A 226,687-nucleotide genomic window follows, 5' to 3' on the forward strand; every position below is an offset into this window, starting at 1 on the left:
TGCCGCGCGGCAGCCGGGCCGTCCTCGAACGCGACGGCGGCGTGCTGCTCGCCGACCGGATCCTGGCCGGCACCGCCGAGGTGCTGGCCGCCCGGCCGGGGGTGAAGCTGCTGCCGCGGCACCGGGTGACCGGTGTCGAGGCTCCGTTCGGCCTGGTGCGGCTCGCGGACGGCACGGTGCTGCGCGGCGACGCCGTGGTGGTCGCCGCCGGCCTGTGGTCGCGCGAGCTGCTCGGCCCGGAGTTCTCCGGCGGACTGACGCTGTACCGGCAGACCCAGCTCATGTGCGCGGTGCCGGCGTCCATGCGCGAGGTGTGGGAACGGACTCCGGCCATCCCCTCACTCGGCACCGCCGAGGGCGCCTGGCTGGTGCCGCCGGTGGGCGGCGCCCCGCTGAAGCTGAGCGCGGCCGTCGCCTGCCGCCCGGTCGAGCGGACCGGCGACCGCGTCGCACCCCGCGATGTGCAGACCCGCCTGGTGCTGCACTTCACCTCCCTGCTGGCCGGCTTCCGGGCCGAGTGGATCGAACAGGCCGAGGACAGCTACTACCTCGCCGACCGGGAGACCCATGGCCCGGTCCTCGGGCAGCTCGGCGACGACAACGCGTGGATCTACGCCGCCTGCGGCGGGTCCTCGTTCAAGTTCGCACCGCTGATCGCCCGTTCGCTCGCCCGCCGGGCCCTGGGCACCGGACCGCGGGTGCCCACCGGCCTGACCGCGGTCGACCACCCCGTCCGGATGCCCGGCCAACTGGCCCTCCCCGAGCCCCTCGAGGCCGCGCCGGCCGACGAGGATCCGCAGGCCCCGCACGCCGCGGCCACTTCCCCCCACCAGTCGACAACAGGAGTCGCACCATGACCACGGCACCGTCCGCCAAGGCCGACCGGGCCGGAGGGCCGCCCAAGGCCGACCGCGCCGAGTGGCTGATTCTCCCGGCGAACTTCGTCACCTACCTCGGCAACGGCATCCAGCTCCTCGGCGCCTCCCTGCTGGTGCTGGAGGAGCAGCAGACCGCGCTGTCGGTGGGCTGGCTGTTCATCGTGATGGCCATTCCGCAGGTGCTGCTCTCGGTGCCCTTCGGGCGGCTCGTCGACCGGTTCGACCGGCGGGTGATGTGCCTGGTGTGCGACGTGGCGAGCGCGGTGGTCGCGCTGGCGCTGCCCGTCGCCATCGCGCTGGGGGCGTCGACGCAGTACACGGCCTACGCGGTCACCTTCGGCCTGTCGATGATCGCGGCGCTGTTCAACCCCGCGAGCAACGCGCTGGTGCGCGAACGCGTCCGCTACGAGCGGCTCGGGCCGTTCAACGCCAACTTCTCGATGTCCACGCAGGCCGGCTCGCTGCTGTCGGCGGCCGTCGGCGGCTTCCTGATCCAGATCTTCGGCCTGATGCCGATGTTCTACTTCAACGCCGTCACGTTCGCCTTCTCCGCGGTCTGCTGGATCCTGCTCGGCAACAAGCCCGCCGTGAGCACGGCCGACGCCGCCGAGGACGCGGCCGAGGCGCCGGTGACCGGCGGACCGGTCAAGCGCCTGGGGCTGCTCCTGGCGGTCGGCAGCGTCAACATCACCGTCAGCAACGTGCTGCTCGTCGTCCTCGTCATCCAGGTGTTCAAGCAGAAGGAAGGCATCTTCGGACTGGTCGACGCGCTGGCCGGAGTGGGCATGCTGATCGGTGCGGCCGTCTACAAGCGGGTCTCGCACCGGTTCTCCAACCTGACGCTGGCCGCCTTCGGCTTCTTCGGCAACGCGGCGCTGATCGCCGTGGAGCCGTTCCACATCGCCGGGCTGATGGCGGCGATCCCGTTCGCCGCGTTCTCCTTCGGCTTCGCGGCGATCTCCTCGCGAACCCTGCTGATGCGCGCCATCGAGGACAGCCGCTCGGGCCAGGTGTTCGGCACCGTCAACGCGGTGAGCCTCTTCGCCGGCCTCGTCGTCACGATCTCGCTCTCCTACCTCGCCGACCACCACTCGGTGGCCTCCGCCTTCTGGGCGCTGTCCTTGCTGATCGGCGTGGTCCCGCTGGTCGCGATCGCCACCATGCGGGGCTTCTACGCACAGCACGAGGGAGTGGCCGAGGCGAAGGCCGCCACCACCGCCCCCGACCTGCCCGGCGCGACGGACGCGGCCGACGCGGCCGTGGCCCCGCAGCCCACCAACTGACCCAAGGAAGGAGCACGAGCCATGAAGCTGCTCGCCGTCGAGGCCCTGCAGAACGCGCACTACTACCTGTCGCGCTACGGGCAACTGGAGGAGTTCGGGGCCGACCTGTACGTACTCAACGGCCTGGGCGAGGAGGACTACTGGCCCGCCGAGCGCTATCGCGTCGCCGGTTCCCAGCAGATCGACGACATCGTCGCCGCCGCCCGCGCCTGGCACGAGGAGGAGCGCTTCGAGGGCGTGCTGACCTTCTCCGAGGCCGGCGTGGTGACCGTGGCCGCGGTCGCCGAGGCGCTGGGGCTGCCCGGCGTCGGCGTGGAGGCCGCGCGCACCAGCCGCAACAAGTACCTGATGCGCCAGGCCCACGAGAAGGGCGGGGCACCCATCCCGCGCTTCCGCTTCGTGCCCGAGCTCACCGACGCGCTCGCCGCGGCCGAGGAGTTCGGCTACCCGGTGATCCTCAAGCCGACGCTGGGCGCGGCCAGCAACTTCGTCTTCCGGATCGAGAACGCGGACGACATGGCCGAGCGCTTCCCGCAGGCGCTGGCGGGCATCGACGACATGTCCTGGTACCGGATGGAGGCCCACGGCATCGACCTCGGGCCGCAGGGCCTGCTGGTGGAGTCCTTCCTGGACGGCCGGGAGTTCCTGTGCGAGGCGGTCGCCTGGGACGGCGAGGTGTACCTCGGCTCGATCGTGGACCGGGTCACCGTCGAGGGCGACACCTTCGACGACGACGTGCACGCCGCGCCGACCTCGCTCGCCCCCGACCAGGTCGAGGCCCTGCACCAGGCGGTCCGGGCCGGTGTCCGCGCCCAGGGCGTCACCCACGGCACGCTGCACGCCGAGGTGCGCTACCACCGGGGAGCGCCGCACATCCTGGAGATCGCGATCCGGCCCGGCGGCGGCGGCCTCGACCACATCGCCCGGCTGACCGCCGACCACTGCCCGATCCGGACCCTCATGGACACCGCCCGCGGCGTCCCCCCGAAGACCGGTCCGTACACCCCGACCGGCGTGCACATCGCCGGCATGGCGCTGCTGTGCGACTCCGGGCAGATCGAGGAGGTCGTCGTCCCGGACGAGCTCACCGACTCCGACAAGGTGTTCTTCTTCAAGATCACGGCCCGTCCCGGGGACATCATCCGCCGTCCCCCGGAGGGCAACTCCATCCTCGGCTTCCTCGGTGTCACCGGCACCTCGTTCGAGGACGCGATGAGCACGGCGACGGACCTCGCCCGCTCCATCGACGTACGGCTCACGCACTGACCACCGTCACCCGCCCCACCCGAGTCCCACACCCCAGGGAGAGAACTCCGATGCCGTACACCGAACCGATCCTGCCGCGCCAGACCGTCCACGAGACCGTCGCCGGCGCCCGCACCGTGACCCGGCGCAGGCTGCTGATGTGCCGCCCCAGCCACTTCGACGTGCACTACTCGATCAACCCGTGGATGCACCCGGAGAAGCCCGTCGACACCGAGCTCGCGCTCGCCCAGTGGGAGACCCTGCGCGCGCTGTACGAGGAGCTGGGGCACACCGTCGAGGTGATCGAGCCGCTGACCGGACTGCCCGACATGGTGTTCGCCGCCAACGGCGCCACCGTCGTCGACGGCAAGGTGCTCGGCGCGCGCTTCCGGCACGCCGAGCGCACCGCCGAGGGGCCCGCCTACCTCGACTGGTTCCGCGCTCAGGGCTTCACGGAGCTGCTGTGGCCGGAATACATCAACGAGGGGGAGGGCGACTACCTGCTGGCCGGGCGCAGGCTGCTGGCCGGCACGGGCTTTCGCACCGACCCCCGCTCGCACGCCGAGGCACAGGAGTTCTTCGGGGTCCCGGTCACCGGACTGACCCTGGTCAACCCGGAGTTCTACCACCTGGACACCGCGCTCGCGGTGCTGTCCGACACCGAAGTCATGTACTACCCCGCCGCGTTCACGCCGGGCAGCCGGGCCGTGCTGCGCGAGCTGTACCCGGACGCGATCCTCGCGACCGACGCGGACGCCGCGGTCTTCGGTCTCAACGCCTTCAGCGACGGCCGCAACGTGCTGCTGCCGCAGGCGGCGACCCACCTCATCGACGAACTGCGGGCGCGGGGCTTCGAGCCGCGAGGCGTGGACCTGTCCGAGCTGCTCAAGGCGGGCGGCAGCGTCAAGTGCTGCACGTTGGAGCTGCGCGACGCCGCCTGAGCGACCCCACCAGCCACGGAGCGCAAAAGTGATCAACTACGACGGCAAACGGTTCAGGAAGGTGACGGCCGGCCCCGAGGCCCCCGTCGCCCACTACCGCCAGGACGGCGACCTGGTCTGGGGCTCCTCCGCGGGCGCGGACGTCCGCCGCGGGTCCCTGACCGGCCTCGCCGCCCCCGACGGCAGGCTCACCTTCGCCTACACGATGGTGCTGTCCGACGGCAGGACCGTATCCGGACACTGCGAGAGCGTCCCGGAGATCCTGCCCGACGGCCGGATCCGGCTGCACGAGACCTGGGAGCGGTACGGCCCCGACGCCGACAGCGGCACCTCCTGCATCGAAGAGCTCCCCCGCGACGCCACTTCCACCGACCGAGGACAGTCATGACCCGGACTCCCCGCAAGGGCGGCACGATTAGCTGGGCCTGCACGCCCGGCTTCCCGCCCGCCTGCATCTTCCCGCTGCTGCCCCCGGGCCGTTTCGGCGCCCGCAGCCTCTACGAGTTCCAGATGCTCATGTACCGGCCGCTGTACTGGTACGGCACCAAGGGCGACGCGAGCGTCGACTACGAGCTGAGCATGGCCGAGCCGCCCGAGTGGAGCGAGGACGGCCGCACCGCCACCCTCACCGTCAAGCCGTACAAGTGGTCCAACGGCGAGACGGTGAACGCGGACGGCGTGATGCTCTGGATGCATCTGCTGGAGGCGAAGAAGGAGGAGTACGGCGGCTATGTGCCGGGCTTCTTCCCGGACAACCTGACGTCCTACGAGAAGGTCGCCGAGGACAAGGTCCGCTTCACCTTCGACAAGGCCTACGCGCGCAACTGGGTCCTGATGAACCAGTTCAGCCTGATCACGCCGCTGCCGAAGGCCTGGGACCGCACCGCCGAGGGGCCGGCCGACGCCACCCGCAACAAGGACGAGGCGTACGCCGTCTACGACTACCTGATGGCGCAGAACGGCGACGTGTACGCGGAGGACAACAGCGCGCGCACCCGCTGGGCCGACAGCCCGATCTGGTCGGTCGTCAACGGCCCATGGAAACTGGCCGAGTACGCGATGGACGGCCTGGTCCGGATGGTGCCCAACCCGTCCTACTCCGGCCCCAACAAGCCGTACGCCGACGAGTTCCGCCTGGTGCCCACCGACACCGACGAGCAGCAGTACCAGTGGCTGGAGCAGGGACCGCACGGCCCGGACGCCATCCACATGGGCTTCCTGCCCTTCGACCGGATCACCGAGCCGGCCGCCGACCCGACGACGGGCGGCCCCAACCCGCTCGCCGAGCACTACCGGATCGTCCCGCAGATCCTGTACTCCATCCACTACTTCCCGTTCAACTTCTCCAACCCCACGATCGCCGGGAAGATCTTCCGCCAGTTGTACTTCCGGCAGGCCCTTCAGACCTGCCTCGACCAGGACGGCTCCTTCCAGGAGATCTACAAGGGCTACGGCTATCCGACCTACGGCCCGGTCCCGGCCCTGCCGGCCACCGAACTGCTGTCGCCGGCCCAGAAGTCCAACCCGTTCCCCTTCGACGTCGACAAGGCCCGCCGCCTGCTCACCGAGAACGGCTGGGACACCTCGGTCACCCCAGCCGTCTGCGTCAACCCGGGCACCGGCGCCGGCCAGGCCGGCGAGGACATCCCCGAGGGCACCCGGCTGACGGTCACGCTGCGGTACGCCTCCGGGCACGAGAAGACCCTCGCCAGGCTGCTGCGCAAGTTCCGCGACGACGCCGCCCGGGCCGGCATCGAGCTGGTCCTCGAAGAGGTGCACCCCTCCGTCCTGGTCGGCCAGGACACCACCGGCACCACCACCTGGGAGCTGTCCTGCTGGAACGGCGGCTGGGTGTACGGGCCGAACTTCCACCCCACCGGCGAACTGCTCTACCGCACCGGCGCCGGCTGCAACTTCGGCAGCTACTCGGACCCGGTCGCCGACGAGCTGATCGAGAAGACGGTCACCAGCGACGACCTCGCCGACATGTACGCCTACCAGGACTACCTGGCCGAGCAGGTCCCGGTGATCTGGATGCCCAACTTCCCGCTGCGCGTCTTCGAGGTCGCGAACGACCTGCAGGGCGTCGAGCCGGTCAACCCGCTCGGCTTCATCAACCCCGAGAACTGGTACTTCACGGATGAACAGGACGCCTCCGATGGCCACTGACCTGGCCGTCGGGCTCCCGAAGCTGGAGCTGACGGGCCATCTGCTGCTCGCCCTGCCGATCATGATGATCTGCTGCCTGCTGGCCGGCCGGGTGGCCCGCCGGCTCGGCCAGCCCCCGGTCATCGGCGAGATCCTCACCGGCATCGCACTGGGCCCGTCGCTGTTGGGCGCGGTCTGGCCCGAGGGGCAGCACTGGCTGTTTCCCGAGGAAATGCTGCCGGTGGTCAACGCGCTCGCCCAGCTCGGCCTGGTCCTGTTCATGTTCCTGGTCGGCTACGAGCTCAACCTCGGCCATGTCCGAGACCGTGGCCGCTCCGCCATCCTCGTGAGCAACGTCAGCATCGCGATACCGCTGCTCGGCGGGGTGCTGCTGGCCTTCGCCATGTACGACCGGTTCGCCGAGAAGCACGTCAGCTTCCTGACGTTCGCCCTGTTCATCGCGGTGTCCATGAGCATCACCGCCTTCCCGGTGCTGGCCCGCATCCTCACCGACCGCAAGATCGACCGCACCCCGGTCGGGGCACTCGCGCTGACCTGTGCGGCCGTCGACGACATCACGGCCTGGTGCCTGCTGGCCCTGGTGACCGCGCTGGCCAAGGGCGGCTCGCCGCTCTCGGTCCTGCTGACCGCGGCGCTGAGCGTGGCGTTCATCTGCGCCGTGTGGTTCGTCCTGCGGCCGATGCTGGCCCGCGGCGTCGAACGGTGGCCGGCCGGTCGCAGCGCCCTGCCGCTGGTCCTGTCCGGGATCCTGCTGGCCGCGTTCACCACCGAGTGGATCGGCATCCACGCGATCTTCGGCGCGTTCCTGTTCGGCGCGGTCGTGCCGCGGGACAACGCCGTGGTGGCGAGCGCGGTGGACAAGATGCGCTCGCTGACCCTGGTCATGCTGCTCCCGCTGTTCTTCGTCCAGTCCGGCCTGCGCACCGAGTTCCGGCTGATCGGCGACGACCCCACGCTGTGGGCCTGGTGCGCGCTGATCACGGCCGTCGCCATCCTCGCCAAGTGGGTCGGCAGCACGGGCGCCGCCCGGCTGACCGGGTTCGGCTGGCAGGACTCGTTCTCCCTCGGCGCCCTCATGAACTGCCGTGGCCTCACCGAGCTGGTGGTGCTCGGTGTCGGTCTCCAGCTAGGGGTCATCACCCCCACCGTCTTCACCATGCTCGTGGTGATGACGCTCGTCACCACCATGCTCACGGCTCCCGCTCTGACCCTGATCGACCGTGTGTCCGCACGCCGTACGCACGCCGCTCCACGTACAGAAATGGTGATGAAGTGACAGCAACAGCAGGCATACCCACCGGAGCCGATCCGGCGGTGTTCGCCCTGACCCCCGACGATACGGCCCGCATCGAGGCGGCGGCCCGTGACCTGTGCGGCACGCTGCCGGACGTGGACGACCCGCGCTGGGTGGCCGCCGCCCGGTCCGCGTGGGAGGAACTGCCGGCCTCGCTGCGCCGCGCGGCCCGCGAGTACCGCCGCGACTCCGGCCCCACCGGCGCGCTCCTGGTCCGCGGCCTGCCGGTGGACGCCACCGCCCTGCCGCCCACGCCGATCGTGAAGGGGTCCGTCCAGCGCGAGGTCAGCGTGCCCGCCGCGGTGCTGATGATGATGGCCTGCGGCCTGGGCGACCCGGCCGCGTTCCGCGCCGAGAAGGCCGGTGCCCTCGTCCAGGACGTGGTGCCGGTGCCGGGCCAGGAGACCTTCCAGGGCAACGCCGGCTCGGTGGCGCTGATGATGCACAACGAGAACGCCTTCCACGAGCACCGCCCCGACCATGTGATGCTGCTGTGCCTGCGCGCCGACCACGAGAGCGAGGCCGGGCTGCGCACCGCGGGCATCCGCGAGGCGCTGCCGCTGCTGCCCCCGGCCGTCGTCGAGGCGCTGTCCGCCCCGGAGTTCTCCACGCAGCCGCCGCCCTCCTTCGGCGCGCAGGACGAGGCGACCCCGGCCCACCCGGTCCTGTTCGGCGACCCCAACGACCCCGATATCCGGGTCGACTTCGCCGCGACCACCGGCGTGACCCCGCGCGCCGAGGAGGCGCTGCGCACCCTGGAGAAGGCGCTCGACGACGTGTCGTACACGATCCGGCTGGCCGCCGGCGATCTGGCGATCGTCGACAACCGGGTGACGCTGCACGGCCGTACCGCGTTCTCCCCCCGCTACGACGGCAACGACCGCTGGTTGCAGCGCACCTTCGTGCTCACCGACCTGCGCCGCTCGCGCGGCCACCGACCGCAGGACGGTTACATACTGTCCCGGTGATCACCGCCCCACCCCCCTCCGAGGAGTAGTCGTGCCCGAACTGCAGATGAACCAGGCCTCGTTGACCTCCGCAGTGCAGCGGTTCGCGCAGTACACGCGGGTCGACGAGATCTGGCACGACTACGTGACCGCCACCGGAGACCGGCCCGACCTCGCCGAGCTCGCGCACCGCAAGGCGTTGCTGCGCTGGCTCAACGCGGCGGGGTGCCGGATCCGGTATCCCAAGCCGGGCGAGCCGGACCCCTTCGACGAGGGCCTGGCCGCCTGGTGGCGGAGCCGGGGCGCGGACCTCCCCCGCCGCGCCCTGGCCGAGCTCACCGACGACGACGTCGACGCGCTCGGCGACTGCTTCACCGAACTGGCCGCTGCGCCCGCGGCCCTGTCTCCCGCCACCGGGCGCGTGCGCGCCCTCGGCCCGACGGCCGCGGCGAAGGCGCTGCACGCCCTGCGCCCGCACACGCTGATGCCGTGGGACGAGGCGATCGCCGCAAGGCTGCACGGCGCCCGCGACGGAGCCGCGTACGCGGCGCACCAGCGGCTCGGCCGTGACTGGGCGGCCCGCCTCCTGTCCGAGGCGGGGCTGGGCATGGGTCTCAAGGACGCGCTCGCCTTCGCCGAGACGCTCGGCCGCCCGTCCCGCCCGCTGCCCAAGATGCTCGACGACTACTGCTACCTGGTCATCACCGTCGGCGCCAACTCGACGTCGCCGTAGGCCCGTTGGCCGACTCTCATTCCTCGAAGGGTTTTCACGTGGCTCGCAACGCGCTCACCGCGCAGTTCCTCAAGGCCGTGCCCACGCCGGTCCCGGTGGATCCGCAGTCGGAGCTGGTGCGCATCTTCTACCGGGGTTGCCTGCTGACCCGCCCGCTGTTCATCGAGGCGGACGAACGCCGGCGGCTGCTCGCCGACCTGGACGTGCTGCGCAGCGCCCTGATCAGCCTGCCCGACCGGCTGTTCGACGGCGATCTCGCGGCGTTCGCCCGCGCGCTCGGTATGAACGACGACCAGATCCGCTGTGTGCTGCGCGGACGGGGCACCAGTGTGACCCGGTTCAGCCGGTCCGACCTGTACGCGGACGCGGGCGGCTTCCGGCTGCTCGAGTACAACATGGGCAGCGCCATCGGCGGATCGGACATGGTCCACATCAACCGCGCCCTCCTCAACGACGCGCGGATGAAGGAGTTCGTCGAGGAGCACGACCTGGACCACGTCGACACGATGCGGGCCCACCTCGACACGATCCGCCTGGAGTGCGGGATCGAGCCCGGCACCCGTCCGGTGGTCGCGATCACCGACTGGCCCGAGAGCTACGAGTCGCTCGCGCCGTACATGCGGGCGGTCGCCGAGCACTGGAGCACGCTCGGCATCGACGCGCACGCCTGCCACATCGGCGAGCTGGAGGCCCGCGACGGCGGCCTCTGGCTCGGCGAGCACCGAGTGGATATCGTCAACCGGCTGTTCATGCTGGAGGACGTCGCGTCGGCACCCGAAGCGGTGGCGCTGATGGATCCGGTCCTGGACGCCGCCGAGCGCGGTGAGGTGAAGATCTTCACGCCGATGGATGCCGAACTGTTCGGCTGCAAGGCCGCCTTGGCGATGCTCTCCGACGAGGCCAACCGCCATCTGTTCGACCCGCAGGAGCTGGCCGCCCTGGACCGGATCCTGCCCTGGACCAGGACCGTGCGCGAGGGCGAGGTCACCCTGGAGGACGGCAGCCGCGTCGACCTCCTCGCCCATGCCGTCGAGCACCAGGAGGAACTGGTGCTGAAGGCGACTTTGGCACACGGTGGCAAGGCGGTGCTGCTCGGCTGGCAGGAGGGCCTCACCTCCGAGGAGTGGGCCGCGCGGGTGCGGGACGCCGTCGACGGCCCGTTCGTCCTGCAGCGGCGCATCCACCCCGTCCCGGAGTACTGCGCCGACGAGGACGGCACCCTTGTGCCGTGGACACCGGTGTGGGGCGTGTTCAGCACCGCCACCGTCAGCGGCGGCGTCTTCGTCCGGGCGACCCGCACGGACTCCCGCGTGGACGTCATCAACCTCGGTACCGGGGCGTCGACCGGCACCGTCTTTTACGCGCGTACCCCGGGCGCCTGATGAGCCGGCCGACGGTGACCGAGGACGCGTACACCCGGCTGATCACCCTCCTGGACGGCGCCGGCGCGCGCTACCGCCTCATCCACCACGCCCCCGAGGGACGCACCGACCTCGCGTCCCGGCTGCGCGGCCACACGCTGGAGCAGGCCGCCAAGTGCCTGGTCATCCGGGTCGGGCTCGGCAAGAAGCACCGCCGCTACGTGTTGACCGTGGTGCCGGGCGACCGCCGGGCCGACCTCGACCGGGTGCGCGGTCTCTACGACGGCACGGACGCGGCCTTCGCGGCACGGGACGTCGCCGAGCGGCTCGCGGGCAGCGTCAGCGGCTCGATCATGCCGTTCAGCTTCGACCCCGGTCTCGACCTCCTCGTCGACCCGGACCTGCTGGGCCACGAGGAGATCTTCTTCAACGCGGCCCGGCTGGACCGGTCGGTGGCCCTGCGGACGGGGGACTACGTGAAACTCGCCGACCCCCGGATCGAACCGGTGGCCGACATGCCTGTGCCCACGGTCGCCTAGCGCCACCGTGCTGCGAGCGCCCCGCCCGTCACCTCTTGGTGAGCCCCTCGGTGTCGAACACCGCGGGCGGGGTGCCCGCGACCGTCGGCTCGTTCTCCGCGGGGTCCGTGTCGTCGAGCAGCCCGGCCCGGCCGATCAGATAACCGGCGTGCAAGCGGCTGCGCGCGCCCAACTGCTCCATTATCTCCGCTATGTGGCGCTGGCAGCTCCGCAGGCCCATGCCAAGCCGGCGGGCGATGGCCCGGTCGTCGAGGCCGGACACCAGCAGCCGGGTGATGTCCTGCTTCACCTCCGTCGACAGGGCGTGCACCTGCTCCTTCTGGTACTCGGCGGTGAAGGGCGTGGCGCTCGGCCAGGCCCGCTCGAAGGAGGCGACCGCGAAGTCCACGATGCTCTGGTCGTGCACCAGGACCCCGCCCAGGGGACGGCCGTGCAGCGTGATCACGGCGGCCTGCCGGTCGAAGACGATCAGGCGCGGGAACCCGTCGCTGAGCGTGCGCACCTCGGCGCCGAGCCGGGCGACCCGCTCGACGTAGGCGACGGTCGGCTGGTTGTAGCGCGCCGTGTGCTGGTAGAGCGTACGGACCTTGACCCCGCGGCGCAGCATGTCCTCGTCCCGGGCGATCGCTTCCTCGAGGACCGGGGTGGGGCGGCCGCCGCCGGGCTGCGAGGTGAGCATCTCGCTGGTGCAGGCCGCGCCGAGTTCGCTGAGCACGCTCCGCACGGCGCGCAGGCTCGGCAGTATCTCGATCGCGCTGTTCTGCAGCCACTTGGCACGCGCGGCTGCATACAACGGACGCAGCCGCTCCATCTCCGCACGGGCCTCGGCGATCTCACCGAGCTGCTCGCTCACCGCCTGCTCCCTCGGGAACAGTGTCTGCGCGGCGGCACTGTCGGGGCTGACGGCCGTGAGCATCCCGCTCTCGTCGTCGGACGGGCACAACAGGCCCAGTGCCTGGAGGTCGGCGAGCGCACGCTCGATCACGGCGGGTTCGCGGGCGAGTTGCCCGGGCAGCGCGGAGGGCAGCACTCCGGGACCCGTCAGGGCCAGCTCGTAGATCGCCCTGCCATCGGGGCCGAGCCTCGGCAGGCCTGACGCTCGCAATCTGATCGACATCCTTCCGATGACGGGGCGTTACAGTTCAGCGTCCCTTTTTCTACGTGGCTCGCGGGCCGTACACAAGGCATTTTGATCGTTGGCCATGCGGCGTGTCAGATGCCGTCATCTGCCGTAACCAGCATGAGGCCATCGGGTCACCGGACGCTCACCGCAACTGCGGAGCCTCGCAGACGATCTCGTCGCGGGGCTTGTAGTGGGTGCGGAACGGCTCCCGTCGTACCACCTCGCCGTCCTGGACGAACACCCGCTGCACGGTGACGTCGAAGCCCTCCAACGGGGTCTGCGGGACGCACCGTTCGTCGGCGTTCACCTTTCGCTCCGGCTGCTTCACGTTCGTACGCGGCCCCGTGATCGAGCCGATGTCGTCGTACTTGCGGGTGCCGAGGAACGAGATGGTCACCGAGGAGTCGGTGGAACGGGCCTGGATGTAGATGGCGTTGCCCGAGTCGTTGTCGAACTTCAGGTCCAGGCTGCCCCAGGCGACCGTCGCCTCCCGGCCCTCCGGGTAGCGCTCGATGTAGAACGAGTGGGCGCCGTGCTCCACGGGCTTGACGCCGGCGAAGAACATCGCGTTGTAGAGGGTCGTCGCCACGGCCGACACCCCGCCGCCCGGCGCCTTGGTGAACTCGTTGTTGAGGATCATCACGCCCTCGACGAAGCCGTTGGCCTCGGTGCGCTGGCCGACGGTCCGGTTGAAGCTCCAGGTCTTGCCCGGCATGACGACGGAGCCGTTGATCAGTTCCACCGCACGGCCGATGTTGCGCGAGCGGTAGGGCGCCGGTTCGAAGTTGACGGTGAAGGAGGACATCTCCTCCCGCAGCCCCAGTCGTTCGACGTTCGCACGGGTCACCTGCGGCTCGGCCACGAGCGTGGCGATCTCGCCGCTGCGGGCGGCCCCTCGCCGGGTGAGCAGCGGCAGCACGGCCTTGCCCAGCGCCTTGTCGGTGACGACATGGCCGGCCCGGCCGTCCTCGGCCACCCCGACCCGGTTGCCGACGAGACGCAGCTCGGCGTTGTGCGCCCGCGCGGGCAGGACGGACAGGGCGCGGGCCACCGCGGGGTCGGTGCGCAGGCCCTCGGCGTCCAGTCGCGGTGTGAGGTGCCCGGCGTCGTCCGCGCGCATCGTCAGGTGATCGCCCAGGACGGGCTGGTCGATGGTGAAGCGCCGGTCGGCCGCGGTGAGGGTGACCGGCGCCGACATGGCCGGTTCCGCGAACTCGCGCACCGCCCGCCGCAGCTCCCGCTCGGTGACCTCGGGCTTCGTCTCCCGGGTGGGCAGGGCCGTGACGGCCTCGGGCTCGCCTTGGAGGAAGGCGGTGCGCAGGGCGCCGACGGCGGCGTCCGTGTCGAGCGCGTAGCCGCTGCGCGGGGTGACCGGCCGCACCTGGCCGTCCTCGAAGGTGACGGCGCCCTCGCGGACCTTCTGGTCGAGCGCCTTCGCCATCTTCCCAAGGGTCCCGCGGGCCCTGTCCTCGTCGACCCGTACGGCCGGCTCGACCGGGCCGCCCGAGCTGAACAGGCCGCCGATCACGCTGAACGGATCGGCGCTCTCGGTGCGGCCGGCGCGGTCCACGGTCCTGTCGTAGTCGAAGGTGATGCCCACCTTCCGCGGATCGACTGTGGTGGTGCGGTCACCGATCGTCACGGCCAGGTCGCGGGTGCCGGCCGGTCCCAGTCGGTCCTCCAGCTTCCTGACCGCTTCCGCGCGGCTCAGGCCGCCGATGTCCACGCCGCGCACCGTCGTGCCGCCCTCTATGTCGCCGCCCGCGAGCAGCAGCCCGGCGAGATAGAGGCCGCCGATGCCGACGGTGAGGGCACCGCCGGCCAGGGCCAGGGGCGGAAGCGAGGTGATACGGCGAGCCGGGGTGGTTCGCGGGACGGAGGGGGCGCGGAGGCGCATGAGTCTCCAGGGCGGGCGATCGACGAGGACGGCGCGTGGACGACGCGACGCTGTGCGCGAGGCAAACACATCCAGCTAGCCATAATCGGGCGAAAACGCCTATGTCGTGGACCACGTTTGTCGCAGATCATCCCTTGTGTCCCGCTCGGGAGCCCCTCGTCGGTGTCTCACGCCCCTGACGGCGCCTCCAGTTCCTTGTTGCGGCGCACGGAGGCGAGGAAGGACGCGGCGATCAGGACGACGCCGATCAGGCCGGTGATGATCTCGCTGATCTGGTGCTGGATGGTTATCAGCAGGATCGCCGCGAGGGCGCCGATCGCGTAGTGGGCGCCGTGTTCCAGGTAGACGTAGTCGTCGAGGGTGCCCTGGCGGACCAGGTAGACCGTGAGGGAGCGGACGTACATCGCGCCGATGCCCAGGCCGAGCGCCATCCAGAAGATGTGGTTGGTGATGGCGAAGGCGCCGATGACGCCGTCGAAGGAGAAGGACGCGTCCAGCACCTCCAGGTAGAGGAAGAGGAAGAACGCGGCCCTGCCGGCGAGGGCGACCGCCGAGACCTGCTTCCCCTCGGCCCTGGCCTTCTCCTCCTCCTCGTGCTCGTGTTCCTCCTCCTGTTCGAGACGGTCCTCGAAGTAGCCGGAGAGGCCGCCGACCACGAGGTAGGTGATCAGGCCGGCGACGCCGGACAGCAGGACGGTGGCGGTCTTGTCCGCGTGGCCCGTGCTGACGTGCGCCTGCGTGGCGAAGGTCATCGCGGTCGCCAGGAGGGCGATCAGAGCCAGGCAGACCGCCAGCATGTCGATCTTGCCGAGCTTCGCCAGCGGGCGCTCCAGCCAGGCCAGCCACTTGATCTCGCGGTCCTCCAGGACGAAGTCCAGGAAGATCATCAGCAGGAACATGCCGCCGAAGGCCGCGATCGCCGGGTGGGCGTCGGTGACCAGGTCCTGGTAGCGGTCGGGGTCGTCGAGGGCGAGCCGGACCGCCTCCACCGGGCCGACCTCGGCGCTGATGGCGACGATCACGACCGGGAACACCAGCCGCATGCCGAACACCGCGATCAGGATGCCCAGGGTGAGGAAGATGCGCTGCCAGAAGGCGTTCATCTTCTTCAGGATCCCGGCGTTGACGACCGCGTTGTCGAAGGACAGCGAGATCTCCAGGACGGAGAGGATCAGGACGATCCCGAAGGCCTCCCAGCCCCACTGCCACCAGGCGAAGGCGAGGCCCACCGCCGTGACGGCGAACGACCAGCCGAAGGTCCGCAGCACCATGGTCAGCCCTCCGCCTTCACGGCGAGGACCGGGCAGCCCACACCCAGCAGGATCTGCTGGGCGGCCGAGCCCATGATCAGCTTGCCGACCGCACTGCGCCGCCGCAGGCCGATCACCACCAGGGAGACGCCCTTGGTCTCGGCGAGGTCGATGATCTCCTCGGCGGCGTCCCGGGCGCCGAGGACCTGGCGGACGTCGAAGTCGATGCCCAGCGCCGTGAGGTCCTCGCGGACGTGGGTCAGGTCCGGTTCCTGGGCGAAGCGGGGGTCCACCAGAGAGTCGCCCCGGGTGGTGTTCACGACCAGGAGTCTTTCTTTGCGGCGGCGGGCCTCGTCGATCGCGGCGCGCAGGGCCGCCTCCCCCTCGGGCGAGGGGACGTAGCCGACCAGGATGGTCATCTCTGTTTCTCCAGAAGTCTCAGGCGGCGCTTCGCGCGCGAAGGGGACGTACGGCGAACCTGCGGATCAGCGGCCACACCAGGACCAGGACGATCACCGAGTAGACCGTGTACGACACCGGCCCGCCCAGCAGCCCCGACAGCTCGCCGCCGGACAACTGAAGGGAGCGGCGGCCCTGGAGCTCCGCGCGCGGGCCCAGGATCACGCCGACGATCAGCGGCAGGACCGGCAGCCCGAAGCGTCGCATGGCGAAGCCGAGGAGGCCCAGGGTGAGGAGGATGAACAGATCGAGCGGCTGGGCGTTGACGGCGTAGGCGCCCATCGTGGCGAAGAAGAGGATGCCCGCGTACAGGTAGGGGCGCGGGATCTGGAGCAGCTTCGCCCACACCGGGGCCAGCGGCAGGTTCAGCAGCAACAGCAGCAGGTTGCCGATGAAGAGACTGGCGATCAGGACCCAGACCAGGCTCGCCTCGCGCTCGAAGAGCAGGGGTCCTGGCTGGATGCCGTACGACTGGAAGGCGGCCAGCATCACCGCCGCGGTGGCGTTGGTCGGCAGGCCGATCGCCAGCATCGGGACCAGGGTGCCCGCGGCGGAGGCGTTGTTGGCGGCCTCCGGGCCGGCCACGCCCTCGATGGCGCCCTTGCCGAAGTCCTCGGGGTGCTTGGTCAGCCGCTTCTCGGTGGCGTACGACAGGAAGGTCGGGATCTCCGCGCCGCCGGCGGGCAGCGCGCCGAACGGGAAGCCGTACGCCGTCCCGCGCAGCCAGGGCTTCCAGGACCGTTTCCAGTCCTGCCGGCCCATCCACGGGCGGCCGACGGGTATCACCTCGGCCGGCCGGCGGCGCAGATGCGCGGCCACCCACAGGGCCTCGCCGACCGCGAAGATGCCGACGGCGACCACGACGACGTCGATGCCGTCGGCCAACTGCGGTATGCCGAGGGTCAGGCGCTGCTGGCCCGAGACCGTGTCGATACCGACCAGGCCGATGGTCAGGCCGAGGAGCAGGGATATGAAGCCGCGGATGCGAGACGAGCCGAGGATCGACGTCACGGCGACGAACGACAGCAGCATCAGCGCGAAGTAGTCCGGCGCGCCCAGGCTGACCGCGAAGTCCACGACGAACGGGGTGATCAGGACCAGCAGCAGGGTGCCGATGGTGCCCGCCACGAAGGAGCCGATCGCCGCCGTCGCCAGCGCCTGGGCCGCGCGGCCCGCCTTCGCCATCTTGTTGCCCTCGATGGCGGTGACCACGGACGAGGACTCGCCGGGGGTGTTCAGCAGGATCGACGTCGTCGAGCCGCCGTACATGCCGCCGTAGAAGATGCCGGCGAACATGATGAACGCCTGCACCGGCTCCATGCCGTAGGTGACCGGCAGCAGCAGGGCCACCGTCATCGCCGGGCCGATGCCCGGCAGGACGCCCACCGCGGTACCGATGACCACGCCGACCAGGGCGAGCAGCAGGTTCAGCGGGTCCATGACGTCCGCGAAGCCCTGCATGAGGTTGTTCAGGTTGTCCATCGCGGCCTCACAGGATTCCTTGCAGCACGCCGGCGGGGAGGTTCACGCCGAGGCCGATCGCGAAGGCGTAGAAGGTCGTCAGGGAGAGCGTCGCGGCGATCAGCAGATTGCGGACGTAGTGCCGGTTGCCGAGCGCGAACGCCGTGCCCCAGAACAGCAGGCCGCCGCTGATCACCCAGCCGAGCCGCTCGATGAGCAGCGCGTTCGCCACGAACACCGCGACCAGCAGCGCCACCGTGCGCCAGTCGGCGCCGCCCGACAGGTCGACGTCCTCGCCGGCCTCCGGCTCACCGTGGCCGCCCCGGGCCACGTCGACGGCGTACAGCACCGCGAGCACCACCAGCAGCGTGCCCAGGATCAGCGGGACCGCGCGCGGGCCGACCGGGTCGGTGCCGCTGGTGATGTGCGCGATGCCGAGGGCGTCCACGATCACGGCGGTGCCCAGCAGGGCGAGGAACGCGCACATGCCGTACTGCGCGCGGTCCCCGCCCTCCCGGGGCGGAGGGGAGTCCTCCACGGTCCGTTCGTCCTTCACCTGGGAGCTCATGCCAGCCCGAGCTCGGCCAGCAGGTCGGCGACCGCCTTGTCCTGCTCGGTCAGGAAGGTGCCGAACTCGTCGCCGGTGGCGAAGGCGTCGACCCAGCCGTTCTTCTCGAGCTGCGCCTGCCACTCCTTCGAGTCGTGCATCGTCGTCATCGAGTCGACCCAGCTCTTCTTCTGCTCCTCGCTGATGCCCGGAGGGGCCACGATGCCGCGCCAGTTGGTGAAGACCAGGTCGATGCCGGAGTCCTTCAGCGTGGGGGCGTCCTTCAGCGCGTCGATCGGCTTCTCGCTGGTGACCGCGAGGACGCGGACCTGGCCGGCCTCGATCTGGTCGAGGAACTCGCTGTAACCGCTGGCGCCGAAGGCGAGTTTGTTGCCGAGGATGGCCGGCAGCAGCTCGCCGCCGCCGTCGTAGGAGACGTAGTTGACGTCCTTCGGCTTGATGCCGACGGCCTTCGCGAGCTGCATCGGCAGCAGGTGGTCGGGGCCGCCCGGCGACGAACCGCCGCCCACCGCGAGCTTCTTGGGGTTCTTCTTCCAGGCGGTGACGAGGTCGTCCATCGTCTTGTACGGGGAGTCCTTCGGCACGACGATCGCGCCGGCCTCCTCGATCAGCTTGGCGATCGGCGTGGTGTCGGTCAGCGTCGCCTCCGACTTGGAGGTGTACGAGGCTCCGACGACACCGAGGCCCATCTGCATGGCCATCTTGCCGTTGCCCTTCTCGTTCACCAGGCGCTGCAGGCCCACGGTGCCGCTGGCGCCGGGCAGGTTGAAGACCTGCACGCCGGAGGCGACCTCGGTGTCCTGCATGACCTGGGAGACGGTGCGCGCGGTGAGGTCGTAACCGCTGCCCGGGGTGTTGGGCACCATGAGGCGCAGGCCCGTCAGGGGCTTGCCGGAGCCGCTTCCGCTTCCGGCCTCCTCCTTGTCGGCGGTGGCGCCACAGGCGCTGACCGCGATCATCGAAACGGTGGCAAGAGCTCCGACAAGTGCGGCTCGTCGACTTCTCATGGCTCATCTCTTTCGCTCGGCTCGATCCGGCGCCATGATTGTGCGGTTCCTGAGACACCCCGTCTCGGTTGTGTGACCATTGAAGGTTGAGTTCATAGTGGTCATAACGTCACGGTCACCGTCGCGGAAGCAGCGCCGTCAGACGCTCGCAGGCGAGCTGCTGGTGTGGCAGCTCGCCATTGTCGTGATCGTGCTGGCGGCCGTCGCGGCGGTGTCGCTGGCGCAGTCGAAGGCCACGTTCGACCGGGTCGAGGGGCGCCGGGTGACCGCGCTCGCCGAGGAGATGGCCGGCAACCCCCTGGTGCGTACGCAGCTCGTGCGGCCCGCCCCCGCGGAGATGCTCGCCCCGCTCCTGCAGTCCACGCTGACCAGGTCCGGCGTCACCTCCGCCATGGTCGCCGACACCGACGGCGAGATCGTCGCCGCCACCGACCCGACCCTGGTCGGGACGCGGATGCCGGTCGAGGGACCGCAGGTCGCCGAGGCCGTCGGCTGGTCCGGGGAGCTGCCGGTGGACGGCGTCACCCAGCTCGTGGCGCAGGCACCGGTGCTCGGGGCGGAGGAGGAGAACGCCGGGGACCACCTCGGCACGGTCATGATCGGGCGGACCTCCCCGTCCGTGTGGCAGCGGCTGGTGGGCGCCTCGTCCTACCTGCTGGTCTACCTCGGCGTCGCCAGCGTCCTCGGGGTGGCCGGCTCCTGGCTGCTGGCCCGGCGGATCAAACGGCAGACCTTCGGCATGGAGCCGCGCGAGATCGCCGGGCTCGCCGAGCACCGGGAGGCGATGCTGTTCGGGATCGCCGAGGGCGTGGTGGCCCTCGACCCGCATCAGCGCCTCACGCTCGTCAACGCCGTCGGCCGCGGGCTGCTGGACCTGCCGGAGAACTGCGTCGGGATGAGCCTGTCGGACCTGGGAATCGAGGGGCGGCTGTACGACGTCCTGGCCGGGACCGCGCGCGAGGGCGAGCCCGGCGATCTCGCGCGGCGGGACGAGGTCGTCATACGCCGGGGCCGCGTCCTGGTGATGAACCGGATGGACGTCACCAAGGACGGCCGCCGCCTCGGCTCGGTGACGACCCTGCGCGACCGCACCGAACTCGCTCAACTGGAGCGGGAGTTGGGCTCCTTCCGCAGCACCGCCGAGCTGCTGCGCGCCCAGGCCCACGAGTTCTCCAACCAACTGCACACCATCTCCGGGCTCATCCAGATCGGCGAGCACGACGAGGTCGTCCGCTACGTCCGCGCCCTGCGCAAGCACCGCGAGTCGCTCGACGTCAGCATCGGCAGCCGGGTCGGCGACCGGGCCGTCGCCGCGCTGCTCATGGCCAAGTCGGCGCTGGCCGCGGAACGCAAGGTGCGGCTGAAGGTCTCCGAGCGCACCTCCCTGGACAGGCTGGAGCCGACCGACTCCGCGGACGTGGCGACCGTGCTCGGCAACCTCGTGGACAACGCGGTCGACGCGGCCGCGAGCGGCTCCCGGCCCAGGGACGGCGACCCCGGCGCGTGGGTGGAGGTGGAACTGCGCCAGGACGCCTCCAGCGTGGAGATCGTCGTACGGGACTCGGGGCCGGGGGTGGCGCCCGAGCTCGCACAGGAGGTGTTCCTGCACGGGTTCACCACCAAGGCCGCGCAGGGCGGCGACCGCGGCATCGGCCTGGCGCTGACCCGGCTGGTGTGCAAACGCCGGGGCGGTGAGGTGTCGGTGGCCAACACGCAGGCGGGCGCCATGTTCACCGCCCGGATGTCCGTCGGCCGACCGGCCGACCGAGCGACGGAGGCAGTCCGATGATCGACGTCCTGATCGTGGAGGACGACTTCATGGTGGCGCGCATCCACCGCGGATTCGTCAACGACGTCGACGGGTTCCGGGTGATCGGCACCGCGAACTGCGGCGAGCAGGCGCTCACCGCGGTCGGCGAGCTGCAACCGGACCTGGTGCTGCTCGACCTCTACCTGCCCGACATGTTCGGCCTGGAGATCATTCCCCGGCTGCGCACCGCCGGGCACGACTGCGACGTCATGGTGATCAGCGCGGCGCGCGAGTCCGAGGCGGTCCGCGGCGCCGTACGCCAGGGCGTCGTCGACTATCTGCTGAAGCCCTTCGACGCGGAGGATCTGCGCACGCGCCTGGAGCAGTACGCGGCCCGGCGCAGCAACCTCTACGCGGCGGTGGTCAGCGGCCAGTCCGACGTGGACCGGGCGCTGGCCCGCGGCGCTGCGCCCGCCACCACGCCGGCCGCCCTGCCCAAGGGCATGAGCGTGGAGACCGCCGAACTGATCGAACGCGAGCTGCGGGCGGCCGTCGGCAGCCTCTCCGCCGCCGAGTGCGCGGCCCGGTCGGGGGTGTCCCGGGTCAGCGCCCGGCGGTACCTGGAGCACTTCAGCGTCACCGGGCGGGCCGAGGTGTCCCTGAGATACGGGCAGGCGGGGCGGCCGGAGCGGCGCTATAGCTGGGCGGCGGACTAGCGGGCCGGCGTTCGCGCCCGGTCACCCGCGCCGCTCACCGGTCGACGGGTCCGGTGAGCTGGACGATGTCGTCGGACGCGACGTCGTGCAGCCTGATCGCCAGGTCCTCCAGGGCACGGCAGGCGGCGAGTTCGTCGCCGATCTCGGGGACGGGCCGGTCGATCGGGTTGCGGCGGGCCACACCCCGGCCGGTGACGGCGAGCATGTCGTCGGGCGTGTCGTCAGTGGTCAGCACGGCTTCGGCACGGGTGTCGTCGCCGTCCTCGGTGATGTGGATCCGGACGGTCCACTCCTTGTCCTCCATCGAGATCACTTCCTCACGGGGGTGGGAGAGCGGCCCCACTGACGAGCGTGCGCCTGTTCGCGGGCCGGGTCCAGCGCCGCGAGTCGACGCCGCCGGATCCCCGCCGGACGATGGAAGGAGAGCCGGAAGGAGGCCGGATATGACGGACGTCCTGACACGGCCGGCAGGCCGTAAGCAGTTCGAACTCGGCAAGAACCGCAAGGAGAGCCATCCCTGGGAGATACGCGTCGTCAAGCACCCGGAGCGCACCCAGTCCTCGCAGTTCCGCGCGGCGAAGACGACCGCGAAGATGATCCTCGCCGAGCTGGAGGCGGAGGACGCGGCCCTGCCGTACGGGCCGGGTCCCTGGGAGATGCACCACGGCGGCAGCCTCTGGGTGAAGGCCGAGGAGGGCAAAGGCGGCTGGCGGATGTACCGGGCCCGGGTCGGCATCGAGTGGAGCGCGCAGTTCTGCGCCGACCCCGCGAAGGTCGACCGGCTCCGGCGGGAGGCCGCCGAGCTGATCGCGGCCTTCCCGCTGACGGTGCCCGCCCTGGAAGAGCTGGGCTACAAGCGGGCCCGCGGCCTCCTGGAGACGCCGATCACGGATGCCGACGGCGTCGAGGCCTGGACCGACTCCCTCTTCAACTCGTGCGTGCCCGTCAGCACCCCCGACCACACGGGCGTCCTGCCCAAAGCGGCCGGCGAACACCACTACCCCTGGCCGATCAAGTCCGCGGACTACTTCCGGTACGACGACTTCCAACTGTGGGTGACCCTCCCCGACGGCACCAACGCCGGCGTCACCCCGGTCGGCCGGCGCGGCTCCGGCGACGGACACCTGCGCATCGTGCACGCCCGGCACGGCACCGCGGCCGGGGAAGCCGTCGCGGAGGCGCAGCGGCGCCACATGATGGCCGTCGTACCGCCGGACAGCCCGATCGCGCTCGCCGCGTTCGAGCAGCAGATCCCGCGCGGCGCCGGCACCGCGTCGGGGCCGCTGCACACCCGGCGGCGCGGTTCGGACGGCGGCGCAAAGGGTGGTACCCGGAGGTGAGCCAGGGGCGCCCTCCTCCCCCGGAAGTAGCCCGGCCCCCATCCGCTTATGCCACGGAGGCATGACAAGTGCCTCCGTGGGCACGATGTGCCGAAAGGTTGCGGAGAGAAGGCTGGTCGCAACGGACCCGAGATACGAGGAGGGCGCCATGAACCGCCAGACCCACGTTCGCGTTCGTGTCACCCGCCGGCCCGCCGCTCCCCGCGACACCAGGGGCGAGATCGACCGGCGCACGCCTTCGGGCCGGATCCTGCCGTACTGACACCGGGCCCAGGTGCCCTCGCGGACGTAGCGTGAGGGCATGCGGGTGCTGGTCATCGAGGACGAGGAGCGGTTCGCGGCGGGGCTCAGGGACGGCCTGGAGGCCGAGGGCTTCGCCGTCGACGTCGCACTCGACGGGGTGGACGGGCTGTGGCTGGCCCGGGAGCGCGGCTACGACGCGATCGTCCTCGACGTGATGCTGCCGAAGCTCAACGGCTACCGCGTCTGCCGGGCCCTGCGCGCCGAGCGCGACTGGACGCCGATCCTGATGCTCACCGCCAAGGAAGGCGAGTGGGACGAGATCGAGGGCCTCGACACCGGCGCCGACGACTATCTGACCAAACCGGTCTCCTACGCCGTACTCCTGGCCCGGCTGCGCGCGCTGCTGCGGCGCGACGCACGCCAGCGGCCCGCGGTGCTCGCCGCCGGTGATCTGCGGCTCGACCCGGCGTCCCGGACCGTCAGCCGGGGCGGCCGCGACATCGACGTCACCGCCCGGGAGTTCGCGGTGCTGGAGTTTTTGCTGCGGCGGGCCGGGGAGGCGGTGTCCAAGCGGACCATCCTCGACCATGTGTGGGGCGACGACTTCGAGGGCGACCCGAACATCGTCGAGGTGTACGTACGGCGGCTGCGCAACAAGGTCGACCGGCCCTTCGGGCGGCAGTCGCTGCTGACGTCGCGGGGGCACGGGTACCGGCTCGTGCCCGACGACGGGTGACGGGAGCTCTGACGCCCGATGACGAGCGAGCGGTACGAGCGCAAGCTGCGGGCGGTACGGGTCCGGGCCACGGCCGTCGCCGTGCTCGCCGTCGCTCTCGCCCTGATCGCGGCCGGTGTCGGGCTCGTCTTCGGACTGCGCACCGAGCTCAGCGACGACGTACGGGACGCGGCCCGGGCGCGCGCCTCGGAGGTGGCCCAGGTCATCGAGGCGGGACGCGGGGTGCCCGCACCGACCGTGTCCGCGCCCGACGAGGAGTTCCTCCAGGTCGTCGCGGCGGACGGCACCGTCGTCGCGGCGAGCGAGAACGTGGCGGGACGGCCCGCGCTGGCCCGACTGGACCCCGGCGGCAGCGCCACGGTCGACACCCCGCTCGACGACGACCCCTTCCTGGTCGTCGCGGTCGGTGCCCGGGAAGGGGACCGGGAGCTCGTCGTCCTCGACGGGCGGGACTCCTCCGGCGTCACCGACGCCACGGACACCGTCACCTGGCTGCTGCTCATCGGCCTGCCCGTCCTGCTGGTCCTCGCCGCCGCCGCCACCTGGGCCGGCGTCGGCCGCGCCCTGGGCCGCGTCGCCCGCGCCGAGGCCGCGCAGCGCCGCTTCGTCTCCGACGCCTCCCACGAACTGCGCTCACCCGTGGCCACCGTCCGCCAGCACGCCGAGGTCGCCCTCGCCCACCCCGAGCGTGCCGACACCGGGGCCCTGGCCGGAACGGTGCTCGAGGAGGCCGTCCGCATGCAGCGCCTCGTCGACGACCTGCTGCTGCTCGCCCGTGCCGACGAGAGCGCCCTGCTGCGAGGCGGACTGCGGCCGGTCGACCTCGACGACCTGGTCCTGGCGGAGGCGGCGCGGCTGCGCTCGGCGTCGCCCGGCATGCGGGTCGACGGCACGGCCGTGAGTGCGGGGCGGGTGAGCGGGGACGAGGAGGCGCTACGGCGGCTGGTGCGCAACCTCGGCGAGAACGCGGCGCGGCATGCCCGTGCGCGGGTGGCGTTCGGGCTTTCGGACGCGGGGGACGGGTGGGTGCGGCTGGTGGTCGAGGACGACGGGCCCGGTGTTCCGGCCGCCGAACGGGGGCGTGTCTTCGAGCGGTTCGTACGGCTGGACGAGTCGCGGGCGCGGGGGGCGGGCGGTGCGGGGTTGGGGCTGTCGATCGTCGCGGAGGTGGCGGTGGCGCACGGGGGGCGGGTCGAGGTGGGGGTGAGTGAGGGGTTGGGCGGGGCGCGGTTCGTGGTGACGATGCCGGCGGAGTGAGCGCGGTTCGCCCAGTGGCTCGGGTTCGGCGGTTGTGGGGCGGGTGCGGGTGGTTCGTGGTCGCTCGCGCAGTTCCCCGCGCCCCTGAGGGGCGTGCAGCGGGGGCACCTTCAGGGGCGCGGGGAACTGCGCGGCCGGCCCTCACACACCCGCAGCCGACCGGCTCAAGCCCTTTCTGACACGGCGTTCAGGGACGTTCAGGGTCTGTTCAGCGCCCCCGAGGCACTCTCGGACCGTCGGAGCGTCGGACCGGCACCGAGGAGGCCGTCATGAACAGCCACCGCAAGCTCCTGTGGCCGGAGGCCGTCGTGGGGGCCGTCGTGCTGATGGCCGGCGCCTGCGCAGGCGGATCGGGGAACGCGAGCGCCGGCGACTGCGTGCATGTCGTCGACGAGCAGACCGGCGAGACGGGCAAGGACTGCCTCCCGCTCGCCCCCGGGAGCGACCGCGTGGACCTCACCGACCCGACGTTCTCCCACCCGACCCGGATCACCAACCCCCTGCACCCGACCGCCGGGACCGACCAGGTCATCATGGGCGGCCAGGTCGACGGCCAGCCCTTCCGCACCGAGGTCAGCACGCTGCCCGGCACCAAGACCATCAACCTGGACGGCGACCAGGTCCAGGCCCTGACCTCGCAGTACGTGGCCTTCGAGGGCGGCCGGGTGCACGAAGTCGCCCTCGACTGGTACGCCCAGGCCGACGACGGTTCGGTCTGGTACCTCGGCGAGGACGTCTTCAACTACGAGGACGGCGTCGTCGCGGACACCGAGGGCACCTGGCAGGCGGGCCGCGACGGCGCGCCCGCGGCGATGATCATGCCGGCGCATCCGGAGCGGGGCGACGTCTACCGGCCGGAGAACCTGCCGGGCGTCGTCTTCGAGGAGGTCACGGTGAAGCAGACCGACCGGACCGTCGAGGGGCCCTACGGGGCGGTCGAGGGCGCGATCACCGTGCACGAACTGCACATGGACGGCTCGACCGAGGACAAGACCTTCGCCCCCGGCTACGGCGAGTTCTCCACCGGCAACGACGGCGGCGACCTCGAGGCGGTGTCGCTGGCCGCCCCGACGGACACTCAACAGGGCTCACTGCCAATGGAGTTGAGGACACTCGACCGTGCCGCACGGGCCGTGCAGGACGGCGAGGCGACCACCGCCGACGTGCGCGCGGCGCGCGACGCGTGGACGGCCTACCGCGACTTCGACGCCGTACCGAAGCTCCTGCAGACGCAGATGACACGCGACCTCGACTCGCTCGACAGGGCCGTGGCCGCGGGGGACGAGGAGGGGGCGCTCGCCGCGGCGCTGCGGGTGGCCCAGAACACGTCGGATCTGCGGCTGAGGTACGAGCCGGTGCGGACGGTGGACCTGGACCGGTTCGCCCTGTGGGCACGGCAGTTGGGGATCGACGCGAAAGCCGGGGACGAGGGCGCCGTCGCCGGCGACGTCACCGGTCTCGAACTCGTCTGGGAGCGGCTGAAGGACCAGACGCCCGAGGCCGGGGCGGCCGCGGTCACGGCCGACCTGAACGAAGCCCGCGCGGCGGCCGACCGCCAGGATCTGCAGCGGGCGGGCGAGCTGGCACCCGGTCTGGCGCAGCACTTGGCGCAGGCGACGCGCTGAGACCGGCCGTGTGACCGGGTGCGCCCGGGCTTCAGGAGGCCGGGTTCAGTTCCATCGGCTCGACCTTGCCCTCCAGCATGGTGCCCAGGCCCTGGACGGCGCAGATGTCGGGTCGCTCGGCGATGTGCACCGGCATGCGGGTGGCCTGACGGAGCATCTGGTCGAAGCCGGGCAGCAGGGCGCTGCCGCCGACCATCATGATGCCGCGGTCGGCGAGGTCGGCGACCAGGTCGGGCGGGCAGTCCCGCAGCACCTTGCCGATGCTGTCGAGGACGGCGGTGAGCGGCGTCTGGATGGCGTCCCGTACGGCGGCGGTGTCGACCTGGACGGACCGGGCGAGGCCGGTGCAGACGTCGCGGCCGTGGATCTCGGTGGAGGCGGGGCCGTGCGGGGTGAGACCGTTGCCGGACAGGGCGAGCTGCAGCGGCCGTACGTTCTGGCTGGGCAGCATCAGCTCGTGCTCGTGCCGCAGGTGCTGCACGATCGCGTGGTCCACGGCCTCGCCGCCGACCCGGACCCGCTCGGCGGTGACGATGTTGCCGAGGGAGAGCACGGCGACCTCGGTCGCGGCGGCTCCGCACACCATGATCATGCTGGCCTCGGGCTGCTCCACGGGCAGTCCGCAGCCCACGGCGGCGGCGATGAGGGTGTCGACGAGCTCCACGCGCCGCGCGCCGAGACCGACCAGGGTCTCGATCGCCGCCCGCTGGGCGAGCGGGTCGGCGTCGTGCGGTGTGCAGGCCGCCGCGCGCAGGAACGGCTTGCGGCGCAGGGCGCGGCGCATCTTGTCGCCGAGCAGGTGCCGCAGCATGCGCTGCGCCATCTCGATGTCGACGACGGTGCCGCCGGAGACGGGCCGTACGACGCGGATGTAGTCCGGGGTGCGGCCGGTCATCCGCTCCGCGAACTCGCCGACCGCGATCAGGGCGCCGGTCCGGGTGTTGACGGCGGCGGCCGAGGGCTGGTCGACGACGAGTCCGGAGCCCTTCACGAAGACGCGGGTCCTGGCCGCCCCCAGGTCGACGGCGAAGTGGCAGCGGCGTAGCTGCTCCAGAGTGGCGGTCATGGGGGGGTCCTCCCGGAAAACGCAGACCATGGGTCCGCCGGGTGGGTGGCGGGCCTCGCTCGGTGTGTGGGGATCGTGTTGTCCGGGCCCGCCGCGCGGCGGGCCTCCTTGACATCGATCGTGCGGCCGTCCTGCCGGGGGGCGCCTTTTGAAGGGGGCCGGGTGGGGTGCCGCTGAATGGGGGTTATCCGCCCCGCCCGCCGCGAGTCTCCTTGCCCGGGTGCCCTCGCCGCGGCTCAGCAGGAGTGATCGGCTTCGCCCGGGAGCATCCCGTCGCCGGCCCGGATCACGCCGAGCTCCGCCAGGTCCTGGGGACGGATGCGCAACTGGTCGGCGGTCGCCTCCACCTCCTGCGGCGCCCGCTTCAGGATCGCCGCCGCGAGCTCCGGCGCGATCACCGAGAAGTAGCTGTCCGGCGTGGCGAAGGTGTTGCCCGGTGCCGCGAGTGCCAGTGCGCCGCCCGAGCCGCCCTCGCCGATCAGCAGCGTCGTGATCGGTGTCCGCGCGGTCGCCACCGCCTCGAACAGGTCCGCGATGGCAGCGCCCACCCCCTGTCGCTCCGCCTCCGCGTCATTGGCGGCGCCCGGCGTGTCCACCAGGGTCAGCACGGGGATGCCGAGCCGGTCCGCGAGACGGATCAGGCGGGTGGCGGTGCGGTAGCCGGCGGGGCGGGTGGCCGTGCCGGTCTGCGCGGCGTAGGCGACCGTACGGCCGTCGTGCTCGCCGAAGCCGCACAGCATGCCGTCGGGGTCGGTGCCGCCGCAGCGGTCGCCGCTGATCGCGACGCGGTGGGTGAAGTAGGAGTCCAGGTAGGCGCCGGCACGGGGGCGCCCGGATGACCGGGCGCGCTGGACGGCGGCCCAGCCGGTGGCCGGCAGGGCCGTGGCGCCGAGGGGCACCGGTGGCGGGGCCGGGGCGGTGGAGGGCGCCGTCAGCAGCCGTAGCCACCGGCCCAACTCCCCGCGCAGCGCCGCGGGCCGCACCACCGCGTCCACCGCTCCCGCCGCCACCTGCGCCTGAGCCGTGTACGCCGCCGGGTCCGCGTCCGGCGGGCGGACCCGGGAGCCGGCGAAGCCGACCTGGGCACCGGGCAGGGCCAGGGTCACGTCGGCGCCGGCGCCGAGGGTGGCCCAGCCGCCGCCCGTCGTCGGGTCCCGGAGCACCGCGATCTGCGGCAGCCCGGCCTCCCGGGTGAGCGCCGACTGGCGGGCCACGCGCTGGAGTTGGGTGAGGGCGAGCATGCCCTCCTGCATCCGGCTGCCGCCCGTCGCCACGAGCGGCACGACGGGCAGGCGGCGGGCGCGGGCGTAGGTGTACGCCGCCTCCAGTCGGTCGCCGGTGCGTTCGCCCAGCGAGCCGCCCAGGAAGCCGAATTCGAAGACGATCAGGACCGCTCGCGTCCCCTCGATCGTGCCGGTGCCGCAGACCACCGACTCCTGCTCCCCGGTGCGTTCGACGGCACGGGCGCGTGAGGCGTCGTAGCCGTGCCAGGCGAGGGGGCCGTCCGGCGCCGACCGGCGTTCCGGGTGGGGGAGTTCGGCGAAGGAGGAGGCGTCGGTCATCAGGGCGACGACCTGCCGTGCCGCGAGCCGTTCCGTCATGAGGTCAGCGCCCGCTTCATGATCTTCCCCATGTCGTTGCGCGGGAGCGCGTCCAGGTGGTGGACCTTGCGGGGCCGTTTGTGCGGGGCCAGCCGGGCGGCGACGTGGTCCGCCAACTCGGCGAGCGTGGGCGGCGACTGGGGGTCGGCCGGGACGACCCACGCCACGATCCGCTCGCCCAGGTCCGGGTCCGGCTCCCCGGTCACCGCCGCCTCCCGCACCCCCGGGTGCTCCAGGAGCGCGTTCTCGATCTCGCCCGCCCCGATCTTGTAGCCCCCGCTCTTGATCAGGTCGGTGGCCTTGCGGCCGACGATCCGGACGTACCCGTCGGCCTCCCGCACCGCCATGTCGCCGGTGCGGAACCAGCCGTCGGCGGTGAACGCCTCCGCCGTCGCGTCGGGGCGGTTGAGGTATTCGGTGAACAGGTTCGGGCCGCGCACCTGGATCTCGCCCACCGTCTCGCCGTCGTACGACGTGATCGGCGCCCCGTCCTCCTCCACCAGTCGCAGCTCCACGCCCGGCAGCGGCACGCCGACGGTGCCCGCCCTGGCCTCGCCGTCCGCGCGGACGCTGGTGTTCATCAGCGTCTCGGTCATGCCGTACCGCTCGACGACCCGCTGCCCGGTCGCGGCCGTGATCCGCTCGTGGTCGTGGACGGGGAGCGCCGCCGAACCCGAGACGAGCAGCCGGGCCTTGCCCAGTGCCTGCGCCAGGCCCGGGTCCTCGGGGAGGGCCTGGGCGACGCGGTGGTACATCGTCGGCACGCCGAACATCATGGTCGCGCCCTCGTGCAGCTCACGGGCCACGCCCTCCGTGCTGAACCGGCCCAGATGGCGTACCGATCCGCCGCGGCGGAGCGGGCCGAGGATGCCGAGGACGAGGCCGTGCACATGGAACAGGGGCAGGCCGTGGACCAGTACGTCCTCGCCGGTCCACTGCCAGGCGTCGGCGAGCGCGTCCAGGGTGTGGGTGACGGCCCGGCGGGGGATGACGGCGCCCTTCGGCGGGCCGGTGGTGCCGGAGGTGTAGACGACCAGGGCGGGGTCCTCGCCGGACGCGTGCGGGTCCGGGAGCGGGGCGGCGCCGCGCACATCCACGTCGATGCACGCCAAGTCGCCCAGAGAGGCGGGGAGTTCGTCCCCGGCCGCGGCCAGCACCACCGTCGGCGCGCAGTCGGACAGGATGTGCCCGAGCTCCTTCTCCCCGGACTTCGGGTTGAGTGGCACCGCGGCGACACCGGCCTCCAGCGCCGCCACCACCGCCACGGCGGTCTCCAGCGCCGGGGTCGCCCAGACGGCCACTCTGCCCGCCCCGCCGATCCGCGCCGCGAGGGCACCGGCGGCGGCGCCGAGTTCGCCGTACGTCAGGGTCCGGTCGCCGAAGCTCAGGGCGACCCGCCCTGCCGGACCGGCCGTCAGGGCCGGGAAGAGAGAGGACACGCGTCTTACTCCTTAGCTGTTCAACGGACACCGAGTGCTGTCGTCCACCGGCCTACCCCCAGCCCGGCACGACCATCACCAGCCACACCACCGCGGGCACCACGGCCACCACGATCCCTCCGTACACCATCAACTGCCGGAAGAAACGCTCACGGTCGACATCGGGTGCCGCGGCCAGCACCAGCGCGCCGTTCGTCGAGAAGGGGCTCACGTCCACGACCGTCGCCGACACCGCGAGCGCCGCCACCATGCCGACGGCCCCGATCTCGCCCTGCGCCAGGAACGGCACGGCGAGCGGGATGAGCGCGCCCATGATGCCGACGGACGAGGCAACGCGGAGACGATCGCGCCGATGTAACAGAGCAGTACGGCGGCCAGCAGCGGTACGCCGATGCCGCCGACGCCCTCGCCGGCCCAGGTGATGGTGCCCATCTCGTCCAGTACGCCGACGTACGTCAGCACACCGCAGATCAGCAGCACCGTCGGCCAGGCGATCTCGCCGACGGCCTTGCGGCTGTCCTCCGGCCAGACGGCGCTCAGGACGACGGCGAGGGTGATCGCGCTCAGGCCCGCGTCCAGGTCGAACACGAGGACGGCGATGACGAGGGCGACCAGGGAGAGGAGGGTCGCGATTCGGGGTGGGGTGAGGGGGAGAGGAGAGGTGGGGGCGGGGGCCGTTTCGCGGGTGGCGGTCGCGGTGGTGGTGGGGGAGGAGTGAGTGCCGGGATCTGTCGTGGTCCCTGTGCCGGTCGGTTGTGGCTGGTCGCGCCCGCGCGGCGGTAGCCGCAAATCGATGGCAGCCCCGCGCCCCTCAGCGGCGTTTCCCGCGCCCTTGGTGAGTGACTCCTGGCCCTCAGGGGCCTCTCCCGCGCCCTTGGAGAGTGAGTCCTGTCGCCACAGCCGCAGACCCCCGCATACGACGAACACCACACCTGCGATGACGACGTTGACGATCAGGGACGCCAGGAACAGCGTGACCTCGTTGCCCGGCAGCTTCTCGCGCTCGACGATGCCATTGACGATCGAGCCGTAGATGCTGATCGGCGAGAAGCCGCCGCCCTGCGCGCCGTGCACGACCATCGCGCCCATCAGCAGCGGGCTGATCCCGTAACGCGCGGCGAAGCTCAGCGCGATCGGCGCGACGATCGCCACAGCGGCGGGGCTCACGGCTCCGATCGCGGTGAGCGCGCCGGTCAGGGCGAACATCACCCAGGGGATGAGCGCCACCCGGCCGCGCACGAGCCGGACGGAGGCGTGCACCAGCCAGTCGGTGGTGCCGTTGGAGCGGGCGATGGCGAAGAGGTACGTGACGCCGACGAGGACGACGAACAGGTCGCCGGGGAAGCCGGCGAAGATGCCGTCCGCGTCGAGGTCGGCGACCAGCGTGCCGACCGCGAAGGCGGCGGCGAAGGCCAGCGCGCCCATGTTGATCGAGCGGGTCGTCGCGATGACGAACACCACGGCGAGGACGAGGATCGAGATGAGTTCGGGGGACATACGGGCTCCCGTCTTTGGGTCCCGGAACGGTTGCGGGCTGCACACCCGGCGGATTGGCAAAGTGGCTGAGCCAATTTGGGTGATGGCTGGACAGCGTGGGCGGGCGCGCCCCGAACGTCAAGGGACCGCGCAAGAATTGGCTCAGCCACTTGCCCACTTGATCCGCCCGGGGGCCCGCCAACCCGGTGTTACGCTCCGGACGAGAAGGGGGAAACCGTGACCGACGCCCTGCGCCCCATGACCAGACAGCGCCTCTACGAGCAGGTGCTCGACCGGCTGCGCGCCTACGTCGCTGAGGGCGGTCTCGGCGCCGGTGACCGCCTGCCGACCGAACGCGATCTGGCCCAGCGGCTGGGCGTCAGCCGGGCCTCCGTGAAGCAGGCGATCGTCGTCCTGGAGGTGCAGGGCCTGGTCGAGGTGCGGCACGGGGGCGGCATGTACCTCGTCCGGGACAGCCTCGACGTGGAGCCCGTGGAGCGGATGGTCGAGCGCCGCCGGCGCCTTCCGGACGTCCTGGAGGCCCGCGAGGCGCTGGAGACGAAACTCGCCGAACTGGCCGCCGAGCGCCGCACGGAGGAGGACCTCGCGGCGATGCGGTCGGCGCTCGCGCACATGGCGAAGGAGATCGAGGACGACGGCCACGGCGTGGAGGGCGACCGCCTCTTCCACGCCGCCGTCACCGCCGCAGCGCACAGCAGCATCCTCGCGGAGTTCATGCGCTCCATCGCCGGCCAGATCGCCGAGAGCCGCACCGAGTCCCTGCGCCAGCCGCACCGGCCCGCCCGCTCCCTCGCCCAGCACCAGGCCATCCTCGACGCCGTCGCCGCCGGCCTGCCGACCCGCGCGGCCGCCGCCATGCGCCGTCACGTCCGTACGGTGGCGAAGGTGCGGCTGCTGGACTGGGAGCCGGACGGAGAAAGCTGACCGCGGGTTCCATCCTGCGCCGACCTCTCACAGCCGGGTCCGTGAACCCACCCATCTCCTTGGCGTGGGCACGTAAAGGCAATGAAGGCTTTACACCGGCGCAGGTGTGGTGTCACAGCGCTCGGTGAGGCTACTTGCACGTACCGACAAAAGGTCCTCCCCCCACATCCGAACAGGATCGGACCCATACATGCATACCGAACTGAGGCGCACACCAGCGCCCCGGAACGCTCCGGCCTGCCCGCCGGCCGACGGGCCGGCACAAGGCCATGTCCTCGCGGTCGGCACCCCCGGCCCCCGGCGCGAAAAGCTCACCCGCACCCTCGAATCCACCGGCTATGCCGTCACCCACGCCGTCCCCGGCGACGTGGACCGCAGCGTCCGGCAGGCCCCGCCCGACGCGATCGTCGCCCTCGACGACCCGGGCGGCGTCGACCAGGCCGTGGCGGTCGTACGGGAGATACGCACCGCACCCCGGGGCCAGGTCCTGCCACTCGTCATGGTCACCGCCGGCCGTGAACCCGCCGGTGTCGCCCGCCTGTTGCGCAGCGGCGCCGACGACTGCCTGCCGGAGGCCGCCGACCCGGTCGAACTGTCGGCCCGGATCGCCGCCAAGCTCCACCGCGTCCCGGTCCCCGTCGAACGGCTGGCCCTCGACCCCCGCACGGGCCTGTACTCCGCACCCCACTTCCGCGCCGAACTCGACCGCGAACTGCGCCGCCCCGGAAGCCGCGCGGGCCACCGCGAGGGGGTCCTCGCGGTGGTCGCCGTGGCCGAGGCGGACGCGCTGGAGGAACGCTTCGGGGCGCGGGTGCGCCGCGAGGTCGCCGAACGCCTCGCCGCCGTCGCCGAACGGCTCGGCAACGGCAGCTCCCGGCTCGGCCGGGACGAGGAGGGGCGGCTGCTCGTCCTCATGCCAGGCGTGGACGAGGAGACGGCCCGGCGCGCGCTGACGGAGTTCGCGACGACCGTGGCCGGTACCCGGTTCGTCGTCGCCGACGAGAACGTACGGCTGACCCCGGCCGTCGGCTGGCTCCCGCTCGCCGATGCCGACGGCCGCGCGGTCGAGCGGGCCGGTGACGCCGTCGCCGAGGCACTGCGCCACCGCGACCTGCGTCCCGTCCGCTACGAGCCGTGGATGCGGACCACCGCCCCGCGCCGCGGCACCCGGAAGTTCGTACGCCCCCTCCTGCTGGCCCTCTCGCCGCTGCTCACGCTGCTGATCGGCGTCGGCGTGCCGTTCGCGCTGTACGAGCAGACGTACGCGGCGCTCGGCTGGGACATCGCCTCGCCGGTGTACTGGGTCGTGGTGACCGGGCTCGTCCTGTCCGCCGGGCTGATCCTCCTCGAATGCCTCTTCTCGCTCGACGCGCCGGCCCGGCCCGCCGCGCCCGCCCAGCCGTACCCGCCGGCGAGCGCGGTGATCGCCGCGTATCTGCCGAACGAGGCGGCGACGATCGTCGACACGGTGGAGTCCTTCCTGCGCCTCGACTACCCCGGCGACCTGGAGATCGTCCTCGCCTACAACACGCCCCACGCGCTGCCGGTCGAGGAGACCCTGCGCGACATCGCCCGCCGCGACCGGCGGTTGGTGCTTCTCCCGGTGCCCGGCAGCACCTCCAAGGCGCAGAACGTCAACGCCGCCGTCTCGCGGGTGCGCGGCGAGTTCGTCGGCATCTTCGACGCCGACCACCACCCGGCGCCGGACGCCTTCCGGCACGCCTGGGACTGGCTGTCGAACGGGTACGACGTCGTCCAGGGCCACTGTGTGATCCGCAACGGCGACAGCTCCTGGGTGGCCCGGCAGGTGGCCGCCGAGTTCGAGGCGATCTACGCCGTCAGCCACCCCGGCCGCACCCGCCTGTACGGCTTCGGCATCTTCGGCGGCTCCAACGGCTTCTGGCGCACCGATCTGCTGGCCCGCACCCGGATGCACGGCTCGATGCTGACCGAGGACATCGACTCGACGCTACGCGCGTTGACGGAGGGCGCGCGCATCGCCACCGACCGGACGCTGATCTCCCGCGAGTTGGCGCCGACCCGCCTCAAGCCCCTGTGGAACCAGCGCTCGCGGTGGGCCCAGGGCTGGCTTCAGGTGTCACTGCGGCACCTGGGCCGGGCACTGCGATCGCCGTCCTTCACCCGTCGCCAGAAGGCGGGACTCGTCGTCCTGCTGGGCTGGCGCGAGGTGCAGCCGTGGCTGTCCCTCCAGATCCTGCCGATCCTGCTGCACTCCGCGATCCGCGCGGGCGGAGCGGACCGGATCGACTGGGCCACCCCGGCCTGCCTGCTCGCCTTCGCCTTCACGCTCTCGGCCGGACTGGTGCAGACGGCGTTCGCGGGCCGGCTCGCCCTGCCCGAACTGCGGGACAGACGCGGCTGGTTCTGGCGCCACGCACTGGTCTCGACGGTCTTCTACACCCACTTCAAGAACGTCGTCGCCCGCCAGTCGCACCTCAAGGAACTGCTGGGAGACCGACGTTGGCGGGTCACCCCCCGCACGGCGGCGGCCAAGGCGGTGGGGCAGGAATGAGCAGCAGCACCCGCCGCCTCGAACTCCAGGGCTTCCGGGGCGTGGCCGCCCTCAGCACGGTCGTCTTCCACGTCTGGCAGCAGTACTACGTGTACGACGCGCAGGGCGCCCACCCGCCGGTCGACAACCCCTACCTCGGGGCGCTGATCTCCCTGGAGGTCATCGACCTGTTCTTCGTCATGTCGGCGTACCTGCTGACGCTCTCCTACGCCCGCGCCGCGATCGACGGCGTCGACCGGACCCGCCCGGCGGCGGACTTCCTCTTCCGCCGCGCGACACGCATCCTCCCGCTCTACTTCCTCGCGGTGCTCCTGGTCTGGTCCCTGCGCAACCCGTCCCTCCCCGGCGACTGGCGCGACCTGCTGGAACACCTCACGTTCACGCATGTCTTCGACCAGCAGCGCATCTTCTACACCCTGGGCCCGACCTGGTCGCTCTCCCTGGAGATCGCGTTCTACCTCACCCTGGTAGCCGTCGGCCCGCCGGCGATCCGCGCCTGCCGCCGCCTGCGCACGCGGCGAGCCCGGGTGGCCCTGTGCGCGGCGGGCTGCGCGGCGCTCTACCTGGCCCCGCTCGCCTGGATCGCCGTCGCCCACCACGCCCTGGACATCCCGCACACCAACTGGCCCGTGTACTTCGGCCCCCAGGCCCGCCTCGGCGGCTTCGCGGCCGGGATGTTCCTGGCGGTGCTGCTGGTGGCGCTGGGCGAACGGGGCCGGATCAGTGCCCGCGCGGCGACGGCGACGGCGGTGACGGCGGCGGCCGGCCTGTACGCCCTGTCGTACTACTCCACCCCCGAGAACACCTGGCACACCTACTACCACCCCCTCGCCGCACTCCTCTGGTTCGCCCTGCTCTACGCCACCCTCCACATCCGCACGACGGCCCACCCCCGCTGGCACGGCGTGCTGCGCGCCCGATGGCTGACGGGCGTCGGCCTGGTCAGCTACAGCCTCTACATCTGGCACGAACCCCTGATGCTGGCCCTGTACGACACCGGCGCCCTGCCCCGCTCCCAGGCGGCGTTCCCGCTGGCGGCGGCACTCGTGGTCGCAGCCGGGGTACTCCTGGCGACCGTCAGCTACTGGGCGGTCGAATACCCGGGAAGCCTCCTCGCCGCCCTACGGGACAAGAAGGGCCGCCCCCGGGATTTCTATCCGGAGCCGACCCCACAGCCACAGCCGGAGCCCGCGCTGCGGTGACCCGTCCGCATCTCGATACGCCGCTGCCCGCCCGTCTCCGGGCCAGGGCAGCGGCGTGCGGGCGACCCGTGCGGGGGTCATTGAGACTGCCCCGCCCGCGCGGGAACGCTCCCCGTGTCCTGGACCCGCAGGGCTATGATCACCAGAGTGGATGACACTCCGATACCCCGAGCTCTGACCAGTGAGGCGCAACTCCGGGAGTTGTACGCGGATCCGGGCGAGCGGGCGGTACGCAAAGAACTCGACCACATCGACGAGATGTCGCGCCGCCTCATCGCGGTCTCGCCCGTGGTGTTCGTCGCCACCAGTGATGCCGATGGCCGCTGTGACGTGGCCCCGCGTGGCGGCACCCCCGGTTTTGTCACGGTCCTCGACGAGCGTCATGTGGTGATTCCGGACGCGACCGGGAACAACCGGCTGGACGGCTATCGCAACATCCTGGCCAACGGGCACGCCGGGCTCAACTTCGTCATCCCCGGCCGGGACACGACGCTCCGTGTCAACGGCGCAGCCTGGATCACGGCCGACGAAGATCTGCTGGCGCGGCTGACCCCGGTCGGCAAGCCGCCGAAGACCGCGCTGGTCGTGCGGGCCGACGAGGTGTACGTGCACTGTGCCAAGGCGTTCGTGCGGTCGAAGATCTGGCGCCCCGAGGCCTGGCCGCGCAAGGAGGAGCAGCCGACGCCGGCCGAGGTCGCCCTGGCTCATCAGCGCGACCCCGACCTGACGCTCGCCGAGGTCGAGCAGGATCAGCGTGACTCCCTCCTGCACCGACTGGCCTGAATCCGTCCGCCGCGGCGAGCGCGTGGCACGCGGCTCAGGGGGCGTTTCTCAGGCCGCCGGCTCCACCACGTCCGCCACCACACAACTGACGTTGTCCGGGCCGCCGGCCTCGTTCGCCGCTGCGATGAGGGTGTGTACGGCGGTGTCCGGGGACGGGGCGGCGGCGAGGAGGCGGCGGATGCGGGTGTCGGGGACGACGCGGGAGAGGCCGTCGGAGCACAGGAGGTAGCGGTCGCCGGGTTCGGTGTCTTGAAGGCGCATGTCCGGGGTGGCGGTCGGGGTCAGGGCCTTGAGCAGCAGCATCCGCTGAGGGTGGGTCGTGGCCTCCTCCGGTGTCAGCCGGCCCTCGTCGACCAACGACTGGACCACCGTGTGGTCGTCGGTGATACGGAACAGGGCGCCGTCGCGCAGCAGATAGGCGCGGGAGTCGCCGATGTGGACCAGGGCCAGCCGGGAGCCCGTCCACAGCAGTGCGGTCAGGGTCGTACCGGCGTCCTCCCCGGCGCCGTCCACCGCGTCGCGTACGGCCTCCGTCGCGCCCCGCACCGCGTCGTCCAGCAGGTTCAGGACGTTGCCCGCGGGAGCCTCGGCCGTGTCCAGGACGCGCAGCGCGTCCACGGCCGCGCTGCTCGCGGGCAGGCCCGTCGGCCCGAAGCCGTCGGCGACCGCGAGCAGCCGTGAGCCCGCGTAGGCGGTGTCCTGGTTGGCGGGGCGGACCAGGCCCCGGTCCGAGTGGGCGCAGTAGCGCAGTTCCAGCATGGTGGTGTCCTTCCTCGGTGCAGCGGACAGTTCCCTGACGAGGAACCCGGCGAGATCCCGCCGCGCGGCCGTCTCCGCCTCCACCTGCGCCCAGTAGGCGCGGATCTCACGGGCGGCGTCGGCCGGTGGCAGCGCGCACACCTGACGGATCCGGGCCAGCGGCATCCCCAGCCGCCGCAGCCACGCCACCAGCCTGGCCCGCTCGAGCTGTGCGACGGCGTAGTACCGGTACCCGGTGTCCGGGTCGACCCGGCCGGGCTTCAGCAGAGCCAGCTCGTCGTACAGCCGCAGCGCCTTCGGTGACAGCCGGCAGGCCTTGGCGAACGCCCCGATCGTCAGCATGTCCTCGCGCATCGCATCCCCTCCGGTTCCTCGCACCGATGCTGTGGCTTCACCGAAGGTGAAGGTCAAGCGGCCTGTCCCGGTTCCGGAGGCGCTTGTTAATCTGCGCATCGCACAACCGTCCGACGTGGAGGAGCCCGGCGTGCCCCGCACAGCCCTCGTCACCTGCCGCCCCGGCCCCCGGATCAGCGTCGATCGCGACCTCCCCGTGCTGGCTCGGGCCCTGACGGAGGCCGGGGCCGAGGCCGACATCGTGCACTGGGACGACGACACGGTCGACTGGAGCGGCTACGACCTCGCCGTCATCCGCTCCACCTGGGACTACTCCTGGCGCGCGGCCGAGTTCCTGGCGTGGGCGGAGCGCTGCGGCAAGGCCACCCGGCTCGCGAACCCGGCCGGCGTGGTGCGCTGGAATGCCGACAAGCGCTACCTCGGCGACCTCGCCGCGGCCGGGGTGCCCGTCGTGCCCACCCGCTACCTCGCCCCAGGCGACCCCGCCGAGCTCCCGGCCGACCACGAGTACGTCGTCAAGCCCACCTCCGGCGCGGGCGCCCGGTTCGCCGCCCGCTACACGCCCGACGAACACGAGACGGCCGTACGGCAGGTCACGCGCATGCACGCGGAGGGGTTCACGGCGATGGTGCAGCCCTACGTCGAGAGCATCGACGTCAGCGGTGAACGGGCGATCCAGTTCTTCGGCGGCCGCCTCCTGCACGCCGGCCGCAAGGGCGCCGTCCTCACCCCGGGCACGCCCTACGACGAGCGCAAGGTCGCCCACCCCGGCCTGGAACCCTGGACCGCGACCCCGGCGGAACTCGCCGTCGCCGAGCGCGCCCTGGCCGCCGTACCCGAGGCCGCCGAGCTGCTGTACGCGCGCGTGGACCTCGTCGACGGCGAGGACGGGCAGCCCCGGGTCATGGAACTGGAGCTGGTCGAGCCGAACCTCTTCCTGTGGCTGCACCCCGGGTCCCTGCCGCGCGTGGTGGAGGCGATCCTGGCGGCGGCCGCGCGGTAACCGCTCGGCCCGTCAAGACCGGCCCGTCAAGACCGTTCGGTCGTCGGGCCGGACCCGGGGGGCTGCGCGGGCGGGTCAGGCGCCGCTCCCGAGCGCAGGCGCTCGAAGACGAGGTCAAAGGTGAAACCTGCGCTGAACCCCAGCGGCAGGGTGAAGAACAGGAGCCTGCGCACGTCGAGTTCGTCGAGCAGCGAGGGCACCGTGAGCAGTTGGGACGCCACGTACAGCAGAACGGAGACGACCCCGGCCCCCAGTCCCCGTACCGCGGACCTGGGCCACTGATCGGCCGTCTCGAAGGAACTGCGGATCACGGCACCGGCCATGGCCGCCAGCAACGGCGTCACCACCAGCACCCCGAGCCGGCGGCCGGTCGCCGGGCCGGGCTCCCCGGCGAGCGCGAACCCCAGCAGCGAGCACACCAGTAGCAGCAGGGCCACCGTCAGGCCCAGACCGGTGGACAGTGCGGCCCGGCGCGCGGTGCGGTCGCGTTCCCGCAGCCACCGCGCGCGGCGCTGCCGCTGGAGGTTCAGGCACTCGACGAGCCGCCGGGCGGAGTCGGGCCGCCAATCCTGCCCGAGGAGGGTGATGTCGTCGTCGGTCGTGTCGTTGCGGACCTTGTCGAGGTTGACCCACACCTGGCCCGCCCCGCCGCCGAACGCGGCGACCGGGAGCACCGGGATGCGCTGCGACAAGGCGATGACCCCGGCCACCCGGGTCGACTGGCCGCCGCCGACGAGCAGCACCGCGTCGCAGGTCATCAGCGTCCGGTAGAAGGAGACCTCCCACTCCGGGCCGGTGTCCCGCACCGTGTGCACCGCCACCGCACTGCCCTGCGGCAGGCCGAAGTCGGCCTCGCGGTGCCGCGGAACGTGCGCGAAGACCGTGCCGTCCTCCTGGGCGTACCCGTGGACGACGTCGTACTCGACGTACTTCGGCTTCGCGGAGAACACGGCGAGGTCGTAACCGGCCAGGGAGAGTTGACGGCCCAGCTCGCGGCAGGCGGCGGGGGCGGTCCCGGGGTGCTTCAGTTCGGGTGAGAACGCGCGCTCGGCGTCGACGCTGCCGACGATCGCGACGACCGGGCGTGCTCTGTCGGGCGACACCATTGCCCCGCTTCCCCGCCTTCCCCTCGACGGTGATCCGCTGCCTTCGGGAGGCTTTCCGGCCGCTGAGCCGGTCACACGTGAATGCCGTATTTACGGACCGTCAATTCGTCGACATAGAGCCGAGTTGACCTATGTCCCTATCACCTGTCAACCTCTCCGTCCTACAGGGACGGCTTGAGTCCCTATTGGGCACGTGCGGCAGGACGGTCAGTGGTCGATGGCGATCACCTTCATCAGTCACAGCTCGGCGAAGACCGAAGAGGACCAGGCGAACGCCGATTCGGTGCGGGCGGAACTCAGAAAAAGGCTGCCGGACTTCGGCTGGGAGGTCCGCGTGGACGACGACCTGCCGGCCGGCACGGAATGGCGGTCCGACCTCTACGAATGGCTCTCGGACTGTGACGCGGCCGTCGTCCTGGTGAACCGGGACGGGCTGGCGTCGACCTGGCTCAGGCGCGAGGTCGAGGTCCTCTGGTTCCGGCGGTCGGTGGGGTCGCCCCTGACCATAGTTCCCGTGCTGCTGAAGGGGCTCACCGCGCGGGAGCTGCGGCACTCGGAGATGTCCCGGCTCGCCGATCTGCAGTGCATCCTCCAGGAGGACACGGAGGGGGCGGGTCTGGTCTCACGGATCGTCGAACGCCTGGGTGACCTGGGCGGGCGCGCGGACACCCCGGCGAAGCGCTCCATGACCACCAAGATCGAGCACTGTCTGCACGAGGTGACCGACCGGTTCAGGCTGCGGGCCATGGCCCACGCACTCGGCTCCGAGGGGGACTGGCGGTTTCCCACCGCGGCGGAGGAACGCCGCCACATCGCACACCACTGCCTGGAACCGGTGCCCACCACCAAGCTGCCGTCGGCGGTGAGCGAGGTCGAGTTCCTCCTCGCGCTGGACCGGCTCGACGGGCTCATCAGCCTGCTGCTGCCCACCTGGATCGACCCGGTCGCCGTACAGCTCCTGCTTCCCGGGGACGGCCAGGTGGTCGCCACCCTGGCCGGGCGCCGGGCCGACACGGCCAGGCAGCACATCGCCCGCGCCTCGTACTCCTGCGGCCGCTACCGGGCCGAGGCCGTCTCCCTCGTGGCGGGCGAGGCACAGGACGCGGAGCACATGGAGGCCTGTCTGGCGGCGGTGCGGGCCCTCCTGTGGTCGGACGACGAGAACGACCCGCCCTTGGAGGGCCATGTGCTCTTCCTCGTCATCGACCCCGCCGGCTGCGAACTCGGCGCCGTCGGCCAACTGGTGCACCGCCTGACCGGGCGATTCGACTGGCTCAACATCGTCGTCCTCACCGACGAGTCCGACCCCGTGGACCTGGGCCCGCAGCCCGCCCGCACCCTGCACATCCCGCTGCAACCCCGTGCCGAGCGGCAGGCGGAGCGCACCGACCGGGCGCTGGCCGGCATCCGCGCCTCGCACTCAGGCCGCGGAAAGGGGCAGGCGTCGTGATCAGTGAGCCGATCCCGCCGCAACCGACCGCGCGCAACGCCCCTGACCGCCCCGACGGGCGGGCATACGTCGTACGCGGCGACCTCGACCTGGCCGTCGACATCGCCCGGGCCACCGGACGGCCGCTGCTGCTGCGCGGCGACCCGGGCTCGGGCAAGTCGTCGTTCGCCGCGCACGTGGCGTGGCTGAACGGCTGGGCCTACCACGAGCACGTGGTGACCTCCCGCACCCAGGCACCGGACCTGCTGTGGTCCTTCGACCATGTGCTGCGGCTGGCCGACGCCCAGGCCCAGCGGCTCAAGCCCATCGACGCGTACGTGGAACCCGGTGTGCTGTGGAAGGCGTTCGCGCCGCGCTCCGCCCGCGACCACGCGTTGCGCGCCCGCGCCCACCGCCTGCCCCGGCCCCGCGGCCGGCGTCCGGTCCGCAAGGACACCGCCGACCTGTGCGCGCAGTCCGTCGTACTGATCGACGAGATCGACAAGGCGGACCCCGAACTGCCCAACGGGCTGCTCGTCCCGCTCGGTTCACGCCGCTTCACCCTCTCCCAGACCAGCCGGGACATCGAGCCCGAGGACGACGCCAAGGCGCTCGTGGTGATCACCACCAACGAGCAGCGCGAGCTGCCCGAGGCGTTCCTGCGCCGCTGTCTGGTCGTCAAGCTCGAACACCCCGAACCCGAGGAGCTGGTCGAGGTCGCCCGCACCCATGTGGACGCCTACGACGGCCCCTTCACGGATGCCGACCGGCTGCTCGCGCAGGAACTGGCGGAGGTGGTGCGGCAACTGCGCGAGGACGCCGAGCGCAGGGCGCACCGCAAGCCCAGCACCGCCGAGTTCCTGGACGCCTTCCATGCCTGCCGGCAACTGGGCATCCGGGTCGAGGACAGCGACGAACGCTGGCGGACACTGCGCCGGATGGCCCTGCTGAAGCAGGACAACGTGGCGTGAGCGCACACGTCCCCCAGATCTGGCTGGCCGACCTGGCCAGGGCCCTGCACGCCGCGGGCGACGATCCCGCCCGGCAGGACCGGGCCGCCCGGATGCTCGGCTTCCGACCGCAGGCACCGTCGCCCGCACTCCGGCCGGTCCCGGCGGGCGGCGCGCCCGCGCACCCTCCGCCGGCCGCGGACCCGCCGCCCTCCCCGCCCCCGCGCTTCCCCGGTGACACCACCGTCCCGCCCGGCCCACCGCCATCGGACATCGAGCCCAGGCGGTACGAGGGACGGACCCGCACAGGCGGTCCGCCCGTACTGGAGCCCGTCGCGCACGAGGCCCCCGACCTCACCGACTGGGCCGCCGTCTCCTCCCTCGACCAGGTGACCGACCGTCACCTCACCGCCCGGCCGCCGCTGGAGCCGCTGCTCACCGAGCGCTCCTCCACCGCGATCCTCAACGCCGCCCTGACCACCCTGGTCCGCGACGACGGCGAACCGGACATCGACGCCCTCGTCGAGGCCTTCGCCCGGGGCATCCCCCTCACCCGGCTGCCCCGGGCGCCCCGCCCCACTCTCCGCTTCGGCGTGCAGGTCCTGGTCGACCAGGGCGACGGCATGCAGCCGTACCGGCGTGACCAGCATGAACTCGCCCGCCGGATCACCGGTCTGGTCGGCGCCGAACTCACCCAGATCCGCTACTTCGCCGACGCGCCGAACCGGGGCACGGGCCCGGCCTCCCCGCGCACCTGGCAGCCCTACCGGCCACCCAGTCCCGGAACCCGCGTGCTGCTCGTCTCCGACCTCGGCGTCGGCGGGCCCATGCTGCATCCGCGGCGCGCCTCGGTCGCCGAGTGGTACCAGGTGTGCCACGAGATCGTCCGGGCCGGCTGCACGGCCCTGGCGCTGGTGCCCTACCCGGTCACCCGGGTGCCCGCGGAACTGACCCCGCTGCTGTCCGCCCTCACCTGGGACCGGACCACGACGGTGAGCACGGTGGCCGCGCTGGTGGGACGCCGGCGGTGACCGTGACACGCGACCGGCAGGCCCTCGACGCGGTCGAGAAGCTGGCGACCGCGCTCAGCGTGGCGGTGCGTGTGGAGCCCGAACTGATCCGGGCGGTGCGGTTGGAACTGTTCCCGCGGTTCGGCGTGGAGACCGAGTCCGAGCTGTGGTTCAGCGGACTCGTCCGCGCCCAGGGGCCCACGGGTCTCGTCTTCGACACCGGCGAGCGCCGCCGGCTCCAGGTGCGTCTGGAGCGATGGCTGCGGCAGCAACGGCAGCACCCGGACGCCCCGGTCCACTCCCTGTGGCGCATCGTCCAGCGCGTACACGCCGACCTGTCCCCGGCCCTCCTGCTGGAGGAACAGGTCACCTGGCTCGCCGTGTCCGGACGGCACCGTGAGATCGACGATGCCCTGGCCCCGGCGTTCAAGGCGATCACCCAGCAGAACCGCGACGGCGTCGGACAGTGGCTTGCCTCGGCCTGGGACCGGCTGCCGCCGGCGGTCCAGGACTCGCCCATGGGCTGGCAGCTCGCCCAGGCCGCCCGCCCCCGGTTCCGCGCCCGGCGCTTCCCGTTCGGCGTCGAACGGGCCCCGCTGCCCGCCCGGCAGCTCGGCGACCTCGCCCGCGTCCTCGACGACATCCTGATCACCGTACGCAGGGACGGCGACGAGCTGGAGATCGACGGGCGGACGGTCGACCCCGAGGCCGCCGCAGGCGTGCCACCGGGTACCTACGCCCTCCCGGTGCCCGACACGGCTCCGCGCGTGCTGACCCTGCTGGCCGGCGGCTCGCGCACACGGGACGAGGACCTGTCCGTGCCGGGGGCCTGGCAGATCCGCGTCCACGTCGGTCCCGGACCGGTCCTGCTGCGCTGCGCCCGCGGCCATGTGTACGAGCTGCCGGAGCGGACCGTACCGGTGCGCGAGGTGAGACCGGCCGGGAGATTCCTCGGGATCTCGGTGGCCCGGTACGACGACGAACGGCTGCCGCCGCTGAACCAGTCGCCCGACCTGTGCCGCGAGGTGGGTGCCGCGTTCGGCGACACCTACGCCAAGGAGTTCCTCGCCGACCCGTCCCTCGCGGCCGTCACCGAGCGGCTGACACGGCTGTCGGCGCAGCGGCACGACGGGCCGCTGGTGGTGTACGTCCGCGGGTACGCGGTACAGGGCAGGGGCGGCCCGCAGATCGCCTTGCGCGACAGCGATCCCCAGCGACCGGACACCTTCCTGACCGGCGAGGACCTCTGCCTCCTCGCGAACGAGTCGGGCGCCGACCAGGTACTCGTACTGCTCGACAGCGTTCGGCCGCCGGGCAGCGGCCAGAACTGGGGCTACGGGCCGCTGGCCAGGACGCTGAGAACGGCGAGCTGGACGGGCCAGATCTCCGTCCTCGTGCCCCACGGCACCGGATGGGACAGGCTCTTCGGCTCCTGGCTGGTACGGCTGCTGCGGCACGGTCCGGACGCCGGACCCCAGGGCTGGGGCTGGTCGCCCCGGGACCGGTTCATCACCGGCGGTGAACTCATGCGGGCCGTCGCCGTGGACTGGCCGGGTGACTATCCGTCGACACCGCGGAACTTCGCCACGGGCGTGCCGCGCGAGCTGCTGCCCAACCCCCGTTACGCCCTGCGGGACTTCCCGGACGACCTGAACCCCGCCGACTTCGGGGAGGCCTACGCACAGGAGGCCGCCGCGTTTCTCGGCGAGGTGATCAGGGACAGCGCCACCTCGCCGCAGATCCGGGACCGCGCCGTGTCCAACATGCTGCTGCTCGGCCCGGACCGGGGCGTCGAGGCCGCCGTCGCCCTGGACGACCTGGCGGAACGATTCTCGGCGGCGGGGCGCAGGTCCGACGCGGTCGCCGCGCACCAGCAGGCGATCGACCTGCTCCGGCCGCTCGCCGGGCAGTGGCCCGACAGCGCGCTGCCGGCGCTGGGTTCCGCGCTGTACGGCCTCGCCGGCCGGCTCGCCGACGCCTACCGCTGGGCGGAGGCGCGGCCGTTCGCCGAGGAGGCGGTCGCCCTGCGCCGCCGGCTGGCCGAAACCCGGCCGGACCAGCGACCCCGGTTGGCCGAGAGCCTGCACCTGTGGTCCCTCGTCCTGCGGGGTGCCGGTCTGCACGACGCCGCCCTGGACGCGGGCGTCGAGGCCGCCGACCTGTTCGGCCGGCTCACCGCCGACGATCCGGACACGCACCGCTCGGCGCTGGCCGTCTGCCTCAGCAGCCTCGCCAACCGCTACGGCGAGGTCGGCCGGCCGCAGCACGCCCTGACGGCCGCGGTCCGGGCGGAGGCCATCCGGCGGGCCCAGGCCGAGGCCGACCCGCGGGCCCGCGCCGACCTGGCCCGGAGCCTGCACGTGCGCTGGTACTGGGAGCGTCTGCTCGGGCACGTGGACACGGCGCACGCCACGATGACCGAGTGCGTGAGCATGCGCCGGGAACTGGCCGCGCGGCGACCCGAGGCCCACCGCTCCAAGTACGCGGAGAGCCTCAACTGCCTCGCCGTCAGCCTCGCGGACCTGGGGCACGTCAACCGCGCGATGGCCCCTGCCCGCGAAGCCGTCTCGATCTACCGGGAACTCGTCGCCGGGGGCGCCGTCGACCTGCGTCAACCCCTCGCCCGTACCCAGCGCAACCTCTCCCTCTGGCTCTGCGCCCTCGGCCGGTCCGCCGAGGCCGTGTCGGCGGCGTCCGACGCGGTGAGCCATTACCGCGAGCTGGAGGCCGAGCAGAGGGGCCTGCACCGCGCCGACCTGGCGGACGCCCTGGAGATGTGGTCCGGGGCCCTGGACCAGCTCGGCGAGGGCAGACCGAGAGCGCTCGACTCGGCCCGCCAGGCGGTCGCGCTCTACCGCGAGCTGTTCGCCGCCGAACCGGACAAGTACCGGCGGGCCCTGGCTCGCAGCGTCAACACCCTGTCGATCCGTCTCGACGCGCTCGGCCGGTCGCAGGAGGCGGCACGTCTGCGCGCTGAGGTGCGCGACATCGTCTCCGGCGCGGCGCCCGGGTTCTGACCGCCCTGACTAGCGGACCGCGACCCGCTGCAACAACCCCCAGGTGAACTCGGCCACCACTTCGTGCCGCACACCCCCCTCGTCCGGCGCCGTGAACGCCAGGCCCCATCGCGTGGGGGCCGTGCCCTCCAGCGGACGGGCGGGGGCGAAGGCGCGGGACGCCTCGTCGACCGTGCAGGACCAGGGAGCGAGATCGGCGAGGGTGTGCAGGGGCGGGGGCTGGGCGCCGGGGGCGCGGACCAGCCACTCGTTCCACACCGCGCCGTTCGGGGCGAGCAGCACCTCGAAGCGCAGCCCGGGCCAGAGCGGCAGCGGCCACAGCCATGCCTCGCACTCCAGGTCGCCCACCTTGCGGGTGACGACCGACTCGGGCGCGCCCAGCACCGACCGGTACCGGGAGGCGGCGGCGCGCGCCCGGGGGGACCGGACCATCGCCTGCCACCGCTTGTTCGCCTCGCGCATCTCGGCGAGGGAGACGCCCAGTTCACGGCGGGCGTCCTCCACCAGGTCCGGATTGTGGTCGGCCATGCGGCGCAGCAGCACCAACTGGAAGTCGAGCGGGGTGAAGGGGCTAGCGGGCGGCTTTGCGGAGGGCATGCGATCCATGGTCGCGCACCGGCCGGGCGGGCCGGCGGCCGTCCGGGAGGAAGAGGACGGAGTTGACGTAGCGCGGGCCCCGGAACGGCAGGACCCGGCGGAGCAGTCCCTGGGAGGCGACGTACGACGCCTGCGCCTGGTGTGCCTCCAGCGGGAAGGACGCCAGCGGCACCCAGGAGCTGCCGGGCAGTACCCAGCCGTCGTAGCGCAGCAGGGACAGGTATGTCACCACCGGGGCGATCGGCTGGATGCGGGACTCCAGCTCCACGAAGAGCGCAGGGCGGTCGCGGGCCAGGATGCCCGTCGCGCCGCGCAGCACCTTCAGCTCGTTGCCGTCCACGTCGACCTTGATGAAGCCGACGTCCTTGAGGCCGAGGTCGTCGAGGGCGACGCACGGGACGTGCAGGGCGCGGGCGTGGATGTCCCGGCGGACCAGCGACGACACACCCCGGTCGCCGGAGTCGCCCGGCGGCAGCCACAGGCGGGCCGTGCCGGGGCGGTCGGAGGCGGCGGCCTGGATCACGCGCACGTTCGGCGGGGTCCCCGCAGCGAGGAGCCGCGCCAGATGGGGGACCGGTTCCACGGTCACCACCTGCCGTGCGCGTCTGCGCAGCCGGTGCGTCCAGGGGCCGTACCAGCCGCCGACGTCGACCGCCGTGCCGCAGTCGGGCGGGCACAGGTCGGCGAGCCGGGCCAGCTCCGGTTCGAAGCGCGGATAGACGGCCCGGGCGGTCGCCGCGACCAGCCTCACCGGCAGGAACGGGGCCAGGCGCGCCGCCATCGTCCTGGTCATGGGGCCATCCGTTTGAGGAGTTCCTCGTGTTCGTCGTCGGAGACCTGCTGTCCGGAGGCCGGCAGCAACTGCGGAATGCCGTCGATGATCGGGTAACGGCGGTGCAGGCGCGGGTTGTACAGCGCCTCGGCCGCGTCCTCGGCGCCCTCGTCGGCCGGGGCGTCCGGCACGACGAGGTGCAGCGGCCCCTTGTCGAGCGGGCAGGCCAGGATCCGCAGGAGCGGGTCGTCGGGTTTCATGGTGGTGTCAACTCCTTGGCACCGATGGAGGGTTGCGAGGATGGTGCGGGCTGCGGGTCGTGCCGGGGCATCGACATCAGCACGGTCAGGGCGAGCGCCGTACCCGCCACCCGCAGCGCCAGCCGCAGCGGGTCCTCGGGCAGTGCCTCGCCGAACGACAGCGTGCCGAGCACGGCCGTGTACACGCACGTCACCGTCGTGCACACCGGCACGATCAGCGAGGCCCGGCAGCGTTGCAGCGCCGCCTGCGACATCACCAGCCCGAACGCGCCGGTGAAGAGCAGGAGATACGGGTACGGCGAACGCAGCAGCCCGAGCACCGCGCCGCCCACCCCGCTGGTCGTCAGATGGCTCGACACCCCCTTGATCGCGAGGGAGCTGACCCCGTACAGCAGCCCTACGGCCACGCCGTACTCGACGCCGGTCGTCGGCAGCCGGTGCCGGTGCCGGGCCCTGCGCTCGGCGGAGCCGTACAGCCACACGCCCGCCGCCAGCGACGGCACGCACACCAGCAGGATCAGCGGGTACGGGGCGGCCTGCCCGACCGTCTCCCCGCCGTCGGGCCCTTCCCGCAGCGACAGCACGACCATCAGCAGCGCGGCGAGGATCGCGCCGAGCGCGTACCGCTCCCGTCCGCTGGTCTGCTCGCCCAGCAGCCGCGCGGACAGCAGCACGAGCAGCACGAGGCCGGAGACGAAGATGCCCTGCGCGGCGGCGATCGGCAGGGTGCGGTAGACCACGAGCTGGGCGGCGAACCCGGCGGCGAGGGCCACGGAACCCCCGATCCACAGCGGGCTGCCGAGCACCAGTCGCAGCAGCCGCGCGGGTTGCCGGATCGTCACCTCCGGCAGGGCGGTGAGCGCCCGTTTCTCCAGGACGAAACCGAGGCTGTACAGGGTGTTCGCCATCAGCGCCGCGGCCACTCCCCACCACATGGTCCCCGCCCCCTAGGTCCGCCGCGCGTGCAGGAGCAGGATCGACGCGAGCGACGGCCTGGCACAGGCCAGCCGGTCCAGCGGGCGCAGCGCACGCGGTACGCCGTGGAAGGGCGCCCCGGCCAGCCGTACGACCTCGAAGCCGGACGCGGCCACGAACTCCCGCAGCGCACGGGCGGTGTAGAGCCGCAGATGCCCCACGACCTCCCGCCCCGGCCGGCCGTGGATCCCCCGCAGGCTGACCTCCGAGAACACCGGCTGCACCCCGGCCAGCAGCAGGGCCCGGTTGTACCAGGCGGCCAGGTTCGGGGTGGACAGCATCAGATGGCCGCCGGGGCGCAGCACCCGGCGGATCTCGTCCAGGGCTGCGTCCGGGTCGACGAGGTGCTCGATCACCTCGCTGAACAGCACGGCGTCGGCGGAGCCGGTGCGCAACGGCAGCCCGCCGTCGGTGAGTTCACCGCGAACGGCGTACGGGATCCGGGTGCGGGCCCGGCGCAGGGCGTCCTGGGACCAGTCGAGGCCGACGATGCGGTGGCCGGTGAGGAAGGGCGCGGCGGTGGCCGCGGCGGTGCCGTCGCCGCAGCCGATGTCGAGGATCGTGCGGGTCCGTTCCGCGGTCGCCGGGCCCAGCGCCTCGGCGAGCATGCGGGCCTGGCGGCGACTGCGGGGGTTGCCGGAGGCGACGGGGACGGCGGGGTTCTCGTAGAAGTCGCGCAGGTCCTTGGGGGCGGGCGCGGTGGTCGTCGCCGGCCTCGTGGATGCCGGGGGTGTCATGGGCTCACCTCCGTGGTGTGCAGGTAGTGCTCGAACAGGTCCCGCAGATGGGCGCCGTCGCCGTGGCTGAGCAGGGCCCGCGACCAGCGCAGCGCGAGGTGGAGACGGCCGGCCGTGGAGGCGGTGGTGACGGTCAGGCCGCGCGGCATCCGGGCGGGCGCCGAGAACCACACGGCGTGCGCCCGGCCCGCCTCCTCGCCGAAGTCCAGGGCGTAGGGGATACGGCCGATGTTGCTGAGCAGGGTCGTCGAGGTCCAGGGCGCTGCCGCTCTGCGCAGGCCCCGGGTGAGCGCGGCGCGCCAGGAGACCGGGGTGACGGGGGCGGTGAGCAGGGCTGCTCCGTGGCCGAGCTGCGGGCGTGGAAGTGACTTCAGGGCACGGGTCCGGGTGGCCGTGCGGTGCAGCAGGGCCGGCATGTCGGCCGGGGCGTGGGCGGCCAACTCCTCAGGGGCGAAAGGGACTTCGACGAGTCGGGTGCCGTTTCCGATGGGCATGGTGGCGTCCCGGGGACGGTCGTCGACGGGCATGGTGATGCGCAGCGGGCGGGGCCGGTCGCCGTGTTCCCTGTTCCAGTGGGCGATCGTCAGGGCCGTGGTGACCATGAGCTGGTCGTTGACCGTGTACGGGGAGCCCTTGGGGCGGTGCGGGAGGGGGAGCTCGGTGACGAGAAGGCCGTTGCCGGGGGAGGGCTCGGGGGTGCCGGGCGCCACCCGGGCGGGGGGTGACCAGTTGGAGGGGGTCTCCTGAGGCGGCGGTGGGGTCTCGGCCGCACGGACCGGTGCGCCGGCGGGGGAGTTGTCCCGGCCGCCGTAGAGCTCGGCGGCGGTGGCGAGCACGCGCAGGCAGGCGGGGCCGTCGAGGGCGGTGTGGTTGATGGTCAGGAAGAGGACGGTGCCGAGCGCTTCGCCCGGCCTCGGCATCTCCGTCCGCTCCCCGCCCCGCGCCGCACCGCTCTCACCGACGGCGTCCATCGCCTCGCTGCCCTCGACCGGCCCGCCCCGCTGTACGACCTCCAGCCTGATCGGCGGCGACAGGGACAACGGCGGCGCCTGCGTGAGCGCCCGGGTCCGCGCGTCCCTCAACGCGTCCCGCCCCGGCGCCGGAAAGCTGACCACCTCCACGTCCGGCTCCGTCGTCAGCTCCCACTCGTACCGGCGCCGGTACCACCGCCCCGGCGCCTCCCGCATCAGAATCCGGGGATGCCGGCCCAGCGCCTGAGCGAAGGCCGTACGCAACCGTCCCTCGTCCAGCCGCCCCGGCAGATGGACCTCGATATGCACCGTCTCCGGCTCCTCCTCCTGGAGACAGTGCCGGGCGACTTCGTCGACGACGGGGAACGGGATGCGTATCGGCGGCTGCGGCGGGCCTTCGGCGCGTGTGGGCTGGTGGAGTGCGGTCATGAGGCTCGGCCCTTCCCGGAGTCGTCCCTTCCCTCGCCGGCGGTCTCGGTGGGGGGCGCCGCGTCCTTCTTCTGGGGGTGGTGCGGGGCGACTTCGTCCACGACGGGGAACGGGATGCGTATCGGCGGCTGCGGCGGGCCTTCGGCGCGTGCGGGTTGGTGGAGTGCGGTCATGGGGCCTGGCCCTTCCCGGTGTCGTCCCTTCCCTCGCCGGCGGTCTCGGTGGGGGGCGCCGCGTCCTTCTTCTGGGGGTGGTGCGGGGCGACTTCGTCGACGACGGGGAACGGGATGCGTATCGGCGGCCGTAGGGGGCCTTCGGCGCGTGCGGGTTGGTGGAGTGCGGTCATGGGGCCTGGCCCTTCCCGGTGTCGTCCCTTCCCTCGCCGGCGGTCTCGGTGGGGGTCGCCTTGTCCTCGGGACCGGTCGCCCGCAGGCGCGGTTTGCGTGGTGCGATGCGCGCGGTCGGCGGGTCGGGGTCCGGTCCGCCGGGGCCGCGGGCGGAGACGGTCGGCCCGGACTCGGAGACGGGCGGACCGGACTGGGAGGTGGTCGGTCCGGACGCGGGGCGTCGACCGCTCGTACCCGGCTCCCGCTCACCCTCGGGGTCGGTCCCGAGCGGGCTGCGCCCCCGCACCCGATGCGGCAACCGCTGTGCCGGCGCCTCCGGAGCACCGCCCGGAACACCGCCACCGGTACCGGGGCCCGTTGGCGCGCCGGCATAACCGCCGGTGGCCGCAGGCACCCCCGCCGTCCTCTCCCGCACGCCCACGACGCCCGCGAACAGCCCGATCAGTGCCAGTACTTGGGCCGTGTGCCCGAATGCCCCGTCCCCGGTCCCCACCGGCTCCCCGGCCCCGATCGCGGCGGCGACCCCCGCCCCGGCGAGGGCGACGAACGCGAGCGGCACCAGCAGGGCGTGCCTGCGCCATGCCAGCAGCGCCAGTGCCGGCACCAGCAGCGCGAACCAGCCGGCGACGAACACGCCCACCACCGTCACGGCGACCGTGCCGAGCCACAGCCCCGGCAACGGCGGCGCGGCCTGCGGCTCGTCGGTGTTCGGCGCCCGCCGGCGCCACAGCACCAGCCCGGCCAGCAGCGCGACGGCGACCGCGCCGCCGATCAGCCCGGCCTCGTAGGTCACCGCCGGCTCGTACGACAGCTCGACCGTGCCGCCGGCGCCCGCCGGGATGCGCCAGCCCTGCTGCCAGCCGTCCAGCCGGACCGGCGTGAGTTCCTTGCCGTTCAGACTGGCGTGCCAGCCGTCGTTGAAGTTCTCGTACATCGTCAGATAGCTCGCCGCGCCCGTGCCCACGGTCACCGCGCGCCGGTCGCCGAGCCAGTCCCGTATCCCGAGGTCGCGTGCCGCGGTCGTGGCCTCGGCGACCGTGCCGCGGGTCAGCGTCACCTCGGACAGCGCGAGCGGCCCGCCGTCCCCGGCCTCCACCCGGTGCTCCCCGGACGTCAGCCGCAACTCGGCGTCCTCGCGGCCCTGTTGGCAGAGCGTCACCTCCACCTGGCGCCGTTCGACCAGATCCCCCACGGTCCCGCGCACGCTCGTCCGGTACAGCTCCCCGTCCACCGAGACGACCGGCCCCTTGCCGCACGGCAGCGAGAACGGCCGGGAGTCCTTCGGCTGCGGGGTCCGGTACTGGTCGAGGGCCGGGACGTAGGCCTCCGTGAGGCCGACGGGCAGTTGCAGGTCCTCGTCCACGACCGGGTTGTAGAGGGTGAGCGGGGCGGTCTTCGTGATGGTGATGTCCAGGCGGTCGGTGGTGATCGGCGGGAAGCGGACGTTGCCGTTCTCGTCGACGCCCGCGATCGCCGCGCCGTCCGGGGAGCTGATGTGGACCTCGGTGGGCCGGGTGGAGAGCCCGCCGGCCGGCGCCAGCACGATCTCCCCGACCGCCTGCTTACCGGGCCAGCGCAGATGGATCGTCGGCCGGTCGCCGGCGATCCACGCCGTGGTCAGGTCGCCGTCGGTCAGGTTGCGCGGCGACAGCCCCGCCCCCAGCCCGGCCGTGGAGTCGGCGGTCGCGACGATCCGGTTGCGCTGGTCCGGCGCCACCTCGTACAGCAGCTCGTCCAGCTCCTCGCCGGCGACCGGCAGCGCGCTCGCCCGCACCTCGTACGTCCCCGCGCCGGCGGTGCTGAAGCGCCGGTGCAGGCCCGCCTCCGTGCCGGTCGCCGACAGGCCGGTCGGGTCGGCCGCACGGGACAGCGAGACGATCTCGGCGGCGGCCGCGGATTCCTCGGCGTCCGTCGGCAGCCGCAGCAGCCGGGTCACAGTCACGTCCGGCAGGGCGATCTCGGAGAAGCCCGCGCCGGTCAGCCCCGCATGCCGGGCCACCGAGTCCGTGATCGTCAGCTTCATCCAACGCGTCGCGCCCGCAGGTGCCTTGACGCTCTGGGCCGTACCGTCCGGCCGCAGGAAACTGCTCACCGCCCCCTTCTCCGTCTCCACCCGCACCCGCGTCGCCGCCGCCCGCACCGCCTCCTGCGGCAGCGGCGTCACCTTGAACGACGACGGCATGTCGTACGACCCGCCCGCGAAGGCGATCCGCAGCCACTCACCGTCCGGCGAGCCCTCCGAACCCTCGGCCCACGCCGTGTCCGGGTTCCCGTCGAAGGCGTTCACCGGGTCGAACTGCGGCAGATGGAAGAGCCAACTGCCGTACGAGGACGCCGTCACCGACTGTGCCCCGCGCAGCTCGGCCACGGTCTGGTGGCCGGCGCCGGTGGTGGGCAGGATCTGGTGCGGCTTCTCGCCCGCGTCCTGCGCGGCGTCCGGCGCGTTGCGCTCGTCGCGGGTGTACGTGTACGAGGTGTTGGCGTTGACCAGCCCGAACCGGGTGTCCGCGCGCCGCAGCCCGTCGCCCGTCACCTGCACCTGCGGTGAGCCGAGCCCCGGGTGGTTGTCACCGGTCAGCACGCTCGCCCGGCCCCGCAGTCGGGACGCCAGCGGCAGCAGCGCCTCAGGGCCGCCGGAGACGACGGCGGTGTCGGCGACCGGCTGCAGCCCGGCCTGGTGCGGACGCGGCACGTCCTCACCGGCCGGCCGGTAGATCTCCACCGCGCGCCGCTGCGGATACAGCCCCTCCACCTGGAGCGGGGTGTCCTCGGCGATCCGCCCGCCGGTCATCACCGGCCCGATGCCGGTCACCCGCTGGTACCCGGACTGCTCCAGGGCCCGCTTCACCGTCGTGGTCGGGACCGAGCCGATCTGATCGGGGTCGAGGTCGTTGCGGACGACGACGTAGTACACGCCCGCCCGGCTCAGGAAGTCGGCGAGCCCCGGCACCTCGCCCCCGCTCATCAGCGCCTGCTCGACGGCGTCCATCGCACGCCGGTTGCCGGGGGTGCCGAAGGGGACGTAGTCCCGCTGCGCCCAGCGCGAGTCGGCGAGGACGTCGAGGGGCTGGTCGATGGTCGAGCCCCAGGTGTAGATGCCGTGCGCGGTCGCCGGGACGACGAGGGCACGGGCGTCGGGGGAGTACTTCTCCATCCAGTCGGCCGTGCTCTGCCAGTACTTGGGGATCTCCTTGAAGGAGCCCGGGCTGAGGAGAGAGCCGTTGAGATACGGCCACAGCAGACCCGGCAGCACCAGCACGGCCGCGATCAGCGGGGCGAACCGCCGCCCCGGCACCGGACGTGCCCCGCGCGCCTGGGCCGCCACGCCCACCAGATGGGCGAGGCCCAGCACCAGCGCCAGGGCCAGCCCCGTCTGGAACTTGTAGATGTTGCGGAAGGGGACCAGCCAGCCGTTCAGCCAGTCCTGCACCACCCCGTGGAAGGGCGCGCCGAACGCGCCGCCGTACCCGGCGAGCAGGACCAGCGCCACGCTCACCACGGTCAGCACCAGCCAGCGCCGCTCCGGCATGTCCCGCCGGGCCAGGCCCGCGAGCCCCAGCCCGGCGGCGAGCGCCGAGCAGACGATCACGACGACGGACGCGGCGACGGTCCAGCCGGCCGGCAGCCAGGCCTCACCGAAGTGCAGATAGGCGACCCAGTTGCCGCCGCCGCGCAGCGCCTCCGTCGCCGACATGGTCTCGGTCGTGGTCTGCGAACTCTCCACGTAGGGAAGGAAGTTCTCCCCGTACGTGCCGAGCAGCAGCAGCGGGACCACCCACCAGGCGGTCGCCAGGATCACCCCCGGCACCCACCAGCCGATCAGCTTGCGCTGCCGTGGCCCCGGCGGACGGGACAGCAGATACAGGCCGACGGGCAGCAGCGAGGCCAGCGTCGAGGCCGCGTTGACGCCGCCCATGAACGGGATGACCAGCGCCGACCGCAGCGCGGCGACCCGCGCCGTGTACCGCTCGTTCGTCAGCGGCAGCAGCACCCACGGCAGGAACGCACCCGGCAGCGCGGCGGCGGACGTCGACCCGATGACGATGGTGAAGACCGGCCACAGCGCATACGCGAAGGCCGCCACCAGACGCGAGCCGCCACTGCCCACCCGCAGCCGCTCCGCCAGCCGCAGCGCGCCCCAGAAGGCGACCGACACGATCAGCGACATCCACAGCCGCTCCGCCATCCACACCGGCAGCCGTACGAGATCGGTCAGCCAGTAGAACGGCAGCATCGGCCACAGATAGCCCGCGTACTGGTCCTGGATCCCGCCGAAACCGCCCTCGTCGTGCCACAACTGCCCGAGGTCGGCGAGGAACTGCCCCGGGTCGACGGTCACACCCAGCTTGGTGTCGAAGGTCTGCCGCCCCGGCTGCACCGCGAGGAACAGCACGAACACCACGGCCCAGAACCCCAGCAGCCAGCGCCGCGACCGCGGACCCTCGGGCGGGCCCGAGGCGGGCGCGGAGGCGGGTACGGCCGCCGGGGGAGGAGCCTGGACCGTGGTCGTCGTCATGGTGGACACCGCCTGAGGATGAGGAGGAGGTTCCAGGTGGCGAACTCGCGGATGCCGGGCACCTTCACCACGGTCTCCGCGAGGAACGGCCAGTAGCGGGAGCGCGCCGCGACGACCGCCACGTCGTCGCGGGCGCGGACCTGCCGCAGGGTGGCGCCGATGTGCACGGCGAAGAGGTTCTCGCCGAGGGTGTGCTTGGCGGCCCGCCCGGTACGCCGGCGATAGCGGGCTCGGGCCCGCTCGGCGCCGAAGTAGTGCCAGGGGGCCCACTCATGGCCGCCCCAGGGGGACAGCCAGTTGGTGAACGACACGTAGATCAGCCCGCCGGGCCGGGTCACCCGGGCCAGCTCACTGAGGAAGGTCTGCGGATCGGCCACATGCTCCAGCACATTGGAGGAGAAGGTGACATCGGCGACGCCGTCCTGGAGGGGCAGCAGATACCCGTCGGCGACGACGGCCCCCTCGGGCGGCTTCTCGCCGAGTTCGCGCAGGTCGGGCTCGAAGAGGTAGGCGTAGGCGCCCCGCTGTCGGAACTCCTCGGTGAAGTACCCACCGCCGCCGCCGACATCGACGACGACTCGCCCGGCGACGGACCCGTCGTAGGCCTCGACCTGATCGACGGCGTCGCGGGCGAGCAGCGAATAGCAGGCTTCGGGATCGTCCTGCTCATGCAGGAAGGCCCGGAAAAGAGCGAGGGAGCGCCCAAGAGACGGATCCTTCATACGCCGGTCCGGTGGTGTGCCCTTAAAGGGGCGCGGGGCTGTTGTCGATTTGCGGCTACCGCCGCGTGGGCGCGCCAAGCCCCCACGAACCGGCACCCGCGACACGGCCCAACCCCTACGGCGCATAGGCGTCATGTCCCCTCACCGCCTCCCCGGCGACCGCCAGGAACTGCCTCACCGTCCGATCCCACCGATACCGCGCCGCCCGGTCCCGCGCCGCCTTGCCCATCAGCTCCCGGCGATGGCCCGACAGGGCGAGCGTGCACCAGGCAGCCGCGAACGACGACTCGCCCTGCGCCAGCACCCCGGTCTCCCCGTCCACGACGGAATCCCGCAGCCCCGGCACATCGAAGGCGACGGTCGGCGTCTTCCGGGTCGCGGCCTCGGTGACGACGAGCCCCCACCCCTCGATCGCGGACGGATGCAGCAACAGCCACGCCGCACACAGCAGCCGGTGCTTCTCCGCCTCGGAGACGTGCCCCGTGAACTCGACGCCCGGACCCGCGAGCGCCTGCAACCTGCCGCGCTCGGGCCCGTCCCCGACGATGAGGAGCCGGCCGCCGGTGACCGGCCGCACCCGCTCCCACAACCGCAGCAGCAGATCGATCCGCTTGTACTCCACCAGCCGCCCGACGGCCACGAACAGCGGCTCCGGCGAGCGGTCGTCCAGGGGGCCCGGTTCCTCGACCCCGTTGTGCACGACACGAATACGGTCCCGTTCGACCCCGATCGCCCGCAGCGCGTGCGCGGTCGACGGCGACACGGCGACCAGCAGACCCTGCTGCTGCGCACCGGTCAGCGCCCAGTGCTCCAGTCTTCGCCCGAGCCGTGCGGCAGGCGCCAGCGGCCCGCCGAACCGCATCTGCCACAGATCGGTGTGCACATGGTTGACCAGGCACAGTGTGGGTCCGCGATGCCACAGGGGGGCGAAGTACGGCATTCCGTTGCAGACCTCGACCAGCAGATCGCAGTCCCCGACCTGACGGGTGAACGCGGATCTGGCGCGCAGGTAGTGACCGTACGAGCCGCCCGCGGAGACGACCCGGTAGTCGCGGTAGGCGGCAGGGCCTCCGCACAGCAGGGTGACCTGGTGGCCGAGCCGGGTGAGGCCGTCGGCGAGGCGGTCGACCAGCAGCTCGGAGCCGCCGGCGGATCGGTTGCCCAGGTCACGGTGGGCGAGAAAAACGATTCGGCGCGGTTGTGGGGGGTGCGCCGGAGAGTGTTGCGATGCCCAGGGGAGAGTGGCATGCAACGGGGAGGGCACGTGCTGGGGCATGGGTGCTCCAACTCGTCTCAGGGTGCGGAACTCAGCGTGGGGGAGGGAGGGTTTGGGTTCCTGTGGGGGGAATCGAAGGTTTTCAGGCGTCTTACGGTCGTTGTACGTGGGGTGTGGACAGGCTGTGTCCGGGTGGGGTTGGACAGTTTTCGCCCAGCGGATCCCCACGGCTACTCACCGACGTGACAATTTCCGGCTTTATTAGAGCTGACGTCACGTCACATTGTGAGTGATGGCTGGGGCATCTCGACCGTGCCCGGCGCTTCCGGGCGCTTTCGCCCGCGTGCCACCAAAACCCCGCCCACCACCGCAAGCGCGAATCCCGCCACAGCGGCCCCGATCGGCAACGTCGTTCCCACGAGCCGCAGTTGATCGGTGTCCTGCCGCGCCTGCCGTACGGCCTCCTTCTGCGTGGCCGTCGTGAACGCGATCTTCTCGCTGTCCAGCAGCACCGCCGCGTCCTTGTCGCCGCCGGGCGCCCGCAGCGTGCGGCGCGGGCCGGTCTGCGCGTAGATCACCCGGCCGGTGCGCTGGTCCACCACCAGCACGAACCCGTGGTTGGAGTACCACTCCTCCGCCAGCACCTGCGGCCGGTTCGGCTGGTCGACGATGCTTCCGGGGACGAGCCGGGTGCCGACCTTGCGGGGCGCGACCGTGGCGGTGAACCGGTAGCCCGTGTACCCCTGGATCTTCTCGGTGCCGTCGTAGCGCATGGTCACCGTCGTGCCGCCGGTGTTGTCCCACCACTGGTAGGAGCGTTTCTGCACGTCGAAGGGGAACTTCAGATAGGCCTCGCCCTCGATGTACGGCTTCTCGCCGCAGCAGTGCACCGGCCTGGTGGTCGTGCGGTCCATCACCCAGCGGTGCGGGGTGTAGTCCAGCGCGTCGTGCGGGTCCGCGGCCGGCAGCGACTTGTCGGTGTCGACGGTGGTGATCACGTCCCAGACGGCGTTGCCGCTGCGCTCGCTCGCCGCCACGTCGCCCCGCACCCGCTGGGTGACGGTGATCCGCTGGTCGGGCACGGTCTCGATCTTGTCGGTGTCGAAGACACTCCCGGTGCCCTTGTAAACGGCGGTGGTGTCGATGTCGATGGGGTTCACGGCGGCGCGCGGGGTGACGTACCAGGCCAGCATCGGCGCCAGTACCAGCAAAAACGTGCCGAGGCCCAGCAGGATCAACGAGAGAGGTGAGGCTGTACGGCGCATCCGGCACTCCTGGGGGTTGACGCACGGTCGATGCTCGGTCGATGCCTGGCCGTTCTTGGGCCGGGAACCGTAGGCGTCCATTGACGGAGTGTCAATGTCTTGACGCGCTGTCACGGCTTGTCGAGACTGGGCCGACAGGCAGGGGTCTGGATCGGGCAAGTGACACCGGGTTGGGGAAAACCACCGGGACCACCGGGACCACCGGGACCGCCGGGACCGCCGGGACCTTCGGGTTCTCCGGAACCGTCGGGACTTTCGGGACCTTCGGACAGGAAGGCTGACCCTGCGATGTCCAGACTGCTCGCCGCCGGGCTGACCGTCGCGCTCGCCGCCGTCCTCGCGGTGGGAGCCGCGCTCGGCGTCGTCGCGCTGCTCGAAGCGACGCCCGACCAGCCGAACACTCCCCTGATCACCTACGAGCAAGCGGGCCAGGGGAGTTGACCGTGGCCGCCACCCGCTCCACCGCCTCGTCCGCAGCCGTCACCCGCTCGGCCTGGCATGACGTACCCCGCTTCCAGGTCCGTCGTTTCGCGGAGCTGGCCATGGCGGACGCCCCCGCCCTCGCCGAGGAGATCCTGCGCGAGATCAGGCGCGAGTACCCGCATCTGCCGGTCGTCCTCAACGAGTCGGGCGAGCCGATGGCCCTGGTCGGCATACGGCGCGCGATCGAGGTCTTCGTCCAGCACCTGGAGACGTCGGAGGGCCGCCCGAGCGTTCCCCCGGGCGTCTTCCAGGAGTTCGGCCGAGGCGAGGGCCTGAACGGCAGGTCCCTCGACTCCCTGCAGGCGATCTACCGGATGGGCGTACGGCTGGCCTGGCGCCGTTTCGCCGAGATCGGCCAGCGCGTCGAGATCCCGCCGCCCGCGATGTACGAGCTGGTGGACGCCGGTTACGAGTATCTCGACGGCCTCGTCGACCAGTCGGTGCGCGGCTACGCCGAGGCGGCGGCGCGCCAGGCGGGGGAGCGGCTGCGTCTGCAGCGCCGGCTGATGGAACTGCTGCTGGCCGAACACCACCGGGGCGATCCCGCGGACGCCCTCTCCGAGCGGGCGGCCCGGATCGGCTGGCCGCTGCCCGAGAAGGTCGCGGTGGGCGTGCTGCTGCGGCCGGCGCGCGAGGCGGTGGCTCCCGCCGTGGGGCAGGGGGTGCTGCTGGACCTGGAGTACGAGCAGCCGCGCATGGTCGTCCCCGAACCGGACGCCGCCGGCCGCCCCGAACTCCTGCACCGGGCCCTGTGCGGCTGGTCCGGGGCGATCGGCCCCCCGGTCCCCCTCTCCGACGCGGCGAAGTCGCTGCGCTGGGCCGAGGCAGCGGTCCATCTGATGGAACGGCGGCTGCTGCCGGCCGGGGAGGTCCTGTACTGCACCGAGCACACGGAGGCGCTGGTGCTCCTGCAGCCCGAGGAGCTCATCGACGACCTGGCGGTCAGGTGTCTCGCGCCGCTGGAGCAGTGCGGGCCCACGCACGGGCGGCGGCTGGCGGAGACGTTGCTGGCATGGCTGGAGACCAGGGGCGGGGCGCCGGAGGTGGCGGCCCGCCTGGGGGTGCATCCCCAGACGGTCCGCTATCGGCTGCGGCAGATCCGGGAGCTGTGGGGCGAGGAGATGGACGACCCGGACCGGCGGTTCGAGCTGGAACTGGTGCTGCGGGCACAGCGGTTGAAGGGGGCGCTGGGCGAGACGCGCCGGCCGTGAACGCGGGCGTGGCCTCTCCCCGGGGCGACCTCTTGCACCGACTTCGGACTACCTCTCGCTCGCCGCCGGCAACGCCCCGCAGCGCGGCGCGGTCCGCGCACGGCACTCGCGCGGTCAGCGCGCCGTCGCCGTGGAAGGAGCCGGCCGCCGAACCGGCGCCGCACGGCGTCGTCGTCGCCCAGGGCCGGTCAGGCCGCCTGACGGGCGGGCCCGGTGTTGTCGACCCGTCGGCGGGTGGACGCGGCGCGCAGCCTGCGCCCCCGCTTCGTCAGCCCCCAGGGCTTGAGGATCGAGATCACCGTCATGAAGACGTACGCGGACAGCGACACGATCGGTCCGAACAGGACGTCACCGGCGTCGGGCAGCGGCCCGCCCGCGGCTACGGCGGCGACCGCGGAGTTCACGCCGGGGCGCAGGGCGAAGACGGTGGCGGTGGTCGTGGCGAGGGTCATCCAGAACTTGACGTAGACCCAGCGGTGCCGCGCCAGACCCCACTGAGTGCCCAGCGACAGCACGACCCCGCTGACCAGCGTGAGGAAGGCGACCGGCAGCAGCAGCCAGTCGGCGAACAGCTTCATCGCCCGCACCGACGCCTCCACGGTCACCGCGGACCCGGTGCCGGCCGCGGTGATCCCGAGCGCGAGCAGCCCGAGCGAGAGCCCGACCCAGCTCGCGGAGGCGACGACATGGACGACGAGGGCAGCCCGGCGCGCGGGCCGGCTCAGCCTCCTGGCCGAGGCGGACGACTGGTTCTTCGAGGACGTGGAAGGCATGGACATCACGGTGCCGGGCACGGGCGGCGAGCACGTCTGACAGCGGGAGTAACCCCGCGTACTGAGGTCGGCGTACCCGCCACGCCTGCGCCTGCTCCGCGAGCCGGTCGGAGGCCCCCGCCTGCCTTCTCCGCGAGCCGGTCGGAGGCCCCCGCCTGCCTTCTCCGCGAGCCGGTCGGAGGCCCCCGCCTGCCTTCTCCGCGAGCCGGTCGGAGGCCCCCCGCCCGCCCTCTCCGCGAGCCGGTCGGAGGCCAGCCCCCCGGCCTGCTCCGCGAGCCGGTCGGCACCGATGATTTCCGGCCGCGCCCGCGGTCATCACCACTGACCCCGATCCCCCGTTGCGCCACAAGGCAGGAGGCCCCCGATGCGCCAACCGACACCCCACCCCGCCCTGCGCCGACTGGACGCCATGGTCGGCGTGTGGGACCTGTGGGCCGCCGGCCGTACCGTCGGCCCGATCCGCACGGAGTTCGCCTGGACGGAGGGCGGCGCCTTCCTGGCCCAGCGCGCGGACATCGGCCCCGACGCGTCCCTCCCCGGAGCCTGGGCCCAGAACGCCCCCTTCCCCACCCTCGCCCTGATCGGCTACGACGACACGTCCGACGAATTCACCGTCCTGTACGCCGACGGCCGTGCCGTAGCCCGCGTCTACCAGGGCACCATGACCGACCGAACCTGGCTCCAATGGCGCACGGCCCCCGGCTTCCACCAACGCCTCACCGCCACCGTCAGCCCCGACGGCAACACGATCGAGGGCACCTGGGAACAGTCCCCCGACGGGGAGCGCTGGACGACGGACTTCGACGTGAGGTACGTCCGGGCCGGGGGGGGCGGGCGACTGAAGGGCCACCGACCACCCCACGGCGTCACCCCGCGTCGGCGGTCTCCTTCGCCGCCGTTCGTCGCGGTGCGGGTCGGTCCAGGTGCACCACCACCGTCGTGTAGAAGCGCTGCACCGCTTCATCCACGCTGCGGATGAACCCGGACTCGGCATTGCCGCGGGTGCTGCCCATGCCCTTGAAGAGGGAGAGGCGGAAGCCGGTGATCCGGGTCGCTGTGTTCTTGGGGAGCAGGTCCGCCGGTTCGGGGCGCAGGCGTTCCAGGGTGCCGCGAGGGCCCCCGGTCTCAGCCTCGACCAGGGTCTCGACGTGAAGATCGGCGGGGGCTTCGGCAAGGCGGCGGACGAGGCGCTTGACCCAGGTGAGCGGATAGCCCTGGTCCGGAGCCGGGATCCCCACGGACGTGCGGAGCTTTCCGGTGCGCAGGTCGGCACTGACGGCCAGGACACCGGTGGTGCCCTCGATGCGCAGCTCCGCCTCAAGCCTGCCGTCCAGACACAACTGATCGGCCAGTAGAGCTCTACGGGCTCCGGGATCGGTGCCGCGCTTGGCGCGTTGGACGGGGAGAACCTTCTGGCCCAGCTCGCCGCCCATCCGGAGGCACACCTGACGGATCAGGCGCTCCCAGCTCTCGACGACTTCCAGAGCGCGCGGGTCGCCCTGGCACAGGGTCTCGTCGTCGATGCCGTTGCGCACGGGGACCCATGCCGCGCCCATGTTCTGGAAGCCGTGGCAGCCGGAGTTCTCGTGCTGGAGGTAGTGCAGCAGCTCGTGGAGCAGCCAGGCGTGCGCCGCGTTGCCGACCCCCTCGTGGCGGATCAGCATCTGTGCCTGGTGGGCGACTTCGGCCCAGGACAGATGCCAGAGAGCCACCTTGTGCTTCCGTCGCCCGTCGATCTTGACGTCGACGAGCGGGCGGCCCTCCAGCGCGACGTCGTTCGACAGCGTGATCACTGCCTCGTAGCCGCGCCGTGCGGCGATGTCCATGTACGCCTGGACCTGATCGGCCTTGAGGGAGTTGCCGTTGGTCTTGGTCTCCACCAGTGCCGTCCACAACTTGCCGGCCCGTTCCACGCGGATCACTCCGTCGGGGCGGCGTGGTGTGTCGCCGTGCGGCAGCGAGACCTCGGTGAACGTCTCCGTACGGCCCGACGGGGCGCCGAATGCGGCCGTGAGCCGCCTGCCGAACTCCGGCACCTGCGCCATCACCGACAGCAGCACAGAGGTGGCGCGCATCTCCCGGTCACGGTCGCTCTTGAGGACGGAGACCGGGAAGAGCCTGGCCTCCTTCCACGACTCGTTCTCCGCCAGCGACTTCCTGGTGACCTTGGGCAGCGTGACCTTCTTCTTCGCCGTACGCGGCCGCCCTGCCGCAGTCGCCGTCCGCTTCGCCGGCTCGGTCTCGGCGGTGTCCGGCCGGCGTGGGGCCGGGACCGCCTCCAGCGTCGCGGCCCCGGCGGCCGGGGTCATGGGATCCGGCTGCCCGCTGCCGTTCGCCGAGCCCGGCACCTCCATCACTTCCACCGCAGACGCTGCCTCCGCCTCGGCCTGCGCCTCCACCTCCGCGGCGTCGTCCTCGATGTCGACGCCGAAGTCCGTGGCCAGACCGGCCAGGCCGCTGTCGTAGCCCTGGCCCACAGCACGGAACTTCCACTCCTCCCCGCGCCGGTACAGCTCCCCGAAGATGATCGCGCTCACCGTGTCGACGTCGGCGATGACGAACCTGAGGAGGCTCTCGCCGGCCGCGTCGGCCAGCTTCACCTGCACGTTCTCAAGCTCGCCGAAGCGGGCTTCGCCGTATCGGCTGGCGGCCACGACGATCCGCTCGACCTCGGGCGGGACCGCCGTGAGATCGAAGCAGATGCGGTCCTCGTTGCCGTCCTCCGTCGGAGTCTTGCCCAGCAGTTGCACACTGCCGTCGGCGGCCACGGCGTTGTTGTAGAAGTAGAAGTCCCCGTCGCTGCGGACCTTGCCTTTGTCGTCCAGCAGCAGGACGGACACGTCGGCGTCGCCCTCACCGGTCGGGCTGACCCAGCCCAGGCTGACGATCACCGTGCCGACGTCTTCGCTCAGGGCCGTCAGTGCCACATTCGAGCCCTTGATCATTTCCCGCACAAAATCCCCCCAGATCGCTCACCCGGGGGCATGCGTCAGCGATTCCCCCCAGGTGCCTCCCCGTGCGGCAGATGTGACGTGCCGCACATGGGCAACGGTACTGGCCATCTATCGCGTCCGAGGAGCTTTCGGGCCGGTCCGCGCAGGGCCATTGCCGGGGTAAACGGACTTTGAGTAGCCTGTGTTCGTTATCCCGATCGGCTGTTGAAATATCGAACGCAGCCACACTGACCACCCAAGGGAGGGGGCCGGACGTGGGACGCCTCGTACCAGCCGTGACGCGGGCTCTGGACATTCTCGAGCTCTTCCTCGACGGGGACGGCACGCTCTCCGCCCCCGACATCGTGCGCAAGCTCCAGCTTCCGCGCACCACCGTGCACGAGCTCGTCACCACGCTCGCAGCTCGGTCGTACATCGTCCAGGTTCCGGGTCAGCCGGGACGGTACCGGCTGGGCGTACGGCCGTACCAGCTCGGGAGCCGATATGCCGAGCAGCTCGACCTCGCGGCCGAGGGGCAGCAGGTCGCGCGGTCCGTCGCCGAGACCTGCGACGAGACCGTGCACGTGGCCATCCTCGAGGGCACCGACGTCATCTACATCGCCAAGGTCGACTCCACGCACGCGGTGCGCATGGTGTCCGCCGCCGGACGCCGGCTGCCCGCGCACTGCACGTCCGTCGGCAAGATGCTGCTGGCCTCGCTTCCCGAGCCGGAGCTCAGCTCCCGTATCCCCGACGGGGCCGAGCTCGTCGCCATGACACCCAACAGCATCACCGAACCCGGCGCCCTGCGCGAGGCCCTCGCCTCGATCCGGCAGCGCGGCATCGCCGTGGAGAGCCGGGAGTCCAACCCGGACGTCTCGTGCGTGGCCGCGCCCGTGCGGGACCGCACCGGGCAGGTCGTCGCCGCCCTCTCCATCTCCGTCCCCATGATCCGCTGGAGCGACGAGCGCCGCGCCGAGCTGGAGCAGCTCGCCGCCAAGGGCGCCGCCGAGCTGTCGGAGCGCCTCGGCCACCGGAGCGTGGCGTGAGCGCGCGCTACGAGGTCGCGGTCCGGGCGGAGGCGGAGCTCGGTGAGGGCCCGACCTGGGACGCGAGCAGCGGGCGGCTGCTGTGGATCGACATCCTGGGGGCGCGGATCCACACCTACGATCCCGCCTCCGGGCGGCGGACCGTCCGCACGACCCCGCAGCACGTCGGCGCCGTCAAACCCCGTGTCGGCGGCGGGCTCGTCCTCAACCTCCGTGACGGCGTCGGACTGCTCGACCCGGACGACAGCTTCCGCTGGCTGCACCACGAGCCCGTCCCCGACCGCCGCGCCAACGACGCCGCCGTCGCCCCCGACGGCTCCCTGTGGGCGGGCACCATGCGCTACGACGAGGCCCCCGGCGGCGGCAGCCTGTCCCGCTTCACCGGTGACGGTTCGGTCGACCTCGTCCTCGACGACGTGGCGGTCAGCAACGGCACGGGCTGGAGCCCCGACGGCAGCCTCATGTACTACGTCGACTCGCCCACCCGGCGCATCGACGTCTTCGACCACGCGGACGGCGGTGTCGGAGGCCGCCGGCCGTTCGTCGAGATCGAGGACGGCGCCGGGTTCCCCGACGGACTGACGGTGGACGCCGACGGGTGCGTGTGGGTGGCCCTGTGGGACGGCTCCGCGGTACGCCGTTACACGCCGGCCGGTGACCTGGACCGGGTCATCGAGCTTCCGGTGCCCCGGGTGACCGCGTGCGCGTTCGCCGGGCCCGACCTGAGCGACCTGTACATCACCACGGCCCGCGTCGGACTCTCCTCCCCGCTCCCGCTGTCGGGCTCGCTGCTCGTGGTCCCGGGTGCGGGGAAGGGGCTGGCGCAGCCCGCCTTCGCCGGCTGACGAACGAGGCGCGGACGGGTGCCGGTGGCGGTGCCCGTCAGCTTCCCGTCCGGTCCAGCTCCCGCAGGATCTCCCGCTCCTCCTTCGTCAGCGGCGCACCCACCGCCGGCGGCAGCGGCGGCCCGCTCAGCGTCGCCAGCACCGTCGACGGACGCAGCAGCCGCGTCGGCCCCGTCGTCATGCTCGTCACGTCCCACACGGCCGACGCCGCCGTGTAGGAGGCGGTCGCCGTGCGGATCATGCGGCGGGTGTACGCGGTGACCAGGCGGTCCGCGAACCCGGGCGAGCCGCCCCGGGTGCCGGGGAACCAGACGTCCTGGCTCACCGCCATCGTCCACGCCCCCTCCACCGACCGCGCCGCCGCCTTCTGCACCCGCCGGGCGAGGCCTTCCCCGGCCAGGCCCGTGCGTCTCAGCTCCCGGCTCAGCACCTGCGCGCCCATCGCCGCCACCGACATGCCTTGCCCGTACGCCGGGTTGAAGGTGGCGAGCGCGTCGCCGAGGACGACGAAGCGCTCGGGCCAGTGCCGGGTCTTCTCCAGGTACCGCCGGTGGTTGCTGGTGCTGCGGCTGACATGCACGCCGGTGAGCGGTTCGGCGCCGGAGATCAGCCGGCCCACGATGGGGTCCGGCAGGCCGAGGGCGTAACGCAGGAACTCGTCCGGGTCCGACGGCGGTTCACCGCCGCCCCGGGTGCCGGCGAGGCTCACCATCCACCGGTCGCCCTCGATCGGCAGCATCATCCCGCTGCGGCCGGGCCGGCCCAGGTAGGGGTTGGCCTGCACGATGGTCAGGGGGAAGCGGTCGGCGCCCGCGGGAGTGCGGTAGAGGCGGGTGGCGTTCACCAGGCCGGCGTCCACCGTCTTCTCGCGGACGTCCGCAATGCCCAGTCCCGCCAGCCATTTGACGGCCCGTGAGCCGCGTCCGCTCGCGTCCACGACGAAGTCGGCCGGGAGTTCCTCCGTCCCGGCGGCGGTCGCGAGGCGCACCCCGGTGACCCGCTGCCGCGTCCCCGTCAGCTCCAGCGCCTGCGCCCTGCGGATCTCCACCCCGGTGTTGGCCAGCACCGCGGCCCGTATCGCCCAGTCCAGCAGCGCCCGCGTGCTCGTCAGCATCTGCGGCCCGGGATGCCGCCAACGCCGGAACCAGCCCTCGGGGGTGAGGGCGACCATGCCCGTGGCGACCGGGATCTCGTGCGCCCCGGCGGCGAGCAGATGCTTGCGCATGCTCACGCCCGGGACCAGGTCCTCCATCGCGGCCAGGCCGCCGGCCATCAGCAGATGCGCGTGCCGTCCCTGCGGCAGGCCCTTGCGGTGCTCCGGCCCGTCGGGCAGCTCGTCCCGGTCGAGTACGACCACCTCGTCCGCGACGGTGGACAGGGCCGCCGCGGCCAACATGCCGGCCAGTCCCGCACCGATGACGACAGCTCTACGCGACATGCGACCCCTCGCACTCAGTGGCCGTGAAGGCCGGCCGACGGGCGCCCCGGCGCCCCGAAAGGGGCGCGGGGAACTGCGCGACCAGCCACGACGGTGCCGCAGACGAACGACGACACATCGCGGCACTCCCCATCGCGGCGCTTCCCGCGGAGCGCTTAGGCTCTCACCGTACCTTCACGCACCGTGTCCGCGGCGGCCGTTCCCCCCAGAGCCTGCGCCAACTCCACCAAACCGCCCGCACCGGACACCTCCGTGGCGTGCAGCCGGCAGGTGCTGGGCGTGCGCAGCGGCTCCTCGCGGGCCGCCGCCCGACGGGCCGCGGCGGCGAGCATGGCGGCCTCGGCGGCCACCCGCGCCGTGTGCACGGAGCTGCCCTCGGCCAGGGCGGCCGACCGGGCCCGCTCACGCACCCGGTCGTCGAAGTACGGCGCCAGCGCCAACAGGGCGTCGTGGATGGCCACTTCACGCCAATGCAGCCGCTCCGCCGGCGACTGCCACCAGGAGGACGCCGGTTTCGGGGCCGTCGACACGAACCCCACCCGCAGCCACAGCGGGTCCAGCCGCCGGTAGTCGCGCAGCCCGCGCCAGTGCCCCACGGCGGCCGGCAGCAGCCTCGGCAGCACGAACCCGGCGGAACAGATCAGCGCGGCCAGCGAGGCCATCGGCGGGGCGACCTGGGTGGACAGGAAGTCCAGGTCGTGTCCCGTCCAACGGGCCACCACCGCGGTGTACTTGGTGAGCTGGAACCCCACCAGGTCCAGCAGCGCGCCCACGCAGATCAGCCACAGCCCGGCCCGCAGCAGCCCGGTGACCTCCCGGCCCCACCGCACGCACACCACCGACATCGCCACGATGGCCGCGCTGTGCCCGAGCAGATAGAGCACGATCATCTCGCGCATACCGGGGGTGTTGGCGTAGTACGTGTCGAGGTCGGTCAGCCGCTCCACATGCGCGTCCGCCAGCGTGAACAGCGCGACGACGGCCACGATCAGCGGGGCGTACACGGCGATGCAGCGCAGCACCAGCCGCCGTACCCGCTCCCGGGGCCCGCCGCGCCAGTTGATCAGCAGGATCAGCAGCGAGCAGCTATACGCCGTCAGCAGCCCGTAGGTCAGCGGGGCGCCGAAGTTGGGGATTCCGGTGAGGTCGTTGACGGTGGCCAGCGTCATCGGGGCCGAGCAGAGGAACACCACGGCGCCGAGCGCGATGGCCACGCACGTGGACACGGTCAGCGGGTCGCGCAGGGTCGACGGCTTGCCGGGTGTCGTGCGCGGGCGCCGGAACAGCACGGCGGCGGACAGCGCGAGGACGGCGGCCGCCAGATAGACGACGAGACTCATACGGCGGTGCTCCGTTCGGCCGTGATCGCCCGCGCCCCGGCCGTGGCCGCGCGCACGAGCGGCGAGCCGGCCAGCGCGTCCGCGATCCGCACGAGCGCGTCCGTCCCGGGCGCCCGCTCCTGGAACCACTCCGACTCACCGGCGTACCCCGGCTGCCGAACCGCCCGCCCGGGCGCCGGTTCCGCGGCCAGATCCCCGCGCCCGACCCCGCGATCGTGGTCCGTGAGGCAGCGCCTGGCGGCCGCCGCGATCACCGCCGCCCACGCCGTCGCGGTAGCCCGCTCGGGGTCGTCCGTCGTACGCAGGGCGGCCTCACGCGTCTCGTCGTACAGCTCCCGGTCGACGTGGGCGTCCAGGTGGCTGAGCCCGTTGTGGATGCTGGTCTGGCGCCAGACCAGCCGGGTGACGGGGGAGGACCAGCGCGGGCGCGGCAGGCGCAGCCGGCGGCGGTCGAGGATGTCGTCCAGTTCGCGCTCCAGGGGTGCGAGACGTACGTACGTCCGCCAGGCCCGCCGCCACTCGGCCAACCGGGGCCCGGCCACCGGTATCAGCACGCCGGCGGCCGTCAGCAGGGCGCCGAGACCGGCGGCGGCCTGTGCGACGTCCGTGCCGAGGGCCGGCCAGTCCTGCCCGGACCAGCGGGCGGCCACGGCGACGAGTTTGGACATGCTGTACCCGGCGCCGCACACCGCACCGGCGCCCAGCGTGATCAGCCCCGCGCGCAGCGGGCCGCGCACCTCGCGGGCCCAGCGCAGCGCCGAGACGGCGGTGAAGGTGACGGCTGTGAGATGCCCGGCGAGATAGAGCAGGATCATCTCGCGCAGGTACGGCGTCGTCGCGTAGTAGGTGTCCAGGTCCTCCCGGCGCTCCACCGAGGCGTCGCCCAGGATGAACATCACCGCGATGCACAGCACCACACCGGCGTAGGCGAGCACCCAGCGGCGGGCGGTGCGGTGCACGCCCGGCCCGCCCCGCCACAGGACGACCAGGATCTGGGAGGCGGCGCTGTAGGCGGTGATCGCCGCGTACGTCAGCGGTGCCGCGAGGTTGGGGATCTCGCTGAGGCGGTTCACGGCGCCGACCGTGGGCGTCGAGCCGAGGAGAAAGCACAGCCCGCCCAGGCCCAGCACCGCGCAGATGGTGCGAAGGTACGGGTCGTCCCGGTGCCGGATCAGATCCGGGGCCTTCACCACCAGGCCGAGCCACAGCACCGCGCAACTGACGTAGCCGAGAGGGCCGTTCATCTCCTGGTCCCGCGGTGGTTGAGCGCGGCCCCGATACGTCCGGCGAGGTCCTGGGCGTCGGCGCCGGCCGCGAACACGGAGTCCGCGGAGGCCTCCAGCCAGACACGCAGCCGACGGCCCATCAGCATGCCGAACCGGTCCGCCTCCTGCTCGTCGGCGAGCGTGAAGTCGGTGCGGGCGGCGGCGGGTTGCGGGCCGGAGGCGGGGCCGCGCCGCTGGTGCATGTGCCACACCTCATGGCAGAAGATCACGATCTGGTGCCATACGGCGGCCCGCTTGTCGACGATGACGTCGTCGTGCGTCTCACGCTCCAGCCACAGCCCGCTGGCGGTGTGCGGGGGAAACACCTCGCGGTGCACGACGATGGGACGTCCGCGCCACTGGACGGCCGAGTCGACCACCGCCTGGAACAGGGTCTCCGCGTCCGCGGGGACGGGTACGCGGATGGGACCGATGAGGGCGTCGGCGAGGCGACGCATCTCCCTGTTCGTACGCACGGTTCTCCCCGTGGCCGCTGGACGTTCGACCCTGTGCAATATGCCAAGTCCCGTGTGGCCTCAGCCACCTGGAGCGCCGGTGCTCGGCCAGGGATGGCCGAAACCGAGCATGCGCACGGCCGGCGGGGCGTGCTCAGAGGTCGTCGTCCTCCGCCGGGTTCCGCTCCGTGATCATCTCGGCCCATTCCGCCAGCGCCTGGAGCTTGCGCGGCGACATGTGCGGCGCACGCCTGGCCAGCCGGTAGAACCCGGGAGTGCGCAGCGGGGCCAGCGGATCGGCCTTCGCCTCCAGCTCGGCCAGCACCGGCTGGAGCGCGGCGTGCAGTGCCTCCGCCTCGTCGGCGGTGAAGAATCCCGCGGGCAGGTCGAAGTGGCGGCGCATCCGGTCGGCGTGTTCCAGGCTGGGCAGTCCGCTGCGGCGCCACTCGCTCAGCCACTGTCTGCTCGTGCCGGCGATTTTGGCCAGTTCGTCGAGCGAGTACCGCTTGCCGTCCGGGCGGCGCCGGGTCTCGCGCAGGAAGTCCAGCCGCTGCCGGACACGGTCGCCCAGGCTCGTCTCCGGCACACTCCGGCCCGCCAGCAGGTCGGCGACCGTATCCACGGGGATGCCGGTCGCGTACGACAGCTCCGCCACGTCCAGCACCTCGGCCAGCCGGCCCGGCCGGCCCGTCAGCTCCTCTAGGCGCTCGCGCCGTTCGGCGAGGGAAGCGCGGGGGTCTGTCACCGAGGTCTCCCTGTTCTCCCTGGGCGTGGGCCGGATCCATGGCCGGGGCTCACGGGAGCGTATCGGGTCCCCCGGGCCGCGGCCAGCGCGTCATGGCAGCAATAGCTGCACTGTTTCGCAGCAATGGTTGACAGTAAAGGTCACGGCGAGCAATGATCGTGTCACTGAAAAGACGCATTCCGCTTTTGCGGCTCACGACTTCCGGCTGCGCACCCGCCTCTTGACGCGGCCGGATGCGGCCGGGGCACGCCTCGACGGGGGACGCGAGCACTCGGCTCGTCGTCTGCGAGGCCGCCCCGGCCTGTCACGGGGGTCCGGGCGCTGCCTTGGGGGAGCAGCGCCCGGGGCGCCCGCCTCGTGCACAACCCCCGCTCCGCACGGCTCAGTTGGTGACGCCGACGCCGTCCGGCCGGACCCGCGCCGCAGCCCGCTCCCGCGCCGCCCGGATGTCCTCCGCGTCGCGCAGTGCCCGGGACATGGCGCCGATGTCCCCCAGCAGTTCCGTGGTGTCGGTCTCGCCCGCGCCGTCGCCCTCGCGGGCCGCGCCCTTGGCGTCGACGGCGTCCAGGATCGCCACCGCGGCGGCCACTGCCTTCGCCCGCTGTGGCGGCAGGCCGGCGGCGACGGCGGCGTCGTAGGACCGCCCGCGCTGCTCCTCGTCGACGAACCTGGCCAGTGGCAGCAGTACATCGCGGATGAACGTCTCGCGGCGGATCAGCCGCAGCTCCGGGGTGGCGCGCAGGACGAAGGGGATGCCGCCGCCGTTGACGGTCCTCATCAGCAGGTACAGCGGCCGCAGTTCACGGTGCGCGAGCCTGAGGCGCCAGCGGTCGTGCAGATACTGGCCGGCGTGCGGAAGGATGAAGCCCACGGCGACCAGGATGGCGGACAGGCAGGCGATGGGCGGCGCCACCGCCGTGCTCAGCCAGTCCAGGTTCCGCCCGGCCCAACGGGCCGCCACGGCGGTCACCTTGGCGGCGTCGAAGACGAGCTGCAGGGTGTAGCCGACGCCGAGGCACTTCAGGCCCCAGCGCAGCCAGGCGTCCAGACCGTCGGTGCGGATCCAGTTCCAGATCAGCCAGTTGGTGACCAGTGCCGCCGTGGTGTGCGCGAGCAGGTAGAGCACGATCAGCTCGCGCATGTACGGCGTGGTCGCGTAGTACGTGTCCAGGTCCCGCAGCCGCTCCACGGGCACCTCCGCCAGCGCGAACAGCACCCACATCGCGACGATCACGCCGGAGTAGACGGCGACGACCCCGCGCATGGCCCGGCGGGTGCGCGGGGAGCGGTCGGACAGGCCGCTTCGCCAGGTGATGATCAGCAGCAGACAGCAGGCACAGAACGCGGTGAGCAGGGAGTACACCCAGGGTCCGGAGAAGTTCGTGATCCCCGTGAGCCGGTTGACGCGGGCGATCGTCGACGGCGCGACGAACACGAACACCGAGCAGGCGAGCAGCAGCAGCCCGCCGACCGCGCGCAGCAGCGGGTCGTTCCACAGCCGGATGATGCTGGGCAGCTTGATGGCGAGGGCGGCGGCGAGGATCCCGGCGGGGATCCACCAGAAGGTCGGATAGAACTCGTTGACGAACTCCACGGGCGTCAGCGCGAGCGCCGTCATGGTGCCGTACCCCGCTTCGGTCCTCGGTAGCCCAGGGACCGCTGGACCGGTTCGAGGGGCGCGTCCGCGCCGCCGCCGGTCAGCAGCGGCCGGAACGCGGCCGCCAGCCGGTGCCCGAAGTCGTCGGCCTCGGCCTCGTCCCGTTGCCGCGAGCCGGTGCGCGCGGCCACCGCGAGGGCCGTGTCCTGCCAACCGGGCGTGCCCGCGAACGCGTGCGCGGCAGCCGAGCCGTCCGTGTGGTGATGGCCGTGCCCGGCGTGCAGGTGCCACAACTCGTGGCCGAGGACGACCAGTTGCTGCACCGCCTCGGCCCGCTCCTCGACGATGACCAGGTCGAAGTCCTGGAACTCCACCCACAGCCCGGTCACTTCGATCTCGTCCGGGAACCGCTCGAACCGCAGCTCCAGGGGGCGCCCGCCGCGCCGTGCGCTCATCTCCGCGCACAGCGCGTGGCACAACTCGCCGACGTCCGCCGGGGGGTGGGGTCTGGCACGCACGGCCGCGCTGAGATCGGAAGCCAGCTCCCGCATCCCGGCGGCGACGGGAGAACGCCGCAGCCGTAACGCCGTGGCGACCCGGGCCGCCTTCCGGCGCGCGCCCGCGATGTCCATCGCACCCCCTGTTCCCCCGCCGTTCGGCGGGCCGTTCGAGCCTACGCGGCCCGAAGTGTTCGCGTCATGTGATCCGGCGACCGTTGTTCAACCGGGAACGAAGCGGTTCGCGGGCAGGGCGGGGCCGGGGCGGGCGGGGCCGGGTCGGGTCGGGTCGGAGCGTCGGTCGTCCGCGGGTCCGTGGGAGCCGGTCGGGCAGTTCCCCCACGCCCCTGGGGTGCCGCAGCGCCCGGCGCCGACTTCGCGGCGTCGCTGAGACTTCGGCGCCGTCCCGGAATTCGCGCACCGGGCATTGACTGGAAAACGCTTCCACCCTACGGTCCCGTTCGAAGCTACGTTCAGAAGTCGATATCTCGAACCGTACGCCCCTCAGGGGCGCGGGGAACTGCGCGACCGAAAGGCGAGCATGCACACCGCCCGTTTCACCCTCGACCCCGCCTTCACCGTCGGCCAGGTCAACCCCCGCCTCTTCGGCAGCTTCGTCGAACACCTCGGCCGCTGCGTGTACACCGGCATCTTCGAACCCGACCACCCCACGGCCGACGACAAGGGCCTGCGCCAGGACGTCCTCGACCTCGTCCGCGAACTCGGTGTCACAGCAGTCCGCTACCCCGGCGGCAACTTCGTCTCGGGCTACAAGTGGGAGGACTCGGTCGGCCCCGCGGAAGACCGCCCCCGCCGCCTCGACCTCGCCTGGCACTCGACGGAGTCCAACCGCTTCGGCCTCTCGGAGTACATCGACTTCCTCCGCAAGATCGGCCCGCAGGCCGAGCCCATGATGGCCGTCAACCTCGGCACCCGCGGCGTCGCCGAAGCCCTCGAACTCCAGGAGTACGCCAACCACCCCGAGGGCACCGCCCTGTCCGACCTGCGTGTCTCCCACGGCGACAAGGACCCCTTCGGCATCAGGATGTGGTGCCTGGGCAACGAGATGGACGGCCCCTGGCAGACCGGCCACAAGACGGCCGAGGAGTACGGCCGCGTCGCCGCCGAGACCGCACGCGCCATGCGCCAGATCGACCCGCGCGTCGAACTCGTCGCCTGCGGCTCCTCAAGCCAGTCCATGCCGACCTTCGCCGAGTGGGAGGCGACGGTCCTGAAGGAGACGTACGACCTCGTCGACCACATCTCCCTGCACGCCTACTACTGGCCCGAGAACGGCGACATCGACTCCTTCCTCGCCTCCGCCGTCGACATGGAGTCCTTCATCGAGAACGTCGTCGCGACCGCCGACCACGTGGGCGCACGGCTCAAGTCCAAGAAGAAGATCAACCTCTCCTTCGACGAGTGGAACGTCTGGTACCTGCCCGAGTGGGAGGCGCACGCCAAGACCTTCGAGCAGCATGACTGGCCGGAGGCCCCGCGCCTGCTGGAGGACAGCTACAGCGTCACCGACGCCGTCGTCTTCGGCTCGCTCCTCATCGCCCTGCTGCGCCACGCCGACCGCGTCACCGTCGCCTGCCTCGCGCAGCTCGTGAACGTCATCGCCCCGATCATGACCGAGCCGGGCGGCCCGGCCTGGCGGCAGACGACGTTCTTCCCCTTCGCGCAGGCCGCAGAGCACGGCCGCGGCCAGGTCCTCGACGTCCGGGTCGACTCCCCGACGTACGAGACGAGGAAGTACGGCGAGACCGACCTCCTGCACGCCACCGCCGTACGCGCCGACGACGGCACGGTCACCGTCTTCGCGGTCAACCGCAGTCGCACCGAGGCGCTGCCGCTCGACGTCGCCCTGAACGGCCTCGACCTGACGCGGGTCATCGAGCACAGCGCCCTCGCGGACGCCGACCCGGACGCCCGTAACACCCTGGAGGACCCCGAGCGGGTCGCGCCGCACCAGGCCGAGGGGACCGCGCTGAAGGACGGACACCTCACCGCCGTACTGGAGCCGCTGTCCTGGAATGTGATCCGGCTGGGCTGACCGACGGCCGGCCGAGCCGGGTGAGAACCCGCTGTCAAGGTCGCCTTGCAGCCGTCCGCCAGGCTGTCACCGAGTGCCGTGCGGGGCGGCGGACCGGCAGGGTCTCCTTCGTGCGTTCTCCGAGTACGGCGAGGTCGCCTGGCCCCCGGCGTCGATGTCCGGGCCGAGGAAGAGCCGCCGGTGTGAATGACCTCGCCTCCTGTGGACGAGCCGTCGGAAAGCGTCACGTCCGTGTGCACTCGCATATGGACGTGCGTAGCGCGTGCGCACTGGCCGTCCTCGCCGGCCATCCGGGCCATGTGCGGCTGTGAACGAGCTGAGGATCCTCCGCCCAACTGCACTGTAAATGGCCGGAGTTGGACCCTGTCGGCCGTACCTGTGGCTCCTACGATGCGTACGCCTTCGGCCTTCACAGAAACCTCACTGTTTCTTCAAAGGTTCAACTTCAACGGTTCAGCGGTTCAGCGGTTCAGCGAGGACTCGGCGAGGCCGGAACGAACGGCCGGAGGCGCAGCCACCCCCCATCCCCAAGGAGAGCTCCATGGCACGTGGACTCCTGCGGTTCCTGCTGAGCGGCGGCGCGTTGGCCGCTCTGCTCACCGCGACCCTGCCCGCGCAGGCGGCCCCCGCGTTCGAAGACCCGCCGCCGGACAAGATCGTCATCAAGGTCGCCACGGTGAACGGCTCCGGCTGTCCCCAGGGCACGACGGCCGTCGCCGTCTCCGAGGACAACACCGCCTTCACCGTGACCTACAGCGAGTACCTCGCCCAGGTCGGCGGCAACTCCGACCCCACGGCGTTCCGTAAGAACTGCCAGCTCAGCCTGGTCGTGCACGTCCCCGGTGGCTTCACCTACGCCATCGCCAGCGCCGACTACCGCGGCTTCGCCGCGCTCCAGTCCGGCGCGAACGCCACGCAGCGGGCCTCGTACTACTTCCAGGGCTCACCGAACACGCAGTTCCGCAACCACCCGTTCAGCGGGCCCCTCAACGACAACTGGCAGGCCACCGACGAGACCGACTGGGCCCAACTGGTCTGGGCGCCCTGCGGGAAGCAGCGCAACTTCAACATCAACACCGAGCTGAGGGTGAACCTCGGCTCGTCCCCGGCGAGCAAGGTCAGCTTCATGACCATGGACTCGACCGACGGTGACATCAGCACGGTGTACCACCTGGCGTGGAAGCAGTGCCCGCGCGAGTAGCGCACACGCCGGGCCGCGCCCGCTGAAGGAAGCGGGCGCGGCCCGGCGGCCGTGGCCGTCTCAGGTCGGCTCTCCACCCCCAGGGCGAGCGCCCCGGCGTAGCCCGCCGAGGGTGAACTGCCCGGTGCGCTCAGGGTCAGCAGCCCGGACGCGGCGCCCGCGTCGTCATCCTTGCCGGTCAGCTCTTTGTGCCCCCTCCTCGGCCCCGGCCGGCTACTTGGACTCCACCCGCCCGACGGCGTGGGGGCCCGTCGTCAGGGTGTCGCCCGTCGTTCGCCAGGTGTCGTCGGTGGGGTCGAACCGACTGCGGAGGTAGGCCGCGGTGAGGCGGCCGAGGGCGGCGACGAGTGCGGGGTTCTCGTCGGTGGTCTCGGCGGCGTCGTATCCGGCGATCCCGCCGAGTCCGTGCTCCGCGCCGAACAGGGTCAGCAGCGTCTTGGGCGCGGGGGCGAGGGCGTAGGGGTCGGCGTGCCACTGCGGTCCGGCGTCCGTGAAGTGCCGGGACTCGTCCTTGTCGCCGACGACGACCAGGGCGGGGGTGGTCATGGTGGAGAAGTCGGACGAGTGGACGAACGAGATGGCCTCGGCCATGGGGCCGTTCAGGACGTCGCCGCCCCTGCCGGGTGCCGCGAGCAGCACACCCGCGGTGATCCGGGGTTCGAGCAGGTCCACCGCTTCACCCGTGTCGGGGTCGGCGTTGCGGGCGCCCAGCAGGAGCCCGGCGGTGTGGCCGCCGAGCGAGTGCCCGGCGACGGCGACCCGGCTGCGGTCCACGCGCCCGGCCAGCTCCGGCACGGCGGCCTCGATCGCGTCGAACCGGTCGAGGATGTGCGTCATGTCCTCGGCGCGCTCACGCCAGAAGAAGGGCGCCCCCGGGGCGTCGGCGACCAGTTGGCTCAGGGTCCTGGAGCTGAGGTGGGTGGGCTGGACGACGACGAACCCGTGCGCCGCCCAGAGGCCGGCGAGCGGGGCGTAGCCGTGCAGGGAGGACAGATGGTGCGAGGGGCCGTGGCCGTGGGAGAGCAGGATGACGGGCAGGCCGGTCCCGGTCGCCGGGGCGGTGACGCGCAGGTGCAGGTCCACGGGGCGTCCGGGGACGGGCAGCACCACCGGGCCGTACGACAGCACCGGCACCGGTGGGTCGATGGCGGTGGTCTGAGTGGATGCGGGCATGATGCGCTTCCCTTCTGGTGGCCCGTGCCGCACGTCGAGCCGTTTCAGGGCAGGGGTGGGCAGGGTGGTCGGAAGTGCCCGGTTCGACTAACCTGAACCGGAACGCTGCTCCATTTAGTATCCGGAGCGCTGTTCCGTTTTGTCAACGGCGCTAGAGGAATGCCTGATGTCCAGCGAGAACCCGGCCGGGAAGACGTCGGCCCGAACCAAGCGGGCCGACGCGCAGCGCAACCAGCAGGCGCTGCTCGCCGCGGCAGCCGAGGTCTTCGTGACCTCGGGCGTCGACGCGCCGATCCGCCAGATCGCGGCCAAGGCGGGGGTCGGGATGGGGACGATCTACCGGCACTTCCCGACCCGGGCGGATCTCGTCACCGCGGTGTACCGGCACCAGATCGAGGCGTGCGCCGAGGCGGGCCCGAGGCTGCTGACCGAGGCCGACTCCCCGTTCGCCGCGCTGAGCCGGTGGATCGACCTCTTCGTCGACTTCCTGGTCACCAAGCACGGACTGGCCGACGCCCTGCAGTCGGACAGCAGCCGCTTCGCCGCGCTCCACACGTACTTCCTGGACCGCCTGGAGCCGGTGTGCGCGCAGTTGCTGGACGCGGCGGTGCTCGCCGGCGACATCAGGCCCGGGACGCGGCCCTACGAGCTGATGCGCGGCATCGGCAACCTGTGCATCGGGCGCGACAGCGACCCGCGCTACGAGCCCCGGCGACTGATCGAACTGCTCCTGGAGGGACTGCGGCGGGACTGACCCATGACCGCGTGCCGGGGCGGGACTCCACCCCGGCGCCCCGGCAGGACCCACCGGGCACAGGCCGACGCACCGCACCGGCCGGACCGCCTCCCGGGCCCGGCCGTGCGGTGAGGCGTCAGTCCGTCCTGTTGCGGTCGAGCAGGTCCTGGATGTCGGCGGCGATGGCGCGGCCCCGTTCCTCGACCGGCGTCAGGCGCCCGACGATCTCGCGGCTGCCGGCGGTGTTCTCGGCGCGCATGCGTTGCACTATCTCGTCCAGCGTCGCGCGCAGCCGGGCCCGGTGCCGGTGGTGGTACTCCGCGGCCGCGTCGATCACGCGCCGGCCGTCCCCGCGCACCATCTCCTCGAAGCCGATGCGGGCCTCCTTGGCCTGCTCGTCGATCATGTCCTTACGTTCCTGACGGGCCTGCTGGATCTTGGACTCCCGTTCCCGGAGGAAGTCCGTGATCCTGGCGATACCGATGGCGGCGAGGACGGCCGCTCCCACCGGCACCGCGATCGTGGCGAGACTGAGGCTCGTCGTCAGCCAGACCGCGCCGCCGGCCAGCGGGCTGGCGACACCGAGTACGTTCGCCGCGTCCTGGACCACGCCGTACGCCCGCCAGGGGTTGTCCCCGTCGTTCGCCACCGGGATGGAGTCGAGGTCGAGCGGCTCGGGCCCGACCAGCCGGGACCCGGTGTCCTCGCCGAACTGCGACCGCAGGAACAGCCGGGCACTGTCGTCGAGTGCCGCGCGTTCGCGCTCCCAGAGCGTGCCCGGTCCCTCGGGGCCCGTCATCCACTCGTTGAAGAGCTGGACGTGCCGGACACCGATCTCGTTGACGTGCTCGGCACTCAGGTTGCCGGCGTCGATCAAGCCGTCCAGCCCCCGGTGCAGTTCGTTCGCCAGGCCGCCGAACGCCCGCTGGGTCTTGCGGATCCTGCGGTCGAGTTCGTCGTTCAGCTCCGTCAGCATCCGCTGCAGGGACTCGTCCATGCCCTCCAGCTCTGCACGGAGGCTGTCCCGCTGGACTTCGAGCTGGTCCACGGCCACCCGGTGGGCGTCCAGCACATCGGCGATGGTCCGCCGTCTGCGCCGTACGACCCAGCCCGCCTCGTCCCCGATCAGCTTCAGATGCTTGTGCCCGGCGCCGGACTCCAACAGCCCCTGGAGGCGGTCGCGCAGTTCCCCCATCCGGCCACGTCGTCGAAGCGCGCTGCCGTCCCGGCCCTTGCCCTCCTCGAACTCGGCCTGGGCCTCCAGAGCCGCCGACACGGGAAGGAAGCCCTCCCCGATGAATCGCTCGGAGCTGGGGTAACGGTCGCGCAGATACTGGTTGTTGGTCGCCAGCACGTTCTTCCAGGCCGCCTGGTTGTGCTCGCGCTGCGCCGCCCGGTCGATCCCGGAGAGCACCCACAGCACCCGCTTCCTGGCCGGTACGGCATGTGAGTACAGGTCCCGGATCAGGCGCAGCTCGTTCGAGGTGAGGGCCTCGGTGGCCTGGCTGACGTAGATGAAGCAGTCGGCCTCCTTCCAGGCCTCGTACATGATCTCGTCGCGCTCCTCGTCCTCGGACTCCGAGCCCGGCAGGTCGAAGAGCTTGATCGGCAGTCGCGCCTTGGAGATGAGCAGCTCGATCCGCTCGACGTGATCGTTGACGTGCTCCGAGCGGCGATCGGTCTTGTTGCCGTCCGCCGCCGCGTAGGCGGCCACTTCGGCGCGATGCAGATCCGTGCCGACCTCCACCCAGTCGGCTCTCCCTTTGAACTTGACCCGCAGCAGCCCCCGCCCGTAGGCGTCGACCGTGGGGTCGTCCCCGACCGGGATGACCGTCGAGGGACAGGCGGTGGTCGGGCTCGCCGACGACGGCAGGATGCCGACGTACTCGTCCGACTGCTCGCCGTCCTCGTCGATGAACGGGAGGTATTCCAGGCCGCCTTGGAGGCCGCTGATCAGGAAGCTCTTGCCCGAGGACTGGCGTCCCAGCAGCGCCACCTTGAGCATGGTCGACAGGGCGCGGGTGCGCAGGGCCTCCATTCGTTCGACGTCCGACTCCAGGTCACGGGCGTCGGGGAGAAGGTCCGACACCTCGTCGACCGTCCGTAACCACTGTTCGCAACGGACCAGCAGATGCTTCAGCTCGTCCCGTGCTTCCTCCAAGGGCATCATGCGTCCACACCTACCCCAGCGGCTCGACGCCGGAGCGGGAAACGGCTGAGGCTGCTCGGAATCCACACTCGCGTGCAACCTCGTCGCCGCGGCGGGCAGTCGATCACGAACGACGCCGACCTGATCGTCCTACGGGGAGAGGGCGTTACCCGACCTGACCCATCCCCGCCGCGTTCGGCCAGCTCTGACTGTTCGGCCACCCGGTCGCCGGCGCCGGGGTCAACCCCGGCCCGGTGGTACCCCGTACCTGCGCCGCCGTGAGCCCGCCACGCGCCGGTACCCCCGGCGGCGTGGGCCCGGGCGGCACCACGGCCGCAGCCGGCGCCACAGGCGACGGGAACGGCATCGGCGCGGGGGCGGCAGGAGCGGGGGCGGGGGGAGCGGGGGTGGGAGCGGTGACGGGGACGGGGGCGGGCATGGGTGCGGGAGCCGGTGCCGCGGCCGGGGCCACCGGAACCGGTGCCGGCATCGGCATGCCGCCTGCCGGCGGCACCGCCTGGGGCATCGCCTGCGGCTGAGGCGCAGCCATGGCCTGTGCGGCAAGGCCCTGCATACCGGCGCCGTTGGTGGAGCTGACCAACCGGTCCACGGCCGCCGTACCCGAGCTGTAGTTGGTCCCTGTACCCAGCTCGGGTACGGCGGCTCCCCTCCTGGACCCGTAGAGCACCTGCTCCAGGCCGGACACCAGGCGACGCACGTCCACCTGGGGGCGCACCACGAGTCGCAGGAAGCGGCTGGACGAACCGATCTTGTTGCCGCACTCGCGGACCAGGATCCGGTGCTCGGTGAGCAGCCGGTCGCGGACCACGGTGCCCTCGGCGCCCACGGGGAGGCGCACGAAGAGGAAGTTGCCCTGCGACGGATAGACCGTCAGGCCCGGCAGTTGAGCCAGGTGGCTGGCCATGTCGAGGCGGTCCCGGCGCACCTGATGCAGGCTCTGCGCGTACTCGGCGCCGTGGTTCTTGAGCATGAACACCACGTGCTCGGCGAAGGCGTTGAGGTTCCACTTCGGCAGCATCGAGCGGACCCTGCCGGCCAGGGCCGGGTTGGCGACGAGGTAGCCGAAGCGGATGCCGTGCAGGCCGAAGTTCTTGCCGAGGCTGCGCAGGACGATGACGTTCGGCCGCAGCATGGCCTCCTGGACCACCGACGGCTCCTGCTCGGCGTCGGCGAACTCCAGGAAGGACTCGTCGATGATGACCAGGTCCAGGTCGGCCATGGCGTCCATGAACTGCACGAGCGCGTGCTTGTGGAGGTAGCCGCCGTCGGGGTTGTTCGGGTTGCAGATCACCGCCACCCGGGTCCCCCTGGCCCGGATGAACTCGGCGTACTGCGCGAGGTCCAGGGCGAAGCCGCTGGACTCCTGGAGCGGGAACATGTCTACGCGCTTGCCGGTCTCCATGGGCTGGTCGGTCCAGCGGCCGAACGTGGGGACGGGGATGGCGAGGGACTCCCGGACCATCAGGTGGTCGATCCAGGTGATCAGCTCGGTAGAGCCGTTGCCCATCGCCACGCACTGCGGCGGAAGCTGGAGCAGGCTGCACAGTTCGGCCGTGATCGTGTCGGCGCTGCTCGGGTAGTACGTGATGATGTCCCGCAGCCGGGCCCCCATGTCCTGGAACATCTCCGGCGTCGGGAAGTACGGGTTGCACGGAATGCAGAAGTCCACCGGACCGGCCCCGTCGCCGCCCTCACGCGTCAGCGCCGCCATCGACGGGCTGTGTGCCGCGGTGCTGCGGAACAGCGAGGTGACGTTGTCGGCCATGGAACCTCCGTAGGGGGCGGGCCCGGTGGGGACGACCGGGCCCGTCGTCTTAGGTGGCCCGCGCGGGGGAGCACGGGCCGCCCTTACATACGGAGGCTGGGGTGGCGCTGTTCAACCACTGAGAAATCGGTGAGAACTTGTGTGCCACCTGTGAAGAACCGTCAGAAGGGACGGTTCGACGGGCTCAGCGGCTGAAGGAGTGGACCGTCGTGGAGCGGTACGTCTGCCCGGGCCGCAGCACCGTCGAGGGGAACGACGGCTTGTTCGGCGAGTCCGGGAAGTGCTGCGTCTCCAGGCATAGCGCGTCCCCCTGCCGGTAGGTACGGCCGCTCGTGCCGACCAGTGTGCCGTCGAGGAAGTTGCCGGAGTAGAACTGCAGGCCCGGCTCCGTGGTCGCCATCCGCATGGTGCGGCCCGACGACGGGTCCTTCAGGGTCGCGATCCACTCGGGGCGCGGCGAGATGCCCTTGTCGAGCGCCCAGTTGTGGTCGATGCCCTGGCCGTACAGCAGTTGCTGGTGCGCCTCGCGAAGGTCCTCGCCGATTCGCTTGGTGCGGCGGAAGTCGAAGGGGGTGCCCGCGACGGAGGCCAGCTCACCGGTGGGGATGAGGCCCGAGTCGACGGGGGTGTAGCGGCAGGCGTCGATCTTCAGCTCGTGGTTCTCGATCGTGCCGCTGCCCTCGCCGGCGAGGTTCCAGTAGACGTGGCTGGTGAGGTTGACGACGGTGGTCTTGTCGGTGGTGGCCTCGTAGTCGATGCGCCAGTCGCCGTACTTGGTGAGGGTGTACGTCACCTTCACCTTGAGCGTGCCCGGGTAGCCCATCTCGCCGTCGACGGACGTGTAGTACAGGTGCAGGCCGACGTCGGAGCCCTTGGTGAACGGCTCGACGTCCCACACGTGCTTGTCGAAGCCCTTGGCGCCGCCGTGCAGGCTGTTGACGCCGTCGTTGACGTTGACCTGGTAGGCCTTGCCGTCGAGCGTGAACTGGCCCTTGCCGATGCGGTTGCCGTACCGGCCGATCAGGGCGCCGAAGTACGGGCTCTTGGCGACGTAGTCCTCGATGTTGTCGAAGCCGAGGGAGACGTTGGTGTAGTGGCCGCGGCGGTCCGGGATCTCCAGGGACTGCACGATGCCGCCGTAGGAGAGGACCTTCATCCGCGTGCCGCCGTTGGCCAGCGACCAGCGGTGGACCTTGGTGCCGTCGGCGAGTTTGCCGAAGAGCGATTTCACGGGCAGCCTGCCCCCCGTTGCGTGCGCGCTGCCGATGGTCGCGGCGGAGATCCCCACCGCCGCGGCGCCGGCTATGACCGTACGTCTGCTCATGTCCATGTGCGGCTCCTTGCTCAGGAAGTTGAAGGGCCCCGCCTTCCGGCAGGGCCCTACTTGGACTTACGAACCGACCTTGCGCTTGTTCCACACGTCGAACCCGACCGCCGCCAGCAGGACCAGGCCCTTGATGACCTGCTGCCAGTCGGTGCCGATGCCGACGAGGTTCATACCGTTGTTCAGCACGCCCAGGACCAGGCCACCGATGATCGCGCCGAGGACCGTGCCGACGCCGCCGCTCATCGACGCGCCGCCGATGAACGAGGCGGCGATGGCCTCCAGCTCGAAGTTGAGGCCGGCCTTGGGAGAGGCCGCGTTGAAGCGGGCGGCGAAGACCAGACCCGCCAGGGCCGCGAGCATGCCCATGTTCAGGAAGACCAGGAAGGTGACCTTCTTGTCCTTCACACCCGACAGCTTGGCCGCGGGCAGGTTGCCGCCGATCGCGTAGATGTGGCGGCCGATGATCGCGTTGCGCATCACATAGCCGAAGCCGACGAGCAGCACGCCCAGGATGAGCAGCACGATCGGGGCGCCCTTGTAGCTGGCCAGCAGCATCGTCAGCGTCAGGATGGCGGCGCCGAGCGCGACCAGCTTCAGCAGGAAGAGGTTGAAGGGCGGGACTTCCAGCGAGAACTCCTGCTGGCGGCGGCGGTCGCGGAACTCCTGGAAGACCACGAACGCGATCATCGCGAAGCCGAGCAGAAGTGTGAGGTTGTGGTAGTTGGTGTTCGGGCCGACCTCGGGCAGGAAGCCGTTGGCGACCTTCTGCAGGCCCTCCGGGAACGGGCCGAGTGTCTGGCCCTCGAGGAAGATCTCGGTGAGACCGCGGAAGATCAGCATGCCCGCGAGGGTCACGATGAAGGATGGTATGCCGCCGTAGGCGATGAAGAACCCTTGTGCCGCACCGGCCAGGGCGCCCATGGCGAGGCAGAGGATGACGGCGACGGGCCATGGCAGATCGTTCTTGACCATGAACACGGCGGCCATCGAGCCGATGAACGCCGTCAGTGATCCCACCGACAGGTCGATGTGGCCCGCGATGATCACCAGCATCATGCCGATCGCGAGGATCAGGATGTAGCTGTTCTGGAGCACCAGGTTGGAGACGTTGCGCGGCAGCAGCAGGTCGCCTTCGGTCCACACCGCGAACAGCACCACGATCAGGCCGAGCGCGATCAGCATGCCGTACTGCCGCATGTTGCGGCGCAGGCCGTCCAGCACGAGCTGGAGCAGACCGTCGCCCGCGGCCCCTGAGCTCTTGCCCGGCGGCGCGGGGGCCGGGGTCTTGGCGGTCACATCCGTGCTCATCGGGATACCTCTTTGTCCTTTGTCATCTGACGCATCAGCGATTCCTGCGAGGCCTCGGCCCGCGAGAACTCACCGGTCAGCCGCCCCGCGGCCATCGTGTAGATGCGGTCACACATGCCGAGCAGCTCCGGCAGCTCGGAGGAGATGAAGACGACCGCCTTGCCCTGGGCGGCCAACTGGTCGATGACCGTGTAGATCTCGTACTTGGCACCGACGTCGATGCCGCGCGTCGGCTCGTCCAGGATCAGCACATCGGGACCGGCGAAGATCCACTTGCTGAGGACGACCTTCTGCTGGTTGCCGCCGGACAGCTTGCCCACCGGCTCGAAGACGGTCGGCGCCTTGATGTTCATGGACTTGCGGAAGCTCTCGGCGACCTGCCGCTCCCCGTGCTCGTCGACCACGCCCCGCTTGGCGACCTTGCCCAGCGCGCTGAGCGAGATGTTGCGGTTGATGGTGTCGATGAGGTTCAGGCCGTAGTGCTTGCGGTCCTCGGTGACGTACGCGATGCCGTGCTTCACCGCCTCGGAGACGGACTTCGTACGGATCTCCTTGCCGTCCTTGAGGACCGTGCCGGCGTGGTAGCGGCCGTAGGTCCGTCCGAAGACGCTCATCGCGAGCTCGGTGCGGCCGGCGCCCATCAGGCCCGCGATGCCGACGATCTCGCCGCGCCGCACCTGGATCGACACGTCGTCGACGACCTTGCGCTGCTGGTCGATCGGGTGGTGCACGGTCCAGTTGCGGATCTCCAGCGCCGGGGCGGCGCCCTCCTCCGGCTCGTGCGGGGTGCGGTCGGGGAAGCGGTGCTCCAGGTCCCGGCCGACCATGCCGCTGATGATCCGGTCCTCGGTGGTCTCCGGGGCCTTCACGTCGAGCGTCTCGATGGTCTGCCCGTCGCGCAGGATCGTCACCGAGTCGGCGACCTTGCGGATCTCGTTGAGCTTGTGGGAGATGATGATCGAGGTGATGCCCTGCTTCTTCAACTCCAGGATCAGATCCAGGAGTTTGCCGCTGTCCTCGTCGTTCAGGGCCGCGGTCGGCTCATCCAGGATGAGCAGCTTCACCTTCTTCGACAGCGCCTTCGCGATCTCCACGAGCTGCTGCTTGCCCACGCCGATGTCGGCGACGCGGGTGTCCGGGTGGTCGGAGAGACCGACCCGGCGCAGCAGTTCGGTGGCGTGCCGCAGGGTCTCCCGCCAGTCGATGAACCCGCCCTTGGCGTGCTCGTTGCCGAGGAAGATGTTCTCCGCGAGGGAGAGGAACGGCGACAGCGCCAGCTCCTGGTGGATGATGACGATGCCGTGGTGCTCGCTCGCCCGGATGTCCTTGAACTCGCAGACCTCCCCCTCGAAGAGGATGTCCCCCTCGTAGGTGCCGTGCGGGTGGACGCCGGAGAGGACCTTCATGAGGGTCGACTTGCCGGCGCCGTTCTCCCCGCAGATGGCGTGGACCTCGCCCTGACGGACGGTCAGCGTGACGTCCGACAGCGCCTTGACGCCGGGAAAGGTCTTGACGATCGAGCGCATTTCCAGGACGGGTCCCGCCATGGTCGTGCCTTCCAATCAGAGTGGGCCGGCGGTTACTTGAGGTCGCTCTCCTTGATGTAGCCGGAGTCGACGACCTCCTTCTGGTAGTTGGTCTTGTCGACCGCGACCGGCTCCAGCAGGTACGCCGGGACGACCTTCGATCCGTTGTCGTAGGTCTTGGTGTCGTTGACCTCGGGCTTCTTGTCGTTGAGCAGGGCGTCGACCATGCCCGAGGCGACCTTGGCGAGCTCGCGGGTGTCCTTGTAGACGGTCATCGACTGCTCGTCGGCGATGATCGACTTCACCGAGGCGACCTCGGCGTCCTGACCGGTGACGACCGGCAGCGGCTTGCTCTTGGAGCCGTAGTCGTCCGACTTCAGCGCCGACAGGATGCCGATGGAGATGCCGTCGTAGGGCGAGAGGACCGCGTCGACGCGCTCGCTCTTGTACGCCGAGGTCAGGATGTCGTCCATGCGCTTCTGGGCGGTGCCGCCGTCCCAGCGCAGGGTGGTGACCTGGGTCAGCTTGGTCTGGCCGGAGCGGACGACGAGCTGCTTCTTGTCGATGTAGGGCTGCAGGACCTTCATCGCCCCGCCGAAGAAGTAGCGGGTGTTGTTGTCGTCGTTGGAGCCCGCGAACAGCTCGATGTTGAACGGGCCCTTCTTGGAGCCGTCCTTCAGGCCGAGCTTCTCGACGATGTAGCCGGCCTGGAGCTCTCCGACCTTCTCGTTGTCGAACGAGGCGTAGTAGTCGACGTTCGGGGTGCCGAGGATCAGGCGGTCGTAGGAGATGACCGGGATGTTCGCGTCCTTGGCCTGCTGGAGCACGTTGTTCATCGACTTGTTGTCGATGGCCGCGACGATCAGCGCCTTGACGCCCTGCGTGATCAGGTTCTCGATCTGCGAGACCTGCTGGTCCGGGTCGTCCTCGCCGTAGACCAGCTTGGTCTTGTAGCCCTTGGACTCCAGGTCCGCGACGACGTTCTTGCCGTCGGCGATCCAGCGCTCGGAGGACTTGGTCGGCATCGCGATGCCGATGGTCCCGCCCTTGCTGTCGCCACCCTCATCCTTGCTGCCGCCCTCGCCGCTCTGGCCACAGGCGGACAGGGTGAGGGCGAGGGAGGCGGCGGAGGCTATGGCGGCGAGTGCGGCTCTGCGAGTACGCATGGTCATCATCCTTGATGTGTGTGTGGCAGGGCTCGGTCTGGCGATGCGAAGACGCTGCCGCGAGGGCTGTTTGGTTCGACCGAGGGTGTGTGGGATTGTGTTCGACTGCGTCGTCTTCTGTGAAGGGGGTTTGTCCGGAACGTTATGCGGGAGTTTCAAATCGCCGCAGATTTCCGGGCAGCCGTGAACCGAGGGGCGCCATGTCGCCGTCGGCTCCGTGCCGTGCGAGCAGGTCCAGCGCCAGCCGGCCGCGCCGTACGCGTTCCCGGGCGGTGGCCAGCGTCAGGTCCCGCATGTGGTGTCCGTAGGGATAGATGCCGGGGGCCTTGGAGAGCCCGAACTTCAGGTAGAGCGGTGCGCCGCGCCGGATCAGCTCGGTGACCTCGTACATCCGCACATAGCCGCCGAGGTCGTCGGGGGCCTCGATGTACATGTCCATGGGGGCGGCGGAGACCCGCCGTATCTCGGTGAGGTGGTCGAGCGTCAGGTCGCTGGGCACGTTGACCGAGTCGGCGCCCAACTGCTCGTACACCGCGTACGCGGCCGGATTGACGGGCCCGATCAGCGCGCTCACCTTGAGGGTGGTGTCGGCCGGGATGATCCCGGCGGCTCTCGCCCGGTGCAGCGTCCACAGCACGCCCTCGTCGGCGACGAGCAGGCACTTGACGCCCAGCTCCGTCGCCCGCACGGCGTCCTCGATGCAGCCGGCGACGGCGTCGTGGCCCCGGGCGCGCAGTCCGGCGCCCCGTGAGTCGGTGCGCGTGGACCCGCCGATGTCCCAGGTGCCGCGCGGGCCGGTGAACAGGCAGAGCTCGATGTCGCGTTCGTTCGTCGCGTCGACCATTTCGGTGATCTCGGCGTCGGTCAGCATCCACACACCGCTGCCCTGGCTGATCCGGTGGACCGGCACGTCCAGCAGCGAGGCTTCCTTCAGGACGACGGCCAGCGCTTCGGGACCCTCGCACGAGGGGATCTCGGTGCGCCAGCGGCCGCCGCCCGGGAAGGTATGGGGCGAGGCGTCGGCGGGGGAGAGGTCGGGCGCACCCAGGCCGAGGGCGGCGAGCACCTGCTCACCGGGTCGGCGGGCTGCGGAAGCGTCGGTCACAAGCTGTCCTTCTTGTTCGATATGTCGGACGAGGTTCGCGGCTCAGGGTGTGCGGGGCTTGGGTGTACGCCGGTACGGGGACCGTCAGGTTGCCCCCGTACCGGCGTACGGCTAGGGGCGAAGGAGGACCTTGCCGACCTTCGGATCACCGGACCCGACGAGCTCGATCGCCTGCGGGAACTCCTGAAGCGGCAGCTCGTGCGTGACCAGCGGCAGCGGATCGAGCAGCCCGGCCGCGAACACGCGCACGGTGTGCGCCCAGGCGTCCGGCGGCGCCCCGAACACGGTGTGCACCTCTAGCTGCTGCACGACGAGATCGGTCGGGTCCAGGCCCTGCGCACCCGGCGCCGGGATCCCGGTGAGGACCAGACGTCCGCCGCGCCGGAGCAGGGCGGCGGAGACGCGTGCGGCGTCCGCGGACCCGGCGGTCTCGATGACGACGTCGAAGTCGTCCGGGAGTTCCTGGTCCTTCGTGCGGAAGTCCGTGGCGCCGTACTGCCGCGACAGCGCCTCTCGATCGCGCCGCGTGCCCACCACGAGCAACTCGCCCGGCGAGCCCGCCTTCAGGAACTGAACGGCGAACATCCCGAGTGTCCCGGTGCCGACCACGGCCACGCGCTCACCCGGCAGCGCGTTCGCCTTGATCGCCGCGGCGGCGATACAGGCGGCCGGCTCCAGCAGGGCGGCGGCGGTCAGGTCGCAGTCGTCCGGCAGGACGTGCAGCAGCCGGGCCGGGAGGGTCAGCGTGGCCGCCATGGCGCCCGGCTGGGTGAACCCGGTCTCCTCGTAGCCCGCACCGCACAGCGTCGTCTCACCGGCGTGGCAGCGGTCGCAGACCTGGCAGTTACGGAAGCCCTCACCGACGACCTTGCGGCCGACGAGCGAGTCCGGCACCCCGGCGCCGACGGCGGCGACGGTCCCGGACCACTCGTGACCCGGCGTGAGCGGGTAACGGACGTATCCCTCGGGCCGGTTGCCCTGGTACACCTCGCGGTCGCTGCCGCAGATGCCGACCGCGTGGACGCGGACCAGGGCCTCGCCGGGACCCGGCTCACGGGGCGTGTGCTCGATGAGCCGGTGCTCGCCGGGCGCCTCGATGACGACCGCGGTGCTCACTGCGCGCCCTTGGGCTTGCGCTGCTCCCAGCCCTCGGCCCACAGGTCGAAGCGGGCCTGCTGCTGCGGGAACTCGGCGGCGGCGTCGGCGTCGAACTCGACCCCGAGGCCGGGGGCGTCGGAGAGGTGGAAGCAGCCGTCCTCCGGGTTCACCTGGGGCGCGCCCTTGACGACCTTCTTGATCTCCGCGTCGGCGAAGTCGTTGAAGTGCTCCAGGATCTTGAAGTTCGGGGAGGTGAAACCGACCTGGAGGGAGGCGGCGGTCAGGACCGAGCCGCCCACGTTGTGCGGGGCGACGAGCACGTAGTGGGCCTCGGCGGTGGCGGCCAGCTTGCGCGTCTCCCAGATGCCGCCGATGTGGCCGACGTCGGGCTGGATGATGTCGACGGCCTGGCTCTCGAACAGCTCGCGGAACTCGATGCGATCGTGAATCCGCTCGCCGGTCGCGACCGGCATGTCGACCTTGGCGGCGACCTTCTCCAGCGCCTTCAGGTTCTCCGGCGGGCAGGGCTCCTCCAGCCAGGCCGGCTTGAAGGGGGCGAGCTCGCGCGCGAGCCGGACGGCGGTGGCGGGGGAGAAGCGGCCGTGCATCTCCAGCATCAGCTCGGCCTCGGGGCCGATGGCGTCCCGCACGGCCTCGATGAGCGAGACGGCGTACAGGGTCTGCTCGTGGTCGAGCTCGAAGTGCCCGGTGCCGAAGGGGTCGATCTTGAGCGCCCGGTACCCGCGCTCCATCACGCCCTGGGCCGCCTTGTGGTACGCCTCAGGGGTCCGCTCCGTCGTGTACCAGCCGTTGGCGTACGCCTTGACCTTGTCGGTGACCTTGCCGCCCAGGAGCTGCCAGACCGGCACCCCGAGGGCCTTGCCCTTGATGTCCCAGCACGCCATCTCGATCACGGCGATACCGGACATCACGATCTCGCCCGCCCGGCCGTAGTCGCCGTACTTCATGCGGCGTACGAGGTCCTCGACAGCGAACGGGTCCGAACCGAGAATGTGGTTGGCCTCGGCCTCCCGCAGATAGCCGATCAGCGCGTCGGTGTGGCCCAGCATCCGGGTCTCGCCGACTCCGGTGACTCCTTCGTCGGTGTGCACCTGGACGTATGTCAGGTTGCGCCACGGCGTCCCGACCACGTGTGTGCTGATTCCGGTGATGCGCACGGCAGTTGCCCCTTGCTGCGTCGTCGGCTCGTTGGTGTCACACCCGAGCGTGTTCGAAATTTCGTCACACGTTCGAAATGCTGACGTGACAGTAGGGAGACGGCGGTGGGAGTGTCAATGGGTCGAACGCATAACGGTTTCGACACTGCTTTCGATACGGATTTCGGGCAGCCGGTCGCGGAGTGTGGGGGGCGTCTGTGGCGTGTCGTGGCATATCCGTCAACTCGCCATGCGGGAACGGTTTGTTTCCTACAGAACTTTCACAGTCGTGACTAGGAACTGTGCGTCTGTGGAACCTAGTCTTCCCGCGTCATGGACTACTGCCACCCGTGCCGACGGCACCTGAATGGCGCCCTCGCCTGCCCGGGGTGCGGCGCCACGGTCGAACATGTCCGGGTGTACGCGGGCGCCCCCGACCAGGCGTACCCGCAGTTGGCCGACCGGCCCGCGGGAGCCGCGGGCCAGGGCGCGTACGAGGGGTACGCGGGCGCGGGGCAGTACGGCGGCGGGTACGGCACGGGTGCGTACGGCGACGAGCAGTACGGCGCCGGACAGTACGGCGAGCGCCACGACGAACCGGGCGCCCAGCAGGCCGAGTCGGCCGCAGACGCCCCGGACGCCGAGCCGGTCGCCGTGGGCGCACCGGTCGGCGGGCGGGCCGCACGGCGGGCTGCACAGCGGCGCGGCCGGGGCCGCAGACGCGGCGGCCACGACGAGCCTGACGAGTACGCCGAGAACGACGACGAGTACGCCGAGAACGACGACGAGTACGCCGAGGGCGACGAGTACGACGAGGACGACCCGGACGAGGAGTCCGGGGCGGGTGGCGCGAGCCGTCGCGATCGCAAGGCCGCCGCGCACCGGCGCCGCCGCCGTCGGGCCCTGCTGATCACCGCCGGGTTCGTCCTGGCCGCCGGCGGCCTGAGCCTCGCGGAACTCGGCATGGACGCCCCCGGCAAGAGCGCCAGGCCGGCCGCCGCCGGGGACGAGTCGGCGGAGGGTGCCGCGGAGTCGGAGGTGTCGCCCTCGGCCGACGCGACGGACGGGACCGCTGGAGCGGGCCCGGCCCAGTCGTCGAAGGACCCCTCGGCCTCCCCTTCGGTCTCCAAGTCCCCCAAGGACAAGAAGGACGAGGACGACAAGACCCCGACGAAGGACCCCCAGGCGTCGACGACGGGCGGCGCCTCCGGCCCGTCCGCCCCGGCCCCGGCGCCCACCCCCACGTCCGGCGGGAACCCGACCCCGACGACCGAACCGACCACGTCGGACCCGACCCCGGACCCGTCGCCGTCGGAGACGTGCAACCGGTTCCTGTGGTGGTGCACCTGATCGGCCGGGGTTCGCCTCGGTGAACGTCACCCGGCGCGGCGAGCGAACGCCAGCCGGCCCAGGGCCCGCCAGTCGACCGGCGGCCTCGCCTCGGGCACACCCGGCCGCTCTCTCGGTACGCGCACGCGCAGCGCACCCGGCATGACGCGGCACACGACGGGGGCGGGCAACTCAAGGGCTTCGCCGTCGACGCCGACCGGGATTTCGGGCCCGTCGGCGTGCACCACCACCTCGTCCGCGGCCAGTGAGATCAGGCCGCCTGCCTGCTGGCCGCGCAGCAGACCGGCCGCCTGGGGGGCGCTGTCGACGCTGACCCCGAGGACGCCGAGGGTGCCGGAGTCCAGCCGTGGCCGCCGGCCCAGACCGGCCGCGTCGCCGAGCCCGTACGGGTTGTTGCTGATCAGCACCGCTTGGGGAGCCTCGATGGCCACCTGCCCCGCCCGCACGGTCAACCGCGGGCCCATGTGATGGGTCAGCAGGTCCGGGAGCTCCCGCAGGACGGTGCCCACCTTGTCGTCGCGGTAAGCCGGGCTCTGCACGACCGTCGCGTACGCCCCGAAGGACGCGGTGTTCACGAACACGCGCTCACCGATCAGGCCGAGGTCGACGCGGAGTTCGACCCCGTCGGTCAGCGCGTCGAGGCAGGTCGAGGGGTCGTCCCGGTCGAGGCCGAGGTCCATGGCGAAGTGGTTGCGGGTGCCGGCGGAGATCACCATGAACGGCAGGCCGTGCCCGGCGGCCACCCCCGCCACCAGCGCCTGGGTGCCGTCGCCGCCGGCGACCCCCAGCAGGTCGGCCCCCCGGGTCACGGCCCGGCGGGCGAGCTCCTCGACGTCCTGGGGATGCGCCGGGTCCAGCACGACGACCTCGGCGCCCCGCGCCCGCGCCTTGGCCACCAGGTCGAACCTGCCGACCTTTCCGCCTCCCGAGCGGGGGTTCATGATCAGGAACGGTGCCTTGGGCGGGGGCGTCGAACGGTGCCGTTGCACCGGATGTTCGGCGTCCGCCGCGAGGGCGGCCCGCCCGATCAGCGCCGCGACGGTCCACAGGGCGAGGGCCGACAGTACGGCCCACAGCAGGCCGACCGACACGTAGGCCACCAGTACCGCGCCCGGCGTCAACAGGGCGAGGGCGGCGGCCAGCGCCCGGACCAGGCCGCGCCGGGAGAGGGCCCACCACAGGGCGGCGGCGGTGACGGCGAGCCCCGCAAGGCCGACGACCAGCAGTCCGAGGCTGCTGACCCCGGCCGCCGTCAGCACCAGCGCGAGCGCCCCGCCCGCGACGAGCAGCGCCAGCCGCGCCGCCCACCGCCGCCCCACCGGGACCCGACCGGCCGCACCGGACACTCCAACGCTGCGCTCACTGCCCACAGGGGCATCCCACCGCCCGCACCCCGACCCCGCATCACCTGTGCGGGGTGATCCCGCAGTGACGAAGCGGCGGTTTCGTCCTCGGTCCGGCAGCGCCGGTACGAGGCGCGGGGCTGTGCCGGTGCGCGGCTCCGCCGCGCGGGCGCGACCGGCCAGGACGGGCAGGCGGACGACCGACGGCCTACCGCGGCACATCCCCTCGCGGCACTGCCACCGGAGCGTCCAGCATCCGCCGCAGCAGATCCCGCAACGACAACCGCTCCTCGTCGGAGAGCCCCGCGAGCGGCTCCCGGGCGAACCGCAGGGACTCGCGCAGGCCGCGTGCCACCTGCCGCCCCTCCTCGGTGACCGCGGCAAGCTTCACCCGGCGGTCCGCCGGATCCGGCCGGCGCTCCACCAGGCTCCGCGCCTCCAGACGATCCACGATCCCGGTCACGTTCGACGGCTCGCACCGCAACTGCTGCGCCAGCTTGCGCATCGGCAGCGGCTCCAGCGACAGCAGGCTCAGCAGCCGTGCCTGCGCCCCGGTCAGGGCGTGCTCGGCGGCGGCCTCCTCGTACTCCTCGTGGTAGCGGGCCACGACCGCGCCGATGAGGTCGACGACTTCGAGGGTCAGTTCATCCGGACGGCGGGTCTTGTGTGGAGTGGCCATGCTCTCATGGTACCCCTGTTACTTGACATCCTGAAATATTCAGGAGCATGGTTGTTTCAGTTACTGAAGTAATTGCCGCAGAGATCGGAAAGGCACACCCGCATGAGCAACCGCGAATGGCACCTCCTCTCCCGCCCCGTCGGCTGGCCCAAGGCCGAGGACTTCGCCCTGGTCGAGGCCGAGATGCCGACGCCCGGTGAGGGTCAGGTGCTCGTACGGAACAAGTACCTCTCCGTCGACCCGTACATGCGCGGCCGTATGTCCGCGGCCAAGTCGTACGCCGCGCCGTACGAGCTCGGCAAGGTCATGCAGGGCGGCGCCGTCGGCGAGGTCGTGGCCTCCAATGCCGAGGGCCTCGCGGTGGGCGACCACGTCCTGCACTTCTTCGGCTGGCGCGAGCACGCGGTCATGGACGCGAAGGCCGCCGTCAAGGTCGACCCCGACGCCGCGCCCCTGTCCTCGTACCTCGGTGTCCTCGGCATGACGGGCCTGACCGCGTACGCGGGTCTGCTGCGGGTCGGTGGCTTCAAGGAGGGTGACGCGGTCTTCGTGTCGGGCGCCGCGGGTGCCGTCGGCAGCCAGGTCGGCCAGATCGCCAAGCTCAAGGGCGCCTCGCGGGTCATCGGCTCGGCCGGCTCGGACGAGAAGGTCAAGCTCCTCGTCGAGGAGTACGGCTTCGACGCCGCGTTCAACTACAAGAACGGCCCGGTCTGGGAGCAGCTCCAGGAGGCCGCCCCGGACGGCATCGACGTCTACTTCGACAACGTCGGCGGTGAGCACCTGGAGGCCGCGATCGGCGCGCTCAACCTCGGCGGCCGGGCCGTGATCTGCGGGATGATCTCCCAGTACAACTCGACCGAGCCGACCCCCGGGCCGCGCAACATGGTCAAGATCCTCCAGAACCGGCTGCGCGTCGAGGGCGTTCTGGTCGGCGACCACTACGACCTCCAGCCGGAGTTCGTCCAGGAGGTCGGCCCCTGGGTCGCCTCGGGGCAGCTCAAGTACCGCGAGACGGTCGTCGAGGGCATCGAGAACAACCTGGAGGCGTTCCTCGGGGTTCTGCGCGGCGACAACATCGGAAAGATGATCGTCAAGCTCTGACTGTCTCGGTCGTCTTCTGAGGCTTTCCGGTATGCGATAACTTCTTTCCGAAACCGTCGTCGATCGTGGGCGCGAGTCGCGGCGGACCGAGGAGGAGAAGACACCGCATGTCCAGCACCCCCATAGGTCGAGCTGACGTCCTGTACACCGCCGTCGCCACCGCCGAGAACGGTCGCGACGGCCGGGTCGCCACCGACGACGGCAAGCTCGACGTCGTCGTGAACCCGCCCAAGGAGATGGGCGGCAGCGGCGCCGGCACCAACCCGGAGCAGCTCTTCGCGGCCGGCTACAGCGCCTGCTTCCAGGGCGCCCTCGGCGTCGTCGCCCGCCAGGAGAAGGCCGACATCTCCGGCTCGACCGTCACCGCGAAGGTCGGCATCGGCAAGAACGACGACGGCTTCGGGATCATCGTCGAGATATCGGCGGCCATCCCGAACGTCGACGCGGCCACGGCCTGGGACCTGCTCGAGAAGGCCCACCAGGTCTGCCCGTACTCGAAGGCGACGCGCGGCAACATCAGCGTGACGCTGGCCTGACGTCGTTCGTTGCGCAGGCGGAGGCCGCACCCCTGGACGTGGGGTGCGGCCTCTGTGCTCATGCTCGGTCGCCTGCGGGGCGCCTTGTGCCGGTGTCGAGACGGCGATCGTGCTCGACCCTTCGGGCCTCCGCGCGTTCGCCGTCTCGACACCGGCGCGCCCCTCCGGCTCCCTCGCGGCCGGTGTCGTCGGCCCGATGGACGTCGGTGGGCCGTTGCCGTGGGCCGTGTGGGCCTTCAGCTCGCCAGCGCTGCCCTGTGCACCGTCCTGACGAACTGCTCGTTCTCCGGCGCCGCCCCGCCCGGATAGGCGAACCGGCGCCGGGTGTAGCCGTAGGCGAGCCCGCAGCGCGGGTCCGCGAAGGACTGGGAGCCGCCCGCGCCGCTGTGGCCGAAGGAGCCCGCGCCCAGGAACGGGTACACGTAGTCGGCGACCGCCTGGAAGCCCAGGCCGAAGGACTTGTGGAACCGGGCCACCAGGTCGTACCCGGTGGATTGGATCTGGCCGACTTCGGCGATCGTGTCCGGCTTCAGCAGCGGCGGGCGTTCGTCCACCTCGCTGATCGCCGCCGCGTACATCCCGGCGAGCCCGCGCGCGGACGCCACACCGCCCGCCGAGGCGGGCCCGCTCGCGCGCACGGCACGGGAGTTGGGGTAGTCCGTGAGCTCGCCCGCCCCCGGCACATGCGTGTTGAAGGCGATCGCGGCCAGGGTGTGCGGCCCCGTCGGCGTCGCGTCCAGCACCGCCTGCTGCTCCGGCGTCGGCGCCATCGGCTGCACGGAGCGGTAGCGCGGCTCCAGCTCCTCGGGGAGTCCGAGGTGGAAGTCCAGGCCGTACGGCGCCCGGATCCGCTCCTCGTACACCTCCTGGAGGGTGCGGCCGGTGGCCCGGCGTACGACCTCGCCCACGAGCGCGCCGATGACGAACGCGTGGTAGCCGAAGGCCGTGCCGGGCCGCCAGAACGGCCGCTGGTCGGCCAGCCGCTCGGCGATCGCGCGGTCGTCGGCCAGCTCGGCCCCGGTGAACCCGGCGTCCAGCCCGACCACCCCGGCCCGGTGCGAGAGCAGATCGCGCAGGGTCAGCCCGCCCTTGCCCTCGGCCGCGAACTCCGGCCAGTAGTACGTGACCTTCCGGTCCGGCTCCAGCGTGCCCTCCTGCATGAGCAGCGCGACCACGAGGTACGCGGCGCCCTTGGTGGAGGAGAACACGCCGTGCAGGGAGTCCGCCTCGCAGCCGGCCCACAGGTCGACGACCTTGCGGCCGTGCACGTAGGCACACAACTGTCCTTCGTAGTCGGGGAGTTCACCTTTCACGAACGCGGCGAACTCCTCGCGTACCGGCTCGAAGCCGACCGCGACCGTGCCGTGGATACCTTGCGTCATCCGCTCTCCTCATCTGCTGCCGCCGGCCTGGGCGATGCCGAACAACGCCCGTCCCACCTGGGCAAATTCCCCCTTGGGATGATCCCTGAACAGCGGCTCGGTGCCGAACAGGACCGCTCGCGGGCCGCTGACCACCGCGGCCCGCCCCGCCGCGTCCGCGGGTCCGCCGGTGCCGTCCTGCGCCGGCCGCCAGTGCCCGGCGACGAGCGGATTCCCGGTCGCGTACGACTGTTCCACCCGGACCTGCGGCCCGAGGTCGGTGAACCACACGGGCGCGTAGACGAAGCCGTGCGAGGGGGCGCCGTTCATCAGGGCGCTGCCCGAGTTCGCCACGCGCACCACCCCGTTGGCGTCCCCGTTGCCCTCGACCGGCTTCACGGCCAGCAGCCCGGCCGCCGCGTTGAGCTCGGCACCCGTGGCGCCCCGCCCGACCAGACCGTGCCCGTCCAGGAAGGCGTCGAGGGCGGCAGCGGCGCCGGCGTTCAGATCGCCGTGGTCCAGCCCCGCGGACACGAACAGGACGTCCACCGAGGACCAGTCGAACCCGGCGTTCAGTACGGCCGTCGAGACCGGCGTGACCTCGAAGTTCATCTCCCGCAGCGCCAGGAGCTCGCCCGGCGTGACGGCGGCCGCGACACGCGTACGGGGCAGCGGGGCCGTGCCCCTGGCCGTCGTGGCGTCGAAGGCGACGTCGTACGTCCGCGCCGCCGCCTCGGCCTTGGGGCGGGCGGACGCCGGGACGATCGCGCTGCCGTCGGCCGCCCGCCGTACCGCAACGCCCCGCTGGAGCAGCGAGTTGAGCGCCGCGACCTCGCGCGGGTCGTCCAGCCGCAGCCGCAGAGCGCCGCGCGGGGCGACGTACCCGACCCGGGCGGCGGCCGACACCGGCCGCAGCGGGGCTCCGGCGAGGCTCCCGCGCGTCACGGGCTCCACCGTCGCACCCCACAGCCTGCCCAGACTCCAGCCCGAGATGTCGTACATCACCGACACCTTGTCGCTGATGTCCCGCCCGTCCGCGAGCAGCGCGTTCGCCAGGCCGCGCTTGGCCTGGCGCAGGTCGACGACGTACGAGCCCTTCGCGTACGTCCGTGCGCCCAGCCGGAAGCCGTGCAGCGCGCGGGTGACGCGGACGTCGTTGGCGAGGAGATGGTCCACGAGGCGGGCGGCCGCGGTCGCCGAGCGCTGCGCGCCGCGGCCGGCCGGGATGACATAGGCGCGCGGGAACGTCGTCGTGTAGACGTCCTCCGGGCCGATGCCGGGGACGCCCGGGACGGTCTCCTCGGACACCGGGACCTGGGCGGCGCCCGTGGCCCCGCGCCGGAAGACCTCGATCTGGTCGGCGACGAGCGAGGCGCGCCGCGTCCGCACGAAGTCGAGGGTGGCGCGCAGGGCGGCCCCGGCGACGTCGACGTTGATGGCGGAGCGGCGGCGCAGTTCGGTGACGGGCAGATTGGCGTAGTCGGCGTTGTTCACCCGCATCGGGATCTCCACCGTGTGCGCGGCGACCGTGCCGTGGTAGGCCGCGTACTGCGGGGTGAAGATCGGCGGCCAGTCGTCCCAGCCCTCCTCCTGGTCCCGGAACGGGATCTGCGCGGGCTGCACGCCGTCCTTCTCGGCCGTGTAGCCGAGGCCGTTGACGGCGGCCTCCATGCCGAGCGCGTTGGCGTAGGTGTTCTTCAGGAACAGGTCGTACTCGTAGTTCTCGCCGTGCGGGGGAGTGGTCGGCTCGATGAGGGTGCCGTTGACGTAGCCGTGCAGGTCGAGCATCACGGCCGGCTGCTTGTCGATCATGATCCGCCGCATCGCCCGCACCTCGGGTTGCGAGGCGGTGACGAAGTCCCGGTTCAGGTCGAAGCCGCCCGCGTTCGCGCGGGTCCCGGCGATCCGGCCGTCGGGGTTGGCGGTGATGTTGAAGTAGAGCCGGCTGCGAGCGAGAAGGTCGCGCGTCGCGCTGTCGTCGGCGGTGGCGAGCCGCTCGATGAGCTTCAGGGAGGCGTCGGTGCCCTCCCACTCGTTGCCGTGGATGTTGTTGTTGAGGAAGACCGGCGCCTTGTAGGCCCGCTTGATCTCGGGGGACCTGGCGGCGGCCGAGGGCGCGTTCTCGATGAGTTCGCGCATGCGCGCCTGGGCGCGGGTCTGGCGGGCGCTCTCCGGGGCGGTGACGGTGACGAGGTACAGCCGGTGCCCGCCGGCCGACCGCCCCGCGACCTCCACGCTCACCCGGTCGCCCAGGGCCTGGAGGGCGTTCAGCTTCGGCGCGATGGAGTGGTACGGGGTGAGGCCCAGCTTGATGGACTTGTCGGCCGGGTTCTCGGGGTCGGGGGTGAGCACCTGCCGGCGGGGGTAGCCGCGGTGGTCGTCGCCGAGTACCGCCGCGGAGGCGGCCTCGGAGGACGCCCCGGCGGCGGAGAGGGCCCGTCGGGCCGCGCTCAGGGGCGCCTGCGCGGCGTTCTCGTCGGGCGCGGTCTCTCGGTGGACCGGGGGTCCGGGCTTCGCGTCGGCGGTGTGCGGGGTGCTGAGGAGCAGGGAGCCGGCCGTGGCGAGGGCCAGGGCGGTGATCGGAACGGGTCTCGCAGGAACGGTTCTCGTGATGCGCACGCGTACCTCCTCCGGGAACTTCCTGTGATCGGTACGGCGAGGTGTACCTGTTCGACTCAACCGCAACAAGAGGGAGTTGGTGTCACGGATGCCCCGGACGGCCCTTGCGGGGCCTCCGGACCGGGCATGCTGAGGGCACCGGGTGTGTGAGGCGAGGAGGGCTCATGGCAACGATCCCTACGCTCCCCAGCAGGGACGACGTACTCCGCATGGCACGCAGCACGACCGACATCACCGGCCAGCTCCTGGACACGGCCGGGAACATCACCCGCATCGCGCTCAACACCTTCGACCCCAGGGACGGATCGGGCGCCGAGGTCCTGCGCGTCCTGCGGCAGACCACCGCGGAACTGGCCGAGGCGAGCGCCTCCCCGCAGGCCCAGGAGGCCTTCTACCGCGTCGTCGAGACCCTCACCCGCCTCGGCACCAGCGGGGCGCCCCTCGCCGTCCACCCGGTGAGCGAACCGGCGCAGGCCCTGCTCGCGGCCCTGGGCGACAGCCTGCTGCCGGTGCTGGATGCGGTGGAGCCGGCGGTCGAGGAGTTCGCGGCGGCCCTCGGCGAACTGGTCGAGGCGACCTCGCCCTTGCTGCCGGCGACGGCCGGGGTGGCCGCGGGCGCACTGCTGGCGCTGGCTCCGCTGCTCCGCTCGGCGGCGGAGGTCCTGCGCGAGTCCTCCCCCGAACTGCGTCGCATCGCCGACGCGTTGACGGCCGCGCTGGCTCCGCTGATGCCCCTCCAGGTGGCGTTGGCCGAGCGTGCGGCCGCCGCCGGGGCCAACGTGGTCCGCACCACCCTGCCGCCCCTGGCCGACCTCACGGAGGCAGCGGCGGCGGCGACCAAGGCGGCCCGCCCGGTCCTGATCGCCGGCGAGGAGTTCCTGGTGGCCTCGGTGGAGCGGCTGCAGCCCATGCTGCTCGCCGGGGCGATGCGCGCGGGGCGCGTGGCACGGGGCGTGGCGGTCCGGGTGTCGGCGGCGGTGAGCCCGGCGGCGGAGCAGGGGGTGGTGGTGACCGTCACCCCCGCCTGAGGCGTCGGCGGTGACCCCGCCCCCGATGCGGCCGTGACGGTGACCCCGCCCCGAAGCGGCCGTGACGTCGGTGTGACAAGCCCCGGCTACAGTTCGTTGCATGCGCGATCTTGGTGCCGGTTTCAGGTATCTCCTCAAGGGCCAGCGATGGGTGGCCCGGCACGGCAAGCAGTACGGCTTCGGGCTGATCCCGGGCCTGATCACCCTGGTGCTCTACGCGGGCGCGCTCGTCGCCCTCGCGCTGTGGGGCGAGGACTTCGTGTCCTGGTCGACGCCGTTCGCCGACGACTGGTCGAGCCCCTGGCAGGGCCTGTTCCGCGGCTTCCTCACCGCCGTGCTGTTCACCCTCGGCCTGCTCCTGTCGGTCGTCACCTTCACCGCCGTGACACTCCTGATCGGCCAGCCCTTCTACGAGAACCTCTCGGAGAAGGTCGACCGCGACGTCTCCCCGGACGGCACGGCACCCGAATCCGGCCTGCCGCTCTGGCGCGAGCTGTGGATCTCGGGCCGCGACAGCCTGCGGATCGTGCTGCGCGCCGCCCTGTGGGGCGTGCTGCTCTTCGCCCTCGGCTTCATCCCGGTCGTCGGTCAGACGGTCGTACCCGTGCTCGGCGTCGTCGTCACGGGCTTCTTCCTCACCGAGGAACTCACCGCCGTCGCCCTCCAGCGCCGCCGCGTCGAACTCCGCGACCGCCTCGCCCTCCTGCGCTCCCGCAAGACCCTGATCTGGGGCTTCGGCACGCCCCTCGCCGCGGCCTTCCTGATCCCGTTCGTCGCGGTGTTCCTGATGCCGGGCGCGGTCGCGGGGGCGACGCTGATGGCGCGGGAGCTGATGGGGGAGGAGACCGAGGAGGCCGGGGAAGGGGAGCGCCGGCCGGTTTCGTCCAGCCCGTCCGGCGTGTGAGGACGAGGTCCGTTCAGGGCCGAAGCGGGGGTCCGGGGGCGGCAGCCCCCGGACGACGGCAACGACGATGCCGGGCGGCTACGACGCCGGCGTCGCCTCCACCGCCACGCTCACGATCGCCCGCACCTGCCCGATGATGTCCAGCCGATTGCGCACGAACTCCGGGTCCGTCACGGCCCCCGTCGCCGGATCCGTGTTCCCCGCCCCGAACTGGAGCACCGGCGTGTGCACATGCCCGCCCGGCAGCACGTCGTGCAGCCCCAGTCGGTCCCGCAGCAGGGTCGCCCGGTAGGCGATCTCGTTGGAGAGGTAGTCCCCGCCGCCCCCGGCGCGCGCGGTCGAGCCGGGCGTCGGCCCGTCCGGCCGTACGACGGCCTGCGTCCCGCCCGCCGGGATCTCGGTCACGCTGGTGTTGTCGTACACCGGGAACCGGCCCGTGTCCGCGGCGACGATCTGCGCGTACGGCAGGGTCGTCGTCGTCCACTGCGGCTGCGAGGCCGGATCGGCGACCGGCACGGTCTCGGTGCGGGAGACGTTCTGGTTGTCCGGGAAGCCGCCCCGCCAGGCCCCGTTGGTCCGCTCGACGTCGAACCGCCCGACCCGCCCCTGGCTCACCGTCGTGAACAGGTCGACCTGCTTCAGATACGGCCGCAGCGTCCGCTCCACCGTGCCTTCGGCGAAGTCCTGCCAGCGCACCGGGAACACGGCGGTCTCCACCCGCGCCGGCCCGTCCGCCGTCTCGATCACCGTGCCGTCGAGGGCGAGCGCGGTCGCCCCGGACGGGTTGGAGATACGGATGTCACGGTCGAGGGTGAACGGGTCGAAGCCGGTGACCAGCACCCGCTTCAGATCACCGTGCGGATACCGGATGTCCCTCTGGCCACGCGACGTCCGCTCCAACGCGTCCAGCAGCGAACCCCGCTGCCCGTCGCTCAGCCCGAACCCAGGCGCCCACGTCCGCACCTCGCGCGTCATCGCCAACCGCGCCCAGTACAAGGGCCGATCGTCGTCCCGGCTCAGATCGCCGCCCGCCGGCCCCCGCCCCTGCGCCCGGTCGACGGCCCTGCGCCACAGCGCCGACCCCTCGCGCTCGACGACATGACGGGCCTGCGCGTAGGAGCGCGCCGCGGTGAGATCGCGGGCGAAGCGCGCCGCGGCGGCGTCGAACCCGGAGCGGCGCAGTATCTCCTGGGGCACCGCCCTGTCGAGCCGCTGCTCCTCGACGGTCGGTGTCGCGGCGGCCGCCCCGGCGGCGGCAGCGGTCCCCGACGTCGGGGCCGAGAGGCCGGCCAGCAGGGCCAGTCCGAGGACGCCGATCCGAACACGTATGGAATTCAAGGGAGTTATGGTCCTTCCGTCACGGTGGGGGCGCAGTGCGTGCGTCGTGCGGGACGCCGGAAGTATCGCGTGACGGGAGTGGTCCACGCCATGGTGCACACTCACCCCGCCACGGCCGCCGCCTCCCGCAACGCCCCCAGGAACTGCGCCCCGGCCGCCGACAACGACCGCCCCCGCACCGTCGCCGCGTACACGGCCCGCGCCGGGCCGCCTTCGTCCAGCACCGGCACCAGGCGCACGTCGGGGCGCACGGACGCGGCTGCCAACGCCGGCACGAGGGCGACCCCCAGGCCGGCCGCGACGTACCCCTGCTTGGCGGTCCACTCGCCGACGACATGCGCGACCCGCGGCCGGAAGCCCTGCCGCAACGCCGCGTCGAGGAGGGTGCCCTCGGGGCGCGAGCTGCCGGAGATCCAGTCGGCCTCGCAGAGTTGTCCGAGCCGGACAGGGCCTTCATGACGGGCGAGGGGGTGCGCGGCGGGCACGGCGACGTACAGGGACTCGTCGAGGAGGTGCTGGAGTTCGTACGTCTCCAGCGGCGCGCGGCCCGTGGTGGAGACGACGGCGAGGTCGAGATGGCCCGCGCTCAAACGGTCCAGGAGCGCTGGGGTGAAGCCCTCCTCGCGGGTCACGTGAACCTGCGGATGCCTCGCGCGGAATGCGGCCAGCGCCTGCGGCACCAGCCCCGCGTCGGCCGAGGCGAACGCACCGAACCGCAGTCGCCCGCCGGCCGCTTCACGCAGCGCCGCCAGCTCCCGAACGGCCCCGTGCAGCGCTTCCCCGACGGCCTCGGCGTAGGGCACGAGAGCCCGCCCGGCCTCGGTGAGCCGTACGCCCCGCGGCAGCCGGTCGAAGAGCGGACCGCCGCCCAACACCCCCTCCAGCGAGGAGATCTGACGGGACACCGCCGACTGTGTCCACCCGAGGGTCCGCGCGGCGCCGGTGAACGAGCCGTGCCGGGCGACTTCCAGGAACGCCCTGAGCCACACGGAGGAGACCTCGGGAAAGCCATGCTGATCCGTCATGGCGTCCATGCTGGACATTCGCTTGTCGCATCACAAGGGCGGACCTAGCGTCGAAGGCATGCAGATCACCATCGGCAACCCGGCCTCCGCGCCACAGCCGCTCAGCCCGTACTACTCGCAGGTCGCCCGAGTCGAACACGCCGACGGCAGCGCCCTGTTGTTCCTCTCCGGACAGATCGCCGAGGGCGACACGGTCGCCGAACAGACCCGGGGCATCTTCGAGACGATCGCCGCGCTGCTCGCGGCGCACGGGGCGACCCTCGCGGACGTCGTCAACATCCGCACCTGCCTGACCGACATCGGCACCCTGGAGGAATACGGCACCGTACGGCGGCAGTTCCTCACCGGCACCCCGCCCACCAGCATGACATTCGAGGTGCCGAGGCTGTTCCGGCCGCAGGCCCGCGTGGAGGTGGAGGTCGTCGCCGCGGTCAGTCCGTGATCTCGGGAGCCTCGCGGTCCTCGCCCAGCAGTCTGAGGAAGTCCCGGAACGCGCCCGGCATGTCCACCGACTCGGGGTCCAGGAGCCATTGGTACTGGAGGCCGTCCATCACGGCGACCAGCAGCGGAGCCGTACGCTCCGGGGTCAGTCCGTTCGGCAGCCGGTCGCCGTACTCGGCGCGCAGCATCTCCGCCATGTTCGCGCGGACCTGGACGTAGCGCTCCGTGAAGTACTCGCGTGCAGGATGCCCCTCCGTCACGCTCTCGCCGAGCAGCGCCGAGAAGGTCTGGATGATGCCGGGCCGCATCGCGTTGTACTCGACCAGCGAGGTCAGCAGGTCCATCCGCCACCGGGTGTTGGGCACCGCGTCCCACTGGTCCCGCTCCTGGAGCACGGCGACGAGCAGCGCGTCCTTGGTCGGGAAGTAGTGCAGCAGCCCCTGCTGGGTGAGCCCGACCCGCTCCGCGACCGCGCCCAGGCTCGCGCCCCGGTAACCGCGCTCGGCGATCACCTCCAGGGCCGCCCGCACGATCTCGGCGCGGCGCTCCTCGCTCCTGACCCTCGCGTTCATGGCGTCACCGTACGACATCGACGTACCCCTAATGTAACAGCAATATAACGAAACCTACCGGCCTACAGGTAGTCGATGCAGGATGGGGGCACACCGGCACTCAACGAGGAGGCACCGCGATGGCGGGAAGGCGCACCCAGGCCGATGAAGCACGCGAGGCGGTCGTCGAGGCGGCCCTCGCCCGGCTCGACCTCGACGCGAAGGCGCGGCTGCTCTCCGGCCAGGACATGTGGACCCTGCCCGCGCTCCCCGGGATCGGCCTGAAGTCCCTCGTCATGTCCGACGGCCCGATCGGCGTCCGGGGCGTGCGCTGGACCGCCGACGACCCCTCCGTCGCGCTGCCCTCGCCCACCGCCCTCGCCGCAACCTGGGACCCGGCCCTCGCCCGCCGCGCCGGCACCCTCCTCGCCCAGGAGGCCCGCCGCAAGGGCGTCCATGTGCTCCTCGCCCCCACCGTCAACCTCCACCGGTCCCCGCTCGGCGGGCGCCACTTCGAGGCGTACAGCGAGGACCCGTATCTGACGGGGACGATCGGCGCGGCCTATGTGAGCGGCGTCCAGGCCGGCGGCGTCGGCACCACCATGAAGCACTTCGTCGCCAACGACGCCGAGACCGACCGCTTCACCGTCGACAACACCGTGAGCGAACGCGCCCTGCGCGAGCTGTACCTGGCGCCCTTCGAGATCATCGTCGAGAACGCCCACCCCTGGGGCATCATGACCGCCTACAACACGGTCAACGGCACGACGATGACCGAGCACCACTACCTCGTGAACGAGGTCCTGCGCGGCGAATGGGGCTTCGACGGCTTCAACGTCTCCGACTGGATGGCCGCCCGCTCCACCGCCGGCGCGATCGAGGGTGGCCTCGACGTCGCCATGCCGGGACCGCAGACCGTGTACGGCGAGCCCCTCGCCCAGGCCGTACGCGACGGCGAGGTCGCCGAGGCCAAGGTCGACGACGCCGTGCGCAACGTCCTGCGGCTCGCCGCCCGCGTCGGCATCCTCGACGGCGCCGAGCCCGTGGTCACCGACCTCCCCGAGACCGTCGACGGCCGTGCCCTGGCCCGCGAGATCGCCCGCCGCTCCTTCGTCCTGGTCCGCAACGACGGCGCCCTCCCGCTGCGGCCGAACGGCACGGTCGCCCTCATCGGCGCCGCCGCCCGCGACGCCCGCGTCCTCGGCGGCGGCTCCGCCACCGTCTTCCCCGCCGGCGTCGTCTCCCCGCTCGACGGCCTCACCGCCGCGCTCCCCGAGGGCACCCTCACCTATGCCGTCGGCGCCGACCCGAACACCGAACTCGCCGTCGCCGACAAGGGCTTCGAGCTGAGGGCCGTGTGCCGGGACGCGGACGGCAGCGTCATCGGAACGGGATCCGCGCCCAACGGCCAGATCCAGTGGATGGGTTCCGACCTCCCCGAAGGCGTCACCCACGAGACCCTGCACTCCGTGGAGCTGACCGGCACCTTCACCCCGCGCGACACCGGCGCGCACACCTTCGGCATCAAGGGCATCGGCGCCTTCACACTCGTCATCGACGGCACCACCTACTACGACGACGTCCAGCGCCCCGCCAAGGACGACCCCTTCATCACCTTCTTCGGCGCACCCGTCCCGCGCGCCCAGCCCGAACTCACCGCCGGCGCACCGGTCGAGGTCTCCCTCACCCACGTCGTCGAGTTCCCCGAGGACATCCCGATGAAGGTCGTCGGCTTCACGCTCGCCCACCAGGAGCCGCAGCGCGAAGGCGACGAACTGATCGCCGAGGCCGTCGAGGCCGCCCGGGGCGCCGACACGGCCGTCGTCGTGGTCGCCACCACCGACCGCGTCGAGTCCGAGGGCTTCGACCGCACGCACCTGAGGCTGTCCGGCCGCCAGGACGAACTGGTGCGCGCCGTCTCCGCCGCCAACCCGAACACCGTCGTGGTCGTCAACTCCGGCTCCCCGGTGGAGCTGCCGTGGCGCGCGGACGTCGCCGCCGTGCTGCTGAGCTGGTTCCCCGGCCAGGAGGGCGGCGCCGCCCTGGCGGACGTCCTCACCGGCGCGCACGAGCCGGGCGGGCGGCTGCCCACCACATGGGGCTCGCTGGCCGACGCCCCGGTCACCGAAGTCGTCCCCACGGCCGGCGAGCTGTCGTACACCGAGGGCGTCTTCATCGGCTACCGCGCCTGGGAGAAGCACGGCAGGGTCCCGTCGTACCCCTTCGGGCACGGCCTGGGCTACACCGACTGGACGTACGAGTCCGCCGAGGTCAAGGGCAGCACGGTCACGGTCCGCGTCCGCAACTCCGGCGAGCGCGCCGGGCGCGAGGTCGTGCAGATCTATCTGGCGCCGAGCGAACCGGACGCCGACCGGCCGGTGCGCTGGCTCGCCGGGTTCGCCGGGGTGGAGGCGGGGCCGGGGGAGCGGGGCGAGGCCGTCGTCGAACTGCCGCGCCGGGCGTTCGAGGTGTGGGACGAGAAGACCAATACGTGGACCCTTGTGAAGGGTTCGTACGAGATCCAGGTGGGGTGCTCCATCGCGGACCGTCGGGTGACCGCGACGATTAACGTCTGATCCGGGAGAAGTACCCAGGAACAGCCCCGGTCCAGGCCCTGACACCTGGACCGGGGCTCGTGCGTTCGCCGGCGGTCAGCGCGCCGAGAAGCCGTACACCGTCTCCGACCGGAACACCTCGCCCGGCCGCAGCACCGTGCCCGGGAACTCCGGCCGGTTCGGGGAGTCGGGGAAGTGCTGCGTCTCCAGCGCGATGCCGTCGCCCGGGGTGAACGGCTCGGGCAGGTGGTCGGCGGTGTAGAGCTGGAGGCCGGGCTCGGTCGTCGCCACCGTCAGCGCCCGCCCGCTCGACGGGTCGTACAGCTCGGCGACCTCCTGCGCGGTCGCCGTCACACCCTTGTCGAGCACGAAGTTGTGGTCGTAGCCGGAGCCGACCTTGCGCGCCTGGCGGAAGTCGAAGCGGGTGCCCGCCACCTCGTCCAGGGCACCGGTCGGAATGAGGTCCGCGTCGACCGGGGTGAACCGGGAGGCGGCCAGTCGCAGTTCATGCCCGCCCGCGCTGCCCGACCCGGCCCCGGCGAGATTGAAGTAGCTGTGGTTGGTCAGGTTCACCACGGTCGGCGCGTCCGTCACGGCCTCGTACGCGATCCGCAGCGCCCCGTCGGCGTCCAGCGTGTAGGTCACCGAGACCTCCAGGCTCCCGGGGAAGCCCTCCTCGCCGTGCGGGCTGACCCGTTCGAGCCGCAGCCCGTGCTCGACCGGCGTCACCTCCCACACCCGCTTGTCGAAGCCGCGCGCACCGCCGTGCAGGGAGTTGGGCGGGGTGTTGGGCTCCAGCGCGTACGTCAGGCCGTCCAGCGGGAAACGGCCGCCCGCGATCCGGTTGGCGTACCGCCCGATGAGGGCGCCGAGATAGGGCCCCGGGTGGGACAGATAGTCCTCGAGGCCGGCGAACCCCAGCACCACGTCCGCCGGATGCCCGTCCCGGTCCGGCACCTCGAGCGACTGCACGATCCCGCCGTACGACAGCACCCGTACCCGCACGCCCGCGCGCTCCAGGGTCCACCGGTGGACCTCGGTGCCGTCGGAAAGTGTGCCGAAGTGTTCGCTCATGAGCGGAACACTAGTTCGTGACCGTCCGGTAGGCGATCTCGGCCAGCCGTGCCTGACCGTTGACACTCGGATGGAACCAGTCCCACTGACTGAGCTGCTCGGTGCCGAAACGGAAGTCGTACACCGCGCCGTCATCGAAACGACACCGGCGGTCCTTCTCGCAGACCTCTTCCAGCACCTTGTTGTACGCCTCGACCCGCCCCTGCACCGTCTCGCGCCGCTGGTTGGACTGCGCGGTGAGGGAGTCGGGATCGCTCAGCATCGACGGGCAGATACCGAGCTTCCACACCTGCTTGCCCAGCGGGTCGGTACGGCCCTGCTCCCACAGCCGCTTCAGGTTCGGCACGCTCGCCACGAACACCTGCGTCTTCGGCAGGGACTCCCGCAGCGTGCTCATCGCGTCCTCGAACTGCCTCCGGAAGTCGGCCACCGGGGTCATCTCCTCGGCCGACGCACGGCAGGCGTCGTTCGCCCCCGCCATCACCGCCACCAACTCCGGCCTGCGCGTCGCGGCCTGGGCCATCTGCCCCGGCACGTCCGCCATCCGGGCCCCGGTCACCGCGTAGTTCCAGCTCTGCCGGGCCGCCTTCGTCCGCCCCAGCAGCCGTACGGCCAGGCTGTCGACCTGGGGGCTGCTGCCGGTCGCCCAGGAGACCTCGGGGCAGTCCGACAGAACCGAGCAGGCGTCGAAACCGCGGGTGATGGAGTCGCCCACGGCCGCGACGGAGGCCGGACTGCGGTCCCAACTGGGCGTCGGCTTCGGCGACGGCCGGCCGCCGCGCGCCTCAGTACCGGACGGAGCCGGGGAGTCGCCGCCGACGGCGTCACAGCCGGCCGCACCCACAACTGCCGCGGTCACGGCGGCGAGGACAGCGCGCGAAAGGTGCCGTCGCTTCGGCATGCCCTGGTCCATCCCCTCGCTCGCCCGGTCGGTCCACCCACTGATGTGTCCAACCCATAACAGCGCACGAGGGTTCCCACCCGGCCGATGCAACGGCTCACACCCGTACAAGCGTCCTGCCGGGTGAATGGTGGGCGTTTGGCGGCACCGGGACGGACGGTACGTCACACTCCTTGCGCCGCCGCACGGTAGCCTCGCCATCAACGTGGCCGCCCGGCCACTATCGTCCGCCAGTTCGTAAGATGTCCGCTCTGCCCGGAGGTCCCGGTGACGACACGTGGAGTTCTGTACGTGCACTCCGCGCCGCGCGCGCTGTGCCCGCACGTCGAGTGGGCCGTCGCCGGGGTGCTCGGCACGCGCGTCAACCTCGACTGGATCCGGCAGCCCGCCGCGCCCGGCACCTGGCGCTCGGAGTTCTCCTGGCAGGCCGAGGCGGGCACGGCCTCCAAGCTGGCCTCCGCCCTGCGCGGCTGGCACCTGCTGCGCTTCGAGGTCACGGCCGAGCCCTGCCCCACCGCCGAGGGCGAGCGCTATAGCTGCACGCCCGAACTCGGCATCTTCCACGCGGTGACCGGCATCCACGGCGACATCCTCATCCCGGAGGACCGCCTGCGCGCCGCCCTGGCCCGCTCACAGCGCGAGGAGACGGACCTGGAGGCCGAGATCGCCAAACTCCTCGGCAAGCCGTGGGACGACGAACTGGAGCCCTTCAGATACGCGGGCGAGGGCGCCCCGGTGCGCTGGCTCCACCAGGTCGTCTAGAGAGACCCGGCCGCCAACGCCGACTTGTCGGGGGCGCGGGGAACTGCGCGACAAGCCCCCACCGGCTCGCGCCCGGCCGACAACAGTTCAACCAACGGCGATGGCCCGAACTCTTCCCAGAGTCCGGGCCATTCTCAGCTAACGCCGTTCTCAGATCGTCCGGAACGCCAGCACCACGTTGTGCCCACCGAACCCGAACGAGTCGTTCAGCGCGGCGATACGGCCCTCGACGGGCAGCTTGCGCGCCTCACCGCGGACGACGTCGGCGTTCGCCTCGGCCTCCGGGTCCAGGTTCTCGACGTTGATGGTCGGCGGAGCCAGCCGGTGGTACAGCGCGAGCACCGTCGCCACGGTCTCCACACCACCGGCGCCACCCAGCAGATGACCCGTCATCGACTTGGTGGCCGACACGGCCATGTGGTCGGCGTCGTCACCGAACACCTTCCGCAGCGCCTTCAGTTCGGCGATGTCACCGGCCGGCGTCGACGTCGCGTGCGCGTTGACGTGCACGATCTCCGCCGGGTCCAGGTCGTTGCGATCCAGCAGGTTCTGCAGGGCGTGCGAGATGCCCCGCCCCTCCGGCTCCGGCTGCACGATGTCGTGCGCGTCGGCGGAGATGCCCTGCCCGACCGCCTCGGCGTACACCCGGGCCCCGCGCTTCGCGGCGTGCTCGGCGGACTCCAGGACGACCACGCCGGCGCCCTCACCGAGGACGAAGCCGTCGCGGGCGACGTCGTAGGGACGCGACGCGCCCTGCGGGTCGTCGTTGTTCTTGGACATCGCCATCATGTTGCCGAACGCGGCGATCGGCAGCGGGTGGATCGCCGCCTCCGTGCCACCCGCGACGACGACGTCGGCGCGGCCGGTGCGGATCATCTCGATGGCGTAGCCGATGGCCTCGGCGCCCGAGGCGCACGCGGAGACCGGCGTGTGCACGCCCGCACGGGCGCCCACGGCCAGACCCACGTTCGCGGAGGGGCTGTTCGGCATCAGCATGGGAACGGTGTGCGGGGACACGCGGCGAACGCCCTTGTCCTTCAGCACGTCGTACTGGTCGAGCAGGGTCGTCACACCACCGATGCCGGAGGCGATGACGGCACCGAGACGGTCGGGGTCGACGTTCGGGTCCTCACCGGCCTTGGCCTCGAAACCGGCGTCGGCCCAGGCCTCCTTGGCCGCGATCAGCGCGAACTGCGCCGAGCGGTCCAGTCGGCGGGCCTGCGGCCGCGGGATGACCTCGGTCGGTTCCACGGCGACCGGCGCGGCGATACGGACCGCCTGCTCGGCGGCCCAGTCCTGCTCCAGGGGCTTGACGCCGGAACGTCCGGCGACCAGGCCCTCCCAGGTAGAGGCTGCGTCGCCACCCAGCGGTGTGGTTGCGCCGATACCGGTGACGACCACGGTGCGATTGGTCGAGCTCACGGGAATTCTTTCTCCAACGGATACGAGGATTCAGCGGCGCCACCGCCGGGTGGCGGGGCAGTCAGCCCCAGGGCCGGATTGATCAGCCCTGGTTCTTGAGGATGTAGTCGGTCGCGTCACCCACGGTCTTGAGGTTCTTGACGTCCTCGTCCGGGATCTTGACGTCGAAGCGCTCTTCGGCGGCGACGACGACCTCGACCATGGACAGCGAGTCGACGTCCAGGTCGTCGGTGAAGGACTTGTCCAGCTGGACGTCCTCAACCGGGATGCCGGCGATCTCGTTCACGATGTCGGCGAGACCGGCGACGATCTCTTCCTGAGTGGCGGCCATGTCGGCGCTCCTTCGTAGATATCTCAGAGGGTTTGGCGCCCGCCGCGGCAGCGGCAGGTGGTGCGTTTCCCGTGCCGGCTCACATGATCCGGCACGGAGTGCCTAGGGGAGAGTAACGACCGTCGCGGCGTATACGAGACCCGCCCCGAATCCGATGACGAGCGCGGTGTCGCCGCTCTTCGCCTCGCCGGTCGCCAGGAGCCGCTCCATCGCGAGCGGGATCGAGGCGGCCGAGGTGTTGCCGGTGGTGCGCACGTCACGGGCGACCGTGACGTGTTCCGGCAGCTTGAGTGTCTTCACCATCGAGTCGATGATCCGCTCGTTGGCCTGGTGCGGGATGAAGACGTCCAGTTCGTCCGAGGTGATCCCGGCCGCGTCCAGCGCCTGCTGGGCGACCTTCGCCATCTCGAACACGGCCCAGCGGAAGACCGCCTGGCCCTCCTGGGTGATCGCGGGAAACTTCTCGACCTCGCCGGCGCGGTAGTCCGTCCACGGCACGGTCTGCTTGATCGTCTCGGACTTGTCGCCCTCGGAACCCCAGACGGTCGGGCCGATGGCGGGCTCCTTGGCGGGGCCCACGACGACCGCCCCGGCGCCGTCACCGAACAGGAAGGCCGTCGCCCGGTCCTCCAGGTCGGTGAGGTCGGACAGCCGCTCGACGCCGATGACGAGGACGTACTCCGCGGAACCCTCGACGATCATGCCCTTGGCGAGGGTGAGACCGTAGCCGAAGCCCGCGCAGCCGGCCGAGATGTCGAAGGCGGCGGCCTTGTTCGTGCCGAGCTTGTCGGCGATCTCGGTGGCGACGGCCGGGGTCTGCTTGAAGTGCGAGACGGTCGAGACGATCACGCCGCCGATCTGCTCGGCGGAGATCCCGGCGTCGGCGATGGCCTTGCCGGACGCCTCGATCGACATCGCGGCGACGGTCTCCTCGTCGTTCGCCCAGTGCCGCGTCTCGATGCCGGAGCGCGAACGGATCCACTCGTCGGACGAGTCGATCTTCTCCAGGATCACCTCGTTGGGCACCACCCGGGTCGGCCGGTAACCGCCGACACCGAGGATGCGCGCGTACGGGGCGCCCTTGCTGGGCTTCAGCTTCGCCATGCTCGGGGCTCCTTGTCAGGCGTGCTCTGCGATGAGCTCGCGAGCAGCGTCCAGGTCGTCGGGGGTCTTGAGCGCCAGGGTCTTCACACCCGGCAGCGCGCGCTTGGCCAGACCGGTCAGCGTGCCGCCCGGGCACGCCTCGATCAGGGCCGTGACGCCGAGCTCCTTGAAGGTCTCCATGCACAGGTCCCAGCGGACCGGGTTGGCGACCTGCCCGACGAGCCGCTCCAGCACCTCGGCGCCGGTGGCGACCGCGCGGCCGTCCTTGTTGGAGACGTAGGTGACGCCCGGGTCCGCGGGAACGATCTCCTTGGCGGCCTCGGCCAGCTTGTCGACGGCCGGGCCCATGTGGTGCGTGTGGAACGCGCCGGCGACCTTCAGCGCGACGACCTTGCGTACGCCCTCGGGCTTGTCCTCGTTGAGCGCGGCGAGCTGCTCCATGGTGCCCGCGGCCACGATCTGGCCTGCGCCGTTCATGTTCGCCGGGGTCAGGCCCAGCTTCTCCAGATGCGCGACGCTGACCTCGGGGTCGCCGCCGAGCAGCGCCGACATGCCGGTCTCGGTGATCGCTGCGGCCTCGGCCATGGCCAGGCCCCGCTTGCGCACGAGGGTCAGCGCGGCGGTGTCGTCGAGGACGCCCGCGTAGGCGGCGGCGGTGATCTCACCGACGCTGTGGCCGGCGACCGCACCCGGGTTGATGTCACCGAGTGCCGCGGCGGACAGTATGCCGGCCGCGACGAGCAGCGGCTGTGCCACGGCGGTGTCCCGGATGGCGTCGGCGTCGGCCTGCGTCCCGTAGTGGGCGAGGTCCAGTCCGATGGCGTCCGACCAGGCGCCGAGGCGGTCGGCGGCACCGGGCAGTTCGAGCCAGGGGGTCAGGAAGCCGGGCGTCTGGGCGCCCTGGCCGGGAGCGACGAGTACGAGCACTCTCACACTCTCTCTTGGGGACGGGCAGCGCCGCCCGTGGGGACAAGGACGAAGAACACGAAGGGGTTTTGTGGGGCCCCGACAAAAGCCTAGAGCTGGAGATCGCCGTCGGCCAGACGCCCCAGGATCAGCGCGATCCGCAGAGTGAACGCGGAGCGTACATCGGACGGCGACCAGCCGGTGACGTCAGTCACACGTCGAAGCCGGTAGCGCACGGTGTTGGGATGCACGAACAGCATCCGCGCCGCGCCCTCCAGACTGCTCGCCTGTTCGAGATAGACGGAGAGCGTCTCCAAAAGCGCGGAGCCGGCTTCCTCCAGCGGTCTGTAGATCTCCTCCACCAACTGCTCGCGCGCACTCGGATCGCCCGCGATGGCACGTTCCGGAAGCAGGTCGTCCGCCAGCACCGGGCGCGGGGCGTCCTGCCAGGCGGAGCACGCCTTCAGCCCGGCGGCCGCGGCCTGCGCGGATCGCGTGGCGGCCTGCAGATCCGGCACGATGGGCCCCGCGACGACGGGACCTGCGGCAAAGGGCCCGATCAGGGACTTGGCGACGGCGAGCGGGCTGTCGCTGCCGCCCGCGATCACGACGAGCCGGTCCCCGAGCACCCCGGTCAGCACCTGGAGCTTGGCGTGCCGGGAAGCCCGCCGGATCGCCTCGACGGTCAGCTCGCTGTCCCCGTCCGGCGCGGTCCCGAGCACCACGCACACATGCTCCGGCGAGTTCCAGCCGAGCGCCGCGGCCCGTGACACGGCCCCCTCGTCGGCCTCGCCGCTGAGCACGGCGTTGACCACGAGCGACTCAAGGCGCGCGTCCCAGGCACCGCGTGCCTCCGCGGCCTGGGCGTAGACCTGGGCGGTGGCGAAGGCGATCTCCCGGGCGTAGACGAGCAGCGCCTCGCGCAGCACGCTCTCGTCGCCGGGCGCGGCGACCTCGTCGATCGCCGACTCCATGACCTCGATGGTCGTGCGCACCATCTCCACGGTCTGGCGCAGCGTGATGGCGCGGGTCAGTTCGCGCGGGGCCGTCCCGAAGACGTCGGTGGAGATGGCCTGCGGCGCGTCCGGGTGCCGGAACCACTCGGTGAAGGCGGCGATACCGGCCTGGGCGACGAGACCGATCCAGGAACGGTTCTCCGGGGGCATCGCCCGGTACCACGGCAGCGTCTCGTCCATCCTCGCGATGGCCTGCGCGGCGAGGGAACCGGAGGATTTCTCCAGCCGCTTCAGGGTCGCGGTGTGGGAATGGACGTCGTGCGCGGAGGCTGGGGACTTACGGGCTTCGGGTTCGGGCACGGGGACAAGACTGCCTTATCCGGACGCGAGTGCGTGCCGGAGGGTCGCGGGTGAGCCCTGCGCGGTGCGGCTACGGTGGTGCCGTGATGGATGTACGGCGCGCCGCGGAGCGCTATCCGGGAGGGGATCCGGCCTCGGGCATCGAGTCACGCCACGCCTTCTCCTTCGGCCCGCACTACGACCCCGACAACCTCCGTTTCGGCGTGATGATCGCCTGCAACGAGGAGCGGCTCGCGCCCGGCGCCGGCTTCGACGAGCACCCGCACAGCCACACCGAGATCGTGACCTGGGTCGTCGAGGGCGAGCTCACCCACCGCGACTCCGCAGGCCACGAGACCCGGGTCGGCCCCGGGGACGTCCAGCGGCTGAGCTCGGCGGGCGGCGTGCGGCACGTGGAGCGCAACGACGCCGGCACGCCCCTGACCTTTCTGCAGACCTGGCTGGCCCCGCTCACGCCGGGCGGCGACCCGGCGTACGAGATCGTCCACGGCATCGCCGACTCCACGCCGTACGCCGTCCCGGAGGCGGGTGCCATGCTCCATGTGCGCCGACTGGGCGCGGGCGAGCGGACGGCCGTACCCGACGGGGCGTATCTGTACGTGCATGTCGTGCGGGGCGCGGTGCGCCTGGACGGCGAGGAGCTGGGCGCGGGGGACGCGGCGCGCATCACGGATGCCAAGGACGTGGAGGCCGTCGGGCTGAGCTCGGCGGAGCTGCTGATGTGGGAGATGGCCGGGTAGCCGGTGGGGCTCGAGATGCCTAAGTGGTCGGGGCAGCGTCAAATGGAGGTCTGAATCCCGCCCGGCAGAGAAGAGCCGAGCCCATGGCAAGACGCACGCCCGAAGGGGGACGGGGCGACGCCCCGAAGAAAGGGGGACTGCGACGGCTCGGTGAGTGGTGTGCCCGCCACTTCGTGATCGTGATCGTCGCCTGGGTCGTCGCGCTCGGCGTGCTCCAGGCCCTCAACCACATCCACGGCGGGGAGTACTCGGACAACTTCGCCCTGTCCGACGTGCAGTCCGAGAAGGGCCTGGACGTCCTCAAGGCACACGATCCGCAGGCCGGCGGCTACAGCAGCCAGATCGTCATGCACGACGCGGACAAGCCCCTGACCTCGTTCGGCTCGCAGATGTCGACCACCGTCGCCGACCTCCAGAAGCTGCCGCACGTCCTGAGTGTGCAGAACCCGCTGGACGCCACCTCCTCCAAGGTCGGGCCGCTGTCCTCGGACGGGAAGACCGGCTACATCACCATCCGCTTCGACGAGCAGCCTTCCCTCCTCGGCGACAGCTATCTGAACGGCGTCGACAAGGCCGTGGAGCCGCTCAGACAGGCCGGCGTCGACGTCGAGTACGGCGGATCGCTCGGCGAGCTGGAGCGGCCCGCCGGCAACGACCGGATCAGCGAGGCGATCGGCTTCGGCGTCGCCATCGTCGTACTGCTGATCGGCTTCGGCAGTGTGATCGCCGCCTTCCTGCCGCTGATCTCCGCCCTGATCGCGGTGGTGGGCGGGCTGGCCTGCCTCGGGCTGCTCGCCATCGCGTTCACCTTCGCCACGGTCTCGCCCACCCTGGCCACGATGATCGGCCTCGGCGTCGGCATCGACTACGCCCTCTTCCTGCTCACCCGGCACCGGCAGAACCTCATGGACGGCGCCGATCCGGTGCGCGCCGCCGGTCACGCCGCCGCCACCTCCGGACGCGCGGTTCTGGTCTCCGGAACCACGGTGATCGTCGCCCTGATGGGCCTGTGGGTGTCCGGTGTGAGCTTCATCGGCCTGCTCGGCGTCGCCGCGGCCGTCACGGTCGTCTCCGCCGTCCTGGGCGCGCTGACCCTGGTCCCCGCCCTGCTGGGGCTGGCCGGCCGCAACGTCGACCGCTGGCACGTGCGCAGGCCCATCGCCGAGACCGAGGCCGGAGGCGACACGTCGCAGGGCACCTGGCACCGCTATGCCAAGCGCGTGGAGCACCATCCGTGGCGGTACCTGTCCGCCGGCGTGGTCACCGTCGCGGTGCTGGCCATCCCCGTCTTCTCGATCCAGCTCGGTCACATCGGCGACGGCGCCGACCCCACGTCCTTCACCGACCGGCGGGCCTTCGACCTGATGACGGACGCGTTCGGCGCGGGCTCCAACGGGCCGCTCACCATCGTCGTCGATCAGACGGACGTACCGGACTCACAGCGCTCCGACCTGGCCTCGAAGACCCAGCAGGCCCTGAACGACGAGTCCGGGACCTCCTTCGTCAGCCCGCTGCAGCCGACCCAGGACGGCGACGTCCTGGTCGGCACCGTCTACTCGTCGGTGTCCCCGCAGAACAAGGACACCACCAACCTCACCAACCGGCTCTACGACCACACGCTCCCCGACGCGGCGTCCGGCACCGACGCCAAGGGCTACGTCACCGGGACCACGGCCGCCCAGGTCGACTTCCGCGACATCGTCGCGCAGCGGCTGCCGCTGATCATCGCGGTCGTGGTGGGCCTCGCCTTCCTGATCGTCCTGACGGTCTTCCGCGGCCTGCTGGTCGCCGTGAAGGCGGCCGTCCTCAACGTCCTGTCGATCGCGGCCTCGTACGGCGTCGTGGTCGCGGTCTTCCAGTGGGGCTGGGGCGGGCCCGCGCTGGGGGTGCACGGCAAAGTGCCCATCGAGAGCTATGTGCCGATGATGATGTTCGCCATCATCTTCGGCCTGAGCATGGACTACGAGATCTTCCTGCTCTCCCGGGTGCACGAGGCGTGGCTGCGCACCGGGGACGCCAAGGACTCGGTCGCCCACGCGCTGGAGATCACCGCGCGTGTGATCACCTGCGCGGCACTGATCATGGTGAGCGTGTTCGCGGCCTTCATCATCAGCGACAACATCGTCGTCAAGATGCTGGGCCTGGGGCTCGCGGTCAGTGTGCTCATCGACGCCACGGTGGTCCGTCTGCTCATGGTGCCCGCCGTGATGACGCTGCTGGGCGAACACGCATGGTGGACGCCCCGCTGGCTGGACAGGGTCCTGCCGCACATCGACACCGAGGGCTCCGGCGAGAGGCTCGGCGCCCTGCCGGAGCCCGGGTCGCCCAAGGACAGGTGACCGCGTGACCGCGCCTACAGCCCGGCCAGCACCGCGTCCGTGAACGGCGGCCACGCCTCGACCGCCCACGGTCCGAACGCCCGGTCGGTCAGCGCGACGCAGGCCGCGCCCGCGCCCGGGTCGATCCACAGGAACGTGCCCGACTGCCCGAAGTGCCCGAAGGTGCGCGGCGAGGACGAGGCGCCCGTCCAGTGCGGGGACTTGCCGTCGCGGATCTCGAAGCCGAGGCCCCAGTCGTTGGGGTTCTGGTGCCCGTACCCCGGCAGGACGCCCTTCGTCCCGGGGTACTGCACGGTCATCGCCTCGGCGACCGTGCGCGGGTCCAGCAGCCGGGGCGCCTGCACCTCCGCCGCGAACCGCAGCAGGTCCTCGACGCTCGACACGCCGTCCTTGGCCGGGGAGCCCTCCAGGGAGGTGGCCGTCATGCCCAGCGGCTCAAGGACCGCCTGCCGCAGATACTCCGCGAACGGGATGTCCGTCGCCTTGGCGACATGGTCCCCGAGCTGCTCGAACCCGGCGTTGGAGTACAGCCGGCGCTCTCCGGGCGGGGCCGTCACCCGGTGTTCGTCGAAGGCCAGTCCCGAGGTGTGCGCGAGCAGATGCCGCACCGTCGCCCCCTCGGGCCCGGCCGGCTCGTCGAGCTCGACGGCCCCTTCCTCGTAGGCGACGAGCACCGCGTACGCGGCCAGCGGCTTGGTGACCGAGGCCAGCGCGAAGCGGTGCCCGACGGGGCCGTGCGTACCCACGACCGTGCCGTCCGCGCGTACGACACCCGCTGCCGCGGTGGGCACCGGCCAGTTCTCGATCAGTGCGAGGCTCTGCAAGGACATGCCTGTGAGCCTAAGCCGCTCAGAGCTTCAGAATCATCGTGGGGTCCGGCTTGTGGACGAAGCCGAGGGCGGCGTAGAGCGGCTGGGCCTGCGCGGACGCGGTCAGCATGACCTGCCCGGCGCCCCGTTCGCGGAACCACGCCAGCAGCTCGTCCATGCACGCGCGCGCGTACCCGCGGCGGCGGGCGTGCGGATCGGTGGCGACGCTGAAGACGTAACCCGTCAGTCCGCGCGGATTGCCCGCCTTCCCGATCCGGTAGTCGATCGTCCCGACCACCAGAGCCGCCAGCGCCCCCGGCCGGTCCGGATGGTCGACCACGAAGGCGGCGAACTCCCCGTCCGCCTCGCCCAGCTTCGCCGTCAGTCCCGGCAGGGACTCGGTGTGCCAGTCGGTGGAGCCGTCCCCGCCGGGCAGCGCGTCGATCATCACCTGACGCAGGCGCAGCACTTCGGCGGCGTCCTCGGGCAAGGCACGGCGTACGAGACTCATGCCCCGCACGCTAGTCACGGTGATCGCGCGACGTCCCGCGCTTTTCTTACCGTTTCCGCTTGCTTGGAGCGCACTCCAAGGCCATAGCGTTGAGGTCATGACGGTGATGGAGACCACGAGCACCAGGACCGACACCTGCGCCGCCCCGCCGCATCCCCACCGGCGGCCGGAAGGCCAGGACAGCTACACGATCAGCGAGGTCGTCGCCTTCACCGGCCTGACGGCCCACACCCTGCGCTGGTACGAGCGGATCGGGCTCATGCCGCACGTCGACCGCTCGCACACCGGCCAGCGCCGCTACAGCAACCGGGACCTGGACTGGCTCGACCTCGTCGGCAAGCTGCGGCTGACCGGCATGCCCGTCGCCGACATGGTCCGGTACGCCGAACTGGTGCGCGAGGGCGACCACACCTTCGGCGAGCGTTTCGAGCTGCTGGAGACGACCCGGCGCGACGTCCTCGCCCGGATCGCCGAGCTCCAGGACACGCTCGCCGTGCTCGACCGGAAGATCAGTTTCTACGCGGACGCCGGGCGTCTGTACGAGCAGGAGAAGACGGAGAAGGCGGTATGACCGACAGCAGGATCGCAACAGCACGACTCGGCGCGAGCGGACCCGAGGTCGGTGTCCAGGGCCTGGGCTGCATGGGCATGAGCTTCGCGTACGGCCCGTCGGACGCGGACGAGTCCAGGGCGACCCTGGAGCGGGCCCTGGAGCTGGGCGTCACGCTGTACGACACGGCGGACGCGTACGGCGCGGGCGAGAACGAGAAGTTCCTCTCCCCGTTCTTCCGGGCCCACCGCGACGAGGTGGTGATCGCCACCAAGTTCGGTCTGGCGATCCACCCGGACGACCCGACCAAGCGGATCATCCGCAACGACGCGGCCTACATACGCCAGTGCGTAGAGGCGAGCCTGAAGCGCCTGGACGTCGACGTGATCGACCTCTACTACATGCACCGCCGCGACGTGGCCGTCCCTCTGGAGGAGACCGTCGCCGTCATGGCGGACCTGGTCCGCGAGGGCAAGATCAAGCACCTGGGCCTCAGCGAGGTGACGGCGGCCGAGCTGCGCGCCGCGCACGCCGTGCACCCGATCGCGGCCGTGCAGTCCGAGTGGTCCCTGTTCAGCCGTGACATCGAGGCGAAGGTGGTGCCGGCCGCCCGGGAACTGGGCGTGACCCTGGTGCCGTACTCCCCGCTCGGCCGCGGCTTCCTCACCGGCTCCTTCGCCAAGGCCGAGGACCTGACGGCCGGCGACTTCCGCCGCCAGCAGCCCCGCTACACGGGCGAGAACGCCGCGGCGAACGCCGCCCTCCTGGACCCGATCCGCACGGTCGCCGAGGCCCACGGGGCCACGCTCGGACAGATCGCCCTGGCCTGGGTACAGCAGCGCGCATCGGTGCACGGCCTCTCGATCGTCCCGATCCCCGGCACCCGCAGGCCGGCACGCGTCGAGGAGAACACGGCGGCGACACGGATCGTCCTGACCGAGGAGGAGCTGTCCACCCTGGAGCCGATCGCCGACAAGGTGGCGGGCGACAGGTACGCGGACATGTCCTTTGCGTCGGGAGGCAGGGAGTAACGCGGCCCTGCGCGTCGGCGGACGGGAGTAGCCGCGGGTGGGGCGGCGAGTTGCGGCCCTTTGAGGCGCCGGGATCTGCAACGCCCTCAGGGGCGCGGGGAACTGCGCGACCAGCCCCCACGACCCGCACCCGCCGACGAACAGATCCGGCAGACGCGGAGCCCTAAAGCTCCGCCAGCAACTCTGCCTTCTTGGAGGAGAACTCCTCGTCGGTCACGAGCCCGGCCTCATGCAGCTCCCCCAGATGCCGGATCCTCTCCGCGATGTCGGCCGGATCGCGCCTCGGCGCACTGGCCGGCACCGCGGCGGCCGGCCCACTCCTGCGGACCGCCGAGAGAACCGCCGCCGCGAACGGCAACGACTCGTGCACCGGCCCGTACCCGAGTCCGAACACGACGGCCGCCGGATCCTGATCGGCCTGCGCCGGCTGCGCATCCGCCGAGTCCCGCCGCAGCAGCCGCAGATGCCCCTCGAACACCTCCGGCGACCGCCACTCGACCCCGCTCAGCTCGCCCACCGGGAAGCTCTGATCGCCGGCCTTCCACTTCGCCGAGGACGCACCAGTCCAAAACCACCTGAACCGGACCATGTTGCCGTCGAAGGACGCCTTCGCGTCATACGCCTTGAAGTGCATCGGCACCTCGGGCGCCCCCACGAGGAACTCCTCGGCCGGCCCCGACTCCGTGAGCTGCGCCCGCAGTTCGTCGCCGTAGTACTCGGCCAGCGTCTCGCGCTCCGCCGGCAACACCAGCCGGTACGGATCGCCGCCCTCCTTCAACTGCCCGGACGCCGCCTCCAGCAGTGGATCGGCGCCCGGTCTGGGCTCGATGCGCAGCGCGACGGTCCCGCGTTTGCCCGGCGTCAGCGTCACGGCGCCGATCGCCGCATAGGGAACACGACGCTCACCGAGTGCCTGAAAGAGCTTAGGTGTTCGAATCCCCCGTTCGTAGCGGATGAGCACGGAGTCGGACTCGAACTCCCAGGCGGCATGAAATCCGGCCAGTACGTCACCCATGCGGCTCATCGTATGCGGCACGTGCTCCTCCGTCGCCACCCCGCGTACACCGCAATTCCTGCGCGTCTACGCGCGTCCGGCCGACGCCGTGTCGGACAAACCCGCCCGGCAGGCATCGGCATCGTCGGCACAGCGCACCGCGTCGTATGCGCCGACCCCGATCTCGGCGAAGTTCGCCACACTGTCCGTGCCCGGCTCGAAATAGCCGCCGTGCCCCTTCGCCTCCCGCGCGGACAGCACCCGCGCCCCGAACGCCGAGGACACCGGGTCCTCCCCGTGTCCCAGCCCGCCGACCTCCAGATACGGCACGTCCTGCACCCAGTCGTCCGCGTCCCGCATCGCCCACACATGCGCGGACGTGCCGAGCTGGGAGGCCTTCGTGACCCGCATTCCGGGGCTGCCGGCCACCGCTATGTCGGCCACCCGCTCCGGCAGCGCGGGCGCGGCGAGGCCGCACAGCACCGAGCCGTAGCTGTGGCAGAACAGCGAGACGGGCGAGCTGCCGGGCAGTCCGCGCACCAGCGCGTTCAGCCGTACGGCCCCCGACTGCGCCCGCATCGCCGTCGCCGAGTCGATGCCGAGCCCGTTCGGGGTGGTGTAGTCGGCCCAGGCGATCACGGCCGTGCGCGTCGTGGGGCCGGCCTCACGCTCGGCCGCGTACAGCGACTCGGCCATGCCGACCGGCGCCGAGTACTTGCGGTTGGTGCGCTGGAAGGTGAGCAGGTCGGTGTCGACGCCGGGGACGACGACCGAGATCCGCTCGGCCCTGGTCAGATCTCCGAACACCTCCGCGGCCCGCCCCGCGCCCTCCGGGTCGAAGGCGAGGATGCGGCGGTCGGCCTGCATCATCGCTTCGAAGCGGTGCATACGGCGGCCCGCCTCACGCTGCCCGTCGGGCGTGAGTCTGGCGTCGTGCATGCGTTTGCGCTCGACCTCGCGCGCCTCGTCGAGCGCGACGTGGTTGGCGCGGTAGCGCAGCTCGACGGGGGCGCCGTTCATGTTGCCCAGGGCGAGCGGATAGCGGTGCACGAGGGCACTGCGCTGGTGGTCGCTGAGCGAGGCGAAGAACCGGGCGAGCCGCGTGGGGGACGAGTCCGCGTCCGGCAGTCGGCGGCCGGCGATGCTGCCGTGCTCCCAGGCACTGATCGAGGCCTGGAGCGGTGCTGCGCTGCGATGGTGACGCAGGGCGGTCCAACCGGTGGTCGCCAGCATCACGAACACCACGGCCAGCGCGAGAAGAGCGCGCCAGACGTTCAGTTGCGGGGAGGTGTCGAAGGAAGTCACTGGGAGGACACACTAGGAGAACGGGAGGGTCTCGCGTTAACCAAGTGACAGGTATCACGTTTCGATCACAGCGCTGCGAACAGGCCCATGACCTCAGCGTGTTCGCCAGCTCTCGCTGAGTGCGGGGCCCACCTGTTCGAGATGCGAGACGGTCAGTGCCCGCATCGCGTCGAGGCTGAAGTCCTCGCCCGTGCTCCACTGACGCTCCGTCAGTCGCATCACCCCTCCGAACACGGCCACCGCCAGGCGCGGTCGTGGATCGGTCTCGAGGTCGACGCCCTCGCGCTCGGCGAGGATGAGGGCGATGGCCTCCTCGATCTCCACGGACTTGCGCAGATGGGCGGCGAGCAGCACAGGCGTCGACTCGACCACCTGGTACATGCGCAGGTACAGCTCGACCGGTGCGACGGCCTCGACCACGTCGTGCAGCGTGTCCCAGCCCTCCAGGACCGCCTGCCGCAGCGCCTCCATGGGCGGCTCGTGCAGCGGGCGGGCGCGCACCGCGTCCAGGAAGTGCGCCACCGTCATGTCCTGGAGCGCGAGGGCGGCCTCCTCCTTGCCGGCGAAGTAGCGGAAGAAGGTGCGCTGTGAGACGTCGACGGCCGCGGCGATGTCGTCGACGGTCGTGTGCTCGTATCCCTGGCTGGTGAAGAGCTCCAGTGCGGTCCGCAGCAGCGCGTCCCGGGTGCGCTGTTTCTTGCGTTCGCGCAGTGTTTCCATGGGTGTCAGTTACCGACTTGTGAATTGGTTTGTCAATTGTCAGCGGCTGTCATTAGCCTCGAACACATGACTAGTCAGACCACCATCGACAAGACGGGGTCGGGGGGCGACGCGCCGGCGGTCCCGTCGGACGTGACTCCGGCCAAGGGGCTGCGCGGGCACCCTTGGTTCACCCTCATCACCGTCGCGGTCGGGGTCATGATGGTGGCCCTCGACGGCACCATCGTGGCCATCGCCAACCCGGCCATCCAGAAGGACCTCGGCGCCACCTTCGCCGAGGTGCAGTGGATCACCAACGGCTACTTCCTCGCCCTCGCGGTCTCCCTGATCACCGCCGGCAAGCTCGGTGACCGCTTCGGGCACCGCCAGACCTTCCTGATCGGCGTGATCGGCTTCGCCGCCGCCTCCGGTGCGATCGGGCTCTCCAGCAGCATCGGGGCGGTCGTCACGTTCCGTGTCTTCCAGGGCCTGTTCGGCGCGCTGCTGATGCCGGCCGCGCTCGGCCTGCTGCGGGCGACCTTCCCGGCCGAGAAGCTCAACATGGCCATCGGCATCTGGGGCATGGTCATCGGCGCCTCGACCGCCGGCGGCCCCATCCTCGGCGGCGTCCTCGTCGAGCACGTCAACTGGCAGTCGGTGTTCTTCATCAACGTGCCGGTCGGCATCGTCGCCGTCGTACTCGGCGTGCTGATCCTGCTCGACCACCGTGCCGAGAACGCCCCGCGCTCCTTCGACATCCTGGGCATCGCCCTGCTGTCCGCCGCGATGTTCTGCCTGGTCTGGGCGCTCATCAAGGCTCCCGAGTGGGGCTGGGGCGACGGCAAGACGTGGGCCTTCATAGCCGCCTCGGTGATCGGCTTCGCGCTCTTCGCCTTCTGGGAGACGAAGGTCAAGGAGCCGCTGATCCCGCTCGCGCTGTTCCGCTCGGTCCCGCTGTCCGCGGGTGTCGTCCTGATGGTCCTGATGGCCATCGCGTTCATGGGCGGCCTGTTCTTCGTGACGTTCTACCTCCAGAACGTCCACGGCATGAGCCCGATCGACGCCGGCCTGCACCTGTTGCCGCTCACCGGCATGATGATCGTCGGCTCCCCGCTCGCGGGCGCGATGATCACCAAGTTCGGCCCGCGGGTCCCCCTGGCCGGCGGCATGGCGCTCACCGCGATCGCCATGTACGGCATGTCCACGCTCGCGACGGACACCGGCAGCGCCATCATGTCGGTCTGGTTCGCCCTGCTCGGCCTCGGCCTCGCGCCGGTCATGGTCGGCGCCACCGAGGTCATCGTCGGCAACGCGCCCATGGAGCTGTCCGGTGTGGCAGGCGGTCTCCAGCAGGCCGCCATGCAGATCGGCGGCAGCCTCGGTACGGCCGTCCTGGGCGCCGTCATGGCCTCCAAGGTCGACAGCGACCTCGCCGGCAACTGGACCTCCGCGGGCCTGCCGCCGCTCACCGCGGCCCAGGAGGCCCAGGCCTCCGAGGCGGTCCAGGTCGGCGTGCCACCGGTGGCCCCGGGCACGCCGGAGGCCATCGCCGCGAAGATCACGGACGTGGCGCACGACACGTTCATCTCCGGCATGAGCCTCGCCTCCCTCGTCGCCGCGGGTGTGGCGCTCGTGGCCGTCGCGGTCGCGTTCCTCACCAAGCGCGGCGAGAACGCCGAAGCGGGAGCGGGCGCGGCGCACATCTGACGCGCCCGAGGCGCCGGTTCGTTTCGTCGGGAGGGATCCGGGCGGTGTTCCCCTATCAGGGTGACAACGCCGAAGATCCCTCCCGATCGGCATTCGCCGCAGGTCACAGTGGGTCAAGCCAGGGCCTGTGGCGCGCTGCCGGAGGGGGGCAGCGCGCCTCAGGCCCGGACACGCAGGCATGAAGCGCGTGCCGTGGGTACCCGCCAAGTCGAACGCCGACTCAGGGAGTTGACGATGGCAGGCTTCGGACACAGCACGCGCAGGCACCCCCGCTCACGTGGCCGGATGAGGTCACGGACCGGGCCGGACCGCGCGACACTGGGGATCATCGGAGCCGTCTGCGCGGTCGCCGGATTCTTCGTGCTGGGCATCATCCTCGGCCCGGTGGCCATCGCCTGTGGCTGGCTGTCCATGGGCCGCACCTGGTCCGGATCGCGCCATGTCCCGGCGTTGGTCGCGATCGTGCTGGGCGCGATCGACACACTGCTGGCGATCATCTGGCTGGCGGGGGCGGCGTCGCCGGGCAACGGGATGTTCTGAGCGGTCCCGGTGAAGTCCGGTGCGGCAGCGCGCCCATAAGGGGCGCGGGGAAATGCGCGACCAGCCCCCACCGGCCCGCGGGTTCATCACCGTCGTTCCAGCGGAGCGCTCAGCCCCTGGGAACGCGGGCCTTCGGGTCCGAAGGCGGTAGCGGGTCGTCGGTGGCCGGTCGCGCAGTTCCCCGCGCCCCGGGGGCCGGCACGTTCACGTCGGCCCCCGACAGCGCGGCGACCTCCGCCCGGAGCGCCCGGACCTCATCCGTGAGCACCCGTATCGCCTCGGTCTGGCGTCGCTCCTCCACGTCGTCCATCTCGAAGCGAGATATGAACCACGCGGCGATGTTCGCGGTGACCACACCCAGCAGGGCGATGCCCGACAGCATCAGACCGACCGCGAGCATCCGCCCCACCCCCGTGGTCGGCGCGTGATCCCCGTACCCCACGGTCGTCATCGTCGTGAACGACCACCACACCGCGTCACCCAGCGTCTTGATGTTCCCGTCCGGCGAGTCCCGCTCGACCGACAGCACGGCCAGCGAGCCGAACATCATCAGCCCGACCACGGCCCCGGCGACATACGTGGTGAGCCGTATCTGGGACGCCATCCGCGCCCGCTGCCCCACCAGCAGCAGCGTCGACACCAGCCGCAGCAGCCGCAACGGCTGTATCAGCGGCAGCACGACCGCGCCCAGGTCCAGCCAGTGCGACCGCACGAAGTCCCGCCGCCGCTCGGTGAGCGCCAGCCGGACGATGTAGTCCAGCGCGAAGGCGCCCCACACCACCCACTCCACCGCGAGGCACACGTCCACCACCGCGCGGCTCGCGTCGGGCCGGACGATCGGCACCGCATAGGCCACGGCGAACGCCAGGGCCAGACCGAACAGGGGCCGCTGGGTATGCCGCTCCCAGCGCACTTGCGCCACCGCTTGCTTCATGGCCGCATCGTAGGAAATGTGAAGGGGTGGTGTAGCCCGCAGGTCACCCACAGGCACACCACCCCATCGGCGGTTGACGGACGGACGCTACGCGTCGCCGCCCGCGGCTCCCGGATCCGCCGCCGACACATCGAGCAACTGGTAGCGGTCGATCGCCTGCTTGAGCGCCGACCGGTCCACCTTCCCCTCCTTGGCCAGCTCGGTCAGCACCGCCACCACGATCGACTGCGCGTCGATGTGGAAGAACCGGCGGGCCGCGCCACGGGTGTCCGCGAAGCCGAAGCCGTCGGCGCCCAGCGACTGGTACGTGCCCGGCACCCAGCGCGCGATCTGGTCCGGCACCGACCGCATCCAGTCGGAGACGGCCACGAACGGCCCCTCGGCGCCGCTCAGCTTCCGCGTCACCCACGGCACCCGCTGCTCCTCCTCCGGGTGCAGCAGGTTGTGCTCCTCGCACGCCACGGCCTCGCGCCGCAGCTCGTTCCAGGAGGTCGCCGACCAGACGTCCGCCTTGACGTTCCACTCCTCGGCGAGGATCTTCTGCGCCTCGACGGCCCACGGCACGGCCACACCGGACGCCATGATCTGCGCCGGGATCGACCCCGAGGGACCCTCTCCGAGCCGGTAGACGCCCTTGAGGATGCCCTCGACGTCGACGTCGGCCGGCTCGGCCGGGTGCTGGATCGGCTCGTTGTAGACGGTGAGGTAGTAGAAGACGTCCTCGCCGTGCGGGTGCTCGGCGTCGCCGCCGTACATCCGGCGCAGACCGTCCTGCACGATGTGCGCGATCTCGTACGAGTAGGCCGGGTCGTAGGCGACACAGCCCGGGTTCGTCGAGGCGAGCAACTGCGAGTGGCCGTCCGCGTGCTGGAGGCCCTCACCGGTCAGCGTCGTACGGCCGGCGGTCGCACCCAGCACGAAACCGCGCGCGAGCTGGTCCGACATCTGCCAGAACTGGTCACCGGTGCGCTGGAAACCGAACATCGAGTAGAAGACGTACACCGGGATGAGCGGCTCGCCGTGCGTGGCGTATGCCGAGCCCGCCGCGATCAGCGAGGCGGTGCAGCCCGCCTCCGAGATGCCGTCGTGCAGCATCTGGCCCTGCGGCGACTCCTTGTAGGCGAGCAGCAGGTCACGGTCGACGGCCTCGTACTGCTGGCCGAGCGGGTTGTAGATCTTCGCGCTCGGGAAGAAGGAGTCCATGCCGAACGTGCGGTACTCGTCCGGTGCGATCAGCACGAACCGCCGGCCGATCTCCTTGTCCCGCATGAGGTCCTTGAGGAGCCGGACGAAGGCCATGGTCGTCGCGATGGACTGGTGGCCCGAGCCCTTCTTCACGGTCGCGTACGTCTTGTCGTCCGGCAGCGCCAGCGGCTTGGAGCGCACCACACGCGTCGGGACGTAACCGCCGAGCCCCTGGCGGCGGTCGTGCATGTACTGGATCTCCTCGGAGTCGCGCCCCGGGTGGTAGTACGGCGGGAGCCCGCCCTCCAGGTCCTTGTCGGCGATCGGCAGGTGCAGCCGGTCGCGGAAGCGCTTGAGGTCGTCGACCGTCAGCTTCTTCATCTGGTGCGTGGCGTTGCGGCCCTCGAAGTTGGGACCGAGCGTCCAGCCCTTGATCGTCTTGGCGAGGATCACCGTCGGCTGGCCCTTGTGCGCCTTGGCCGCCGAGAACGCCGCGAAGATCTTCTTGTGGTCGTGACCGCCGCGGCCCAGGTGCAGGACCTGGTCGTCGGTCATGCCCTCGACCATCGCGCGCAGTCGCTGGTCGTCACCGAAGAAGTGGTCGCGGATGTAGGCGCCGGTCTCGGTGGCGTACGTCTGGAACTGCCCGTCCGGCGTGGTGTTCATCCGGTTGACCAGCAGGCCGTCGCGGTCCTGCGCGAGCAGCGGGTCCCAGGTGCGGTCCCAGATGAGCTTGACCACGTTCCAGCCGGCGCCCCGGAAGATCGACTCCAGCTCCTGGATGACCTTGCCGTTGCCCCGTACCGGGCCGTCCAGGCGCTGGAGGTTGCAGTTCACCACGAAGGTCAGGTTGTCCAGGCCCTCACGGGCGGCGATGGACAACTGGCCGAGCGACTCCGGCTCGTCCATCTCGCCGTCGCCGAGGAACGCCCACACGTGCGACTTGGAGGTGTCCGCGATGCCGCGCGCCTCCATGTAGCGGTTCATCCGCGCCTGGTAGATCGCGCCGATCGGGCCGAGACCCATCGACACGGTCGGGAACTCCCAGAAGTCCGGCATCAGCCGCGGGTGCGGGTAGCTCGACAGGCCGTACGGCGCCTTGGACTTCTCCTGGCGGAAGGCGTCCAGGTTCTGCTCGCTGAGGCGGTCGAGCAGGAACGCGCGCGCGTAGATGCCAGGGGAGGCGTGGCCCTGGAAGAAGACCTGGTCACCGCCGTCGCCCTCGTCCTTGCCCCGGAAGAAGTGGTTGAAGCCCACGTCATAGAGCGAGGCGGAGGATGCGAAGGTGGCGATGTGACCGCCGACGCCGATGCCGGGCCGCTGGGCCCTCGACACCATGACCGCGGCGTTCCACCGGGTGGCGTTGAGGATCTTGCGCTCGATCTCCTCGTTGCCCGGGAAGAACGGCTCGTCCTTGGTGGCGATCGTGTTGACGTAGTCCGTGCTGCGCATCTCGGGCACGGCCACACGCTTCTCGCGCGCCCGCTCGATCAGTCGCAGCATCAGATAGCGGGCCCGCTCCCGGCCGCGCTCGTCCACGGCGGCGTCGAGGGAGTCGAGCCACTCCTGGGTTTCCTCGGGATCGAAGTCAGGAACCTGACTCGGAAGGCCGCCAATGATGATCGGGTTGCGATCTGATCCGGAAGCCACGCTGTTCCTTACCTGTCAGAGGGCCGTGTTTCTAAGGGTCTGCACCGCTCCCCATCGTGTACCTCGGGGCGCAAAACGTCATCTCTACTCTTAGGTAACCGGGCACTGGGCGAACGGCGGAGTACCCATACATGGTTCCCAAACGCACAAAGGGGGCAGATTGGTGTGGTGCGCGTCACCCTGAGACGATGAGGGCGTGCCTGGAGTTGCGGTGACACGTTCAGGATCGTCACCGTTTCGGCGGTCCGAACGGCCGGGTACTTGCGCGATCCGTCCCGCCCGTGTGGACTACGGCCAATGCTTCGCGCACGCGCGTGGCTGAGTTATTCCCAAAACATGATCAGGAGGCAACCCGTGAGCGCGACCGCGGACCACGCGGAGGAACGGACCCTTGCCGAGAGGCTGGGGTTCCAGCCCGAGCAGGTGGTCCAGGAGATCGGCTACGACGACGACGTAGACCTGGAACTCCGCGAGGCCATTGAGTCAGTCACCGGCACCGAGCTCGTGGACGAGGACTACGACGACGTTGCCGATGCCGCGGTGCTGTGGTTCCGCGACGAGGACGGCGACCTGACGGATGCGCTGGTGGATGCCACCACGTACATCGAAGAGGGCGGCGCGATCCTGTTGCTGACGCCGAAGACCGGCCGTGACGGCTATGTGGAGCCCAGCGACATCTCTGAAGCCGCGACCACGGCGGGTCTGTCGGCATCCAAGAGCGTCAGTGTCGGCAAGGACTGGAGCGGCAGTCGGCTGGTGACGCCCAAGGCCGCCAAGACCAAGAAGTAGAACCGGTGGCGATGCCGGGTCGGGCCGACAAGCCCGGCCCGGCCTCCTGCACGGGCCCGGGTGGTCGCTGCATAGGGTGGGTTCCACCCGAACAGCCCCACCGAAGGGACATCCACGACGATGGCGATCCAGGTCGGCGACAAGGCCCCCGACTTCGAGCTCAAGGACAACCACGGCGCCACCGTGAAGCTCTCCGACTTCCGCGGCTCCCAGAACGTCGTCCTGCTCTTCTACCCCTTCGCCTTCACCGGCGTCTGCACCGGCGAACTGTGCGAGGTGCGCGACAACCTCCCGAAGTTCTCCGACCGCGACACCCAGGTGCTCGCCGTCTCCAACGACTCCATCCACACCCTGCGCGTCTTCGGCGAGCAGGAGGGTCTGGAGTACCCGCTGCTCAGCGACTTCTGGCCGCACGGCGAGGTCAGCCGCGCCTACGGTGTCTTCGCGGAGGACAAGGGCTGCGCGGTGCGCGGCACCTTCGTCATCGACAAGGAGGGCGTCGTCCGCTGGACCGTCGTCAACGCCCTGCCGGACGCGCGCGATCTGAACGAGTACGTCGAGGCGCTCGACACCCTCTGATCCCGTCCGATCCCTCTGGTGACCGACACCCGTGATTCTTCGCCACCAAGGCATGCAAGCCACGGGAACCCGTTACTAGGATCGACTCGTTGATCCGATATCAAACGCACGGCGGGGCTCCCCGCCCCTGGACACCAATGGAGGACTCGTGGGAGTCAGCCTCAGCAAGGGCGGCAACGTATCACTGAGCAAGGAGGCGCCCGGCCTCACCGCAGTCATCGTCGGTCTGGGGTGGGACGTCCGCACCACGACGGGCACGGACTTCGACCTCGACGCCAGCGCGCTGCTGCTGAACAACACGGGCAAGGTCGGCAGCGATGCCAACTTCGTGTTCTTCAACAACCTCAAGAGCTCCGACGGTTCCGTGGAGCACACCGGCGACAACCTCACCGGTGAGGGCGAGGGCGACGACGAGCAGATCAAGGTCAACCTCGCGGGCGTCCCGGCCGACATCGAGAAGATCGTCTTCCCGGTCTCGATCTACGACGCCGAGAACCGTCAGCAGTCCTTCGGCCAGGTGCGCAACGCGTTCATCCGCGTCGTGAACCAGGCCGGCGGCGCCGAGATCGCGCGCTACGACCTCAGCGAGGACGCGTCCACCGAGACCGCGATGGTCTTCGGCGAGCTGTACCGGCACGGTGCGGAGTGGAAGTTCCGCGCCATCGGTCAGGGTTACGCGTCGGGCCTGCGCGGCATCGCGCAGGACTTCGGTGTGAACGTCTGAGTTCAGCATCCGAGATGTGATCGTCCAGGACATCACTGGCCGAGTCCGGCGCCGTACCGTTTCGGTGCGGCGCCCGGGGGCGCCCCCTTCGGGGGAGTGCAGGACAACCAAAGAAGCATCACGCGGGGAGGACCAGCATCATGGGCGTCACGCTCGCCAAGGGAGGAAATGTCTCCCTGTCCAAGGCCGCACCCAACCTCACTCAGGTGATGGTCGGGCTCGGCTGGGACGCGCGCTCCACCACCGGAGCCCCCTTCGACCTCGACGCCAGCGCGCTGGTGTGCAGCAGCGGTCGGGTACTGGGCGATGAGTGGTTCGTCTTCTACAACCAGCTCAAGAGCCCGGACGGCTCGGTGGAGCACACCGGCGACAACCTCACCGGCGAGGGCGACGGCGACGACGAGTCGATCCTGATCGACCTGTCCAAGGTGCCGGCCCAGTGCGACAAGATCGTCTTCCCGGTCTCCATCCACATGGCCGACGAGCGCGGCCAGACCTTCGGCCAGGTCAGCAACGCCTTCATCCGCGTCGTGAACCAGGCCGACGGCCAGGAGCTCGCCCGCTACGACCTCAGCGAGGACGCGTCCACCGAGACCGCCATGATCTTCGGCGAGGTCTACCGCTACCAGGGGGAGTGGAAGTTCCGAGCGGTGGGACAGGGGTACGCGTCCGGACTCCGGGGCATCGCACTCGACTTCGGGGTCAACGTCTCATAACGCGATATGAGCAAAAGCCGGGCCCCGGTGGGGTGGCGAGGGCGGCCGACTAGACTTCGGGTTCAAAGTCTTCGTAAAGCCGAGTGCGGCGCGCGGGAGCCCCGTACACACAGGATTGGGTAGCCAGTGGTTCTGAAAACCTTCGGCTGGTCGTTCGCGGTCACCGCGCTCGGCCTGGTTGCAGCGGTCCTCTTCGGGGGGTGGACCGCCCTCGGTATCGTGGCGATCCTCTCCGTCCTCGAGATCTCGCTGTCGTTCGACAACGCGGTGGTCAACGCCGGGATCCTGAAGAAGATGAATGCCTTCTGGCAGAAGATCTTCCTCACCGTCGGCATCCTGATCGCCGTGTTCGGCATGCGACTGGTCTTCCCCGTCGTCATCGTCGCGATCAGCGCGTCGCTGGGCCCGATCGAGGCGGTCGACCTCGCCCTCAACGACAAGGACATGTACCAGCAGCTCGTCACCGACGCCCACCCGGCGATCGCCGCGTTCGGTGGCATGTTCCTGCTGATGATCTTCCTCGACTTCATCTTCGAGGACCGGGACATCAAGTGGCTCGGCTGGCTGGAGCGCCCGCTGGCCAAGCTCGGCAAGGTCGACATGCTGTCGGTCTGCATCGCGCTGATCGTCCTGCTGATCTCCGCCCTGACCTTCGCCGCCAACGCCCACCAGCACGGCGGTGCGCACGTCGACAAGGCGGAGACGGTCCTGCTCTCCGGTATCGCGGGTCTGATCACCTACATGATCGTGGGCGGTCTCTCCGGCTTCTTCGAGGACCGGCTCGAAGAGGAGGAGGAACGCGAGCACGAGGCGGAGGAAGAGGCCGAGCGCGCCGGCAAGCCACGCTCCGCGGTCGCCCTGGCCGGCAAGGCCGCGTTCTTCATGTTCCTCTACCTCGAGGTCCTGGACGCGTCCTTCTCCTTCGACGGCGTGATCGGCGCCTTCGCCATCACCAACGACATCGTCCTGATGGCGCTGGGTCTCGGTATCGGCGCGATGTACGTCCGGTCGCTGACCGTGTACCTGGTCCGCCAGGGCACCCTCGACGACTACGTCTACCTGGAGCACGGCGCGCACTACGCGATCGGCGCCCTCGCGGTGATCCTGATGGTCACCATCCAGTACCAGATCCCCGAGCTCGTCACCGGCTCCATCGGCGTGATCCTGATCGGCTGGTCCTTCTGGTCCTCGGTGCGCCGCAACCGCGCACTGGCGGCCGCGGAGGGAAAAGCGGAGGCCTCGGACGAGAAGACTGAGGTCTCGTCCGGGGTGTGACACCCCCACGGTTGAGGAACGCTCTCGACGGGGCGGCCGGACGTCCGGCCGCCCCGTCGGTTTTTCCAAGTGAACGCGGGTCTTAGTGGGACGTGGGGGCGGAATGGGCTTCTTGGACGGACTCTGGCGTGGCCGGGCGGCCGAGTTCGACTCGGGCAGCGCCTCGTCGAACTCGATCGAGCTGACGAAACGGCACGACCGGGTCTCGCTCACCAAGCAGGGCGCGGCGACCGGGCACCTGCGCATCAACCTGACCTGGCGGATGCGCACGTCCGACATCGGGGGCTCGCAGCGGGAGAGTCTGCTGCGGCACCCCTTCAAGGCGCTCAGGCCCCCAGAGGTGCTCGGGCACAGCCAGAGCATGGTCAACGTCGACCTGGACCTCGGGTGCCTGTACGAGCTGGCCGACGGGACGAAGGGCGTCGTCCAGCCGCTGGGCGGGTTCCTCGGGGACGTCAACTCGCCGCCGTACGTCAAACTCAGCGGGGACGACCGGTTCGGGTCGGCGTCCGGGGAGACGATCTACGTCAACCTCGATCACCGGGAGAACATCAAGCGGCTGCTGGTCTTCGTGTACATCTACGACCAGACGCCGGCCTTCGACCGCACGCACGCGATCGTCACGCTGTACCCGAGCAACGGGCCCCGGATCGAGATAGGCCTGGACGAGCGGCACCCGCAGGCCCGGTCCTGTGCGGTGGTGATGATCGAGAACGTGAAGGACGAGATCTGGGTCCGGCGCGAGGTGAAGTTCGTGTACGGGTTCCAGGCGGAGCTGGACCGGTTGTTCGGGTGGGGACTGCAATGGGGACGTGGCTACAAGACCAAGGCGGAGAAGTAGTCGCCCGATAGCCCAGGGTCCGCTGTCGTGCGGCGGCTGCGGGTCCGTAGTGGCTTGTCGCGCAGTTCCCCGCGCCCCTCACGGGGCGCTCTCGTCACCGGCCGATGAACTGTGGGCCCTGGGGCGGCAGGCGGAAGTCCGGGGCTGCCACGGTCGTCACCGGGGGCGGGTAGCCGTAGCCCGACTGGGCCATGGCCGGCTGGCTGGTCGACTGAGGGTAGCCGTACGCCGGCTGGGTCGGCGGGGGCTGCTGGGGGTAGCCGTAGGCCGGCTGGGACGGGACGGCGGTCGTCGGCTGCTCCGGGGGCAGCGGCTGGGAGACCTCGGGTGTCTGCGCGTGGTCGTCCAGGGTCTCCGACTCGTCCACCGAGATGCCGAAGTCCGTGGCCAGGCCCTTGAGGCCGTCCGAGTAGCCCTCGCCGAGGGCGCGGAACTTCCAGCCGTCACCGCGGCGGTACAGCTCACCGCAGATCAGGGCCGTCTCCTGGCCCGTCTCCGGCTTGATGTCGAAGTACGCCAGCGGATCACCCTCGGCGGCCGCCGCGTCGTACAGCAGGATGCGCAGATCCCGTACGCGGTCGAAGGCGACCCCGTCCGCCGATGCGACCACCAGAATCTGACCGACGCCGGACTCGACACCGGCCAGATCTGTCTGGATCGTGTCGGTGAGGCCCTCGGCGAGCCGCTTCTTGCCGAGCCGCCAGACCTTCCCGGAGGGGTGCCGGGGCTGGTTGTAGAAGACGAAGTCCTCGTCGGAGCGCACGCGACCGTCGGGGCCGAGGAGCAGAGCCGAGGCGTCGACATCCGGGACCCCCTGCCCGGGCGTCCAGCGCAGCACGGCGCGTACCGTCGTGGCTTCGAGCGGGACGTTCGACCCCTTCAACATCGCGTGCGTCATGCCGTCATCCTGCCCTCTCCGTCCTGGTCACGACAACGCGGGGGTACACAGACCGTGCGTGGTCGTGTTTGTCCGCGTTACCAGAAATTCATGCCCGTCGGGAACCCCTGACATGGGTATCTACGTACTATTACCGGCCACCTGTGAACCGGTCACAGGGCCACTCGGTCTCCACGGGGGAGTTCTATGCGTCATTTCGGGCACATCGCCCCGGAGGTGCGGCAGCGCCTGTTCCATCAGGAACCGTGCGAGTTCACTGCCGACTCTCCGGCCCGGCTGCTCTCCGCGGCCCTGGGCGCCACGCTCTACAGTCCGGCCACCCGGCCGCGGCTCGCCGACGACATCGTCAAGCAGACCGGACGCGGCGTGGTCTCGATGGTGCTGTGCCTGGAGGACTCGATCGGTGACGCGGACGTCGCGGAGGGCGAGGAGAACCTGGTCCGCCAGTTCGCCGACCTCGCGGGACGCGAGGGCGCGGACGATCTGCCGCTGCTCTTCATCCGGGTCCGCACCCCCGAGCAGATCCCCGATCTGGTGCGCAGAATCGGTCCTGCCGTCCGGCTGCTGTCCGGATTCGTGCTGCCGAAGTTCACCGAGGAACGGGGCATGCCCTTCCTGGAGGCCCTCGCGACCGCCGAGACGGCGAGCGGCCGCCGGCTGTTCGCCATGCCGGTGCTGGAATCGCCCGAGCTGATGTACCGCGAGTCACGCGTGGAGACCCTGGAGGGCGTCTCCCGCGCCGTCGACAAGTACCGGGACCGGGTGCTCGCGCTGCGCCTCGGCGTCACCGACTTCTGCTCGTCGTACGGGCTGCGCCGGGCCCCGGACATGACCGCGTACGACGTCCAGATCGTCGCCTCCGTGATCGCCGACGTGGTGAACATGCTGGGCCGGGCCGACGGCACCGGATTCACCGTGACCGGGCCGGTGTGGGAGTACTTCCGGGTGCAGGAACGCATGTTCAAGCCCCAGTTGCGCCGCAGCCCCTTCCTCGAGGGCCAGGCCGAGGAACTGCGCGAGGCCCTGATCGAGCACTCCATGGACGGCCTGCTGCGCGAGATCACCATGGACCACGCCAACGGCCTGCTCGGCAAGACGTGCATCCACCCCTCCCATGTGCTGCCCGTGCACGCGCTGTCCGTGGTCAGTCACGAGGAGTTCAGTGACGCCGAGGACATCCTGCGGCCCGAGCGCTGCGGCGGGGGTGTACTCAGGTCGCAGTACACGAACAAGATGAATGAGGTGAAGCCGCATCGTGCCTGGGCCGAGCGCACCATGCTGCGGGCCGAGGCGTTCGGTGTGGCCAATGAGGACATCGGCTTCGTGGAGCTGCTCGCCGCCGGAATCCCGGCCTGAACCGGCCGACCGGCCTCTAATTCCAAGGGACGCATGAACAAGGCAGTGAACAACGGGGTCTGGTCCGGGAGCTGGGTCGCCGAGCGGCTCGGGGTCGAGCTCGTGGGCGACGACGAGCTCACCGAGATGCTGGGGCTCGCCCTGCGGCGCAACCCCAAGCGGGCCCATCTGCTGGTCTCCAACGTGCTCGGCAAGCACGTACCGCAGTCACCCACCGTGGTGTACGGCGCCGGCTTCGCCCTGGGCCGTCGGGTGCGGGAGCTGCTGGGCGACGGCGAGGCCGCCAGGGCGGTCGTCCTCGGTTACGCGGAGACGGCGACCGGGCTCGGGCACGCCGTCGCCGACGGTGTCGGCCTCGCCCCGTATCTGCACTCCACGCGCCGGCCGGTCGCCGGCGTCGCCCGTGCGGGCGGCTTCGAGGAGTCCCACTCGCACGCCACGTCCCATCTGCTGCTGCCGGAGGATCCGGCGCTGCTGGTCGGTGACGGGCCGCTGGTCCTGGTCGACGACGAGTTCTCGACCGGGAACACGGTGCTGAACACCGTCCGGGATCTCCACGAGCGGTATCCGCGGCGGCGGTACGTCGTGGTCGCGCTCGTGGACATGCGGTCGGCGGCCGACGCCGGGCGGCTGGAGAAGTTCGCGCGGGAGATCGGCGCGCGGGTGGACCTGGTGGCGGCGGCCTCGGGGACGGTACGGCTGCCCGAGGGGGTGCTGGAGAAGGGGCAGGAGCTGGTGGCGCGGTACGAGGCGGAGAGTGCGGCGGAGGGTTCTTCGTCGTCCGCGGCGCCGTCTGGGCCGGGCGCGCAGTTCCCCGCGCCCCCAAGCAGCGGCGTTGCCGCTGAAGCCGGCCTGGAGGGCAACCTCCCAAGCAGCGGCGTTGCCCTTGAAGCCGCCCAGGACGCCAACCCCCCAGGGGCGCGGGGAACTGCGCGACCGGCCCCTACCGGCCCGCACCCGGACGACGACCCCACCGGCCCCCACGCGACCCGCGTGGACCTGCACTGGCCCCCCGGCCTCCCCGACGGCGGTCGGCACGGCTTCAGCCCCGCACACCGCTCCCGCCTCGACAGCGCCCTCCCCGCCATGACGGCCCGCCTCGCGGAGGCACTCCCCGCCGACGCGCGCAGCGTCCTCGTCCTCGGCTTCGAGGAGCTGATGTACGCGCCGCTCAGGCTCGCCCGTGAGCTGGAGCAGGTCGCCGAGGGCGTCGAGGTCCGCTACTCGACCACCACCCGCTCGCCCGTCCTCGCGGTCGACGACCCGGGCTACGCGATACGCACCCGCCTGGTCTTCCCGGCCCACGACACCCCGGCCGACGGCCCCGGCGAGCGCTACGCCTACAACGTCGCGGGCGCCGGCTTCGACGCCGTCATAGCCGTCGTCGACTCGGTCGCCGACACCCCCGAACTGCACGCCCCCGAGGGCCTGCTGGCCCGGCTCGCCGACCACACCCCCCACGTTCTGCTGGCGGTCGTGCCGTCGTACGTCCCCGGGCCCCTGGCCCTTCCCGAAAGGCACCCGATGCTGCCCGAGCCCCTCCGCGGCCCCGCCTTCTCCTCGTACGCCCCCGAGGAGGTCGGCTGGCTGCTCCAGGACCTCTCGGACGTGACGCTGGAGGCGCCGACCGAGGAGCGCGAGGAGGCCATCCAGAGCGGCGGCGCGCACTACGCGGAGTCGCTGCCGGTGGAGTACCAGCCGAGTGAGCAGTACCAGGAGCTGTTCCACGCGGCACTGGCGGAGTCGGCGACGCGGCTGGCACAGGCGGCCGGCGCGGTCACCGAGCTCGTGCTGGCCGAGAGGTCACCGAGGCCCGTGCTCGTCTCGCTCGCCCGCGCCGGCACCCCCGTCGGCGTCCTGATGCGCCGCTGGGCCCAGTTCCGGCACGGCCTCGACCTGCCCCACTACGCCGTCTCGATCGTGCGCGGACGCGGCATCGACGCCAACGCCCTGCGCTGGCTGGCCGCGCACCACGACCCGCGGGACGTCGTCTTCGTCGACGGCTGGACCGGCAAGGGCGCGATCACCCGTGAACTGTCCGCGGCGATACGCGAGTTCGAGGCGTCCGACGGCATCACCGGCTTCGACCCGGAGATCGCGGTCCTGGCCGACCCGGGCTCGTGCGTGCGGACGTACGGCACCCGCGAGGACTACCTGATCCCCTCCGCGTGCCTCAACTCCACGGTCTCCGGCCTGATCTCCCGTACGGTCCTGCGCGCCGACCTGGTCGGCCCGCACGACTACCACGGCGCGAAGTTCTACCGCGAACTCGCCGGCGCCGACGTCTCCGTGGCCTTCCTGGACGCCGTCTCCGCCCGCTTCCCGGAGGTCGTGGACGCCGTCGACGCGACCGCCAAGGAACTGCTGTCCGGCGACCGCGAGCCGACCTGGGAGGGCTGGGCGGCCGTCGAGCGCATCAGCGAGGAGTACGGCATCCACGACGTGAACCTCGTCAAGCCGGGCGTCGGCGAGACCACGCGGGTGCTGCTGCGCCGGGTGCCCTGGAAGATCCTGGCGCGGGCCGGAGCCGGCGCCGACCTGGACCACGTACGCCTGCTGGCCGAACAAAGAGGAGTACCGGTGGAGGAAGTGGCCGAACTGCCGTACACCTGCGTGGGGTTGATCCACCCCAAGTACACGCGGGGCGCGACGGGCGCCGACGGCCGGGCGGTGAACCTCTGATGCCGGTGCTGGTGGCGAGCGACCTCGACCGTACGCTGATCTACTCCGCCGCGGCCCTCGCGCTGACCATGCCGGACGCGCGGGCACCGAGGCTGCTGTGCGTGGAGGTGCACGAGAGCAGGCCGCTGTCGTACATGACCGAGACGGCGGCCGGGCTGCTGACCGACCTCGGTGACGCGGCGGTCTTCGTGCCGACGACGACCCGGACCCGCAAGCAGTACCAGCGCATCAACCTGCCGGGCCCCGAGCCGAAGTACGCGATCTGCGCCAACGGCGGCCACATCCTCGTCGACGGCGTCGCCGACCCCGACTGGAGCGCGCGGGTCGCCGCCCGGCTGGCCGAGCAGTGCGCGCCGCTCGCGGAGGTGCAGGACCATCTGATGGCGTCGGCGTCCCCGGCGTGGGTGCGCAAGCACCGGATCGCCGAGGACCTCTTCGCCTACCTGGTCGTCGAGCGCGAGCTGCTGCCCGAGGAATGGGTGAAGGAGCTCGCGGTGTGGGCGGAGAACCGGGGCTGGACGGTGTCGCTGCAGGGCCGCAAGATCTACGCCGTCCCGAAGCCGCTGACCAAGAGCGCCGCCATGCACGAGGTCGCCCGCCGCACGGGCGCGGCCCTGACGCTGGCCGCCGGTGACTCCCTCCTGGACGCCGACCTGCTCCTGGCCGCCGACCGGGGCTGGCGCCCGGGCCACGGAGAGCTCGCGGACGCCGACTGGACGGCCCCGGCGATCAGCGCGCTGCCGGAGCGGGGCGTCCTGGCGGGGGAGCGCATCCTGAGGGAGTTCCTGAAGGCAACCCGCACGGAAGCGCCCTAAAGGGCGCGGAGCGCCCTGCGGGGCGCGGGGAACTGCGCGACCAGCCCCCACGCACCCGCAGTCGGAGGTGTACCGGTCTGCCTAGCCGCAGCAGCCCCCACCACAACAGCCGCCCCCGCCGCCGCTCGCCCTCGGAGCCGCGGCCGGGGCGGACGCCGTCCCGCCGACGGCGACCGTCGACAGAAGCTTCACGGTGTCCGCGTGGCCGGCCGGGCAGCTCGCCGGGGCGGAGGACTCCGCCATCGGACGGTTCAGTTCGAAGGTGTCGCCGCAGCTTCGGCAGCGGTATTCGTAGCGAGGCATGGTCACAGGTTAATCGGCATGACCGGTTACACACCCCTCTGCGGTCGTTTGCGATCGGAGCTGTCCGATACCGGTGTGGAGAAATTGAAAAGAGCACTGATATTTTTCGATCGACGCGAGGGAGCCGTAAGGCCGGGGGAACAGGGGGCGCGCTGCCGTTGACCGCGGCGGCCATGCCCTTCCTCGCGGGCACGACCGAATGCGGGGAGGGGCGCAGCCGTGACCAGGGCTGGGCAGGAGCCGGACGAGACCATGCAGTTAAAGGTCCCCGCGCTCCCGCCGGACGAGACCGTGCAATTGCGGACGGTCGAGGCGGGTTTATCCCGCAATTCAGACGTCTCTTCAGACAAGAGCCGATTCCGCCCACCAGGGCGCCGCCGCAAGGCCGCGCGCCCTGCCGCCCTGTCCCGGCTCAAAGCGCTCGCGGGGCCCTGGGCGACCCGCGCCGCGCCCTACGCACGTCGGCTGCGCCCGCAGTACCCGCGCCCCGGCCGCACCGGCTGGCGCCGCTGGATGCCCTCGTGGCGGCAGTGGCTCGGCGGCGCGCTGACGTTCCTCGGCCTGACCACCGTCGCCCTGGGTGTGGCCTACGCCACCACCGACATCCCCAAGAACCTCAACTCGTACGCGACCCAGCAGGACAACGTCTACTTCTGGTCCGACGGGACGCCCATGGCCCGCACCGGCTGGGTGCGGCGGCAGGACATGCCGCTGAAGGACATACCCGAGGACGTCCGCTGGGCCGTGCTCGCCGCCGAGAACGCCAGCTTCTACAACGACCCCGGCATCTCCCTCAGCGGCCTCACCCGGGCCGTGTGGCGCACCTTTGGCGAGGGCGACACCCAGGGCGGCTCCACCATCACCCAGCAGTACGTCAAGAACGTCTACCTCAACCAGGACCGCTCGGTCGGCCGCAAGTTCACCGAGGCCATGCTCGCCCTCAAGCTCGACAACCGGATGAGCAAGGACGACATCCTGGAGGGCTACCTCAACACCAGTTGGTTCGGCCGCGGGACCTACGGCATGCAGCGCGCCGCCCAGGCCTACTACGGCAAGGACGTCTCCGAACTCGACGTCAGCGAGGCCGCCGTCCTCGCCTCCCTCCTCAAGGGCGCCGCTCTCTACGACCCCGCACTGAGCAAGGCCAACCACGCGCGGGCCGTGGAGCGCTGGTCGTGGATCCTCGACCGCATGGTCGACATAGGCCGGCTGTCGCCGTCCGAGCGGGCCAAGTACCGTGCGTTCCCCGAGCCGTTGAAGCAGGGCCGGGGCTACGACACCGGCAAGCAGAGCGACTACCTGGTGGAACTGGCCGCGCAGTACGCGAAAAAGGCCGCGCACCTGACGGACCAGCAGTTCGACCTCGGCGGCTACCAGATCTACACGACCTTCGACCGCAAGCGGGAGACCGCGCTCACCGACGCCGTGACCAAGGCTCGCGGCAAGGCGAGGAAGGCGGACGCGGACACGGCGAGGGCCGCGCACTACGGAGCCGCGTCGGTGGCCACCGACGGACGCATCCTCGCCGTCTACGGTGGCCCCGACCACCGTACGCAGGGCTACAACGAGTCCAACGCGACCACCGTGCCCGCCGGTTCGGCCTTCCTGCCCTTCGTCTACGCCTCCGCGCTCCACAACGGCGTCCAGCGCACCCGCGACGGCGGCCCGACCGAGGTCACCCCGGACACGCTGTACGACGGTGACGACGGCGTGCCGGTCATGACGCCCGAGGGGCCGTACTGGGACCGCAGCGGCAAGCAGGTCGCCGCCCGCAACGACGGCCGCAAGGACTACGGGCGGATCAGCCTGCACCAGGCGCTCGCGCGGTCGGTGAACACGCCGTTCATGCAGCTCGGCATGGACACCGGCCTGGACAAGGTGCGCCGGACCGCGCAGGCGGCCGGGCTGCTCTCCTCCAGCTTCGGCCCGCAGGTGCCGGCGCTGTCCCTGGGCAGCGCCACGCCCAGCGCGATCCGGATGGCGAGCGGGTACGCCACGTTCGCCGCCGCGGGCACGCATGTCGAGCCGTACTCGGTGGCCCGGATCACCCGTAACGGCTCCACGGTGAAGCTGGCGAAGCCCGCCTCCCGCCGGGCGGTGACGGCGAAGGTGGCCGAGCAGGTCCAGTCCGCGCTCGGGTCCGCCTTCAGCCTCGCCCACCCGGCCGCCGCGGCCCCCACCGCGCGGGTGACCGGAAAGCCCGGCACCACCCAGGACGACACCGCGGCCTGGTACGTCGGCACGGCGGCGTCCGTGTCGACGGCCGTGGTGGCCTACCGCATCGATCTCACCAAGAGCCTCGAACCACTGCCGTTGAAGGGCGTCGCCGGCACTCCCGCCGGCAGCGTCCCGTACGACATCTGGTCCGGCGCCCTGGGCCTCGGCTGACCCGCCGCCCCCCTCCCTCAGCCCCTCACTCCCTCACCCCCCTCAACCCCCCACCCCCCTCGCAGATTGAGCCGCCCATGATGTCTCCGTCAGGCCGCCGTCGCCGCCCCCGCGCACCCCGCCGCAACCCTCCCCCGGGGATGCTGACCCTGGCCGCGCTGCTCGTCGTCGCGTCCCTCGGCGGCGGCTATCTGGTCCTGAACCGCACGACCGGCACCGCCCCGACCGCGTCCTCCGGCACCTCCCCGGCCGCCGGCGGCCGCGCCTCCGCCCAGCCGAGCGGCGAACCCGGGTGGGACGGCAGGACGAAGGTCCTCGGCGACGGCTCGACCTCGTACACCGGCCCGCAGAAGGGCCAGTTGAAACCGGAACCCCTCAAGCCCGGTGAGAAGCCTCCCCAGTTCGTCGTCTTCTCCTGGGACGGCGCGCTCCAGGGCGACGACGAACTCTTCTCCCACTACCGGGAGATGGCGAAGAAGTACGACGCCCACATGACCTTCTTCCTCACCGGTATCTATCTCCTGCCCAAGGACAAGAAGGACCTCTACGCCCCGCCCCAGCACCCCAAGGGCTCGGCGGCGATCAGCTTCCCCACCGACGAGCACATCCGCACCACGCTGGAGCAGCTCGGCAAGGCGTGGCAGGACGGGAACGAGATCGGTACCCACTTCAACGGCCACTTCTGCGGCACCAAGGGCGGCGACGACTGGAGCGTGGCGGAGTGGAAGAGCGAGATCGACCAGTTCTACGACTTCGTGGAGCGCTGGAAGACCAACACCGGCTACACCGACCTCGACCCGCTGCCGTTCGACTTCCGCAAGGAGGTAGCCGGCGGCCGCGCGCCCTGTCTGGAGGGCCAGTCGAACCTGCTGAAGGCCGTCAAGAGCTACAAGTGGCGCTACGACGCCAGCTCCACGGGCGACTTCCAGATATGGCCGACGAAGAAGAACGGCATCTGGGACTTCCCGCTCCAGATGCTCCCGTACGAGGACGGTGACTTCCAGGGCCTGTCGATGGACTTCAACTTCCTCTACAACCAGTCCAAGGGTGAGACCGACGGCGACCCGGCCAGGCACGCCGAGTGGCAGCAGGAGACCCTCGACACCTACATGGCCGGCTTCAACCGGGTCTACTACGGCAGCCGGGCCCCGCTGTTCGTCGGCAACCACTTCGAGGAGTGGAACGGCGGCATCTACATGAAGGCCGTCGACCGGGTCATCGAGAACGTGTGTACGAAGAAGGGCGTCAAGTGTGTGTCCTTCAAGGAGCTCGCCGACTGGATGGATGTTCAGAAGCCCGAGACGCTCCAGCGGCTGCGCAGCCTGGACCCGGCGCAGTCGCCGGACTGGTCGACGGTGGTGAAGTAGTCGGCTGAATGCTCAACTACCCCCGGGTTCTCCACAGTTGAGGAGAAGGTGTAAACATTCCTTGCCCGGGTTCGACCACCCCGGGCAAGGAGAATCCCCGTGAGACCAAGAACCCCGATCCGTACGCGCCGCCGCGCCACCATAGTCGCGGCGGCCGTCGCCTCGATCGCCGCCTCGGCGGCACTGCTGCCCACCTGGAGCGCCGGCGCCGCGGTCGCCGACGACCCGACGCTGGACGCCGGGACCCGGGCCACCTTCCGGCAACTGGCGGACGCGGTCTTCACCGACCGCACCCAGGCCCTGGTCGACGGCGAGCAGAGCCGGAAGCCGCTGACCGACGGCTTCTCGGGCGACGTCCGCCTGTCCTCCCGGGTGGCCCGCGGCGAGGACGCCGCCCTGTCCACGCTCAAGGGGCGCAAGGACCTCCTCGCGCAGCTCGGCGAGAAGTACCGCAAGGCCGACACCGCCGTCACCCTGGACGCCGCCCGCGTCACCGGCCGCACGGCCAAGGCCGCCGTCACCGAGACCACGACCCTGACCTACGCCGAGGTCCGCGGCGGCGAACCGAGGACCACCGGCTTCCAGGCCCACCACGAACTCACCTTCACCGCCGACCGGCGCGGCGACTGGCAGCTCACCGGCATCCGCGACACCGACGAGGGCATCGCGGTGAACACGCTCGCCAAGCCGTCCGTCAAGGCGCCCACGGTCGACGACACCATGCCGTCGGCGCCGCGCGCCGCCACCACCTACCCCGCCCCGGCCAAGCCCAAGACGCTCACGGGCACCGCCCTGGACTACAAGGCCATGGCCGCCTACGCGGAGAAGTACTGGAGCAACTACAACAAGGACTACCCGGACCTGGGCGGCCGGGGCGCCGGCGGCGACTGCACCAACTTCGTCAGCCAGTCCCTGAAGGCGGGCGGCTGGAAGCACGTCCCGGGCTATGTGTACGACTACACCAGGTGGTTCGGCAACGCCGACATCCAGTCGCACTCGTTCGTCGGCGTCAACGAGTGGTCCTGGTTCGCCCAGAACTCCAAGCGGACCACCCCCCTCGCCAACGTCTACCAGCTCGACGTCGGCGACGTGCTCCAGATGGACTTCGACAAGGACGGGTCCAAGGACCACACCATGATCGTCACCTACCGCAGCCCGCAGGGCGTGCCGTATCTGACGTACCACTCCACCAACACCTACCGGCGTTCGGCGGCGAGCATCATCGCGTCGTTCTCGAACGCGGCGTTCTACGCCTACCGCACCTGACCGGTACGGGCCCGCCCCGTCGCCGGTGCCGGCCGGGGCGGGCTCAGTGTCCGGCGCCGCGCTCGTCGCGGATCTGCGTGACGACGTCGGCGACGGTCTGCCGTACGGCCTCCGTCTCGGTCAGGAAGTGCCAGTAGTCCGGGTGGCGGCCCTCCAGGGTGCCGATCGCCCGCTCCAGTTGGGCGACCGAGTCGTCCAGCGGGCGCGCGTGCCGCGGGTCGGGCGTGTTCCGTCCCGCCATCGCCAGCCGCTGGGCGTCCCGGATCGCGAAGCGGGTCCGGTCGATCTCCTGCTGCGGGTCCTTCTGCACGGCGTTCAGCCGGCGCAGCCGGTCGCCGGCCGCCGAAACCGACTCGTCCGTGGTGTTCAGCAGGGCCCGGACCGTGGACAGCAGCGCGGTGGCGTCCGGCCACCGCTGCTCGTCACGCGCGGCCTGCGCCTCGGTGAGCTTGCGCTCCGCCTGCCGTACGTTCTCCCCGGCCAGGTCCGGGACGCCCTGGAGGTCCTGCCAGCAGGCCGCTGTGAACCGCCGTCGCAGCTCGCTCAGCACCGGCTCGACCTGCCCGGCACGGGTGGTGAGCGCCTGTGCACGGGTCCGCAGCGACACGAGCCGGTGGTCGATCTCGGCCGCCTTCTCCGGCAGCCGCTCCGCCTCCACCCGGACCGCTTCCGCCTCCCGCGCGACCCGCTCGGCGCGCTCCAGGGTCAGCGGGACGCCGTGCTGCCCGGCGCCCTGGTTCAGCTTCGTCAGCTCCGGGGCGAGGGCCGCGAGCCGCGCCGCGAGGTCGTCCGCCCGCAGCCCCGATGTGCGCACGGCGTCCAGCGCGTTCGACGCGGCGAGCAGGCCCTGCCGGGCGCGCTCGACGGCCGGGGCGAGCCGGGCGAGCTGGGTCTCGGCCTTGCCGAGCAGCGGGCCGAGACCGTCCGCGAACCGGTCCAGCTCGCGCTTGACGTTGTCGAGGTCGTCCTTGGCCTTCGCCAGGTCCGTACGGGCGCGGGTCGCGGCCGAGGCCTCCAGGTCGTCGCGGTCGAGGTCGTGGGCGTCGACGGCGTTGATGTACTGGTGGCTGACCTCGTCGATCCGCCGCCCGAGCGCGTCGAAGTCGGTGATCGCCCGCCGGGCGGCCGGGGAGTCGTCGACGGCCGCGATCGTCTCGATCGAGATCCGCAGGTCCCGCTGGGCCGTGTCCAGCTCGTAGAACGCTGCCGCCGCGGCGTCCTTCGCGGCCTGCGCCTCGGCCCGCTGGCTCTCGGCCCGCCCGCCGAACCAGCGCCGGGTGCCGCCGCCGGCGAAGGCGGCGGGCAGCGCGAGGGCGACGACCAGGGGGAGGGCGACGAGCGTGAGGGAGTCGGCGAGGGAGCCACGCAGGGCCCGGCGCGGGGGCCGTACGACCCTGGAGGCGGGTTGTGGGACGACCGGGGAGGCGGGTTGTGGGACGACCGGGGAGGCGGGCTGTGGGGCGACCCGGGAGGTGGGCGGTGGGGCGACCCGGTAGAAGGACAGCGGAACGACCCGGGAGACGGCCTGCGGGAGGCCCCGCGCGAAGCGGCTGCGCCCACGCGGCACTGACGGCGATTTCGGCTGTCGAGGTGTCGCCGTCACATCCCTCTCCCGTGTTGTCATTCACCCTGCCCGGTTGTCATTCTCCCACCGGTTTAGGACGAACACACGGGCCGGTTAGTTCGCGGTTCGGACCGTGACTTTTCCGTCGCCGGTGCTGGCGGAGACCACATGCGCGCTGGTGTCGCTGCGCGGCACGGACACATCCACCCCACCGTCACCGGTCCGGGTCGTCACGCGGTACGTCGCCCGCGGCAGCTCGATGGTCACCGATCCGTCGCCGGTGCGGGTCTCCACCCTGTCCGGCACGGTGCCCAGTTCGAGCTTCACCGACCCGTCCCCGGTCTGCGCCTTCACCTGACGCGAGGAGACGTCGGAGACCCGCACGGACCCGTCGCCCGTCTTGAGGTCCAGCGGCCCGCTGGAGTCGGTGACGTGCACGGAGCCGTCCCCCGTGTGCACGCTCAGTGCGTCCTGGAACCCGCGCGCCCGCACGCTGCCGTCCCCGTCCTCGACCTTCACGGTGACTCCGCGCGGCACCTCGATGCGGTGCTTGGCCGAGCAGTCGGCGATCATGCCGCTGCACTTCTCCCGCAGCACCAGCCGGTCGTCCTTCATCGACCAGGTCACCTTCGGATCCGACCCGATCGCGACGGACCCCTGGAACCAACGGGTGACCTCCACCGTGCCGGCCTTGTTCGAGTCCGCGGCGACGATCTCCAGCGCCGAGTCGTCCGAGTCGACGGTGAGCGTCCGCCCCTGGAGGGCGAACGACTTGTGCTCAGGGTCCTTGTCGTCCCCGGCGGAGGCTCCACAGGCGGCGAGACCCGCGACGAGCGCCACGACCACCCCGGAAACGGCTACGGCGCGGGCTGGAACGGAACGGGCCATGACGATCTCCCCCTGAGAGTTCCCCGAGCCGACCTCTTCGGCCCCGGGCTGCGACGGTGCTTCGACCGTACGGATCCCGGGCCCGGCGCGGGATCCGGGCCGCTCCCGGATCCATGGTGGGGATAACCCCAGGACTTCCCTGACCTCCGGCGAAACGGGTTTGCGGGACATGGCCTCCGGCAAGGTAGGCTGTCGACTCGTTCTCGGGTGCGTAGCTCAGGGGTAGAGCGCCTGCCTTACAAGCAGGATGTCGGCGGTTCGAAACCGTCCGCGCCCACCGGCAGATAACCCCCAGCTCAGCTAGGGTTTCGCAGCCCCTCGGAGTGATCTTCGGGGGGCTGTTTTCGTGCCCGGAGTCCCCATGGGGCTGACGGGGCCACCGCCCGTACGTCCCGCTGCCGGAGTGGTCGGCGGCGCCGCCGCGGGCGGGCCTTCAGTCGAGCCGGCCGCGTGCCGCTCCCAGGCCACCGCCTGGTCAGTCACGGCCCGCCATGTCGACCGTGTCGGCGTGCAGATTCTCGTAGTGGTCGCACAGGGCCATGACGGACCGTGCCAGCCGTCTTACGCGCTCGGTCTCGCCGTGCAGGCCCGCGGCCTCCGGCTCGTACAGTCGCCGCTTCGCTTCATCGACTCCGGCCATCGCCACCTGTGCGGGCACGTCGTCAGTCGGCAGGCTCGATGCGGCCTGTTCGACCTTGGGGATCAGTAGCTGCACATAGCCGCTGAGGTCCCGGTGCCAGAGCTTCGCGCTCTCGTGCCGGGGGAGCGTCGGCTGATCTAGGAACCAGGACGCGGCGACACGCATCGAGGTGATACGCGGCGCGGTGTCCGTCGACTGCTGCGTGCTCTTTTCGCTGGCCGACTCCGGAGCTGTGAGGGGATCGATCTCTTGCATCCCGCGTGCTTTGACCATGAACAGGACGCTACGGACGCGCAGTTGGCAGTCACCATGCGCTGTTCTCGAATGCTCTCGCCGAATCTCGGAATGTTCCCGTTTGGTCTCGCGGCGCCGCGTTTTCCGCGTAGTACGAGGCCTTGAGTCCGGCCATGCTGAAGGCGGCCGACCCGGCACCGATGGGAGACCGACGATGGCGCGACGGATTCGCTTCAACGGCACCGACAGCAAGAACGGGGGCTGCCCAGCAGTCCACGAGGACCTCGACAGCGGTGAGATCCTCGTGCAAGGGCGGCCGGTCACGGACCCTCAGGACATTGCCCAGCTCCGGCACTTGGGCCCCCACGACGCGGTGGTGGCCGTCCCTCGCGAGCTGCTCGTCAACCACGGCCCGAAGGAGATGCACCGCGTGCCGAAGATCATCGACCTGGAGGAGTTCGGTCGGCTCTTCGAGACGTTCGACCACTCGGCATGGCACCTGGAGACCCGCCGCGGCTACGCCTCCGACCGTGAAGACCTCGGCTTCGACGAGTTCGTCGCCACCGGCGATGCCCCGTGTGACCTCGACAGCGACTGGTGCCAGAACATCCGTCGGCAGACGGCGGCCGGGAAGTACGTCGGCCGGGTGCGCGTCGTCGACAACCCGCCGACCGACGGGCAGCGGTTCCTCCTCAGCTACGCCCGCTGCAACGCGGCCACCGGCGAGGACGCCCGCAACCTGTGGCGCGAGGACGCCGACCGGGCACACCTGCCCACCGAGGACTTCTGGCTCTTCGACTCGCGACTGGTCGCCGTCCTCCGCTTCGACGACCAGGACGTCTTCCACGACGTGGAGATCATCACCGAGCCTGCCGAGGTGCTGCGCTACTGCCAGGTCCGCGACGCGGCCGTGCACGCCTCGATCCCGTACGACGCCTTCGCGGCAGAGCTGAAGGGCTGACCCGGCACCGGTGAGCACGGACTACCAGCAGGCACGCGAGGCCCTCGGTCGACGCCTGAGGGAGCTACGCCTGTCAGCCCCGGGAGGCCGCCTCACCGGCACGCAGCTTGCGCAACGGCTCGGCTGGCCGCACTCCAAGGTGTACAAGCTGGAGGGCGGCCGGCAGACCGCGGTTCCGGAGGACCTCCAGGCCTGGGCGCACGCCGTAGGCCACCCGGACACTGCCGAGGAACTGGTAGCCCGGCTCAAGGGGTTCGAGTCCCACATCCGCTCCTGGCGCCGCCAGCTCGGTGCCGGCCACCGGCCGGTCCAGGACACCTGGAACGTCGCCGTCGACCGGTCCCGCGTCATCCACGCCTGGGAAGAGGCGGTCATCCCGGGCATGCTCCAGACTGCTGACTACGCGCGGCACATCTTCCTGCGGTACGCCGACCTTCAGGGAACGAAACGTGACACGGAGGAAGCTGTCCGCTCCCGGATGGAACGGCAAACCTGGCTGTACCAGGGCGGCAGACGCCTTCACGCGCTGGTGTGGGAGCCCGCGCTGCACGCCCTCGTGTGCCCACCCTCCGTGCTCGCCGCTCAACTGGACCGTCTGGCGGGCCACGTCGGGATGGACACGATCGAGCTCGGAATCATCCCCCTCAGCGCGCCTCTGAAGGTCCCAGCCGCGAACGGCTTTTGGATCCTCGACAACAGCCTCGTCATCGCCGAGGACTGGCACGCCGAGCTATGGCTGGACGACGACGAGACGGTGGCTTCCTACCGGCGTGTGTGGGAGACACTCGCCGAGTCGGCGCTGTACGGCGTAGACGCGCAGAACGTCATCAGCCGCGCCCGGCACGGGTTCCACACCCGCTGACCCGGGCATATCGAAAGCTCATCTCACGTTCACGGCCGCAGCCGGAGAGCGCCGGACTCGTCGACGGGTCGCTTGTCCCGGTTGACGGCCACGAGGTCACCTCCGGGCTTGCGAAGGCCCGGCCGCGCACGGGCGCGAGCCGGGCCGGACTGTGGTGACGGGTCAGTAGTTCCCGTTGGCGATCATGTCGCCGTCACTGCCGTACACGGTCACCAGACCGTTCTTCGACTCGTAGCAGGACGCGAAGGCCGACGCGATCAGCTTGGCGTCGCCGGCGTTCTCGCTCAGGAACCCGCCCTTGTAGTCGGTGAAGACCTCGGCGGCGTCGAGAATGTCGTTGCTCTTGTCGGTGCCGGTCACCTTGGTGACGTGGCCGGCGGCAGCCTTCTCGCTGTCCGTACCGGACTTGGCGACGCAGTCCTTGAACTGCTCGGCCTGGCTCTTGTCCTCGGCCGGCGCTTCCTCCGCAGGCTTGTCGGCGGCCTGCTCCTCGGCGACCTTGGGCTTGTTCGAAGTGGCGGCGACAGCCTTGTCCTTGTTGCTCTTGTCGGTGGAGTCGTCACCACCACCAGCGACGGCGCCGATCACGATGAGGCCGACGAACACGGCACCGATGATGCCGAGGATCTTGCCCGTCTTCCGCTTGGGCGGCTGGGGCGGGGGAGCGCCCCAACCCTGCTGCTGCGGATAGCCGTAGCCGGGCTGCGTCGGCTGCTGCGGTGCCCCGTATCCGGGCTCCTGCGGGTACTGCTGGCTCATGTGCCCCCCTTGGCGCAATTTGCGTGGAGGGTGAATCTAACTGATGTGTGGAGTGTGTGAAGGCGCTGCAATGATTCTGTGATCTATGTGAATCGGGATCCGTAAACGACGAAGGCCCGCACCGTGGCGGCCCTTGGGGTCTGAGTCCGGGCAGGCCTGGCATGAGGACGCGAAGCGGCATGGTCGCGCTGAACGCAACTACGGGCGCAGTCAGCAGAGTTGGCCCGTTTCCGCTGCCGCTCTCGGCGACGGTGGTTCCAGAGAATGAGTCGACCCCGCCGCGAAGGGGGTGCGGCGGGGCCGCGTCTGTGCCTGGGCTACGGCGTGTCGTTGGGGGTGTCCTTGATCATCTTTGCCTTCGGCGTTTCAGGTCCCCTTGGGTGCCCCGTGGGCGTGCTTCAGCTTCGTGCGGGCGTCGACCCGGTCCGGGCCGGCCATCTCCGACCAGAACCGGTGGCCGCTGACGAACACCGCGAGTTCGTGCTCGCGCTGCCGGAGCTTCTCCACCTCGGCCTGCTCGTCCTCCGTCCAGCCGGGGGAGGCGGGGCGCTCGACCTTGCGCCAGCCGTTGTCGTCGCTGAACCCGTCCAGGGGTACGACCGACCAGGGCAGCCGCTTCAGCAGGGCCGACAGCTCGGCCCGGACCTGATGCAGCTCCTCCTGACCGGCGAGCAGGTCACTCGGAAAGTCATAGGGCGTAGCCACGCGGCAATGCTACGCCTGTTCGATTTTGGGTTGCGAGTGCCTTTGGGTGGTTCATGCGAACGAGTGTGTGGGGGCATGATCGGCATGGGCGTAGGCGGGCAGGGGAGGGGTGGATGGGCGGTCCGGGCGGCGGGTTCCGGTTGGAGCGTGGGTCGACGGGGTTCTTCACCGGCAGCGGCCCGGGCGTGCGCGGCACCGACCCCAGGGTGTGCCGTACGGCCTGTTACGCGGTGGCCCGAGCCGCTGGTGGGCGGGTCGGGGCGTTCGAGACGCGGCAGCTCACGCAGACCTTCCACACCGCCACCATCGACGGCCCGGACGGCCGCCACTGCGCCCTGTTCCAGACCTGCTTCCCGCTCGTCGCGTTCGTGGACGAGCCGCGCGACTGGTACACGGACCAATTCCTGGAACCGCCCGCCTGGGCCGCCGGCCTCGGTGACTTCGGGTTCACCGTGCTGGGTGCGGCGGTGCTGCTGTCGCCGCTCTCCTCGGCGGACACCTCCGCCCTGTCCGCCGTGGAGCAGCAGCAGATCGACTACTGGCGGCCGCAGACCGTCGGCGCGGTGCTCTTCAACTCCTGGGACTGAGCGATCGGCTAGTAGCCCGCGGCCCGCAACTCGCCCACCAGGCGGGTCGCCACGGGCACCGGAACTCCGTGTCGCTCCGCCGCGCGCAGCAACGCGCCGCCGATGGCGTCCAGTTCGAGGGCGCGGCCTGCCTCCGCGTCGCGTTGCATCGAGGACTTCGTGGTGGGCGGGAAGGCGTCGTAGCGGGCGACGGCCAGGGCCGGGTCGGAGGGGCCGCCGCAGGCGGCGCTGACGGCTGTCGCCTCGTCGACGAGGGACAGCAACTCCTCGCGGTGCCGGGTGCGTACGTCGCCGATGGGCAGGGCGTAGTGGGTGGTGAGGAGGGCGAAAGGCGCCAGCAGGGACATCTTCGCCCAGAGTGTCGCCGCCTCGTCGGCGTGGACCCGGGTCGTGGGGCCGGCCGTCTCGAGGACCTGCGCCAGGGCGGCCAGGCGGTCGTCGGGGACCGGGTCACCGGTGAGGTCGATCTCGGCGAAGGGGGTGCCGTGCTCGATCTCCCCCGGGGCGACGCGGGTCGACTCGGCGCGGATGGCGGCGGGGGCCACCCGGTCCGGGCGGTACCGGGCGCGCAGCAGCGCGGGGTGTTCCACACCGTTCAGGAACGGTACGACCAAGCCGTCGCCCAGTGCGGCGGGCGGGACACGCGTCAGGGCCGCGTCGAGCGAGGTGGCCTTGACCGCGATCAGACAGGCGTCGACCGGTTCGCGGAGCTCGGTGTCGGCCTCGACCGGGGCCGTGAAGTCCCCGAACAGGCCGCTGCGGACGTGGATTCCGCTCGTGCCCAGTGTCTTCGCCGTCTCGTCGCCGGCCAGGCAGATGACACGGTGGCCGGAGCGGGACAGCAGCGCGGCGAGCAGTCCGCCGATGCCGCCCGGGCCCAGGATCGCCACGGTGAGTCCGTCGTTCGCGGTCATGTGCATCCTCTCGTCGGTCGGCCCCGCCCCCTCAGCGGTGGCCGCCCCGGACGTGATCATGGCAGACGGGCACGGTCCCGAGGGAGACTGTTCGACATGTGCCGCAGTATCAAGACACTCCGTCCGCCCGTGTTGCCCGAGGAGGCGACGGAGGAAGACATCCGGGCCGCCGCCCTCCAGTACGTGCGCAAGGTCTCCGGCTTCCGTGCCCCGGCCGCGCACAACAGGGAGGTCTTCGACCGAGCCGTGGACGCCATCGCCGAGGCCACGGCCGAACTGCTCGACGGACTGGAGGTGCGAGGGGCGCCCGCGACGGCGCGCAGGGCGGCCGGATAACGCCGCCGGGCGAGGCCGAGGGCAGCGGGGGTGCACCCAGGCGAATGCCGGGTGTGCCCACGCCGATGCCTGCGTGCCTTCGCGCCTGCGTCCGGCTCCGCCTTCCTACGCCTGCGCAGGCTTCCGCCGCACCAGATACGTCGCGCCCGCCCCCGCCGCGAACAGCGCCGCCACCGACACCCCCGTCGCCAGCCAGGTCGCGCCCAGCCACTGGGCCCCGAAATAGCCGAGGGCCACGCTGTAGACGGCCCAGGCGAGGCCCGCCAGGGCTGACCAGGGGAGGAAGTCGCGGACGCGGCGGTGGGTGGCGCCGGCGCCGAGGGAGACCACCGAGCGGCCGGCCGGAGCGAAGCGGGCCAGCACCACCAGGGCGCCGCCGCCCCGGGCCAGGGCCGCGCCGAGACGTTCCTGCGCTGCGGTCAGGCGGCGGGAGCGGGCGATCGCGCGGTCGAGGCGGGCGCCGCCGCGCCAGGCGAGGCGGTAGGCGACCAGGTCGCCGAGGACGGAGGCCGTCGCGGCGCAGAGCGTCAGCGCCAGGATGTCCGGAACCTCGCCGGGCACCTCCCCGGTGGCGGCACCCGAACCCGCGGCCGCGGCCGTGGCCGCCGTGATCACCAGAACGCCGCTGGGCAGGACCGGTACGAACACGTCCAGCAGTACCGACACCGCGACCACGACATAGATCCATGGGCCCGCGGTCAACGCGCCCACGTCCTCGATCCCCTCGAGCACTGCAACTCCCCGTTTAACCCCCGTGGCCAGACCTTTGCCGCGACGTCCTGGGGGAGCGGCAGGGGCGGCCTATGACAGCCATACAGCGTACGCCGGTGGTGTGACGGGAGATCCATCGGGTGCTCGTGTGTTCGGCACAGCATGTTCACCCGGCCGAGGGCGCCCGATCACGCAGGGCACGCGCAACGGCGCCCGTACCCGCGAGGTGCACGGGGTACGGACGCCGTCGGGTGGGACCGGGGCCGGGCGGTCAGGCGGCGACCGGTGTCTGGTCGGCCGCCGTGCTGCTCGTCGCGCCGGAGCGCTTGGTGAACAGCCGGTCCAGGCCGAAGGCGCCGGAGCCGGTGAAGATCAGCAGGAACATCGCCCAGCAGTACATGGCGGCGCCTTCGCCGCTGTTCTCGATGGGCCACAGCGCCTGCGGCTGGTGGACCTTGAAGTACGCGTACGCCATGGCGCCGGAGGATATGAACGCCGCGGCACGGGTACCGAGGCCGAGCAGGACCAGGCTGCCGCCGACGAGTTCGATCACCGCGGCGTACCAGCTCGGCCAGGCGCCGGCGTCGGGGGTCTCGCCGCCGAAGGTGCCGAAGAGCGAGTTGGCGCCGTGGCAGGCGAAGAGCAGGCCGACGACGATGCGGAACAGGCCGATGGCATACGGCTGGGCGCTGTTGAGGCGTCCGGTCATGTGGGGGGCTCCCTCGGTCTGGGTGCGGCCGGTGCCGGTGAGCACCGGCCTGGGGACGGAAAGTGAACGGTGGCCCCACGTTAGGCTGGCCTAATCGATGCTTGCAAGTTCAACATTTGGCCACGCTTGCGCCCCGCCATCCCCTTCCGTCCCGGGAATCACGGCACGTAGTGCCGCTCTGGCCACCGCGTCCGCATCCGAAAGAGTGACCGAATCCACACCTGGCCGCGCCCCCGCGGCCGTCACCCAGTGCACCCCCTCCGTGGGCACGCCGAACGCGAACCGCCGTGCGTGCGCCTGCCCCTGGCGGTCGATCAGCCGGTACGGCCGCTGAGTCACGTCCAGCCCGCCGGTCTCGTACCCGTCGACCGCGTGCGGCCGGCACTGCCCCGTCTTCAGGAGTCTGGCGAGCAGTTCGTCCGCCGTGCGGCGCAAGTCCGGTTCGGGCAGCCGGGCTTCGACGAGCGTGGTCGCGCGCACCGCGGAGCCCGGCACCTCGGGGGAGTGCGCCACCCACGCGTCCGCCTCCTCCCGCACCTCGACCCGTGGCCCGAGCACCTCCACCACACCCGCCTCCATCAGGGCCGTCAGCTCCTCGACGCGTCGCCGGGGAGGGCCGATGGACAGGAAGGCGTTGAGCGGGGTGTACCAGCGGTCCAGGTGGTCCCGGCGCGAGGTGCCGGTGAGGCCGGCGTGGTCGACGATCAGGCGCAGTTCGTTGCGCAGGTCCCGCAGCACGTCGAGGGCCGACTTCAGCGGGCCGTGCACATTGCCCCGGGCGGCCTGGGCGGCGTCCTCGCGCAGATACGCCAGCAGCCAGTCGCGCCACCGCCCGGGATCCGGGAAGTCGCAGTCCGCATACGGCCGGGAGACCCGGTCCCAGCTCCAGCGCTCACCCTGCGGTATCCCGAACTCGTCGAGCAGACGCGCCTCCTGGGGGTCGCGGTGGGGGACGGCCAGGAAGCGCTCGGTGAACTCCGGGCGCCCGGCCGCCGGTATCAGCGCCGCGTAGTACACCGTCTCCACCTCCTTCGCCACCAGCGGCCATATCTCCGCGAGGAAGTCCGGAGCCTCGCCCGAGTCGGCGCGCTTGCGGAAGCCGGCGATCACCTCCGGCGTCAGCACGAGCGGGAGATGGCGGCCGTACGGCCCCTTCGCGTTGTCGCCGCGGGCCTGGTACGGGATGCCGCGCCGCGAACCGGCGTACAGGCGCGGCTCGTCGCCGGAGGGGAGGTAACGCAGGCCGCCGGCGTCCCGGACGAAACGGCCGCCGCGGCCCGTCGTCAACAGGGCCATGTGGTCGAAGAAGTTGAGGCCCAGACCGCGCAACAGCACCGGTTCGCCCGGGGATACGGCAGACAGGTCCACGTCGGCGGGGTTGGCGGGTGCGACGTACCGCAGGCCGTGCCGCTCGGCGTGGGCGGCAAGGTGGCGCTGGGCGGTGTCGGCGGCCGTCGGGAGGTGGCCCTGCGCCAGCACCACGGCGGACAGGCCGGGCAGGACGCGGCCGTCGTCGAGGGTGAGCACCTGGCGGCCGTCGGGCGCGTCGTCGAGCCGTACCGCACGGGCGGCGTACGTCTCGACGCGCACGGTCGGCGGTGCCTCGCGCACGACCTTCGCGAACACCCACTCCAGGTACCGGCCGTACTGTGCGCGGGTCGGGTACTCGTCCGGGCCCAGCTCGCCCGCCGCCCAGTCGTAGAGGCTCGGGCCGGGCCGGATCGGGCCCGAGCAGTCGACGCTCTCGTCGGTGAACAGGGTGACCTGCGAGGACACCGTGTTCATCAACAGCTCGGGCGACTGCGCGGTGCGCCACACGCGTCCCGGGCCGGGCGGCGCCGGGTCGATGACATGGACCGTGAGGCGCGTCCCGGGCGGCAGGAGTTCGGGAGCGCAGGCGCACAGGCGTTCCAGGACGCTGGTGCCGCGGGGGCCGGCGCCGACCAGGGCGACGGAGGCCGGGGTCGGTGCGGGGGGCGGTGCGGTCAAAAGGGTGACTCCCGGGCGTGTGGGGCGCATTGGAGCGGGCGAGCCGTCGGGCGGAAGCGGACGGTCCGGCTCATCATGCCGTCGCCGGCGGGGCGAACCAGGCCCGGGGGTCGGCGAGTGTGGGATGCATCACGAGCATCACGGGCCACGCCGGTCACTAGCGGTCGGAACGGTTTGAATATGGGGCGAGTTCGGACTCAGCGGTGGGTTTTCCGGCGGGGGCTTCGGGTTTCGTTGCCGGCTGCGGGCCGGTGGGGGCCGCTCGCGCAGTTCCCCGCGCCCCTGGGTAGGCGGCCGCGAGGCCGACCTTCAGGGGCGCGGGGAACTGCGCGACCAGCCACACGCGACCCGCAGGCGCCGACCGACCCGAGCGCCCGAGCGCCCGAGCTCTCAGGCTCAGCGGCACACCGTCACGCCGTCCGCAGCCCCGCCGACCGACGAGCGCCCGAGTTCTCATGCGCAACGGCTCACCCTCACCGGGCGAGTTCCGACTCCGCCACCGTCCGCAGTCGTGCCGTGCCTTCGCGCCCCTCGCGCGCCTGCTCCAGCCGCAGTCGTGCCGAGCGGCGCGTGAGGGTCAGGGTCATGAGCTGGTTGCCGAACCACGGTCCGCCGGTCCGGCGCCAGTCGATCGGCGGCCGGGGGCAGCCCCCGTGCCCCGCGAACCGCCGCCCGAGCACTCGGGCGAGCCCGCTCCAGCCGAAGCGGAAGCCGAGCCGGATCGCGAGCGGGACGGCGTTGTGGACGGGCGAACAGGTCAGTTGGAGGACCCGGGCGTCGGGCCCGGTGCCGTCCGGCCAGGCCGGCTCGGCGATGTACGCGTGATGCACGTCCCCCGACAGGACGCACACCGTCGCCGGCGCCCCGGGCCCCGAACCGGCCTCGGCGATCAGTTCCGTCAACGCGTCGAAGGACGACGGGAACGCCGCCCAGTGCTCCAGGTCGGCCCGCCGCCGCAGATCCTCGCCGAACCGCGCCCAGCGCTCCCCGCGCTCGCCCCGGCACAGGGCCGCGTTCCAGGCCTCGGCGTCGTGCACCAGATGCGGCAGCAGCCACGGCAGGGACGTACCGATCAGGAGGTGGTCGTAGGAGCCGGGGGCGTCGAGCACCTGCTCCCGCAGCCATCGCGCCGCGCCGGGGTCGAGCATGGACCGCGCCTCCTCGTCGAGGACGCGGGCCGCCCGGGTGTCCACCATCAGCAGCCGCACGCGGCCGAAGTCGCGCCGGTAGCTCCAGCGGACCGAGGCCGGGTCGGCGTCCGCCTTGCACGCGAAGGAGCGCAGCTCGTCGGTGCCGTCGGGGGCTTCGCGCACGGCGGCGAAGAGCGGGTCGGCGGCCAGCTCGGCCGGGGAGAGGTTCCCCAGGTGCTGGTGGACCCAGTACGACATCAGCCCGCTCAGCAGGCGCTCGCGCCACCAAGGGGTGGCCCGCATGTCGGCGAGCCAGGCGGCGGAGGTGTTCCAGTCGTCGATGACGTCGTGGTCGTCGAAGATCATGCAGCTCGGCACGGTGGACAGCAGCCAGCGCACCTCCGGGTCGAGCCAGGACTCGTAGTAGAGGCGGGTGTACTCCTCGTAGTCCGCGACCTCGCTGCCCGGCGGGTCGCTCAGATCGCGCCGGGCGGCCAGCCAGCGCCTGGTCGCCTTGGAGGTCTCGTCGGCGTACACCTGGTCGCCCAGCAGCACCAGCACGTCGGGTCGCTCGCCGTCCGGGTCGGCCGCCATCCGGGCGGCCAGCGTGTCCAGGGCGTCCGGCCCGACCGGGTCCTTCTCGTCGGCGGGAGGCGCCGCCCAGCGGCAGGAGCCGAAGGCGAGCCGGACGGGGTCGCTCTCGGCCGGGGTGCGGATGACGGAGGGCGGGAAGGGGGAGCCGGGAAGCGGCCACACGCCCATGTCGTCGAGGAGGACCTCGTACGGCGTCGTCGTCCCCGGAGTGAGGCCGGTCACCGGCACGAGGGCGTAGTGATGGCCGGCGACCTGGAAGGTACGGGTCTCGCCGCCGGCCCCGTCCGCCGCGCGCACCCGGACGGCGCACGGACGGCTCGCCTCGACCCACACGGTCGCGGACGAGCCGTCGACGTACCTCAGCAGTGGACCCAGGCGCAGTTCGGCCACGTCGATGCCCTCCTCCGTCGCCCCGTACGGTACGGAACGACGGAGGGGAACGGGGAGGTTCCGCAGATCACGGTTTGCCGAACTCCGTCAGCTCACGGCCGGCTCGCCGGAGCCGCGCCTGGGCGCTCTGTTCAGCAGCTCGCGAGGTAGTTCGTGAGGGCGGTCTTCTCCGCCGAGTCGACCGAGAGGTCGTAGTAGTACTTCACCTGCACCCAGGCGCGGACGTACGTGCAGCGGTAGGCCGTGCGCGAGGGCATCCACTGGGCCGGGTCCTGGTCGCCCTTGGCCTGGTTCACGTTGTCCGTGACGGCGATGAGCTGCGGGCGGGTCAGGTCGTTGGCGAAGGACTGGCGCCGGGAGGTGGTCCAACTGTCGGCGCCGGAGTCCCAGGCCTCGGCCAGCGGGACGAGGTGGTCGATGTCGAGGTCGGAGGCGGCGGTCCAGGTGGCGCCGTCGTAGACGGAGTACCAGCTACCGCTGACCGCGGCGCAGGAGGAGTCCTGGACGACGTTGGAGCCGTCGCGCTTGAGGACGACCTCGCGGGTGTTGCAGGCGCCGGACTGGGTGATCCAGTGCGGGAACAGGTCGCGGTCGTAGCCCGTGCGGTCCTCGGTGGCCACGGTGAGCTGGGCGAGGTAGCTGCGGGCGGTGGCGGCGCTGACGGGGGTGGGGAGCGCGGCGGAGGCGGTCGGAGCGTTGAAGAGTGCGACGGAGGCTATGAGGCCGCTGAGGGCCGCGAGTATGCTGACCCGTCGACGCGCGTAGAACTTCGACATGCGAACTCCCTTGAGGGGTGGGGGTGTTGGCGAGCGAGCGAAGGAATGCTCGCGGCGCCGCATTGCCGGGAGGTGTGCGTGCGGTAAGAAACTAGTGACGTGTGCATGACACGACAAGGTTGAGGGCGTGACTTTCTTCCTGTGAATCGGTCGATGGCTCGTTCGACTCCGTCCCGTACGATGGACGGCGCAGAAGGGGAGTAGCTCTTCGCCGGACCGTCGACATACTGCTCAGCTCGTCTGAGCCGGCGCCCGGAGGCGGGCCTCGTTCGCGAGGTCGGCCAGCGAGACCTTCGGCAAGCAGTGCACGCCTGTGTCGTACGGCACGGGTGCTCAGTGTGCTGCCGTGCCGAGGTGTCGTAGCGCAGTGACATTGCTCTCGGTGGGGCAGCCCGACCGATTGAGGAACCTTGATCAGCTTCACCGTGACGGTGGTCGTCTTCGGCGTCGTCTTCCTCGCCGAACTGCCCGACAAGACCGCGCTCGCCGGGCTCGTCCTCGGTACGCGCTATCGCGCCTCGTACGTCTTCGCCGGTGTCGCCGCCGCGTTCGCGGTGCACGTGGCGCTCGCCGTGGCGGCCGGCAGCGTGCTGACGCTGCTGCCGCAGCAGCTCGTGTCCGCGCTCACCGGTGTGCTCTTCCTGGGCGGCGCGGCCGTGCTGCTCATGACGAAGGGCGGGGCCGACGATGGCGACGAGGTCCGCAAGCCGGAGAACCAGTCCTTCTGGAAGGTGTCCGGGGCCGGGTTCATGCTCATTCTGGTCGCCGAGTTCGGTGATCTGACGCAGATCATGACGGCGAACCTCGCGGCGCGCTACGACGATCCGCTGTCCGTCGGCATCGGTGCGGTGCTGGCGCTGTGGGCCGTGGCCGGTATCGGCATCGTCGGCGGCAACGCCCTGATGAAGCGGGTGCCGCTGAAGCTGATCACCAAGGTGGCGGCGCTCGTGATGCTGACCCTGGGTGCCTGGAGCCTGTACGAGGCGATCGCCGGCTGAGCCGGTGACCGGTCTTCCGGGCCCGGTCGTCCGGAGCCCGGTCGGAGCTGAACTGTCGGTGAACGGTTTCTGGAGGCGGTGGCGCGATCGGGGATCGGTTTTGTACCGTGGAGGAACAAAGTGGCTCCCGCCCGTTTTCCCTGACCGGCGGGCGGGGCCACCTTGTCCCTCCGGGGGCCACCCCTGTACCCCCGGGCCCCTCGCCTTGGAGTTGCCGATGACGGCCACCGCCGCGCCCACCGTGATCACCGCCCGTGCCCTCCTGCTCGACATGGACGGCACCCTCGTCAACTCGGACGCCGTCGTGGAGCGGATCTGGCGTCGCTGGGCCGAGCGGCACGGGCTGGACGGCGACGACGTGATGAAGGTCGTGCACGGGCGTCAGGGGTACGCCTCGATGGCGCTGCTGCTGCCCGACCGGCCGATGGAGCAGAACCACGCGGACAACGCGCGCATGCTCGCCGAGGAGACGGCGGATGTGGACGGCGTCGTGCCGATTCCCGGGGCGCCGGAGTTTCTGGCCTCTCTGCGGGGGCTGCCGCATGCGCTGGTGACGTCGGCCGACGTTCCGTTGTCCACGGCGCGGATGGCTGCGGCCGGGCTGGCGCTGCCGGACGTGCGGGTGACCGCGGAGTCGGTGGGCGCCAGCAAGCCCGACCCCGAGGGCTTTCTGAAGGGGGCCGCCGAGTTGGGGGTCGCGCCGGCGGACTGTGTGGTGTTCGAGGACTCGGGGGCCGGTATCGAAGCGGGGCGCTCCGCGGGGATGCGGGTTGTGGGGGTCGGGGCGCGGGCCGGTTTTCATGGGCCGGATGTGCTGGTGACGGACCTGCGGCAGGTTCGGGTCGAGGCGGTGGCCGGGGGCGGGATTCGGTTGGTCATCGCCTGAGGGGTTGGTGCGGACGGTTCGATGGCGGGTGCGGGCCGGTGGGGGCCGTTCGCGCAGTTCCCCGCGCCCCTGAAGGCCGGCCTCGCGACCGCCGATTCAGGGTGCACTTCCCGGCGCTCCTGAAGGTCGGCCTCGCGGCCGCCGATTCAGGGTGCACTTCCGGGCGCTCCTGAAGGTCGGCCTCGCGGCCGCCGACCCAGGGGCGCGGGGAACTGCGCGATCAGCCACGGGCGGGCCGCAGCCGCCGACGGACCCGAGGGTCCGGGCTCTGCGGCGCACGGTCCCGCAGCGCAGCGCTACGGCTCCGTCGTTTCTGACTCCAGCCGCTCCCTGGTCTGCAGGTCGTACACCCCGTAGTCCTCCGGCTGGACGCCCCGCGCCCACTGGTACCGGGCGACCGCTTCCTCGACGCCCTCGTTGTAGTTGCCCTTGGCCTGCCTCGTGTACAGGCCGAGCTGGGTCAGGCGGAGTTCGAGTTCGGTGACCTCGGGGCCCCGGTCGCCCCGGCTCAGGACCGGGGGCGTGGGCTGGCGTTCGGCGGGGGACTCCTGCTCGGAGCCGGCCGCCGCCTCGGTCGTCGAGGGGGTCTTCGTCGGCTCCGTCGACGGGGTGGGGGTCGGGGACGCCGTCGACCGGGTCGGGGACGGCGATGAGGTCGGGCTCTGCGTCGGTGACGCGGAGGTCGCAGGCGGCGCCGGCTCGGTCGCCGTCTCGGTCGGGGCGAGGGTGGTCTCCGACTCGCTGCCCGACGGGACCGGGACGCTCACCCGTACGTCTTCCGGGAGCGCCGTCTTCCGGGACGGTGCCTCGTAGCTGAACACTCCGCTCGCCAGGCCCGCCGCCGTCATCACGGCCACCAGTGCTCCGCCCACGCCCAGCAGGATCGCGCGGCGGTGCCGGGAGGCTGTACTCCGTGTGTCGTCCCCGTCGTCCCAGTCGCCTTCGTCGGCCGGAGTCGTCGTCGACTCGAAGAGGTTCAGGTCCCGGGCGCTCGGTGTCGTCACATCGGACGCCAGCGGGGTCGGGAGCGTCGGGGCCGGAGACGGAGGCGGAGGCGGAGAGAGGGTTGGGAGCGGGGGCGGCTGGGTCGGGTCTATCGGGCGGAGCTGCATCGTTTCGGCGGGGTTGTCGCCCTCCAGTTCCACGTATGGCCGTATGCGCAGTGGATCGAAGTCCTCCGCCGCTGCCGCCTCCGCCGTACGGGCGTCTCTGAGGGCCTCGGACACGCGCTCGCCGCAGCCGCACGACGGGGTGTTGTCGGTCGCCCTCGGCGCACCGCACTCCGGGCAGAGATGACCATTCGGGCTACCCGGGTCCTGTGGACCCTTCGCTCCCCCGGTGCCCCTCGGCTCTGTCACGCGTTCGTCCCTCCCTCGCGAACTCCCCAGATTATGCAGACGTTCCTCACGCTCTCTCCTCAAGCCCCCGGAAGGGGAGCTTCCAATGGGACTCGACAGGCCATAACGGGGCACAGCGATCACGATGGAGGGGGTAACGAGACCTACGGGAGGTCTTCATGGCCGGGGACGCGCACGGTATGACGGGAAATGTGCGTGACGCACAGCCCCCGGATCGGCGCGCCGCGGCGCACGAGAACGTGCCCGGCAACGTCCTCGTGTCCATCGGCGCGCTGCTTCTGGGGATGCTGCTCGCCGCGCTCGACCAGACGATCGTGTCCACCGCGCTGCCCACGATCGTCAGCGACCTCGGAGGACTGGAGCATCTTTCCTGGGTCGTGACGGCGTATCTGCTGGCGTCCACGGCCGCCACGCCGCTGTGGGGCAAGCTCGGTGACCAGTACGGGCGGAAACGGCTCTTCCAGATCGCGATCGTGATCTTCCTCGTCGGGTCCGCCCTGTGCGGCATGGCGCAGGACATGGCTCAGCTCATCGCCTTCCGGGCCCTTCAGGGCGTCGGGGGCGGCGGGCTGATGGTGCTGTCCATGGCGATCGTCGGGGACATCGTGCCGCCGCGTGAACGAGGGCGGTACCAGGGGCTGTTCGGTGCCGTGTTCGGGGCGAGCAGTGTGCTCGGGCCGCTGCTCGGCGGGGTGTTCACGGAGCATCTGAGCTGGCGGTGGGTCTTCTACATCAACCTTCCCGTCGGAGCCGTCGCCCTCGTCGTCATCGCCGCCGTGCTGCGGATCCCGCACAAGGCGACCCGTCATGTCATCGACTACCTCGGTACGTTCCTCATCGCGTCCGTCGCCACGTGTCTGGTGCTGGTGGCGTCCCTCGGCGGGACGACCTGGGACTGGTGGTCGGTACAGATCGTCGGGCTGGCGCTGCTCGGGGTGGTGCTCGCCGTCGCGTTCGTGACGGTGGAGCGGGGGGCCGCGGAACCCGTTCTGCCGCTGCGGCTGTTCCAGGTGCGGACCTTCACGCTGTCCGCGGTCATCAGCTTCATCGTCGGGTTCGCCATGTTCGGCGCGATGACCTATCTGCCGACGTTCCTCCAGGTCGTGCAGGGCATCAGCCCGACCCTGTCCGGTGTGCACATGCTGCCGATGGTCGTCGGCATGCTGCTGGCGTCCACCGGGTCCGGGCAGATCGTCAGCCGTACCGGGCGCTGGAAGGTGTTCCCGATCGCCGGGACCGGGGTCACCGCGGTGGGGCTCTTGTTGCTTCATCAGCTAGAGGCGGACAGCTCCACCTGGGCGATGAGCGTCTACTTCTTCGTCTTCGGGCTGGGGCTCGGGCTGGTCATGCAGGTGCTCGTGCTGATCGTGCAGAACGCCGTGTCGTACGGGGATCTCGGCGTCGCGACGTCCGGGGCGACGTTCTTCCGGTCGATCGGGGCCTCGTTCGGGGTCGCGATCTTCGGCACGATCTTCGCGAACCGGCTGGACGACAATCTCGCGGAGGCCTATCGGGGGGTGCGGCTGCCCGAGGGTGTCTCGCTGGAGGGGCTGGAGGCGGATCCTCGCGGGATCGCCGAACTGCCGAGTGGGCTGCGGCCGGCGGCGCTGGAGGCGTACGCGTCCTCGATCACGGATGTCTTCCTGTACGCAGCGCCGGTCGCGTTGGTCGGGTTCGTGCTGGCCTGGTTCCTGCGGGAGGACAAGCTGCGCGGGTCGGTCACGGCACCCGATGTCACCGAGACGCTGGCCAGTAATCCCGTCGAGCGGTCGTCGTACGACGAGGTGTGCCGGGCGTTGTCGGTGCTGGGGACTCGGGAGGGGCGGCGGGAGGTGTACCGGACGATCACCGAGCGGGCGGGGTACGACCTGTTGCCGGCCGCTAGTTGGCTGTTGCTGCGGATCAAGCGGTACGGGTGGGTGGAGCCGGGGGTGCTTGCCGAGAAGAGTTATGTGCCGTTGCCGGTGATCCTGGATGCGGCTCGGCAGGTGGAGGGGCGGCGGCTCGCTGTCCGTGAGGGTGTCGATCTCGTGCTGAGCGACAGGGGGCGGGAGGTTGCCGAGCGGCTGGCTCGGGTTCGTGAGGAGTCGTTGGCGGAGTTGCTGGGGGACTGGTGGGGGCCGGATCGGCCGACTGATCTGGCTCAGCTCGTCAAGGAGCTGAATGAGGAGTTGTGCGGGTCGGAGCGGGAGCAGCCGGGTGGCTCCGGCGGTGGGGGTGTGCGTTGATGCCGGTGGTTGTGCGCGTGGCGCCAACGGTTCGGTGGGTGGGTCGGGGCCGTGCCAGGGGGTGTCCGTCCTCGGTCGGGCGGTTACTGTCGGGCAGGGAGGCCGCCGTCTCTTGACGCCCGCCGCTGCGGGCGGACACCCCCCGGCACGTCCCCTTACGCCGTACGCGGGTGCTGCGCCAGCCCCGGCACGGTTCCTTGGCGCCGTACGCGGGTGCGGCGCCATCGCCGGCACGGTTCCTTACGCCGTGGGCGGCCGCAGTTGCGTCTCGGTGCAGGCCGCCTGCCACGCCGCCAGGGGCGCGGGGAACTGCGCGACCAGCCACGACGGACCCGCAGACGCCGGACGTGGTCGAGGCCCGCGGCCCCCCTCGTGGTGCAGGCCGCCTGCAACCCCCTAGGGGCGCGGGGAACTGCGCGAACAGCCACGACGGACCCGCAGACGCCGTACGAGGGTGCTGCTCCGTCAGGTGGTCAGGTCCCGGCGGGTGAACGTCAGATGGGTTACTCCGCTGGGGGAGGAGACGGCCTCGATTCCGTAGTCCTGTTCGATGCCCTCCAGGCCGTCCCAGAGGCGTTGGCCTCGGTTCAGGAGGATCGGGGTCACCGCGAGGTGCATGTGGTCGATGAGCCTGGCGGACAGGAAGTCGCGCAGGAGGGTGACTCCGCCGCCGATGCGTACGTCCTGGTCGCCGGCGGCCTTGCGGGCCGCTGCCAGGGCTTCGGCGGGGGTGGCGTCGAGGAAGTGGAACGTCGTGCCGCCCTCCATCTCGATCGACGGGCGCGGGTGATGGGTGACGATGAAGGTCGGGGTGTGGAAGGGCGGGTTGGGGCCCCACCAGCCCTTCCAGTCCGGGTTCTCGTGCCATCCGGGCGGGCCGAACTTTCCGGAGCCCATGATCTCGGCGCCGATGCCCGGCGTGAACTGCCGTACGAAGACGTCGTCGAGGCCGCGGGTTCCGCCGGGCTCGCCGATCCTCTCGTGCCACCAACGGGTGGCGAACATCCACTCGTGCAGCCGTTCGCCGGCGTGGCCGAACGGAGCGTCCTGGCTCTGGCCCTCGCCGGTGCCGAAGCCATCGAGGGAGATGGAGAAGTTGTGGACTCGCACCAGTGACATGGCTGGGGATTCCTTTCGCGTGCGGGGCGTGGGTTCAGTGGCTTTCATTGATGACGTCGATCGGGGAGGCGCCGGATCGACACGCCGGGAAGACTGATTTCCGTGGCCGTTTGAGGAGGCACTTCAGGGCAACCCGGCACCCATGTCCACAGGCGTGATCGTTCTGATCGTGATTGCGGCGGCCGTCGTACTGCTCGGCGTTGTCGCCATGGCCCTGCGCACCCGCGGTGCGCAGGGCGGCCGGGGTCTGAGGCGGCGCTTCGGGCCGGAGTACGAGCGGGCCGTGGCCCGGCACGGCGGCGACGCCGGGGCCGCCGAGCGTGAGCTCGCGCAGTTGGTGGAGCGGCATGGCGGGCTGCGGGAGCGTCCGTTGGAGCCGACCGAGGCCGAGCGGTTCGAGGCGCGCTGGGCCGCGGCCCAGGAGCACTTCGTCGACGCGCCCCGGGAGGCGGTCGGCGAGGCGGACCGGCTGCTCGGCGACGTGGCGCGGGCCCGGGGCTTCCCGGACGGGGAGCGGCACGACGAGCAGGTCTCCGCTCTCTCGGTCCACCATGCCGAGCATGTGCAGGGGTATCGGCACATCCATGAGGTCGCCCGGGCGGACGGCGCCGACACGGAGGAGATGCGCGCGGCGATGCTCGAAGGGCGGGCGCTCTTCGAGGAACTGGTACGGGCGTCCGAACAGCGGCACGCGGGGAGGAGTTGACGCAGATGACCGACGTCACCGAGGAGACCCCGCTGCTCACGCGCGAGGAGTGCGACCGGCTGGAACTCAGGGTGCAGGAAGCCGTGGCGCACTTCGTCGACCGGCCCCGGGACGCCGTCCAGGAGGCCGACCGCGTGGTCGAGGACATCGTCGGACGGTTCACCGAGGCCATGGTTCAGCGGCGGCGCACGCTGCGTACGGCCTGGCAGTCCGAGGACGAGAGCGAGAAGGCCGATACCGAGCGGCTGCGGCTCGCCCTGCGCGACTACCGCGAGCTGGCCGAGCGGCTGCTACGCGTCTGACACATCCGTCTCGCCCGCCGTCCGGCGCCTCTCCCGCCACTGCCGTACGACCTCTTCCACGTCGTACGGTTTGCGGCCCAGGGGAGGGCCGGGCGGCGGCTTCAGCAGCATGTCGCGGATCTTGGCGTTGACGTCCGTGATGATCTTCCGGACCGCGCGCTCCGACGGTGCCGCGTACGCCGCCGTCAGCGCGTCCTCCGCCTCCTTGCGCAGGGCCAGACCGGGCGGCAGGACCGACAGGCCCTCGCGGGCCATCTTGCGCTTGACCCACCACAGTTCGTCGTACGGGGCTTCCAGGTCGTTCGGCAGCGGTTCGCCCCTGCCGGGCAGTCTGTCGAAGTCGCCGCGCACCTGCGCGTCGTGGATCTGCTTGTCGACCCAGGACTCGAACGGGACACCGGGGGGCTTTCGCTCGGTCATGAGTTCATTGTGCCGGACGCGATGGTGCCGGGCGATTTATCATGCGGCGTCGGCGGCCAAAACGGCCGCTGTACATGGACGTTTCAGGAGGGGCGCTCGTGCTCGAACTCACCATGGCCGCCGTGTCCGCGGCGGACGAGGGTGCCACGGCCGGCATGCTCATGGCCGACGCGCCCAGCGAGCCGGGCGCCGTGCTGCGGGTGGGCCGCGACAAGTCGGTGTGCCGGCTCTCCACGCCGGACGACTGGCTGTTCATCTCCCGGGTCCACCTCGAGTTCCTGTGCGGGCCCGACGGCGGCTGGCAGGTGTCCTGGCTGCGCGGCTCGCAGGCCGACCCGTCCTCCGAGGTGCGGCTGACCGTGGGGGAGTACGCCCAGCCGATCGCCTACGGCGGGACCGTACCGCTGCCCAGGGGCGGCAGCGGCGAGATCGTCATCCACGACCGCACCGCCCCCCGCAGCGTCAACGTCGGCTTCTATCACGAGGCCTGAGCCCCGGCGGGGCTAAGCCAGCACCCGCGCCAGCGCGAAGCCGTCGTAGCCCTTGCCGCCCACCGTCTGGACCGCCGTGCCGCTCAACCTCGGGTGGCTGCCGATCAGTTCGATGGCGGCACGGGTGCCCCGCACGTCCGGCGCGTCGCTGTCCGTCTCGACGACCCGGCCGCCGCGCACCACGTTGTCGACGACGATCAGGCTGCCCGTGCTCGTCAGCCGCAGCGCCCAGTCGACGTAGTGGGGGTTGTTCGCCTTGTCGGCGTCGATGAAGACCAGGTCGAAGGGGGCCGGGTTCTCGTCGGCCAGTTTGGGCAGCGACTCCAGGGCCGGGCCGACCCGGACCTCGACGATCTTGTCCAGGCCGGCGCGCGCGATGTTGCGGGAGGCGACCTCGGCGTACTTGGCGTTGTACTCCAGCGAGATCAGGCGGCCGTCGGCGGGCAGCGCGCGGGCCATCCAGATGGTGCTGTAGCCGCCCAGGGTGCCGATCTCCAGGATGTTGCGGGCGCCCTGGATCTCGGCGAGGAGCTGAAGCAGCTTGCCCTGCGTCGCGGTGACGCTGATGGCCGGCAGTCCGGCCGCCTCACTGTCGCGCAGGGCCGCCCGGAGGATCTCGTCGTCGGGTGAGAGGTGGGCGGAGAAGTACTCGTCGACGTCGTCCCAGAGCTGCGACTCGCTCATCGCCTTGCCTTTCGTATGGCTGGTCGGAAGCGCCGGTGGGCGCCCCTGACTATCCGTCCCCCGTCCCGGAGGCGGGAATTCCAGGATGGTGGATTCAGCCGGTCGGCGCAGGCGGCTCGGGAAGGCGGGACCGGGCGCGTCGTACGGCGAGCACGAACCCCGTCGCCACGGCCGCGGCGAGGGCCGCGGTCACTGTCAGCAGCCAGAGGGGGACGCCGGCCACCGTGCGCAGCCGGTCCGCGTAGATCACCTGCCGGAAGGTGTCGTCGGCCGTAGCCCGGCGCAGCTCGTGGTCGCCGGAGATGCGCTCCGGGTACGGGAACTCCTGGCCGATCGCCGTCAGGAACGGCGCTCCCGCCGCCAGCTCCGCCAGCGGGCCGGTCCGCGCCGTCACCCGTCCGGCGTAGGTGACACGAGGGCGTTCCCCGCCGATCCGGGACACCGGTTCCATCCGGTGCGCGGCGAGCACGTACAGGCCCAGGGACTGCGGGGTCGTGGCCAGCCGGGACAACCGCATCGGGTAGACCGGCTCGTCGGTGCGGAAGGTGAGGTGCAGCGGATCCAGGGCGCCGGTGAGGGCCGTCCCGTCGGTCCCCGGGGTCAGCTTCACGGCCACGTACTCCCAGCGCTTGTCGACGTACGGCCGCAGGGCAGCCGTCAGGCGGGCCGGCAGGGCGAAGCCGTTGCCGTCCAGCCAGTCGTCCAGCGCGGCCGGGTCGGTGGCCGTCAGCCGGGCCACCTCGAAGGGGCCGAGCCGCTGCCGGCCGACGACGCCCACGGGCGGTGCGGCGCCGGCGCGGGGCGGCGGGGCGCCCGCGGTGTCGTCGCCTGCCACCAGGGGCCAGTCGCCGTCCTGCGGCCAGAAGTGGTACCGGGTGCGGTGCGCGGGGGCGGTGACGTCCTGCAGCTCGTCGAACAGGCCGGGGTCGCCGAGGCGGACCGTCGCCCGCTCGGGCACCGGCATGATCCAGGCGACGCGCTCGGCGTCCCCGTCGACGGTCAGGCGCATCACGATCTGCTCGCGCGCCCCGTCCCAGCGGACCACGGACTCCTCACGGCCGACGGCCACCCGCCGTGCGTCGCTGGGCACCATGGCGCCGCAGCCGCACGCCCACGCGGGCGCCGCGAGCTGGCCGAGCTGGAGGGCGAGCAGCGCCAGGACGACGGTGAGAGCCCGCGCCCGGGCCCCTGCCCGCAGTAGGTCCGCCATCGCGTCCGGTCCCTCCGTCCCAGCCACCCTGCCCACGCCAGGGCTTCAGACGCTACGGCGGATGATCCGGTTCCGTGGCCGGAGCGGTCCGAAGTGAGCCACGCCGCGCCCACCGGAGGCGTCCGAATCCCCCTCCGACTATCGTCATCCGGGCAAAAGGAGAGCGGACGTCAGGTGAATCACGGGTTGCCTGCGTCTCTCCCCGGAGTGGTGCGAGCCCTCCTGGGTTCGTGAAGACCTTGACGCATGGGACGCGTGGGACGAATCGGGGCGGGAGGCCGACGAGGCGTGGCGAATGCGGATCATGGTGGGCGACCGGCACAGGCGCTGGGAGCGACCGCCGTCGGCGCGGTCCGGGCGCGCGTACGCGCGGCTCGGCTCGGCCTGTGGCTGGTCGTCGCGATCCTCGCCGTACGCGAGGTGGCCGTCGTCCTCGGTACGCCGCGCGGGGAGCGGCTGACGGATCTGGAGACCTGGGTCGGGCCGGACGGCGTCCTGCATGTGAAGGGTTCGCTGTACGACTCGACGCAGTTCACCGGTACCCCGTTCGGCGGACTCGTCCTGAAACCGCTGACCCGCGCCGCCGAGCAGGCCCTCGGCTGGGGCTGGACCTTCGGCACCCTGCTGCTCGTCGTCGCCCTCGGCCTGGTCGCCGCCCGCGCCCTGCCGCAGCCGGTCGGCCGGCGCACCTCCCTGCTCGCCGCGCCCGTCGTGATCAGCCTGCTGATGCTGTCGCTGCCGGTGCGCAACACGCTCTACCTCGGCCAGACCAGCATCATGCCGGTCCTGCTCGTCCTGCTCGGCTGCTTCGCCGTGCGCGGCGAGCGGGCCAGCGGCGTGCTCATCGGCGTCGCCGCGGCCCTGCAGCCGACCCTGCTGCTGTTCACCCCGCTGCTGTGGTTCACCGGCCGGCGCCGGGCCGCGCTCTCCACGGGCGCCACGTTCGCCGCGTGCACGGCGGTCGCCTGGGTGGCGATGCCGAGCGACTCGTACACCTACTGGGTGCACCACATGGCGGGCGTCGGCCTCGGCGGCCGGGCCGACGACCTCGGCAACCAGTCCCTGCACGGCGCCCTGCTGCGGCTCGGGCTGACCGGGCCCCTGGAGATCGTCCTCTTCCTGCTGCTGGGCGCCGGCGTCGCCGCCCTCGCGGTGCGCCGTGCCGTGCGCTACGCCCACGACGGGCAGCTCCTGCTCGCCGTCGCCGTCACCGGTTGCGCGGCGATCGTCGTCTCGCCCACCGCCTGGCAGCACCAGCTCCTGTGGGTGCTGCTGGCGGTCGTCGGCCAGGTCGGCAGGCGGGCCTGCGACCGGTACGTCTGGCCGGTCGCGATCGTGCTGGTGATGACCCTGCCGGCCCGCATGATGGTGCCGGACAAGGTGATCCTGCACCCGCTGCGCGCCGACCTCGTCCTGCTCGCCGCCATCGCCACGGCGGCCGTCGTGCCGTTCCTGTCACGCACCTCGCCGTACTGGCAGACGCCTATCCCGACCCGGTACGCGGACAAGGTCCCCGCCCGCTTCCGGCACATCCCGCTGGTGCCGTTCCTGCGCCGGGTGATCAGCCGCCCGAACCTGCTCTTCGAGCTGCTGCTGATCCGGGTCACCTACTACGCCTACGCCCAGATCCGGCTGGCCGCGGCCGGCGGGTCGAACTCGGCGGGCCGGGTCACCGCCGAGGAGCACGGCGAGGAGATCCACTCCATCGAACGCGCCCTGGGCATCGACATCGAGCACTGGGCCAACCACGCGGTCGTGAAGGTCGACTGGCTGCGCGGCTTCTTCGACTTCTACTACGAGTCGTTCCACTTCGGCGTCCCGCTCGCGATCCTCGCCGTCCTCTACTGGCGCCGCCCCGTCGACTACCGCTGGGCGCGCAGCGCGATCGGCTTCGCCACCGTCTTCGCCCTGATCGGCTTCTGGCTCTACCCGCTCGCCCCGCCCCGCCTGATGCCTGGCCTCGGCTTCATCGACACGGTCCACGGCACGCAGGACTTCACCCGGCCCGACTACGGCACGCTGACCGAGCTCACCAACCAGTACGCGGCGATGCCGTCGCTGCACTTCGGCTGGTCCCTGTGGTGCGGCCTGGTCATCGTCATCCTCGCCCCGAGATGGTGGATGAAGGCCCTCGGCCTGCTGCACCCGCTGTTCACGGTCACCGCGATCGTCGTCACCGGCAACCACTGGGTGCTGGACGCGGTCGGCGGCGCGGCCGTGGTGGGCGCCGGCTTCCTGACGACGTACCTGTTCCAGGGCCCGCGCGCCAAGGCGGTGACGGCACAGGCCGAGAAGGTCAGCAGCGACTCCCCGGCTCCGGTGAGGGACCGTACTCCGAGCTGATCCGGTACTCGCCGGGCGCGGACACGGTGAGCCGGGTGAACTCGCCCTGCGGCGCCAGGCACCCGCCGCCGTCGGTGTGCAGCCACTTCGAGTGCGCGATGCGCACGGTGGCGCTGCCCGCCCGTGACATGCGGACGACGACGTCGACGCTGGACGTCGACACCACGGTCGCGGGCTCGCTCACCAGCGGCCGCGCGTCGCGCACCCGGAACACCCGCCAATGCGCGTCCTGCCACACCGGCTCCAGCCAGTCGGGTCGCCTCTCGCGCACCAGGCGCGCCTCGTCCTCGGCGTACCCGTCGGGCTTGCCCAGCGGCAGCACCACGAACCCGACGGCCCAGCGGTCCAGCCACGCCCGGTAGGTGGCCGGCGAGAAGGATCCGTCGTAGAACAGCCGGGCCCGCTCCATGTCGAGCTGGCGGTTCCAGCCGCGGGCCATGTTCACGTGCGGGGCGAGCCCGCTGGCCTCGCGGTGGTTGCGGGCCGGGACGACCTCGACGCGGGTGCGGTCGGCACCGAGGCGGTCCAGGGCGCGGACCACGCCGTGGGTCTCGGCGGCCCAGGCCGGCACGGTGGTGGAGACGTACAGGTCGTCGGCGGTCTTCTTGCCCACCCAGGCGACGGACAGGACCAGGGCGGTGATCAGCAGGTTCCGGCGCACCTTCGCGAGCTGCGGCTGGGCGAGCAGGACGGCGAGGAGCGCGGCGGGCGCGAACAGCTCGGCGAAGCGCTCGACGTTGGTGCCTATGGGGGAGGCGATGAGATACGTCAGGACGGTCCCCGCCGCGTAGACGGCACCGCTGACGCGGGCGACGCGCCAGGAGCGCGGGGCGAGAAACGTTACGGCCAGGCCCAGGAAGAAGGGCGGCCATATTCGCCCGGCGAACATGAGCTGCTCGCCCTTGAAGGGGAACAGCAGGGTGGTCGCGCCGACGGTGACGGCGGGCGGCAGGAGCAGGGCGAGGGCGCGGGGCCAGTCGCGGGTGACGAGGAAGGCGGCGCCCACGACCACCAGGAACAGCCCGGCCACGGGGCTGGCCATGGTCGCGAGGGCGGCGTAGGCGGCGGCGAGGACGATCCGCCGGTCACGGGTGAGCATCAGGCAGGCGGCGAGTCCGAAGGCGACGCCGAGCGCGAAGGTGGTGCGGCCGGAGGCCACGTTGCACCACAGGGCGAACGACGCGAGCAGGGCCGGGCCGAGGGGTCTTCGCAGTCCCGCGCGCTCCATGAGCACGGCCGCCAGCCAAGTGGCGGCGAGCCCGGAGACGACGGTGAGCGCCCGCACGCCGAGGGCGGCCATCAGATACGGCGATATCAGGCTGTAGTTGGCGGTGTGCGTGCCGCCGTACCAGAAAAGGTTGTAAGCGGAGTCACCGTGCCGGGCGGCGAATCCGGCCCAGGCGTACTGGGCCGCGAGGTCGCCGCCGCCGGTGGCCAGGAACGCCCACCAGATCGCGTACAGGGGAAGCGCGGGGAGCGTGGCGAGCAGCGGCACCCTGTGGCGGTGCCACAGGGTGCGCGGGAGCGACTGCTCGGCGGAGGACGCCGGGGGCGCGGGTCTGGTACGCGTGAGTTCGGCAGGGACCATGAAAACGAAGACGCCGTTCGGGGCCGGTTCGTTCATTGGCGGGGTCGGCCGCGGGTTACCAGGAGCGACAGGCGAGTACACGAATTCTTCATCTCCGGGCACCCGAATCTTCGCCAACTGACGGCAATGACCAGGTATTTGACGAAGCGTCAGTCAACTCCGGTGATATGCTCCGAGCACTTGCCAGGCAGGCCACAAGCCCCGAGGCGAAACGTCTCGGCGGCAAGGGCGAACCCCTGTCGGCGAGCCCTTGTGTACTGCCGCCGCCCGGTGCTACCGGGCGGGTTTCAGCAACGGGGCTTCTGTCGCTCGAAGAGAGTCTTATGACGCAATACGTGATGGATCCGGCGATCTGGGGGCTCGTTGTCGGTGCCCCTGCTGCGGCCACGATCATTGTTCGCCAGCAGAAGGCGATACGAAAGTTACGCAAGCGGAACGACGAGCTCAAGTCTTCGTACGTCGATCTGGAGGGCGGATACGACGCGATCGTCCGGCAGACCGAGGAACGGGCCGGCGAAGAGACCAAAACCGTGCTGAAGTCCGCGATGCGGACACTTCAGGGCCTTGCGGCCGAACAGCAGCTCGTCATCTCCAAACTGCAGAGCAAATACGGAGATTCACCGATTCTCCGGGATCTGCTGGAGATCGACCACATGAACTCGCAGTTCGGCAGGCGGGCGCAGTCCATCGCCGTTCTGTGCCAGGGCTGGCTCGGCCGGCAGCGTGACCCCGCCTCGGTCTACGACGTGATCCGCAGCGCGCAGGGGAGGATCCGCCACTACCAGCGGGTCGAGATCCTGTCGCAGGTGGACTACGCCGTCACCAGCCGTGCGGTCGAACCGATCGCCCTCGCGGTCGCGGAGCTGCTGGACAACGCCACCAGCTACTCGGCGCCCGAGACCGTGGTCGAGATCAACGTCCGGTCCGTGCCCAAGGGCATCTGCATCGTGGTCGACGACGCGGGTGTCGGCATGAACGAGGAGGAGAAGGCCAGGGCGGCGGAGCTGCTGTCCGGGGAACGCGCGGCGAGCGTCTCCGACCTGGGCAACCCTCCGCAGTTCGGTTTCGCGGTGATCGGCGCGCTCTGCGAGCGCTACGGCTTCACCGTCTCCGTCGACTCCACCTCTCCCTACGGAGGTGTCCGTGCGGTCGTACTCGTTCCGGAGGAGCTGTTGACCAGCATGCCGGAGCCCAAGATGCCGAACGCGGCCGTCCACGCCGACGCCCACGCGGACGGAGCCGGCGCCGACGCCCCGGCGACGACCACGACCGCCGACGGGCTGCCCAAGCGCCGGCGCAAGCAGCGGCCGATGGCCGTCGTCCCGAGCAGTCCGGGCACCCCGAGCTCACCGGGTCGCTCCACCGAGGAGACGGCCTCGATCATGAGCGCCTTCCAACGGGGGACCCAGACCGGCCGCGCCGCGCCCCTGGACGCGATGCGCGGGAGCCACGCTGACGGACGCAAGGGACCGGAGACCACCTCGTGAAGAACGACCTGTCATGGATGCTGGACAGTGCCCTGGAGATTCCCGGGGCGCTGCACGCGGTCCTGGTCTCGGCCGACGGTCTGCTGATGGCCCGCACCAAGGACCTCGGGCGGGACTCGGCCGACACCGTGGCCGCCGCGATGAGCGGTGTGCAGTCCCTCAGCCGGTCCCTGGGCTTCTTCTGCGACGGCGACAACATGCAGTGGCGCCAGACGCTGGTGGAGTTCGACGGCGGCTGGGTCTTCCTGATCTCCGCAGGCGAGGGCGCCTACCTCGCGGTCTCGGCGGCCCCCGACATCGACATGGCGGACATCACCTTCCGAATGCAGCAACTGGTCGGCCAGTTGGGCAAGGAACTGGCCACATCACCCCGTGAGGACATCGGCCACCGCTCATGACTGACAACACCCCCGAAGAGTCAGAAGCCGCAGAGTTAGTACGGCCGTACGTCATCACGCGCGGGCGCGCCCTGCCCGCCGAGGACAAGTTCTCCCTGATCACCCTTGTGACGACGGTCAGCGACGAGCGGCAGCGCCCCACGCGGCTCTCCCCCGAGGAGCAGCACGTCCTGGACATGTGCTCCGGCGGCTACCTCTCGGTCGCCGAGCTCGCCGGGCACACCCAGCTCCCTCTGGGTGTGCTCAAGATCCTCCTCAGCTCGCTGGCAGAGGGGGGATACCTGATCACCCGAGCGCCCGTGCCCCGGGCGCGTCTCGTCGACCAACAGCTTCTCCAGGAGGTGCTGGATGGACTCCAAGCGCGTTTTGGATGAGGACGCCTACGTCCGGGGCGGCGCGGCGCAGACGGCGGTGAAGATCCTGGTCGTCGGGCACTTCGCCGTCGGCAAGACCACCTTCATCGGCACCATCTCCGAGATCCCCCCGCTGTCCACCGAGGAGAACATGACTCGGGTGGCGGAGGCGATAGACGACCTCAAGGGCGTGCGGAGCAAGACCACCACCACGGTCGCCATGGACTTCGGGCGGCTGACGATCAGCGACCATGTGGTGCTCTATCTGTTCGGCACGCCCGGTCAGCAGCGGTTCATCCAGATCTGGGAGGACATGGCGCGCGGCGCCCTGGGTGCCCTGGTCCTGGTGGACCCCGAACGGCTGGCGGACTCCTTCGCCGTGATCGACCTGATCGAGCAGTACGGCCTGTCCTACGCCATCGCCGTGAACCGCTTCGACCACACCCCCGAACGCACCGAAGCGGCCCTGCGGGAAGCGCTCGACCTGCTGCCGGACACCCCCGTCGTCGTAATGGACGCACGTGACGAGAATTCATCGGCGCAGGCGCTGATCACTCTCGTTCGCTACCTACAGGAACGCGCCGCTCTGGAGCACGCATGACCAGCGAAGACTTCCCCGTCCCGCCGCCCGGGTGCCCAGCGCACGGCAGCGGGCAACGGATACCCATGTACACGGCGGAGTTCGCCGCCGACCCGCAGGCCTACTACGACTACATGCGCCACCACGGCCCGACGGCCCCCGTCGAGCTGGCGCCGGGCGTGGAGGCGACCCTCGTCACGGACTACGCGGCGGCGCTCGACCTGCTGCAGAACCCGGGCGACTTCCGCAAGGACCCCCGCCGTTGGCGCGACCTCAACGAGGGCCGGATCAGCCCGGACAGCCCCGTCCTTCCGCTGCTCGGCCCCCGGCCCACCTGCATGTTCACCGACGGCGCCGAGCACCTGCGGCTGCGCCAGGCCGTCACCGAGAGCTTCGCCCGGGTCGACAGCCACCGGCTGAGCGTGAACGTCGACCGGATCGCGCACTACCTCCTCGCCCAGTTCAGCACCCGCGGCTCCGCCGACCTGCTCAACGACTACGCCAAGCAGCTCCCGCTGTTCGTCTTCAACGAACTGTTCGGCTGCCCGGCGGAGATCGGCGACCGGGTCATGTTCGGCGTCTCCGGCATCTTCGACGGCATCAACGCCGAGCGGGCCAACGAGGTCCTCATCCAGGCCGTGGCCGAACTGGTCGCGCTGAAGCGGTCCCGGCCCGGCGACGACGTCACCTCATGGCTGATGCAGCACCCGGCCAAGCTGGACGACGCGGAGATGATCCACCAGTTGGTGCTGCTGATCGGCGCCGGCGCGGAACCGCTGCGCAACCTCATCGCCAACACCGTGCACCTGCTGCTGACCGAGGACCGGTACGCACAGAACGGGCTGTTGGAAGAGGCGCTGGACGACACCCTGTGGCACAACCCGCCCATCTCCAACTACGCGCCGCACTACCCGGCCAGGGACATGGAGTTCGCCGGCGGCAAGCTCAGCGCCGGCGATCTGGTGCTGGTCGGCTTCCAGGCCGCCAACGCCGCCTCGGCGCGCTCCGCGACAGGGAAGTCCAGCAACCGGGCCCACCTCGCCTGGAGCGCGGGGCCGCACGCCTGCCCCTCCAAGGAGCCGGCCCGCCTCATCACCCTCGCGGCGATCGAGCACCTCTTCAACGAGCTGCCCGACGTCGAACTCGCCGTCCCGGAGGAGAGCCTGACCTGGCGGCCCGGCCCCTTCAACCGCGCCCTGGCGCAGTTGCCGGCCCGCTTCACCCCGACCACCCCGCGCCGTTCGGTGCAGCCCCAGCCGTCCCAGGCGGCTCAGGAGTCTGCTGCCGACACCGCCTCGAACAAGGAACGCGGAGGGCTGTGGAGTTCCTTCCTGAAGTGGGTCAGGGCGTAATCCCTGCTTCCGGATGCGTGACACAGGTAACAGGCAACTGCCCCTGGCAACTGCATGAACGTTAAAGCGCCGGGGTATGACTGCGCAGGGTATCTGAGTCGTCACATGATGAAGGAGGGGCTGTGGAGTTCAACCCCGCTGCCACTCGCGCCCAGCGCCCCGTCACCCGGTCGTTCCACACGTTCGTTCAGGAGAAGGACTTCCACATAGGCCTCATAGGCGTCCAAGCAGAATGGCCCAACGGCCGGATACCCGCCTTCACCGGCGGGTATCTTTTTGCGCCTGCCCGGGAGGTCCGGTGAGTACGGCGAGTACGGCGCCGGTCACCGACGCACCGGTCACCTACGAGTACAGCCCCACACTCGCCGATCACGTCGTCGGCCAACTGCTGCGCCTGGGCTCGGTCGTGGGCTCGCCGGCCGCCGAGTCGGCGCTGTACGCGCACATCGTCCTGGAGTCACTCGGGGACGCGTCCGGCCGCTCGCTCTCGCTGCCGCCGGCCACGCCCAGTTTCATTTCCGACGATCACACGCCGGTCGAGTTCTCCCTGGCCTTCCGTCCGGGCGCGGCCCCCGGCCTGCGCGTCCTGGTGGAACCCGGCTGCACCGCAGGTGACTTGGCGGACAACGGCCGCCAAGGGCTCGCCGCCATCCGGGAGATGGCCCGTCGCTGGGACTTCTCCACCGGCCAGCTCGACCGCCTCGAAGACCTGTTCCTGCCCTCGAACCCGCAAGGCCACCTGGCCCTTTGGTACGCGCTGGAATTACGTCCCGGTGGCGTCCCCGGCGTGAAGGTCTACCTCAACCCCGCCGCCGCCGGATCCGAACGGGCCACGGCCACCGTGCGGGAGGCACTGCACCGACTCGGTCACCGGCAGGCGTTCGAGACCCTGCCCGACACGACCGGGTACCCCTTCGTCGCCCTGGACCTCGGCACCTGGGACACACCCCGGGTCAAGGTCTACACCGCGCATCCGCGCCTCGCGGCATCCGAGGCGTACGCACTGAACCGCGCGCAGCCCGGCCCGGCACGCGAGGACGTGGAGGCCTTCTTCCACCTCGCCGCGTATGGGCGCCCGCCCGCAGGGGCGGGAGGCAGGCCGGAGCAACGACTGGAGCGGCGGCCCGCGCTGACCTGCCACTCGTTCACCGACACCGCGTCCGGCCGGCCGAGCGGGTTCACCCTCCACGTCCCGGTCCGTGACTACGTCAGGGACGACGAGGAGGCGCTCGCCCGCGCCACCGCCGTGCTGACCCACTTCGGCATGGACCCCTCGATACTGCGCCGCGCCCTCGCCGCCCTCAGTACGCGGCAACTGTCCGACGGCGTCGGCCTGATCGCCTATCTCGCCCTGGCGCACGAGCGCGACCGCAGCCCCCGCATCACCGCGTACGTCTCCTCGGAGGCCTATGCGGTGCGTCCCCCCGCGCAGTGATCCGCGCGTCGTAAGAAAGCCCGCGCAGCGTCACAAGGCCGCCCGCGCAGTATCGCAATGCCCGCGCAACATCAGAAAGAAGGAGCCGTGGAGCCCTACCGGATCAAGGTCGTCGAGCCGATCCCCCTCACCACCCCCCAGCAGCGTGAGGAAGCCCTGCGACGGGTCTCCTACAACCTGTTCGACCTGCGTGCCGACGAGGTCACCATCGACCTGTTGAGCGACTCGGGTACCGGTGCGATCTCCGCCGCCCAGCTCTCCGCCGGCATGAACGGCGACGAGTCCTACGCCGGCTCCCGGTCGTTCTACCGCTGGCACGAGACCGTCAGCGAACTCACCGGCTATCCGCACCTCCTGCCCGCCCACCAGGGCCGCGCCGCCGAACGCATCCTGTTCACCTCGCTGCTCACCCCGGGCAGCACCGTGGTGTCCAACACGCACTTCGACACCACCCGCGCCAATGTGGAACTCGTCGGCTGCCAGGCCCGGGACATTCCCTGCCCGGAGGCCAAGGACCTCGACAGCCCGCACCGCTTCAAGGGCAACATCGACCTGCAGGCGCTGGAGCAGATTCTCCAGAACGCGCAGGAGTCCCCGGTGGCCGCCGTGGTGATGACCATCACCAACAACGGCGGCGGTGGACAGCCGGTCTCGATGGAGAACCTGCGCCAGACCGCCGACCTGTGCCGCCGCCACGGCGTCCCCATGATTCTCGACGCCGCGCGGTTCGCCGAGAACGCCTGGCTGGTGACCCGTCACGAGCCCGGCTACCAGGACCGCACCCCGCGCCAGGTCGCCGAGGAGGCCTTCCGCCTCGCGGACGGCTGCATCATGAGCGCCAAGAAGGACGGCATCGTCCACATCGGCGGCTTCATCGGCCTCAAGGACCCCGAGCTCGCCCAGAAGTGCGAGCGCCTCCTCATCGCGACCGAAGGGTTCGCCACCTACGGCGGCCTCGCCGGACGCGACCTGGACATGATGGCCCAGGGCCTGCTGGAGGTCACCGAGCCCTCATACCTGGCGGAGCGCGCCGACATCGCAGGCCACCTCGCCCAGCGCATCCGGGACGCGGGCGTCGACATCGTCGAGCCGGCCGGCCTGCACGCCCTGTACCTCAACGCCGGGCGGCTGCTGCCCCACATCCCGCCCCACCAGTACCCCGGCCACTCCCTGGCCTGCCAGCTCTACCTGCGCGGCGGCATCCGGTCGGCGGAGCTGGGATCCCTCTACCTCGGCGAGGAGGACGAGCACGGCAACCCGATCAAGTCGGCGCCGTACGAGCTGGTACGCCTCGCCCTGCCCCGCCGGGTCTACACGCGCAGCCACTACGACCACGTCGCGCAGACCCTGGCGGACATAGCCAAGGACCCCAGCTCGGTGCACGGTTACCGCATCACCGAGCAGTCACCGATCCTCCGCCACTTCAGCATCAAGCTGGAGCCCGCCAAGGCCCACGGCTCCTGACGCCACACCGGTGAGTCCCGACCGTGTGGTTCCGCACTCGAACCACACGGTCTTGCCGTTCCGTCGCCCGGCGGCGTCCACGCCCCACTTGTCGGCCACGGCGTCCAGCAGGAGCAGCCCGCGACCGTCCTCGGCGTCCGTCGACAACTCTCCTGTCAGGCTGGGCAGTCGCTCGCACCCGTCCGACACCTCCACCCGCACCCCCGACGGCTGCCGCAGCACCAGCACCTCGCACCGGCGGTCCGGAACATGCCGTACGACGTTGGCGACCAGCTCGGTCACGCCCAGTTCCACGGCGTCGGTCAGTTCGCGCATCTCCCACTCGCCGAGCAGCGAGCGCACGATGGCGCGGATGTGCCGCGCCGAGTGGTCACCGGCGGTGAGGCGCAGACGGTACTGGAGGCGGAAGGGCGCCAGGTGGGTGGGGGGAAGGTATCCGTTCACGCTACGAGCCTGACCTGGCACGACTACTTTGGGCTACGGAACGGATACAACGGGTCCCGGAGTGGGCCCAGTTGCGTGAGAGGGAGCTCTGCGTGACCCACATCAACACCCTCGACCCGGGCGCCTCGCCACTCGACTACTACGGCTTCGAACTGCGCCGCTACCGCGAGGAGGCCGGGCTGACCCAGAAGAAGCTGGGGGACATCGTCTACTGCACCGGCTCCCTGGTCGGCCAGATCGAGACGGCCAGAAAGCTGCCGACACTGCCGTTCAGCGAACGGGCGGACATCGCGCTGGGGACGGGTGGGTTGCTGTCCCGGCTGCACGAGCTGGTGATGCGCAGTCAACTTCCGGCCTGGTTTCAGCAGGTGGCCGAGCTGCAAGCGCGAGCCATCGAGATCTGTTCGTTCGAGACTCAGATGGTGCACGGCCTGCTCCAGACCAGGGCCTACGCGAGTGCTGTGCTGGGCGTCCTCGACAAGACCGACATTGGTGACCGCACCGCTGTACGGCTGGCTCGTCAGCGCATCTTTGGGAAGCAGGAACCCCCGGTCTTCTGGGCCATCCTCAGCGAAGCCGCACTGTGCCAGGAGATGGGCGGCCGGGCCGCCATGCGGGAACAACTCGCCCACCTTTTGTCCTTCGAGGGCAACCCCCGGATCAACATCCAGGTGCTGCCGTTCTCGGCAGGTGCGCATGCGGGACTGCAAGGCTCGTTCGACGTCTGCCGATTTGAGAGCGACCCGACCATCGTCTACACGGAGGGCTATGGCAGCGGGCATCCGACCGCCAACCCGGACACCGTCAAGGACTGCTCGCTCCGTTACGATCATCTGCAAGCCGCCGCCCTGTCCATCAAGGACTCGGCGGATCTGATTCGGCGTGTGATGGAGGAACGTTATGGAGAGCACCGAGATGCTGACGGCGATCCAGTGGCGTAAGTCCAGCTACAGCGGTGACCAGGGCGGCAACTGCGTCGAGATCGCCGAAACGACCGTCTCCGTCGCCATCCGCGACTCCAAGAACACGGCGGGACCGATCCTCACCCTCGACCCCGCCGCGTTCACCACGTTCATCGACTGGGCGGCGGACAACTAAGCGGACCGGTGAGCTGCGGTTCGGCAGCGCCGCCCAGGGGCGCGGGGAACTGCGCGACCAGCCACGACGGCGCCGCAGCCGAACTAGAGGGGACCCGAGGCTACAGCCGCTGAATGATCGTACCCGTGGCAAGCCCCCCGCCCGCGCACATCGTCACCAGCGCGAACTCCTTGTCCGCCCGCTCCAGTTCGTGAAGCGCGGTCGTGATCAGCCGGGCCCCGGTGGCCCCCACCGGGTGCCCGAGGGCGATCGCACCGCCGTTGACGTTGACCTTCTCCAGGTCCTGCTCGAAGACCTGCGCCCAGCTCAACACCACGGACGCGAAAGCCTCGTTGATCTCGACCAGGTCGATGTCCTTCAGGGACATCCCGGCCTTGCCCAGCACGGCCTTGGTCGCGTCGATCGGCCCGTCGAGGTGGAAGTGCGGGTCGGAGCCCACGAGGGCCTGGGCCACGATCCGGGCCCGGGGTCGCAGCTTCAGGGCGCGAGCCATCCGCTTCGACGCCCACATGATCGCCGAGGCGCCGTCGCTGATCTGCGACGAGTTGCCCGCCGTATGAACGGCCGTCGGCATGACGGACTTGAGCCCCGCCAGCGCCTCCATGGACGTGTCGCGCAGGCCCTCGTCCTTGTCGACCAGGCGCCACATGCCCTGCCCGGCGCGCTGTTCGTCCTCGGTCGTCGGGACCTGGACGGCGAACGTCTCCCGCTTGAAGCGCTCCTCGGCCCAGGCGGCGGCCGCCCGCTCCTGCGAGACGAGCCCGAGTGAGTCGACGTTCTCCCGGGTCAGCCCCCGGTGGCGGGCGATGCGCTCGGCCGCCTCGAACTGGTTGGGCAGGTCGACGTTCCACTCGTCGGGGAACGGCTTGCCGGGCCCGTGCTTGGAGCCCGACCCCAGCGGCACCCGGGACATCGCCTCGACGCCGCAGCTAATGCCGACGTCGATGACGCCCGCCGCGATCATGTTGGCGGTCATGTGCGAGGCCTGCTGGGAGGAGCCGCACTGGCAGTCGACGGTCGTCGCCGCCGTCTCGTAGGGCAGGCCCATGGTCAGCCAGGCCGTGCGCGCGGGGTTCATGGACTGTTCGCCGGCGTGGGTCACCGTGCCGCCGACGATCTGCTCGACGCAGTCGGCGGGGATGCCCGTGCGGCCCAGGAGTTCGCGGTAGGTCTCGCCCAGGAGATAGGCGGGGTGGAGGTTGGCGAGCGCGCCGCCGCGCTTGCCGATGGGGGTGCGCACTGCTTCGACGATCACGGGTTCGGCAGCCATGGGTGCGGTGTCCTCTCGGCTCTCCTCGGCTTTCCGCCAGAACTAGTACGTGTTCTAGTTCCCCTTGCAGTCTGCTGACGTGATGTCGGTCACCGCAAGGGTCGTGCACGCTCCGGAGTCTTGATCTGCGGAGATCTGCACGAATTCCGCACGGGATTGGGGGTGCCGCGCCTCTTGCCACTTGTAGAACCCGTTACTACCTTCGCGGCAACCCTGTTCTGATGGTCCGTCAGATGGCTGGAGCTGCCGATGTCCTGTCCAGCGCTTCCCGACGGGTTCGACTTCACCGACCCCGATGTGCTGCACCACCGCGTACCCCTCCCGGAGTTCGCCGAGCTGCGCCGGGCCGAACCGGTCCGCTGGATCCCGCAGTCGGCCAACGTGGCCGGATTCCAGGACGAGGGCTACTGGGCGGTGACCCGGCACGCGGACGTCAAGTACGTCTCGACGCACCCGGAGTTGTTCTCGTCGACCCTCAACACCGCGATCATCCGCTTCAACGAACACATCGAGCGCGACGCCATCGACGCGCAACGGCTGATCCTTTTGAACATGGACCCGCCCGAGCACACCCGGGTCCGCCAGATCGTCCAGCGCGTCTTCACCCCGCGCGCCATCCGCGCCCTGGAGGAACGCCTGCGGACGCGGGCGCTCAACATCGCCGCGAACGCCCGCGAGCACGCCGGCCCCTTCGACTTCGTGACCGAGGTCGCCTGCGAACTGCCCCTCCAGGCCATCGCCGAGCTGATCGGCATCCCGCAGGACGACCGGGCCAAGATCTTCGACTGGTCCAACAAGATGATCTCGTACGACGACCCCGAGTACGCCATCACCGAGGAGGTCGGCGCCGAGTCGGCCACCGAACTCATCGCCTACGCGATGAACATGGCCGCCGACCGCAAGGCGTGCCCGGCGAAGGACATCGTCACCACGCTGGTGGCGGCCGAGGACGAAGGCAACCTGGGCTCGGACGAGTTCGGCTTCTTCGTGCTTATGCTGGCGGTGGCGGGCAACGAGACCACCCGCAACGCCATCACCCACGGCATGCACGCCTTCCTCACCCATCCCGAACAGTGGGAGCTGTACAAGAGGGAGCGGCCCGAGACGGCCGCGGAGGAGATCGTCCGCTGGGCGACGCCGGTGGTCTCCTTCCAGCGCACGGCGACCCAGGACACGGAGTTGGGCGGAAAGCGCATAAAGAAGGGCGACCGGGTAGGAATCTTCTATGCCTCGGCCAATCACGACCCCGAGGTCTTCGAGAACCCGGACGCCTTCGACATCACCCGCGACCCCAACCCCCACCTCGGCTTCGGCGGCGGAGGCCCCCACTACTGCCTGGGCAAGTCCCTTGCGGTGCTGGAGATCGACCTGATCTTCAACGCGGTGGCCGACGCGATGCCGGACCTGCGACTGGTAGGCGACCCTCGCCGTCTTCGCTCCGCGTGGATCAACGGAGTGAAGGAACTCCAGGTCAGCAGCGGCTGACCCGCCCCGAGGGAGGCAGGAGCACCCCTTATCCCTACGCCCCGTTCCTGCCTCCCCCGCGACGCGCGCCGCGCAGCATCAACCCCCCACCAAGACTCTCGGCTCCTTCTCCAACAGCCTCGAGATGCCTGCCTGTTCGGCAAGCGATCTGCGTTGCGGGTCGGACTGGGCGCGCTCCTGCGCGTACTTCTCCCAGTCCGCGGGTTGCACGAAGAGCATGTCGTTGCTCCCCGGCACAATCATGACGCCGCCGTAGGCAAGGTCACCGGCGAACCAGGCGCCGCCCTCTTCGGCCTCCTTCGGCCAGCGGCGCACCGTCGCCGCGCTCATCGCGCGCAGAGAAGGGGCGCCGTGCTGTCCACGTACCGACAGCCGGACAGTGTGGACGGTGCCGAGGTACTTCCACTCGGAGTCCTTCTTGGACACCCGGTTGCGGTACTCCAAGGAGTAGGTCTGCAGTACGGTCGCGCATACCTTCAGGCGAGACCCGTGGCGCAGCCGGAGCACCAGGAAGATCAGCACGAACAGGGCGGCCGGGGCGGCGAACGCGGGCAGGGCGGCGTCGTAGCCGGCCAAGTGCGCCACGAACGGCACCGCGAAGAGGGCGACGGCCAGTGCGAGGCGCTTGGCGATGTGCAGATACAGCATCGTCCGGTTGTGTTTGAGTACCTGCGCGACGTCAGGTGCCACGGGCGCCGTGTCCATCAGAGAGTCCGTTCCTATCCGAAGTCGTTACGCATAGCTGCCTCGGCCGCCCCCGCACGAGGCTCGTCCGTTGCCGGTGACGGCTTTGTCGGGTCGGTGAAGGTCAGAGTACGAGCCACCCCGAGAAGGATGTCCCGGTACACGTCGGCGAGATGGAGAGCGGGCGTCACAAGTTGGACCACGATGATGTCGGGCGTGCCCGAGCCCGTGACCGCGACCGTGCCCTGCCACACGTCCCCACGCAGGGGCCCCTCGGGGCCGGCGGGGTCCTTGCCGGGCGCGACGGTGCGCTTCTTCTCCTCCGCGAGATAACCGAGGCCGCACGGAAGTTCAAGCGGGCGCATCCCGGTGTCGGGGTCGTCCGCCGCTGTCCCCGCGAGACTTGCGATCACCAGTTTTGCCTGGTTCCCGGACGCGGGAACAGTGGAGATTGTCAGGGTGGACGTCACGACAGTGCCGTCGTCGTCCGGGTGGTAACCAACCGCGCACATGTGCACGTTCTGTGCCTTGAGCGCGGTGACCATGCCGGCGTAGAACTGGAGGACCTGCGAGGCCTGCGCCCGCTGTTCGGTCGGTAGTCCGTTCAGCTCCCGGACCACTTCCTCAAGGCGCTCGCGTGGTGGATCGAGGTCCAGCTTCACATAGCCGTGCGGAACGCCGTACCAGAAGACGGGTTGGGCAGGGCTATTTGCGGCGGAGCCCGAGGTAGCGGCTGCCGTGGTCATGCTTGTTCACCTCTCGACTCGATCGGCTAACTTGCCGCCAGCAGGGACCTTACGATGTCCTGCCCGGCCCAGGCTCCGGCTCCTGCCTTGGTGACTTCTGCCGCGGTGCCCGCCGTGCCCTCCTCAGGCATGAGGTTCGCGGCGACATTGAGACCGTTCACGCTGATGTCGGTCATGAGTTTGGCCGAGCCTGCGGCGCTCTCTCCGGCTGCCTGCCATGCCTCCTCCGCAGCGGTTCTCGGAGCCGTGCGGAGCACGTGGCCGACTTCCCGCACGAACTCGGTGCCGACTTCGCGGCTCGCGACGCTGACGCCCATCTGCGCCGCGTCGTCGAGCCCGCCGCGGATGCTGCGGGCGGCCGAGCTCAGTGCCCTGCCGCCCGGAACCATGCCGACGGCGTCGCTGCCGACGGAGGCCCAGGCGGAGAAGGTGTCCATGTTTCAGCCGAACTTGTCGCCCCAGGGGAAGAACGCGTCCCGAAAATCCGGGTCCGAGAAGTTCTTGGCCATGGATGCCGCGCTGGCCGCAATTGCGATACCGGCGAAGAGCGGGGCGAGAGGAGTCGGAAAGAGGGCGAGCAGACCGGCGATGGCGCCGATGGTGCCCGCGTGTTCCAACAGGAAGTCGCCTATCGACGTGAGTACGTCGCCGACCTTGTCCCAGAAGCCCGGCTCGTCAGGAGCCTTCTTCGTCGATCCGTCCAGGGCCTTGGCAATGGTTTCGGCCTCGCTGGTGTGCTCGACCTCCAGCTCCTTGACCTTGCGGTCGAGGGATTCGTACTCGCTATTGGCCTTGGTGAGGGCTGCGCTCGCCTCGTTCAACTCCCGCTCTGCGGAGCGCATTCGCGCGGTCGCGGCGTCGGCCTCCTCCTGCGAGGGGAAGGTCTGGTTGGCGAGTTTGAGATCGGGGTGCCGGGCGGCCTGATCGTAAGCGTTCTTGGCCTTGCCGGCCGCGGCCTTCTTCTCGCCAATCGCGGCGTCGTACTTTTGCGCCAGCTCCCGGTTGGATGTCAGGTGCCCATCCCACTTGTGCAGATGGGTGGCCGCGGTGCGCAGAGACGAGGCGGCGTCCTTGATGTACTTCGGGAGGTCGCCATCGAGGGCCTCGCGGAACTTCTCTGCGGCGTCGCCCTCCAAGTAGCTGCTTTCACTGGTCAGCTTCGTCAGTTGTCGGTGCGTGTTCTCCAGCGCCGTCGCGGCCGCAGCGACCTTCTGCTGGAGCTTCGCGACCTCGGTGGGGATGCCCGGTACGGGGTTTCAGCCGATGTTGGGGTACGGGTTCGTGGCCATTACTTGCCGCCCCCGTTGCCGCCCGAGGTGCTCGTGTCCGCGATCTGCTTGAGGGCTTTCGCCAGGGCTTCCTCGACCTCTTGGTAGCCCTTCTTGTTGGACTGCACACCCTCTTTGATCGCGTCGATCATTTCCTTGGTCTTGTCGGACCCGTACTTCCACTCGTCCTGGAACTTGTCACAGGCCTCGTCGAGCCGAGGGGTGCCGATCTGGTCGGCACGCACGTGGTCGAGGGCTGACCGGGCCTCGTTCAGCTCGTCGACGCATCTCTCCAGACTCGTCAGGAACTGCTCGAGCTGCCCGATGTCCGTTTTGAAGTGGTCCCCCATGGGCCGGTCTCTCCCCGCTCGGCTCTGGACACATCGGGCCCCGGTGGCTCAGTTGATCACCCGGACCTCTTCATCACCCTACAGGCGGTCATCAGGCGTGTTTGGGCGAGTCCTTGTGGCCTCATGGCTTTGCGACACGGTTTCGCGACAATTCCATCCCGTCACACGGTGCATCGGAAAATCCGTGACAACTGGCCCGAGAACGGGAACTTCATCAACGTGGCAGGGATGCGCCTGTCGTCGGCCCTGCCCGAACTGTCGTAGTGCTTGACGCTGTTGCTCAGATGCGTGTCAGCCGGCTTGCCTGCCTGGAACGACAGGAAGTCGTCCGACGCCAGTGGTCACAACGCCTGGCGCAGGGGCACCAGTTCGCTGCGGATCTCATATGCGAAAGTACGCCCCCACAGAGCTGCCGGTGTCGAACTGGGCGGTCGGTGAAGATCGTCCGGACCCATTCCTCGGGCAGGCCGTTGGTGTGGTTGAGGAGTGAGGACGACCGTGGCCACGAAGGTCCTGGTGAGCTGCCCGCACGGAATGAGCGCTGGGGCGACGCGAAGCTGCGCGGAAGTTGGACGGGGGATGTGCGGCAGCCCGTAGGTCGGGGGTGGTGAACATGGGCGAAGGCGGCGGCCCCGGGGATCAGGGGTCGCCGCCTTCGGTTCGGGTGGGCCGGTCGGCTCAGTACCAGCCGTTGGACTGCCAGAAGCCCCAGGCGCCGCACGGGCTGCCGTAGCGGTCCTTCATGTAGTCCAGGCCCCACTTGATCTGGGTGGCCGGGTTGGTCTTCCAGTCGGAGCCGGCGGAGGCCATCTTGTTGCCGGGCAGCGCCTGGACCAGGCCGTAGGCGCCGGACGAGGAGTTCGTGGCGTTGACGTTCCAGTCGCTCTCGTGGTCGACGATGTTAGAGAAGCACTGGTACTGGCTCGAGTCCGAGATCATCTTCTTGGCGACCGCCTGTGCCGAGGAGGACCCGTTCGTCGCGGCGTGCGAGGGCGCGGCGGCGAACAGCGTGCCCGCGGTGGCGGCGGCCAGAGCGGCACCGGCGAGGGCCTTCTTCGGGGCGGAGACGCGGCGGAAGAGGGAAACAGCGGACACGGGGAGCCTTTCTTCGGGGACAGGGCGTCGTATGCGTGCCGGGGCCCCGTGATGTGAGGCGGTGGCATGCGTCGGCGCCGCGGCCCTGAGGGCACGTCGGCGCCGTGCGACGTCATCCAGAGAAACAGCCCGGGAGGGTGTCCGCAATGAGCCCTTTTGCTAGTTGTGGTCGTATGCGGGGGGCGAGCGCCTCGTGTGACGTGGCTCTCTATGTGCAGGTCAGAGGCTATGAGGACGCGTGCATGACATCCGATTTGTCCGACTATGGCGAATCGTAGGTGACGTGGGTCATGTGGGGTGCTTCACCGCGTGAGTGACGGTCCGCGCGTGGGCCCTCACGGTGTGGGTGCGTCGAACGTGACGGGGCTCTCGAAAGCGGCCCGGCGGGTGGCCCGGCGCAGCGCCCGCAGGATCACCGGGCCGAGCAGCAGGGTCAGCACGACGGTGGTGACGGCCCGGCCCAGGTCCCAGCCCACGGAGGTGGCCAGGCAGTACGCGAGGAAGCGGGCCAGATTGAGGGAGACGGGGGCGTCCGGGGAGAAGGCGATGTGCGAGGCCGTCGCCTCCATGAAGGGCCAGCCCGCCAGATTCGTGACGGTGCCGTAGGCGAAGGCCGCCGGGAGGCCGTACGCGCACAGCAGGGCGAGTTCCGCGCGGCCGCGCAGCCGGTCACGGTCCGGCAGCAGCCCGGACCCCATGGTGAACCAGCCCATCGCGAGCATCTGGAACGGCATCCAAGGGCCCACCCCGCCGGTGAGCAGCGCCGACGCGAACATCGTGACCGAGCCGAGCACGAAGCCGAAGCCGGGGCCGAGGACGCGGCCGCTCAGCACCATGAGGAAGAACATCGGCTCCAGACCGGCGGTGCCGGCGCCGATCGGGCGCAGCGCGGCTCCCGTCGCGGCCAGCACCCCGAGCATCGCGACCGCCTTCGGCCCGAGCCCCGACTCGGAGATCGTCGCCCCGACGACCGCGACCAGCAGCACCAGCAGGCACGCGAAGAACCAGGGGGCGTCCTGGCTGTGCGCGATGACCGCCGACTCGGGCGGCGCGAGGAAGGGCCACATCAGGGCGGCGACACCGACGGCGCTGACCAGGGCGAGGGCGGCGACGGAGCGGGGGCCGAGGTGAACGGGGCGCGTCCGGCGCCGGAGGTCCTTCGGGTCCTTCCGGTCGCTCATGACAGGGCCTCGCGCACCTGTGTGACCGTGAGCCACTCCTGCGGGGCGAGGATCTTGGTGACCTGCGGCGCGAAGGACGGGGAGGAGACGACGACGTCCGCGGTCGGGCCGTCGGCGATCACCTCGCCCTCGGCCAGCAGGACGACCCGGTCCGCGAGCTCCGCGGCGAGCTCCACGTCGTGGGTGGCCAGCACGATCGCGTGGCCCTGGCCGGCCAGCTCGCGCAGCAGCGTCACGAGGCGGGCCTTCGCCGCGTAGTCCAGACCGCGGGTCGGCTCGTCGAGCAGGAGCAGCGGCGGGCGGGCGGTCAGGACGACGGCCAGGGCGAGGGTCAGGCGCTGGCCCTCGGAGAGGTCGCGGGGGTGGGTGTCGTCGGCGATGCCGGGGAGCAGCTCGGAGACGAGGGTGCGGCAGGTGCCGGGTTCGGCGCCCGCGTCGGCGTCGGCGGCCGTGCACTCGGCGGCGACGGTGTCGGCGTAGAGGAGGTCGCGGGGTTCCTGCGGGACGAGTCCGACGCGGCGGACGAGGTCGCGGGGTGGGGTGCGGTGGGGTACGGAGCCGCCTACGGCGACCGAACCGGAGGTGGGTTCCACCAGGCCGACCAGGGTGTTGAGCAGGGTGGACTTGCCGGCGCCGTTGCGGCCCATGAGGGCGATGGTCTCTCCGGGGGTGACGGTGAGGTCGATGTGGCGCAGGGCTTGGATGTGGTCGCGGGTTACGGCGAGGGCCCGTACCTCGGCGGCGGAGGTGGACTGGGGGTCGGGGGCGGGGGTTCGTTTGCGGCGGAACCAGCGGTGGGGGGTGGCGCCGGAGAGGGTGGGGGGTGTGGGTCGTTGGCGGCTGCGGGTCTGTTGTGGCTGGTCGCGCAGTTCCCCGCGCCCCTTGAGGGTGTTGGCGTCCCGGTCGTTGAGATGGTGCTGTGGGTCGGTCTGCTGGTTGCGCAGTTCCCCGCGCCCCTTGAGGGTGTTGGCGTCCCGGTCGTTGAGATGGTGCTGTGGGTCGGTCTGCTGGTCGCGCAGTTCCCCGCGCCCCTTTGGGGCGATGTCGTCCCGTTCTTCGAGCCGTTGCTCCGGGTCGGCCGGCCCTTGGGGGGCGACGGCGGTGCGGTTCTCAAGCCGTTGGCGTAGGCCGGCTGCTCTTCTGCGGGCGTTCCTTACCGTCAGGGGGAGTGGGGTCCAGCCTGCCAGGCGGCCCAGGGCCACCACCGGGGGGTAGACCGGGGAGACGGCCATGATCTCCGCCGGGGTGCCGAGGAGCGGGGCCTCGCCGGGGGAGGGGAGCAGGGCGATCTGGTCGGCGTACTGGACTACGCGTTCCAGGCGGTGTTCTGCCATCAGGACCGTCGTGCCGAGGTCGTGGACCAGGCGTTGGAGGACCGCGAGGACCTCTTCCGCGGCGGCCGGGTCCAGGGCCGACGTCGGCTCGTCCAGGACCAGGACGCTCGGGTGCGGGGTGAGCACCGAGCCGATCGCCACGCGCTGCTGCTGGCCGCCGGAGAGGGTGGCGATGGAGCGGTCGCGCAGGTCGGCGAGGCCGAGCAGGTCGAGGGTCTCCTCGACGCGGCGGCGCATCACGTCGGGCGCGAGGCCGAGTGACTCCATGCCGTAGGCCAGTTCGTCCTCGACCGTGTCCGTGACGAAGTGGGACAAGGGATCCTGGCCCACCGTGCCCACCACGTCGGCGAGTTCGCGCGGCTTGTGCGTACGGGTGTCCCGGCCGGCCACCGTGACCCGGCCGCGCAGGGTGCCGCCGGTGAAGTGCGGGACGAGCCCGCTGACCGCGCCGAGCACGGTGGACTTGCCGACGCCCGACGGGCCGGCGAGCAGCACCAGTTCGCCCTCGGGGACCTCGAAGTCCACGCCCTGGACGGTGGGTTCGGCGGCACCGTCGTACGTCACGGAGACGTTCTCGAAGCGGATCACGACGGCTCCTTGTGGGCGGCGGGACTGCGGGGTGCGGGGCTGACGAAGGCCGGGAGGAGGCCGAGGAGGACGGCCGCCGCGGGCCACAGGGGGAGGGTGGGCGCGACGAGCGGGATCACGCCGGGTTCCAGGGCCTGCGGGGCGCGGTGCGCGGCCAGGGTCAGCAGGGCGGCGACCGCCGCGCCGGATCCGGCGACCAGCCAGGCGCGGGCGTCCCAGGGGTCCGGGCGGTAACGGGTGCGCGGGGAACGGCGACCGCCCAGCCGCAGCCCCGCCAGGGCGGCGGCGAGTCCGGCGAGGAGGACGGGGAGACCGTATGTGCCGCCCGCGGCGGTGAGCAGCCCGTACGTTCCGGCGCACACGCCCAGCAGGCCGCCGAGGGTGAGCGCGGTGGTCGTACGGCGGACGCGGGGCGGGACGTCGGCGGTACGGCCGTAGCCGCGCGCGTCCATCGCTGCGGCGAGGGCGACCGACCGCTCCAACGCGCCCTCCAGGACCGGGAGTGCCACCTGAAGCAGGCCCCGGACCCCGGTGTCGGGCCGGCCGCGCAGTCGGCGGGCGGCGCGCAGCCGCTGGACGTCGGCGATGAGGTTGGGGGCGTAGGTGAGGGCCACGACCACCGCCACGCCGATCTCGTAGAGGGCGCCGGGCAGGGACTTGAGCAGGCGGGTGGGGTTGGCGAGGGAGTTCGCCGCGCCCACGCAGATGAGCAGGGTCGCCAGGCGCAGGCCGTCGTAGAAGGCGATGAGAACGGTCTCGACCGTGACCTTGCCGCCCAGGCGGATCCCCTGCGCCCAGTCGGGGAGGGGGATCTCGGGGAGGGCCACGATCACATGGGTGCCGGGGATCGGGGAGCCGAGGGCCACGGCGAAGACGAGGCGGATGAGCAGGACGGCCAGGGCGAGCTTGAAGAAGACGGAGTAGGAGCGGGCCCAGGGGGCGTTCGGGCGGCAGGTCGCCACGACGTAGGCGGAGGTCGCGATGAGGAGGGCGAGGAGAAGGGGGTTGGTGGTGCGGGTGGCGGCGGTGCCGAGGGCGAGCGCCCAGAGCCACCAGGCGCCGGGGTGGAGCGGGGTGCGACGGTTCGGGCGCAGGGCGGTGGCGGCCGGTTCCGGCCGGGCGTCCGTCCGCGTCCGCGCACCCCTGGCAAGCTCCGCGCGGCTAGACATTCCGGCGCCGCCGCGCCTGCCAGACCGCCGCCGCCCCCAGCACCACCACCACGGCGATGCCCGCGACCAGGCCCAGCGAGAGTCCGCCGTCCGAGTCGTCCTCGGCCGTGGTGGCCGTCTGCCCGGTCGGCGTCGGCTTCCCGGTCTTCCCGCTGCCGCTCGCCACCTGCTCCCCGCAGCCCTTCTGCGGATAGCCGGTGATCGCGCACAGCAGGGCGTTGGTGTCGTAGCGCAGGGGCTTGGCGACGGCCGCGAGGGCCTCCGCCGTCGTCGCGTCGGGAGCCACCCGGGCACACGCCGTACGGCGGGCCGGGGGCGTCTCGCCGGACGGGGCGTCGGCGGCCGTACCGAAGTCGATGACCAGGGCCACCCGCTTCTTGCCGTCCTCGGCGGGCGTCCTGGCGCAGATCACCGCGAACTCGGCCGCGCCCCTGGGCCTCGTCGCGTCCTTGGAGTCCTCGCTCACCGCGAACCGGAAACCCTGGACGTCGCCGTCGGACGGGCGGGCGAGGGAGGGGCCCTGGGTGGCGTAGATCCAGGTGTCGCCCTGGCGCTCCCAGAAGGACCAGTAGCGATAGCCGGCCGCCTGGGCGGCCTGGGCCGCGCCGGTCACCAGGACCAGCGCGGCCAGGAGCGCGGCGAGCACGCGGTGGATCACGCCTGCGGGCCCTTCTTGCGGCCGCTCAGCAGGAAGCCGATGCCGATGCCGACGACGAGGAAGATGCCGACGTACCACCAGACGCCGAAGGGGCTGTCGTCCTTCGCGTCCTTCTTCTCGGCCTTGTCCGCGGCCTTGGCCGACTCCTGCGGTGCGGGACCCGTCGCGTTGAGCTGCTTGACCAGGTCGGCGCCACCGAAGTCACGCGGGTCGGTGCCGGTGGCGTGGGCGGCGAGGATGAGCTGGGCGTAGGCGGCCGGGCCGCTCTGCTGGGCCCACTTCGCGGAGTTCTGCTCCAGCCAGCGCAGCGGCTTGCCGGCGGCGTCGGCGCCGGAGAACGCGGCGAGCGCGACGACCGCGTCGGCCGTGTTGCCGTAGTCGGGCTGGTCCTCGGCTCCGGGCAGGGCGGACGTCAGGTGGCCGTCCTTGGCGAGGGCCTCGGTGAGGTAGGCGGCGCCGTTGGCGGCGGCCTGCTGCGGGGCCGGGTAGCCGCCGTCGGCGCAGCTCGCGGTCTGCGCCTTCTTGGCGGGGCTCACGAGAAGGCCCTTGCCGAGCGAGCCGAGGACGCCGGCCGCGGTGGCGTCGGCGTTGGCGACGAGCTTGCCCTTCTTGTCCGGCTGGAAGGCGAAGGCGCCCGCACCGTCGCCCTTGCAGGGCAGGGCGAGCTTCACGAGCGCGTCGTAGGCCGACTGCCCGTCCTTGCGGATCTCCTCCGGCTTCTCGCCGACGGCGGCCAGCGCGCCGACCACGACCGAGGTGGAGTTCGTGTCGCTGGCCCCGCCCGGGGTGTAGCCCCAGCCGCCGTCCTTGTTCTGGACCGACTTCAGCCAGGACACGGCCTTGCCGGTGGCGGCGTCGTGCCCGCCGAGGGCGACCAGCGCCTGGACGGCGGCCGCCGTGTTGTTGGTGTCGACGAGGGTCTTGGCACCGCAGTCCGCGCCGGTGTCGGCGCGGTAGGGCGCGAAGGCCCCGTTCGCGCACTGCTGCCCCAGCAGCCAGTCCACGGCCTTCTCGGCCGGCTGCACCTTGACGGTGTCCTGCGCGAGCAGCGCGAGGGACTGCCGCCAGACGCCGTCGTACGTCGGGTCGGTGTCGCCGTAGAGCCCGGCGGGGACGGCCGGCTCCGGCGTCGCGGAGGGGGAGGAGTCGGCGGCTATGGCCGGCGCGGCCGCGCCGATCACGACGGCGGCGGCCAGAACCGCTGCGCTGCGACGGACGTACATGATCGGCGGGTGCCCTTCCCTAGAGGAACCGGACAGCGCAGGGGAGACCCCGGCGGCTCGGCTCCGTATACCTCGACGGTGCCGCACTCCGGCCGACTGCCGGGCACGTGAGCCGGTCACGTCCCCTACGCGGCGATCCGGCTCACCGGCCTTAGAAGACGGCCGGTGCACGGTGGGGGCACCTCCCAGGCCCTTAAGGCCCTGGGGGAGGGTCAGCGCCGGATTTGCACCGGCTTTCCCACGTACGGGGGTGATGACGACGCCGACACTCTACCCGCCCGTAACCCTGCCCCTCGGGGCCACCTGCGCGGCCCGATACCTTCGCCCGTGACGAAGGGGGCGCGGATGACGCGGCGACCGGTGGGGCGGCTGCTCGGGGCGGGGCGTACCGCCGACGTGTACGAGATCGACGAGGCGTGGGTGCTGCGCCGGGACCGCGAGGGGTGGGGGGACGCGCTCGCCGAGGGAGCGGTGATGGCGCATGTCCGCGGCCACGGCTTCCCGGCGCCCCGGGTCCGTCTCGCCGACTCCTCGCGGACCGACCTGGTGATGCAGCGGCTGCCGGGGCCGACGATGCTCGGGGCGCTGAGCGCCGGAACCATGGGCCCGGCCGAGGCGGGCGGCGTCCTGGCCCGTCTGCTGCGGCAACTGCACGCGGTCCCCGCGCGCCGGTCGGATGGCCGCGTCCTGCACCTGGACCTGCACCCCGACAACGTCATCCTCACCCCCGACGGCCCCTGCGTCATCGACTGGAACAACACCGAGGAGGGCGACCCCGGCCTCGACTGGGGCACCTCCGCCGTGATCCTCGCCCAGGTCGCGGTCGGCGACGAACCCATCGCCGAACCCGCCCGCGCCCTCCTGGCGGCGCTCCTCGCCGACCCGTCCCACCTCACGGACGACGGCCTCGCCGAAGCTCTGCGCCGGCGCGCCGCTAATCCGACGATGAGCGAACGGGAGGTCGAACTCCTCGGTGACACAGAGGAGTTGGTCCGCACCTTCATGCGCGGCTAGCCGTCGGCCCTGCGGGTGGGGCCGCCGAAGGGCAGGTGGAGGGTCCGGGAGGTGAGCAGCCAAGTGCCCTCGGACGTCCGGCGGAAGGCGTCCTCGTAATGGCCGACCTGGACGGGCGGACCGGGCGGGATGACGCCGCCCCGGTAGCCGTCGACGCGGTACGTCGTGAAGTACGAGGTCGCCGTCGCCGTGTCGGGAGCCGTCACCGTGACCAGGATGTTGGACATCACGCGACGCGAGAGACGGTCGGCGGGGCGGGAGCCGAAGTACGCGCGCAGCGCCTCCCGGCCCCGGACGGTCCGCTCGCCCTCCGGCCACTGCCAGGTGCCGTCCTCGGTGAACAACTCGGCGACGGAGGCCGGTTCGCCGAGGTCCAGGCGGTGGACGAAGGCGATGACGATGCGCTCGCAGGCACGCTCGGCGAGAAGGTGATCGATGGTCATGTCGGCCATGATCGGGTGTCACACCGCCACGTACGCCACCGGCTCGCTCCCCGCCACCGCCTCCGCCCTCCCCAGCTTCACCAGCCGGCGCAGGTGGGCCTCCGCCTCCGCGATCGCGATGTTCCGGGAGGGGTACGGGATCTGGTCCCAGGGGCGGTTCCACTCCATCTGTTCGGCGAGCTGCCAGGGGGTGAGGGCAGTGGCGAGGAGGGTCAGGAGGTCGTTGAGGCGGTCCTCGTGATGGGTCAGCAACTGCCGTACGCGGGCGGGGGCGTCGGTGAAGGTGTGCTGGTGGGCCGGGAGGACCTCGGCGGGGGTCAGCGCGGCGACGCGTTCCAGGGAGGCCAGGTAGTCGCCCAGGGGGTCGGTGACGGTCGTGTCGTCGGGGTCCTCGTACAGGCCGATGTGCGGGGTGATCCCGGGAAGCAGGTGGTCGCCGGAGAACAGGCGGCCGTGGCCGGGGAGCCGGGCCGGGTGGTCCTCCTCCAGGTGCAGGCAGACATGGCCGGGGGTGTGGCCCGGGGTCCAGATCGCGCGCAGGCGGCGGCCGGGGAGGTCGAGGAGTTCGCCGGGGACGATCTCGCGGTCGGGGGCGGCGGGGGTGAAGCCGGGCAGGGTGCTGGGGCGGCGGGCCGTGCGCAAGGGGGCCACGTGGGCCTCGGGGGCGCCGGCCGCCGTGAGTTTGGCCGCCATGTAGGTGAACCAGCGGTCGGGGCGGGTGGTGCGGGTGCGCCGTACGATCGCCGCGTCCGCCGCGTGCATCGCGATCCAGGCGCCCGAGGCATCGCGCACCTTGCCGGACAGGCCGTGGTGGTCGGGGTGGTGATGGGTGATCACCACGCCGTGGATCTCGCCGGGCGCGGTGCCGCAGGCCGCGAGGCCGTCGGCGAGGGTGTCCCAGGACGCCGGGTCGTCCCAGCCGGTGTCGACGAGCACCGGACCGCGGTCGGTGTCGACGACGTACACGAGGGTGTGGCCGAGGGGGTTGTCGGGGATGGGGACCTCGATGGACCGGACTCCGCCGCCGTGGTCGTACATCTGCGCCATGGGTTCCCCAATCGCCGCGACACGTTCCGGCCGACCGGATCACTATAACTAGAACAGGTTCCGATGGGAGCCCGAGTCATCTACGTGCGGTCCGTGGACTACTCCGGACGGAACTGGTATCAGTGCGGTAGATCTGATGGATCGTCAGAGTCACGCTCCGGAGAGGCAGTCGGCCATGACCGAGCTCGTGGAACACGGACAACTGTTCATCGGCGGGGAGTTGACCGACCCCCTGGGCAAGGACGTCATCGAGGTGATCTCGCCGCACACGGAAGAGGTCATCGGACGCGTGCCGCACGCCTCGCCGGCCGACGTCGACCGGGCCGTCGCGGTGGCGCGCAAGGCGTTCGACGAGGGGCCCTGGCCTCGGATGAGCCTCGACGAGCGGATCGAGGTCGTCACCCGCATCAAGGACGGGATCGCGGTGCGGCACGAGGAGATCGCCCGGGTGATCTCCTGCGAGAACGGCTCCCCGTACTCCTGGAGCGTCCTCGCGCAGGCGCTCGGCGCGATGATGGTGTGGGACGCGGCGATCACGGTCGCGCGGAACTTCACGTACGAGGAGGCGCGTGACGGCGTCCTCGGCAAGATCCTGGTGCGGCGCGAGCCGGTCGGGGTCGTGGCGGCCGTCGTCCCCTGGAACGTCCCGCAGTTCGTCGCCGCCGCAAAGCTCGCGCCCGCGCTGCTCACCGGCTGCACGGTGGTGCTCAAGCCGTCGCCCGAGTCACCGCTGGACGCCTACCTCCTCGCCGAGATCGCGAAGGACGCGGGGCTGCCGGAGGGCGTGCTGTCCATCCTGCCCGCGGACCGCGAGGTCAGTGAGTACCTGGTCGGGCACCCCTCGATCGACAAGGTCTCCTTCACCGGCTCGGTCGCGGCAGGCAGGCGCGTCATGGAGGTCGCCGCCCGCAATCTCACCCGCGTCACGCTGGAGTTGGGGGGCAAGTCGGCGGCCGTCGTCCTGCCGGACGCGGACGTCGAGGCGACCGTCGCGGGTGTCGTGCCGGCGGCCTGGATGAACAACGGCCAGGCATGCGTGGCCCAGACGCGCATCCTGCTCCCGCGCTCCCGCTACGACGAGTTCGCCGAGGCCTTCGCCGCGGCGGCCGGCGCGCTGGTGGTCGGCGACCCGCTCGACCCGGCGACCCAGGTGGGCCCGCTGGTGGCGCAGCGGCAGCAGCGCCGCAACCTCGACTACATCCGCATCGGGCAGGAGGAAGGCGCGAAGATCCTGACCGGTGGCGGGCGTCCGGCGGGGCAGGGCAAGGGCTGGTACGTCGAGCCGACGCTCTTCGGGGACGTCGACAACTCCATGCGGATCGCCCGCGAGGAGATCTTCGGGCCGGTGATCTGCCTTCTTCCCTACGGCGACGAGTCCGAGGCCGTGAAGATCGCCAACGACTCCGACTACGGCCTGAGCGGCAGCGTCTGGACCGCCGACACCGAGCGCGGCATCGAGGTCGCGCGGCAGGTCCGTACCGGCACGTACTCGGTGAACACCTTCAGCCTGGACATGCTGGGCCCGTTCGGCGGCTACAAGAACTCCGGTCTGGGGCGGGAGTTCGGACCCGAGGGGTTCGGCGAGTATCTGGAGCACAAGATGATCCACCTCCCGGCGGGCTGGGAGGCGTAGGGGATGGGTGACCGCTGGCACGTCGAGGTCGACCGGTCGGTGTGCATCGGCTCGGCCCAGTGCGTCCACCATGCCCCCGGCGGCTTCCGCCTCGACTCAGGCCGCCAGTCCCATCCGGCCGACCCGGAGACCGACGCGAACGAGCAGATCCTGGCGGCGGCGGAGAGCTGTCCCGTCGAGGCGATCGTGATCACGCTGCTCGGGAGCGGGGAGCCGGTGTTCCCGCCGGAGGAATAACGCCGGAAAAGTTCCCTTCGGACGGGTTAATCCGCGACTGTCTGTTCTATTCTGGAAGTCGGCCTACGAGGCGAGTGAGGGAGTCCGACCGGAGTAGCCGACTCTGGCGAGAGGCATGAGTAGGAGACCGCTTCCGCTGGGGCCGACGTCGACGGTCGGGCTGAGAGGCCGGAAGGCCGTACGCGGCGTACGACCTGAAGGCGACCCCCACCACCTGATCCGGACCATGCCGGCGAAGGGAACCCGTCTCGTAGGTCCTACTCGTGCCCTTCCGGGTTCGTCAGGTCGATCAGGCGGCACACCGTCTCGATGTCGATCTTCACCTGGGCGATCGAGGCGCGGCCGGACAGCCAGGTGATCAGGGCCGAGTGCCAGGTGTGCTCGATGACGCGGACGGCGGAGAGCTGCTCGGGCGTCGGGTTCTCCAGGCCCATCGCGTCCAGGATGATCACCGTGGTCTGACGCGAGACCTGGTCGACCTCGGGGGAGACGCTGCGGTCGGCGAAGGTCAGCGCCCGCACCATCGCGTCGGCCAGATGCGGCTCGCGTTGCAGCGCGCGGAACGCCCGCATCAGGGTCTCCGCGACCCGCTCGGCCGCCGTCGCGCCCTGCGGCGGCTTCTTCCGCAGCGTGCCGTGCATGTGCTCCAACTGGTCCTGCATCGTGGCGACCAGCAGATGCACCTTGGACGGGAAGTACCGGTACAGCGTGCCGAGCGCCACCTGCGAGGACTCCGCGACCTCCCGCATCTGTACGGCGTCGAAGCCGCCCCTGCTGGCGAGCTGCGCGCTGGCGTGCAGGATGCGCCGGCGACGGGCCTCCTGCCGCTCGGTGAGTGGCGGTGAGGAGGGGCTCGCGCTACTGACTTCCGCAGGCATGGATCCCGTTCCGTGACAGTCGGTGAGGGTGAGTGACCGGACAGAGCATGCCAGCGCGTCGGTCGTGGCGTGAATCACCTGATCCATCGCTCACAGCGGCGCTACCTGCCGGTAGATTCAGAGCCTCTTGAACGATCAAGTCTGAAACTTGTTCTAGATTAGCGTCCCGGCGTAATCTCGCGGGACCATGCAGGGAGAAGGGGGCCCAGAGTGACCGCTGAGGCCAGGGAGGCCGGGTCCCCACAGGACCCCGCCGCCGACGGCGAGCGACCGCTCGACATCGCGCTTCTCACCTATAAAGGGAACCCGTTCTGCGGCGGCCAGGGCGTCTACGTACGCCATCTCTCCCGCGAGCTCGCCCGCCTCGGCCACCGCGTCGAGGTCATCGGTTCCCAGCCCTATCCCGTCCTCGACGAGGGCGCGGAGTACGCCGGCCGGCTGACCCTCACCGAACTCCCCAGCCTCGACCTCTACCGCCAGCCCGACCCCTTCCGCACGCCCGGACGGGACGAGTACCGCGACTGGATCGACGCGCTGGAAGTGGCGACGATGTGGACCGGCGGCTTCCCCGAGCCGCTGACCTTCTCGCTGCGCGCCCGCCGACTGCTGCGCGCCCGGCGCGGCGACTTCGACGTCGTGCACGACAACCAGACCCTGGGATACGGCCTGTTGGGAGACGTGGGCGCGCCCCTCGTCACCACCATCCACCACCCCATCACCGTGGACCGCCAGTTGGAGCTGGACGCGGCCGACGGGTGGCGGCGGCGGATGTCGGTTCGGCGCTGGTACGCCTTCACCCGGATGCAGAAGCGCGTGGCGCGCCGCCTGCCGTCCGTCCTGACCGTCTCCGGCACCTCGCGCCAGGAGATCGTCGACCACCTCGGCGTCGCGCAGGACCGCGTCCACGTGGTGCACATCGGCGCGGACACCGACCTCTTCTCGCCGGATCCGTCGGTCCGGCGGATCCCCGGCCGCATCGTCACGACCTCCAGCGCGGACGTCCCGCTGAAGGGCCTGGTCTTCCTCGTCGAGGCGCTCGCCAAGGTCCGCACCGAGCACCCCGACGCCCACCTCGTCGTCGTCGGCAAGCGGCCCACCGAGGGGGCGGTCGCGCAGGCCGTCGAGCGCTACGGCCTCGAAGGCGCCGTCGAGTTCGTCAAGGGCATCTCCGACGCCGAACTCGTCGACCTGGTGCGCTCGGCCGAGGTCGCGTGCGTGCCGTCGCTGTACGAGGGCTTCTCCCTGCCGGCCGCCGAGGCCATGGCCACCGGGACGCCGCTCGTCGCCACGACCGGCGGCGCGATTCCCGAGGTCGCCGGACGCGACGGCGAGACGTGTCTGGCGGTGCCGCCGGGGGACGCGGGTGCACTGGCCGCTGGGTTGAGCCGGCTGCTGGGGGACGCGGAACTGCGCGGGCGGCTGGGAGCGGCCGGACGCGAGCGGGTCCTGCGGCACTACACCTGGGCCAAGGCCGCCGAGGGAACGGTGGCCCGCTACCGCGAGGCGATGGCCCACTCGGACGCCGAGCACGCCCGCCGCTCCACGGCACCGGCCGCCGACCGCTCCACGGCACGGTCCGCCGACCGCTCCGCCGAGTCGTCCGCCGCACGGTCCGCCGAGCCCTCCGCGCTCCAGACCTCCGGCCGTCCCGCCGCCGGGGCCGCGGCCGAGGCCGGGCGCGCCGTACCGGCGACGGAGGCCGAGGCAGGCAGCCCCGCCCGTATGACCGAGGCCGCCCAGTGACCGCCGGGCAGCCGGCCGGCGGCCCCAGTCCTCGTTCCCGCCACTGCCTCCACCCTCGCCCCCGCCCCGCCCACCGATCCGACCGTGAAAGCAGGCCCTCGTGCTGACCGTCGACTTCTCCCGGTTCCCGCTCGCCCCGGGCGACCGCGTTCTGGACCTCGGCTGCGGTGCCGGTCGGCACGCGTTCGAGTGCTACCGGCGCGGCGCCCAGGTCGTGGCGCTGGACCAGAACGGTGAGGAGATCCGCGAGGTCGCGAAGTGGTTCGCGGCGATGAAGGAGGCCGGGGAGGCCCCCGAGGGCGCCACCGCCACCGCGATGGAGGGCGACGCGCTCGCCCTGCCCTTCCCGGACGAGTCCTTCGACGTCGTGATCATCTCCGAGGTCATGGAGCACATCCCGGACGACAAGGGCGTCCTCGCCGAGATGGTGCGGGTGCTCAAGCCCGGCGGCCGGATCGCCATCACCGTCCCGCGCTACGGCCCCGAGAAGGTTTGCTGGACGCTGTCCGACGCCTACCACGAGGTCGAGGGCGGCCACATCCGCATCTACAAGGCGGACGAGCTGCTCGCCAAGATCCGCGAGGCCGGCCTCAAGCCGTACGGCACCCACCACGCGCACGCCCTGCACTCGCCGTACTGGTGGCTGAAGTGCGCCTTCGGCGTCGACAACGACAAGGCGCTGCCGGTGCGCGCGTACCACAAGCTGCTGGTCTGGGACATCATGAAGAAACCCCTGGCCACCCGGGTCGCCGAACAGGCGCTGAACCCGCTGATCGGCAAGAGCTTCGTGGCGTACGCGACCAAGCCGCACCTGCCGCGGCTGTCCGAGACCTCCGAGACCTCCGAGGCGGCCGCCAAGTGACCACCCCCCGGACAGAACACCTCGTCCTGCCCGGGGTCCTCACCGCCGAGCAGGCCGCCGCGACCGTGGCCGGCATTCTCGCGGTACAGCGGGAGGACGGGGCGATCCCGTGGTTCCGCGGACACCACCTCGACCCCTGGGACCACGTCGAGGCCGCGATGGCGCTGGACACCGCCGGCGAACACGCGGCGGCCGAGCGGGCGTACACCTGGCTGGCGACGCATCAGAACGAGGACGGCTCCTGGTACGCGGCCTACGCGGACGGCGCCTTCGACGACGTCACCGACACCGGGCGCGAGACCAACTTCGTCGCCTACATCGCGGTGGGCGTGTGGCACCACTACCTCTCCACCGGCGACGACACCTTCCTCGACCGCATGTGGCCGTCCGTCTACGGCGCCATCGAGTTCGTCCTGCAACTCCAGCAGCCCGGCGGGCAGATCGGCTGGCGCCGCGACGAGGACGGCACGGCGACCCGGGACGCGCTGCTGACCGGCTCCTCCTCGATCCACCACGCCCTGCGGTGCGCCCTCGCCATCGCCGAGCAGCGCGAAGAGCCGCAACCCGACTGGGAGTTGGCCGCGGGCGCGCTACGCCACGCGATACGCCGGCATCCGGAGCGGTTCCTCGACAAGGACCGCTACTCCATGGACTGGTACTACCCCGTGCTGGGCGGCGCGCTGACGGGCGCCGAGGCCAAGTCCCGTATGGAGGAGGGCTGGGAGCGCTTCGTCGTGCCCGGACTCGGTGTGCGGTGTGTCGTACCGAACCCGTGGGTGACGGGCGGGGAGTCGGCCGAACTCGCCCTGGCCCTGTGGGCGATGGGCGAGTCCGACCGGGCGCTCGACATCCTCCAGTCCATCCAGCATCTGCGGGACACCGAGAGCGGGTTGTACTGGACCGGGTACGTCTTCGAGGACGAGGCCATCTGGCCGCGCGAGCTCACGACCTGGACGGCCGGCTCCCTGCTGCTGGCCGTCGCGGCGCTGGGCGGGCACGAGGCCACGTGCGCGGTGTTCGGCGGGGACCGCCTGCCGTCCGGGCTGGACCCCGACTGCTGCGCCTGAGGGCCCGGGTGGCGCACCCTCAGTGGCGGTGCACCCGATTGGCTATGGCGTGCCCCACGAACAGGTACACAAGCGCCGCCAGTCCGTAACCGGCGACCACCCGCGCCCACTCCTCGTCGAACGTGAACAGATCGTGCGACCAGCCGGCCAGCCAGCGAGCCGCGTCATGGACGAACTGGACGAAGTCGTTCGCCCGGTTGGCGTCCAGCAGGTACATCAGGATCCACAGGCCCAGGATGAGGGCCATGACATCGGCGACGATGGCGATGACCCGGCCGGCCTGACTGGCACCGTTGCTATATCGAGGGGACATGCCCTGCGGGTAGCCCTTGAGACGTGAACGAAACCCGCGGCGCGAGGCGGGGTGCCGAAATGCGAACGGGGCGCTACGTTCAACTCACGTTCCCCGCAAGGTCGTTCGCCGGTAAGCATGATCACCGACGATCCTCCTCCCGGAGAGGGCAGGAGAGCCGGTGTCCCAAGCAGACAGACCGCACGCCACATCCGACGCCGACAGACCACGAACCGCGCAGGAACCACGACTGCGCACCCGCGACAGGAACCGCCCCCGCGCACGGTTACCGATCCACGTCCTGATCGCTCTTCCGCTCGCCCTGACCGGCCTGATCGCCCTGCTGGTCACGGGCAACGCGCTGCGGCCCTTCGAGCGCGTCATCACGATCGAGGCCAGGATGGCCTCCAAGTCCGACTACTTCAAAGACCCCGAGGTACAGCGGCTGCTGCTCAAGCACGGCCTGCGCGTCGACATCCACCGGCTCGGCTCCCGCGGCATCGCCACGCAGTCCCTGGCGGGCATGGACGCCGTCTTCCCGTCCGGCCAGCCCGCGGCCAAGCAGATCCTCAACCGGCAGGACCACTCGGTGCGTTCGGTGCGCCCCTTCGTGACGCCGCTGGTGCTCGGCACCTTCCGGGCCTACGCCGACACCCTGGAGAAGATGGGCGTGGCCACCGCACAGCCCACGACCGACGGCGGCAGAACGCTCTACTACGACCTCGACATGGACCTGTTCATGGGCCTGCTCGACGGCACGACCGGCAAGCAGAACAAGGACCTGACCGGCGATCAGGACCGCGATGGCGTCACCGAACGCGCCGACACCTGGAACGGCATCGGCTTCGACCGGCCCGGCGGGCGCAGCAACAGCGGCCGCGTCCTGGTGCGCACCTCCAGCGTCTGCGAGTCGAACGCCGCCGGCACCTACCTGAGCATCCTCGCCTTCGTGGCGAACGACGACAGCACCCCCGGCGCGGGCCAGGCCGACGAGACCAAGGCGATGGAAGAGGCCCGCACCGTCGCCCGGAAGATCAAACCCCTCATCGACCTCCAGGGCATGTGGGCCGACGAACAGGCCGACAGCTACCTCTCCGACCTCGGCGAGAGCATCGCGCCCATCTCACTGATCTACGAGCACCAGTACCTGGCCCACCAGATCGCCTACGAGCGCGGGCACGGCAAGGCGGACACCGACCGCGTCTTGCTCTACCCCACCCCCTACGCCCTCACCGAGCCCCAGCTCATCTCCCTGAGCAACGAGGGCGACCGGCTGGTCCGCGTCATCCAGACCGACCCCGAACTGCGCCAGCGCGCCATCGAGCTGGGCTTCCGCGTCCGCTTCTCCGGCGAGGACGGCACCAGCGACCAGCTCAACGCCTACCTGGGCGAACACGGCATACAGGTACCGAGACCCAACCGCGACGAGACCAAGGTCTATGAACCAGCCCTGAACGTCCTGGAGGAGATCATCGACTCCGCGGGCTCCTGCCCGAAGCCCGCGCTGGGCACCCCGTGAAGCGCCGCACACGCACCCTCACCGCCTGTCTGACCCTGACCCTGCTCGCCGCCCTCACCTCCTGCGGCGGAGGAGACGAGGACATCACCCTCCGAGTCCTCGCCAGCCCCGAACTCGCCGACCTCGAACCACTACTGGGCGAACTGAAGGACGACACCGGCGTCGAGCTGGACATGGACTACCGGGCCACCGCCGACCTGTCCGGCGCCCGCGATCCGTCGTACGACCTGGCCTGGCCGGCCTCCGACCGATCCTTCCTGCTGCGGCTCCAGGACAAGGGCGAACGGGTGGCCCGCCCCGAGTCGACGCCGATCATGCGCTCGCCCGTGGTCATCGGCCTCACCCCGCGGATCGCCGACGCACTGACGGCCCGGGTGCCGGACGGGCGGCTGTCGTGGGCCGACATCGCCGACGCGGCGGCCGACGGCACCGTACGGTTCGGCATGGCCGATCCACGCACCAGCGACACCGGGCGCGCCGCCCTCGTCGGCGTCGCCACCGCGGCCGCCGGCACCGGCAGCGCACTGCGCGAACAAGACGTCTCCTGCGACCGGTTGCGCGGCTTCCGCTCCGGCCAGACCCTCACCGGAGCCAGCTCCCGCGAGCTCATCTCCTCCTACACCGGCCATCAGGGCGCCGCCAACGCGCTGATCGCCCACGAGTCGGAGCTGCTCTCCCTCAACGCCGCCAAGAAGCTGCGCGAACCCCTGCGGATCGTCCACCCCGACGACGGCATGGTGCTGTCCGACTTCCCGCTGCTCCTCCTCGACGCCGACGAACGGGGCGCCTACCGCAAGGTCGTCGACTGGCTGCTGCGGGACGACGTGCAGGTCGAGCTGATGCGGCGCACCTGGCGCCGCCCCGTCAACCAGGACGTCACCCCGGCCGAGCCGCTGCGCGCGGCGGTCGGCAACGCACTGTCCTACCCCGACCGGCTCTCCACCGTGGAGCGGCTGGTCACCGACTACGGGGACCCCGCGAGCACCACCACCGACCAGGTGGTGTTCGTGCTCGACTTCTCCGGATCCATGCGCGGCGAGCGGATCGCCGACCTGCGCGCCGCCTTCGCCGGGCTCAGCGGCGCCGACCCCACCTCCACCGGCAAGTTCGCCCGCTTCTACCGGGGCGAACACCTCACCGTCGTACGGTTCGGCGGGCGGGTCCTTCAGGAACGTACGGTGACCGTGCGCGACGACGGCGACCTGCGCACCCTCGGCAAGGTCGTGGCGGCGGACTCCTTCGACGACTCCACCGCCGTCTGGTCCGCCCTCGACCGCGGCTACCGCATCGCCGCGGACGCCGTGCGTCAGACACCCGAACGGCCCGTCGCCATCGTGCTGATGACCGACGGCGAGAGCAACGCGGGCATCTCCTACGAGGAGTTCCTGCGCCGGCACGACCGGCTGGTAGCCGACGCCCGCGAAGTACCCACCTTCCCCGTCCACTTCGGCGAGGCCGACGCCGCCGCGTTGAGGAAGGCCGCCGCCGCGACGGGCGGCCGCATGGTCGACGCCAACCTTTCCTCACTCTCCGACGCTTTCAAGGAGATCCGTGGGTGTCATTGACAGTCAGTGGTGGAGCATGCGGTGGCCGTGGATGGTCGTCTGGCTCCTGACGGCGGCGTGCGTCGCCGTGGTCGCGCAGTACGTGGTGGCCCGCTGGGTCGCCGCCCGGCGCAGACGACGCGTGCGGGACGGGCGCATGTTCTCCGGCATGTGCATCTACCTCCACGAGACACGGGTCGAGGGCGTCGCGGACATCCTCGGCATACCGAAGGCCGACGTGAACGTCTCCCACGAGACCAGCGTCTCCACCGGCTTCGGGCTCTTCGGCCGCTTCACCGTCGGCGGCCGGGCCGAGCGCGACACCAACACACAGACACGCAGGGAGTACTGGGAGCCCAACACGCCCATGAAGACGATCCGTCTGATCATGGACCGGCTGCGGGCCCGGGACATGGTGGTGGACGCCGACCTCGCGACCGGGCAGCTCTTCCTCACCACGGCCCTCGCCGACGAACTGCGCGGCACCGAGGCCAGGGGCACCCCGCTGACCGCCGTCAGGGGCACGTACGTCTCGGTCTCCGGCCTGTTCACGGTCCGCAGGGACGGCGACGACGTCGTCCTGCGCGCCCGCTACGGCACCGGCGAGTCCCGCGCCCAGGTGAAGATCACCTGCGAGCGGACCTGGGTCCGGGAGGAGGAGTTCCGGGTCGACCGCTTCTCCGCGGACGAGGAGTTCCCTGCCACCTGCCTGGGCAGGGTACGCACCTGGAACGGCACGACCGGCGAACTCACCCTGGACCCGATCTCGGTCTTCCAGTGAACTCCCCGCGCACGGCTAGGAGTTGAGCTCGGCGAGCAGACGCAGCGTGGGCCGGTCGGGCGAGAGGACCAGCAGATCGGTCACCGGCCCCTTGCGCCACGACTCCAGCCGCTCGGCGATGCGTTCACGCGGCCCGACGAGCGAGATCTCGTCCGCGAACGCGTCCGGAACGGCCAGCACGGCCTCCTGCTTACGACCGCTGAGGAACAGCTCCTGAATCCGCCGCGCCTCCTCCTCGTACCCCATCCGCGCCATGAGATCGGCGTGGAAGTTGCGGGCCGCGTGGCCCATACCGCCGATGTAGAAGCCGAGCATGGCCTTGACGGGCAGGAGCCCTTCGGAGACGTCGTCGCAGACCTGGACCCGGGCCATGGGCGCGACGAGGAAGCCCTCCGGCAACTCGCTCACGGCCTCCCCGTACACGTCGGGTCTGCTCGGCGACCAGTACAACGGCAGCCAGCCGTCGGCGATCCGGATGGTCTGGGCGACGTTCTTGGGCCCCTCGGCACCCAGCAGCACGGGAAGGTCCGCCCGCAGCGGATGAGTGATCGGCTTCAGCGCCTTCCCGATCCCCGTCCCGTCCGGCCCGCTGTACGGGTGGGAGTGGAAGCGCCCCTCCAGCGCCACCGGCGCCTCGCGCCGCAGCACTTGGCGTACGACATCGACGTACTCCCTCGTCGCGGTGAGCGGCGACTTCGGGAACGGCCGCCCGTACCACCCCTCCACCACCTGCGGCCCGGACAGCCCGAGCCCCAGCATCATCCGCCCACCGGAGAGATGATCGAGGGTGAGGGCGTGCATGGCGGTGGTCGTGGGGGAGCGGGCGGCCATCTGCGCGACGGCGGTACCGAGCCGGACCGTCGACGTCCGCGCGGCGATCCAGGTGAGCGCGGTGAAGGCGTCCGACCCCCAGGACTCGGCGGTCCACACGGAGTCGTAACCGAGCCGCTCGGCCTCCTGCGCGAGCGGTACGTGGTCCGGGGACGGGCCGCGCCCCCAGTACCCGAGTGCGAGCCCGAGCCGCATACGCCTGCCTCCTGCTGACGGTGTGTCAGACCATCCGGTAGGAGGGCGACTGTACGACAACGGCCCCTCACCGGGAAGGGTGAGGGGCCGTCGTACGACGTGCTCTGCGGCTCAGCCGCGCTGAATCCCCGAGGTGTCCTGAAGCACACCACGGCGACCGTCCTGCGTCTGCGCCACCAGGGCGGCGCCACGCTGCTCGACGGCCAGGTACCAGGTGCCCGGCGCCAGTTCGGCGATCGGCGTCGGCGAACCGTCCTCCGCGAACAGCGGCCGCGGCACGGGAACGGCGAACCAGAACGGCGAGAAGTCCCCGGCAGGCGCCGGCGCGGGAGCCTGCGGCTGCCCACCCCCGAACGGCTGCCCGGCCTGCGGCTGCCCACCGTAGGGCTGCTGCGGCTGCTGGGCCCCCGGGTACCCGTAACCCCCGGGCGGCTGGGCACCGTAGGGCTGCGGCGCGGCAGGGCGGGGGGCCGGGAGGAGGGCGGCCTGCAGGGCGGGGACCAAGGGGGTGGCGACGGCGCCGGCGGCGAGGACGAGGGCGGCGATGAAGCCCAGGATCAGGCCGGCGGCGGCGCTGCCGCCCTCCGGAACGTCCACCAGGGTCCAGAACATGCTCCACGCGGCCAGGATCGTGAACGACACACCGACCGTCCCGAGGTCCAGACCGGCGACCTTGCGCGGCTGGGGCAGGATGCGGTTGACAACGATCAGGGCAGCACCGATGACCCCGCCCAGGTAGGTGCCGAAGCCGACTCCGAGGTTCTCCCACCCGTTGATGTCAACGTTGAAGCCGGAGGCGGAGTAGAGCTGGAGGAACGACGCGATGAACAGCAATACCGCTGCTCCGATCACCACGCCGTCGCCTCGAGTGAGGGAGCGGATATTCACTTCAGGTCCTTCGTCAGTCGTCTCAACATCGGCATCGCTGGAGGCGTCGCTGTCACCATGTCGCCGTCAGGCCCCGGTGTGAAGCGCGGGGGTGGCCCCTCATCGTACGGACGACCTTATCGTCCGACCGACGAGGCTGTCCGCCGGGATCAGCCCGTGGACCACTACCCCCGCAGGAAACTCACGATTCCCTCAGAGATCCCTTGCGCCGCCTTCTGGCGCCAGGCTTCGCTGGTGAGCTGGGCCGCGTCCTTGGTATCGCGCATGTTGCCGCACTCGATGAACACCTTGGGAACCGTTGAGAGATTGAGACCGCCGAGGTCCTTACGCGTGACGAGACCGGTGCCTTCGCCGATGTAGTTGGAGGGGGCGTTGCCCGTGACGCGGACGAAGGAGCCCGCGATGCGTTCGCCGAGGGCGCGGGAGGGGGCGACGATGGGGCCGGTGTTCGCGGCGCCCGCGTTCACCTTGCCGGGGAGGATGACGTGGAAGCCCCGTTGTCCGGCGCCCGCGCCGTCGGCGTGGATGGAGACGACCGCGTCGGCGTGTGCCTTGTTGCCGATCTCGGCCCGCTCGTCGACGCAGGGACCCCAGGAACGGTCGCCGTCCTGCGTGAACTTGACCGTGGCGCCCTGCTTCTCCAGGAGCGTGCGCATGCGGTGGGCGACGTCGAGCGTGAACTTGGCCTCGGTGTAGCCGTCGTTCGTCGACGTACCCGTCGTGTCGCACTCCTTCCAGTTCGTGCCGATGTTCACCTTGCGGTTGATCTCGGACGTGTGCTGGAAGTTGTTCGGGTTGTGGCCCGGGTCGATGACGACGACCTTGCCCTTGAGGGAGCCGGAGGCGGCTGGCGCGGAGGTGGAGTCCGTCGTCGGCGTGGGGCCCGGCGGCTTGTCGTCGCTCGTGGTGGAGTCCGTCGGCGTCGTGTCAGAGGGTGCCTGCGACGGCTGTACGGCCGCGTTGCCGGAGCCGCCTCCGTCGCCGCCCACCGCCTCGTACATCACCCAGCCGAGCAGGGCACCCGGCACCAGCGCGGCGAGGCCCACGGTGAGGACGCGGCGGCGGCTGCGGCGGGGCTGGGGAGGATCGAAGTCCGGACCTACGTACGACACGCCTGACACCTTACGGGCCGACCGCGGCCGGCGCGGGAAGGCCACGGCCGAGCCGCGCCGGAGTTCAGCTTCCCGTGCCCGTCCGCTTCAGCACCCGAAGCGAGTCCGTCACCGACACCTCTGTGAACGCGCCGGACTCCAGCGCCCGGAGGTAGACGCGGTACGGGGCCTGGCCGGTGAACTCGTCCTCCGGGTCCGGGAACACGTCGTGGATGACGAGCAGACCGCCCTCGGCGACATGCGGGGCCCAGCCCTCGTAGTCGGCGTTCGCGTGCTCGTCGGTGTGGCCGCCGTCGATGAAGACCAGGCCGAGCGGGGTGCCCCAGACCTTCGCGACCTGCGGGGAGCGGCCGACCAGGGCGATCACGTGCTCCTCCAGGCCCGCCCGGTGCAGCGTGCGGCGGAACGTCGGCAGCGTGTCCATGAGGCCGATCGCGGGGTCGACCGTCTCCGGGTCGTGGTATTCCCAGCCCGGCTGCTGCTCCTCGCTGCCGCGGTGGTGGTCGACCGTGAGAGCTGTCACACCGGCCTCGCGGGCGGCGTCGGCCAGCAGGATCGTGGAGCGGCCGCAGTAGGTGCCGACCTCCAGGAGGGGCAGCCCGAGGCGCCCGGCCTCGACCGCCGCCGAGTACAGGGCCAGGCCCTCGCCCGTGGGCATGAAGCCCTTCGCCGCCTCGAACGCGGCCAGGATCTCGGGCTTGGGGGCCGGGGCCATGGGGTTCCTTCCCGTAGTACGAGCACTTGGGCGCCCATGCTGCCGCACCCCCCGTCAGCTACCTGACAGGGGGTGCGGAAGCGCCCCTTCAGGGGCGCGGGGCTGTCTCGATATGCGGCTCCGCCGCGCGGGCGCGACAAGCCACGACGCAGCCGCAGCCGCCAGACGGCCTGTCGCAGCACCCCCTTGGGGCGCGCTACCGGACTACCGCGCTACCGGACTACCGGACTAGCGCGCTGCCGCACTACCGCACTACGCAGTCACAGTCGCCGCCCCGGGCAACGCCAGATCCACATCCACCGCACTGTCGTCCCCCGAGTGCGTCGCCGAAGACGCGAGCGGCCCATGGCCGTCGGCCCGCGCGGCCAGGACGTAGGCGCCCTGCGAGGGGACGGCGAGGGCGTAGCTGCCGTCGTCCGAGGAGAGGGTCGCGCCGGCCTGGCGGCCCCGGTGGTCGATCAGGGTGATGTTGGCGCGGGCGACCGGCGTGCCCTCGGCGTCCAGGACCTTCCCGCGGAAGCCCCGCAGGGCCTGCTCGGCGCGCTCCAGGTTGGCGTCCTCCTCGCTGCTGGCGCGCAACTGCGTGTGGGCGGTGGCCGGGCGCTGCTTCGGAAGGAAGAGGGCCAGCAGGAGGCCCGCGGCGACCGCGGCGGTCGCGATCAGGAAGGAGACGCGGAAGCCGTGCATGGTCGGGATCTCGACGCCGCCGACGTTGTTCGCGGTGTTCGCCAGGACCATGCCGATGACGGCGCTGGAGACCGACGTACCGATGGAACGCATCAGCGTGTTCAGGCCGTTCGCCGCGCCCGTCTCCGAGGCGGGGACCGCGCCGATGATCAGGGCGGGCAGGGAGGAGTAGGCGAGGCCGATGCCTGCGCCGAGGACCACCGAGATCACCAGGCTCTGCCAGGGGGCGCTCATCAGGCCGAGGCCGGCGCCGTAGCCGATCGCGATGATCAGCATGCCGAGGATCAGGGTGGTCTTGGGGCCGTACTTGGCCGAGAGGCGGGCGTAGACGGGGGCCGTGAGCATCATCGTCAGGCCGAGCGGGGCGACGAGCAGGCCCGCTACGACCATCGACTGCCCCAGGCCGTAGCCGGTCTCCTTCGGCAACTGCAGGAGCTGCGGCAGGACCAGGGAGACGACGTAGAAGCTGACGCCGACCATGATCGACGCGAGGTTGGTGAAGAGGACGGCCGGGCGGGCGGTGGTGCGCAGGTCGACCAGCGGGGCCTTCGCGCGCAGCTCGTAGACGCCCCAGAGGAGGAGGACGATCGCCGAGCCGGCGAACATGCCGAGCGTGGTGGCCGACGTCCAGCCCCAGTCGCTGCCCTTGGTGATCGGCAGGAGGAAGAGGACCAGGCCGGCGGAGAGGCCGAGCGAGCCGAGGACGTCGAAGGTGCCTTCCGCGCGGACCTTGGACTCCGGTACGACGAGGAGCGTGAGGGCGATGGACAGGACGCCGAGGCCGGCGGCGCCGTAGAAGAGGGCGTGCCAGTTCGCGTGCTGGGCGACCAGGGCCGCGGCGGGCAGCGCGAGGCCGCCGCCGACGCCGATCGAGGAGCTCATCAGCGCCATCGCCGAGCCGAGGCGTTCGCGGGGGAGCATGTCGCGCATCAGGCCGATGCCGAGCGGGATCGCGCCCATCGCGAAGCCCTGGAGGGTACGGCCGACGATCATGGGGAGCAGGGTGCTGGTGAAAGCGCTGATCAGCGCGCCGACCACCATCACGGACAGGCTGGCTATCAGCATGCGCCGCTTGCCGTACAGGTCACCGAGGCGGCCCATGATCGGGGTGGCCACGGCGCCGGAGAGCAGGGTGGAGGTCAGGACCCAGGTGGCGTTGCTGGGCGCGGTGCCCAGCAGCAGCGGCAGGTCCTTGATGACCGGGACGAGCAGGGTCTGCATCACCGCGACAACGATGCCCGCGAACGCGAGGACCGGGACGAGGGCGCCGGATGCGCCCGGGGTGCCGGTGGCCGCTTTGCCGGCGGGCTGTTCGGTCGTCGTTTGTGTCATGTGTACCCCGAACTCCGTGTGCCTGGGCAACTATTCCGATGCTTTGGGTCACTAACGAAATCTTGACCTTCTCTTGGGCTAACGGGGCCGGAGCACCGGATCGCCCGGCGGAGGCGGGCCTAGGCCGTGCGGACATCGGGCCTAGGCCGAAATCCCGATGCCAGGACCGTCAGGTCGTTGAGAGCATGACATCCATGCTCGAAGCCACCGACGTCACCCGCGCCCCTCGCCGCCGTACCGCGCCTCCCACCTGGCTGGTGGTGGCGCTCGCGTGCGCCGGCCAGTTCCTGGTCGTGCTCGACGTGTCCGTCGTGAACGTGGCGCTGCCGTCGATGCGGGCCGGTCTGGGGCTGGACGCGCAGGGCCTGCAGTGGGTGGTGAACGCGTACGCCATCGCCTTCGCCGGGTTCATGCTGCTGGGCGGGCGGGCCGGGGACCTGTACGGCCGTAAGCGGATGTTCCTCGTCGGGCTGGGCCTGTTCACCCTGGCCTCGCTGGCCGGCGGGCTGGCTCAGCAGGACTGGTGGTTGCTGGCCGCGCGGGCCGTGCAGGGGCTGGGCGCGGCTGTGCTGGCGCCCTCCACGCTCACGATCCTGACCGCGGCGGTGCCGGAGGGGGCGGCCCGGGCGCGGGCGATAGGGACGTGGACCGCCGTCGGCGCGGGCGGCGGTGCCGCGGGCGGGCTGGTCGGCGGGGTGCTGGTGGACCTGCTGTCCTGGCGCTGGGTCCTGCTGATCAACGTGCCGGTGGGTGCGATCGTGCTGGCCGGTGCGGCGTTCTGGCTGGCCGAGAGCCGGGCGGGGGAGGGGCGGCGGCTGGACCTTCCGGGAGCCGTGCTGGTGACGGCCGGGCTCGCGACCCTGGCGTTCGGCATCTCCCAGACGGAGGCCGCGGGCTGGACGGCACCGGACACGGTCGTGCCGCTGCTCGCCGGTCTCGCGCTGATCGGCGCCTTCCTCGCCGTGGAGGCGCGTACGGCCGCCCCGCTGATGCCGCTCGGGCTGCTCAGGGTGCGCGCGGTGGCGTCGGCGAACGTGGCGATGTTCCTGTGCGGGTCGGCGATGTTCTGCATGTGGTTCTTCATGACCCTGTACGCCCAGAACGTGCTCCACTACACCCCGCTGGAGGCCGGTCTGGCACTCGTGCCGAGCTCGCTGGCGGTGATCCTTGGCTCCAAGCTCGCGCCGCGGCTCATGCGGGGGTTCGGGCCGCGCGGCGTGGCGGCGGCGGGGACGCTGGTGGCGGCCGTCGGCTTCGGCTGGCAGTCGATGCTGAGCGTGCACGGCGCCTATGTGACCTCGATCATGGTGCCGGGCATCCTGATGATGCTGGGCGCGGGCCTGGCGGCGACCCCGCTCGCGGCCCTGGCCACGTCCGGGGCCCGGCCCGAGGAGGTGGGACTGGTGTCGGGGCTGGTCAACACCTCGCGCACGATGGGCGGTTCCCTGGGACTCGCGGCCATGTCGACGATCGCGGCGGCCCGTTCGGAGGGCAGCGGGGCGCCGGGGCCGCTGACCGAGGGGTACGCGCTCGTGTTCCGTACGTCGACCGTGGTGCTGCTGGTGGGGGCGGTGCTGATGCTGGTGTGGCTGCCGAGGAAGACCTCCGCTGCCTCGCCCAAGACCTCTTCCGTGACTTCCTCGACTTCCTCCGCGAACTGAGGCAACGATCCGGGGGCTCCATGGACTCCTTTGAATATCTAGGGAGGTGCCCATGGGGGATCGCAAGGCGGCTCGGGACTCGGAGTTCCAGAGCTTTGTCATCGGCCGCTGGCCACGCCTGCTGCGGACGGCATTCCTCCTCACGGGGGAACAGCACGCCGCGGAGGACCTGGTCCAGACGACGCTCGAACAGGTCTATGTGGCCTGGCGCAGGGTCGGCTCGGCCGACGACCCGGAGGCGTATGTACGGCGCGTGATGATCAACGCACACGCACGCAAACACCGCAGAAGGCTCAGGGAGTTCCTGGCGCCGAGGGACGACTCGGGACTGGCGCGCGAGGTGGCGGACGCAGGTGACCGCATCGCCCAGGCCGAGGACCGCGACGCGCTGCTGTCGGCGCTGGCTCAACTGCCGCCACGGCAGCGGGAGGCGGTGGTCCTGCGCTACTGGGAGGACCTGACCGAGACACAGACGGCGGAGGCGATGGGCTGTTCCGTCGGCGCGGTGAAGAGCAACGCGGCCAAGGGGATCGCGAAACTCCGCGCCATACCGGGACTGGCCGAGATGGTGACGCAGGAAGGACGCAGCCGATGAGCGCGGACCGGGAGACGAACCACGGCATGACCAGCCACGACACGACACACACGGACATCGCCCTGCTGCTGGCCGACGCCGCGGACGAGGTCGAGATCGGCATAGCCCCCTACGACGCGGTTCTGCGGGGCGGCCGCCGCCGCAGGGCCCGCCGCTGGGCCGTGGCCACGGCGACGGCTCTGGTGCTGGTGGGCTCGGCGGGGACCCTGGCGGTGGCGGGCATGCCGGGTGGTGACGGCGGCCGGGGCGCCTCGGTGGCGACCAGCGCGCCCACCGAACCGGCGCCGGACGTGCGCACGCCCGCGCGGACCCTGCTCGCGGCCGGGACCGACGCCGGCAAGGAATGGCGGGTCGGCGTGGACGTGTGGGAGGCGCCGCGCAACGAGCGCGAGGCGCGCGCCGAGTGGAGCGCGATGGCCGAGTTCGGGCACATCCCGTCAGACCTGCGCGATGCCTCCGACCTGATCGGCAAGAGCTCGTACTTCGTGCGGCGCGAATACGGCGACGAGCAGGACGACCAGGTGCTGATCGAGGACACGTTCTCCGCCGAGGACGGCATGTCCGGCAAGGACATCGAGGCCGTCGCGGTACCCCTGGAACCGGGTTCCGACGGCCCGGAGCGCCTGGTCATCGGCCAGGTCGCCGTGACCGCCCGGCAAGTCGTGTGCACCTGGAAGGACGGCACGACCACCGAGGTTCCCGTGGTGTCGGACGCCTCCGACGTCAACAGCGACGACTTCGTGATCCGGCCGGCGGACGGCTCCCCGGTGAACTGGTTCGTGTGCCTGGCCCCCAAGGGGACGGCGTACAAGTCGGTGGCGGTGACCAAGTAGGGGCGGCGACCACACCTCTTCGCGGGCGCACGGGTCCGACTGCTTCGGGCGGCAGGCGCGGCGGCCGACTACAGGACGATGGGGCTACCGACGCTGACGCTGCCGCTGCCGCTGCCGCTGGTTGCGCAGGACGCGCAGAACACGCCGGACACGGTGCACGCGGCAGCCGTACGGCCGGCCGGGCGGCCCGCATCCCCGCTCACAGCCATCCCTGCTGCCGGGCCTCCCGCAGCGCCTCCATCCGGTTGCGGGCGCCCGTCTTGCCGATGGCGGAGGAGAGGTAGTTGCGGACGGTGGACTCGGACAGATGGAGCTTGCCGGCGATGTCGGCGACCGTGGCGCCCTCCGTCGAGGCGTTGAGGACGTCGCGTTCGCGGGCGGTGAGCGGATTGGGGCCGGCGCTCAGGGCGGCCGCGGCGAGGGCCGGGTCGATCACCGTCTCGCCGGTGAGCACCCGGCGGACGGCGACCGCGAGTTCCTCCACGGGGCCGTCCTTGACCAGGAAGCCGGCGGCGCCCGCCTCCATGGCCCGGCGCAGATAGCCGGGGCGGCCGAACGTCGTCAGGATCAGCACCCGGCAGTCGGGGACCTGGTCACGCAGCTCGGCCGCCGCGTCGAGGCCGCTGAGAGCGGGGAGTTCGATGTCGAGGAGGGCGACGTCGGGGCGGTGAGTGAGAGCGGCGTCCACGATCGCGTCACCGGCCGACACCTGCGCCACGACCTCGATGTCCGGCTCCATCCCGAGCAGTAAAGCGAGTGCTCCGCGCATCATCCCCTGGTCCTCGGCGAGCAGAACCCGGATGGACTTGGCGGGGCGATGATCCCGCGGCATCTCGTTCACGGGCCAAGCGTAGGGCGCACGGGGCTTTTCGCGGACCGCGCGGTAACGGCGCAAAAGCGGTTGTTCTCCTCGTACGGAATGGGCGTGCGCACCGGTGGTTCGTGCTCCGGGGGCGGCCGCCACGCCGTCCGCTACCCGACCGCCTGGGTTGCCGGCTCCCGTGTCTCCACCGGCAGTTCCGCCGTCACCATGAACCCCTGGCGCGGTCCCGGGCCCGCGGTGAGGGTGCCACCGGCCGCCGCCAGCCGCTCCGTCAGGCCCTTCAGTCCCGTGCCCCCGAGGCCCTCCGCCTGGCCGGCCGGCTCGCCACCGTCGTCCGTCACCGTCAGCCGCACCCGCTCTCCGCCGCTGCCCGACACGACGATCTCGCACTGCCGCGCGCCGCTGTGCCGGACGACGTTCGTGACCGCCTCCCGTACCACCCAGCCCAGCAGGGCCTCGGTCTGCGGCACGATCGGCGGGCCCGAGCGGCGTACGACGGGCTCGATGCAGGCGGCCTGCAGCGCCGAGACCGCGCGGTCGAGTTCGGTGCTGAGGCTGCCCTGCCGGTATCCGGTCACGGCCTCGCGGATCTCCGTGAGCGCCTGGCGGCCGACCGACTCGATGTCGTCGAGCTGGGCCTGCGCCGCCGCCACGTCCCCGGCCGCCAGGCGCCGCGCCGCCTCCGACTTCACCACGATCACCGACAGCGTGTGCCCGAGCAGGTCGTGCAGATCCCGGGAGAAGCGCAGCCGTTCCTGCTCGACCGCGCGGCGGGCCAGTTCCTCGCGGGCCGCCCGCAGTTCCCGTACCGCCTCGGACAGGGACAGGATCGCCGCCGTCACCATCGTGGAGATCCAGGTCGCGTAGGCGATGTCGAGGCCGCCCCAGCCGTCGTGGGCGACGGAGACCGCACCGGCCAGCACACCCACGGCCAACCCGGCCGGGCGGAGCTGCGGCATCCGCACGGCCGCGCCCGTCGCCAGCCCGAGCAGCGGAAAGAACAGCAGCCAGTTGCCGCCGTACGCCGCCGCAAGACCGCAGGTGACCAGCGCCATCAGCACCAGCGCCACCCGGGTCGAGGTCTCCTCCCGCGTCTCCTTCACGAAGGAGCGGAACGCCACATAGATATAGAGCGAGTTGAAGGTCAGCAGCCCCAGCCCGCCGATCCACGGGTCCGGGGTCTCCCCCTGGAACAGGTTGGAGCAGGCGCCCATACCCATCAGCAGCCAGGGCAGCAGGCTGTAGCCGTTGGGATCGCGCTCGTCCTTGAACTGCTCGCACGACGTCCTGCGAGCCCTGAACAACCAGGCCATGCCCCTGCCCCCCTGTCGGGTACGAACCGATGGCACCGACGGTACGGAACCGCGCCGCCGCACGGCAGAGGTGCTTGTACGCGCTTCGGCAGGACAAATGTCATGGGTCCCCGGAACCCGACCCGCCCCCGACCTGACACAACGTCAGGAGCCTTCACAACTGCGGTGCGCTCGGCTATACAGAGGGCGCCGGACTGGAACGCGTTCTAGAACGGCCCGTGACGACCTCGGTGCGGCCGACGGTGCGGACGGCCGTACCGAGGTCTTGTACTCCGCCACTGTCAGGAGCCGTATGCCCATCGACGCAGCCAAGGCCCTCGCCGCCGAACCCCGGACCGGCGAGATCTCCTGGAACGCCAAGGACGTCCAGCTCTACCACCTCGGCATCGGCGCCGGCCTGCCCGCCACCGACCCCGACGAACTGCGCTACACCCTGGAGTCCCGGCTGCACGTCCTGCCGAGCTTCGCCACCGTCGCGGGCTCCGGATCACCCGGCGTGATCAGCGGCCTGTCCATGCCCGGCATCGAGGTCGACCTCGCCCGCGTCCTGCACGGCGGCCAGAGCATCGAGCTCCACCGGCCCATCCCCGCGACGGGTACGGCCACCGCGACCAACCGGATCGCCGCCGTCTACGACAAGGGCAAGGCGGCCGTCCTCGTGCTGCGCACCGACGTGGCCGACGCCGACGGCCCGTTGTGGACGAACGACTCCCAGATCTTCATCAAGGGCGAGGGCGGCTGGGGCGGCGACCGGGGCCCCTCCGCCCGCCTCGAACCCCCCGCCGGCGACCCCGACCGGACCGTCGAGCGCTCCGTCCGTGAGGACCAGGCCCTGCTCTACCGCCTCTCCGGCGACTGGAACCCGCTGCACGCCGACCCGGAGTTCGCCAAGGTCGCCGGCTTCGAGCGGCCCATCCTGCACGGTCTGTGCACCTACGGCATGACCCTCAAGGCGGTCGTCGACACCCTGCTCGGCGGCGATGTGACCCGGGTGCGCTCGTACGTCACCCGGTTCGCCGGGGTCGTGTACCCGGGGGAGACCCTGCGGATCCGCATGTGGGCGGGCGAGGGCTCCGTGCGGGTCGCCGTGAGCGCGGTCGAGCGGGACGCGCCCGTCCTCGCCGACACCGTCGTCGAACACACCTGAGTCCGTACGCCCTTGAGGGGAGCCGCACCATGCGCGCAGCCGTACTGCACGAGATCGGCCAGGACAAGCTGGAGGTCCTCGACGACGTCGAGGCGGTGGGCTTTGGCCCCGGGAAGGTCAGGGTCCGGGTGCGGGCCACCGGGCTCTGTCACTCCGACCTGTCCGCGATGAACGGCGTCCTGCCCCAGCCCGCGCCCTTCGTCCCCGGGCACGAGGGCGCCGGGGAGATCCTCGACGTGGGGGAGGGCGTACGGAACCTGAAGCCGGGCGACCGGGTCGTGCTGTGCTGGCTGCCCGCCTGCGGCGCGTGTCCCGCGTGCAAGCGCGGCCAGACCGAGCTGTGCCTGGCCGGGTTCATGAACGCCGGCACCCCCAACTTCAAGCGCCCCGGCGGTGACCTGTTCGGCTTCGCCGGAACCGGCACCTTCACCGAGGAGGTCGTGGTCGACGCGGGCTGCGCGGTGCCGATCCCCGACGACGTGCCCTTCGACATCGCGGCCCTGATCGGCTGCGGCGTCACCACCGGACTCGGCGCGGCCCTCAACACCGCCGATCTGGAGGCCGGTTCGTCGGTCGCCGTCATCGGCTGCGGGGGCGTGGGCATCTCGGCGATCCAGGGTGCAAGGCTCAGGGGCGCCGCCGAGATCGTCGCCGTCGACCCGGTCGCCTCCCGCCGCGAGGCCGCGCTCAGGTTCGGCGCCACCAAGGCGATCTCCCCGGACGAGCTCGCCGGCGCCAAGCAGCAGGTCACCGCGGGCGAGGGCTTCGACTACGTCTTCGAGGTCGTCGGCAGGTCCGCCACCGCCCGCACGGCCTACGAGAACACCCGGCGCGGCGGCACCCTCGTCGTCGTGGGCGCCGGCGCCATGGACGACTTCCTCCAGCTCAACATGTTCGAGCTGTTCTTCGACGAGAAGCGCATCCTGCCGTCCATGTACGGCGGCGGCGACGTGCTGCGCTCCTACGAGCGGACGATCGCGCTCTGGCGCGCGGGCCGTATCGACCTGGACGGCCTGATCACCCACCGGGTGCCCCTGGCCGAGATAAACGAGGCCCTGGACCAGATGCGCACGGGCACCGCGCTGCGCACCTGCATCGAGATCTGAAACCGACCCCCACCGGCTGCGAAGGGACGAGGATGTCACTGCCACTGGAGGGCCTCGCCGCGATCGTCACCGGTGCCGGGCGCGGCCTCGGCCGGGCCGAGGCGCTGGAGCTGGCCCGGCTCGGCGCCGCCGTCGTCGTCAACGACTACGGACAGCCCGGCCGGGACGGATCGGGCCAGGCGTCCGCCGGACCCGCCGAGGAGGTCGCCGCCGAGATCCGCGCGGCGGGCGGCAAGGCCCTCGCGCACACCGGGGACGTCGCCGACTTCCAGCAGGCCAGAGAGCTGGTGGAGTCGGCGATTGCCGAGTTCGGCCAACTGGACATCCTCGTCAACAACGCGGGCATCCTGCGCGACCGGATGGTCTTCTCCATGGCGGAGGGGGAGTGGGACTCGGTGATCCGGGTCCACCTCAAGGGGCACTTCAACACCATCCGGTTCGCCGCCGCGCACTGGCGCGAACGGTCCAAGGCGGTGGGAGGGCCGGTGTACGGGCGGATCGTGAACACCTCCTCGGAGGCGTTCCTCGCCGGGTCCGCCGGGCAGCCCAACTACGCGGCGGCCAAGGGCGGCATCGTCGGCCTGACCACCTCCACCGCCCTCGCGCTCGCCAAGTACGGCGTCACCGCCAACGCCATCTGCCCCCGCGCCCGCACCCGTATGACCGAGGACGTCTTCGCGGGCCTCGAACAGCCCGAGGACGGACTCGACCCGCTGGCCCCCGAGCATGTCGCCCCGCTCGTCGGCTACTTGGCGTCCCCGGCCGCCGCCCGCGTCAACGGGCAGCTCCTCGTCGTGCACGGCGGCATGGTCGCGGTCGTCGAACGGCCGCGGGTGGCCGCCAAGTTCGACAGCAAGCAGGAAGCCTTCACCTACGACGAGCTCGACGCCCTGCTGACCTCGCACTACGCACAGCGGCCGACGGGGGAGACGTTCGCGGCGGCGGAAGTCCTCGGGCTGAAGAGGGCGTAGGCACGCGAACGGCCCCGCCCCTCGTGATGGGGGCGGGGCCGAGCGGTGTCAGCGTCAGGCCGCCGTCTCGCTCTCCTCGGCCGGCTTGCGGTGACGGCCGCGGGGGGCCGCCTCGCTGTCCTGTGCCGAGAACTGACCACGGTGCCTGCCGTGACCCGAGACCTTCTGAACGTCGTGAACGTCGGCCGGCCCCGGCTGGGTCGTGCTGGCGTTGCTCATCGGAAAACTCACCCCGTCAACATGATCTTTCTTACAGCCGGGCGAGTTTAACCGGCCGACCATGGGCCGAATCCAGGCGCCCACGCCAACCGGC

General features: G+C 71.2%; 207 protein-coding genes and 1 tRNA gene (1 of these 208 only partly in view). 97 read left to right on the forward strand and 111 right to left on the reverse strand.

The annotated features are described in order from the left end of the window. The 11 genes in view from ACZ69Q_RS18445 to ACZ69Q_RS18495 are tightly spaced (at most 50 nt apart) and all read left to right on the forward strand, a layout consistent with a single transcriptional unit that may run on beyond the window. On the forward strand, positions 1-857 hold the 3' portion of the coding sequence (locus ACZ69Q_RS18445) for an FAD-dependent oxidoreductase (protein ID WP_471042803.1). 370 nt of this gene lie to the left of the window's left edge; the window shows 857 of its 1,227 coding nt (coding positions 371-1,227); its start codon lies beyond the left edge, outside the window; its stop codon occupies positions 855-857. Beyond that, positions 854-2,161, forward strand: coding sequence for an MFS transporter (locus ACZ69Q_RS18450; RefSeq protein WP_471042806.1), 1,308 nt, complete (start codon positions 854-856; stop codon positions 2,159-2,161). Before ACZ69Q_RS18445 ends, ACZ69Q_RS18450 begins: the two co-directional genes overlap by 4 nt. Positions 2,162-2,182: 21 nt before the next feature. Further along, a complete protein-coding gene (locus ACZ69Q_RS18455; RefSeq protein WP_471042808.1) occupies positions 2,183-3,427 on the forward strand; it encodes an ATP-grasp domain-containing protein in 1,245 nt (414 codons plus the stop codon). Between the two features lie 50 nt (positions 3,428-3,477). Beyond that, entirely contained in the window at positions 3,478-4,347 is an 870-nt protein-coding gene (gene ddaH / locus ACZ69Q_RS18460; RefSeq protein ID WP_471042811.1) for a dimethylargininase, read from the forward strand. Between the two features lie 28 nt (positions 4,348-4,375). Further along, on the forward strand, positions 4,376-4,735 hold the full coding sequence (locus ACZ69Q_RS18465) for an avidin-fold protein (RefSeq protein ID WP_471042813.1): 360 nt from the start codon (positions 4,376-4,378) through the stop codon (positions 4,733-4,735). Then, a complete protein-coding gene (locus ACZ69Q_RS18470; protein WP_471042815.1) occupies positions 4,732-6,516 on the forward strand; it encodes an ABC transporter substrate-binding protein in 1,785 nt (594 codons plus the stop codon). Before ACZ69Q_RS18465 ends, ACZ69Q_RS18470 begins: the two co-directional genes overlap by 4 nt. Next, complete coding sequence (locus ACZ69Q_RS18475) at positions 6,506-7,792, forward strand: cation:proton antiporter (protein WP_471042817.1); 1,287 nt, start codon at positions 6,506-6,508, stop codon at positions 7,790-7,792. The genes ACZ69Q_RS18470 and ACZ69Q_RS18475 overlap by 11 nt, the downstream gene beginning before the upstream one ends. After that, the gene (locus ACZ69Q_RS18480) at positions 7,789-8,778 is read left to right on the forward strand and encodes a TauD/TfdA family dioxygenase (RefSeq protein WP_471042820.1); all 990 of its coding nucleotides are present in this window, start codon (positions 7,789-7,791) and stop codon (positions 8,776-8,778) included. The genes ACZ69Q_RS18475 and ACZ69Q_RS18480 overlap by 4 nt, the downstream gene beginning before the upstream one ends. A 31-nt stretch (positions 8,779-8,809) precedes the next feature. Next, positions 8,810-9,490, forward strand: coding sequence for a hypothetical protein (locus ACZ69Q_RS18485; RefSeq protein ID WP_471042821.1), 681 nt, complete (start codon positions 8,810-8,812; stop codon positions 9,488-9,490). Between the two features lie 38 nt (positions 9,491-9,528). Further along, positions 9,529-10,872 carry a hypothetical protein gene (locus ACZ69Q_RS18490; protein ID WP_471042824.1) on the forward strand — a complete coding sequence of 448 codons (1,344 nt, stop codon included), beginning with the start codon at positions 9,529-9,531 and terminating at the stop codon, positions 10,870-10,872. Next, positions 10,872-11,390: a YbaK/EbsC family protein gene (locus ACZ69Q_RS18495; protein ID WP_471042826.1), complete on the forward strand. Its 519-nt coding sequence runs from the start codon at positions 10,872-10,874 to the stop codon at positions 11,388-11,390. The genes ACZ69Q_RS18490 and ACZ69Q_RS18495 overlap by 1 nt, the downstream gene beginning before the upstream one ends. A 28-nt stretch (positions 11,391-11,418) precedes the next feature. Here ACZ69Q_RS18495 and ACZ69Q_RS18500 read toward each other — a convergent pair whose 3' ends face one another. The 7 genes from ACZ69Q_RS18500 to ACZ69Q_RS18530 all read right to left on the reverse strand — a co-directional run bounded on the left by ACZ69Q_RS18500 (position 11,419) and on the right by ACZ69Q_RS18530 (position 19,107). Beyond that, the gene (locus ACZ69Q_RS18500) at positions 11,419-12,495 is read right to left on the reverse strand and encodes a helix-turn-helix transcriptional regulator (protein ID WP_471042829.1); all 1,077 of its coding nucleotides are present in this window, start codon (positions 12,493-12,495) and stop codon (positions 11,419-11,421) included. Positions 12,496-12,655: 160 nt separating this feature from the next. Beyond that, the gene (locus ACZ69Q_RS18505) at positions 12,656-14,410 is read right to left on the reverse strand and encodes a VanW family protein (protein WP_471042831.1); all 1,755 of its coding nucleotides are present in this window, start codon (positions 14,408-14,410) and stop codon (positions 12,656-12,658) included. A gap of 167 nt (positions 14,411-14,577) precedes the next feature. Next, positions 14,578-15,681 carry a DUF475 domain-containing protein gene (locus ACZ69Q_RS18510; RefSeq protein WP_471042834.1) on the reverse strand — a complete coding sequence of 368 codons (1,104 nt, stop codon included), beginning with the start codon at positions 15,679-15,681 and terminating at the stop codon, positions 14,578-14,580. A gap of 2 nt (positions 15,682-15,683) precedes the next feature. Continuing rightward, the gene (locus ACZ69Q_RS18515; RefSeq protein ID WP_471042836.1) at positions 15,684-16,079 is read right to left on the reverse strand and encodes a universal stress protein; all 396 of its coding nucleotides are present in this window, start codon (positions 16,077-16,079) and stop codon (positions 15,684-15,686) included. Positions 16,080-16,098: 19 nt separating this feature from the next. Continuing rightward, positions 16,099-17,601, reverse strand: coding sequence for a tripartite tricarboxylate transporter permease (locus tag ACZ69Q_RS18520; protein WP_471042839.1), 1,503 nt, complete (start codon positions 17,599-17,601; stop codon positions 16,099-16,101). A 7-nt stretch (positions 17,602-17,608) separates the two neighbouring features. Next, positions 17,609-18,148, reverse strand: coding sequence for a tripartite tricarboxylate transporter TctB family protein (locus ACZ69Q_RS18525; protein ID WP_471042842.1), 540 nt, complete (start codon positions 18,146-18,148; stop codon positions 17,609-17,611). Beyond that, a complete protein-coding gene (locus ACZ69Q_RS18530) occupies positions 18,145-19,107 on the reverse strand; it encodes a Bug family tripartite tricarboxylate transporter substrate binding protein (RefSeq protein ID WP_471043703.1) in 963 nt (320 codons plus the stop codon). Before ACZ69Q_RS18530 ends, ACZ69Q_RS18525 begins: the two co-directional genes overlap by 4 nt. A gap of 145 nt (positions 19,108-19,252) precedes the next feature. On the opposite strand from ACZ69Q_RS18530, the gene ACZ69Q_RS18535 reads away from it, so the two are divergent. Together ACZ69Q_RS18535 and ACZ69Q_RS18540 are read left to right on the forward strand one after the other, a co-directional pair. Further along, positions 19,253-20,944 (forward strand): sensor histidine kinase, encoded by a 1,692-nt coding sequence (locus ACZ69Q_RS18535; RefSeq protein ID WP_471042844.1) that lies wholly within the window; start codon positions 19,253-19,255, stop codon positions 20,942-20,944. Then, positions 20,941-21,621: a response regulator gene (locus ACZ69Q_RS18540; protein ID WP_471042846.1), complete on the forward strand. Its 681-nt coding sequence runs from the start codon at positions 20,941-20,943 to the stop codon at positions 21,619-21,621. The genes ACZ69Q_RS18535 and ACZ69Q_RS18540 overlap by 4 nt, the downstream gene beginning before the upstream one ends. A 34-nt stretch (positions 21,622-21,655) precedes the next feature. Here the strand turns inward: ACZ69Q_RS18540 and ACZ69Q_RS18545 are convergent, their stop codons facing one another. Continuing rightward, positions 21,656-21,925: a DUF1876 domain-containing protein gene (locus tag ACZ69Q_RS18545; protein ID WP_471042848.1), complete on the reverse strand. Its 270-nt coding sequence runs from the start codon at positions 21,923-21,925 to the stop codon at positions 21,656-21,658. 139 nt (positions 21,926-22,064) lie between these two features. On the opposite strand from ACZ69Q_RS18545, the gene ACZ69Q_RS18550 reads away from it, so the two are divergent. The 4 genes from ACZ69Q_RS18550 to ACZ69Q_RS18565 all read left to right on the forward strand — a co-directional run bounded on the left by ACZ69Q_RS18550 (position 22,065) and on the right by ACZ69Q_RS18565 (position 26,822). Further along, positions 22,065-22,961: a DUF6424 family protein gene (locus tag ACZ69Q_RS18550; RefSeq protein WP_471042849.1), complete on the forward strand. Its 897-nt coding sequence runs from the start codon at positions 22,065-22,067 to the stop codon at positions 22,959-22,961. 301 nt (positions 22,962-23,262) lie between these two features. Continuing rightward, the gene (locus tag ACZ69Q_RS18555) at positions 23,263-23,940 is read left to right on the forward strand and encodes a response regulator transcription factor (protein ID WP_471042851.1); all 678 of its coding nucleotides are present in this window, start codon (positions 23,263-23,265) and stop codon (positions 23,938-23,940) included. An 18-nt stretch (positions 23,941-23,958) separates the two neighbouring features. After that, the gene (locus ACZ69Q_RS18560; protein WP_471042853.1) at positions 23,959-25,197 is read left to right on the forward strand and encodes a sensor histidine kinase; all 1,239 of its coding nucleotides are present in this window, start codon (positions 23,959-23,961) and stop codon (positions 25,195-25,197) included. Between the two features lie 269 nt (positions 25,198-25,466). Next, positions 25,467-26,822, forward strand: a complete 1,356-nt coding sequence (locus ACZ69Q_RS18565) for a hypothetical protein (RefSeq protein WP_471042854.1) — start codon at positions 25,467-25,469, stop codon at positions 26,820-26,822. Between the two features lie 31 nt (positions 26,823-26,853). On the opposite strand, the gene mreB is transcribed toward ACZ69Q_RS18565, so the two are convergent. The 5 genes from mreB to ACZ69Q_RS18590 all read right to left on the reverse strand — a co-directional run bounded on the left by mreB (position 26,854) and on the right by ACZ69Q_RS18590 (position 32,425). Then, positions 26,854-27,888 carry a rod shape-determining protein MreB gene (gene mreB, locus ACZ69Q_RS18570; RefSeq protein WP_471042856.1) on the reverse strand — a complete coding sequence of 345 codons (1,035 nt, stop codon included), beginning with the start codon at positions 27,886-27,888 and terminating at the stop codon, positions 26,854-26,856. 236 nt (positions 27,889-28,124) lie between these two features. After that, entirely contained in the window at positions 28,125-29,489 is a 1,365-nt protein-coding gene (locus tag ACZ69Q_RS18575; protein WP_471042858.1) for a carboxyl transferase domain-containing protein, read from the reverse strand. Beyond that, positions 29,486-30,928 carry an acyl-CoA synthetase gene (locus ACZ69Q_RS18580; protein ID WP_471042859.1) on the reverse strand — a complete coding sequence of 481 codons (1,443 nt, stop codon included), beginning with the start codon at positions 30,926-30,928 and terminating at the stop codon, positions 29,486-29,488. The genes ACZ69Q_RS18575 and ACZ69Q_RS18580 overlap by 4 nt, the downstream gene beginning before the upstream one ends. 52 nt (positions 30,929-30,980) lie before the next feature. After that, positions 30,981-31,139: a hypothetical protein gene (locus ACZ69Q_RS18585; RefSeq protein WP_471042862.1), complete on the reverse strand. Its 159-nt coding sequence runs from the start codon at positions 31,137-31,139 to the stop codon at positions 30,981-30,983. Next, positions 31,136-32,425, reverse strand: coding sequence for an SLC13 family permease (locus ACZ69Q_RS18590; protein WP_471042863.1), 1,290 nt, complete (start codon positions 32,423-32,425; stop codon positions 31,136-31,138). The genes ACZ69Q_RS18585 and ACZ69Q_RS18590 overlap by 4 nt, the downstream gene beginning before the upstream one ends. 216 nt (positions 32,426-32,641) lie before the next feature. Between ACZ69Q_RS18590 and ACZ69Q_RS18595 the strand changes: the two genes are divergently transcribed. From ACZ69Q_RS18595 to ACZ69Q_RS18610, 4 genes are all read left to right on the forward strand, one after another. Further along, positions 32,642-33,349 (forward strand): FadR/GntR family transcriptional regulator, encoded by a 708-nt coding sequence (locus tag ACZ69Q_RS18595; protein WP_471042865.1) that lies wholly within the window; start codon positions 32,642-32,644, stop codon positions 33,347-33,349. A 190-nt stretch (positions 33,350-33,539) separates the two neighbouring features. Then, the gene (locus ACZ69Q_RS18600) at positions 33,540-35,882 is read left to right on the forward strand and encodes a glycosyltransferase (protein WP_471042867.1); all 2,343 of its coding nucleotides are present in this window, start codon (positions 33,540-33,542) and stop codon (positions 35,880-35,882) included. Next, positions 35,879-37,084 (forward strand): acyltransferase family protein, encoded by a 1,206-nt coding sequence (locus ACZ69Q_RS18605; RefSeq protein ID WP_471042869.1) that lies wholly within the window; start codon positions 35,879-35,881, stop codon positions 37,082-37,084. Before ACZ69Q_RS18600 ends, ACZ69Q_RS18605 begins: the two co-directional genes overlap by 4 nt. 135 nt (positions 37,085-37,219) lie before the next feature. Next, positions 37,220-37,867: an MSMEG_1061 family FMN-dependent PPOX-type flavoprotein gene (locus ACZ69Q_RS18610; protein ID WP_471042872.1), complete on the forward strand. Its 648-nt coding sequence runs from the start codon at positions 37,220-37,222 to the stop codon at positions 37,865-37,867. Positions 37,868-37,915: 48 nt separating this feature from the next. On the opposite strand, the gene ACZ69Q_RS18615 is transcribed toward ACZ69Q_RS18610, so the two are convergent. Continuing rightward, entirely contained in the window at positions 37,916-38,980 is a 1,065-nt protein-coding gene (locus ACZ69Q_RS18615) for a MerR family transcriptional regulator (protein ID WP_471042874.1), read from the reverse strand. Positions 38,981-39,110: 130 nt separating this feature from the next. Between ACZ69Q_RS18615 and ACZ69Q_RS18620 the strand changes: the two genes are divergently transcribed. After that, positions 39,111-39,983: an ATP-grasp domain-containing protein gene (locus ACZ69Q_RS18620; protein WP_471042876.1), complete on the forward strand. Its 873-nt coding sequence runs from the start codon at positions 39,111-39,113 to the stop codon at positions 39,981-39,983. A 26-nt stretch (positions 39,984-40,009) separates the two neighbouring features. Here ACZ69Q_RS18620 and ACZ69Q_RS18625 read toward each other — a convergent pair whose 3' ends face one another. Continuing rightward, on the reverse strand, positions 40,010-41,089 hold the full coding sequence (locus tag ACZ69Q_RS18625; protein WP_471042877.1) for a hypothetical protein: 1,080 nt from the start codon (positions 41,087-41,089) through the stop codon (positions 40,010-40,012). A gap of 217 nt (positions 41,090-41,306) precedes the next feature. On the opposite strand from ACZ69Q_RS18625, the gene ACZ69Q_RS18630 reads away from it, so the two are divergent. The 4 genes from ACZ69Q_RS18630 to ACZ69Q_RS18645 are packed head-to-tail and all read left to right on the forward strand — an operon-like array spanning position 41,307 to position 47,495. Further along, positions 41,307-42,539 (forward strand): toll/interleukin-1 receptor domain-containing protein, encoded by a 1,233-nt coding sequence (locus ACZ69Q_RS18630; protein ID WP_471042878.1) that lies wholly within the window; start codon positions 41,307-41,309, stop codon positions 42,537-42,539. After that, the gene (locus ACZ69Q_RS18635) at positions 42,536-43,489 is read left to right on the forward strand and encodes an AAA family ATPase (RefSeq protein ID WP_471042881.1); all 954 of its coding nucleotides are present in this window, start codon (positions 42,536-42,538) and stop codon (positions 43,487-43,489) included. Before ACZ69Q_RS18630 ends, ACZ69Q_RS18635 begins: the two co-directional genes overlap by 4 nt. Then, the gene (locus tag ACZ69Q_RS18640; RefSeq protein ID WP_471042884.1) at positions 43,486-44,499 is read left to right on the forward strand and encodes a hypothetical protein; all 1,014 of its coding nucleotides are present in this window, start codon (positions 43,486-43,488) and stop codon (positions 44,497-44,499) included. The genes ACZ69Q_RS18635 and ACZ69Q_RS18640 overlap by 4 nt, the downstream gene beginning before the upstream one ends. Continuing rightward, entirely contained in the window at positions 44,496-47,495 is a 3,000-nt protein-coding gene (locus tag ACZ69Q_RS18645; RefSeq protein WP_471042886.1) for a tetratricopeptide repeat protein, read from the forward strand. Before ACZ69Q_RS18640 ends, ACZ69Q_RS18645 begins: the two co-directional genes overlap by 4 nt. Before the next feature lie 9 nt (positions 47,496-47,504). Here the strand turns inward: ACZ69Q_RS18645 and ACZ69Q_RS18650 are convergent, their stop codons facing one another. From ACZ69Q_RS18650 to pgfA, 12 genes are all read right to left on the reverse strand, one after another. Further along, positions 47,505-48,101: a hypothetical protein gene (locus tag ACZ69Q_RS18650; RefSeq protein ID WP_471042889.1), complete on the reverse strand. Its 597-nt coding sequence runs from the start codon at positions 48,099-48,101 to the stop codon at positions 47,505-47,507. Next, positions 48,067-48,885, reverse strand: coding sequence for an FkbM family methyltransferase (locus tag ACZ69Q_RS18655; protein ID WP_471042890.1), 819 nt, complete (start codon positions 48,883-48,885; stop codon positions 48,067-48,069). Before ACZ69Q_RS18655 ends, ACZ69Q_RS18650 begins: the two co-directional genes overlap by 35 nt. Beyond that, positions 48,882-49,124, reverse strand: coding sequence for a Trm112 family protein (locus ACZ69Q_RS18660; RefSeq protein ID WP_471042893.1), 243 nt, complete (start codon positions 49,122-49,124; stop codon positions 48,882-48,884). Before ACZ69Q_RS18660 ends, ACZ69Q_RS18655 begins: the two co-directional genes overlap by 4 nt. After that, entirely contained in the window at positions 49,121-50,047 is a 927-nt protein-coding gene (locus tag ACZ69Q_RS18665) for a hypothetical protein (RefSeq protein WP_471043705.1), read from the reverse strand. Before ACZ69Q_RS18665 ends, ACZ69Q_RS18660 begins: the two co-directional genes overlap by 4 nt. Before the next feature lie 24 nt (positions 50,048-50,071). Further along, entirely contained in the window at positions 50,072-50,836 is a 765-nt protein-coding gene (locus ACZ69Q_RS18670) for a class I SAM-dependent methyltransferase (protein ID WP_471042896.1), read from the reverse strand. Continuing rightward, a complete protein-coding gene (locus tag ACZ69Q_RS18675; RefSeq protein WP_471042898.1) occupies positions 50,833-52,236 on the reverse strand; it encodes a condensation protein in 1,404 nt (467 codons plus the stop codon). Before ACZ69Q_RS18675 ends, ACZ69Q_RS18670 begins: the two co-directional genes overlap by 4 nt. Then, the gene (locus ACZ69Q_RS18680; protein ID WP_471042900.1) at positions 52,233-52,409 is read right to left on the reverse strand and encodes a hypothetical protein; all 177 of its coding nucleotides are present in this window, start codon (positions 52,407-52,409) and stop codon (positions 52,233-52,235) included. Before ACZ69Q_RS18680 ends, ACZ69Q_RS18675 begins: the two co-directional genes overlap by 4 nt. After that, positions 52,406-52,582 carry a hypothetical protein gene (locus tag ACZ69Q_RS18685; protein WP_471042903.1) on the reverse strand — a complete coding sequence of 59 codons (177 nt, stop codon included), beginning with the start codon at positions 52,580-52,582 and terminating at the stop codon, positions 52,406-52,408. Before ACZ69Q_RS18685 ends, ACZ69Q_RS18680 begins: the two co-directional genes overlap by 4 nt. Continuing rightward, positions 52,579-57,099, reverse strand: coding sequence for a DUF3367 domain-containing protein (locus ACZ69Q_RS18690; protein ID WP_471042904.1), 4,521 nt, complete (start codon positions 57,097-57,099; stop codon positions 52,579-52,581). Before ACZ69Q_RS18690 ends, ACZ69Q_RS18685 begins: the two co-directional genes overlap by 4 nt. Beyond that, complete coding sequence (locus tag ACZ69Q_RS18695; protein ID WP_471042906.1) at positions 57,096-57,821, reverse strand: class I SAM-dependent methyltransferase; 726 nt, start codon at positions 57,819-57,821, stop codon at positions 57,096-57,098. Before ACZ69Q_RS18695 ends, ACZ69Q_RS18690 begins: the two co-directional genes overlap by 4 nt. 115 nt (positions 57,822-57,936) lie before the next feature. Then, positions 57,937-59,097 carry a glycosyltransferase family 4 protein gene (locus ACZ69Q_RS18700; protein WP_471042908.1) on the reverse strand — a complete coding sequence of 387 codons (1,161 nt, stop codon included), beginning with the start codon at positions 59,095-59,097 and terminating at the stop codon, positions 57,937-57,939. Between the two features lie 218 nt (positions 59,098-59,315). Beyond that, positions 59,316-60,302, reverse strand: coding sequence for a cell envelope lipid trafficking protein PgfA (pgfA, locus tag ACZ69Q_RS18705; protein ID WP_471042911.1), 987 nt, complete (start codon positions 60,300-60,302; stop codon positions 59,316-59,318). A gap of 288 nt (positions 60,303-60,590) precedes the next feature. Between pgfA and ACZ69Q_RS18710 the strand changes: the two genes are divergently transcribed. Together ACZ69Q_RS18710 and ACZ69Q_RS18715 are read left to right on the forward strand one after the other, a co-directional pair. Beyond that, positions 60,591-60,743 carry a hypothetical protein gene (locus ACZ69Q_RS18710; protein ID WP_471042914.1) on the forward strand — a complete coding sequence of 51 codons (153 nt, stop codon included), beginning with the start codon at positions 60,591-60,593 and terminating at the stop codon, positions 60,741-60,743. 2 nt (positions 60,744-60,745) lie between these two features. Next, the gene (locus ACZ69Q_RS18715; RefSeq protein WP_471042916.1) at positions 60,746-61,996 is read left to right on the forward strand and encodes a PucR family transcriptional regulator; all 1,251 of its coding nucleotides are present in this window, start codon (positions 60,746-60,748) and stop codon (positions 61,994-61,996) included. A gap of 188 nt (positions 61,997-62,184) precedes the next feature. Here ACZ69Q_RS18715 and ACZ69Q_RS18720 read toward each other — a convergent pair whose 3' ends face one another. Beyond that, positions 62,185-62,769: a DUF2269 domain-containing protein gene (locus ACZ69Q_RS18720; RefSeq protein ID WP_471042918.1), complete on the reverse strand. Its 585-nt coding sequence runs from the start codon at positions 62,767-62,769 to the stop codon at positions 62,185-62,187. A gap of 364 nt (positions 62,770-63,133) precedes the next feature. Here ACZ69Q_RS18720 and ACZ69Q_RS18725 point away from each other — a divergent pair, with 364 nt between their 5' ends. Continuing rightward, positions 63,134-63,748: a hypothetical protein gene (locus ACZ69Q_RS18725; protein WP_471042919.1), complete on the forward strand. Its 615-nt coding sequence runs from the start codon at positions 63,134-63,136 to the stop codon at positions 63,746-63,748. On the opposite strand, the gene ACZ69Q_RS18730 is transcribed toward ACZ69Q_RS18725, so the two are convergent. Next, on the reverse strand, positions 63,636-65,714 hold the full coding sequence (locus ACZ69Q_RS18730; protein ID WP_471042921.1) for a TerD family protein: 2,079 nt from the start codon (positions 65,712-65,714) through the stop codon (positions 63,636-63,638). The two genes, ACZ69Q_RS18725 and ACZ69Q_RS18730, sit on opposite strands and share 113 nt — an antisense overlap. 263 nt (positions 65,715-65,977) lie before the next feature. On the opposite strand from ACZ69Q_RS18730, the gene ACZ69Q_RS18735 reads away from it, so the two are divergent. Next, positions 65,978-66,751, forward strand: coding sequence for an IclR family transcriptional regulator (locus tag ACZ69Q_RS18735; protein ID WP_471042923.1), 774 nt, complete (start codon positions 65,978-65,980; stop codon positions 66,749-66,751). Continuing rightward, entirely contained in the window at positions 66,748-67,596 is an 849-nt protein-coding gene (locus ACZ69Q_RS18740) for an SMP-30/gluconolactonase/LRE family protein (protein WP_471042925.1), read from the forward strand. Before ACZ69Q_RS18735 ends, ACZ69Q_RS18740 begins: the two co-directional genes overlap by 4 nt. A 37-nt stretch (positions 67,597-67,633) precedes the next feature. Here ACZ69Q_RS18740 and ACZ69Q_RS18745 read toward each other — a convergent pair whose 3' ends face one another. From ACZ69Q_RS18745 to ACZ69Q_RS18775, 7 genes are all read right to left on the reverse strand, one after another. Beyond that, on the reverse strand, positions 67,634-69,034 hold the full coding sequence (locus ACZ69Q_RS18745; protein ID WP_471042928.1) for an NAD(P)/FAD-dependent oxidoreductase: 1,401 nt from the start codon (positions 69,032-69,034) through the stop codon (positions 67,634-67,636). Between the two features lie 155 nt (positions 69,035-69,189). Beyond that, on the reverse strand, positions 69,190-70,374 hold the full coding sequence (locus ACZ69Q_RS18750) for an MAB_1171c family putative transporter (protein WP_471042930.1): 1,185 nt from the start codon (positions 70,372-70,374) through the stop codon (positions 69,190-69,192). Continuing rightward, complete coding sequence (locus ACZ69Q_RS18755) at positions 70,371-71,618, reverse strand: MAB_1171c family putative transporter (RefSeq protein ID WP_471042933.1); 1,248 nt, start codon at positions 71,616-71,618, stop codon at positions 70,371-70,373. The genes ACZ69Q_RS18750 and ACZ69Q_RS18755 overlap by 4 nt, the downstream gene beginning before the upstream one ends. Beyond that, entirely contained in the window at positions 71,615-72,115 is a 501-nt protein-coding gene (locus ACZ69Q_RS18760; RefSeq protein ID WP_471042934.1) for a toxin, read from the reverse strand. The genes ACZ69Q_RS18755 and ACZ69Q_RS18760 overlap by 4 nt, the downstream gene beginning before the upstream one ends. Positions 72,116-72,248: 133 nt before the next feature. Continuing rightward, positions 72,249-72,839 carry an XRE family transcriptional regulator gene (locus ACZ69Q_RS18765; protein ID WP_471042937.1) on the reverse strand — a complete coding sequence of 197 codons (591 nt, stop codon included), beginning with the start codon at positions 72,837-72,839 and terminating at the stop codon, positions 72,249-72,251. A gap of 382 nt (positions 72,840-73,221) precedes the next feature. After that, positions 73,222-74,457 (reverse strand): DUF6545 domain-containing protein, encoded by a 1,236-nt coding sequence (locus tag ACZ69Q_RS18770; RefSeq protein ID WP_471042939.1) that lies wholly within the window; start codon positions 74,455-74,457, stop codon positions 73,222-73,224. After that, complete coding sequence (locus tag ACZ69Q_RS18775; RefSeq protein ID WP_471042941.1) at positions 74,454-75,068, reverse strand: toxin-antitoxin system, toxin component family protein; 615 nt, start codon at positions 75,066-75,068, stop codon at positions 74,454-74,456. Before ACZ69Q_RS18775 ends, ACZ69Q_RS18770 begins: the two co-directional genes overlap by 4 nt. Before the next feature lie 406 nt (positions 75,069-75,474). On the opposite strand from ACZ69Q_RS18775, the gene arfA reads away from it, so the two are divergent. After that, positions 75,475-76,989 (forward strand): arabinosylfuranosidase ArfA, encoded by a 1,515-nt coding sequence (gene arfA, locus ACZ69Q_RS18780; protein WP_471042943.1) that lies wholly within the window; start codon positions 75,475-75,477, stop codon positions 76,987-76,989. Positions 76,990-77,530: 541 nt separating this feature from the next. Continuing rightward, entirely contained in the window at positions 77,531-78,190 is a 660-nt protein-coding gene (locus ACZ69Q_RS18785) for a DUF4360 domain-containing protein (protein WP_471042946.1), read from the forward strand. 213 nt (positions 78,191-78,403) lie between these two features. Here ACZ69Q_RS18785 and ACZ69Q_RS18790 read toward each other — a convergent pair whose 3' ends face one another. Then, positions 78,404-79,363, reverse strand: a complete 960-nt coding sequence (locus tag ACZ69Q_RS18790; protein WP_471042949.1) for an alpha/beta hydrolase family protein — start codon at positions 79,361-79,363, stop codon at positions 78,404-78,406. A 166-nt stretch (positions 79,364-79,529) separates the two neighbouring features. On the opposite strand from ACZ69Q_RS18790, the gene ACZ69Q_RS18795 reads away from it, so the two are divergent. Further along, positions 79,530-80,117, forward strand: a complete 588-nt coding sequence (locus ACZ69Q_RS18795) for a TetR/AcrR family transcriptional regulator (RefSeq protein ID WP_471042951.1) — start codon at positions 79,530-79,532, stop codon at positions 80,115-80,117. Positions 80,118-80,235: 118 nt separating this feature from the next. On the opposite strand, the gene ACZ69Q_RS18800 is transcribed toward ACZ69Q_RS18795, so the two are convergent. The 9 genes from ACZ69Q_RS18800 to ACZ69Q_RS18840 form a co-directional block, all read right to left on the reverse strand. Beyond that, positions 80,236-82,269: a dynamin family protein gene (locus tag ACZ69Q_RS18800; RefSeq protein WP_471042953.1), complete on the reverse strand. Its 2,034-nt coding sequence runs from the start codon at positions 82,267-82,269 to the stop codon at positions 80,236-80,238. A gap of 145 nt (positions 82,270-82,414) precedes the next feature. Then, the gene (locus ACZ69Q_RS18805) at positions 82,415-84,034 is read right to left on the reverse strand and encodes a pyridoxal phosphate-dependent aminotransferase (protein ID WP_471042954.1); all 1,620 of its coding nucleotides are present in this window, start codon (positions 84,032-84,034) and stop codon (positions 82,415-82,417) included. A gap of 184 nt (positions 84,035-84,218) precedes the next feature. Further along, the gene (locus ACZ69Q_RS18810) at positions 84,219-85,364 is read right to left on the reverse strand and encodes an aldose epimerase family protein (protein ID WP_471042957.1); all 1,146 of its coding nucleotides are present in this window, start codon (positions 85,362-85,364) and stop codon (positions 84,219-84,221) included. A gap of 60 nt (positions 85,365-85,424) precedes the next feature. Continuing rightward, complete coding sequence (mmsB, locus tag ACZ69Q_RS18815; protein ID WP_471042960.1) at positions 85,425-86,669, reverse strand: multiple monosaccharide ABC transporter permease; 1,245 nt, start codon at positions 86,667-86,669, stop codon at positions 85,425-85,427. Beyond that, on the reverse strand, positions 86,666-88,216 hold the full coding sequence (gene mmsA / locus ACZ69Q_RS18820) for a multiple monosaccharide ABC transporter ATP-binding protein (RefSeq protein ID WP_471042962.1): 1,551 nt from the start codon (positions 88,214-88,216) through the stop codon (positions 86,666-86,668). The genes mmsB and mmsA overlap by 4 nt, the downstream gene beginning before the upstream one ends. Before the next feature lie 32 nt (positions 88,217-88,248). Then, a complete protein-coding gene (chvE, locus tag ACZ69Q_RS18825; protein ID WP_471042964.1) occupies positions 88,249-89,361 on the reverse strand; it encodes a multiple monosaccharide ABC transporter substrate-binding protein in 1,113 nt (370 codons plus the stop codon). Between the two features lie 142 nt (positions 89,362-89,503). Continuing rightward, the gene (locus ACZ69Q_RS18830; RefSeq protein ID WP_471042966.1) at positions 89,504-90,466 is read right to left on the reverse strand and encodes a glycosyltransferase family protein; all 963 of its coding nucleotides are present in this window, start codon (positions 90,464-90,466) and stop codon (positions 89,504-89,506) included. Between the two features lie 111 nt (positions 90,467-90,577). Continuing rightward, positions 90,578-91,582 (reverse strand): zinc-dependent alcohol dehydrogenase, encoded by a 1,005-nt coding sequence (locus tag ACZ69Q_RS18835; protein WP_471042968.1) that lies wholly within the window; start codon positions 91,580-91,582, stop codon positions 90,578-90,580. Beyond that, on the reverse strand, positions 91,579-92,742 hold the full coding sequence (locus tag ACZ69Q_RS18840) for a mandelate racemase/muconate lactonizing enzyme family protein (protein WP_471042971.1): 1,164 nt from the start codon (positions 92,740-92,742) through the stop codon (positions 91,579-91,581). Before ACZ69Q_RS18840 ends, ACZ69Q_RS18835 begins: the two co-directional genes overlap by 4 nt. A gap of 312 nt (positions 92,743-93,054) precedes the next feature. On the opposite strand from ACZ69Q_RS18840, the gene ACZ69Q_RS18845 reads away from it, so the two are divergent. Further along, positions 93,055-94,071 (forward strand): SCO2400 family protein, encoded by a 1,017-nt coding sequence (locus ACZ69Q_RS18845; RefSeq protein ID WP_471042973.1) that lies wholly within the window; start codon positions 93,055-93,057, stop codon positions 94,069-94,071. A 26-nt stretch (positions 94,072-94,097) separates the two neighbouring features. Here ACZ69Q_RS18845 and ACZ69Q_RS18850 read toward each other — a convergent pair whose 3' ends face one another. Together ACZ69Q_RS18850 and ACZ69Q_RS18855 are read right to left on the reverse strand one after the other, a co-directional pair. After that, positions 94,098-95,441, reverse strand: coding sequence for a diacylglycerol/lipid kinase family protein (locus tag ACZ69Q_RS18850; protein WP_471042974.1), 1,344 nt, complete (start codon positions 95,439-95,441; stop codon positions 94,098-94,100). Between the two features lie 181 nt (positions 95,442-95,622). Then, positions 95,623-96,093, reverse strand: a complete 471-nt coding sequence (locus ACZ69Q_RS18855) for a MarR family transcriptional regulator (RefSeq protein ID WP_471042976.1) — start codon at positions 96,091-96,093, stop codon at positions 95,623-95,625. A gap of 102 nt (positions 96,094-96,195) precedes the next feature. Here ACZ69Q_RS18855 and ACZ69Q_RS18860 point away from each other — a divergent pair, with 102 nt between their 5' ends. Beyond that, positions 96,196-97,194, forward strand: coding sequence for an NADP-dependent oxidoreductase (locus ACZ69Q_RS18860; RefSeq protein ID WP_471042978.1), 999 nt, complete (start codon positions 96,196-96,198; stop codon positions 97,192-97,194). A gap of 107 nt (positions 97,195-97,301) precedes the next feature. Next, entirely contained in the window at positions 97,302-97,730 is a 429-nt protein-coding gene (locus ACZ69Q_RS18865) for an organic hydroperoxide resistance protein (RefSeq protein WP_471042980.1), read from the forward strand. 236 nt (positions 97,731-97,966) lie between these two features. Here ACZ69Q_RS18865 and ACZ69Q_RS18870 read toward each other — a convergent pair whose 3' ends face one another. Continuing rightward, a complete protein-coding gene (locus ACZ69Q_RS18870; protein WP_471042982.1) occupies positions 97,967-99,112 on the reverse strand; it encodes a serine hydrolase domain-containing protein in 1,146 nt (381 codons plus the stop codon). Between the two features lie 9 nt (positions 99,113-99,121). Beyond that, positions 99,122-101,710 (reverse strand): M14 family zinc carboxypeptidase, encoded by a 2,589-nt coding sequence (locus tag ACZ69Q_RS18875; RefSeq protein ID WP_471042984.1) that lies wholly within the window; start codon positions 101,708-101,710, stop codon positions 99,122-99,124. A 164-nt stretch (positions 101,711-101,874) separates the two neighbouring features. On the opposite strand from ACZ69Q_RS18875, the gene ACZ69Q_RS18880 reads away from it, so the two are divergent. Together ACZ69Q_RS18880 and ACZ69Q_RS18885 are read left to right on the forward strand one after the other, a co-directional pair. Next, positions 101,875-102,738, forward strand: coding sequence for a hypothetical protein (locus tag ACZ69Q_RS18880; RefSeq protein ID WP_471042986.1), 864 nt, complete (start codon positions 101,875-101,877; stop codon positions 102,736-102,738). 100 nt (positions 102,739-102,838) lie between these two features. Beyond that, positions 102,839-103,642: an EI24 domain-containing protein gene (locus tag ACZ69Q_RS18885; protein ID WP_471042988.1), complete on the forward strand. Its 804-nt coding sequence runs from the start codon at positions 102,839-102,841 to the stop codon at positions 103,640-103,642. Positions 103,643-103,720: 78 nt separating this feature from the next. Here ACZ69Q_RS18885 and ACZ69Q_RS18890 read toward each other — a convergent pair whose 3' ends face one another. Both ACZ69Q_RS18890 and ACZ69Q_RS18895 read right to left on the reverse strand, forming a co-directional pair. Continuing rightward, positions 103,721-104,980, reverse strand: coding sequence for a pyroglutamyl-peptidase I (locus ACZ69Q_RS18890; RefSeq protein WP_471042991.1), 1,260 nt, complete (start codon positions 104,978-104,980; stop codon positions 103,721-103,723). 101 nt (positions 104,981-105,081) lie between these two features. After that, the gene (locus tag ACZ69Q_RS18895) at positions 105,082-106,005 is read right to left on the reverse strand and encodes a LysR family transcriptional regulator (protein ID WP_471042993.1); all 924 of its coding nucleotides are present in this window, start codon (positions 106,003-106,005) and stop codon (positions 105,082-105,084) included. A 58-nt stretch (positions 106,006-106,063) separates the two neighbouring features. Between ACZ69Q_RS18895 and ACZ69Q_RS18900 the strand changes: the two genes are divergently transcribed. Then, on the forward strand, positions 106,064-106,447 hold the full coding sequence (locus ACZ69Q_RS18900) for a RidA family protein (RefSeq protein ID WP_471042996.1): 384 nt from the start codon (positions 106,064-106,066) through the stop codon (positions 106,445-106,447). Here ACZ69Q_RS18900 and ACZ69Q_RS18905 read toward each other — a convergent pair. Next, positions 106,437-107,036 carry a TetR/AcrR family transcriptional regulator gene (locus ACZ69Q_RS18905; RefSeq protein WP_471042999.1) on the reverse strand — a complete coding sequence of 200 codons (600 nt, stop codon included), beginning with the start codon at positions 107,034-107,036 and terminating at the stop codon, positions 106,437-106,439. The two genes, ACZ69Q_RS18900 and ACZ69Q_RS18905, sit on opposite strands and share 11 nt — an antisense overlap. Positions 107,037-107,137: 101 nt before the next feature. Here ACZ69Q_RS18905 and ACZ69Q_RS18910 point away from each other — a divergent pair, with 101 nt between their 5' ends. Then, positions 107,138-109,573 (forward strand): glycoside hydrolase family 3 protein, encoded by a 2,436-nt coding sequence (locus ACZ69Q_RS18910; protein WP_471043000.1) that lies wholly within the window; start codon positions 107,138-107,140, stop codon positions 109,571-109,573. 75 nt (positions 109,574-109,648) lie between these two features. Here the strand turns inward: ACZ69Q_RS18910 and ACZ69Q_RS18915 are convergent, their stop codons facing one another. Together ACZ69Q_RS18915 and ACZ69Q_RS18920 are read right to left on the reverse strand one after the other, a co-directional pair. Then, on the reverse strand, positions 109,649-110,626 hold the full coding sequence (locus tag ACZ69Q_RS18915; RefSeq protein WP_471043003.1) for an aldose epimerase family protein: 978 nt from the start codon (positions 110,624-110,626) through the stop codon (positions 109,649-109,651). A gap of 10 nt (positions 110,627-110,636) precedes the next feature. Then, complete coding sequence (locus tag ACZ69Q_RS18920; protein ID WP_471043005.1) at positions 110,637-111,527, reverse strand: SGNH/GDSL hydrolase family protein; 891 nt, start codon at positions 111,525-111,527, stop codon at positions 110,637-110,639. Between the two features lie 267 nt (positions 111,528-111,794). On the opposite strand from ACZ69Q_RS18920, the gene ACZ69Q_RS18925 reads away from it, so the two are divergent. Then, complete coding sequence (locus tag ACZ69Q_RS18925) at positions 111,795-112,289, forward strand: DUF3145 domain-containing protein (RefSeq protein ID WP_471043007.1); 495 nt, start codon at positions 111,795-111,797, stop codon at positions 112,287-112,289. A gap of 150 nt (positions 112,290-112,439) precedes the next feature. Here the strand turns inward: ACZ69Q_RS18925 and fabF are convergent, their stop codons facing one another. The 5 genes from fabF to fasR all read right to left on the reverse strand — a co-directional run bounded on the left by fabF (position 112,440) and on the right by fasR (position 117,368). Further along, a complete protein-coding gene (fabF, locus tag ACZ69Q_RS18930; protein ID WP_471043010.1) occupies positions 112,440-113,711 on the reverse strand; it encodes a beta-ketoacyl-ACP synthase II in 1,272 nt (423 codons plus the stop codon). 82 nt (positions 113,712-113,793) lie between these two features. Beyond that, positions 113,794-114,042: an acyl carrier protein gene (locus ACZ69Q_RS18935; protein WP_019067091.1), complete on the reverse strand. Its 249-nt coding sequence runs from the start codon at positions 114,040-114,042 to the stop codon at positions 113,794-113,796. A 102-nt stretch (positions 114,043-114,144) separates the two neighbouring features. Next, positions 114,145-115,146, reverse strand: coding sequence for a beta-ketoacyl-ACP synthase 3 (locus tag ACZ69Q_RS18940; protein ID WP_471043012.1), 1,002 nt, complete (start codon positions 115,144-115,146; stop codon positions 114,145-114,147). A gap of 15 nt (positions 115,147-115,161) precedes the next feature. Next, positions 115,162-116,073, reverse strand: coding sequence for an ACP S-malonyltransferase (locus ACZ69Q_RS18945; RefSeq protein WP_471043015.1), 912 nt, complete (start codon positions 116,071-116,073; stop codon positions 115,162-115,164). Between the two features lie 89 nt (positions 116,074-116,162). After that, positions 116,163-117,368 (reverse strand): fatty acid biosynthesis transcriptional regulator FasR, encoded by a 1,206-nt coding sequence (gene fasR, locus ACZ69Q_RS18950; protein WP_471043018.1) that lies wholly within the window; start codon positions 117,366-117,368, stop codon positions 116,163-116,165. 86 nt (positions 117,369-117,454) lie between these two features. Here fasR and ACZ69Q_RS18955 point away from each other — a divergent pair, with 86 nt between their 5' ends. Both ACZ69Q_RS18955 and ACZ69Q_RS18960 read left to right on the forward strand, forming a co-directional pair. Continuing rightward, positions 117,455-118,108, forward strand: a complete 654-nt coding sequence (locus tag ACZ69Q_RS18955) for a pirin family protein (protein ID WP_471043707.1) — start codon at positions 117,455-117,457, stop codon at positions 118,106-118,108. A gap of 83 nt (positions 118,109-118,191) precedes the next feature. After that, positions 118,192-120,447, forward strand: coding sequence for an MMPL family transporter (locus ACZ69Q_RS18960; protein ID WP_471043020.1), 2,256 nt, complete (start codon positions 118,192-118,194; stop codon positions 120,445-120,447). Between the two features lie 14 nt (positions 120,448-120,461). On the opposite strand, the gene ACZ69Q_RS18965 is transcribed toward ACZ69Q_RS18960, so the two are convergent. Together ACZ69Q_RS18965 and ACZ69Q_RS18970 are read right to left on the reverse strand one after the other, a co-directional pair. Further along, positions 120,462-121,277: a serine hydrolase domain-containing protein gene (locus ACZ69Q_RS18965; RefSeq protein WP_471043023.1), complete on the reverse strand. Its 816-nt coding sequence runs from the start codon at positions 121,275-121,277 to the stop codon at positions 120,462-120,464. A gap of 19 nt (positions 121,278-121,296) precedes the next feature. After that, positions 121,297-121,767 (reverse strand): GNAT family N-acetyltransferase, encoded by a 471-nt coding sequence (locus tag ACZ69Q_RS18970; RefSeq protein ID WP_471043024.1) that lies wholly within the window; start codon positions 121,765-121,767, stop codon positions 121,297-121,299. A 97-nt stretch (positions 121,768-121,864) separates the two neighbouring features. On the opposite strand from ACZ69Q_RS18970, the gene ACZ69Q_RS18975 reads away from it, so the two are divergent. Together ACZ69Q_RS18975 and ACZ69Q_RS18980 are read left to right on the forward strand one after the other, a co-directional pair. Continuing rightward, entirely contained in the window at positions 121,865-122,338 is a 474-nt protein-coding gene (locus ACZ69Q_RS18975) for a MerR family transcriptional regulator (RefSeq protein ID WP_471043025.1), read from the forward strand. Then, positions 122,335-123,348, forward strand: coding sequence for an aldo/keto reductase (locus ACZ69Q_RS18980; protein WP_471043026.1), 1,014 nt, complete (start codon positions 122,335-122,337; stop codon positions 123,346-123,348). The genes ACZ69Q_RS18975 and ACZ69Q_RS18980 overlap by 4 nt, the downstream gene beginning before the upstream one ends. Positions 123,349-123,511: 163 nt before the next feature. Here ACZ69Q_RS18980 and ACZ69Q_RS18985 read toward each other — a convergent pair whose 3' ends face one another. From ACZ69Q_RS18985 to ACZ69Q_RS18995, 3 genes are all read right to left on the reverse strand, one after another. Next, positions 123,512-124,372, reverse strand: a complete 861-nt coding sequence (locus ACZ69Q_RS18985; RefSeq protein WP_471043709.1) for a DUF4429 domain-containing protein — start codon at positions 124,370-124,372, stop codon at positions 123,512-123,514. Positions 124,373-124,429: 57 nt separating this feature from the next. Next, positions 124,430-125,647 carry an alpha/beta hydrolase gene (locus ACZ69Q_RS18990; RefSeq protein WP_471043028.1) on the reverse strand — a complete coding sequence of 406 codons (1,218 nt, stop codon included), beginning with the start codon at positions 125,645-125,647 and terminating at the stop codon, positions 124,430-124,432. Between the two features lie 93 nt (positions 125,648-125,740). Then, a complete protein-coding gene (locus tag ACZ69Q_RS18995) occupies positions 125,741-126,367 on the reverse strand; it encodes a TetR family transcriptional regulator (protein WP_471043030.1) in 627 nt (208 codons plus the stop codon). Positions 126,368-126,433: 66 nt separating this feature from the next. Between ACZ69Q_RS18995 and ACZ69Q_RS19000 the strand changes: the two genes are divergently transcribed. Beyond that, a complete protein-coding gene (locus ACZ69Q_RS19000; RefSeq protein ID WP_471043032.1) occupies positions 126,434-128,053 on the forward strand; it encodes an MFS transporter in 1,620 nt (539 codons plus the stop codon). 234 nt (positions 128,054-128,287) lie between these two features. Next, positions 128,288-128,593 (forward strand): small hydrophobic protein, encoded by a 306-nt coding sequence (locus tag ACZ69Q_RS19005; RefSeq protein ID WP_471043033.1) that lies wholly within the window; start codon positions 128,288-128,290, stop codon positions 128,591-128,593. Positions 128,594-128,702: 109 nt separating this feature from the next. On the opposite strand, the gene ACZ69Q_RS19010 is transcribed toward ACZ69Q_RS19005, so the two are convergent. Both ACZ69Q_RS19010 and aceE read right to left on the reverse strand, forming a co-directional pair. After that, on the reverse strand, positions 128,703-129,527 hold the full coding sequence (locus ACZ69Q_RS19010) for a potassium channel family protein (RefSeq protein ID WP_471043035.1): 825 nt from the start codon (positions 129,525-129,527) through the stop codon (positions 128,703-128,705). Positions 129,528-129,614: 87 nt separating this feature from the next. Then, positions 129,615-132,362 (reverse strand): pyruvate dehydrogenase (acetyl-transferring), homodimeric type, encoded by a 2,748-nt coding sequence (aceE, locus tag ACZ69Q_RS19015; protein WP_471043036.1) that lies wholly within the window; start codon positions 132,360-132,362, stop codon positions 129,615-129,617. Between the two features lie 354 nt (positions 132,363-132,716). On the opposite strand from aceE, the gene ACZ69Q_RS19020 reads away from it, so the two are divergent. The 6 genes from ACZ69Q_RS19020 (at position 132,717) to ACZ69Q_RS19045 (ending at position 137,286) form a co-directional block, all read left to right on the forward strand. Then, positions 132,717-133,151, forward strand: coding sequence for a DUF3052 domain-containing protein (locus ACZ69Q_RS19020; RefSeq protein WP_383409898.1), 435 nt, complete (start codon positions 132,717-132,719; stop codon positions 133,149-133,151). A 120-nt stretch (positions 133,152-133,271) separates the two neighbouring features. Next, positions 133,272-133,730 carry a peroxiredoxin gene (locus ACZ69Q_RS19025; RefSeq protein WP_471043039.1) on the forward strand — a complete coding sequence of 153 codons (459 nt, stop codon included), beginning with the start codon at positions 133,272-133,274 and terminating at the stop codon, positions 133,728-133,730. A 148-nt stretch (positions 133,731-133,878) separates the two neighbouring features. Continuing rightward, positions 133,879-134,454 (forward strand): TerD family protein, encoded by a 576-nt coding sequence (locus tag ACZ69Q_RS19030; protein WP_030944541.1) that lies wholly within the window; start codon positions 133,879-133,881, stop codon positions 134,452-134,454. Between the two features lie 140 nt (positions 134,455-134,594). Continuing rightward, the gene (locus tag ACZ69Q_RS19035; protein ID WP_189696773.1) at positions 134,595-135,170 is read left to right on the forward strand and encodes a TerD family protein; all 576 of its coding nucleotides are present in this window, start codon (positions 134,595-134,597) and stop codon (positions 135,168-135,170) included. Positions 135,171-135,296: 126 nt separating this feature from the next. Then, a complete protein-coding gene (locus tag ACZ69Q_RS19040) occupies positions 135,297-136,445 on the forward strand; it encodes a DUF475 domain-containing protein (RefSeq protein WP_471043042.1) in 1,149 nt (382 codons plus the stop codon). A gap of 103 nt (positions 136,446-136,548) precedes the next feature. Beyond that, positions 136,549-137,286: a TerD family protein gene (locus ACZ69Q_RS19045; RefSeq protein WP_471043044.1), complete on the forward strand. Its 738-nt coding sequence runs from the start codon at positions 136,549-136,551 to the stop codon at positions 137,284-137,286. A 94-nt stretch (positions 137,287-137,380) separates the two neighbouring features. Here the strand turns inward: ACZ69Q_RS19045 and ACZ69Q_RS19050 are convergent, their stop codons facing one another. Beyond that, positions 137,381-138,184, reverse strand: coding sequence for a TerD family protein (locus tag ACZ69Q_RS19050; protein WP_471043046.1), 804 nt, complete (start codon positions 138,182-138,184; stop codon positions 137,381-137,383). A 186-nt stretch (positions 138,185-138,370) separates the two neighbouring features. Here ACZ69Q_RS19050 and ACZ69Q_RS19055 point away from each other — a divergent pair, with 186 nt between their 5' ends. The 3 genes from ACZ69Q_RS19055 to ACZ69Q_RS19065 are packed head-to-tail and all read left to right on the forward strand — an operon-like array spanning position 138,371 to position 143,037. Then, on the forward strand, positions 138,371-139,540 hold the full coding sequence (locus ACZ69Q_RS19055) for an HpcH/HpaI aldolase/citrate lyase family protein (protein WP_471043048.1): 1,170 nt from the start codon (positions 138,371-138,373) through the stop codon (positions 139,538-139,540). 33 nt (positions 139,541-139,573) lie between these two features. Further along, the gene (locus tag ACZ69Q_RS19060) at positions 139,574-142,222 is read left to right on the forward strand and encodes a phosphoribosyltransferase (RefSeq protein WP_471043051.1); all 2,649 of its coding nucleotides are present in this window, start codon (positions 139,574-139,576) and stop codon (positions 142,220-142,222) included. Then, positions 142,222-143,037, forward strand: a complete 816-nt coding sequence (locus ACZ69Q_RS19065; RefSeq protein ID WP_471043053.1) for an HAD family hydrolase — start codon at positions 142,222-142,224, stop codon at positions 143,035-143,037. The genes ACZ69Q_RS19060 and ACZ69Q_RS19065 overlap by 1 nt, the downstream gene beginning before the upstream one ends. Before the next feature lie 81 nt (positions 143,038-143,118). Here the strand turns inward: ACZ69Q_RS19065 and ACZ69Q_RS19070 are convergent, their stop codons facing one another. Then, positions 143,119-143,340, reverse strand: coding sequence for an FmdB family zinc ribbon protein (locus ACZ69Q_RS19070; protein WP_471043056.1), 222 nt, complete (start codon positions 143,338-143,340; stop codon positions 143,119-143,121). Between the two features lie 252 nt (positions 143,341-143,592). Here ACZ69Q_RS19070 and ACZ69Q_RS19075 point away from each other — a divergent pair, with 252 nt between their 5' ends. The 3 genes from ACZ69Q_RS19075 to ACZ69Q_RS19085 all read left to right on the forward strand — a co-directional run bounded on the left by ACZ69Q_RS19075 (position 143,593) and on the right by ACZ69Q_RS19085 (position 148,361). Next, a complete protein-coding gene (locus tag ACZ69Q_RS19075) occupies positions 143,593-145,728 on the forward strand; it encodes a transglycosylase domain-containing protein (RefSeq protein ID WP_471043712.1) in 2,136 nt (711 codons plus the stop codon). Positions 145,729-145,805: 77 nt separating this feature from the next. Continuing rightward, positions 145,806-147,095: a polysaccharide deacetylase family protein gene (locus ACZ69Q_RS19080; RefSeq protein ID WP_471043058.1), complete on the forward strand. Its 1,290-nt coding sequence runs from the start codon at positions 145,806-145,808 to the stop codon at positions 147,093-147,095. A 99-nt stretch (positions 147,096-147,194) separates the two neighbouring features. After that, complete coding sequence (locus ACZ69Q_RS19085) at positions 147,195-148,361, forward strand: amidase domain-containing protein (RefSeq protein ID WP_471043061.1); 1,167 nt, start codon at positions 147,195-147,197, stop codon at positions 148,359-148,361. Positions 148,362-148,404: 43 nt separating this feature from the next. Here the strand turns inward: ACZ69Q_RS19085 and ACZ69Q_RS19090 are convergent, their stop codons facing one another. Together ACZ69Q_RS19090 and ACZ69Q_RS19095 are read right to left on the reverse strand one after the other, a co-directional pair. Beyond that, positions 148,405-149,730 (reverse strand): hypothetical protein, encoded by a 1,326-nt coding sequence (locus tag ACZ69Q_RS19090; RefSeq protein ID WP_471043714.1) that lies wholly within the window; start codon positions 149,728-149,730, stop codon positions 148,405-148,407. 309 nt (positions 149,731-150,039) lie between these two features. After that, positions 150,040-150,813 carry a DUF4097 family beta strand repeat-containing protein gene (locus ACZ69Q_RS19095; RefSeq protein ID WP_471043063.1) on the reverse strand — a complete coding sequence of 258 codons (774 nt, stop codon included), beginning with the start codon at positions 150,811-150,813 and terminating at the stop codon, positions 150,040-150,042. Positions 150,814-151,018: 205 nt separating this feature from the next. On the opposite strand from ACZ69Q_RS19095, the gene ACZ69Q_RS19100 reads away from it, so the two are divergent. Next, positions 151,019-151,090: transfer RNA gene (locus ACZ69Q_RS19100), tRNA-Val, on the forward strand. 198 nt (positions 151,091-151,288) lie between these two features. Here the strand turns inward: ACZ69Q_RS19100 and ACZ69Q_RS19105 are convergent. Then, on the reverse strand, positions 151,289-151,726 hold the full coding sequence (locus tag ACZ69Q_RS19105; RefSeq protein WP_471043066.1) for a DUF6415 family natural product biosynthesis protein: 438 nt from the start codon (positions 151,724-151,726) through the stop codon (positions 151,289-151,291). Positions 151,727-151,901: 175 nt separating this feature from the next. On the opposite strand from ACZ69Q_RS19105, the gene ACZ69Q_RS19110 reads away from it, so the two are divergent. Beyond that, entirely contained in the window at positions 151,902-152,648 is a 747-nt protein-coding gene (locus ACZ69Q_RS19110) for a DUF6879 family protein (RefSeq protein WP_471043069.1), read from the forward strand. 10 nt (positions 152,649-152,658) lie between these two features. After that, the gene (locus ACZ69Q_RS19115; RefSeq protein ID WP_471043071.1) at positions 152,659-153,510 is read left to right on the forward strand and encodes a helix-turn-helix domain-containing protein; all 852 of its coding nucleotides are present in this window, start codon (positions 152,659-152,661) and stop codon (positions 153,508-153,510) included. A 162-nt stretch (positions 153,511-153,672) separates the two neighbouring features. Here ACZ69Q_RS19115 and ACZ69Q_RS19120 read toward each other — a convergent pair whose 3' ends face one another. Continuing rightward, complete coding sequence (locus ACZ69Q_RS19120) at positions 153,673-154,269, reverse strand: hypothetical protein (protein ID WP_471043074.1); 597 nt, start codon at positions 154,267-154,269, stop codon at positions 153,673-153,675. Positions 154,270-154,635: 366 nt separating this feature from the next. Next, positions 154,636-154,974: a hypothetical protein gene (locus tag ACZ69Q_RS19125; protein ID WP_471043076.1), complete on the reverse strand. Its 339-nt coding sequence runs from the start codon at positions 154,972-154,974 to the stop codon at positions 154,636-154,638. 113 nt (positions 154,975-155,087) lie between these two features. Between ACZ69Q_RS19125 and ACZ69Q_RS19130 the strand changes: the two genes are divergently transcribed. Further along, positions 155,088-155,561 (forward strand): hypothetical protein, encoded by a 474-nt coding sequence (locus ACZ69Q_RS19130; RefSeq protein WP_471043078.1) that lies wholly within the window; start codon positions 155,088-155,090, stop codon positions 155,559-155,561. 8 nt (positions 155,562-155,569) lie between these two features. On the opposite strand, the gene ACZ69Q_RS19135 is transcribed toward ACZ69Q_RS19130, so the two are convergent. Next, entirely contained in the window at positions 155,570-156,475 is a 906-nt protein-coding gene (locus tag ACZ69Q_RS19135; RefSeq protein ID WP_471043080.1) for a ketopantoate reductase family protein, read from the reverse strand. Between the two features lie 96 nt (positions 156,476-156,571). On the opposite strand from ACZ69Q_RS19135, the gene ACZ69Q_RS19140 reads away from it, so the two are divergent. Continuing rightward, positions 156,572-156,811: a DUF2277 domain-containing protein gene (locus ACZ69Q_RS19140; RefSeq protein WP_471043082.1), complete on the forward strand. Its 240-nt coding sequence runs from the start codon at positions 156,572-156,574 to the stop codon at positions 156,809-156,811. Between the two features lie 105 nt (positions 156,812-156,916). Here the strand turns inward: ACZ69Q_RS19140 and ACZ69Q_RS19145 are convergent, their stop codons facing one another. The 5 genes from ACZ69Q_RS19145 to ACZ69Q_RS19165 all read right to left on the reverse strand — a co-directional run bounded on the left by ACZ69Q_RS19145 (position 156,917) and on the right by ACZ69Q_RS19165 (position 163,110). Continuing rightward, on the reverse strand, positions 156,917-157,543 hold the full coding sequence (locus ACZ69Q_RS19145) for a DedA family protein (RefSeq protein ID WP_471043085.1): 627 nt from the start codon (positions 157,541-157,543) through the stop codon (positions 156,917-156,919). A 250-nt stretch (positions 157,544-157,793) separates the two neighbouring features. Next, entirely contained in the window at positions 157,794-158,231 is a 438-nt protein-coding gene (locus ACZ69Q_RS19150) for a DoxX family protein (RefSeq protein WP_471043087.1), read from the reverse strand. Between the two features lie 90 nt (positions 158,232-158,321). Continuing rightward, the gene (locus ACZ69Q_RS19155; protein ID WP_471043089.1) at positions 158,322-160,250 is read right to left on the reverse strand and encodes an FAD/NAD(P)-binding protein; all 1,929 of its coding nucleotides are present in this window, start codon (positions 160,248-160,250) and stop codon (positions 158,322-158,324) included. Positions 160,251-160,693: 443 nt separating this feature from the next. Beyond that, positions 160,694-162,334, reverse strand: a complete 1,641-nt coding sequence (locus tag ACZ69Q_RS19160; RefSeq protein ID WP_471043091.1) for an alkaline phosphatase D family protein — start codon at positions 162,332-162,334, stop codon at positions 160,694-160,696. 131 nt (positions 162,335-162,465) lie between these two features. Next, positions 162,466-163,110, reverse strand: a complete 645-nt coding sequence (locus ACZ69Q_RS19165) for an HNH endonuclease family protein (protein WP_471043093.1) — start codon at positions 163,108-163,110, stop codon at positions 162,466-162,468. A gap of 410 nt (positions 163,111-163,520) precedes the next feature. Between ACZ69Q_RS19165 and ACZ69Q_RS19170 the strand changes: the two genes are divergently transcribed. Both ACZ69Q_RS19170 and ACZ69Q_RS19175 read left to right on the forward strand, forming a co-directional pair. Then, positions 163,521-164,108, forward strand: coding sequence for a TMEM165/GDT1 family protein (locus ACZ69Q_RS19170; protein ID WP_471043096.1), 588 nt, complete (start codon positions 163,521-163,523; stop codon positions 164,106-164,108). A gap of 217 nt (positions 164,109-164,325) precedes the next feature. Next, positions 164,326-164,994 (forward strand): HAD family hydrolase, encoded by a 669-nt coding sequence (locus ACZ69Q_RS19175; protein WP_471043097.1) that lies wholly within the window; start codon positions 164,326-164,328, stop codon positions 164,992-164,994. Between the two features lie 296 nt (positions 164,995-165,290). On the opposite strand, the gene ACZ69Q_RS19180 is transcribed toward ACZ69Q_RS19175, so the two are convergent. Next, a complete protein-coding gene (locus ACZ69Q_RS19180) occupies positions 165,291-166,220 on the reverse strand; it encodes a peptidoglycan-binding domain-containing protein (RefSeq protein WP_471043099.1) in 930 nt (309 codons plus the stop codon). Between the two features lie 290 nt (positions 166,221-166,510). Here ACZ69Q_RS19180 and ACZ69Q_RS19185 point away from each other — a divergent pair, with 290 nt between their 5' ends. Continuing rightward, positions 166,511-168,580, forward strand: coding sequence for an MDR family MFS transporter (locus ACZ69Q_RS19185; RefSeq protein WP_471043101.1), 2,070 nt, complete (start codon positions 166,511-166,513; stop codon positions 168,578-168,580). 465 nt (positions 168,581-169,045) lie between these two features. Here ACZ69Q_RS19185 and ACZ69Q_RS19190 read toward each other — a convergent pair whose 3' ends face one another. Continuing rightward, a complete protein-coding gene (locus tag ACZ69Q_RS19190) occupies positions 169,046-169,699 on the reverse strand; it encodes a dihydrofolate reductase family protein (RefSeq protein WP_471043102.1) in 654 nt (217 codons plus the stop codon). 142 nt (positions 169,700-169,841) lie between these two features. Here ACZ69Q_RS19190 and ACZ69Q_RS19195 point away from each other — a divergent pair, with 142 nt between their 5' ends. Both ACZ69Q_RS19195 and ACZ69Q_RS19200 read left to right on the forward strand, forming a co-directional pair. Continuing rightward, a complete protein-coding gene (locus ACZ69Q_RS19195) occupies positions 169,842-170,405 on the forward strand; it encodes a hypothetical protein (protein WP_471043104.1) in 564 nt (187 codons plus the stop codon). A 5-nt stretch (positions 170,406-170,410) separates the two neighbouring features. Further along, positions 170,411-170,707, forward strand: coding sequence for a hypothetical protein (locus ACZ69Q_RS19200; protein ID WP_471043107.1), 297 nt, complete (start codon positions 170,411-170,413; stop codon positions 170,705-170,707). Here the strand turns inward: ACZ69Q_RS19200 and ACZ69Q_RS19205 are convergent. Next, positions 170,696-171,127, reverse strand: coding sequence for a DnaJ family domain-containing protein (locus ACZ69Q_RS19205; RefSeq protein WP_471043109.1), 432 nt, complete (start codon positions 171,125-171,127; stop codon positions 170,696-170,698). The genes ACZ69Q_RS19200 and ACZ69Q_RS19205 overlap by 12 nt on opposite strands. Before the next feature lie 98 nt (positions 171,128-171,225). Here ACZ69Q_RS19205 and ACZ69Q_RS19210 point away from each other — a divergent pair, with 98 nt between their 5' ends. Then, a complete protein-coding gene (locus tag ACZ69Q_RS19210) occupies positions 171,226-171,618 on the forward strand; it encodes a hypothetical protein (RefSeq protein WP_471043111.1) in 393 nt (130 codons plus the stop codon). A gap of 12 nt (positions 171,619-171,630) precedes the next feature. On the opposite strand, the gene ACZ69Q_RS19215 is transcribed toward ACZ69Q_RS19210, so the two are convergent. Continuing rightward, complete coding sequence (locus ACZ69Q_RS19215) at positions 171,631-172,302, reverse strand: O-methyltransferase (RefSeq protein WP_471043112.1); 672 nt, start codon at positions 172,300-172,302, stop codon at positions 171,631-171,633. A gap of 94 nt (positions 172,303-172,396) precedes the next feature. Beyond that, positions 172,397-173,512: a DUF2330 domain-containing protein gene (locus ACZ69Q_RS19220; RefSeq protein ID WP_471043115.1), complete on the reverse strand. Its 1,116-nt coding sequence runs from the start codon at positions 173,510-173,512 to the stop codon at positions 172,397-172,399. Positions 173,513-173,800: 288 nt separating this feature from the next. Here ACZ69Q_RS19220 and ACZ69Q_RS19225 point away from each other — a divergent pair, with 288 nt between their 5' ends. Continuing rightward, positions 173,801-175,855 (forward strand): bifunctional glycosyltransferase 87/phosphatase PAP2 family protein, encoded by a 2,055-nt coding sequence (locus ACZ69Q_RS19225; protein WP_471043118.1) that lies wholly within the window; start codon positions 173,801-173,803, stop codon positions 175,853-175,855. Here the strand turns inward: ACZ69Q_RS19225 and ACZ69Q_RS19230 are convergent. Then, on the reverse strand, positions 175,809-177,443 hold the full coding sequence (locus ACZ69Q_RS19230) for a hypothetical protein (protein WP_471043119.1): 1,635 nt from the start codon (positions 177,441-177,443) through the stop codon (positions 175,809-175,811). The two genes, ACZ69Q_RS19225 and ACZ69Q_RS19230, sit on opposite strands and share 47 nt — an antisense overlap. A gap of 323 nt (positions 177,444-177,766) precedes the next feature. On the opposite strand from ACZ69Q_RS19230, the gene ACZ69Q_RS19235 reads away from it, so the two are divergent. From ACZ69Q_RS19235 to ACZ69Q_RS19265, 7 genes are all read left to right on the forward strand, one after another. Continuing rightward, on the forward strand, positions 177,767-178,930 hold the full coding sequence (locus tag ACZ69Q_RS19235; protein ID WP_471043121.1) for an ATP-binding protein: 1,164 nt from the start codon (positions 177,767-177,769) through the stop codon (positions 178,928-178,930). Beyond that, positions 178,927-179,328 carry a roadblock/LC7 domain-containing protein gene (locus tag ACZ69Q_RS19240; protein ID WP_471043123.1) on the forward strand — a complete coding sequence of 134 codons (402 nt, stop codon included), beginning with the start codon at positions 178,927-178,929 and terminating at the stop codon, positions 179,326-179,328. Before ACZ69Q_RS19235 ends, ACZ69Q_RS19240 begins: the two co-directional genes overlap by 4 nt. Further along, positions 179,325-179,702 carry a DUF742 domain-containing protein gene (locus ACZ69Q_RS19245; RefSeq protein WP_471043126.1) on the forward strand — a complete coding sequence of 126 codons (378 nt, stop codon included), beginning with the start codon at positions 179,325-179,327 and terminating at the stop codon, positions 179,700-179,702. Before ACZ69Q_RS19240 ends, ACZ69Q_RS19245 begins: the two co-directional genes overlap by 4 nt. Further along, entirely contained in the window at positions 179,677-180,282 is a 606-nt protein-coding gene (locus ACZ69Q_RS19250; protein WP_471043128.1) for a GTP-binding protein, read from the forward strand. Before ACZ69Q_RS19245 ends, ACZ69Q_RS19250 begins: the two co-directional genes overlap by 26 nt. Next, entirely contained in the window at positions 180,279-181,613 is a 1,335-nt protein-coding gene (locus ACZ69Q_RS19255) for a cytochrome P450 (RefSeq protein WP_471043130.1), read from the forward strand. Before ACZ69Q_RS19250 ends, ACZ69Q_RS19255 begins: the two co-directional genes overlap by 4 nt. Before the next feature lie 298 nt (positions 181,614-181,911). Beyond that, positions 181,912-183,048 carry a tryptophan dimethylallyltransferase family protein gene (locus ACZ69Q_RS19260; protein ID WP_471043133.1) on the forward strand — a complete coding sequence of 379 codons (1,137 nt, stop codon included), beginning with the start codon at positions 181,912-181,914 and terminating at the stop codon, positions 183,046-183,048. Positions 183,049-183,135: 87 nt separating this feature from the next. Continuing rightward, positions 183,136-184,512: a tryptophanase gene (locus ACZ69Q_RS19265; protein ID WP_471043135.1), complete on the forward strand. Its 1,377-nt coding sequence runs from the start codon at positions 183,136-183,138 to the stop codon at positions 184,510-184,512. Here ACZ69Q_RS19265 and ACZ69Q_RS19270 read toward each other — a convergent pair. Then, positions 184,453-184,956, reverse strand: a complete 504-nt coding sequence (locus tag ACZ69Q_RS19270) for an ATP-binding protein (protein WP_471043136.1) — start codon at positions 184,954-184,956, stop codon at positions 184,453-184,455. The two genes, ACZ69Q_RS19265 and ACZ69Q_RS19270, sit on opposite strands and share 60 nt — an antisense overlap. Positions 184,957-185,048: 92 nt before the next feature. Here ACZ69Q_RS19270 and ACZ69Q_RS19275 point away from each other — a divergent pair, with 92 nt between their 5' ends. Both ACZ69Q_RS19275 and ACZ69Q_RS19280 read left to right on the forward strand, forming a co-directional pair. Then, entirely contained in the window at positions 185,049-185,897 is an 849-nt protein-coding gene (locus tag ACZ69Q_RS19275) for a helix-turn-helix domain-containing protein (protein WP_471043138.1), read from the forward strand. After that, positions 185,857-186,054: a DUF397 domain-containing protein gene (locus ACZ69Q_RS19280; protein ID WP_471043139.1), complete on the forward strand. Its 198-nt coding sequence runs from the start codon at positions 185,857-185,859 to the stop codon at positions 186,052-186,054. Before ACZ69Q_RS19275 ends, ACZ69Q_RS19280 begins: the two co-directional genes overlap by 41 nt. A gap of 100 nt (positions 186,055-186,154) precedes the next feature. Here ACZ69Q_RS19280 and ACZ69Q_RS19285 read toward each other — a convergent pair whose 3' ends face one another. After that, complete coding sequence (locus ACZ69Q_RS19285) at positions 186,155-187,324, reverse strand: steroid 3-ketoacyl-CoA thiolase (RefSeq protein ID WP_471043141.1); 1,170 nt, start codon at positions 187,322-187,324, stop codon at positions 186,155-186,157. Positions 187,325-187,573: 249 nt separating this feature from the next. Here ACZ69Q_RS19285 and ACZ69Q_RS19290 point away from each other — a divergent pair, with 249 nt between their 5' ends. Continuing rightward, positions 187,574-188,809 (forward strand): cytochrome P450, encoded by a 1,236-nt coding sequence (locus ACZ69Q_RS19290; RefSeq protein WP_471043143.1) that lies wholly within the window; start codon positions 187,574-187,576, stop codon positions 188,807-188,809. A gap of 78 nt (positions 188,810-188,887) precedes the next feature. Here ACZ69Q_RS19290 and ACZ69Q_RS19295 read toward each other — a convergent pair whose 3' ends face one another. From ACZ69Q_RS19295 to ACZ69Q_RS19345, 11 genes are all read right to left on the reverse strand, one after another. After that, positions 188,888-189,514: a hypothetical protein gene (locus ACZ69Q_RS19295; RefSeq protein ID WP_471043145.1), complete on the reverse strand. Its 627-nt coding sequence runs from the start codon at positions 189,512-189,514 to the stop codon at positions 188,888-188,890. Between the two features lie 14 nt (positions 189,515-189,528). Continuing rightward, on the reverse strand, positions 189,529-190,239 hold the full coding sequence (locus ACZ69Q_RS19300; protein WP_471043147.1) for a hypothetical protein: 711 nt from the start codon (positions 190,237-190,239) through the stop codon (positions 189,529-189,531). A 26-nt stretch (positions 190,240-190,265) separates the two neighbouring features. Continuing rightward, positions 190,266-190,676, reverse strand: a complete 411-nt coding sequence (locus tag ACZ69Q_RS19305) for a hypothetical protein (RefSeq protein WP_471043149.1) — start codon at positions 190,674-190,676, stop codon at positions 190,266-190,268. Positions 190,677-190,679: 3 nt separating this feature from the next. Next, a complete protein-coding gene (locus ACZ69Q_RS19310) occupies positions 190,680-191,375 on the reverse strand; it encodes a hypothetical protein (protein WP_471043151.1) in 696 nt (231 codons plus the stop codon). 152 nt (positions 191,376-191,527) lie between these two features. Continuing rightward, positions 191,528-191,857, reverse strand: a complete 330-nt coding sequence (locus tag ACZ69Q_RS19315) for a hypothetical protein (protein WP_471043154.1) — start codon at positions 191,855-191,857, stop codon at positions 191,528-191,530. Between the two features lie 678 nt (positions 191,858-192,535). After that, entirely contained in the window at positions 192,536-192,952 is a 417-nt protein-coding gene (locus ACZ69Q_RS19320; protein WP_471043157.1) for an aggregation-promoting factor C-terminal-like domain-containing protein, read from the reverse strand. 335 nt (positions 192,953-193,287) lie between these two features. After that, positions 193,288-194,133: an ECF transporter S component gene (locus tag ACZ69Q_RS19325; protein ID WP_471043159.1), complete on the reverse strand. Its 846-nt coding sequence runs from the start codon at positions 194,131-194,133 to the stop codon at positions 193,288-193,290. Next, entirely contained in the window at positions 194,130-196,055 is a 1,926-nt protein-coding gene (locus ACZ69Q_RS19330) for an ABC transporter ATP-binding protein (RefSeq protein ID WP_471043161.1), read from the reverse strand. The genes ACZ69Q_RS19325 and ACZ69Q_RS19330 overlap by 4 nt, the downstream gene beginning before the upstream one ends. Next, positions 196,052-197,224 (reverse strand): energy-coupling factor transporter transmembrane component T, encoded by a 1,173-nt coding sequence (locus tag ACZ69Q_RS19335; protein ID WP_471043163.1) that lies wholly within the window; start codon positions 197,222-197,224, stop codon positions 196,052-196,054. The genes ACZ69Q_RS19330 and ACZ69Q_RS19335 overlap by 4 nt, the downstream gene beginning before the upstream one ends. After that, positions 197,217-197,882, reverse strand: coding sequence for an SCO2322 family protein (locus ACZ69Q_RS19340; protein WP_471043166.1), 666 nt, complete (start codon positions 197,880-197,882; stop codon positions 197,217-197,219). Before ACZ69Q_RS19340 ends, ACZ69Q_RS19335 begins: the two co-directional genes overlap by 8 nt. Further along, complete coding sequence (locus ACZ69Q_RS19345; protein ID WP_471043168.1) at positions 197,879-199,105, reverse strand: prenyltransferase/squalene oxidase repeat-containing protein; 1,227 nt, start codon at positions 199,103-199,105, stop codon at positions 197,879-197,881. The genes ACZ69Q_RS19340 and ACZ69Q_RS19345 overlap by 4 nt, the downstream gene beginning before the upstream one ends. Positions 199,106-199,450: 345 nt before the next feature. On the opposite strand from ACZ69Q_RS19345, the gene ACZ69Q_RS19350 reads away from it, so the two are divergent. Continuing rightward, positions 199,451-200,119, forward strand: coding sequence for a phosphotransferase (locus tag ACZ69Q_RS19350; protein WP_471043170.1), 669 nt, complete (start codon positions 199,451-199,453; stop codon positions 200,117-200,119). Here ACZ69Q_RS19350 and ACZ69Q_RS19355 read toward each other — a convergent pair. Both ACZ69Q_RS19355 and ACZ69Q_RS19360 read right to left on the reverse strand, forming a co-directional pair. Continuing rightward, positions 200,116-200,571 carry a nuclear transport factor 2 family protein gene (locus tag ACZ69Q_RS19355; RefSeq protein ID WP_471043172.1) on the reverse strand — a complete coding sequence of 152 codons (456 nt, stop codon included), beginning with the start codon at positions 200,569-200,571 and terminating at the stop codon, positions 200,116-200,118. The genes ACZ69Q_RS19350 and ACZ69Q_RS19355 overlap by 4 nt on opposite strands. 9 nt (positions 200,572-200,580) lie before the next feature. Beyond that, positions 200,581-201,609, reverse strand: a complete 1,029-nt coding sequence (locus tag ACZ69Q_RS19360) for an MBL fold metallo-hydrolase (protein WP_471043173.1) — start codon at positions 201,607-201,609, stop codon at positions 200,581-200,583. Between the two features lie 175 nt (positions 201,610-201,784). Between ACZ69Q_RS19360 and ACZ69Q_RS19365 the strand changes: the two genes are divergently transcribed. Further along, entirely contained in the window at positions 201,785-203,242 is a 1,458-nt protein-coding gene (locus ACZ69Q_RS19365; protein ID WP_471043176.1) for an aldehyde dehydrogenase, read from the forward strand. 3 nt (positions 203,243-203,245) lie between these two features. Further along, positions 203,246-203,479 (forward strand): ferredoxin, encoded by a 234-nt coding sequence (locus ACZ69Q_RS19370; RefSeq protein ID WP_471043177.1) that lies wholly within the window; start codon positions 203,246-203,248, stop codon positions 203,477-203,479. A 257-nt stretch (positions 203,480-203,736) separates the two neighbouring features. Here the strand turns inward: ACZ69Q_RS19370 and ACZ69Q_RS19375 are convergent, their stop codons facing one another. Continuing rightward, positions 203,737-204,357, reverse strand: a complete 621-nt coding sequence (locus tag ACZ69Q_RS19375; RefSeq protein ID WP_471043180.1) for a TetR family transcriptional regulator — start codon at positions 204,355-204,357, stop codon at positions 203,737-203,739. Positions 204,358-204,567: 210 nt separating this feature from the next. Here ACZ69Q_RS19375 and ACZ69Q_RS19380 point away from each other — a divergent pair, with 210 nt between their 5' ends. The 3 genes from ACZ69Q_RS19380 to ACZ69Q_RS19390 all read left to right on the forward strand — a co-directional run bounded on the left by ACZ69Q_RS19380 (position 204,568) and on the right by ACZ69Q_RS19390 (position 208,029). Beyond that, positions 204,568-206,100, forward strand: a complete 1,533-nt coding sequence (locus ACZ69Q_RS19380; RefSeq protein ID WP_471043181.1) for a glycosyltransferase family 4 protein — start codon at positions 204,568-204,570, stop codon at positions 206,098-206,100. Between the two features lie 100 nt (positions 206,101-206,200). Next, positions 206,201-206,962, forward strand: a complete 762-nt coding sequence (locus ACZ69Q_RS19385) for a class I SAM-dependent methyltransferase (RefSeq protein ID WP_471043183.1) — start codon at positions 206,201-206,203, stop codon at positions 206,960-206,962. Next, a complete protein-coding gene (locus tag ACZ69Q_RS19390) occupies positions 206,959-208,029 on the forward strand; it encodes a prenyltransferase/squalene oxidase repeat-containing protein (RefSeq protein WP_471043184.1) in 1,071 nt (356 codons plus the stop codon). The genes ACZ69Q_RS19385 and ACZ69Q_RS19390 overlap by 4 nt, the downstream gene beginning before the upstream one ends. A gap of 19 nt (positions 208,030-208,048) precedes the next feature. Here the strand turns inward: ACZ69Q_RS19390 and ACZ69Q_RS19395 are convergent, their stop codons facing one another. Next, complete coding sequence (locus ACZ69Q_RS19395) at positions 208,049-208,342, reverse strand: hypothetical protein (protein WP_471043185.1); 294 nt, start codon at positions 208,340-208,342, stop codon at positions 208,049-208,051. Between the two features lie 160 nt (positions 208,343-208,502). Between ACZ69Q_RS19395 and ACZ69Q_RS19400 the strand changes: the two genes are divergently transcribed. The 3 genes from ACZ69Q_RS19400 to ACZ69Q_RS19410 are packed head-to-tail and all read left to right on the forward strand — an operon-like array spanning position 208,503 to position 212,165. Next, positions 208,503-209,840 (forward strand): hypothetical protein, encoded by a 1,338-nt coding sequence (locus ACZ69Q_RS19400; RefSeq protein WP_471043187.1) that lies wholly within the window; start codon positions 208,503-208,505, stop codon positions 209,838-209,840. Then, on the forward strand, positions 209,837-211,405 hold the full coding sequence (locus tag ACZ69Q_RS19405; protein ID WP_471043188.1) for a vWA domain-containing protein: 1,569 nt from the start codon (positions 209,837-209,839) through the stop codon (positions 211,403-211,405). Before ACZ69Q_RS19400 ends, ACZ69Q_RS19405 begins: the two co-directional genes overlap by 4 nt. Next, positions 211,392-212,165, forward strand: coding sequence for a hypothetical protein (locus ACZ69Q_RS19410; protein WP_471043190.1), 774 nt, complete (start codon positions 211,392-211,394; stop codon positions 212,163-212,165). The genes ACZ69Q_RS19405 and ACZ69Q_RS19410 overlap by 14 nt, the downstream gene beginning before the upstream one ends. A 15-nt stretch (positions 212,166-212,180) precedes the next feature. Here ACZ69Q_RS19410 and ACZ69Q_RS19415 read toward each other — a convergent pair whose 3' ends face one another. From ACZ69Q_RS19415 to ACZ69Q_RS19435, 5 genes are all read right to left on the reverse strand, one after another. Then, complete coding sequence (locus ACZ69Q_RS19415) at positions 212,181-213,191, reverse strand: LLM class F420-dependent oxidoreductase (RefSeq protein WP_471043192.1); 1,011 nt, start codon at positions 213,189-213,191, stop codon at positions 212,181-212,183. A 111-nt stretch (positions 213,192-213,302) separates the two neighbouring features. Next, the gene (locus ACZ69Q_RS19420) at positions 213,303-214,079 is read right to left on the reverse strand and encodes a hypothetical protein (RefSeq protein ID WP_471043194.1); all 777 of its coding nucleotides are present in this window, start codon (positions 214,077-214,079) and stop codon (positions 213,303-213,305) included. Positions 214,080-214,243: 164 nt separating this feature from the next. Next, positions 214,244-215,191: an N-acetylmuramoyl-L-alanine amidase gene (locus ACZ69Q_RS19425; protein WP_471043196.1), complete on the reverse strand. Its 948-nt coding sequence runs from the start codon at positions 215,189-215,191 to the stop codon at positions 214,244-214,246. A gap of 64 nt (positions 215,192-215,255) precedes the next feature. Further along, positions 215,256-215,906: a class I SAM-dependent methyltransferase gene (locus tag ACZ69Q_RS19430; protein ID WP_471043197.1), complete on the reverse strand. Its 651-nt coding sequence runs from the start codon at positions 215,904-215,906 to the stop codon at positions 215,256-215,258. Positions 215,907-216,158: 252 nt separating this feature from the next. Then, a complete protein-coding gene (locus ACZ69Q_RS19435; protein ID WP_471043199.1) occupies positions 216,159-217,925 on the reverse strand; it encodes an MFS transporter in 1,767 nt (588 codons plus the stop codon). Between the two features lie 185 nt (positions 217,926-218,110). Between ACZ69Q_RS19435 and ACZ69Q_RS19440 the strand changes: the two genes are divergently transcribed. The 3 genes from ACZ69Q_RS19440 to ACZ69Q_RS19450 are packed head-to-tail and all read left to right on the forward strand — an operon-like array spanning position 218,111 to position 221,014. Next, entirely contained in the window at positions 218,111-219,586 is a 1,476-nt protein-coding gene (locus ACZ69Q_RS19440) for a DHA2 family efflux MFS transporter permease subunit (RefSeq protein ID WP_471043202.1), read from the forward strand. A 52-nt stretch (positions 219,587-219,638) separates the two neighbouring features. After that, positions 219,639-220,181 carry a SigE family RNA polymerase sigma factor gene (locus tag ACZ69Q_RS19445; protein WP_471043205.1) on the forward strand — a complete coding sequence of 181 codons (543 nt, stop codon included), beginning with the start codon at positions 219,639-219,641 and terminating at the stop codon, positions 220,179-220,181. Beyond that, positions 220,178-221,014, forward strand: coding sequence for a hypothetical protein (locus ACZ69Q_RS19450; RefSeq protein WP_471043207.1), 837 nt, complete (start codon positions 220,178-220,180; stop codon positions 221,012-221,014). Before ACZ69Q_RS19445 ends, ACZ69Q_RS19450 begins: the two co-directional genes overlap by 4 nt. 199 nt (positions 221,015-221,213) lie before the next feature. On the opposite strand, the gene ACZ69Q_RS19455 is transcribed toward ACZ69Q_RS19450, so the two are convergent. Together ACZ69Q_RS19455 and ACZ69Q_RS19460 are read right to left on the reverse strand one after the other, a co-directional pair. Continuing rightward, a complete protein-coding gene (locus ACZ69Q_RS19455) occupies positions 221,214-221,846 on the reverse strand; it encodes a response regulator (RefSeq protein ID WP_471043717.1) in 633 nt (210 codons plus the stop codon). A gap of 140 nt (positions 221,847-221,986) precedes the next feature. Beyond that, positions 221,987-223,150, reverse strand: coding sequence for a sensor histidine kinase (locus ACZ69Q_RS19460; RefSeq protein WP_471043209.1), 1,164 nt, complete (start codon positions 223,148-223,150; stop codon positions 221,987-221,989). 292 nt (positions 223,151-223,442) lie between these two features. Between ACZ69Q_RS19460 and ACZ69Q_RS19465 the strand changes: the two genes are divergently transcribed. The 3 genes from ACZ69Q_RS19465 to ACZ69Q_RS19475 are packed head-to-tail and all read left to right on the forward strand — an operon-like array spanning position 223,443 to position 226,374. After that, on the forward strand, positions 223,443-224,297 hold the full coding sequence (locus ACZ69Q_RS19465; protein WP_471043212.1) for a MaoC/PaaZ C-terminal domain-containing protein: 855 nt from the start codon (positions 223,443-223,445) through the stop codon (positions 224,295-224,297). Positions 224,298-224,326: 29 nt separating this feature from the next. Beyond that, the gene (locus tag ACZ69Q_RS19470; RefSeq protein WP_471043215.1) at positions 224,327-225,403 is read left to right on the forward strand and encodes a Zn-dependent alcohol dehydrogenase; all 1,077 of its coding nucleotides are present in this window, start codon (positions 224,327-224,329) and stop codon (positions 225,401-225,403) included. A 32-nt stretch (positions 225,404-225,435) separates the two neighbouring features. After that, positions 225,436-226,374, forward strand: coding sequence for a 3-oxoacyl-ACP reductase (locus tag ACZ69Q_RS19475; protein WP_471043216.1), 939 nt, complete (start codon positions 225,436-225,438; stop codon positions 226,372-226,374). Between the two features lie 54 nt (positions 226,375-226,428). Here the strand turns inward: ACZ69Q_RS19475 and ACZ69Q_RS19480 are convergent, their stop codons facing one another. Next, positions 226,429-226,593 carry a hypothetical protein gene (locus ACZ69Q_RS19480; RefSeq protein WP_471043218.1) on the reverse strand — a complete coding sequence of 55 codons (165 nt, stop codon included), beginning with the start codon at positions 226,591-226,593 and terminating at the stop codon, positions 226,429-226,431. Positions 226,594-226,687 lie beyond the last annotated feature (94 nt).

The organism is Streptomyces sp. NPDC036764 (assembly GCF_055609385.1).

Coding starts and splice junctions, on each gene's coding strand:
- ACZ69Q_RS18450 (WP_471042806.1), top strand. CDS start 854: ATGACCACGGCACCGTCCGCCAAGGCCGACCGGGCCGGAGGGCCGCCC.
- ACZ69Q_RS18455 (WP_471042808.1), top strand. CDS start 2,183: ATGAAGCTGCTCGCCGTCGAGGCCCTGCAGAACGCGCACTACTACCTG.
- ddaH (WP_471042811.1), top strand. CDS start 3,478: ATGCCGTACACCGAACCGATCCTGCCGCGCCAGACCGTCCACGAGACC.
- ACZ69Q_RS18470 (WP_471042815.1), top strand. CDS start 4,732: ATGACCCGGACTCCCCGCAAGGGCGGCACGATTAGCTGGGCCTGCACG.
- ACZ69Q_RS18475 (WP_471042817.1), top strand. CDS start 6,506: ATGGCCACTGACCTGGCCGTCGGGCTCCCGAAGCTGGAGCTGACGGGC.
- ACZ69Q_RS18495 (WP_471042826.1), top strand. CDS start 10,872: ATGAGCCGGCCGACGGTGACCGAGGACGCGTACACCCGGCTGATCACC.
- ACZ69Q_RS18505 (WP_471042831.1), bottom strand. CDS start 14,410: ATGCGCCTCCGCGCCCCCTCCGTCCCGCGAACCACCCCGGCTCGCCGT.
- ACZ69Q_RS18510 (WP_471042834.1), bottom strand. CDS start 15,681: ATGGTGCTGCGGACCTTCGGCTGGTCGTTCGCCGTCACGGCGGTGGGC.
- ACZ69Q_RS18515 (WP_471042836.1), bottom strand. CDS start 16,079: ATGACCATCCTGGTCGGCTACGTCCCCTCGCCCGAGGGGGAGGCGGCC.
- ACZ69Q_RS18520 (WP_471042839.1), bottom strand. CDS start 17,601: ATGGACAACCTGAACAACCTCATGCAGGGCTTCGCGGACGTCATGGAC.
- ACZ69Q_RS18525 (WP_471042842.1), bottom strand. CDS start 18,148: ATGAGCTCCCAGGTGAAGGACGAACGGACCGTGGAGGACTCCCCTCCG.
- ACZ69Q_RS18530 (WP_471043703.1), bottom strand. CDS start 19,107: ATGATCGCGGTCAGCGCCTGTGGCGCCACCGCCGACAAGGAGGAGGCC.
- ACZ69Q_RS18540 (WP_471042846.1), top strand. CDS start 20,941: ATGATCGACGTCCTGATCGTGGAGGACGACTTCATGGTGGCGCGCATC.
- ACZ69Q_RS18545 (WP_471042848.1), bottom strand. CDS start 21,925: ATGGAGGACAAGGAGTGGACCGTCCGGATCCACATCACCGAGGACGGC.
- ACZ69Q_RS18550 (WP_471042849.1), top strand. CDS start 22,065: ATGACGGACGTCCTGACACGGCCGGCAGGCCGTAAGCAGTTCGAACTC.
- ACZ69Q_RS18555 (WP_471042851.1), top strand. CDS start 23,263: ATGCGGGTGCTGGTCATCGAGGACGAGGAGCGGTTCGCGGCGGGGCTC.
- ACZ69Q_RS18560 (WP_471042853.1), top strand. CDS start 23,959: ATGACGAGCGAGCGGTACGAGCGCAAGCTGCGGGCGGTACGGGTCCGG.
- ACZ69Q_RS18565 (WP_471042854.1), top strand. CDS start 25,467: ATGAACAGCCACCGCAAGCTCCTGTGGCCGGAGGCCGTCGTGGGGGCC.
- mreB (WP_471042856.1), bottom strand. CDS start 27,888: ATGACCGCCACTCTGGAGCAGCTACGCCGCTGCCACTTCGCCGTCGAC.
- ACZ69Q_RS18575 (WP_471042858.1), bottom strand. CDS start 29,489: ATGACGGAACGGCTCGCGGCACGGCAGGTCGTCGCCCTGATGACCGAC.
- ACZ69Q_RS18590 (WP_471042863.1), bottom strand. CDS start 32,425: ATGTCCCCCGAACTCATCTCGATCCTCGTCCTCGCCGTGGTGTTCGTC.
- ACZ69Q_RS18600 (WP_471042867.1), top strand. CDS start 33,540: ATGCATACCGAACTGAGGCGCACACCAGCGCCCCGGAACGCTCCGGCC.
- ACZ69Q_RS18605 (WP_471042869.1), top strand. CDS start 35,879: ATGAGCAGCAGCACCCGCCGCCTCGAACTCCAGGGCTTCCGGGGCGTG.
- ACZ69Q_RS18610 (WP_471042872.1), top strand. CDS start 37,220: ATGATCACCAGAGTGGATGACACTCCGATACCCCGAGCTCTGACCAGT.
- ACZ69Q_RS18615 (WP_471042874.1), bottom strand. CDS start 38,980: ATGCGCGAGGACATGCTGACGATCGGGGCGTTCGCCAAGGCCTGCCGG.
- ACZ69Q_RS18625 (WP_471042877.1), bottom strand. CDS start 41,089: ATGGTGTCGCCCGACAGAGCACGCCCGGTCGTCGCGATCGTCGGCAGC.
- ACZ69Q_RS18630 (WP_471042878.1), top strand. CDS start 41,307: ATGGCGATCACCTTCATCAGTCACAGCTCGGCGAAGACCGAAGAGGAC.
- ACZ69Q_RS18650 (WP_471042889.1), bottom strand. CDS start 48,101: ATGGATCGCATGCCCTCCGCAAAGCCGCCCGCTAGCCCCTTCACCCCG.
- ACZ69Q_RS18655 (WP_471042890.1), bottom strand. CDS start 48,885: ATGACCAGGACGATGGCGGCGCGCCTGGCCCCGTTCCTGCCGGTGAGG.
- ACZ69Q_RS18660 (WP_471042893.1), bottom strand. CDS start 49,124: ATGAAACCCGACGACCCGCTCCTGCGGATCCTGGCCTGCCCGCTCGAC.
- ACZ69Q_RS18670 (WP_471042896.1), bottom strand. CDS start 50,836: ATGACACCCCCGGCATCCACGAGGCCGGCGACGACCACCGCGCCCGCC.
- ACZ69Q_RS18675 (WP_471042898.1), bottom strand. CDS start 52,236: ATGACCGCACTCCACCAGCCCACACGCGCCGAAGGCCCGCCGCAGCCG.
- ACZ69Q_RS18680 (WP_471042900.1), bottom strand. CDS start 52,409: ATGACCGCACTCCACCAACCCGCACGCGCCGAAGGCCCGCCGCAGCCG.
- ACZ69Q_RS18685 (WP_471042903.1), bottom strand. CDS start 52,582: ATGACCGCACTCCACCAACCCGCACGCGCCGAAGGCCCCCTACGGCCG.
- ACZ69Q_RS18690 (WP_471042904.1), bottom strand. CDS start 57,099: ATGACGACGACCACGGTCCAGGCTCCTCCCCCGGCGGCCGTACCCGCC.
- ACZ69Q_RS18695 (WP_471042906.1), bottom strand. CDS start 57,821: ATGAAGGATCCGTCTCTTGGGCGCTCCCTCGCTCTTTTCCGGGCCTTC.
- ACZ69Q_RS18700 (WP_471042908.1), bottom strand. CDS start 59,097: ATGCCCCAGCACGTGCCCTCCCCGTTGCATGCCACTCTCCCCTGGGCA.
- pgfA (WP_471042911.1), bottom strand. CDS start 60,302: ATGCGCCGTACAGCCTCACCTCTCTCGTTGATCCTGCTGGGCCTCGGC.
- ACZ69Q_RS18710 (WP_471042914.1), top strand. CDS start 60,591: ATGTCCAGACTGCTCGCCGCCGGGCTGACCGTCGCGCTCGCCGCCGTC.
- ACZ69Q_RS18720 (WP_471042918.1), bottom strand. CDS start 62,769: ATGCCTTCCACGTCCTCGAAGAACCAGTCGTCCGCCTCGGCCAGGAGG.
- ACZ69Q_RS18725 (WP_471042919.1), top strand. CDS start 63,134: ATGCGCCAACCGACACCCCACCCCGCCCTGCGCCGACTGGACGCCATG.
- ACZ69Q_RS18730 (WP_471042921.1), bottom strand. CDS start 65,714: ATGATCAAGGGCTCGAATGTGGCACTGACGGCCCTGAGCGAAGACGTC.
- ACZ69Q_RS18745 (WP_471042928.1), bottom strand. CDS start 69,034: ATGTCGCGTAGAGCTGTCGTCATCGGTGCGGGACTGGCCGGCATGTTG.
- ACZ69Q_RS18750 (WP_471042930.1), bottom strand. CDS start 70,374: ATGAGTCTCGTCGTCTATCTGGCGGCCGCCGTCCTCGCGCTGTCCGCC.
- ACZ69Q_RS18755 (WP_471042933.1), bottom strand. CDS start 71,618: ATGAACGGCCCTCTCGGCTACGTCAGTTGCGCGGTGCTGTGGCTCGGC.
- ACZ69Q_RS18770 (WP_471042939.1), bottom strand. CDS start 74,457: ATGACGGCGCTCGCGCTGACGCCCGTGGAGTTCGTCAACGAGTTCTAT.
- ACZ69Q_RS18775 (WP_471042941.1), bottom strand. CDS start 75,068: ATGGACATCGCGGGCGCGCGCCGGAAGGCGGCCCGGGTCGCCACGGCG.
- arfA (WP_471042943.1), top strand. CDS start 75,475: ATGCACACCGCCCGTTTCACCCTCGACCCCGCCTTCACCGTCGGCCAG.
- ACZ69Q_RS18785 (WP_471042946.1), top strand. CDS start 77,531: ATGGCACGTGGACTCCTGCGGTTCCTGCTGAGCGGCGGCGCGTTGGCC.
- ACZ69Q_RS18790 (WP_471042949.1), bottom strand. CDS start 79,363: ATGCCCGCATCCACTCAGACCACCGCCATCGACCCACCGGTGCCGGTG.
- ACZ69Q_RS18795 (WP_471042951.1), top strand. CDS start 79,530: ATGTCCAGCGAGAACCCGGCCGGGAAGACGTCGGCCCGAACCAAGCGG.
- ACZ69Q_RS18800 (WP_471042953.1), bottom strand. CDS start 82,269: ATGATGCCCTTGGAGGAAGCACGGGACGAGCTGAAGCATCTGCTGGTC.
- ACZ69Q_RS18805 (WP_471042954.1), bottom strand. CDS start 84,034: ATGGCCGACAACGTCACCTCGCTGTTCCGCAGCACCGCGGCACACAGC.
- ACZ69Q_RS18810 (WP_471042957.1), bottom strand. CDS start 85,364: ATGGACATGAGCAGACGTACGGTCATAGCCGGCGCCGCGGCGGTGGGG.
- mmsB (WP_471042960.1), bottom strand. CDS start 86,669: ATGAGCACGGATGTGACCGCCAAGACCCCGGCCCCCGCGCCGCCGGGC.
- mmsA (WP_471042962.1), bottom strand. CDS start 88,216: ATGGCGGGACCCGTCCTGGAAATGCGCTCGATCGTCAAGACCTTTCCC.
- chvE (WP_471042964.1), bottom strand. CDS start 89,361: ATGCGTACTCGCAGAGCCGCACTCGCCGCCATAGCCTCCGCCGCCTCC.
- ACZ69Q_RS18845 (WP_471042973.1), top strand. CDS start 93,055: ATGGACTACTGCCACCCGTGCCGACGGCACCTGAATGGCGCCCTCGCC.
- ACZ69Q_RS18855 (WP_471042976.1), bottom strand. CDS start 96,093: ATGGCCACTCCACACAAGACCCGCCGTCCGGATGAACTGACCCTCGAA.
- ACZ69Q_RS18860 (WP_471042978.1), top strand. CDS start 96,196: ATGAGCAACCGCGAATGGCACCTCCTCTCCCGCCCCGTCGGCTGGCCC.
- ACZ69Q_RS18865 (WP_471042980.1), top strand. CDS start 97,302: ATGTCCAGCACCCCCATAGGTCGAGCTGACGTCCTGTACACCGCCGTC.
- ACZ69Q_RS18870 (WP_471042982.1), bottom strand. CDS start 99,112: ATGACGCAAGGTATCCACGGCACGGTCGCGGTCGGCTTCGAGCCGGTA.
- ACZ69Q_RS18880 (WP_471042986.1), top strand. CDS start 101,875: ATGGCAACGATCCCTACGCTCCCCAGCAGGGACGACGTACTCCGCATG.
- ACZ69Q_RS18885 (WP_471042988.1), top strand. CDS start 102,839: ATGCGCGATCTTGGTGCCGGTTTCAGGTATCTCCTCAAGGGCCAGCGA.
- ACZ69Q_RS18895 (WP_471042993.1), bottom strand. CDS start 106,005: ATGACGGATCAGCATGGCTTTCCCGAGGTCTCCTCCGTGTGGCTCAGG.
- ACZ69Q_RS18900 (WP_471042996.1), top strand. CDS start 106,064: ATGCAGATCACCATCGGCAACCCGGCCTCCGCGCCACAGCCGCTCAGC.
- ACZ69Q_RS18905 (WP_471042999.1), bottom strand. CDS start 107,036: ATGTCGTACGGTGACGCCATGAACGCGAGGGTCAGGAGCGAGGAGCGC.
- ACZ69Q_RS18910 (WP_471043000.1), top strand. CDS start 107,138: ATGGCGGGAAGGCGCACCCAGGCCGATGAAGCACGCGAGGCGGTCGTC.
- ACZ69Q_RS18915 (WP_471043003.1), bottom strand. CDS start 110,626: ATGAGCGAACACTTCGGCACACTTTCCGACGGCACCGAGGTCCACCGG.
- ACZ69Q_RS18920 (WP_471043005.1), bottom strand. CDS start 111,527: ATGCCGAAGCGACGGCACCTTTCGCGCGCTGTCCTCGCCGCCGTGACC.
- ACZ69Q_RS18935 (WP_019067091.1), bottom strand. CDS start 114,042: ATGGCCGCCACTCAGGAAGAGATCGTCGCCGGTCTCGCCGACATCGTG.
- ACZ69Q_RS18940 (WP_471043012.1), bottom strand. CDS start 115,146: ATGGCGAAGCTGAAGCCCAGCAAGGGCGCCCCGTACGCGCGCATCCTC.
- ACZ69Q_RS18955 (WP_471043707.1), top strand. CDS start 117,455: ATGGATGTACGGCGCGCCGCGGAGCGCTATCCGGGAGGGGATCCGGCC.
- ACZ69Q_RS18960 (WP_471043020.1), top strand. CDS start 118,192: ATGGCAAGACGCACGCCCGAAGGGGGACGGGGCGACGCCCCGAAGAAA.
- ACZ69Q_RS18965 (WP_471043023.1), bottom strand. CDS start 121,277: ATGTCCTTGCAGAGCCTCGCACTGATCGAGAACTGGCCGGTGCCCACC.
- ACZ69Q_RS18970 (WP_471043024.1), bottom strand. CDS start 121,767: ATGAGTCTCGTACGCCGTGCCTTGCCCGAGGACGCCGCCGAAGTGCTG.
- ACZ69Q_RS18975 (WP_471043025.1), top strand. CDS start 121,865: ATGACGGTGATGGAGACCACGAGCACCAGGACCGACACCTGCGCCGCC.
- ACZ69Q_RS18980 (WP_471043026.1), top strand. CDS start 122,335: ATGACCGACAGCAGGATCGCAACAGCACGACTCGGCGCGAGCGGACCC.
- ACZ69Q_RS18985 (WP_471043709.1), bottom strand. CDS start 124,372: ATGAGCCGCATGGGTGACGTACTGGCCGGATTTCATGCCGCCTGGGAG.
- ACZ69Q_RS18995 (WP_471043030.1), bottom strand. CDS start 126,367: ATGGAAACACTGCGCGAACGCAAGAAACAGCGCACCCGGGACGCGCTG.
- ACZ69Q_RS19000 (WP_471043032.1), top strand. CDS start 126,434: ATGACTAGTCAGACCACCATCGACAAGACGGGGTCGGGGGGCGACGCG.
- ACZ69Q_RS19005 (WP_471043033.1), top strand. CDS start 128,288: ATGGCAGGCTTCGGACACAGCACGCGCAGGCACCCCCGCTCACGTGGC.
- ACZ69Q_RS19010 (WP_471043035.1), bottom strand. CDS start 129,527: ATGAAGCAAGCGGTGGCGCAAGTGCGCTGGGAGCGGCATACCCAGCGG.
- ACZ69Q_RS19025 (WP_471043039.1), top strand. CDS start 133,272: ATGGCGATCCAGGTCGGCGACAAGGCCCCCGACTTCGAGCTCAAGGAC.
- ACZ69Q_RS19035 (WP_189696773.1), top strand. CDS start 134,595: ATGGGCGTCACGCTCGCCAAGGGAGGAAATGTCTCCCTGTCCAAGGCC.
- ACZ69Q_RS19045 (WP_471043044.1), top strand. CDS start 136,549: ATGGGCTTCTTGGACGGACTCTGGCGTGGCCGGGCGGCCGAGTTCGAC.
- ACZ69Q_RS19050 (WP_471043046.1), bottom strand. CDS start 138,184: ATGACGCACGCGATGTTGAAGGGGTCGAACGTCCCGCTCGAAGCCACG.
- ACZ69Q_RS19055 (WP_471043048.1), top strand. CDS start 138,371: ATGCGTCATTTCGGGCACATCGCCCCGGAGGTGCGGCAGCGCCTGTTC.
- ACZ69Q_RS19060 (WP_471043051.1), top strand. CDS start 139,574: ATGAACAAGGCAGTGAACAACGGGGTCTGGTCCGGGAGCTGGGTCGCC.
- ACZ69Q_RS19065 (WP_471043053.1), top strand. CDS start 142,222: ATGCCGGTGCTGGTGGCGAGCGACCTCGACCGTACGCTGATCTACTCC.
- ACZ69Q_RS19070 (WP_471043056.1), bottom strand. CDS start 143,340: ATGCCTCGCTACGAATACCGCTGCCGAAGCTGCGGCGACACCTTCGAA.
- ACZ69Q_RS19075 (WP_471043712.1), top strand. CDS start 143,593: ATGCAGTTAAAGGTCCCCGCGCTCCCGCCGGACGAGACCGTGCAATTG.
- ACZ69Q_RS19080 (WP_471043058.1), top strand. CDS start 145,806: ATGATGTCTCCGTCAGGCCGCCGTCGCCGCCCCCGCGCACCCCGCCGC.
- ACZ69Q_RS19095 (WP_471043063.1), bottom strand. CDS start 150,813: ATGGCCCGTTCCGTTCCAGCCCGCGCCGTAGCCGTTTCCGGGGTGGTC.
- ACZ69Q_RS19105 (WP_471043066.1), bottom strand. CDS start 151,726: ATGGTCAAAGCACGCGGGATGCAAGAGATCGATCCCCTCACAGCTCCG.
- ACZ69Q_RS19110 (WP_471043069.1), top strand. CDS start 151,902: ATGGCGCGACGGATTCGCTTCAACGGCACCGACAGCAAGAACGGGGGC.
- ACZ69Q_RS19120 (WP_471043074.1), bottom strand. CDS start 154,269: ATGAGCCAGCAGTACCCGCAGGAGCCCGGATACGGGGCACCGCAGCAG.
- ACZ69Q_RS19130 (WP_471043078.1), top strand. CDS start 155,088: ATGGGCGGTCCGGGCGGCGGGTTCCGGTTGGAGCGTGGGTCGACGGGG.
- ACZ69Q_RS19135 (WP_471043080.1), bottom strand. CDS start 156,475: ATGACCGCGAACGACGGACTCACCGTGGCGATCCTGGGCCCGGGCGGC.
- ACZ69Q_RS19140 (WP_471043082.1), top strand. CDS start 156,572: ATGTGCCGCAGTATCAAGACACTCCGTCCGCCCGTGTTGCCCGAGGAG.
- ACZ69Q_RS19150 (WP_471043087.1), bottom strand. CDS start 158,231: ATGACCGGACGCCTCAACAGCGCCCAGCCGTATGCCATCGGCCTGTTC.
- ACZ69Q_RS19155 (WP_471043089.1), bottom strand. CDS start 160,250: ATGCGCCCCACACGCCCGGGAGTCACCCTTTTGACCGCACCGCCCCCC.
- ACZ69Q_RS19165 (WP_471043093.1), bottom strand. CDS start 163,110: ATGTCGAAGTTCTACGCGCGTCGACGGGTCAGCATACTCGCGGCCCTC.
- ACZ69Q_RS19175 (WP_471043097.1), top strand. CDS start 164,326: ATGACGGCCACCGCCGCGCCCACCGTGATCACCGCCCGTGCCCTCCTG.
- ACZ69Q_RS19185 (WP_471043101.1), top strand. CDS start 166,511: ATGGCCGGGGACGCGCACGGTATGACGGGAAATGTGCGTGACGCACAG.
- ACZ69Q_RS19190 (WP_471043102.1), bottom strand. CDS start 169,699: ATGTCACTGGTGCGAGTCCACAACTTCTCCATCTCCCTCGATGGCTTC.
- ACZ69Q_RS19195 (WP_471043104.1), top strand. CDS start 169,842: ATGTCCACAGGCGTGATCGTTCTGATCGTGATTGCGGCGGCCGTCGTA.
- ACZ69Q_RS19200 (WP_471043107.1), top strand. CDS start 170,411: ATGACCGACGTCACCGAGGAGACCCCGCTGCTCACGCGCGAGGAGTGC.
- ACZ69Q_RS19205 (WP_471043109.1), bottom strand. CDS start 171,127: ATGACCGAGCGAAAGCCCCCCGGTGTCCCGTTCGAGTCCTGGGTCGAC.
- ACZ69Q_RS19215 (WP_471043112.1), bottom strand. CDS start 172,302: ATGAGCGAGTCGCAGCTCTGGGACGACGTCGACGAGTACTTCTCCGCC.
- ACZ69Q_RS19220 (WP_471043115.1), bottom strand. CDS start 173,512: ATGGCGGACCTACTGCGGGCAGGGGCCCGGGCGCGGGCTCTCACCGTC.
- ACZ69Q_RS19230 (WP_471043119.1), bottom strand. CDS start 177,443: ATGGTCCCTGCCGAACTCACGCGTACCAGACCCGCGCCCCCGGCGTCC.
- ACZ69Q_RS19235 (WP_471043121.1), top strand. CDS start 177,767: ATGACGCAATACGTGATGGATCCGGCGATCTGGGGGCTCGTTGTCGGT.
- ACZ69Q_RS19245 (WP_471043126.1), top strand. CDS start 179,325: ATGACTGACAACACCCCCGAAGAGTCAGAAGCCGCAGAGTTAGTACGG.
- ACZ69Q_RS19250 (WP_471043128.1), top strand. CDS start 179,677: ATGGACTCCAAGCGCGTTTTGGATGAGGACGCCTACGTCCGGGGCGGC.
- ACZ69Q_RS19255 (WP_471043130.1), top strand. CDS start 180,279: ATGACCAGCGAAGACTTCCCCGTCCCGCCGCCCGGGTGCCCAGCGCAC.
- ACZ69Q_RS19280 (WP_471043139.1), top strand. CDS start 185,857: ATGGAGAGCACCGAGATGCTGACGGCGATCCAGTGGCGTAAGTCCAGC.
- ACZ69Q_RS19285 (WP_471043141.1), bottom strand. CDS start 187,324: ATGGCTGCCGAACCCGTGATCGTCGAAGCAGTGCGCACCCCCATCGGC.
- ACZ69Q_RS19290 (WP_471043143.1), top strand. CDS start 187,574: ATGTCCTGTCCAGCGCTTCCCGACGGGTTCGACTTCACCGACCCCGAT.
- ACZ69Q_RS19295 (WP_471043145.1), bottom strand. CDS start 189,514: ATGGACACGGCGCCCGTGGCACCTGACGTCGCGCAGGTACTCAAACAC.
- ACZ69Q_RS19300 (WP_471043147.1), bottom strand. CDS start 190,239: ATGACCACGGCAGCCGCTACCTCGGGCTCCGCCGCAAATAGCCCTGCC.
- ACZ69Q_RS19305 (WP_471043149.1), bottom strand. CDS start 190,676: ATGGACACCTTCTCCGCCTGGGCCTCCGTCGGCAGCGACGCCGTCGGC.
- ACZ69Q_RS19315 (WP_471043154.1), bottom strand. CDS start 191,857: ATGGGGGACCACTTCAAAACGGACATCGGGCAGCTCGAGCAGTTCCTG.
- ACZ69Q_RS19325 (WP_471043159.1), bottom strand. CDS start 194,133: ATGAGCGACCGGAAGGACCCGAAGGACCTCCGGCGCCGGACGCGCCCC.
- ACZ69Q_RS19335 (WP_471043163.1), bottom strand. CDS start 197,224: ATGTCTAGCCGCGCGGAGCTTGCCAGGGGTGCGCGGACGCGGACGGAC.
- ACZ69Q_RS19345 (WP_471043168.1), bottom strand. CDS start 199,105: ATGTACGTCCGTCGCAGCGCAGCGGTTCTGGCCGCCGCCGTCGTGATC.
- ACZ69Q_RS19350 (WP_471043170.1), top strand. CDS start 199,451: ATGACGCGGCGACCGGTGGGGCGGCTGCTCGGGGCGGGGCGTACCGCC.
- ACZ69Q_RS19355 (WP_471043172.1), bottom strand. CDS start 200,571: ATGGCCGACATGACCATCGATCACCTTCTCGCCGAGCGTGCCTGCGAG.
- ACZ69Q_RS19360 (WP_471043173.1), bottom strand. CDS start 201,609: ATGGCGCAGATGTACGACCACGGCGGCGGAGTCCGGTCCATCGAGGTC.
- ACZ69Q_RS19365 (WP_471043176.1), top strand. CDS start 201,785: ATGACCGAGCTCGTGGAACACGGACAACTGTTCATCGGCGGGGAGTTG.
- ACZ69Q_RS19370 (WP_471043177.1), top strand. CDS start 203,246: ATGGGTGACCGCTGGCACGTCGAGGTCGACCGGTCGGTGTGCATCGGC.
- ACZ69Q_RS19375 (WP_471043180.1), bottom strand. CDS start 204,357: ATGCCTGCGGAAGTCAGTAGCGCGAGCCCCTCCTCACCGCCACTCACC.
- ACZ69Q_RS19395 (WP_471043185.1), bottom strand. CDS start 208,342: ATGTCCCCTCGATATAGCAACGGTGCCAGTCAGGCCGGCCGGGTCATC.
- ACZ69Q_RS19415 (WP_471043192.1), bottom strand. CDS start 213,191: ATGCGGCTCGGGCTCGCACTCGGGTACTGGGGGCGCGGCCCGTCCCCG.
- ACZ69Q_RS19430 (WP_471043197.1), bottom strand. CDS start 215,906: ATGGCCCCGGCCCCCAAGCCCGAGATCCTGGCCGCGTTCGAGGCGGCG.
- ACZ69Q_RS19435 (WP_471043199.1), bottom strand. CDS start 217,925: ATGACACAAACGACGACCGAACAGCCCGCCGGCAAAGCGGCCACCGGC.
- ACZ69Q_RS19440 (WP_471043202.1), top strand. CDS start 218,111: ATGACATCCATGCTCGAAGCCACCGACGTCACCCGCGCCCCTCGCCGC.
- ACZ69Q_RS19445 (WP_471043205.1), top strand. CDS start 219,639: ATGGGGGATCGCAAGGCGGCTCGGGACTCGGAGTTCCAGAGCTTTGTC.
- ACZ69Q_RS19450 (WP_471043207.1), top strand. CDS start 220,178: ATGAGCGCGGACCGGGAGACGAACCACGGCATGACCAGCCACGACACG.
- ACZ69Q_RS19455 (WP_471043717.1), bottom strand. CDS start 221,846: ATGCCGCGGGATCATCGCCCCGCCAAGTCCATCCGGGTTCTGCTCGCC.
- ACZ69Q_RS19460 (WP_471043209.1), bottom strand. CDS start 223,150: ATGGCCTGGTTGTTCAGGGCTCGCAGGACGTCGTGCGAGCAGTTCAAG.
- ACZ69Q_RS19465 (WP_471043212.1), top strand. CDS start 223,443: ATGCCCATCGACGCAGCCAAGGCCCTCGCCGCCGAACCCCGGACCGGC.
- ACZ69Q_RS19470 (WP_471043215.1), top strand. CDS start 224,327: ATGCGCGCAGCCGTACTGCACGAGATCGGCCAGGACAAGCTGGAGGTC.
- ACZ69Q_RS19475 (WP_471043216.1), top strand. CDS start 225,436: ATGTCACTGCCACTGGAGGGCCTCGCCGCGATCGTCACCGGTGCCGGG.
- ACZ69Q_RS19480 (WP_471043218.1), bottom strand. CDS start 226,593: ATGAGCAACGCCAGCACGACCCAGCCGGGGCCGGCCGACGTTCACGAC.